Origin of the sequence: Streptomyces humicola, from assembly GCF_024436035.1 — a bacterium.
In the GTDB taxonomy this organism is placed as follows: Bacteria; Actinomycetota; Actinomycetes; order Streptomycetales; family Streptomycetaceae; genus Streptantibioticus_B; species Streptantibioticus_B humicola.
The window spans coordinates 336,984-565,614 of the sequence record NZ_JANFNG010000002.1 but is presented as its reverse complement, the minus strand read 5'-3'; the positions used below and the strand labels follow the sequence as shown (position 1 = coordinate 565,614).

At 70.8% G+C, this 228,631-nt stretch carries 202 protein-coding genes, 7 pseudogenes and 1 riboswitch (1 of these 210 running past the window's edge); of the genes and pseudogenes, 120 read left to right on the top strand and 89 right to left on the bottom strand.

The genetic code is table 11. The features are described 5' to 3' along the window. Positions 1-54: 54 nt before the first annotated feature. Positions 55-555: a transcriptional regulator BldD gene (bldD, locus tag NGB36_RS06035; protein ID WP_255919003.1), complete on the bottom strand. Its 501-nt coding sequence runs from the start codon at positions 553-555 to the stop codon at positions 55-57. Positions 556-741: 186 nt separating this feature from the next. On the opposite strand from bldD, the gene pyrR reads away from it, so the two are divergent. From pyrR to NGB36_RS05965, 14 genes and pseudogenes are all read left to right on the top strand, one after another. Then, entirely contained in the window at positions 742-1,314 is a 573-nt protein-coding gene (gene pyrR / locus NGB36_RS06030) for a bifunctional pyr operon transcriptional regulator/uracil phosphoribosyltransferase PyrR (protein ID WP_255919002.1), read from the top strand. Positions 1,315-1,504: 190 nt separating this feature from the next. After that, positions 1,505-2,575, top strand: a complete 1,071-nt coding sequence (locus NGB36_RS06025) for an aspartate carbamoyltransferase catalytic subunit (RefSeq protein WP_255919001.1) — start codon at positions 1,505-1,507, stop codon at positions 2,573-2,575. After that, positions 2,572-3,858, top strand: a complete 1,287-nt coding sequence (locus tag NGB36_RS06020) for a dihydroorotase (RefSeq protein ID WP_255919000.1) — start codon at positions 2,572-2,574, stop codon at positions 3,856-3,858. Before NGB36_RS06025 ends, NGB36_RS06020 begins: the two co-directional genes overlap by 4 nt. Continuing rightward, entirely contained in the window at positions 3,855-4,433 is a 579-nt protein-coding gene (locus NGB36_RS06015; protein WP_255918999.1) for a PH-like domain-containing protein, read from the top strand. Before NGB36_RS06020 ends, NGB36_RS06015 begins: the two co-directional genes overlap by 4 nt. Further along, a complete protein-coding gene (gene carA, locus NGB36_RS06010) occupies positions 4,430-5,560 on the top strand; it encodes a glutamine-hydrolyzing carbamoyl-phosphate synthase small subunit (protein WP_255918998.1) in 1,131 nt (376 codons plus the stop codon). Before NGB36_RS06015 ends, carA begins: the two co-directional genes overlap by 4 nt. Beyond that, entirely contained in the window at positions 5,553-8,864 is a 3,312-nt protein-coding gene (gene carB, locus NGB36_RS06005; protein WP_255918997.1) for a carbamoyl-phosphate synthase large subunit, read from the top strand. The genes carA and carB overlap by 8 nt, the downstream gene beginning before the upstream one ends. A 78-nt stretch (positions 8,865-8,942) precedes the next feature. After that, positions 8,943-10,061 (top strand): quinone-dependent dihydroorotate dehydrogenase, encoded by a 1,119-nt coding sequence (locus tag NGB36_RS06000; RefSeq protein WP_255918996.1) that lies wholly within the window; start codon positions 8,943-8,945, stop codon positions 10,059-10,061. Then, entirely contained in the window at positions 10,058-10,915 is an 858-nt protein-coding gene (gene pyrF, locus NGB36_RS05995) for an orotidine-5'-phosphate decarboxylase (protein ID WP_255918995.1), read from the top strand. Before NGB36_RS06000 ends, pyrF begins: the two co-directional genes overlap by 4 nt. Before the next feature lie 234 nt (positions 10,916-11,149). Next, complete coding sequence (locus tag NGB36_RS05990; RefSeq protein WP_005319887.1) at positions 11,150-11,473, top strand: integration host factor; 324 nt, start codon at positions 11,150-11,152, stop codon at positions 11,471-11,473. 39 nt (positions 11,474-11,512) lie between these two features. Beyond that, complete coding sequence (gene gmk, locus NGB36_RS05985; RefSeq protein ID WP_255918994.1) at positions 11,513-12,112, top strand: guanylate kinase; 600 nt, start codon at positions 11,513-11,515, stop codon at positions 12,110-12,112. A gap of 13 nt (positions 12,113-12,125) precedes the next feature. Next, complete coding sequence (rpoZ, locus tag NGB36_RS05980) at positions 12,126-12,395, top strand: DNA-directed RNA polymerase subunit omega (protein ID WP_255918993.1); 270 nt, start codon at positions 12,126-12,128, stop codon at positions 12,393-12,395. Positions 12,396-12,427: 32 nt separating this feature from the next. Then, a pseudogene (coaBC, locus tag NGB36_RS05975) lies at positions 12,428-13,633 on the top strand (bifunctional phosphopantothenoylcysteine decarboxylase/phosphopantothenate--cysteine ligase CoaBC); the annotation flags it as partial. 185 nt (positions 13,634-13,818) lie between these two features. Next, a complete protein-coding gene (gene metK / locus NGB36_RS05970) occupies positions 13,819-15,042 on the top strand; it encodes a methionine adenosyltransferase (RefSeq protein WP_255918992.1) in 1,224 nt (407 codons plus the stop codon). A 198-nt stretch (positions 15,043-15,240) separates the two neighbouring features. Continuing rightward, positions 15,241-17,328 carry a primosomal protein N' gene (locus NGB36_RS05965; protein WP_255919032.1) on the top strand — a complete coding sequence of 696 codons (2,088 nt, stop codon included), beginning with the start codon at positions 15,241-15,243 and terminating at the stop codon, positions 17,326-17,328. Positions 17,329-17,447: 119 nt separating this feature from the next. On the opposite strand, the gene NGB36_RS05960 is transcribed toward NGB36_RS05965, so the two are convergent. Beyond that, a complete protein-coding gene (locus NGB36_RS05960; protein WP_255918991.1) occupies positions 17,448-17,945 on the bottom strand; it encodes a hypothetical protein in 498 nt (165 codons plus the stop codon). Between the two features lie 261 nt (positions 17,946-18,206). Here NGB36_RS05960 and def point away from each other — a divergent pair, with 261 nt between their 5' ends. The 7 genes from def (at position 18,207) to NGB36_RS05925 (ending at position 24,054) form a co-directional block, all read left to right on the top strand. Further along, positions 18,207-18,752, top strand: coding sequence for a peptide deformylase (gene def / locus NGB36_RS05955; protein ID WP_255918990.1), 546 nt, complete (start codon positions 18,207-18,209; stop codon positions 18,750-18,752). A gap of 76 nt (positions 18,753-18,828) precedes the next feature. Beyond that, positions 18,829-19,767, top strand: coding sequence for a methionyl-tRNA formyltransferase (fmt, locus tag NGB36_RS05950; RefSeq protein WP_255918989.1), 939 nt, complete (start codon positions 18,829-18,831; stop codon positions 19,765-19,767). A gap of 184 nt (positions 19,768-19,951) precedes the next feature. Further along, the gene (locus NGB36_RS05945) at positions 19,952-21,325 is read left to right on the top strand and encodes an RsmB/NOP family class I SAM-dependent RNA methyltransferase (RefSeq protein ID WP_255919031.1); all 1,374 of its coding nucleotides are present in this window, start codon (positions 19,952-19,954) and stop codon (positions 21,323-21,325) included. 49 nt (positions 21,326-21,374) lie between these two features. After that, positions 21,375-22,061 carry a ribulose-phosphate 3-epimerase gene (gene rpe, locus NGB36_RS05940; RefSeq protein ID WP_255918988.1) on the top strand — a complete coding sequence of 229 codons (687 nt, stop codon included), beginning with the start codon at positions 21,375-21,377 and terminating at the stop codon, positions 22,059-22,061. Positions 22,062-22,339: 278 nt separating this feature from the next. Then, positions 22,340-23,329 (top strand): sugar-binding transcriptional regulator, encoded by a 990-nt coding sequence (locus NGB36_RS05935; RefSeq protein WP_255919030.1) that lies wholly within the window; start codon positions 22,340-22,342, stop codon positions 23,327-23,329. 9 nt (positions 23,330-23,338) lie between these two features. Further along, positions 23,339-23,728, top strand: a complete 390-nt coding sequence (locus tag NGB36_RS05930) for a guanyl-specific ribonuclease (RefSeq protein ID WP_255918987.1) — start codon at positions 23,339-23,341, stop codon at positions 23,726-23,728. Then, entirely contained in the window at positions 23,725-24,054 is a 330-nt protein-coding gene (locus tag NGB36_RS05925; protein WP_255918986.1) for a barstar family protein, read from the top strand. The genes NGB36_RS05930 and NGB36_RS05925 overlap by 4 nt, the downstream gene beginning before the upstream one ends. On the opposite strand, the gene pspAB is transcribed toward NGB36_RS05925, so the two are convergent. Both pspAB and htpX read right to left on the bottom strand, forming a co-directional pair. Next, positions 24,014-24,598 carry a PspA-associated protein PspAB gene (gene pspAB / locus NGB36_RS05920; protein WP_255918985.1) on the bottom strand — a complete coding sequence of 195 codons (585 nt, stop codon included), beginning with the start codon at positions 24,596-24,598 and terminating at the stop codon, positions 24,014-24,016. The two genes, NGB36_RS05925 and pspAB, sit on opposite strands and share 41 nt — an antisense overlap. A 59-nt stretch (positions 24,599-24,657) precedes the next feature. Then, complete coding sequence (gene htpX / locus NGB36_RS05915) at positions 24,658-25,557, bottom strand: zinc metalloprotease HtpX (RefSeq protein ID WP_255918984.1); 900 nt, start codon at positions 25,555-25,557, stop codon at positions 24,658-24,660. A 141-nt stretch (positions 25,558-25,698) separates the two neighbouring features. Here htpX and NGB36_RS05910 point away from each other — a divergent pair, with 141 nt between their 5' ends. The 4 genes from NGB36_RS05910 (at position 25,699) to NGB36_RS05895 (ending at position 30,435) form a co-directional block, all read left to right on the top strand. Beyond that, complete coding sequence (locus NGB36_RS05910; RefSeq protein WP_255918983.1) at positions 25,699-27,159, top strand: GuaB1 family IMP dehydrogenase-related protein; 1,461 nt, start codon at positions 25,699-25,701, stop codon at positions 27,157-27,159. Positions 27,160-27,271: 112 nt separating this feature from the next. Continuing rightward, positions 27,272-27,727, top strand: a complete 456-nt coding sequence (locus tag NGB36_RS05905; protein WP_255918982.1) for an Lrp/AsnC family transcriptional regulator — start codon at positions 27,272-27,274, stop codon at positions 27,725-27,727. A 147-nt stretch (positions 27,728-27,874) separates the two neighbouring features. Continuing rightward, complete coding sequence (locus tag NGB36_RS05900; RefSeq protein WP_255918981.1) at positions 27,875-28,678, top strand: carbon-nitrogen hydrolase family protein; 804 nt, start codon at positions 27,875-27,877, stop codon at positions 28,676-28,678. Positions 28,679-28,722: 44 nt separating this feature from the next. Continuing rightward, positions 28,723-30,435, top strand: a complete 1,713-nt coding sequence (locus NGB36_RS05895) for a flavin monoamine oxidase family protein (RefSeq protein ID WP_255918980.1) — start codon at positions 28,723-28,725, stop codon at positions 30,433-30,435. Here NGB36_RS05895 and NGB36_RS05890 read toward each other — a convergent pair. Both NGB36_RS05890 and NGB36_RS05885 read right to left on the bottom strand, forming a co-directional pair. Beyond that, positions 30,396-31,151, bottom strand: a complete 756-nt coding sequence (locus tag NGB36_RS05890; RefSeq protein ID WP_255918979.1) for a DUF5995 family protein — start codon at positions 31,149-31,151, stop codon at positions 30,396-30,398. The genes NGB36_RS05895 and NGB36_RS05890 overlap by 40 nt on opposite strands. Before the next feature lie 113 nt (positions 31,152-31,264). Beyond that, positions 31,265-31,533: pseudogene (locus NGB36_RS05885) on the bottom strand (NAD-dependent epimerase/dehydratase family protein); the annotation flags it as partial. Between the two features lie 187 nt (positions 31,534-31,720). On the opposite strand from NGB36_RS05885, the gene NGB36_RS05880 reads away from it, so the two are divergent. The 11 genes from NGB36_RS05880 (at position 31,721) to NGB36_RS05830 (ending at position 41,864) form a co-directional block, all read left to right on the top strand. After that, the gene (locus tag NGB36_RS05880; protein WP_255918978.1) at positions 31,721-32,611 is read left to right on the top strand and encodes a helix-turn-helix transcriptional regulator; all 891 of its coding nucleotides are present in this window, start codon (positions 31,721-31,723) and stop codon (positions 32,609-32,611) included. Positions 32,612-32,715: 104 nt separating this feature from the next. After that, positions 32,716-32,846, top strand: a riboswitch (FMN riboswitch). Between the two features lie 159 nt (positions 32,847-33,005). Beyond that, a complete protein-coding gene (gene ribD / locus NGB36_RS05875; RefSeq protein ID WP_372509376.1) occupies positions 33,006-34,148 on the top strand; it encodes a bifunctional diaminohydroxyphosphoribosylaminopyrimidine deaminase/5-amino-6-(5-phosphoribosylamino)uracil reductase RibD in 1,143 nt (380 codons plus the stop codon). After that, positions 34,149-34,754: a riboflavin synthase gene (locus tag NGB36_RS05870; protein WP_255918977.1), complete on the top strand. Its 606-nt coding sequence runs from the start codon at positions 34,149-34,151 to the stop codon at positions 34,752-34,754. Next, positions 34,751-35,407 (top strand): nicotinamide mononucleotide transporter family protein, encoded by a 657-nt coding sequence (locus NGB36_RS05865; protein WP_255918976.1) that lies wholly within the window; start codon positions 34,751-34,753, stop codon positions 35,405-35,407. The genes NGB36_RS05870 and NGB36_RS05865 overlap by 4 nt, the downstream gene beginning before the upstream one ends. Positions 35,408-35,528: 121 nt before the next feature. Beyond that, positions 35,529-36,863 (top strand): bifunctional 3,4-dihydroxy-2-butanone-4-phosphate synthase/GTP cyclohydrolase II, encoded by a 1,335-nt coding sequence (locus NGB36_RS05860; protein ID WP_255918975.1) that lies wholly within the window; start codon positions 35,529-35,531, stop codon positions 36,861-36,863. Between the two features lie 53 nt (positions 36,864-36,916). Next, positions 36,917-37,402 carry a 6,7-dimethyl-8-ribityllumazine synthase gene (gene ribH / locus NGB36_RS05855; protein ID WP_255918974.1) on the top strand — a complete coding sequence of 162 codons (486 nt, stop codon included), beginning with the start codon at positions 36,917-36,919 and terminating at the stop codon, positions 37,400-37,402. A gap of 34 nt (positions 37,403-37,436) precedes the next feature. After that, positions 37,437-37,709: a phosphoribosyl-ATP diphosphatase gene (locus tag NGB36_RS05850; RefSeq protein WP_255918973.1), complete on the top strand. Its 273-nt coding sequence runs from the start codon at positions 37,437-37,439 to the stop codon at positions 37,707-37,709. A gap of 114 nt (positions 37,710-37,823) precedes the next feature. Beyond that, the gene (gene hisG, locus NGB36_RS05845) at positions 37,824-38,672 is read left to right on the top strand and encodes an ATP phosphoribosyltransferase (protein WP_255918972.1); all 849 of its coding nucleotides are present in this window, start codon (positions 37,824-37,826) and stop codon (positions 38,670-38,672) included. An 87-nt stretch (positions 38,673-38,759) separates the two neighbouring features. Further along, on the top strand, positions 38,760-39,215 hold the full coding sequence (locus NGB36_RS05840; RefSeq protein ID WP_255918971.1) for a PH domain-containing protein: 456 nt from the start codon (positions 38,760-38,762) through the stop codon (positions 39,213-39,215). A 217-nt stretch (positions 39,216-39,432) separates the two neighbouring features. Next, positions 39,433-40,770 (top strand): hemolysin family protein, encoded by a 1,338-nt coding sequence (locus NGB36_RS05835; RefSeq protein WP_255919028.1) that lies wholly within the window; start codon positions 39,433-39,435, stop codon positions 40,768-40,770. Further along, the gene (locus NGB36_RS05830; protein WP_255918970.1) at positions 40,767-41,864 is read left to right on the top strand and encodes a hemolysin family protein; all 1,098 of its coding nucleotides are present in this window, start codon (positions 40,767-40,769) and stop codon (positions 41,862-41,864) included. The genes NGB36_RS05835 and NGB36_RS05830 overlap by 4 nt, the downstream gene beginning before the upstream one ends. Before the next feature lie 3 nt (positions 41,865-41,867). Here NGB36_RS05830 and NGB36_RS05825 read toward each other — a convergent pair whose 3' ends face one another. After that, a complete protein-coding gene (locus tag NGB36_RS05825) occupies positions 41,868-43,763 on the bottom strand; it encodes an AAA family ATPase (RefSeq protein ID WP_255918969.1) in 1,896 nt (631 codons plus the stop codon). A gap of 517 nt (positions 43,764-44,280) precedes the next feature. Then, positions 44,281-44,922, bottom strand: a complete 642-nt coding sequence (locus tag NGB36_RS05820) for a uridine kinase family protein (protein ID WP_255918968.1) — start codon at positions 44,920-44,922, stop codon at positions 44,281-44,283. 71 nt (positions 44,923-44,993) lie between these two features. Between NGB36_RS05820 and NGB36_RS05815 the strand changes: the two genes are divergently transcribed. The 3 genes from NGB36_RS05815 (at position 44,994) to NGB36_RS05805 (ending at position 48,714) form a co-directional block, all read left to right on the top strand. Further along, a complete protein-coding gene (locus tag NGB36_RS05815; protein ID WP_443740937.1) occupies positions 44,994-46,157 on the top strand; it encodes a M24 family metallopeptidase in 1,164 nt (387 codons plus the stop codon). A gap of 32 nt (positions 46,158-46,189) precedes the next feature. After that, a complete protein-coding gene (locus tag NGB36_RS05810) occupies positions 46,190-47,608 on the top strand; it encodes a C39 family peptidase (RefSeq protein ID WP_255918966.1) in 1,419 nt (472 codons plus the stop codon). Positions 47,609-47,868: 260 nt separating this feature from the next. Beyond that, positions 47,869-48,714: an SCO family protein gene (locus NGB36_RS05805; protein WP_255918965.1), complete on the top strand. Its 846-nt coding sequence runs from the start codon at positions 47,869-47,871 to the stop codon at positions 48,712-48,714. 112 nt (positions 48,715-48,826) lie between these two features. On the opposite strand, the gene NGB36_RS05800 is transcribed toward NGB36_RS05805, so the two are convergent. Further along, on the bottom strand, positions 48,827-51,283 hold the full coding sequence (locus NGB36_RS05800) for an RICIN domain-containing protein (RefSeq protein WP_255918964.1): 2,457 nt from the start codon (positions 51,281-51,283) through the stop codon (positions 48,827-48,829). A gap of 236 nt (positions 51,284-51,519) precedes the next feature. Here NGB36_RS05800 and NGB36_RS05795 point away from each other — a divergent pair, with 236 nt between their 5' ends. The 3 genes from NGB36_RS05795 to NGB36_RS05785 are packed head-to-tail and all read left to right on the top strand — an operon-like array spanning position 51,520 to position 53,300. Further along, positions 51,520-52,272, top strand: coding sequence for a 3-oxoacyl-[acyl-carrier-protein] synthase III C-terminal domain-containing protein (locus tag NGB36_RS05795; RefSeq protein ID WP_255918963.1), 753 nt, complete (start codon positions 51,520-51,522; stop codon positions 52,270-52,272). Positions 52,273-52,326: 54 nt separating this feature from the next. Beyond that, positions 52,327-52,995 carry an AzlC family ABC transporter permease gene (locus tag NGB36_RS05790; protein WP_255918962.1) on the top strand — a complete coding sequence of 223 codons (669 nt, stop codon included), beginning with the start codon at positions 52,327-52,329 and terminating at the stop codon, positions 52,993-52,995. Next, positions 52,992-53,300: an AzlD domain-containing protein gene (locus tag NGB36_RS05785; RefSeq protein ID WP_255918961.1), complete on the top strand. Its 309-nt coding sequence runs from the start codon at positions 52,992-52,994 to the stop codon at positions 53,298-53,300. Before NGB36_RS05790 ends, NGB36_RS05785 begins: the two co-directional genes overlap by 4 nt. Before the next feature lie 3 nt (positions 53,301-53,303). Here NGB36_RS05785 and NGB36_RS33095 read toward each other — a convergent pair whose 3' ends face one another. Then, positions 53,304-53,708 (bottom strand): transglycosylase family protein, encoded by a 405-nt coding sequence (locus NGB36_RS33095; protein ID WP_269469800.1) that lies wholly within the window; start codon positions 53,706-53,708, stop codon positions 53,304-53,306. An 854-nt stretch (positions 53,709-54,562) separates the two neighbouring features. On the opposite strand from NGB36_RS33095, the gene NGB36_RS05775 reads away from it, so the two are divergent. Next, a complete protein-coding gene (locus NGB36_RS05775; protein ID WP_255918960.1) occupies positions 54,563-55,429 on the top strand; it encodes a glycoside hydrolase family 25 protein in 867 nt (288 codons plus the stop codon). A 43-nt stretch (positions 55,430-55,472) separates the two neighbouring features. Here the strand turns inward: NGB36_RS05775 and NGB36_RS05770 are convergent, their stop codons facing one another. Together NGB36_RS05770 and NGB36_RS05765 are read right to left on the bottom strand one after the other, a co-directional pair. Next, positions 55,473-56,078, bottom strand: a complete 606-nt coding sequence (locus NGB36_RS05770; protein WP_255918959.1) for a hypothetical protein — start codon at positions 56,076-56,078, stop codon at positions 55,473-55,475. A gap of 163 nt (positions 56,079-56,241) precedes the next feature. Beyond that, positions 56,242-56,445, bottom strand: coding sequence for a hypothetical protein (locus tag NGB36_RS05765; protein ID WP_255918958.1), 204 nt, complete (start codon positions 56,443-56,445; stop codon positions 56,242-56,244). A gap of 478 nt (positions 56,446-56,923) precedes the next feature. Between NGB36_RS05765 and NGB36_RS05760 the strand changes: the two genes are divergently transcribed. Next, the gene (locus NGB36_RS05760; RefSeq protein ID WP_255918957.1) at positions 56,924-58,108 is read left to right on the top strand and encodes an acyl-CoA dehydrogenase family protein; all 1,185 of its coding nucleotides are present in this window, start codon (positions 56,924-56,926) and stop codon (positions 58,106-58,108) included. On the opposite strand, the gene NGB36_RS05755 is transcribed toward NGB36_RS05760, so the two are convergent. Beyond that, the gene (locus NGB36_RS05755) at positions 58,068-58,583 is read right to left on the bottom strand and encodes a hypothetical protein (protein WP_372509375.1); all 516 of its coding nucleotides are present in this window, start codon (positions 58,581-58,583) and stop codon (positions 58,068-58,070) included. The genes NGB36_RS05760 and NGB36_RS05755 overlap by 41 nt on opposite strands. Positions 58,584-58,835: 252 nt before the next feature. Between NGB36_RS05755 and NGB36_RS05750 the strand changes: the two genes are divergently transcribed. From NGB36_RS05750 to fxsA, 5 genes are all read left to right on the top strand, one after another. Continuing rightward, positions 58,836-59,276 (top strand): Lrp/AsnC family transcriptional regulator, encoded by a 441-nt coding sequence (locus NGB36_RS05750; protein ID WP_255918956.1) that lies wholly within the window; start codon positions 58,836-58,838, stop codon positions 59,274-59,276. A 58-nt stretch (positions 59,277-59,334) separates the two neighbouring features. Next, positions 59,335-60,981: an amidohydrolase gene (locus NGB36_RS05745; RefSeq protein WP_255918955.1), complete on the top strand. Its 1,647-nt coding sequence runs from the start codon at positions 59,335-59,337 to the stop codon at positions 60,979-60,981. 614 nt (positions 60,982-61,595) lie between these two features. Then, complete coding sequence (gene lnt, locus NGB36_RS05740; protein WP_255918954.1) at positions 61,596-63,254, top strand: apolipoprotein N-acyltransferase; 1,659 nt, start codon at positions 61,596-61,598, stop codon at positions 63,252-63,254. Between the two features lie 2 nt (positions 63,255-63,256). After that, on the top strand, positions 63,257-64,006 hold the full coding sequence (locus NGB36_RS05735) for a polyprenol monophosphomannose synthase (RefSeq protein ID WP_255918953.1): 750 nt from the start codon (positions 63,257-63,259) through the stop codon (positions 64,004-64,006). Positions 64,007-64,009: 3 nt separating this feature from the next. Beyond that, the gene (gene fxsA / locus NGB36_RS05730; RefSeq protein ID WP_255918952.1) at positions 64,010-64,567 is read left to right on the top strand and encodes an FxsA family membrane protein; all 558 of its coding nucleotides are present in this window, start codon (positions 64,010-64,012) and stop codon (positions 64,565-64,567) included. A gap of 117 nt (positions 64,568-64,684) precedes the next feature. Here fxsA and NGB36_RS05725 read toward each other — a convergent pair whose 3' ends face one another. From NGB36_RS05725 to yczE, 4 genes are all read right to left on the bottom strand, one after another. Beyond that, complete coding sequence (locus NGB36_RS05725) at positions 64,685-65,059, bottom strand: RNA polymerase-binding protein RbpA (protein ID WP_255918951.1); 375 nt, start codon at positions 65,057-65,059, stop codon at positions 64,685-64,687. Between the two features lie 269 nt (positions 65,060-65,328). Next, positions 65,329-66,681, bottom strand: coding sequence for an MFS transporter (locus NGB36_RS05720; protein WP_255918950.1), 1,353 nt, complete (start codon positions 66,679-66,681; stop codon positions 65,329-65,331). A gap of 23 nt (positions 66,682-66,704) precedes the next feature. Beyond that, positions 66,705-67,493, bottom strand: coding sequence for a glycerophosphodiester phosphodiesterase family protein (locus NGB36_RS05715; RefSeq protein WP_255918949.1), 789 nt, complete (start codon positions 67,491-67,493; stop codon positions 66,705-66,707). Next, on the bottom strand, positions 67,490-68,185 hold the full coding sequence (gene yczE, locus NGB36_RS05710) for a membrane protein YczE (RefSeq protein WP_255918948.1): 696 nt from the start codon (positions 68,183-68,185) through the stop codon (positions 67,490-67,492). Before yczE ends, NGB36_RS05715 begins: the two co-directional genes overlap by 4 nt. 98 nt (positions 68,186-68,283) lie before the next feature. Between yczE and yczR the strand changes: the two genes are divergently transcribed. After that, positions 68,284-69,825: a MocR-like transcription factor YczR gene (gene yczR / locus NGB36_RS05705; RefSeq protein WP_255918947.1), complete on the top strand. Its 1,542-nt coding sequence runs from the start codon at positions 68,284-68,286 to the stop codon at positions 69,823-69,825. Between the two features lie 70 nt (positions 69,826-69,895). Here yczR and NGB36_RS05700 read toward each other — a convergent pair whose 3' ends face one another. Both NGB36_RS05700 and NGB36_RS05695 read right to left on the bottom strand, forming a co-directional pair. Beyond that, positions 69,896-71,428 (bottom strand): hypothetical protein, encoded by a 1,533-nt coding sequence (locus NGB36_RS05700; protein ID WP_255918946.1) that lies wholly within the window; start codon positions 71,426-71,428, stop codon positions 69,896-69,898. A 37-nt stretch (positions 71,429-71,465) separates the two neighbouring features. Beyond that, positions 71,466-71,660, bottom strand: a complete 195-nt coding sequence (locus NGB36_RS05695) for a hypothetical protein (protein ID WP_255918945.1) — start codon at positions 71,658-71,660, stop codon at positions 71,466-71,468. 278 nt (positions 71,661-71,938) lie between these two features. Here NGB36_RS05695 and NGB36_RS05690 point away from each other — a divergent pair, with 278 nt between their 5' ends. Continuing rightward, positions 71,939-72,475 (top strand): DUF3291 domain-containing protein, encoded by a 537-nt coding sequence (locus tag NGB36_RS05690; protein WP_255918944.1) that lies wholly within the window; start codon positions 71,939-71,941, stop codon positions 72,473-72,475. Positions 72,476-72,531: 56 nt separating this feature from the next. Then, positions 72,532-72,945 (top strand): ankyrin repeat domain-containing protein, encoded by a 414-nt coding sequence (locus tag NGB36_RS05685; protein WP_255918943.1) that lies wholly within the window; start codon positions 72,532-72,534, stop codon positions 72,943-72,945. A 19-nt stretch (positions 72,946-72,964) separates the two neighbouring features. On the opposite strand, the gene NGB36_RS05680 is transcribed toward NGB36_RS05685, so the two are convergent. Beyond that, on the bottom strand, positions 72,965-74,734 hold the full coding sequence (locus NGB36_RS05680) for a glycoside hydrolase family 35 protein (protein ID WP_255918942.1): 1,770 nt from the start codon (positions 74,732-74,734) through the stop codon (positions 72,965-72,967). A 140-nt stretch (positions 74,735-74,874) separates the two neighbouring features. Here NGB36_RS05680 and NGB36_RS05675 point away from each other — a divergent pair, with 140 nt between their 5' ends. From NGB36_RS05675 to qcrB, 5 genes are all read left to right on the top strand, one after another. After that, positions 74,875-75,405 (top strand): SixA phosphatase family protein, encoded by a 531-nt coding sequence (locus NGB36_RS05675; RefSeq protein ID WP_255918941.1) that lies wholly within the window; start codon positions 74,875-74,877, stop codon positions 75,403-75,405. Between the two features lie 154 nt (positions 75,406-75,559). Continuing rightward, the gene (locus tag NGB36_RS05670; protein WP_255919026.1) at positions 75,560-76,072 is read left to right on the top strand and encodes a 2Fe-2S iron-sulfur cluster-binding protein; all 513 of its coding nucleotides are present in this window, start codon (positions 75,560-75,562) and stop codon (positions 76,070-76,072) included. Further along, positions 76,069-77,055, top strand: a complete 987-nt coding sequence (locus tag NGB36_RS05665; protein ID WP_255918940.1) for an FAD binding domain-containing protein — start codon at positions 76,069-76,071, stop codon at positions 77,053-77,055. Before NGB36_RS05670 ends, NGB36_RS05665 begins: the two co-directional genes overlap by 4 nt. 10 nt (positions 77,056-77,065) lie before the next feature. Beyond that, a complete protein-coding gene (locus NGB36_RS05660) occupies positions 77,066-79,171 on the top strand; it encodes a xanthine dehydrogenase family protein molybdopterin-binding subunit (protein ID WP_255918939.1) in 2,106 nt (701 codons plus the stop codon). A gap of 22 nt (positions 79,172-79,193) precedes the next feature. Continuing rightward, positions 79,194-80,867: a cytochrome bc1 complex cytochrome b subunit gene (gene qcrB / locus NGB36_RS05655; RefSeq protein ID WP_255918938.1), complete on the top strand. Its 1,674-nt coding sequence runs from the start codon at positions 79,194-79,196 to the stop codon at positions 80,865-80,867. Positions 80,868-80,907: 40 nt separating this feature from the next. On the opposite strand, the gene NGB36_RS05650 is transcribed toward qcrB, so the two are convergent. From NGB36_RS05650 to NGB36_RS05640, 3 genes are all read right to left on the bottom strand, one after another. Next, positions 80,908-81,309, bottom strand: coding sequence for a cytochrome c oxidase subunit 4 (locus tag NGB36_RS05650; protein ID WP_255918937.1), 402 nt, complete (start codon positions 81,307-81,309; stop codon positions 80,908-80,910). Then, positions 81,306-82,970: an aa3-type cytochrome oxidase subunit I gene (gene ctaD, locus NGB36_RS05645; RefSeq protein ID WP_255918936.1), complete on the bottom strand. Its 1,665-nt coding sequence runs from the start codon at positions 82,968-82,970 to the stop codon at positions 81,306-81,308. Before ctaD ends, NGB36_RS05650 begins: the two co-directional genes overlap by 4 nt. Before the next feature lie 347 nt (positions 82,971-83,317). Then, positions 83,318-84,115 carry an exodeoxyribonuclease III gene (locus tag NGB36_RS05640; protein WP_255918935.1) on the bottom strand — a complete coding sequence of 266 codons (798 nt, stop codon included), beginning with the start codon at positions 84,113-84,115 and terminating at the stop codon, positions 83,318-83,320. A 196-nt stretch (positions 84,116-84,311) separates the two neighbouring features. Here NGB36_RS05640 and NGB36_RS05635 point away from each other — a divergent pair, with 196 nt between their 5' ends. The 4 genes from NGB36_RS05635 (at position 84,312) to NGB36_RS05620 (ending at position 86,284) form a co-directional block, all read left to right on the top strand. Continuing rightward, on the top strand, positions 84,312-84,467 hold the full coding sequence (locus NGB36_RS05635) for a hypothetical protein (RefSeq protein WP_255918934.1): 156 nt from the start codon (positions 84,312-84,314) through the stop codon (positions 84,465-84,467). Positions 84,468-84,573: 106 nt separating this feature from the next. After that, a complete protein-coding gene (locus NGB36_RS05630) occupies positions 84,574-84,726 on the top strand; it encodes a hypothetical protein (RefSeq protein WP_255918933.1) in 153 nt (50 codons plus the stop codon). Further along, a complete protein-coding gene (locus NGB36_RS05625) occupies positions 84,726-85,250 on the top strand; it encodes a GNAT family N-acetyltransferase (RefSeq protein ID WP_255918932.1) in 525 nt (174 codons plus the stop codon). The genes NGB36_RS05630 and NGB36_RS05625 overlap by 1 nt, the downstream gene beginning before the upstream one ends. Positions 85,251-85,264: 14 nt before the next feature. After that, a complete protein-coding gene (locus NGB36_RS05620) occupies positions 85,265-86,284 on the top strand; it encodes a GNAT family N-acetyltransferase (protein WP_255918931.1) in 1,020 nt (339 codons plus the stop codon). 28 nt (positions 86,285-86,312) lie between these two features. On the opposite strand, the pseudogene NGB36_RS33370 reads toward NGB36_RS05620, so the two are convergent. Both NGB36_RS33370 and NGB36_RS05615 read right to left on the bottom strand, forming a co-directional pair. Next, positions 86,313-86,570 (bottom strand): annotated as a pseudogene (locus NGB36_RS33370) (GNAT family N-acetyltransferase); the annotation flags it as partial. A gap of 12 nt (positions 86,571-86,582) precedes the next feature. After that, the gene (locus NGB36_RS05615; protein WP_308288805.1) at positions 86,583-87,167 is read right to left on the bottom strand and encodes a hypothetical protein; all 585 of its coding nucleotides are present in this window, start codon (positions 87,165-87,167) and stop codon (positions 86,583-86,585) included. 156 nt (positions 87,168-87,323) lie between these two features. Between NGB36_RS05615 and NGB36_RS05610 the strand changes: the two genes are divergently transcribed. Then, on the top strand, positions 87,324-87,569 hold the full coding sequence (locus tag NGB36_RS05610; RefSeq protein WP_255918930.1) for a DUF397 domain-containing protein: 246 nt from the start codon (positions 87,324-87,326) through the stop codon (positions 87,567-87,569). Between the two features lie 22 nt (positions 87,570-87,591). Here the strand turns inward: NGB36_RS05610 and NGB36_RS05605 are convergent, their stop codons facing one another. Further along, a complete protein-coding gene (locus tag NGB36_RS05605; RefSeq protein WP_255918929.1) occupies positions 87,592-88,044 on the bottom strand; it encodes an ATP-binding protein in 453 nt (150 codons plus the stop codon). Between the two features lie 224 nt (positions 88,045-88,268). Here NGB36_RS05605 and NGB36_RS05600 point away from each other — a divergent pair, with 224 nt between their 5' ends. Both NGB36_RS05600 and NGB36_RS05595 read left to right on the top strand, forming a co-directional pair. Continuing rightward, the gene (locus tag NGB36_RS05600; protein WP_255918928.1) at positions 88,269-89,135 is read left to right on the top strand and encodes a Sco1979 family transcriptional regulator; all 867 of its coding nucleotides are present in this window, start codon (positions 88,269-88,271) and stop codon (positions 89,133-89,135) included. A gap of 71 nt (positions 89,136-89,206) precedes the next feature. Next, positions 89,207-90,673 (top strand): aldehyde dehydrogenase family protein, encoded by a 1,467-nt coding sequence (locus tag NGB36_RS05595; protein WP_255918927.1) that lies wholly within the window; start codon positions 89,207-89,209, stop codon positions 90,671-90,673. A 42-nt stretch (positions 90,674-90,715) separates the two neighbouring features. Here NGB36_RS05595 and gad read toward each other — a convergent pair whose 3' ends face one another. Continuing rightward, positions 90,716-92,104, bottom strand: a complete 1,389-nt coding sequence (gad, locus tag NGB36_RS05590) for a glutamate decarboxylase (protein ID WP_255918926.1) — start codon at positions 92,102-92,104, stop codon at positions 90,716-90,718. A 244-nt stretch (positions 92,105-92,348) separates the two neighbouring features. On the opposite strand from gad, the pseudogene NGB36_RS05585 reads away from it, so the two are divergent. The 3 genes and pseudogenes from NGB36_RS05585 to NGB36_RS05575 form a co-directional block, all read left to right on the top strand. Beyond that, positions 92,349-93,048, top strand: a pseudogene (locus tag NGB36_RS05585) (substrate-binding domain-containing protein); the annotation flags it as partial. Between the two features lie 310 nt (positions 93,049-93,358). Continuing rightward, a complete protein-coding gene (locus NGB36_RS05580) occupies positions 93,359-93,766 on the top strand; it encodes an ABC transporter permease (RefSeq protein ID WP_372509374.1) in 408 nt (135 codons plus the stop codon). 88 nt (positions 93,767-93,854) lie between these two features. Beyond that, on the top strand, positions 93,855-94,703 hold the full coding sequence (locus tag NGB36_RS05575; RefSeq protein WP_255918925.1) for a COG4705 family protein: 849 nt from the start codon (positions 93,855-93,857) through the stop codon (positions 94,701-94,703). A gap of 24 nt (positions 94,704-94,727) precedes the next feature. On the opposite strand, the gene NGB36_RS05570 is transcribed toward NGB36_RS05575, so the two are convergent. The 3 genes from NGB36_RS05570 to NGB36_RS05560 form a co-directional block, all read right to left on the bottom strand. After that, positions 94,728-95,960 (bottom strand): FAD-dependent oxidoreductase, encoded by a 1,233-nt coding sequence (locus NGB36_RS05570; protein WP_255918924.1) that lies wholly within the window; start codon positions 95,958-95,960, stop codon positions 94,728-94,730. Positions 95,961-96,353: 393 nt separating this feature from the next. Further along, positions 96,354-97,802: a sensor histidine kinase gene (locus NGB36_RS05565; RefSeq protein ID WP_255919024.1), complete on the bottom strand. Its 1,449-nt coding sequence runs from the start codon at positions 97,800-97,802 to the stop codon at positions 96,354-96,356. A 22-nt stretch (positions 97,803-97,824) separates the two neighbouring features. Continuing rightward, positions 97,825-98,502 carry a response regulator transcription factor gene (locus NGB36_RS05560; protein ID WP_255918923.1) on the bottom strand — a complete coding sequence of 226 codons (678 nt, stop codon included), beginning with the start codon at positions 98,500-98,502 and terminating at the stop codon, positions 97,825-97,827. Positions 98,503-98,690: 188 nt separating this feature from the next. Here NGB36_RS05560 and NGB36_RS05555 point away from each other — a divergent pair, with 188 nt between their 5' ends. Further along, positions 98,691-99,665 (top strand): TauD/TfdA family dioxygenase, encoded by a 975-nt coding sequence (locus NGB36_RS05555; protein ID WP_255918922.1) that lies wholly within the window; start codon positions 98,691-98,693, stop codon positions 99,663-99,665. A gap of 96 nt (positions 99,666-99,761) precedes the next feature. Here NGB36_RS05555 and NGB36_RS05550 read toward each other — a convergent pair whose 3' ends face one another. Continuing rightward, complete coding sequence (locus tag NGB36_RS05550) at positions 99,762-100,580, bottom strand: class I SAM-dependent methyltransferase (RefSeq protein WP_255918921.1); 819 nt, start codon at positions 100,578-100,580, stop codon at positions 99,762-99,764. Between the two features lie 233 nt (positions 100,581-100,813). Between NGB36_RS05550 and lysX the strand changes: the two genes are divergently transcribed. Continuing rightward, positions 100,814-104,116 carry a bifunctional lysylphosphatidylglycerol synthetase/lysine--tRNA ligase LysX gene (lysX, locus tag NGB36_RS05545; protein WP_255918920.1) on the top strand — a complete coding sequence of 1,101 codons (3,303 nt, stop codon included), beginning with the start codon at positions 100,814-100,816 and terminating at the stop codon, positions 104,114-104,116. Here the strand turns inward: lysX and NGB36_RS05540 are convergent, their stop codons facing one another. Continuing rightward, the gene (locus NGB36_RS05540; protein ID WP_255918919.1) at positions 104,117-104,965 is read right to left on the bottom strand and encodes a trypsin-like serine peptidase; all 849 of its coding nucleotides are present in this window, start codon (positions 104,963-104,965) and stop codon (positions 104,117-104,119) included. 294 nt (positions 104,966-105,259) lie between these two features. Between NGB36_RS05540 and NGB36_RS05535 the strand changes: the two genes are divergently transcribed. Together NGB36_RS05535 and NGB36_RS05530 are read left to right on the top strand one after the other, a co-directional pair. Continuing rightward, positions 105,260-105,835: a TIGR03086 family metal-binding protein gene (locus tag NGB36_RS05535; protein WP_255918918.1), complete on the top strand. Its 576-nt coding sequence runs from the start codon at positions 105,260-105,262 to the stop codon at positions 105,833-105,835. An 84-nt stretch (positions 105,836-105,919) separates the two neighbouring features. After that, the gene (locus NGB36_RS05530) at positions 105,920-106,876 is read left to right on the top strand and encodes a trypsin-like serine peptidase (protein WP_255918917.1); all 957 of its coding nucleotides are present in this window, start codon (positions 105,920-105,922) and stop codon (positions 106,874-106,876) included. An 88-nt stretch (positions 106,877-106,964) separates the two neighbouring features. Here the strand turns inward: NGB36_RS05530 and NGB36_RS05525 are convergent, their stop codons facing one another. Beyond that, positions 106,965-107,357 carry a hypothetical protein gene (locus tag NGB36_RS05525; RefSeq protein ID WP_255918916.1) on the bottom strand — a complete coding sequence of 131 codons (393 nt, stop codon included), beginning with the start codon at positions 107,355-107,357 and terminating at the stop codon, positions 106,965-106,967. On the opposite strand from NGB36_RS05525, the gene NGB36_RS05520 reads away from it, so the two are divergent. From NGB36_RS05520 to NGB36_RS05510, 3 genes and pseudogenes are all read left to right on the top strand, one after another. Continuing rightward, positions 107,356-107,643: a hypothetical protein gene (locus tag NGB36_RS05520; RefSeq protein ID WP_255918915.1), complete on the top strand. Its 288-nt coding sequence runs from the start codon at positions 107,356-107,358 to the stop codon at positions 107,641-107,643. The genes NGB36_RS05525 and NGB36_RS05520 overlap by 2 nt on opposite strands. Before the next feature lie 304 nt (positions 107,644-107,947). Then, positions 107,948-109,009: pseudogene (locus tag NGB36_RS05515) on the top strand (chitinase); the annotation flags it as partial. Between the two features lie 193 nt (positions 109,010-109,202). After that, positions 109,203-109,949 (top strand): ubiquinone/menaquinone biosynthesis methyltransferase, encoded by a 747-nt coding sequence (locus NGB36_RS05510; RefSeq protein WP_255918914.1) that lies wholly within the window; start codon positions 109,203-109,205, stop codon positions 109,947-109,949. A gap of 29 nt (positions 109,950-109,978) precedes the next feature. Here the strand turns inward: NGB36_RS05510 and NGB36_RS05505 are convergent, their stop codons facing one another. Further along, on the bottom strand, positions 109,979-110,707 hold the full coding sequence (locus tag NGB36_RS05505) for a VOC family protein (protein ID WP_372509373.1): 729 nt from the start codon (positions 110,705-110,707) through the stop codon (positions 109,979-109,981). A gap of 215 nt (positions 110,708-110,922) precedes the next feature. After that, entirely contained in the window at positions 110,923-111,258 is a 336-nt protein-coding gene (locus tag NGB36_RS05500; RefSeq protein ID WP_255918912.1) for a GVDTG sorting domain-containing protein, read from the bottom strand. A 286-nt stretch (positions 111,259-111,544) separates the two neighbouring features. Between NGB36_RS05500 and NGB36_RS05495 the strand changes: the two genes are divergently transcribed. After that, entirely contained in the window at positions 111,545-113,197 is a 1,653-nt protein-coding gene (locus NGB36_RS05495; protein WP_255918911.1) for an APC family permease, read from the top strand. A gap of 182 nt (positions 113,198-113,379) precedes the next feature. Continuing rightward, the gene (locus NGB36_RS05490) at positions 113,380-113,787 is read left to right on the top strand and encodes a hypothetical protein (protein WP_255918910.1); all 408 of its coding nucleotides are present in this window, start codon (positions 113,380-113,382) and stop codon (positions 113,785-113,787) included. A 58-nt stretch (positions 113,788-113,845) separates the two neighbouring features. Here NGB36_RS05490 and rho read toward each other — a convergent pair. Further along, a pseudogene (gene rho / locus NGB36_RS05485) lies at positions 113,846-114,967 on the bottom strand (transcription termination factor Rho); the annotation flags it as partial. A 392-nt stretch (positions 114,968-115,359) separates the two neighbouring features. Here rho and NGB36_RS05480 point away from each other — a divergent pair. Continuing rightward, positions 115,360-115,566, top strand: a complete 207-nt coding sequence (locus NGB36_RS05480) for a hypothetical protein (RefSeq protein WP_255918909.1) — start codon at positions 115,360-115,362, stop codon at positions 115,564-115,566. Between the two features lie 217 nt (positions 115,567-115,783). Here NGB36_RS05480 and NGB36_RS05475 read toward each other — a convergent pair whose 3' ends face one another. Beyond that, the gene (locus NGB36_RS05475; protein ID WP_255918908.1) at positions 115,784-117,784 is read right to left on the bottom strand and encodes a helix-turn-helix domain-containing protein; all 2,001 of its coding nucleotides are present in this window, start codon (positions 117,782-117,784) and stop codon (positions 115,784-115,786) included. Positions 117,785-117,982: 198 nt separating this feature from the next. On the opposite strand from NGB36_RS05475, the gene NGB36_RS05470 reads away from it, so the two are divergent. After that, positions 117,983-118,246 (top strand): hypothetical protein, encoded by a 264-nt coding sequence (locus NGB36_RS05470; RefSeq protein WP_255918907.1) that lies wholly within the window; start codon positions 117,983-117,985, stop codon positions 118,244-118,246. A gap of 75 nt (positions 118,247-118,321) precedes the next feature. Here NGB36_RS05470 and NGB36_RS05465 read toward each other — a convergent pair whose 3' ends face one another. Further along, positions 118,322-119,101 (bottom strand): polysaccharide deacetylase family protein, encoded by a 780-nt coding sequence (locus tag NGB36_RS05465; protein ID WP_255918906.1) that lies wholly within the window; start codon positions 119,099-119,101, stop codon positions 118,322-118,324. A gap of 234 nt (positions 119,102-119,335) precedes the next feature. Between NGB36_RS05465 and NGB36_RS05460 the strand changes: the two genes are divergently transcribed. Continuing rightward, the gene (locus NGB36_RS05460; protein ID WP_255918905.1) at positions 119,336-120,685 is read left to right on the top strand and encodes a phosphodiester glycosidase family protein; all 1,350 of its coding nucleotides are present in this window, start codon (positions 119,336-119,338) and stop codon (positions 120,683-120,685) included. A 45-nt stretch (positions 120,686-120,730) separates the two neighbouring features. Here the strand turns inward: NGB36_RS05460 and NGB36_RS05455 are convergent, their stop codons facing one another. Further along, positions 120,731-121,777, bottom strand: coding sequence for an NAD(P)-dependent alcohol dehydrogenase (locus tag NGB36_RS05455; protein ID WP_255918904.1), 1,047 nt, complete (start codon positions 121,775-121,777; stop codon positions 120,731-120,733). 539 nt (positions 121,778-122,316) lie between these two features. On the opposite strand from NGB36_RS05455, the gene NGB36_RS05450 reads away from it, so the two are divergent. After that, positions 122,317-123,570, top strand: a complete 1,254-nt coding sequence (locus NGB36_RS05450; protein ID WP_255918903.1) for a glycosyltransferase 87 family protein — start codon at positions 122,317-122,319, stop codon at positions 123,568-123,570. 52 nt (positions 123,571-123,622) lie between these two features. Continuing rightward, positions 123,623-127,939, top strand: coding sequence for a glycoside hydrolase family 38 N-terminal domain-containing protein (locus tag NGB36_RS05445; RefSeq protein WP_255918902.1), 4,317 nt, complete (start codon positions 123,623-123,625; stop codon positions 127,937-127,939). Positions 127,940-127,960: 21 nt separating this feature from the next. Here the strand turns inward: NGB36_RS05445 and NGB36_RS05440 are convergent, their stop codons facing one another. Then, entirely contained in the window at positions 127,961-129,466 is a 1,506-nt protein-coding gene (locus NGB36_RS05440) for an APC family permease (RefSeq protein WP_255918901.1), read from the bottom strand. Between the two features lie 90 nt (positions 129,467-129,556). Further along, a complete protein-coding gene (locus NGB36_RS05435; RefSeq protein ID WP_255918900.1) occupies positions 129,557-130,558 on the bottom strand; it encodes an acyltransferase domain-containing protein in 1,002 nt (333 codons plus the stop codon). 54 nt (positions 130,559-130,612) lie between these two features. On the opposite strand from NGB36_RS05435, the gene NGB36_RS05430 reads away from it, so the two are divergent. Next, on the top strand, positions 130,613-131,389 hold the full coding sequence (locus NGB36_RS05430) for an SDR family NAD(P)-dependent oxidoreductase (RefSeq protein ID WP_255918899.1): 777 nt from the start codon (positions 130,613-130,615) through the stop codon (positions 131,387-131,389). 9 nt (positions 131,390-131,398) lie between these two features. On the opposite strand, the gene NGB36_RS05425 is transcribed toward NGB36_RS05430, so the two are convergent. The 16 genes from NGB36_RS05425 to NGB36_RS05350 form a co-directional block, all read right to left on the bottom strand. Continuing rightward, positions 131,399-132,316, bottom strand: coding sequence for an SGNH/GDSL hydrolase family protein (locus NGB36_RS05425; protein WP_255918898.1), 918 nt, complete (start codon positions 132,314-132,316; stop codon positions 131,399-131,401). 577 nt (positions 132,317-132,893) lie between these two features. After that, positions 132,894-133,307 carry a DUF779 domain-containing protein gene (locus NGB36_RS05420; protein ID WP_255918897.1) on the bottom strand — a complete coding sequence of 138 codons (414 nt, stop codon included), beginning with the start codon at positions 133,305-133,307 and terminating at the stop codon, positions 132,894-132,896. Between the two features lie 432 nt (positions 133,308-133,739). Then, positions 133,740-135,539 (bottom strand): alkaline phosphatase family protein, encoded by a 1,800-nt coding sequence (locus tag NGB36_RS05415; protein ID WP_255918896.1) that lies wholly within the window; start codon positions 135,537-135,539, stop codon positions 133,740-133,742. Between the two features lie 510 nt (positions 135,540-136,049). Beyond that, the gene (locus NGB36_RS05410) at positions 136,050-136,253 is read right to left on the bottom strand and encodes a hypothetical protein (protein WP_255918895.1); all 204 of its coding nucleotides are present in this window, start codon (positions 136,251-136,253) and stop codon (positions 136,050-136,052) included. A 521-nt stretch (positions 136,254-136,774) separates the two neighbouring features. Further along, complete coding sequence (locus tag NGB36_RS05405; protein ID WP_255918894.1) at positions 136,775-137,626, bottom strand: GNAT family N-acetyltransferase; 852 nt, start codon at positions 137,624-137,626, stop codon at positions 136,775-136,777. A 32-nt stretch (positions 137,627-137,658) separates the two neighbouring features. Continuing rightward, positions 137,659-139,110, bottom strand: a complete 1,452-nt coding sequence (locus tag NGB36_RS05400) for an amino acid permease (protein WP_255919023.1) — start codon at positions 139,108-139,110, stop codon at positions 137,659-137,661. 121 nt (positions 139,111-139,231) lie between these two features. Further along, complete coding sequence (locus NGB36_RS05395) at positions 139,232-140,188, bottom strand: hypothetical protein (RefSeq protein WP_255918893.1); 957 nt, start codon at positions 140,186-140,188, stop codon at positions 139,232-139,234. Positions 140,189-140,479: 291 nt separating this feature from the next. Further along, the gene (locus NGB36_RS05390; protein ID WP_255918892.1) at positions 140,480-141,313 is read right to left on the bottom strand and encodes a GNAT family N-acetyltransferase; all 834 of its coding nucleotides are present in this window, start codon (positions 141,311-141,313) and stop codon (positions 140,480-140,482) included. 306 nt (positions 141,314-141,619) lie between these two features. Continuing rightward, complete coding sequence (gene exaC, locus NGB36_RS05385) at positions 141,620-143,137, bottom strand: acetaldehyde dehydrogenase ExaC (protein ID WP_255918891.1); 1,518 nt, start codon at positions 143,135-143,137, stop codon at positions 141,620-141,622. Positions 143,138-143,301: 164 nt separating this feature from the next. Then, positions 143,302-144,534 (bottom strand): GAF domain-containing protein, encoded by a 1,233-nt coding sequence (locus NGB36_RS05380; RefSeq protein ID WP_255918890.1) that lies wholly within the window; start codon positions 144,532-144,534, stop codon positions 143,302-143,304. A 211-nt stretch (positions 144,535-144,745) separates the two neighbouring features. Next, positions 144,746-146,179 (bottom strand): amidase, encoded by a 1,434-nt coding sequence (locus NGB36_RS05375; RefSeq protein ID WP_255918889.1) that lies wholly within the window; start codon positions 146,177-146,179, stop codon positions 144,746-144,748. A 428-nt stretch (positions 146,180-146,607) separates the two neighbouring features. Continuing rightward, positions 146,608-147,126, bottom strand: coding sequence for a metallophosphoesterase family protein (locus NGB36_RS05370; protein WP_255919022.1), 519 nt, complete (start codon positions 147,124-147,126; stop codon positions 146,608-146,610). A gap of 17 nt (positions 147,127-147,143) precedes the next feature. Further along, complete coding sequence (locus NGB36_RS05365) at positions 147,144-148,163, bottom strand: DUF6777 domain-containing protein (protein ID WP_255918888.1); 1,020 nt, start codon at positions 148,161-148,163, stop codon at positions 147,144-147,146. A gap of 284 nt (positions 148,164-148,447) precedes the next feature. After that, the gene (locus NGB36_RS05360; protein ID WP_255919021.1) at positions 148,448-149,407 is read right to left on the bottom strand and encodes a serine/threonine-protein kinase; all 960 of its coding nucleotides are present in this window, start codon (positions 149,405-149,407) and stop codon (positions 148,448-148,450) included. Positions 149,408-149,458: 51 nt separating this feature from the next. Further along, entirely contained in the window at positions 149,459-150,031 is a 573-nt protein-coding gene (locus tag NGB36_RS05355) for an SH3 domain-containing protein (RefSeq protein ID WP_255918887.1), read from the bottom strand. Between the two features lie 48 nt (positions 150,032-150,079). After that, positions 150,080-152,419, bottom strand: a complete 2,340-nt coding sequence (locus NGB36_RS05350) for an FHA domain-containing protein (protein ID WP_255918886.1) — start codon at positions 152,417-152,419, stop codon at positions 150,080-150,082. Positions 152,420-152,726: 307 nt separating this feature from the next. Here NGB36_RS05350 and NGB36_RS05345 point away from each other — a divergent pair, with 307 nt between their 5' ends. Together NGB36_RS05345 and NGB36_RS05340 are read left to right on the top strand one after the other, a co-directional pair. After that, positions 152,727-154,064 carry an SGNH/GDSL hydrolase family protein gene (locus NGB36_RS05345; RefSeq protein WP_255918885.1) on the top strand — a complete coding sequence of 446 codons (1,338 nt, stop codon included), beginning with the start codon at positions 152,727-152,729 and terminating at the stop codon, positions 154,062-154,064. A gap of 39 nt (positions 154,065-154,103) precedes the next feature. Continuing rightward, a pseudogene (locus NGB36_RS05340) lies at positions 154,104-154,286 on the top strand (NADP oxidoreductase); the annotation flags it as partial. A gap of 215 nt (positions 154,287-154,501) precedes the next feature. Here NGB36_RS05340 and NGB36_RS05335 read toward each other — a convergent pair. From NGB36_RS05335 to NGB36_RS05320, 4 genes are all read right to left on the bottom strand, one after another. Next, positions 154,502-155,050 (bottom strand): hypothetical protein, encoded by a 549-nt coding sequence (locus tag NGB36_RS05335; protein ID WP_255918884.1) that lies wholly within the window; start codon positions 155,048-155,050, stop codon positions 154,502-154,504. 271 nt (positions 155,051-155,321) lie between these two features. Next, positions 155,322-155,867 (bottom strand): hypothetical protein, encoded by a 546-nt coding sequence (locus NGB36_RS05330; RefSeq protein WP_255918883.1) that lies wholly within the window; start codon positions 155,865-155,867, stop codon positions 155,322-155,324. Positions 155,868-156,524: 657 nt separating this feature from the next. Then, positions 156,525-156,734 (bottom strand): hypothetical protein, encoded by a 210-nt coding sequence (locus tag NGB36_RS05325; RefSeq protein ID WP_255918882.1) that lies wholly within the window; start codon positions 156,732-156,734, stop codon positions 156,525-156,527. A gap of 26 nt (positions 156,735-156,760) precedes the next feature. Then, on the bottom strand, positions 156,761-157,192 hold the full coding sequence (locus NGB36_RS05320) for a hypothetical protein (protein ID WP_255918881.1): 432 nt from the start codon (positions 157,190-157,192) through the stop codon (positions 156,761-156,763). Between the two features lie 261 nt (positions 157,193-157,453). Between NGB36_RS05320 and NGB36_RS05315 the strand changes: the two genes are divergently transcribed. Continuing rightward, positions 157,454-157,813, top strand: coding sequence for an SH3 domain-containing protein (locus tag NGB36_RS05315; protein ID WP_255918880.1), 360 nt, complete (start codon positions 157,454-157,456; stop codon positions 157,811-157,813). A 142-nt stretch (positions 157,814-157,955) separates the two neighbouring features. Here the strand turns inward: NGB36_RS05315 and NGB36_RS05310 are convergent, their stop codons facing one another. Next, positions 157,956-159,443, bottom strand: a complete 1,488-nt coding sequence (locus NGB36_RS05310; protein ID WP_255918879.1) for a sensor histidine kinase — start codon at positions 159,441-159,443, stop codon at positions 157,956-157,958. Then, entirely contained in the window at positions 159,440-160,117 is a 678-nt protein-coding gene (locus NGB36_RS05305) for a response regulator transcription factor (RefSeq protein ID WP_255918878.1), read from the bottom strand. The genes NGB36_RS05310 and NGB36_RS05305 overlap by 4 nt, the downstream gene beginning before the upstream one ends. Before the next feature lie 218 nt (positions 160,118-160,335). Here NGB36_RS05305 and NGB36_RS05300 point away from each other — a divergent pair, with 218 nt between their 5' ends. Then, complete coding sequence (locus NGB36_RS05300) at positions 160,336-161,172, top strand: trypsin-like serine peptidase (RefSeq protein ID WP_255918877.1); 837 nt, start codon at positions 160,336-160,338, stop codon at positions 161,170-161,172. Positions 161,173-161,218: 46 nt separating this feature from the next. On the opposite strand, the gene NGB36_RS05295 is transcribed toward NGB36_RS05300, so the two are convergent. Beyond that, entirely contained in the window at positions 161,219-163,882 is a 2,664-nt protein-coding gene (locus NGB36_RS05295) for a bifunctional YncE family protein/alkaline phosphatase family protein (RefSeq protein WP_255918876.1), read from the bottom strand. Between the two features lie 171 nt (positions 163,883-164,053). Between NGB36_RS05295 and NGB36_RS05290 the strand changes: the two genes are divergently transcribed. Further along, positions 164,054-164,590 carry a ribonuclease FAU-1 family protein gene (locus NGB36_RS05290; protein ID WP_255918875.1) on the top strand — a complete coding sequence of 179 codons (537 nt, stop codon included), beginning with the start codon at positions 164,054-164,056 and terminating at the stop codon, positions 164,588-164,590. Here NGB36_RS05290 and NGB36_RS05285 read toward each other — a convergent pair. The 5 genes from NGB36_RS05285 to NGB36_RS05265 all read right to left on the bottom strand — a co-directional run bounded on the left by NGB36_RS05285 (position 164,587) and on the right by NGB36_RS05265 (position 170,902). After that, positions 164,587-165,633, bottom strand: a complete 1,047-nt coding sequence (locus tag NGB36_RS05285; protein ID WP_255918874.1) for an enoyl-CoA hydratase/isomerase family protein — start codon at positions 165,631-165,633, stop codon at positions 164,587-164,589. The two genes, NGB36_RS05290 and NGB36_RS05285, sit on opposite strands and share 4 nt — an antisense overlap. A 124-nt stretch (positions 165,634-165,757) precedes the next feature. Continuing rightward, positions 165,758-166,417 carry a hypothetical protein gene (locus tag NGB36_RS05280; protein WP_255918873.1) on the bottom strand — a complete coding sequence of 220 codons (660 nt, stop codon included), beginning with the start codon at positions 166,415-166,417 and terminating at the stop codon, positions 165,758-165,760. A 327-nt stretch (positions 166,418-166,744) separates the two neighbouring features. After that, positions 166,745-166,885: a hypothetical protein gene (locus NGB36_RS05275; protein WP_255918872.1), complete on the bottom strand. Its 141-nt coding sequence runs from the start codon at positions 166,883-166,885 to the stop codon at positions 166,745-166,747. A 146-nt stretch (positions 166,886-167,031) separates the two neighbouring features. Beyond that, a complete protein-coding gene (locus tag NGB36_RS05270) occupies positions 167,032-168,330 on the bottom strand; it encodes an ABC transporter substrate-binding protein (protein WP_255918871.1) in 1,299 nt (432 codons plus the stop codon). 184 nt (positions 168,331-168,514) lie between these two features. Beyond that, positions 168,515-170,902, bottom strand: a complete 2,388-nt coding sequence (locus NGB36_RS05265) for a phosphoketolase family protein (protein ID WP_255918870.1) — start codon at positions 170,900-170,902, stop codon at positions 168,515-168,517. A 538-nt stretch (positions 170,903-171,440) separates the two neighbouring features. Here NGB36_RS05265 and NGB36_RS05260 point away from each other — a divergent pair. Further along, entirely contained in the window at positions 171,441-171,593 is a 153-nt protein-coding gene (locus NGB36_RS05260) for a hypothetical protein (protein ID WP_255918869.1), read from the top strand. Between the two features lie 32 nt (positions 171,594-171,625). On the opposite strand, the gene NGB36_RS05255 is transcribed toward NGB36_RS05260, so the two are convergent. Both NGB36_RS05255 and NGB36_RS05250 read right to left on the bottom strand, forming a co-directional pair. Then, positions 171,626-172,522 (bottom strand): ABC transporter permease, encoded by an 897-nt coding sequence (locus tag NGB36_RS05255; RefSeq protein WP_255918868.1) that lies wholly within the window; start codon positions 172,520-172,522, stop codon positions 171,626-171,628. Further along, positions 172,522-173,523 carry an ATP-binding cassette domain-containing protein gene (locus NGB36_RS05250; protein WP_255918867.1) on the bottom strand — a complete coding sequence of 334 codons (1,002 nt, stop codon included), beginning with the start codon at positions 173,521-173,523 and terminating at the stop codon, positions 172,522-172,524. The genes NGB36_RS05255 and NGB36_RS05250 overlap by 1 nt, the downstream gene beginning before the upstream one ends. Positions 173,524-173,662: 139 nt before the next feature. On the opposite strand from NGB36_RS05250, the gene NGB36_RS05245 reads away from it, so the two are divergent. The 4 genes from NGB36_RS05245 to NGB36_RS05230 all read left to right on the top strand — a co-directional run bounded on the left by NGB36_RS05245 (position 173,663) and on the right by NGB36_RS05230 (position 178,219). Further along, positions 173,663-175,645 (top strand): aconitate hydratase, encoded by a 1,983-nt coding sequence (locus NGB36_RS05245; protein WP_255918866.1) that lies wholly within the window; start codon positions 173,663-173,665, stop codon positions 175,643-175,645. A 181-nt stretch (positions 175,646-175,826) separates the two neighbouring features. Further along, positions 175,827-177,032, top strand: coding sequence for a site-2 protease family protein (locus tag NGB36_RS05240; protein ID WP_255918865.1), 1,206 nt, complete (start codon positions 175,827-175,829; stop codon positions 177,030-177,032). Positions 177,033-177,127: 95 nt separating this feature from the next. Continuing rightward, positions 177,128-177,559 carry a hypothetical protein gene (locus tag NGB36_RS05235; protein ID WP_255918864.1) on the top strand — a complete coding sequence of 144 codons (432 nt, stop codon included), beginning with the start codon at positions 177,128-177,130 and terminating at the stop codon, positions 177,557-177,559. Between the two features lie 267 nt (positions 177,560-177,826). After that, positions 177,827-178,219: a hypothetical protein gene (locus tag NGB36_RS05230; RefSeq protein WP_255918863.1), complete on the top strand. Its 393-nt coding sequence runs from the start codon at positions 177,827-177,829 to the stop codon at positions 178,217-178,219. 74 nt (positions 178,220-178,293) lie between these two features. Here the strand turns inward: NGB36_RS05230 and NGB36_RS05225 are convergent, their stop codons facing one another. Beyond that, complete coding sequence (locus NGB36_RS05225; RefSeq protein WP_255918862.1) at positions 178,294-179,073, bottom strand: polysaccharide deacetylase family protein; 780 nt, start codon at positions 179,071-179,073, stop codon at positions 178,294-178,296. A 170-nt stretch (positions 179,074-179,243) separates the two neighbouring features. On the opposite strand from NGB36_RS05225, the gene NGB36_RS05220 reads away from it, so the two are divergent. Further along, entirely contained in the window at positions 179,244-181,184 is a 1,941-nt protein-coding gene (locus NGB36_RS05220) for a Xaa-Pro dipeptidyl-peptidase (protein ID WP_372509380.1), read from the top strand. On the opposite strand, the gene NGB36_RS05215 is transcribed toward NGB36_RS05220, so the two are convergent. Further along, the gene (locus tag NGB36_RS05215) at positions 181,118-181,618 is read right to left on the bottom strand and encodes a VOC family protein (RefSeq protein WP_255918860.1); all 501 of its coding nucleotides are present in this window, start codon (positions 181,616-181,618) and stop codon (positions 181,118-181,120) included. The genes NGB36_RS05220 and NGB36_RS05215 overlap by 67 nt on opposite strands. Before the next feature lie 173 nt (positions 181,619-181,791). Between NGB36_RS05215 and NGB36_RS05210 the strand changes: the two genes are divergently transcribed. The 5 genes from NGB36_RS05210 (at position 181,792) to NGB36_RS05190 (ending at position 190,165) form a co-directional block, all read left to right on the top strand. Further along, positions 181,792-184,200: a Tex family protein gene (locus NGB36_RS05210; protein WP_255918859.1), complete on the top strand. Its 2,409-nt coding sequence runs from the start codon at positions 181,792-181,794 to the stop codon at positions 184,198-184,200. Positions 184,201-184,402: 202 nt separating this feature from the next. Further along, on the top strand, positions 184,403-185,542 hold the full coding sequence (locus NGB36_RS05205) for a CaiB/BaiF CoA transferase family protein (protein ID WP_255918858.1): 1,140 nt from the start codon (positions 184,403-184,405) through the stop codon (positions 185,540-185,542). Positions 185,543-185,553: 11 nt separating this feature from the next. Further along, positions 185,554-186,696, top strand: a complete 1,143-nt coding sequence (locus NGB36_RS05200) for an acyl-CoA dehydrogenase family protein (RefSeq protein WP_255918857.1) — start codon at positions 185,554-185,556, stop codon at positions 186,694-186,696. Between the two features lie 36 nt (positions 186,697-186,732). Further along, complete coding sequence (locus NGB36_RS05195) at positions 186,733-187,947, top strand: acetyl-CoA C-acetyltransferase (RefSeq protein ID WP_255918856.1); 1,215 nt, start codon at positions 186,733-186,735, stop codon at positions 187,945-187,947. 34 nt (positions 187,948-187,981) lie between these two features. Further along, on the top strand, positions 187,982-190,165 hold the full coding sequence (locus tag NGB36_RS05190; RefSeq protein WP_255918855.1) for a 3-hydroxyacyl-CoA dehydrogenase NAD-binding domain-containing protein: 2,184 nt from the start codon (positions 187,982-187,984) through the stop codon (positions 190,163-190,165). A 4-nt stretch (positions 190,166-190,169) separates the two neighbouring features. On the opposite strand, the gene NGB36_RS05185 is transcribed toward NGB36_RS05190, so the two are convergent. Continuing rightward, positions 190,170-190,901 carry a MerR family transcriptional regulator gene (locus tag NGB36_RS05185; RefSeq protein ID WP_255918854.1) on the bottom strand — a complete coding sequence of 244 codons (732 nt, stop codon included), beginning with the start codon at positions 190,899-190,901 and terminating at the stop codon, positions 190,170-190,172. A gap of 187 nt (positions 190,902-191,088) precedes the next feature. Between NGB36_RS05185 and NGB36_RS05180 the strand changes: the two genes are divergently transcribed. Further along, a complete protein-coding gene (locus NGB36_RS05180; protein WP_255918853.1) occupies positions 191,089-192,078 on the top strand; it encodes a pseudouridine-5'-phosphate glycosidase in 990 nt (329 codons plus the stop codon). Positions 192,079-192,140: 62 nt separating this feature from the next. Here the strand turns inward: NGB36_RS05180 and NGB36_RS05175 are convergent, their stop codons facing one another. The 6 genes from NGB36_RS05175 to NGB36_RS05155 form a co-directional block, all read right to left on the bottom strand. Then, the gene (locus tag NGB36_RS05175) at positions 192,141-193,376 is read right to left on the bottom strand and encodes a phosphodiester glycosidase family protein (RefSeq protein WP_255918852.1); all 1,236 of its coding nucleotides are present in this window, start codon (positions 193,374-193,376) and stop codon (positions 192,141-192,143) included. A gap of 157 nt (positions 193,377-193,533) precedes the next feature. Further along, positions 193,534-193,662 (bottom strand): hypothetical protein, encoded by a 129-nt coding sequence (locus tag NGB36_RS05170; RefSeq protein ID WP_255918851.1) that lies wholly within the window; start codon positions 193,660-193,662, stop codon positions 193,534-193,536. A 183-nt stretch (positions 193,663-193,845) separates the two neighbouring features. After that, positions 193,846-194,886, bottom strand: coding sequence for a family 2 encapsulin nanocompartment cargo protein polyprenyl transferase (locus NGB36_RS05165; RefSeq protein ID WP_255918850.1), 1,041 nt, complete (start codon positions 194,884-194,886; stop codon positions 193,846-193,848). Then, positions 194,871-195,350, bottom strand: coding sequence for a hypothetical protein (locus NGB36_RS05160; RefSeq protein WP_255918849.1), 480 nt, complete (start codon positions 195,348-195,350; stop codon positions 194,871-194,873). The genes NGB36_RS05165 and NGB36_RS05160 overlap by 16 nt, the downstream gene beginning before the upstream one ends. Beyond that, the gene (locus NGB36_RS33690; RefSeq protein ID WP_372509372.1) at positions 195,331-195,717 is read right to left on the bottom strand and encodes a terpene synthase family protein; all 387 of its coding nucleotides are present in this window, start codon (positions 195,715-195,717) and stop codon (positions 195,331-195,333) included. Before NGB36_RS33690 ends, NGB36_RS05160 begins: the two co-directional genes overlap by 20 nt. Positions 195,718-195,762: 45 nt before the next feature. Next, the gene (locus NGB36_RS05155) at positions 195,763-197,193 is read right to left on the bottom strand and encodes a family 2B encapsulin nanocompartment shell protein (protein ID WP_255918848.1); all 1,431 of its coding nucleotides are present in this window, start codon (positions 197,191-197,193) and stop codon (positions 195,763-195,765) included. A gap of 167 nt (positions 197,194-197,360) precedes the next feature. Between NGB36_RS05155 and NGB36_RS05150 the strand changes: the two genes are divergently transcribed. From NGB36_RS05150 to NGB36_RS05125, 6 genes are all read left to right on the top strand, one after another. Then, positions 197,361-198,575: an asparaginase gene (locus tag NGB36_RS05150; RefSeq protein WP_255918847.1), complete on the top strand. Its 1,215-nt coding sequence runs from the start codon at positions 197,361-197,363 to the stop codon at positions 198,573-198,575. A gap of 67 nt (positions 198,576-198,642) precedes the next feature. Further along, positions 198,643-200,088, top strand: coding sequence for an APC family permease (locus NGB36_RS05145; RefSeq protein WP_255918846.1), 1,446 nt, complete (start codon positions 198,643-198,645; stop codon positions 200,086-200,088). Positions 200,089-200,362: 274 nt separating this feature from the next. After that, entirely contained in the window at positions 200,363-200,620 is a 258-nt protein-coding gene (locus tag NGB36_RS05140) for a hypothetical protein (RefSeq protein ID WP_255918845.1), read from the top strand. A gap of 475 nt (positions 200,621-201,095) precedes the next feature. Then, entirely contained in the window at positions 201,096-202,661 is a 1,566-nt protein-coding gene (locus NGB36_RS05135) for an APC family permease (protein WP_372509379.1), read from the top strand. Positions 202,662-202,724: 63 nt separating this feature from the next. Beyond that, positions 202,725-203,684 (top strand): non-homologous end-joining DNA ligase, encoded by a 960-nt coding sequence (gene ligD / locus NGB36_RS05130; RefSeq protein ID WP_255918842.1) that lies wholly within the window; start codon positions 202,725-202,727, stop codon positions 203,682-203,684. After that, complete coding sequence (locus tag NGB36_RS05125; protein WP_255918841.1) at positions 203,681-204,253, top strand: type 1 glutamine amidotransferase domain-containing protein; 573 nt, start codon at positions 203,681-203,683, stop codon at positions 204,251-204,253. Before ligD ends, NGB36_RS05125 begins: the two co-directional genes overlap by 4 nt. Before the next feature lie 82 nt (positions 204,254-204,335). Here NGB36_RS05125 and NGB36_RS33090 read toward each other — a convergent pair whose 3' ends face one another. Together NGB36_RS33090 and NGB36_RS05115 are read right to left on the bottom strand one after the other, a co-directional pair. Continuing rightward, a complete protein-coding gene (locus NGB36_RS33090; protein WP_269469796.1) occupies positions 204,336-205,013 on the bottom strand; it encodes a transglycosylase family protein in 678 nt (225 codons plus the stop codon). A gap of 232 nt (positions 205,014-205,245) precedes the next feature. After that, positions 205,246-206,424 (bottom strand): MFS transporter, encoded by a 1,179-nt coding sequence (locus NGB36_RS05115; RefSeq protein WP_255918840.1) that lies wholly within the window; start codon positions 206,422-206,424, stop codon positions 205,246-205,248. Between the two features lie 96 nt (positions 206,425-206,520). Here NGB36_RS05115 and ku point away from each other — a divergent pair, with 96 nt between their 5' ends. Further along, entirely contained in the window at positions 206,521-207,576 is a 1,056-nt protein-coding gene (ku, locus tag NGB36_RS05110) for a non-homologous end joining protein Ku (protein WP_255918839.1), read from the top strand. Between the two features lie 88 nt (positions 207,577-207,664). Here ku and NGB36_RS05105 read toward each other — a convergent pair whose 3' ends face one another. Continuing rightward, entirely contained in the window at positions 207,665-207,880 is a 216-nt protein-coding gene (locus NGB36_RS05105; protein ID WP_255918838.1) for a hypothetical protein, read from the bottom strand. 894 nt (positions 207,881-208,774) lie between these two features. Between NGB36_RS05105 and NGB36_RS05100 the strand changes: the two genes are divergently transcribed. The 4 genes from NGB36_RS05100 to NGB36_RS05085 all read left to right on the top strand — a co-directional run bounded on the left by NGB36_RS05100 (position 208,775) and on the right by NGB36_RS05085 (position 213,200). Next, complete coding sequence (locus tag NGB36_RS05100; RefSeq protein WP_255918837.1) at positions 208,775-210,157, top strand: MFS transporter; 1,383 nt, start codon at positions 208,775-208,777, stop codon at positions 210,155-210,157. Positions 210,158-210,631: 474 nt separating this feature from the next. Then, positions 210,632-211,126, top strand: coding sequence for a transglycosylase SLT domain-containing protein (locus NGB36_RS05095; RefSeq protein WP_255918836.1), 495 nt, complete (start codon positions 210,632-210,634; stop codon positions 211,124-211,126). Between the two features lie 716 nt (positions 211,127-211,842). Then, complete coding sequence (locus NGB36_RS05090) at positions 211,843-212,301, top strand: transglycosylase SLT domain-containing protein (protein WP_255918835.1); 459 nt, start codon at positions 211,843-211,845, stop codon at positions 212,299-212,301. Between the two features lie 116 nt (positions 212,302-212,417). Beyond that, a complete protein-coding gene (locus NGB36_RS05085) occupies positions 212,418-213,200 on the top strand; it encodes a GNAT family N-acetyltransferase (protein WP_255918834.1) in 783 nt (260 codons plus the stop codon). A 4-nt stretch (positions 213,201-213,204) separates the two neighbouring features. Here the strand turns inward: NGB36_RS05085 and NGB36_RS05080 are convergent, their stop codons facing one another. Beyond that, the gene (locus tag NGB36_RS05080; RefSeq protein ID WP_255918833.1) at positions 213,205-214,254 is read right to left on the bottom strand and encodes an NAD-dependent epimerase/dehydratase family protein; all 1,050 of its coding nucleotides are present in this window, start codon (positions 214,252-214,254) and stop codon (positions 213,205-213,207) included. Positions 214,255-214,306: 52 nt separating this feature from the next. After that, positions 214,307-214,474 carry a hypothetical protein gene (locus NGB36_RS05075; protein ID WP_255918832.1) on the bottom strand — a complete coding sequence of 56 codons (168 nt, stop codon included), beginning with the start codon at positions 214,472-214,474 and terminating at the stop codon, positions 214,307-214,309. 234 nt (positions 214,475-214,708) lie between these two features. Here NGB36_RS05075 and NGB36_RS05070 point away from each other — a divergent pair, with 234 nt between their 5' ends. From NGB36_RS05070 to NGB36_RS05055, 4 genes are all read left to right on the top strand, one after another. Continuing rightward, positions 214,709-215,587, top strand: coding sequence for a GntR family transcriptional regulator (locus NGB36_RS05070; RefSeq protein ID WP_255918831.1), 879 nt, complete (start codon positions 214,709-214,711; stop codon positions 215,585-215,587). After that, on the top strand, positions 215,584-216,318 hold the full coding sequence (locus tag NGB36_RS05065; protein ID WP_255918830.1) for an HAD family hydrolase: 735 nt from the start codon (positions 215,584-215,586) through the stop codon (positions 216,316-216,318). The genes NGB36_RS05070 and NGB36_RS05065 overlap by 4 nt, the downstream gene beginning before the upstream one ends. Positions 216,319-216,408: 90 nt before the next feature. Next, a complete protein-coding gene (locus tag NGB36_RS05060; protein WP_255918829.1) occupies positions 216,409-217,536 on the top strand; it encodes a phosphotransferase in 1,128 nt (375 codons plus the stop codon). A gap of 21 nt (positions 217,537-217,557) precedes the next feature. Beyond that, the gene (locus NGB36_RS05055) at positions 217,558-218,430 is read left to right on the top strand and encodes an alpha/beta fold hydrolase (RefSeq protein ID WP_255918828.1); all 873 of its coding nucleotides are present in this window, start codon (positions 217,558-217,560) and stop codon (positions 218,428-218,430) included. Here NGB36_RS05055 and NGB36_RS05050 read toward each other — a convergent pair. Then, positions 218,389-220,623 carry an MMPL family transporter gene (locus NGB36_RS05050; RefSeq protein ID WP_255918827.1) on the bottom strand — a complete coding sequence of 745 codons (2,235 nt, stop codon included), beginning with the start codon at positions 220,621-220,623 and terminating at the stop codon, positions 218,389-218,391. The two genes, NGB36_RS05055 and NGB36_RS05050, sit on opposite strands and share 42 nt — an antisense overlap. A gap of 117 nt (positions 220,624-220,740) precedes the next feature. On the opposite strand from NGB36_RS05050, the gene NGB36_RS05045 reads away from it, so the two are divergent. From NGB36_RS05045 to NGB36_RS05020, 6 genes are all read left to right on the top strand, one after another. Next, positions 220,741-221,346, top strand: a complete 606-nt coding sequence (locus NGB36_RS05045) for a TetR family transcriptional regulator (RefSeq protein ID WP_255918826.1) — start codon at positions 220,741-220,743, stop codon at positions 221,344-221,346. Positions 221,347-221,419: 73 nt separating this feature from the next. Next, positions 221,420-223,441: an NADPH-dependent 2,4-dienoyl-CoA reductase gene (locus NGB36_RS05040; RefSeq protein WP_255918825.1), complete on the top strand. Its 2,022-nt coding sequence runs from the start codon at positions 221,420-221,422 to the stop codon at positions 223,439-223,441. Between the two features lie 22 nt (positions 223,442-223,463). Beyond that, complete coding sequence (locus NGB36_RS05035; protein WP_255918824.1) at positions 223,464-224,009, top strand: PadR family transcriptional regulator; 546 nt, start codon at positions 223,464-223,466, stop codon at positions 224,007-224,009. Between the two features lie 159 nt (positions 224,010-224,168). Then, entirely contained in the window at positions 224,169-225,416 is a 1,248-nt protein-coding gene (locus NGB36_RS05030; protein WP_255918823.1) for a cytochrome P450, read from the top strand. 33 nt (positions 225,417-225,449) lie between these two features. After that, entirely contained in the window at positions 225,450-225,644 is a 195-nt protein-coding gene (locus NGB36_RS05025; RefSeq protein WP_255918822.1) for a ferredoxin, read from the top strand. Then, the gene (locus NGB36_RS05020; RefSeq protein ID WP_255918821.1) at positions 225,641-226,825 is read left to right on the top strand and encodes an NAD(P)/FAD-dependent oxidoreductase; all 1,185 of its coding nucleotides are present in this window, start codon (positions 225,641-225,643) and stop codon (positions 226,823-226,825) included. Before NGB36_RS05025 ends, NGB36_RS05020 begins: the two co-directional genes overlap by 4 nt. 27 nt (positions 226,826-226,852) lie before the next feature. On the opposite strand, the gene NGB36_RS05015 is transcribed toward NGB36_RS05020, so the two are convergent. The 3 genes in view from NGB36_RS05015 to NGB36_RS05005 are tightly spaced (at most 55 nt apart) and all read right to left on the bottom strand, a layout consistent with a single transcriptional unit that may run on beyond the window. Then, positions 226,853-227,476, bottom strand: coding sequence for a TetR family transcriptional regulator (locus NGB36_RS05015; RefSeq protein WP_255918820.1), 624 nt, complete (start codon positions 227,474-227,476; stop codon positions 226,853-226,855). 55 nt (positions 227,477-227,531) lie between these two features. Beyond that, entirely contained in the window at positions 227,532-228,356 is an 825-nt protein-coding gene (locus NGB36_RS05010) for a DUF1028 domain-containing protein (protein ID WP_255918819.1), read from the bottom strand. A gap of 45 nt (positions 228,357-228,401) precedes the next feature. Beyond that, on the bottom strand, positions 228,402-228,631 hold the final stretch of the coding sequence (locus tag NGB36_RS05005; protein WP_255918818.1) for an AMP-dependent synthetase/ligase. Its footprint extends 1,603 nt past the window's final position; the window shows 230 of its 1,833 coding nt (coding positions 1,604-1,833); its start codon lies beyond the right edge, outside the window; the stop codon is at positions 228,402-228,404.

Genomic DNA, 228,631 nt, shown 5'->3' with positions numbered 1-228,631 from the left:
CCCCCCCCCCCCCCCCCCACCCCCGGCGGTTTTACGTTTCTGCGTCTGAGGGCGTCAGCTCTCCTCGTGCTGGACCGCCCTGCGGGCGTCCGCGTCCAGCACACCCCAGCCGATCAGCTGCTCGGTGAGGACCGAGGGGGACTGGTCATAGATCACGGCGAGGGTGCGCAGGTCGTCCTGGCGGATCGAGAGCACCTTGCCGTTGTAGTCGCCGCGCTGGCTCTGGATGGTCGCGGCGTAGCGCTGCAGCGGGCCGGCCTTCTCGGACGGCACCTGGGAGAGTCGCTCCAGGTCGAGCACGAGCTTCGGCGGCGGCTCGGCGGCACCGCCGGGCGCCGTGCCCGGCAGGAGCTCCTGCACCGGAACGCCGTAGAAGTCCGCCAGCTCGGCGAGGCGCTGCACGGTCACTGCTCGGTCGCCACGCTCGTACGAGCCGACGACGACGGCCTTCCAGCGGCCCTGCGACTTCTCTTCCACACCGTGGAGTGAAAGACCCTGCTGCGTGCGGATGGCGCGGAGTTTGGCTCCGAGCTGTTTGGCGTAATCGCTGGACATAAGGCTCCCCGGATGGACGCTCCGTAACTCACTGTGAGGTTACGCAGCGTAATTCTGCTTCGTCAAGCCGAACGGTTCACCCTGCCCCTCAGCTGGGGATTCGCGGGCGGCCTGATACGGTAGGTGCCGTAACCCAGACGTCCTTTAAGGCCCGTCCCGTGAGGCGGGGAAGGAGGTCCCCGACCCATGGTCGAAGACCGTAGTACGGCCCCGGCGCGCGCAGTCCTCGAGGCGCCGGACATCGCGCGGGTGCTGACCCGCATCGCCCACGAGATCGTCGAACGCGCCAAGGGCGCCGACGACGTGGTGCTCCTCGGCATCCCCACCCGCGGCGTCTTCCTCGCCCGGCGGCTCGCCGACAAGCTCGACCAGATCACCGGCCGCAAGGTGCCCGTCGGCTCGCTCGACATCACCATGTACCGCGACGACCTCCGGCTCGGCCCTGCCCGCACGCTGGCCCGCACCGAGATCCCCGGCGACGGCATCGACGGGCGCCTGGTCGTCCTCGTCGACGACGTGCTCTTCTCCGGCCGCACCATCCGCGCCGCCCTCGACGCGATGAACGACATCGGCAGGCCGCGCGCCGTGCAGCTCGCCGTCCTCGTCGACCGGGGCCACCGGGAGCTCCCGATCCGTGCCGACTACGTCGGCAAGAACCTCCCCACCTCGCTGCGCGAGACCGTCAAGGTGCAGCTGGCCGAGAACGACGGCCGCGACTGCGTCCTGCTCGGCGGCCCGCACGCGTCACGGCACGAATAGACCAAACGCGTCCGGCACGGCCCGCCGCCCGCCTGTCACCGGCCACCACCCTCGGCGGAGGCGCTGCGCGCCGCAGTGACGATCCCGACGCCGGTGAGCACCTGCCGGACCCACCCCCCCCAGCAGGCCGCCGCATGCCGTCCCACCCCCGCTCTCGCCGCCACCTCGCACCTTCCCGGAGCAGACCCCGATGAAGCGCCATCTGATCTCGGCCGCAGACCTCACGCGCGACGACGCCCTACTCGTCCTCGACACCGCCGAGGAAATGGCCCGCGTCGCCGACCGGCCGATCAAGAAGCTGCCCACGTTGCGCGGCCGCACCGTCGTGAACCTCTTCTTCGAGGACTCGACCCGCACCCGCATCTCGTTCGAGGCCGCGGCCAAGCGGCTCTCCGCCGACGTCATCAACTTCTCCGCCAAGGGCTCGTCAGTCTCCAAGGGCGAGTCCCTCAAGGACACCGCGCTGACCCTGGAGGCGATGGGTGCCGACGCCGTCGTCATCCGGCATCACGCCTCCGGCGCCCCGCACCGCCTCGCCACCTCCGGCTGGATCAACGGCTCCGTCGTCAACGCCGGCGACGGCACGCACGAGCACCCCACCCAGGCACTGCTCGACGCCTTCACCATGCGCCGCCACCTCGCCGGAGCCCCGGACGGCGGCCCCACCCACCACCGCGGCCCGGGCGACGGAACCGGTCGCGACCTCGCCGGGCGTCGCATCACGATCGTCGGCGACGTGTTGCACAGCCGTGTCGCCCGCTCCAACGTCCTTCTGCTGAACACCCTGGGCGCCGAGGTCACCCTCGTCGCACCGCCGACGCTGCTGCCCATCGGCGTCGAGACCTGGCCGTGCGAGGTCTCCTACGGCCTCGACCCGGTGCTCGCCAAGACCGACGCTGTGATGATGCTGCGCGTCCAGAGCGAGCGGATGAACGCCGCGTTCTTCCCCACCGAGCGCGAGTACGCCCGCCGCTACGGTCTCGACGGCGCCCGCATGGCGGCGCTTCCCCCGCACGCGATCGTCATGCACCCCGGCCCGATGAACCGCGGCATGGAGATCACTGCCGAGGTCGCCGACTCCGGCCGCTGCACCGTCGTCGAACAGGTCGCCAACGGCGTCAGCGTCCGCATGGCCGTCCTGTACCTGCTGCTCGGCGGCAACGAGCCGGCCGTCACCACCACCCACTCGTCGCCCACCACCGCCCTCAACCGGGACGCTGCGCGCCGCAGTGACGATTTCGAGGAGAACGACAACCGATGACCAAGATCCTTATCCGCGGCGCGAAGGTGCTCGGCGGCGAGCAACAGGACGTGCTCATCGACGGCGAGACCGTCCGTGAGGTCGGTACGGGGCTGAACGCCGAGGGCGCCACCGTCGTCGAGGCCGAGGGCCGGATCCTCCTGCCCGGCCTCGTCGACCTCCACACCCACCTGCGCGAGCCCGGACGTGAGGACTCCGAGACCGTCCTGACCGGCACCCGCGCCGCCGCGGCCGGCGGCTACACCGCCGTGCACGCCATGGCCAACACCTTCCCCGTCGCCGACACCGCCGGCGTCGTCGAACAGGTCTGGCGGCTCGGCAAGGAGTCCGGCTACTGCGACGTCCAGCCGGTCGGCGCCGTCACCGTGGGCCTGGAGGGCAAGCAGCTCGCCGAACTCGGTGCGATGGCCGAGTCCGCCGCCGCCGTACGGGTCTTCTCCGACGACGGCAAGTGTGTCGACGACGCGGTGATCATGCGTCGCGCGCTGGAGTACGTGAAGGCGTTTGACGGAGTCGTCGCCCAGCACGCCCAGGAGCCACGCCTGACCGAGGGCGCCCAGATGAACGAGGGCCTCGTCTCCGGCGAGCTGGGCCTGTGCGGCTGGCCCGCCGTCGCCGAGGAGTCGATCATCGCCCGCGACCTGCTGCTCGCCGCCCACGTCGGATCGCGCGTGCACATCTGCCACCTGTCCACGGCAGGCTCGGTCGAGCTGGTGCGCTGGGCGAAGTCCAAAGGCTGGAATGTGACCGCCGAGGTCACGCCGCACCACCTGCTCCTCACCGACGAGCTGGTCCGCTCGTACAACCCGGTCTACAAGGTCAACCCGCCGCTGCGCACCGAGGCCGACGTCACGGCGCTGCGCGAGGCCCTGGCCGACGGCACCATCGACTGCGTGGCCACCGACCACGCCCCGCACCCGCACGAGGACAAGGACTGCGAGTGGGCCGCCGCGGCCATGGGCATGATCGGCCTGGAGACCGCGCTCTCCGTCGTGCAGCACACCATGGTTGACACCGGGCTCCTCGACTGGGCCGGCGTCGCCGACCGCATGTCGTTCCGCCCGGCGGTCATCGGACGGCTGCACGGTCACGGACGGCCCATTGCCGCGGGCGAGCCTGCGAACCTCACTCTCGTCGATCCGCAATACCGTGGTGTGGTGAACCCCGCCGGCTTCGCCTCCCGCAGCCGCAACACCCCCTACGAGGGTCTTGAGCTGCCGGGCCGGGTGACCGCCACCTTCCTGCGGGGCAAGGCGACGGTCATGGACGGGAAGCTCGCGTGAACCACACCACCACCACCTACTCGCTGCAGGCGATCGCCAAGCACTCGCAGAAGGTCACCGATCTCGGCGGCCGACTGTCGTGGGTCGCCGCATTCGCAGTCCTCATCGCCCTCGTCTACTGGCTGATGTGGCGCGCCTGGAAGAAGCGCGCCGCCCGCCACGCCGGCCTCCCCGCACTTCCGGCCGTCCCCGAGGAGCCGGGTGAGCCGCTCGCTGAGCTCTCCGGCCGCTATCACGCCAGCACGACGGCGGGGGACTGGCTCGACCGCATCGCTGCCCACGGGCTCGGCACCCGCAGCCTGGCGGAACTGACCCTCACTGAGCAGGGCGTGGTGGTGCACCGTCCGGCCGCCGATGAGTTCTTCATCCCCGCGGCCGCCCTGCGTGGAGCCCGGCTCGACAAGGGCATCGCCGGCAAGGTCGTCCCCGAGGGCGGACTGCTGGTGATCACCTGGCTCCACGGCGATCAGCTCATCGACTCCGGATTCCGCTCCGAGCACCCCGCCGAGCACGCGGCCTGGGTGGCCGCCCTCGAGCGGATGACCAGCACGTACCAGCAGGAAGGCGCACGATGACCACCTCTACGCGGCAACGCGGTCCCGCGGTTCTTGTTCTGGAGGACGGGCGTATCTTCCGCGGTCGTGCTTACGGGGCGGTGGGGGAGACGTTCGGTGAGGCGGTGTTCTCCACCGGGATGACTGGTTACCAGGAGACGCTGACCGATCCGTCGTACCACCGCCAGGTGGTGGTGATGACGGCCCCGCACGTGGGCAACACCGGTGTCAACGACGAGGACCCCGAGTCGAAGCGGATCTGGGTGTCCGGCTATGTCGTCCGGGACCCGGCCCGCATCCCGTCCAGCTGGCGTGCGCGCCGCAGCCTGGACGAGGAGCTGGCGCGTCAGGGCGTGGTGGGCATCAGCGGTATCGACACCCGGGCGCTCACCCGCCATTTGCGCGAGCGCGGCGCGATGCGGGTTGGCATCTTCTCGGGCGAGGCCGTCGCCGACGAGGCGGCGCTGCTGGCGAAGGTGCAGGCCTCGCCGCAGATGAAGGGCGCGAACCTCACCGATGAGGTGGCCACCACCGAGAGCTATGTTGTCCCGGCTGTCGGGGCCAGGCGGTTCACGGTGGCCGCGCTCGACCTCGGCATCAAGGCGATGACGCCGCAGCGGATGGCGGAGCGCGGTATCGAGGTGCATGTGATGCCGGCTGCCGCGACGGTGGAGGAGATCTACGCGGTCGGGCCCGATGGGGTGTTCCTGTCCAATGGTCCCGGTGACCCGGCCACCGCCGACCTGTCGGTGATCAAGGGGGTGCTGGAGCGGAGGACGCCGCTGTTCGGCATCTGCTTCGGTAACCAGTTGCTCGGGCGCGCGCTGGGCTTTGGCACCTACAAGCTGAAGTACGGCCATCGCGGGATCAACCAGCCGGTGCAGGACCGCACCACGGGCAAGGTCGAGGTGACGGCGCACAACCACGGTTTCGCCGTCGATGCGCCGCTCGACGGGCCGGCCGACACCCCGTACGGCCGTGCCGAGGTCTCTCACGTCTGTCTCAACGACAACGTGGTGGAGGGGCTGCGCCTGCTCGACCAGCCGGCTTTCAGCGTTCAGTACCACCCCGAGGCGGCCGCGGGTCCGCACGACGCCGCGTACCTGTTTGACCGCTTCGTGAGCTTGATGGAGGGCCAGCGTGCCTAAGCGCACCGACATCCAGTCCGTTCTGGTGATCGGCTCCGGTCCGATCGTCATCGGCCAGGCGGCCGAGTTCGACTACTCCGGCACCCAGGCCTGCCGGGTGCTGAAGTCCGAGGGCCTGAGGGTGGTCCTGGTCAACTCCAACCCGGCCACGATCATGACCGATCCGGAGATCGCGGACGCGACGTATGTCGAGCCGATCACCCCGGAGTTCGTCGAGAAGATCATTGCCAGGGAGCGCCCGGACGCGCTGCTGCCCACGCTCGGCGGCCAGACCGCGCTGAACACCGCGATTTCCCTGCACGAGAAGGGGGTGCTGGACAAGTTCGGTGTCGAGCTGATCGGCGCCTGTCCGGAGGCGATCCACAAAGGCGAGGACCGCGAGCAGTTCAAGGCTGTTGTCGACGCCGTCAACGCCAAGATCGGCCACGGCGAGTCGGCTCGCTCGGTGATCTGCCACTCGTTGGACGAGGTGCTCGCAGGGGTGGAGTATCTCGGCGGCTACCCGGTCGTCGTACGCCCGTCGTTCACCATGGGCGGCGCCGGCTCGGGCTTCGCTCACGACGAGGAGGAGTTGCGCCGCATCGCCGGGCAGGGGCTCACGCTCTCCCCGACCACCGAGGTGCTCCTGGAGGAGTCGATCCTCGGGTGGAAGGAGTACGAGCTGGAGCTGATGCGCGACAAGCACGACAACGTCGTGGTCGTCTGCTCGATTGAGAACTTCGACCCGATGGGCGTGCACACCGGTGACTCCATCACCGTCGCGCCGGCGATGACGCTCACCGACCGCGAGTACCAGGTCCTGCGGGACATCGGCATCGCCGTGATCCGCGAGGTCGGCGTCGACACCGGCGGCTGCAACATCCAGTTCGCCGTCAACCCCGTCGACGGGCGGGTCATCGTCATCGAGATGAACCCGCGCGTCTCGCGCTCCTCGGCGCTGGCGTCGAAGGCCACCGGCTTCCCGATCGCGAAGATCGCGGCGCGCCTGGCCGTGGGGTACACGCTGGACGAGATCCCCAACGACATCACCGAGAAGACCCCGGCGTCCTTCGAGCCGACGCTGGACTACGTGGTCGTCAAGGTGCCGCGGTTCGCGTTCGAGAAGTTCCCGGCCGCCGACGCCCGGCTCACCACCACCATGAAGTCGGTCGGCGAGGCGATGGCGATCGGCCGCAACTTCCCCGAGGCGCTGCAGAAGGCACTGCGGTCGGTGGAGAAGAAGGGCTCCCAGTTCGCGTTCACCGGTGAGCCCGGCGAGGTGGCCGGGCTGCTGGAGGCTGCGCGCGTGCCGACCGACGGGCGGATCAACACCGTCATGCAGGCGATCCGGGCCGGCGCCACGCCCGAGCAGGTCTTCGAGGCGACCCGCATCGACCCGTGGTTCATCGACCAGCTCTTCCTGATCAAGGAGATCGCCGACGAGATCGCCGCGGCCGGCAAGCTCCACCCCGAGCTGCTCGCCGAGGCGAAGCGGTACGGCTTCTGCGACGCGCAGATCGCCGGGATCCGCGGGCTGCGCGAGGAGGTCGTGCGAGAGGTGCGGCACGCGCTGGGAATCCGCCCGGTCTACAAGACCGTTGACACCTGCGCCGCCGAATTCGCCGCCCGCACCCCGTACTTCTACTCCTCCTACGACGAGGAGAGCGAGGTGGCGCCGCGCACCAAGCCCGCCGTGATCATCCTCGGCTCCGGGCCCAACCGCATCGGCCAGGGCATCGAGTTCGACTACTCCTGCGTCCACGCCTCCTTCGCCCTGTCCGAGGCCGGCTACGAGACCGTGATGGTCAACTGCAACCCGGAGACGGTCTCCACCGACTACGACACCTCCGACCGGCTCTACTTCGAGCCGCTCACGCTGGAGGACGTGCTGGAGATCGTGCACGCCGAGGAGCAGGCCGGCCCGGTCGCCGGTGTCATCGTCCAACTCGGCGGACAGACCCCGCTGGGCCTCGCCCAGGCGCTGAAGGACAACGGTGTGCCCGTCGTCGGCACCTCACCGGAGGCGATCCACCTCGCCGAGGACCGCGGCGCCTTCGGCCGTGTGCTCGCCGAGGCCGGACTGCCCGCGCCCAAGCACGGAACCGCGACCTCCTTCCCCGGTGCCAAGGCGATCGCCGACGAGATCGGCTACCCGGTGCTGGTACGCCCCTCCTACGTGCTCGGCGGCCGCGGCATGGAGATCGTCTACGACGAGGCGCGGCTCGCCGCGTACATCGAGGAGTCCACCGAGATCAGCCCTAACCGGCCGGTGCTCGTCGACCGGTTCCTCGACGACGCCATCGAGATCGACGTCGACGCGCTCTACGACGGCACCGAGCTCTACCTCGGCGGCGTCATGGAACACATCGAGGAAGCCGGCATCCACTCCGGCGACTCCGCATGCGCCCTGCCCCCGATCACCCTCGGCGGCTTCGACATCAAGCGGCTGCGCGCATCGACCGAGGCCATCGCCAAGGGCGTCGGGGTCCGCGGACTGATCAACATCCAGTTCGCGCTGGCCGGGGACATCCTCTACGTGCTGGAGGCCAACCCACGCGCCTCCCGCACCGTCCCGTTCACCTCCAAGGCCACCGCCGTACCGCTGGCCAAGGCCGCCGCCCGCATCTCGCTCGGTGCGACCATCGCGCAGCTACGCGCCGAGGGCCTACTCCCCAAGGCCGGCGACGGCGGCACGCTCCCGCTGGACGCGCCGATCTCCGTCAAGGAGGCCGTGCTGCCCTGGAGCCGCTTCCGGGACACCTCCGGACGCGGCGTGGACACCATCCTCGGCCCGGAGATGCGCTCCACCGGCGAGGTGATGGGCATCGACTCCGTCTTCGGCACCTCCTACGCCAAGTCGCAGGCAGCCGCCTACGGCGCGCTGCCCACCAAGGGCCGCGCCTTCATCTCCGTCGCCAACCGGGACAAACGCGCGATGATCTTCCCGGCCAGGGCGCTTGCCGAGCACGGCTTCGAACTGCTCGCCACCTCCGGCACCGCCGAGGTGCTCAAGCGCAACGGCATCGAGGCCACCGTCGTGCGCAAGCAGAGCGACGGGACCGGCCCCGACGGCGAGCCCACCATCGTCCAGCTCATCCACGACGGCCGGATCGACCTGATCGTCAACACCCCGTACGGCACCGGGGGACGCCTCGACGGCTACGACATCCGTACCGCGGCCGTCGCCCGCGGCGTTCCCTGCCTGACCACCGTCCAGGCGCTCGCCGCCGCCGTCCAGGGCATCGACGCCCTCGCGCACGGCGACGTCGGGGTGCGGTCCTTGCAGGAGCACGCGGCGCATCTGACCGCAGCCCGCGCTCAGTAGCGGCCGGAGGGGGACACCGAACGGTGTCCCCCTCCTCTTGCGGCATGCGGTCCGTCCTCCTCATCAGAAAGCATCTCGATGTACCACCTCTTCTTCCGGCTGGTCTTCCAGCGGATGGACCCCGAGCAGGCGCACCACCTGGCGTTCGGCTGGATCCGCCGCGTCGCGCGCGTACCCGGCCTGCGCGCCGTCGTCCGCGCGCTGCTCGCGCCCCGCCGGCCCGAGCTGCGGGTGAACGCACTCGGCCTCGAACACGCGGGACCGTTCGGGCTCGCGGCCGGATTCGACAAGAACGCGGTCGGGATCGACGGGATGGCGATGCTCGGCTTCGACCACGTCGAGATCGGCACCGTCACCGCCCAGCCGCAGCCCGGCAACCCCAAGAAGCGCCTCTTCCGGCTGGTGGAGGACCGTGCCCTGATCAACCGGATGGGCTTCAACAACGACGGCTCGGCCGACGTCGCCGCCCGGCTCGCGGCGCGCACCCCCGTCTTCACCCCTGTCGTCGGCGTCAACATCGGCAAGACCAAGGTCGTCCCCGAGGCGGAAGCCGTCGCCGACTACGTGACCTCCACCGAGCGGCTCGCCGCACACGCCGACTACCTCGTCGTCAACGTCTCCTCGCCCAACACGCCCGGCCTGCGCAACCTCCAGGCGGTCGACCAGCTGCGCCCGCTGCTCACCGCCGTCCGCGAGGCCGCCGACCGCACCGTCGGCGCCCGCCGCGTCCCGCTGCTGGTGAAGATCGCACCCGACCTCGCCGACGAGGACGTCGACGCCGTCGCCGACCTCGCCCTCGAACTGGGCCTCGACGGCATCATCGCCACCAACACCACCGTCGCCCGCGAGGAGTTGGGGCTGCGCACCGCCCGGGCCGCCGTCGAGGCCATCGGCGCCGGCGGCCTGTCCGGCGCCCCGCTCAAAGCGCGCTCGCTCGAGGTGCTGCGCCGCCTGTACGCACGCGTCGGCGGCCGGATCACTCTCATCGGCGTCGGCGGCATCGAGTCCGCGGACGACGCCTGGGAGCGCATCCTGGCCGGCGCATCCCTCGTCCAGGGGTACAGCGCCTTCATCTACCAGGGCCCCTTCTGGTGCCGGGCCGTGCACCGCGGCCTCGCCGCCCGCCTGAAGGAAAGCCCGTACGCCACCCTCGCCGACGCCGTCGGCGCCGCCGTCAGACAGGAGAGCACCTCGTGAGCCCCGAGCACCCCGAGCCCTTCGGCGCCCGGCTGCGCCGCGCCATGGACACCCGCGGCCCGCTCTGCGTCGGCATCGACCCGCACGCCTCCCTGCTGCAGGCCTGGGGCCTGGACGACGACCCGGCGGGCCTGGAGCGCTTCGCCCGTACGGTGGTCGACGCGCTCGCCGACCGCGTGGCGGTGCTCAAGCCCCAGTCGGCCTTCTTCGAGCGCTTCGGCTCGCGCGGCATCGCCGTGCTGGAGCGGGCGGTCGCCGATGCCCGGGCCGCCGGAGCGCTGGTCCTGATGGACGCCAAACGCGGCGACATCGGCTCCACCATGGCCGCATACGCCGCCGCCTACCTCGACCCGTCGAGCCCGCTGTTCAGCGACGCGGTCACGGTCAGCCCGTACCTGGGGTACGGATCGCTGCGCCCGGCCGTCGAGGCGGCCCGCGCGAGCGGCAGCGGGATCTTCGCCCTCGCCCTGACCTCCAACCCCGAGGGGGCAGAGGTCCAGCGGGCGGTGGGCGCGGACGGCAGGACCGTGGCCGAGACCGTCCTCGCCCACCTGAAGGCCGAGAATGCCGGTGAGGAGCCGCTCGGATCGTTCGGCGCAGTGGTCGGCGCCACGCTGGGCGGGACGATCGCCGAGGCGGGCATCGATCTGGAGACCGGCGGGCCGCTGCTCGCCCCCGGCGTGGGAGCGCAGGGCGCCACTCCGGCGGACCTGCCCAAGGTGTTCGGACCCAGCGTCGCCAACGTCGTACCGAGCGTGAGCCGCGGTGTGCTGCGTCATGGCCCGAATGCGGCCGCACTGCGCGCTGCGGCGGGGCGCCTGGCGGGCGAGATCGGCGCTGTCGTCGGCTCCTGAGACCGCTCTGAAGGGCCTCGAAAGCGGCAAACTCTGGTTGTTTTGTCCAAAAAATCCCGTCGGATCGAGTCTGACCAGGACTTTTCTCCTGTTATCGCTGACGGGAGGCGGTTCGACCGCTAGTCTCCGACGAGAGAACGCAGGAAGCGCGTTGCTCGTTGCTCTGCAGGTGCAGAGCAACTAGGTTCCACACCGGTCCGTATCCGACAGTTCTACATCCGAGGTGACGTAGGCGTGGCTCTTCCGCCCCTTACCCCTGAACAGCGCGCTGCCGCGCTCGAGAAGGCCGCCGCGGCTCGCCGGGAGCGCGCCGAGGTCAAGAATCGTCTCAAGCACTCCGGGGCCTCTCTGCACGAGGTCATCAAGCAGGGCCAGGAGAACGACGTCATCGGCAAGATGAAGGTCTCCGCACTGCTCGAGTCCCTCCCGGGCGTGGGCAAGGTCCGCGCCAAGCAGATCATGGAGCGTCTCGGCATCTCCGAGAGCCGCCGGGTGCGTGGTCTCGGCTCCAACCAGATCGCGTCTCTCGAACGCGAGTTCGGTGGCGGCGCGGCCTGACGTTTTCCGAATCGGCGGGGGAACCGGGATAATCGCTCCATGGCAGCACCTTCCCGGGGCGCTATCCCCGTACCACCGCACAAACGTCCGCGGCTGACCGTGCTCTCCGGCCCCTCAGGGGTCGGCAAGAGCACGGTCGTCGCTCATATGCGCACGGTCCACCCCGAGGTCTGGGTCTCGGTGTCGGTCACCACTCGCAAGCCCAGGCCGGGCGAGCGGGCCGGGGTGCAGTACCACTTCGTCGACGACGACGAGTTCGACAAGCTCATCGCCAACGGCGAGCTGCTGGAGTGGGCCGAGTTCGCGGGGCACCGTTACGGCACCCCGCGCCGGCCCGTACTCGAGCACCTGGACGCCGGCGAGCCGGTCCTGTTGGAGATCGATCTGCAGGGCGCTCGGCAGGTCCGCCAGTCCATGCCCGATGCCCAGCTGGTCTTTCTCGCCCCGCCCAGCTGGGACGAACTGGTCCGCAGGCTCACCGGCCGTGGCACGGAATCACCCGAGGTGATCGAACGGCGGCTCGAAGCGGCCCGGGTGGAGCTCGCGGCGGAGTCCGAGTTCGACGTCACCCTGGTCAATACCTCCGTCGAGGACGTGGCCCGTGAGCTGCTAGCCTTGATGCTGCATCCATCTGCGTAACGGAAGGCAGAGCGTGTCCTCCTCCATCACCACGCCCGAGGGCATCATCAACCCGCCGATCGACGAGCTGCTCGAGGCCACTGACTCGAAGTACAGCCTCGTGATCTACGCGGCCAAGCGGGCGCGCCAGATCAACGCCTACTACTCGCAGCTCGGCGAGGGCCTGCTGGAGTACGTGGGTCCGCTCGTGGACACGCACGTCCACGAGAAGCCGCTGTCGATCGCGCTGCGCGAGATCAACGCCGGCCTGCTGACCTCCGAGGCCGTCGAGACGGCCCAGTAAGGCCGGCAGTCGGCCGACAGCCAGGCAGGGCTTCATCTTCATCACGGGTCGTCCTGGGCGTCAGCGGCGGCATCGCTGCCTACAAGGCGTGCGAGCTGCTGCGCCGGCTCACCGAGTCGGGGCACGAGGTGCGGGTGGTCCCGACCGCGTCCGCGCTGCATTTCGTCGGCGAGGCCACATGGTCGGCGCTGTCCGGGAACCCCGTGTCCACCGCCGTGTGGGACGACGTGCACGAGGTCCCGCACGTTCGCATCGGCCAGGCCGCCGATCTCGTCGTCGTCGCACCCGCCACCGCGGACGTCCTCGCCAAGGCGGCCCACGGCCTCGCCGACGACCTGCTGACCAACACCCTGCTCACCGCACGGTGCCCGGTGGTCTTCGCGCCCGCCATGCACACCGAGATGTGGGAGCACCCGGCGACCCAGGAGAACGTCGCGACCCTGCGCCGCCGCGGCGCGGTCGTCATCGAGCCCGCCGTGGGACGCCTCACCGGCGTCGACACCGGCAAGGGGCGGCTTCCGGAGCCCGCCGAGATCTACGAGACCTGCCGGCGCGTGCTGGCCCGTGGGGCGGAGCGGGTGGCGGCCGATCTCGCCGGACGCCACGTCGTGGTCAGCGCCGGAGGCACCCGGGAGCCGCTGGACCCGGTCCGCTTCCTGGGGAACCGCTCCTCCGGCAAGCAGGGCTATGCCCTCGCCCGTACCGCGGTCGCACGCGGCGCACGCGTCACTCTGGTGGCCGCGAACACCGAACTGCCCGACCCGGCCGGCGCCGACGTCGTCCGCGTCACGACCGCGCATCAGATGCGCGAGGCCGTGCTGAAGGCGGCAGCCGACGCCGACGCCGTGGTGATGGCGGCGGCGGTCGCCGACTTCAGGCCCGCCCACTACGCCGAGGGCAAGATCAAGAAGAAGGACGGCGAGGAGCCCGCACCCCTCGAACTCGTCCGCAACCCCGACATCCTCGCCGAGCTGTCCGCCGACCGCCCGCACCCTGGCCAGGTGGTGGCCGGCTTCGCCGCGGAGACCGACGACGTCCTCGCCAACGGACGCGCCAAGCTCGCCCGCAAGGAGTGCGACCTGCTGGTGGTCAACGAGGTGGGGGAGCGCAAGGCTTTCGGCTCCGAGGAGAACGAAGCCGTGATCCTCGGCGCCGACGGCGAGGAGACTCCCGTCCCGTACGGCCCCAAGGAGGCCCTCGCCGACGTGGTGTGGGATCGCGTGGCACGAAGGCTCTGACGAGTTCGCCGGCCACGGCTTTGTGTCCCTTTCGGGCGGTGTCCCAGGTCACACTGGATCCAAGGTGCGAGACAATGTGCCCTTCCGGCGGCTTCGACCGATAAACTGGTCGTGGTCCGACGGGCGCAGCCCCGCATCGGGCCGACCTGTATGAGTCAGCAGCCGCTGCAACCCCAGGGAGCGATGTGTCCCGCCGCCTGTTCACCTCGGAGTCCGTGACCGAGGGTCATCCCGACAAGATCGCTGACCAGATCAGCGACACCATTCTCGACGCCCTGCTGAAGGAGGACCCCTCCTCGCGCGTGGCGGTCGAGACGTTGATCACGACCGGTCTGGTGCACGTGGCCGGAGAGGTCACCACCAAGGGATACGCGGACGTCGCGACCCTGGTCCGCAACACCGTTCTCGGCATCGGGTACGACTCCTCGAAGAAGGGCTTCGACGGCGCTTCCTGCGGTGTGTCGGTGTCGATCGGTGCGCAGTCGCCGGACATCGCGCAGGGTGTCGACAGCGCGTACGAGACCCGCGTGGAGGGCGCCGCCCGGAGGGACGACGCCGACGAGCTGGACAAGCAGGGCGCGGGTGACCAGGGCCTGATGTTCGGCTACGCGTGCGACGAGACGCCCGAGCTGATGCCCCTGCCGATCACGCTGGCGCACCGGCTGTCCAAGCGGCTGACCGAGGTGCGCAAGAACGGGACGATCCCGTATCTGCGGCCGGACGGCAAGACGCAGGTCACGATCGAGTACGACGGTGACAAGGCGGTGCGTCTGGACACCGTGGTCGTCTCCTCGCAGCACGCCTCCGACATCGACCTGGAGTCGCTGCTGGCGCCGGACATCCGCGAGTTCGTGGTCGAGCCGGAGCTGAAGGCGCTGCTGGACTCGGGGATCAAGCTGGACACCGACGGATACCGGCTGCTGGTCAACCCGACCGGGCGGTTCGAGATCGGCGGTCCGATGGGGGATGCGGGGCTCACCGGCCGGAAGATCATCATCGACACCTACGGCGGCATGGCCCGCCACGGAGGTGGCGCCTTCTCCGGCAAGGACCCGTCCAAGGTGGACCGCTCGGCGGCGTACGCGATGCGCTGGGTGGCCAAGAACGTGGTGGCCGCGGGCCTGGCCTCGCGCTGCGAGGTGCAGGTCGCCTACGCGATCGGCAAGGCCGAGCCGGTGGGTCTGTTCGTGGAGACCTTCGGCACCGCCAAGGTGGAAACGGAGAAGATCGAGCAGGCCGTCGCCCAGGTCTTCGACCTGCGCCCGGCCGCGATCATCCGCGACCTGGACCTGCTGCGCCCGATCTACGCCCAGACCGCCGCCTACGGTCACTTCGGCCGCGAGCTGCCCGACTTCACCTGGGAGCGCACCGACCGCGTCGATGCCCTGCGCGCCGCCGCCGGGCTGTAGCCGCTCTGCAGGCCGCGCTCGTCACATCCGGCCCCGGACCGCCTGGCCGCCTGGTCCGGGGCCGTCGCGCTGTCCGTCCCGCTGTCAGTCGGCTCTGGTAGGAATGGGGCTGTGAGCAGGGGCGACGAGCAGCCGGAGGCGGAGCCGGCGCGGGAGGCCGGTCCGGCCGAGTCCGCGGCGGGGGAGCAGCTCGCGCTCATCCGGGAGACGGTACGCAAGGCCAAGGAGCCGAGAGCCAAGCCGCGCACATGGCGGGGTGCCGCACTCGCCCCGGAGCTTCCCGTCGCCCGCGTCCTCGTCGACAAGGGGCTCATCCACCTCGACCAGTTCTTCGACTACGCGGTGCCCGAGGCGATGGACGCCGACGCGCAGCCCGGGGTGCGGGTGCGGGTGCGGTTCGGCGCCCGGGTCGTCAAGGGGCGCCGTGAAGGCGGCGAGTTGCACGACGGATTCATCATCGAGCGCCTGCCGTCCAGCGATTTCCACGGGCCGCTGGCCGCGCTCGCCCAAGTGCTCTCGCCCGAGCCGGTGTTGAGTCCCGCGTTGCTGCGCCTGTGCCGTGCGGTCGCCGACCGGTACGCAGGTGCGCTCGCCGACGTCGTCCAGCTCGCCGTGCCGCCGCGCCGGGCCCGGGCCGAGGCGGAGCCGTCCCCCGCGCCCTTGCCGCCGCCCGGGCCGCCGCACCCCGGCAGCTGGGAGCGTTACGCCACGGGACCCGGCTATCTGCAGGTTCTGGCAGCCGGCGGCAGCCCGCGCGCCGTGTGGACGGCACTACCCGGACCCCAGTGGCCGGACGAACTCGCCCGGGCGCTGGCGGCCGCCCTCGCCTCCGGGCGCGGCGCGCTCGCCGTACTGCCCGACGGCCGGGCGGTGGCGCGGGTGGACGGAGCGCTCACCGCGCTGCTCGGCGAGGGGCACCACGTCGTCCTCACCGCCGACAGCGGTCCCGAGGAGCGCTACCGCAACTGGCTCGCCGTCAGCCGGGGCGCGGTACGAGGTGTCGTCGGCACCCGTGCGGCGATGTTCGCGCCCGTCCACGGTCTCGGGCTCGTCGCGTTGTGGGACGACGGCGACTCCAGCCACGCCGAACCGCACGCACCGCAGCCGCACGCACGAGAGGTGCTGCTGCTGCGCGCCGCGGAGGAGCACTGCGCCTTCCTGCTCGGCGGGCTCGCCGTCACCGTCGAAGGGGCGCAACTCGTCGACACGCGCTGGGCGTTGCCGCTCACTGCAACCCGCGACCGGATCCGCACCGAGGCTCCACTGATCCGCACCGTGAGCGACGCCGACCAGGCACGCGACGAGGCCGCCCGGGCCGCACGGCTGCCCACGCTCGCCTGGCAGGTCGCGCGTGACGCGCTCGCGCGCGGGCCGGTGCTGGTCCAGGTGCCACGGCGTGGCTATGTGCCGCGCCTCGCATGCGAGCGCTGCCGCGAGTCGGCCCGCTGCGCGCGGTGCGCCGGGCCGCTGGAGCTCGGCGAGTCCCCGGCGGCCGGGGGAGTGCTGCACTGCGGCTGGTGCGGGCGGCCCGAAGTGGAGTGGCACTGCCGGGAGTGCGGCGGATCCCGGTTGCGCGCCAACGTCGTCGGTGCCCGCCGCACCGCGGACGAGCTGGGGCGGGCCTTCCCCACGGTGCCGGTGCGCACCTCGGGCCGGGACGCGGTGCTCGCCTCCGTACCCGACCGGCCGGCCCTGGTGATCTCCACACCGGGCGCCGAGCCGGTGGCCGAGGGGCCCGGCTATGCGGCGGCTTTGCTGCTCGACGGCTGGGCACTGCTGGGCCGTCCCGACCTCCGGGCGGGAGAGGAGGCGCTGCGGCGGTGGCTTGCCGCATCGGCGCTGGTGCGTCCGGCGGCCGAGGGCGGAAGGGTGGTCGTGCTCGCCGAGCCGACGCAGCGGCCCGTGCAGGCGCTGGTGCGCTGGGATCCGGCCGGGTTCGCGGTGCGCGAGCTGGCGGAGCGGGCGGAGCTCGGCTTCCCGCCGGTGTCCCGGATGGCTGCGGTCAGCGGCCGCCCGGCGGCCGTCGCCGACCTGCTGGAGGCGGCCGAACTCCCGGACGGCACGGACGTCCTGGGGCCGGTGCCGCTTTTGGCGGTGCCTCCCGGCCGGCCGCGGCGCAGCGGTGATCCGCCACCGGGTGAGGAGTGGGAGCGGGTGCTGCTCCGGGTGCGGCCGGGCAGTGGAGGGGCACTCGCCGCAGCCTTGAAGACGGCTCAGGTGGCCCGGATCGCCCGCAGGCAGAGCGATCCGGTGCGGGTGCGCGTCGACCCGCCGGACATCGGATGACGGAACGGGGGATGACGCGGTAGTGCCTGGACGCGCCGCCGCCCCGGCGCCCGACTGTCGGCGTGTCGGTCGGCGGGGCGGAACGCGCGGAACGTGCAGCGGAACGTACGGGGGCGGGGTCAGCCGTTGCGGGGGCCGGGCAGGGCGCCGGGGAACGCCTCGTCCCGTCCGGGCGGAGCGGCAGCCGGCATGGAGCGGGCGGCGGGAACGGTCCCGGTGCGCGCCGGGGCAGGGCCGTGCGGATCCTGCCGGGCGTCGGGAGGAGCGGTCGCACGGCGCGAGCCGTACCGGCGGTGTACCGCCTGTTTGGTCACCCCCAGCGCGGAGCCCACCGCGTCCCAGGAGAATCCGAGCGACCTGTCGAACTCGACGGCGGCCGTGACCAGGGTCTCGACACTGTCCCGTAGCTCCTGGGCGAGCCTGACGGTGGGGGCGGGAGCGCGGCCGTAGACGACGAATCCGGCGGCGGGCCCGGTCCTGCGCGGGCGGTAGACGTTGCCGAGCTGGGCGGTGAGCGTGCGCAGCGCGTCCACCTGTCGGCGGACCCGCTCGATGTCCCGCACCAGGAGGTGCAGGCTGGCCCGTGCCTGGGCGTCGTGCGTTGCGTGGTCGGCCATGAACAAGCCTCTCGAACCGGCGATGCGTAGGGTCAGGGAACGGGCCGCTTGCCGGCCCGTTGTCGGTCAATCTCTGCTTGACCAACGCGTCAGCCGTCCATCCGGTCACGCACTGTGGGGCGTGACGCCCGCCCGGAGGGGCGCGCACCGCCCGTGCACGCCCCCGGCCCCACGGGCGCCGCGACGCATAGACTGGGTGGTCGCGCCACATACCGACCACCACCTCCGACCATCTCCGCCCCGCCGACGGGAGCCCGCCGCGTGTCCGTCAAGCCCATCCGACTCTTCGGTGACCCCGTGCTGCGTATGAAGGCACAACCGGTCACCGACTTCGACAAAGAACTGCGCACCCTCGTCAAGGACTTGACCGATACCATGACGGCCGCTCCCGGCGCCGGGCTCGCCGCGCCGCAACTCGGCGTGTCGCTGCGGGTGTTCACCTGGCAGGTCGACGGCGAGCTGGGACACCTGGTCAACCCCGACCTCACCCTCACCGAGGACGAGCAGGACGGCCCCGAGGGCTGCCTGTCGCTCCCCGGCCTCAGGTACGACTGCAAGCGTGCATACGGAGTCGTCGCCAAGGGGTTCACCATGTACGGCGACCCAGTCACCGTCGAGGGCACCGAGCTGCTCGCCCGCTGCATACAGCACGAGACCGATCACCTCGACGGCATCATCTTCATCGACCGGCTCGACGCCGAGCAGCGCAAGGAGGCGATGAAGGCGATCCGCGAGGCGGCCTGGGCGGGCGAGCCCGTGCCGCAGGTGAAGATCTCGCCGCACAGCACCTTCGGCCGAGCCCTGTAGCCGGGGCAACGCCCCCGCCGTTCAGCATCACTTCATCCGTTACGCCCGTTCCGCCCGGAGAGGTACCCCACCCACGATGAGGCTCGTCTTCGCCGGCACCCCCGAGGTCGCCGTCCCCTCCCTCGAAGCCCTGCTGGTCTCCGGCCGGCACGAGGTGGCCGCCGTCGTGACCCGCCCCGACGCGCCCGCCGGACGGGGCCGCAAGCTGGTGGCGAGCCCGGTCGCCGAACGCGCGCAGGAAGCCGGCATCGAGGTGCTCAAGCCGCAGCGGCCCCGCGACGAGGAGTTCCTCCTCCGGCTGCGCGAGATCGCGCCCGACTGCTGCCCCGTCGTCGCCTACGGCGCGCTCCTGCCCAAGGCGGCGCTGGAGATCCCGCCGCACGGCTGGGTCAACCTGCACTTCTCCCTCCTGCCTGCGTGGCGCGGCGCCGCCCCCGTCCAGCACGCGGTGCTCGCCGGTGACGAGGTGACCGGTGCGTCGACCTTCCTCATCGAGGAGGGCCTTGACTCCGGCCCGGTGTACGGGATGACCACGGAGACCGTCCGCCCGGACGACACCAGCGGAGCGCTGCTCAACCGGCTCGCCCACTCGGGGGCCGAGCTGCTCGTCGCCACCATGGACGGCATCGAGGACCACACGCTGGTGGCACAGCCGCAGCCCGCGGACGGCGTTTCGCTCGCACCGAAGATCACCGTGGAGGACGCGCAGGTCGACTGGAGCACCCCCGCGCTCCGCGTCGACCGCGTCATCCGCGGCTGCACACCGGCCCCCGGCGCGTGGACGATCTTCCACGGCGAGCGACTGAAGATCGCAGCCCCGGTCCGGCTCCTCGCCGACCGGCGCGACCTGCACCTCGCCCCCGGAGAGATGGCCGTGACCAAACACTCGGTCTTCGTCGGCACCGGATCACACCCCGTCGAGCTGACCGACGTCCAGCCCCAGGGCAAGAAGCGCATGGCGGCCGCCGACTGGGCCCGCGGTGTGCGCGTCGCCTCCGGCGAACACCTGGGGTGATACGCGGCAGGTGCGCGGCCGTACGCTGGAGACCGCGCGACCGTTCGCGCGCCCCTGGCGCCACCCACTGATGTCCGGAGCACCTTTTCTCGTGAACGACCATCCCCGTCACGGCCGCACCGCCCGCCGCCCGCAGGGCAGGACACAGGGCAAGGCCCCCTATCGGCGGCCCAAGCTCGACCCCGTGCGAAAAATTGCCTTCGACGCGCTGAGGGCGGTAGACGAGCGCGACGCCTACGCCAACCTCGTGCTGCCCGCACTGCTGCGCGACGCGGAGGCAGGCGGCGGCTTCGACCGGCGCGACGCCGCCCTCGCCACCGAACTCGTCTACGGAACGCTGCGCCACCAGGGCACCTACGACGCCGTCATCGCGGCATGCGTGGACCGTCCGCTGCGCGAGGTCGACCCGCCGGTCCTCGACGTGCTCAGCCTCGGCGCCCATCAGCTGCTCTCCACCCGCATCCCCACACACGCCGCCGTCTCCGCCACCGTCGAGCTGGCGCGCTGCGTCCTCGGCGACGGACGCTCCCGCTTCGTCAACGCCGTGCTGCGCAAGGTCGCCGCCGACGACCTCGACGGCTGGCTGCGGCGCGTCGCGCCGCCCTACGACGAGGAGCCCGAGGACCACCTCGCCGTCGTCCACTCCCACCCGCGCTGGGTGGTCTCGGCCCTGTGGGACGCGCTCGGCGGCGGCCGCGACGGGATCGAGGCGCTGCTCGAGGCCGACAACGAACGCCCGGAGGTAACCCTGGCCGCCCGCCCGGGCCGTGTCACCCCGCAGGAACTCGCGGAAGCGCTGGGCGACGACGCCGCACCGGGCCGCTGGTCCCCGTACGCCGTACGGCTCGCCGACGGCGGGGACCCGGCGGCGATCGACGCGGTGCGCGAGGGTGGTGCCGGCGTCCAGGACGAGGGCAGTCAGCTCGTCGCCCTCGCGCTCGCCGGAGCGCCGCTCGCCGGCCCGGACGAGCGCTGGCTCGACGGCTGCGCGGGCCCCGGCGGCAAGGCCGCCCTGCTCGGCGCGCTCGCCGCGCAGCGCGGAGCCGTCCTGCTCGCCTCGGAGAAGCAGCCGCACCGGGCCCGCCTCGTCGCCCGCGCCCTGTCCGGAAACCCAAGCCCGTACCAGGTCATCGCCGCCGACGGGACGCGCCCGGCGTGGCGGGACGGAGTCTTCGACCGGGTACTGGTCGACGTGCCGTGCACCGGCCTCGGCGCACTGCGCCGCCGCCCGGAGGCCCGATGGCGACGGCGCCCGGAGGACGTCGCAGGGTTCGGCCCGCTCCAGCGCGAACTCCTGCGCTCCGCCCTGCGCTCCGCCCGCGTCGGCGGCGTCGTCGGCTATGCGACATGCTCCCCTCACCTCGCCGAGACCCGGGCCGTCGTGGACGACGTCCTGCAGGGGCACGTCGCCGGGACGCCGTTCGCCGCCGAATGGATCGATGCGCGGCCGCTGATGCCGGGCGTGCCCGACCTCGGTGACGGCCCCGACGTGCAGCTCTGGCCGCACCTGCACGGCACCGACGCGATGTACGTGGCGCTGCTGCGCCGCACCGCGTGACCGATGCCCCGGGTACGTTCCGGCCCACGCATCGCGCCATACTGGGCGCATGCGTCCGCAGATCAACCCCAGCATCCTCTCCGCCGATTTCGCCAGGCTCGCCGACGAGGCCGAGGCCGTGGCCGGCGCCGACTGGCTCCACGTCGACGTGATGGACAACCACTTCGTCCCCAACCTCACGCTCGGCCTGCCGGTCGTGGAGGCGCTGGGCAAGGCGACCGGTACCCCGCTCGACTGTCACCTGATGATCGAGGACCCGGACCGCTGGGCTCCGCAGTACGTGGACGCGGGCGCCGGGTCGGTCACCTTCCACGTGGAGGCGGCGGCCGCACCCGTACGGCTGGCCCGCGAGATCCGCGCGAAGGGGGCGCGCGCCTCGATGGCGCTCAAGCCGGCGACGCCCGTCGAGCCCTACGAGGACCTGCTCCCCGAGCTCGACATGCTGCTGGTCATGACCGTCGAGCCGGGCTTCGGAGGGCAGGCGTTCCTGGACATCATGCTGCCGAAGATCCGCCGCACGCGGGAGCTGATAGCCAAGCACGGCCTGGAGATGTGGCTGCAGGTGGACGGTGGTGTGTCGGCGTCGACGATCGAGCGGTGCGCCGAGGCCGGCGCGGACGTCTTCGTCGCGGGCTCGGCCGTGTACGGCGCGCAGGACCCGGCCGAGGCGGTGCGGCGGCTGCGCGAGCAGGCCGAGACGGCTGCCGCGGCCGCTGCCTGGGCATGCGGTCACTGACGGCATCGCGGGCATCTGCGGACTTCACATGGCGGCGGCCTTGCGGCCGCCCCGCGGAAACCCCGCCGATGCCCGTCATCCCATAGATTGGCCGTCCTACAGGGCGGCTGTCTCATCGGTTGGCCGTCCCATAGGTTGAGAACGGGTCGGCCGGAACACGCGATGGGCTGCGGCATCTGCAAAGATGAGCATGTCGTCCATCAGATGAGCTCCTCCTGTGTCGCGCGGGGGGACCCCCAGGGGAGGGTGACGTGACCACTGGGCGCTCAACAGTCCGCATGGGTCCCGCCGAGATGGTGCAGGCGGCGGCGATGGCCCGCCGCTTCTACCTCGAAGGCAAATCCAAGATCCAGATCGCCGAGGAGTTCGGCGTCAGCCGCTTCAAAGTGGCCCGGGTTCTCGAGTCCGCGCTCGAGCGCGACCTGGTACGCATCGAGATCAGGGTCCCCGCCGAGCTGGACGCGGAACGCTCTGACGCGCTGCGTGCCCGCTACGGGCTGCGCCACGCCGTTGTCGTGGAGTCACCGGCGGACCAGGAGAGCGACGCGCCCGACCCGGAGAACCTCGGGGCGGTAGCGGCGGGACTGCTCGGCGAGCTCGTCACCGAGGGCGATGTGCTCGGGCTCGCCTGGGGCCGCTCCATCATCACCATGGCCAACGCCCTCGACCATCTGCCGCCGTGCACCGTCGTCCAGCTCACCGGCGTCTATGACGCGGGCACCGCCGACGGCGGCTCGGTCGAGGCGGTGCGGCGCACGGCCGCGGTCTGCGGGGGAGAGGCCCACCCGCTGTACGCACCCATGGTGCTGCCCGACCCCGCCACTGCCGCGGCGCTCCGCGCCCAGAGCGGCATCGCGGCGGCGATGGGCTATTTCGACAAGGTCACCGTCGCCGTGGTCGGCATCGGCTCCTGGGCACCCGGTGTCTCCACCGTCTACGACGCGCTGAGCGAGGCCGAGCGCAAGCACTACGCCGAGCTGGGCGTCGCCGCCGAGATGTCCTCGCACCTGTTCGACGCGGAAGGGCGCAGCGTGGGACGCGATCTGCGCGACCGCTGCATCACCGTCGACGCCGACCGGCTGCGGCGCGTCCCGGAGGTCGTCGCGATCGCCGGCGGCATCCGCAAGGCCGAGGCGGTCGGCGCGGTGCTCCGCTCGGGCCTGGTCACCAGCCTCGTCACCGACACCGCAGCCGCCGACCACCTGCTGGGGCACCAGCAGCCCGGTATCCGCCCCGCGCTCGACCGCGCCGACCCCGGAACGGCGTAGGCGCGCTCCATGCGCCGTACGCTGTGCGTCCTGCTCGCCTGCCTCGCCAGCGCCTCCGCCGGGTGCTCCGCCCCCGCCCGGGTCGGCACAGTGACCGGCTCGCCGTCATGGGCCCACGGGCTGCCGGTGATCGCGGCCGACCGGCTGCCGCCCCAGGCGCGGCGGACGCTGCACCTCATCGACGCCGGCGGCCCCTACCCCTACCCCCAGGACGGCGCCGTCTTCGCCGACTACGAAGGGGCGCTGCCGCGTGAACCCCGCGGCTACTACCACGAGTACACCGTCCCCACACCGGGCTCACGGGACCGCGGCGCCCGAAGAATCGTCACCGGCGAGCACCACGAGACGTATTACACCGACGACCACTACCGGAGCTTCAAGGCGGTGACGGGAGGATGACGGTCGTCGTACTCGATCTCGACGGTGTCACGGACAAGGCCGCCTTCATGGACCGCTGCGCCCGGTCGCTGCGCTTCCCCGAGTGGTTCGGCCGCAACTGGGACGCGCTGCTCGACTGCCTCACCGACCCCGACTGGATGCAGGGCCGTGGCGGCCGGATTCTGCGCATCTCCGGCTGGCAGGACTACGCGGCCGCCGCACCGGAGCAGTGGCGGACCGCGCTCGCCGTCTTCCGCGACGCGGCCGGGCGATGGAGCCAGACCCCCACGCCGCTGCGGGTCGAGCTCACAGGCCCGGCGCACCCCACACCGGGAACCAGCGGCTGAGGTCCTTCTCCACCCGCAGGTCGTCCTCGACCATCGCCTTCACCTGGAGTTCGAGCGCATTGTCGCGCTTCTCCCCGGTCAGCGGGGCGAACGGGTAGAACGTGCCGCGCTTGTAGAGATACACCAGCGCCAGCGAACGGCCGCGCGCGTCACGGAAGCTCACCAGCGAGCAGAGCAACTGCGGCCCGAACCCCCCGTCCTGCAGCACTGTGTTGACGGCGTGCAGGTCGTTGACCAGGCCGGCCACGTCGTCGGAGGTGTGCCGCGAGAGCAGCCAGGTGTAGCCGTAGGAGTCCTGGCTGAACTCCACCGGCACCCCCTCGCCGGAGCCGGTCACATCGGCGTCGAGCAGCCCCTGGACCTCCTCCTGCAACTGGGCGAAGGCGCCGCCCTCCACGGCGGCGAAGCAGACCGAACCCTCCCCGGTGGGCTTGAACCCGGCGGCCGCCGTCAGTGTGACAGCCGCCGCCGGAAGGCCGAACAGCTGGTCGAGGTCGGGCTTGACCGGCTTGGTGCGGCCGAGAAGGGTGTCGAGGAATCCCACGGCGGTCAGCTCCTGAGGAGGGCGGGAAGCGGGAGGGGAGAGCAGGGGACGGGGGCGGCTCAGCGGTTGAGCTCGGCGGAGATCCGCCCGAGCTGTTCGAGCCGCTGCTCCAGCGTCGGGTGGGTGGAGAACAGGTTGGACACCGTCTCCCGGTTGACGATCGCGGGGGCGAAGAAGAACGCGTTGAACGGCTGCGCCTTGCGCAGGTCCTCGGTGGGGATCCGCGCCATCGCGCCGCTCACCTTCGTCAGCGCAGAGGCGAGCGCGGACGGCCGCCCGGTCAGCTGCGCGCCGGTACGGTCCGCCGACAGCTCGCGGTAGCGCGACAGCATCCGGGTGAGCAGGAAGCTGATCGCGTACACCACGGCGCTCACCAGCGGGATCAGCAGTGCGACGATCGCCGCGTTCTGGTTGTTGCCGCGCTGGCGGAAGCCGCCCCACAACCCGATCCGGGTGATCACACCGGCCAGGACACCGAGGAACGACGCGATCGTCATCACCGCGACGTCCTTGTGGGCGACGTGCGAGAGCTCGTGCGCGAGCACGCCCTCCAGCTCCTCCGGCTCCAGCCTGCGCAGCAGGCCCGTCGTCGCACACACCACGGCGTTGTCGGCGTTCCGCCCCGTCGCGAAGGCGTTGGGGACGTCGGACTGGGCGACCGCGACCCTCGGCTTGGGCATGTCTGCCAGCGCGCACAGCCGGTCGATCGTGCCGTGCAGCTGCGGATATTGCTCGGGTGTGACCTCGACGGCCCCCATGCTGAACGCAGCGATCTTGTCACTGAACCAGAACTGGGCGACGAACAGCCCGCCCGCGAGGATCAGGACCATCGGCCAGGCCCCGCGCAGCAGCACCAGCAGCGCGCCGACGAACACCACGTACAGCAAGCCGATGAGAAACATGGTGATCACCATGCGGCTCGACAATCCCCGGTCCGGGGCGAAGCGCGTTCGGTTCATGTCCCCTCCCGGGGTGCGAGGTCCCGGCCGGGATGGCCGGGGACGCCTCCGATGTGATTGTCCCTCCCCGGCTTCGGACCATGCCCCAAGGGGCGGGCCCGGAGTCGGGACGTTCGTCCATGGCGGGTTCACCGCCGAGGCATGCAACAATTAGTAAACGTGCGTTTCCTCAACGATTCTCAGCCGCCGTACGACCTAACGTATGACGACGTGTTCATGGTTCCCAGCCGTTCCGCTGTGGGCTCACGGCAGGGCGTGGACCTGTCGTCCCAGGACGGTACCGGAACCACCATCCCCATTGTGGTCGCCAACATGACCGCGATCGCCGGACGCCGTATGGCCGAAACCGTGGCACGCCGCGGTGGCCTGGTCGTCATCCCCCAGGACATCCCGATCCCGATCGTCACCGACGTGATCTCGTGGGTGAAGCAGCGCCACCTGGTGCTCGACACCCCGATCGTCCTGTCGCCCATCAGCACCGTCGCCGACGCCATGGCGCTGCTGCCCAAGCGGGCGCACGGCGCGGGCGTGGTCGTCCAGGACGGCCGCCCGGTCGGAGTCGTCACCGAATCCGATCTCAGCGGTGTCGACCGGTTCACCCAGCTGTCCGAGGTCATGTCCAAGGACCTGCTGCTGCTCGACGCCGACATCGACCCGCGCGACGCCTTCAACCGGCTGGAGGACGCGCACCGCAAGCTCGCCCCGGCAGTCGACAAGGACGGCAAGCTGGCCGGCATCCTCACCCGCAAGGGCGCCCTGCGGGCGACCCTCTACACCCCGGCGACCGACGCCGAGGGCAGGCTGCGGGTCGCCGCCGCCGTCGGCATCAACGGCGACGTGGCGGGCAAGGCGAAGGCCCTGCTCGAAGCCGGAGCGGACACCCTCGTGGTGGACACCGCACACGGCCACCAGGAATCGATGATCAGCGCACTGCAGGCCGTACGCGGCCTGGACCCGCAGGTCCCGGTCGTGGCCGGCAACGTCGTCGCCGCCGAGGGCGTGCGCGACCTGATCGCCGCCGGCGCGGACATCGTCAAGGTGGGCGTCGGCCCCGGCGCGATGTGCACCACCCGCATGATGACCGGTGTCGGCCGTCCGCAGTTCTCCGCCGTCATGGAATGCGCCGCCGAGGCGCGCAAGTACGGCAAGCACGTGTGGGCCGACGGTGGCGTTCGCCACCCGCGGGACGTCGCCATGGCGCTCGCCGCCGGAGCCTCGAACGTGATGATCGGCTCGTGGTTCTCCGGTACGTACGAGTCCCCGGGCGATCTGCAGCACACCGCCGACGGCCGCCCGTACAAGGAGAGCTTCGGCATGGCCTCCGCCCGCGCGGTGCGCAACCGCACCAGCGAGGAGTCCGCCTACGACCGCGCCCGCAAGGCGCTGTTCGAGGAGGGCATCTCGACCTCGCGGATGTTCCTGGACCCGAGGCGGCCCGGCGTCGAGGACCTGATCGACTCGATCATCGCGGGCGTGCGCAGCTCCTGCACCTACGCGGGCGCGGCCTCGCTGGAGGAGTTCACCGAGAAGGCCGTCGTCGGCGTGCAGAGCGCTTCCGGCTACGCGGAGGGCAAGCCTCTGCACAGCAGCTGGACCGACTGACGCCGGACCGGCCGAAGCCTCCGAAACGGCCGAAGCGGCTGTGGCGCTCGCGGGGTCCAGGGGATCACCCTTCGGACCCCGCGCGCTGCCGCTTCGTGCGACGATCGGCTCCATGCGCCTCAATGACCTCGACGAACGCATCGTGCACGCCCTCGCCGAGGACGCCCGCCGCTCCTACGCCGATATCGGAGCCGAGGTCGGCCTGTCCGCCCCTGCCGTCAAACGCCGCGTCGACCGGCTGCTGGCGGTCGGTGCGATCACCGGGTTCACCGTCCGGGTCGATCCCGCGGCGCTCGGCTGGTCCACCGAGGCCTATATCGAGCTGTACTGCCACGGCAGCACCTCCGCCGACGCGATCCGCCGCGGCCTGGAGCGCTACCCGGAGGTGGTCTCGGCCTCCACGGTGACGGGGGAAGCCGACGCCATCGTCCACGTCTTCGCCTCCGACGTGCGCCACTTCGAAGCGGTGCTGGAGCGGATCGTGGGGGAGCCGTTCGTCGACCGCACCAAGTCCGTGCTGGTGCTCTCACCACTGCTGCGCCGCTACACCTCCGGCTCGCCCAACTGACTGCACGCAACGAATCGGCGTCCTGCGAGCAAAAGACGCAACGAATCGGCTGTCATCCCGCAATATCCGCGTCTTGTCGCAGCTTTGACGCGGCCCGTACCGTCAAGAGGTCCTCCCGCCCCCGACGAGAAACGGTCACGAGCAACCATGACGCCGCTTCGTATCGCGCTCTACCAAGGCCTCTGCGGCGTCCCGGGCTCGCCCGCCGAGAGCCTGGACGCGCTCGATGCGGCGGCCCGCCGCGCCGCGGCCGCGGGAGCCGGGCTGCTCGCCGTCTCCGAGATGTACCTGACCGGCTATGCGATCGGCGACGCCGTCGCCGCGCTCGCCGAGCCCGCCGACGGGCCCGCCGCCCACCGGGTCGCGGAGATCGCCGCCGAGCACGGTCTCGCCGTCGTCTACGGATATCCGGAGCGCGACGGATGCGGGGTCTTCAACTCGGCCCAGCTGATCGGCCCCGACGGCCACCGGCTCGCCAACTACCGCAAGACGCACCTGTTCGGCGACTTCGAGACCGGCCACTTCACCCCAGGTGAGACCACCGTCGTCCAGGCAGAACTCGGTGGCCTCACCGTCGGCCTGCTGATCTGCTACGACGTCGAGTTCCCCGAGAACGTGCGGGCGCATGCGCTCGCCGGCACCGATCTGCTCGTCGTCCCCACCGCTTTGATGAGCCCGTACGAGTTCGTCGCCCAGACCCTCGTCCCGGCCCGCGCGTACGAGAGCCAGCTCTACGTGGCCTACTCCAACCGCACCGGCGCCGAGGGCGAGTTCCACTTCACCGGACTGAGCTGCCTGGCCGGGCCCGACGGCCTGGTCCGCGCCCGCGCGGGATCCGGCGCGGACGAGTTCGTCCTCGCCGACGTCGACCCCGCGCTGCTCGCCGCCTCCCGCGAACAGCTCCCGTACCTGCGCGACCGGCGCCCCGAGCTGTACACCCCCCTCACCTGACCTCCGTTACGGAACCACCCCTTCGCCCGAGGAGCAGTACGCCGATGACGTCCACGGTGCCCACCGCCGTCCACGACGCCGTCCAGGACGAGCAGCACGGCGCAACCGACGCGCCGATCACCATGTTCGGCCCCGACTTCCCCTTCCCCTACGACGACTACCTCGCACACCCCGCCGGCCTCGGGTCGATACCCGCGACCGAGCACGGCACCGAGGTCGCCGTCGTCGGCGGCGGGCTCTCCGGCATCGTCGCCGCGTACGAACTGATGAAGCTCGGCCTCAAGCCGGTCGTCTACGAGGCCGACCGGATCGGCGGGCGGCTGCGCACGGTCGGATTCGACGGCTGCGACGAGGAGTTGACGGCGGAGATGGGCGCCATGCGCTTCCCGCCGAGCTCGACCGCCTTCCAGCACTATGTCGACCGGATGGGCCTGGACACCAAGCCGTTCCCCAATCCGCTCGCGCCGGTGACCCCGTCGACCGTCGTCGACCTCAAGGGTGAGTCGCACTACGCCCGCACCCTCGACGAGCTGCCCGAGGTCTACCACCAGGTGATGGACGCCTGGAACGCCTGCCTCGAGGACGGCGCGCGCTTCAGCGACATGCAGCGCGCCATCCGCGACCGGGACGTGGAAACGATCCGCCGCATCTGGGCGGAGCTCGTCGAGAAGCTCGACAACCAGACTTTCTACGGGTTCCTGTGCGACTCCCCGGCGTTCTCCGGCTTCCGGCACCGTGAGATCTTCGGCCAGGTCGGCTTCGGAACCGGCGGCTGGGACACCGACTTCCCCAACTCGATCCTGGAGATCCTGCGCGTCGTCTACACCGGTGCCGACGACGACCACCGCGGCATCGTCGGCGGCAGCCAGCAGCTCCCGCTGCGGCTGTGGGCCGACGGGCCCGCCAAGCTGGTGCACTGGGCGCCGGGCACCTCGCTGAAGTCCCTGCACGGCGGCGAACCGCGCCCGGCCGTCACCCGGCTGCACCGCACCGCGGGCAACCGGATCACCGTCACCGACGCCACCGGCGACATCCGCTCTTACAAGGCAGTAGTCTTCACGGCCCAGAGCTGGATGCTGCTGTCGAAGATCTCCTGTGACGACGCGCTCTTCCCGATCGACCACTGGACGGCGATCGAGCGCACCCACTACATGGAGTCCTCCAAGCTCTTCGTCCCCGTCGACCGGCCGTTCTGGCTGGACAAGGACCCCGCGACCGGGCGCGACGTGATGAGCATGACGCTCACCGACCGGATGACGCGCGGCACCTACCTGCTCGACGACGGGCCGGACAAGCCCGCGGTGATGTGCCTGTCGTACACGTGGTGCGACGACAGCCTCAAATGGCTGCCGCTCTCCGCCAACGAGCGGATGGAGGTCATGCTCAAGTCGCTCGGCGAGATCTACCCGGGCGTCGACATCCGCGGACACATCATCGGCAACCCGGTGACCGTCTCCTGGGAGAACGAGCCGTACTTCATGGGCGCGTTCAAGGCCAACCTGCCCGGCCACTACCGCTACCAGCGGCGCCTGTTCACCCACTTCATGCAGGACCGGCTGCCGCAGGACAAGCGCGGCCTCTTCCTGGCGGGCGACGACATCTCGTGGACGGCGGGGTGGGCCGAGGGCGCGGTGCAGACCGCGCTGAACGCGGTGTGGGGCGTGGTGCACCACCTCGGCGGAGCAACCGACCCGTCCAACCCCGGCCCCGGCGACCGCTACGAGGAGATCGCCCCCGTCGAGCTGCCCGAGGACTGAGGCGGCAGCGCCGCTCGGTGACGGCGGCCAAGGGGAGTCAGCAGACAGCGGCTGACGAGCCCGGCGCCCGTGTCGAGGCTGTGCGCGAACTCCTCGTAGAGCATGGGGAGTTCGCGCACGTCCCACAGGACGCGAGCGGCGGACCAGGCCCCCTGCCTCGCCTGCTCCAGCTCCCACGAGGCGATCAGGTGGGTGAGCGGGTCGGCCACGTCCAGCAGATCGGGGCCGGGCATCAGCTCCTCGCGGACCCGCTCCTCGATCGCCTCCAGCATGCGGCCCACCCGTTCGAAGTCCCGCTCGATGCGGTGCGGGCCGCAGCCGAGGGAGCGGCAGGTGTCCACCACGGCGAGCGGCAGGTCGTGGCCGACGTGGGCGTTGATCCCGGCGAGCGCGAACTGGACCGGATGAATCCCACCGTGATGGCGCAGCTGCAGCAACGGCCGCCAGCACGCGGGTGGCCGGCGGCCCGGAGCATCCGGCTCGACGGCGGCGAGGTAACGCTGGGCGAAGACCACCGCCAACCGGGCCGTGGCGCCGGGGTCCCGGAAGAACCCGTCGCCAAGTCTGCGCTCCAGCTCCTCGGTGACCGACAGATAGACCCCGTTGAAGACCGCGACCCCGTCGCCCGCGGGCAGCGATTCCCCGATCGCCTGCATCCGCGCCACCACGGCGCCGAGGCACAGCGGTGCGCGGGGGGCCGGGGCATCGGTGGTCACCCGCCCAGCGTCCCAGCCGGGGGCGCCCCCGCCCGTCCGCCACGGCGCCGGATCCCCCGGGCGGCCGATCCGGACGTCAACGTCACGTCGTCGCCAACGTCACGTCGTCGACGTCAGATCACGCCCGCGTCCCGCGCCGTCCACACCGACGGGTACAGCGGCCTGAGGCCCAGTTCACGCCGGATCCGCGCGGTGGAGACGATGCCGGACCACGGGTCCGTGTCGTGCCGCTCGCCCATGCCCTGTGGCACGGGGACACCGTTGACCTGGTGCAGCTCCACCGCGGTGACCGGTGCGTCTCGGCGATGTTGTACTTGCGCCCGGCGACGCCCGGTGCGAGCAGCAGCCGCAGCAGACCCTGCGCCACATCGGCCTGGTGCACAGTCGCACGAACCGGCGCCCACCTGTCCCGTCACACCCGTCACCAACGTCAGCACGGTCTGCTCCTTCCGTTCCGTCCGCCGATCTGCGAGAACACTGCGGCAGCGCGGACGGGAGCGGGACAGACCTGCTGATCCGGGGACCGGCAGACCCTGGATACGCCCGCGGCCGCCCCGCATGCTGACCGTGTGGACCGCACGCAACTCGCCGATTTCCTGCGCCGCAGCCGCGAGCGCCTCGCGCCGGCCGACGTGGGGCTGCCGCTCGGCGCACGCCGCCGCACCCCGGGACTGCGCCGGGAGGAGGTGGCGCACCTCGCCGGGATGTCGACGGACTACTACACGCGGCTGGAGCAGGCGCGGGGGCCGCGGCCCTCTCGGCAGATCCTCGCCGCCGTCGCACGTGCCCTGCGGCTGAGCGACGACGAGCGCGATCACCTCTTCCTCCTCGCGGGCGAGGAACCGCCCCGGGACCGCAGGGCGAGCGGGCACGTACGGCCGGGGCTGCTGCTGATCCTGGACCGGCTCGACGACACGCCCGCGCAGGTGGTCAGCGACGTCGGGGACGTGCTGGCGCAGAATCCCATGGCGGCGGCCCTGGTCGGGGACGCCTCCGCACGTCATGCGGACCAACGCAACGTCGTTCTCAGGTACTTCACCGACCCTCGGGCGCGGGAGATCGTCCCTCCCGAGGACCGGGCCGAGCTGGCACGGGCGCACGTCGCCAATCTGCGGGCGGTGCTCGCCGCCCGGCCGGATGACGCGCACGCGGCCCGGCTCGTGTCCGGGCTCAGGGCGGAGAGCCCGGAGTTCGCCCAGCTGTGGGAGGCACATGAGGCGGCCGTGCGACGGCGCGATACCAAGCGCTTCGTCCACCCCGTCGTCGGGCTGCTCGAACTCGACTGCGAAGTGCTGCTCAGCGGCGAGCACGACCAGCGCCTGATCGTCTACACCGCACGGCCCCGCAGCGAGTCGCAGACCAGGCTCCAACTGCTGCGCGTGATCGGGCTGCAGGACTTCTCGTCCGCCTCGCCCGGCGACCGTCCGCCCGCGCCGGAGACCGCGCAGCCGCCCCATTGATCCTTATATGGCGAAGTTGTCGAGAACAGTTGTGAGTCACACCACAGGATCCGGCCCGCAAGGCTCCTACCGGGCGTGGCAGACTGGGTCTGTACCAGTGACGTAAGCGCACTCCGGGGTCGGTGAAACTCCGAACCGGCGGTTAAAGTCCGCGACCCGTCCGCAGCCAGCGGCCGGTTGATCAGGTGAAATTCCTGGACCGACGGTTAAAGTCCGGATGGGAGGCAGTGCGCGGCGGTTCGTCATCGGTACGCCGCCGTCGGCGGCTGGCGTGCGCGGAGAAGATCAACCGCGTGCGGAGGCCATTTCGCCGGCCCCCGGCGTCACCCGATGCGATCATCCGCTAGGTCCCACATCGCCCCGGAGTCCGTGCCCGAAGAGGCAGGAGGACCCGGTGGCCACCCCAGCCGCAGCCGCAGCTCCCGAGCGGGAGCGCCACGCGATGCGACGCGCGATCCGCCTCGCCGCCCGCGGCCTCGGCTTCACCAGCCCGAACCCGGTCGTCGGGTGCGTCGTGCTCGACGCCGACGGCCGCGTGGCGGGGGAGGGGTGGCACCAGCGTGCGGGCGGCCCGCACGCCGAGGTCCACGCGCTGCGCGCCGCCGGGGAACGCGCCCGGGGCGGCACCGCCGTCGTCACCCTCGAGCCCTGCAACCACACCGGCCGCACCGGCCCCTGCGCACGTGCGCTCGTCGATGCCGGGATCGCCCGCGTCGTCTATGCCGTCGGCGACCCGAACCCCACCGCAACCGGCGGGGCGCAGACGCTGCGCGCCGCCGGGATCGACGTCCAGGCCGGGCTGCTGGAGGACGAGGCCGCGCGCGGCAACGAGGCATGGCTCACCTCGATGCGGCTCGGCCGTCCCTTCGTGCTGTGGAAGTACGCAGCCACGCTCGACGGGCGCACCGCCGCCGCCGACGGCACCAGCCGCTGGATCACCTCGGCCGAAGCCCGCGCAGACGTGCATCGGCTGCGGGCCCAGGCCGATGCGATCGTCGTCGGCTCCGGCACCCTGCACGCCGACGACCCGCACCTCGCCGTGCGCGGTGCGCACAGCGACGTCAGCCAGCCGCTGCGCGTCGTCGTCGACACCGAGGCCACGGTGAAGCCCGGCGCGCGCGTCCTCGACTCCGCCGCCCCCACCCTGGTGGCCGTCGCCGAGGACGCCGGGACCGGCCACCTCGAGGGCCACGCGCAGGTGGCGCGCCTGCCGCGCGCCGCGGGCGGACGGGGCCTGGACATTGCCGCACTGCTCGCCGCGCTGGACGAGCGCGGTGTGCGCTCGGTCCTGCTCGAAGGCGGCCCCACCCTCGCCGGAGCGTTCGCCGCCGCGGGCGCCATCGACAAGGCCGTCGGCTACATCGCCCCCGTCCTGCTCGGCGCCGGCCCCGCCGTTCTCGGCGACTGCGGCGTCACCACCATCGGCCAGGCGCTGCGGCTCACCATCGCCGAGACATCGCGCCTCGGCCCCGACCTGCGCGTCACCGCCTACCCGCCGCACCACGTCCCGTCCGTCCCCGCCACCGAGGAGAGCTGAGTGTTCACCGGAATCGTCGAAGAGCTCGGTGAGGTCGTCGCCGTCGAGGAACTCGGTGACTCCTGCCGCTTCACCCTGCGCGGCCCGTTCGTCACCGAGGACGCCAAGCACGGCGACTCGATCGCCGTCAACGGTGTGTGCCTCACCGTCGTCGACACCGCGGACGGCACCTTCACCGCCGACGTGATGGCCGAGACGCTGAACCGCAGCAGCCTCGGCGTGCTCCGCCCCGGCTCCCGGGTCAACCTGGAGCGCCCCATGGCGCTCGGCGCACGCCTCGGCGGCCACCTGGTCCAGGGCCACGTCGACGGCACAGGCACGATTGTCGAGCGCACCCCCGGTGAACACTGGGAGGTCGTCAAGATCTCGCTCCCCGCGGCGCTGGCCCGCTACGTCGTCGAGAAGGGATCCATCACCGTCGACGGCATCAGCCTCACCGTCGTCGACGCGGCCCACGACTTCTTCACCGTCAGCCTGATCCCGACCACCCTCGCCCTGACCACGCTGGGCATCAAGCAGCCCGGCGACCCGGTCAACCTCGAAGTCGACGTCCTCGCCAAGTACGTCGAGCGGCTCCTCGGCGACCGGGCGGAGACGGCCTCATGAACGCGTTCGGCTGGCTGTCCGGCCAGGCCTTCACCGTCCTCGGCCAGCACGTCATCCGGTCCGACGTGATCGGCAACGTGCTCGGTCTCGCCGCGCTCGCCCTCGGCTGGCGCCGCTCGATGCTGACCTGGCCCGCCCAGCTGCTCTCCGGCCTGGTGCTGGTCGTCGCCTACGCCACGGCCCACCTCGGCGGCGGGGTCGGCAAGCAGCTCGTCGTCATCGCCGTCGCCGTCTGGGGCTGGGACCGCTGGCGGCGCGGCCGCCACGACACGGGCGAGGTCGCCGTCCGGTTCGCGAGCCGGCGCGAGCGCTGCTGGCTGGCGGCCGCCACGGCAGCGGGAACGCTCGCCGTCGGCGGCCTGTTCACGGCGTTCCCGGTGCTGTCGTGGAACCCCTGGCCGGACGCCTACATCTTCGTCGGCACACTCGCCGCGATGGTCGCCCAGGCGCGCGGCTGGGTGGAGTTCTGGTTCGCATGGCTCGCGGTGGACCTGGTGGGCGTCCCGCTCGCCTTCACCAGCGGGCTGGCCTTCTCCGCCCTGGTCTACGTCATCTATTTCGTCCTGGTGATCGCCGGCTTGCGTGCCTGGTGGCTCCGGACGCGTATCGCGCGCGACGGCGAACCTGGCGCACTGGAAGGAGCGCTCCTTTGAGCGACGCTTGCGCGGCCACCTGGCCGCAGACGACCACGATGCCCGCACCGCTGCGCCGCGCGAGCGGAGGAGGGGGTCCCGCCCAGGCGAGAGCTCTGGGGGAGAACGAAGGAGACACGGCATGACCGCATCGCTGACACCTCTCACATCGCGGAGCCGGTACGGGTACGGCACCGGCGGCGAGTCGCTCGCGCTCGACCCCGTCGAGCGGGCGATCGCGGACATAGCGGTTGGACGGCCCGTCGTGGTCGTCGACGACGAGAACCGCGAGAACGAAGGCGACGTGGTCTTCGCCGCCGAGCTCGCCACGCCGGAGCTCGTCGCGTTCATGATGACCGAGTGCCGCGGCCTGATCTGCGCGCCGATGGAGGCTCCCGACCTCGAACGCCTCGAACTGCCGCAGATGGTCGAGCAGAACACCGAGTCGATGAGCACCGCGTTCACCGTCTCCGTCGACGCCTCGCGCGACCACGGCACCACCACCGGCATCTCGGCGGCCGACCGCGCCGCCACGCTGCGCCTGCTCGCGGAGCCGGAAAGCCGACCCGGCGACTTCGTCCGGCCCGGCCACATCTTCCCGCTGCGCGCCCGCCCGGGCGGCGTGCTCACCCGCAACGGACACACCGAGGCGGGGGTGGACCTCGCGCGCCTGGCGGGGCTGCGGCCGGCCGCCGTGATCTGCGAGGTCGCCAACGAGGACGGGTCGATGGCCCGGCTGCCCGACCTGGTGCCGTTCGCCCGTAAGCACGGTCTTTCGATCATTTCCATCGAAGATCTGATCGCCTACCGCCGCGGCAGCGAGCCGACCGTGCGGCGTGAGGCCACCACCCGGCTGCCCACCGCCTACGGCGACTTCCAGGCCTTCGGATACCGCAGCACCGTCGACGGCGTCGAGCACATCGCCCTCGTCGCAGGCGACCTCGATGACGAGGGACGGCTCACCGACGGCGAGGACGTCCTGGTGCGGCTGCACTCCGAGTGCCTGACCGGTGACGTCTTCCACTCGCTGCGGTGCGACTGCGGACCCCAGCTGCGAGCCTCGCTCGAACGCGTGGCCGAGCAGGGTCGCGGTGTGGTGGTCTACCTGCGCGGGCACGAGGGCCGCGGCATCGGCCTGCTGCACAAGCTGCGCGCGTACGAACTCCAGGAGCGCGGCCGCGACACGCTCGACGCCAACCTGGAGCTCGGCCTGCCCGCCGACTCCCGCGACTACGGTGCAGGCGCCCAGATCCTCGCCGACCTGGGCGTGCGCTCGGTCCGGCTGATGACCAACAACCCCGACAAGAGCGCCGCCCTGATCCGGCACGGGCTCAAGGTGACCGCACGGGAAGCGGTGCCCGTCCAGGCGGGCGAGCACAATCTGCGGTACCTGCGCACCAAGCGGGACCGGATGGGTCACGACCTGCCGTGGCTGGACCAGGAGCCGGCCCCGGCGACGGCCTGCGGCAGCCGCTGACCCCGTACGACACACCAAGCACGACGAGAACCAGCACAGGACCAAGGAGAGACGTGAGCGGTAAGGGCGCCCCCGAGCTGACCGTGAAGAGCTGCAGCGACCTGCGTGTGGCGGTGATCGCCGCCCAGTGGCACCAGCAGGTGATGGACGGCCTGGTCGAGGGCGCGCTGCGCGCCCTGCACGAGCTCGGGATCGACGAACCCACCCTGCTGCGGGTGCCCGGCAGCTTCGAACTCCCCGTCGTCGCCAAGGTCCTGGCCGGCCGCGGCTACGACGCGATCGTCGCTCTCGGCGTCGTCATCCGTGGTGGCACCCCGCACTTCGACTACGTCTGCCAGGGGGTGACCGCAGGGCTCACCCAGGTCTCCGTGGAGACCGGCGTGCCCGTCGGCTTCGGCGTGCTCACCTGCGACACGGAGGCGCAGGCGCTGGACCGGGCGGGCCTGCCCGGATCGAGCGAGAACAAGGGCCACGAGGCGGTCACCGCCGCGGTCGCCACCGCCGCCACGCTGCGCTCGGTCTCCGAGCCCTGGCGCTGACGCAGCGGGGGAACCACGTAGGGTAGGGAGCACCATGGCCAACAAGACATTCGAGGAGCTCTTCGCCGAGCTCCAGCACAAGGCCGCCGTCGGCGACCCCAGCACCTCCCGTACCGCCGAACTGGTCGGCAAGGGCGTGCACACGATCGGCAAGAAGGTCGTCGAGGAAGCCGCCGAGGTGTGGATGGCCGCCGAGTACGAGGGCGCCGACCGCACCGCCGAGGAGATCTCGCAGCTGCTCTACCACCTTCAGGTGATGATGGTTGCGCGGGGAATCTCCCTCGACGACGTATACGCTCACCTCTGACGCCCCTGGCATCCCCGGCATTCTGCTGGTCCGCTGGCCCCCTGGTCCGCTTAGTCCGCTTAGTCCGCTGTTCCGCGTACGACACCACCTCGAGCCGTGAAGGAATCCGTTCCCATGCTGCGCATCGCCGTCCCCAACAAGGGTTCACTCTCCGAGCCTGCGGCGGAGATGCTCCATGAGGCGGGTTACCGGCAGCGCAAGGACCGCCGCGAACTCGTGCTCGTCGACTCCGACAACCAGGTCGAGTTCTTCTTCCTCCGCCCCCGCGACATCGCCGTCTACGTCGGCTCCGGCCGTCTCGACATCGGCATCACCGGCCGCGATCTGCTCCTCGACTCGGGGGCTGACGCCGAGGAGATCCTGCAGCTCGGCTTCGCGGCCTCGACGTTCCGGTACGCGACCCGGCCCGGAACCGCGACCGGGGTCAAGGAGTTCGGCGGCATGACGATCGCCACCTCCTTCGCGGGCCTGGTCAGCCAGCACCTCGCCGACAACGGCGTGGAGGCCTCCGTGGTGCACCTCGACGGCGCGGTCGAGACCGCGATCCAGCTGGGCGTCGCCGAGGTCATCGCCGATGTCGTGGAGACCGGCACCACCTTGCGCAACGCCGGTCTCGAGATCATCGGCGAGCCGATCCTGGAGTCCGAGGCAGTGGTGATCCGGCGGACCGGCGCCCCGGAGGACGACCCGAAGGTCCAGCAGTTCCTCCGCCGGATGCAGGGCGTCCTGGTCGCCCGCCGCTACGTGATGATGGACTACGACATCCGGGCGGAATTCCTGGAAGAGGCCGTCGCCCTCACCCCGGGCCTGGAGTCGCCCACCATCTCCCCGCTGCACCACGAGGGGTGGGTCGCGGTCCGGTCGATGGTCCCGGCCAAGGAGGCCCAGCGGATCATGGACGACCTCTACGATCTGGGCGCCCGGGCGATTCTCACCACCGGCATCCACGCCTGCCGTTTGTGACCCGCCCGCCCGTCGCCCACCACCACCCTCAACCGAGGCGCTGCGCGCCGCTGTGATACCTGCCGGTCCTGTCCGGGGAAGGCCGCCATGTCCGCCGCCGAAGAGCCACTCGCATTGCCGGTGACCTTCCGGCCGGTGCGCACCCGCACCGTGCTGATGACCGTTGGCACGATCCTGCTCGTGACCTTCGTCACCGTCGCCTTCGCCATGCCCGGCTGGTCGGCGCCGGACCGCGGAGTCTTCATCGCCACCGGTGCGGTGATCTTCGGGCTGCTCTCGCTGCTGAGCCGCCCGAAGATCGTCGCCGCGCCCGGCGGCCTCACCGTGGTCAACCTGACCACCAAGCGCCGGCTGGAGTGGGCCGAGGTGCTCCGCGTCAACCTGCGGCCCGGTGACCCGTGGGTGTATCTCGACCTCGCCGACGGCACGTCGCTCGCCGCGATGGGCATCCAGCCCGGCAACGGCAAGCAGCGCGCGGTGCAGGAAGCGCGTCGGCTGAGGGCGCTCGCGGAGGCGTACGGCACCAGCTCCTCGGCGGCCTGAACGCTCCCTCCGGTGCCCCTCTTGGGCCAGGCCCTTGACTACCCTGGGTGTAGGCGGCTTACGATGCCGCCGCCCCGCGTCCGCGCGACCGTCTTCCGGCACCGGCTCCGCGGGGACCAAAGCAACCCGAGGAGTGACACTTCCCGGCGATGGACGAATCGTCCTGCAGTACCAGCGCCGCCCCTGCCCGGAACGCCTTGAGCGCGGCGGTGGCGGCATGATCTCCCTCCTGCTGCTCGGTGCGGCGTTCCTTCTCATCCTGGCGAACGGCTTCTTCGTCGCCGCAGAATTCGGCCTGGTCACCGTGGAGCGGGCGGAGGCCGAACGCGCCGCCGCACGGGGTGACCGCAGATCACGCAGGGTGGTTACCGCCCTGCAGAAGCTCTCCTTCCAGCTCTCCGGCACTCAATTGGGCATCACGATCACCTCGCTGGTCGTCGGTATGCTCGCCGAACCCGCACTCGCCTCCCTGCTGACGGGCCCGCTCACCGAGGTGGGGCTCCCGGGGGGCATCGCACCCGGCACCGCGGTCGTGACCGGCATGATCGTGGCTTCGGCGGTGCAGATGGTCATCGGCGAGCTGGTGCCCAAGAACTGGGCGGTCTCCCGGCCGCTGCAGGTCGCCCGGCTGGTGGCCGGTCCGCAGCAACTCTTCTCCCGGCTCCTGCGGCCCGTGATCGCGGTGCTCAACGGGGCTGCCAACCGGCTGGTGCGGTCGCTCGGCGTGGAGCCCGCCGACGAGCTGGCCTCCGCCCGTACCCCCACCGAACTCGTCTCGCTCGCCCGGCACTCGGCCCGCGCCGGGGCCATCGAGGAGGACACCGCCGACCTGTTCGTGCGCTCCCTCAACCTCGGCGAGCTCACCGCACAGTCCGTGATGACCGCACGCGTGAAGGTCAGCGCCCTCGACGACACCGCCACAGCGGCCGACGTCCTCAACCTCAGCCGTGCCACCGGCCTGTCGCGCTTCCCTGTCTACCGGGAGCGCCTCGACGAGGTGGTCGGCATGGTGCATCTGAAGGACGCGCTCGCCGTGCCCGCTCAGGTGCGCGACCGGACCCCCGCCGGGCAGATCGCCGTGCCGCCGCTCCTCGTCCCCGGAACCCTGCCCGTCCAGCCGCTGCTGGAGCGGCTGCGCAGCGAGCAGCCGATCGCCGTCGTCGTCGACGAGTACGGCGGCACCGCGGGCGTGGTGACGCTGGAGGACATCGTCGAGGAGCTGGTCGGCGAGGTCCGCGACGAGCACGACGACGCAACGGCCGACCTGCCCGAGCTCACCCAGGTCCCGCCCCAGGACGGGATGGCGGCGTGGGACGCGGACGGCAGCTGCCGTGACGACGTGCTCGCGCGCATCGGGCTGCGCGTGCCGCCGGGACCGTACGAGACGGTGGCCGGTCTCGTCGCCGATCTGCTCGGCCGGATCCCGGCGGAAGGGGACGTCGCCGTGCTGCCCGGCTGGCAGCTGAGGGTCCTCGAGGTCGGGCATCACCGGGCCGAACGCGTGCGTCTGGTGCGCGTGACCACCGGCACGGGCGAGGAGGGCGGCGCGCGATGACCTTCCTGCAGTTGCTCTTCGCCGTCGTGCTCGTGCTCGCCAACGGGTTCTTCGTCGGCGCCGAGTTCGCCCTGGTCTCGGTGCGGCGCAGCCAGATCGAGCCGCTTGCGGCCACCCAGCGGCGCGCCCGTACCGTCCTGCACGGCCTGGAGAACCTGCCGCAGATGATGGCCGCCGCGCAGTTCGGCATCACCGTGTGCTCGCTGACCCTCGGTGCGGTCGCCGAGCCGACGGTCACCCGGTTGCTCGAACCGCTCTTCGCGGCGGTGCGCGTCCCCGGTCAGCTCGTCCACCCGATCGGCTATGTCATCGCGCTGGTGCTCGTGGTCTTCCTGCATCTCGTCGTCGGCGAACTGGTGCCGAAGAACCTGGCCATGGCCTCCCCGGAGCGCACGGTGCTGTGGCTCAGCCCCGGACTCGTCGCCTTTGCCCGGATATTCCGTCCGGTCATCGCGGTGCTCGGCGCCTGCGCCCGCCTGGTGCTGCGGCTGTTCCGGGTCGAGCCCAAGGACGAGGTCGAGGCGGTTTTCACCAGCGAGCAGCTCACCCACCTCGTCGAGGACTCGCGGCAGGCCGGGTTGCTCGACCCCGGTGAGCAGGAGCGGCTCGCGGACGCTCTGGAGCTCGGTACCCGGCCGGTCACCGAGGTGCTGCTCGAACCGTCCGGCCTGGTGACCGTGGACCCGTCGGTGACCCCAGCACAGGTCGAGGAGCTGACCGTGCGCACCGGCTACTCGCGCTTCCCGGTCGTCGGCCCTGACGGCGCCTTCCCCGGCTACGTCCACGTCAAGGACATGCTGGGCCTGCAGGAGCAGGGCCAGGGCGATCTTCCCGTGCCGTCGCGGATGTGGCGTCCGATGACCACGCTCCGCGCCGACCTCCCGCTGGACGACGCGCTCACCGCGATGCGCCGGGCCGCCGCCCATCTCGCGGCCGTCATCGATCAGGGCGGGCGGGTGCTGGGCCTGGTGGCGCTCGAAGACGTGCTGGAGCTGCTCGTCGGCGAGGTACGGGACCCCGCACACCGGGACGCCGGCAGGCACCGTGTCCACCCGCCGCGCTCCGGGGCGCACCCCCCGGCCCTGGCGGGCTGAGCGTCAGTCGGGAGTGCGATCCGGGCCGGGGCCGTCCGCGCCCCGCCCGGAGAGCACCTCCCCGTAGGCCTGCATCAGATCCGGCAGGCGCAGCGTCGACAGGTCGTCGCGGGTCGGGGTGCCGGGGAAGCCGGAGAGCCGCAGGTCCCGGTAGGCGCAGCTCTTCTCGTACAGGGTGCGAAGGAAGCGGCCGTTGCCCAGCTCGTCGATCCAGTTCTGCGCGACGACATGGCCGCTGATGCTGCGCAGCTCGTCGAGAGCCTCCTCGTCCCAGTGGTCGCCGCCCTCGGCGGCCAACACCTCACCGATACGGGTGAGTTCGAGCGGCCGGTAGCTGGGGAAGTCGACCCGCGTGGTGAAACGGGAGCTGAGACCGGGGTTGGCGGCGAGCAGCCGGTCCATGCCCTCGGGATAGCCCGCGAGAATGACCACGAGGCGGTCGCGGTTGTCCTCGGCGCGCTTGAGCAGCACCTGCAGAGCCTCGTCCCCGTACGCGTCGCCCTTGCTGTAGCCGGAGTTGGACAGGCTGTACGCCTCGTCGACGAAGAGTACCCCGCCGAGCGCCGAGTCGATCAGCTCGTTGGCCTTCACTGCGGTCTGGCCGAGGAACTCGCCCACCAGATCGGCGCGTCCCGCCTCGATCAGGTGGTCGCCGCCGAGCAGCCCGAGCGCGTAGAAGACCCGGCCCAGTATCCGTGCCACCGTCGTCTTGCCGGTGCCGGACGGCCCCGAGAAGACGAAGTGCCGTTTCGGCGGCTGGACGGGCAACCCCTGGCCGGCCCGCAGCCTGGCCATCCTCAGCTGCGCGGACAGCGCCTTGACCTGCCGCTTCACCGGCTCCAGGCCGACCATGCGCTCCAGCTCGGCGAGCGCCTTGGTGAGCAGTACGGGGTCGGGGGTGCCCAGCGGCAGCTGCGGCGGGGCGGACGTCACGGGCAGCCGTACTCGTTCGCGCACCGCGTCCTCGTCGACCGGCGCGGCCTCGGGCGCCGGCGCCGGCTGGGCCTCGCCTGCTATGCGCCCTCCGGCCTGGTCCCCCGGGGGTGCGGGCTCACCCTCCGGCAGTCCGTCGGGTGCCGACTGGCCGAGGCCCGCGAGCGACACCGAGGCGAGGTCGGGTGTCTCGTCGAGCCCGTCCTCGGCCTCGGTGATCGCGGCAAGACGGGCCGAGGTGTCCATGAACGCCGGGTCGACCCTGTGCACGGCCCGGTACAGGGGGAGCGCGGCTGCCGAGCGTCCCGTGCCCTCGTAGGAGCGGGCGAGCCAGTACCGCAGCTCCTTGCGCTGCGGCTGCTCGCTGCGGCAGCGCATCAGGGCGGCGGCGAGCAGCGGCTCGGCCTGTCCGCACATCTCCAGACGCACGCGTGCCATGCCGCCGAAGAGGCCGGCCTCTATGCCGAGAACGGGGTCGTCGAGCAGGGGCTCGGTGTGCCGCACCAACTGCTCCCAGTCCTTGACCAGATACGCCCGGCAGGCGTGGAGAAAACGGACCTGCGGATCGGTGTCGATGGGCGAGCACTCCGCGAGCGCCCGGTCCAGGTCGGCGACGTGCCGTCCGTCGAGCCAGTGCGAGGCGTGCGCGAGTAGCAGGTCGCGGCCGGTCTCCAGTACGGGCTGCACCCACCAGCCCAGCCAGTACCAGGAGTTGAGCGACCGGTGGAAGGCGCGGCGCTGCTCACCGAAGCGGTCGCGGTTGCGGTACATCTGCAGCAGCGCGGTCGAGGTCTCGGCGCGCAGGGCGTGCAGCCCGAGCCAGGCGTCGGCCATCCCGGGATCGAGGCGCACGGCCGCGCGGAACTCCTCCTCGGCCTGCGCATAGGCGCCGACCGTGTAGGCGTCGACTGCGCGCAGCCACGCCAGATCGGCCGGGGCGCCCGAGCGCTCAGTCCCGAAGTCCATCAGTCCCCCACAACCGTGCCCCTGGCCCGCCGCCGTCTTCCGATCCGGAGTACCTCGAATGCTCACGGAAGTACCGTGCACCGGAGGGAAGTTGACCCGTCGCGCACCGCGCCCGTCCCCGGGCCGGTACCCTTCATCGCATCGTACCTGCGGTGTTGCGAGGGGGAGAGGGTGACGCACCGGGCGATGGTTGAACCGGGGCCGAATCGGCCGCAGTCGACAGGCCAAGGGGCGATGGTGACGGAGGGTGAGGGTGATTGCCGCGAAACAGGCATTACGCTCACCATGGAGAGGACGAAGCCCCCGGTCACGGGGGAACAACCGGGGGCTTCGTGTCTTCGGGCGGTCCGTTCCGACCGCGTATTGAGAACGTAAGTCCTGCACGGCCGCCAGGTCAAGCCGGGTTCGCGCACTGAATTGCAGTTGTGGAAAGTCACAACGGGAGAACGGCGAGAGGCCGGAGCGATTGTCACAGCGCCGGCGGCGGATCCTCACGCTCGGTGAAGCCGCGGCCGGTTCAGGTCCGGACCGCAGGCCCCGGAAGCACCTCGTATCCGACGCGCCCCTGCCGCACCAGCAGGTCGGCGTACGGCCGCGAAGGATCCGCCGCGAAGTGCTCCTCCTCCGCGCGCATCCACCCCTGCCAGAAACCTTGCTGCTGCGGACCGTCCCGTCGCAGCCCTCGCGCCCAGGCAGCCCCGCGCCCCAACTCCATCCACAGCAGCCCCGCCAGGCGAGGACGGACGGCGCGGCGGCCGGCGCCCACCCCCTCCACGACGACGACCGGCGCGCACGGCACCTCGCGCGGCTCGGCCCCGAACCGACGCGCCGTCCAGTCGTAGACCGCGTACCGGCCCGCCTCGCCGTGCTCCAGAGGTTCGAGCACCTGTTCGTGCAGGGCCGCGGTCCAGGCGAACAGGCCGTCGTGCGTGGCGAGATCGTCCAGGTGCACCACGGGCGCGCCACCGAGAGCCCGGGCCAGCAGCCGGGCGAAGGTGGTCTTGCCCGATCCCGCGTGCCCGTCCACGGCCACCAGGCGCACCTGCCCGCACGACGGAGGCAGCGCCCGCAGCCGCTCGGCGAGCGGCAGCAGCGCAGACGGATCCGGCAGGTCCGGCAGATCCGGCAGATCCGATGCGGGGGAGGTGTGCACGTCCATCGTGATCAGAGTACGGCGCGTCCTGCGTCGCGACGGGTCCGCCCCGGCCCCGCGGCGTCTACCGTATGGCTGTGACCGCTGTCTCTCCCCAGGACTCCCAGGGGTCGGCCGCTCCCGGCCCCGCCGACCCGCTCTACCCCGCCGACCGCATCGAAGCGGCCCGCCGTGCCGCTGCCGCCGCAGGGCTCGACGCCCTCCTCATCTCGCCCGGCGCGGATCTGCGCTACCTCGCCGGCTACCAGGCACTGCCCCTCGAGCGGCTCACCTGCCTGGTGGTCCCGGCCGCGGCCGATCCGCTGCTCGTCGTGCCCGTCCTGGAGAAGCCCGCCGCCGAGGCCTCCCCGGCAGGCGCGCTCGGTCTGGAGATCGTCGGCTGGGAGGAGACCGACGACCCGTACGCGCTCGTCGCCGGGCGGCTGCCGCCGGCCGCGCGGCGGGTCGCCGTGGACAACCACATGTGGGCGGAGAAGCTCCTCGCCTTCAAGGCCGCGCTCCCGCACGCCGAGCAGTCCCTCGCAGGTGACGTCCTCAGGGAGTTGAGGGTGCGCAAGAGTGCTGCCGAGATCGAGGCGCTGCGCCGCGCCGCCTCGGCGATCGACCGCGTCCACCGCAGGATCGGGGAGTGGCTGCGCCCCGGGCGCACCGAACGGGAGGTCGCCCGCGACGTGGCCGACGCGATCGTCCAAGCCGGCCACGTCACATGCGACTTCGTCATCATCGCCTCGGGACCGAACGGCGCCAGCCCCCACCACGAGGTCTGCGACCGGGTGATCCGCAGCGGTGACCCGGTTGTCGTGGACATCGGCGGCACCACGGAGGACGGGTACTGCTCGGACTCCACACGCACCTACGCCGTCGGCGAACCCGGCCCCGACTTCCGCGAGCTCTACGAGGTGCTGCAGCGGGCGCAGCAGGCCCAGACCGAGGCGGTGCGGCCTGGCCTGGCCTCGCAGGAGCTCGACGCGGTCGGCCGCCGCATCATCGAGGAGGCGGGCTACGGTGAGCACTTCATCCACCGCACCGGGCACGGCATCGGCCTGGAGACGCATGAGGAGCCGTACATCGTGGCCGGCAGCGACCGTCGCCTCGAACCCGGCATGGCCTTCTCCATCGAGCCGGGCATCTACCTCCCGGGGCGCTTCGGCGCGCGGATCGAGGACATTGCCGTGTGCACCGAGGACGGCGGCGAACGCCTCAACCTCACCGCACGAGAGCTCGTCGTCCTGCCCGGCTGACCGTCACGTCCACCACAGCAAGGGGGAACGCCATGACACCACCCGCCGCGCGCCGCACCGTTCTGGCCGCCGCGCTCGCCACCGCGACCACCGCCGTCGGCGTGAATGCCGCGCAGGCATCGGCAGACCCCCGCGCGGGCACCGCGGCCGACGCAGGCACCAACGCAGGTACCGGCACCGACACCGACACCGACACCGACCGTGACTCCGCTCCCGTGGACTACCACTCCTGGACCTCGCACTCCGACTGGCGCCTGGGCATCCACGACGGCACCGGCCCGGTGCGCGGCGACCGCCCCGGCATCGTTCTCGACCGGCCCGCCGGCACCACCGAGTACACCGATCCGCACACCGGCAGGACGGAGACCTGGGAGTACGCCACCTGGACCTCCCCGGTCCGCTCCGTGAGCTTCGGTGCCACCGAACTGGTCGCCTCCTGGAACGTTTGCACCCCCGAATCCACCTGGATCCAGGCGGAGTTGTGCGGTGAGTACAACGACGGTTCACCGACCCCCTGGTATGTCATGGGCCGTTGGACCTCGGGAGACGGCGACCGCGACATCAGGCGCACGTCGGTCGACGGCCAGGGCGACGGGCGAAGCGCCATCTCCACCGACACCTTCGCCATCGACGACGCCGCGAGCGGACTGCGCCTTAGGTCCTACCGGCTTCGGCTGACCCTGTTCCGCAGGCCCGGCACGCGCCTGACGCCGGTCGTCTGGCGGATCGGCGCGATGGCCTCGGCGATCCCCGACCGCTTCACCGTCCCCGCGTCCCGGCCGGGTGAGGCATCGGGCGTCGAACTCGGCGTCCCGCGTTACTCGCAGGAGCTCCACAAGGGCCAGTACCCGGAGTACGACAACGGCGGCGAGGCCTGGTGCAGCCCCACCTCGTCCGAGATGGTCATCGAGTACTGGGGGCGCAAGCCAACGCCCGCCCAGCTCGCCTGGGTCGATCCGTCCTATGCCGACCCGCAGGTCGACCAGGCGGCCCGCCTCACCTACGACTACCAGTACCAGGGGTGCGGCAACTGGCCGTTCAACGCCGCATACGCCGCGACCTACCACGGCATGGAGTCGGTGATCACCCGCCTGCACTCGCTCCACGACGTCGAACATCTGATCAAGCACGGCGTCCCGGTGATAACGTCCCAGTCCTTCCTCGCCTCGGAGCTCGACGGCGCAGGCTACGGCACGGCGGGGCACCTGATGTGCGTCATCGGATTCACCCGGGACGGCGATGTGATCGCCAACGACCCCGCGAGCCGGGACGATGCGGCGGTCCGACGTGTTTACAAGCGACACGAGTTCGAAACGATCTGGCTGAGGACGAAGCGGTACGACGCCAAGGGCAAGGTCGCGAGCGGCTCGGGGGGCGTGGTGTACGTCTACTGGCCCACCGACGCCACCCCGGAGCAGCGGCGCGCCCTGCGCGAGGTGGGCATCCGCTGACCGGGCCGCCTGCTGCACCGGCACCACCCCGCCAGACGCCAGCCGCCCGACGCCCGCCACCGAGGAACCCCGTGGACACCGGCATATGGACAGACGACGCCGAGGGCGGCGCGATACCCGCGCAGCGCCGAACCCGCCGACCGGCCCGCCGGCTGGGCGGCGCCCTGCACCCCCGTGGTGATCCGGTCTCACGCCGCGGCTACCGTGGCCTGGTACCGAAAGCGCCTGAAGGCCGCATTCCCGTGCAGCGGAGATGAATCGTGTTGAGCCGTCGAGCCCGCATCCCCGGGGAACCAGCAACGAAGGCCGCCCGGTGGACGTCCCGCCTCGGCGTAGCCACGGTCGCCGTGGCCCTGGCGGCCCTGACCGCCGGATGCGGATCCGGTGGCGGTGCCGGCAGCAGCGGCGTGCCGGCGCCGTCGTCCAGCGTCGGAACACAGATCGACGGAGCGATTCCCGCGGACATCTCGCACCTGCCGGTGACCGACCAGGACGGCAGGCAGACCGACCTGGCGGCCTTCCGCGGCAAGGTGCTGATGATCTCCGATTCGATGACCCTGTGCCAGGAGACCTGTCCGCTCGACACGGCGAATCTGGTGCAGACCGCGCACGCCGTGGACCAGGCCCATGAGGGAGCCGATGTCGAGTTCCTGACGATCACCGTCGACCCGGAACGTGACACCCCCGCGCAGCTCGCGGCCTACCGGCGGCAGTACGCACCGACCCCGGCCAACTGGGAGGCGCTGACCGGCACTTCGGCCGACGTCGCCAAGCTCTGGAAGTACTTCGGTGTCTGGTACCAGAAGGTGCCGGAAGGCTCGCCGCCGGCGAAGAACTGGCGCACCGGCCAGCCCCTGACGTACGACATCGACCACGCGGACGAGATCTTCTTCCTCGACAGCCGCGACAACGAGCGGTTCGTCATCAACGGCGCTGCTCATGTGGCCGCGGGGACCCGACTGCCCGCGACCATGCAGGGATTCCTGGACTCCGACGGTCTGCGGAACCTGCAGCAACCCCAGGACGGCTCCTGGACCGTGTCGGACGCGCTGCAGACGCTCGGCTGGCTGCTGCAGCGCACGATCGGACCGCCGTCCGGCTCATGATCCGCTCCCGCTCTGTGCGGATCGCCGGGTGCGAGGCTGCGCAGTCGCGGGCGGGACGGTGATCGGCGTTCTGGGCCGCCCACGACTGCGCGATGCAGGAACCCGCTGACGGTCAGCCCACGGGCACCAGCTCCCACTGCTGGTTGGCCCCACCGTTCGCGGGCCATTCGATCACCTTGGCGCCGTCGGCGGTGGACTGGCCGTTGACGTCGGCGAGCATGCCCGTGGCGCGGTTTTCGACGGTGGCGTAGCCGCCCCCGGACGGCACGACCCGCCACTCCTGCGCGACGTCACCGGCGGAGGCGGCGCGGATGTCCAGCTGGGTGCCCTCGTTCGGATCGGCCTGCGGGACCTCCAGCGCCTTGCCGCTCTGCACGCCGACGAGGCGGTAGTAGCCGTCGCCGGTGGGCTGCACCGTCCACTGCTGGTTGGCGCCGCCGTTGTCGCTCCACTGGTCGACGGCCGAGCCGTCGGCGGCCAGCTGGTTCGCCACGTCGAGCACCTTGCCGCTGTTGCGGTTGACCAGCCTGTACGTGCCCGCGTAGCTCTGCTCGGGGCCCGGAGTGATGCTCAGGTTGTCGAACTGCGCCTGCACATACCCCGAGGTGCCGATGCCGACCTGTCCGGAGGCGTACGAACCGTCAGTGACGCTGCCCACCTGCGTGCCGTCGACGGACGCGGTGATCGCGGTGGAGTCGAAGGTGAGTGACAGCCGGTGCCAGCCGTCTCCCGCCGCCGCGGGGAGCGTCCCGGAGGCCAGCGTGGTGACGGTGTGCGAGGTGGTGTTGCGCTGGATCGCCCACGACCCGTCGTGCGAGAGCGTCAGGTAGTAGGCGTCGATGCCGGCGGGAGAGAAGCCCTGCTGGGTGCCGACCCTGCCGAGCAGCTGCACCGCGCCGTCCTGGGTGAGCCGGGTGTCGACGGAAACCGTGTAGTTGGCCCACCCCAGATCGCCCAGGGTCGCGTACGGATCGGAGGTGTTGTCCCAGGTGACGGGTGAGGACGGTGCCATCTGCTGGATGCAGGTGCCGGGCCGGCCGCCGCCGCAGCGCACTGCCTCGAACGAGCCCTGCTGGTCGGCGAGGAGAGGCGCCTCGCCGCCGATCGGCACACTGTCGAAGCTGTCGGCGTAGGGAAGTTTCAGCACACCGCGCGCCGGTGGCTTCGCGGTTCCCGCGCCGCCGCCGCGCACGGTGGTCACGGTGTAGACGCGGCCGGGCTGCACCGTCAGGGAGTACGTGCCTCCGCTTGCCGTCAGATCGGGCTGCCGCACCATGTAGTCGCTCTGGTCGTTGGATGCGAAATCGCTGGACCAGACGTGCAGAGCGCCGCCCGGCAGCCCGCCGGTGACCTTGAAGGTGACGGTCTGCGGTGCGGTGGCGTCCAGCGTCTCCAGCACGGTGCTCCAGGCCGTCGAATGCGGCGCCTGATAGCTGACGTAGCTGCCGTTGGTGCGATCCCCGCCGAGATAACCGCTCGCCGTGTCGATGTAGCTCCACCCGGGGTCGGTGAACTGGGTCGTCTGCGCTGCCGCCCACAGGCTCTTGCCCACGCTGTAGGTGCCGGACCAGGGCTGGGTGGCGGTCATCAGGCCCATGGTGTTGTACGGAAGGTTGGGGTAGATCGCGGCGATCAGGGGCCAGTTGATGTAGGCGGACATCTTCGCGTCGAGGTAGCCGCGGTTGATCGCCCGGGCCATGGGCGCGCCGCCGGTGTCGTAGTCCTCCGAGCCGTTCTCGCTCGCCCACAGTTGCTTGCCGGTGGCGAGTGCGTCGGAGGTGGTGGAGCAACTCGTCATCGCCGACATGTAGCTGCACGGGTAGTGCGTGCCGATGATGTCGACGGAGTTGTCGAACGCGGGGTCGCTGCGCATGGCGGTGGCCACGTCCCAGCCGGAGTCGGCGCCGACCACCTGGGTGTGGTGGTACCCGTCGGCGGCGAGGGTGGCGTGCAGGTTCTCGTACCAGGATTTGTTGTAGCCGCGTTCGTTCCAGCCGCCGAGGTAGTCGATGGTCAGGCCGTGGCTGCGGGCGCAACCGAGCCAGCCCATCAGGTAGTTGACGGCGTCACTGGTGAAGAAGTTGTCCCCGGTGCCGTCGGAGACCCAGCCGGGTGCGCCCCAGGCGAGCCCGTACAGCTTGATGTGCGGGTTGCGGGCCTTGGCCTGCCCCATCAGCCACCACTCGTAGCCGGTGTTGCAGTCGACCGTCCCCTTGGCGTGCTGGTAGCTGGACTCGGCGCCGTCCGTGGAGTTGGTGTCGCCGCCGATCTCCACCTTGAGGATCTGCAGCGACGCCCCGTACCCGGGCTTGAAGAGATAGTCCAGGATCTGGCTGCGTTCCGGCTCGGGGTAGTCGATCAGCAGCCGGGAGTTGCCCCCGCCGCCGCTGATGGCACCGATCCCGTCGAAGGTGCGGCCGGTGCCCTTGCCGTCCACGGTGATCGCGGTGGTGGCGGGGGCCGCGTGGGCGGGGGCGGCCTGCTGGGTCCAAAACAGGCCCAGGAGGAGCGCGAGTACGGCCGCGAGCGCGGCCGGGGGTCTGCTACTGCGAAGCGTGGTGTCCCGCATCGGGAGCCAACCTTCCCTGAGCGTAAGCGTTTTGGACTGTTTGCACGTGCGCGCTTACCAAACTCAAACAACCAGAAAATGACAGTATGCAGGCGGTGACGGGGCGTCAATAGCGGGGGACGAGGTCGCCCGGACCGACGAGATTCTTGAAGCCGTCCTTCAGGTCGCTTCAGCGTGGCTTCAGCTTCCCGGCGGCACGATGATCCCGATGAGCTGGTGAGGAGGGATCGAGGATCATGAACGGACTCCAGTGCGTTGGGATCATCGGTACCGGTTCCTGCCTGCCCGGCGTCGTGCCCGCCGCCATCCCGCGGCAGCGCGGCGGCGTGGACCGCAGCTCCGCACAGGGGCTCGCAGCGGCCGCGGCGAGGCGGGCTCTCGACTCCGCCGGAGTGGCCCCGGAGCAACTGAGCCATGTGGTGGTCGCGGGCTGCGCCCACGGGCGTCCGCAACACGGTGTCGCGGCACTCGTACGGCGTCTGACCGGCGCCGACCGTGCCGCCGCCTTCGATGCCGACGCGGAGTACGGCGGCTTCGTCCGCGCCCTCACCATGGCCGAGGGCCTGCTGCGAGGAGAGGCTGCGGGAGCATGCGCGCTGGTCGTCGGCGTGGGTGCGGGTGCGGGAGCGGTGGTGCTCGGCCCTGTCCCGCGGGGCCGGGGGACGATCTCGACCAGCCTGCTGACCGGCGGCGGCATCGGCGCCGCGGTGAACGACGTGCTGAGCCGCGCGGGGGTGACGGCGGGGGCGGTGCGGCATCTGCTTGCCGAGGCGGGAGCGGGCCAGGAGGGAGCGGACGCAGGCGGCGAGGGCGCGGCGTACGTGCCGGTGGCCTTGGACCGTGTCAGCCGCCGCGGACTGCTCGGCGAGGGTGACGTCGTGCTGCTCTGCGGCACGGGCAGTGGCGGAACGGTGGGATGCAGCCTCCTCAGGTGGGCCGGGACGGGCACGGATCAGCCCTGGGCATCCACCCATGCCTGTTCGTTCTGAGAGGCCGACTGTTCGCCTTGACGAACACGCGGGCCGCCGTCCAATGTAGAAAACATGCGTTCGCTCTTCCGAACAGCCGGCCACCGTCTGCTGCGCGATGTTGCCCTGGTCTGTCTCGCCGACGGGGTGGTCGGGGTCTCCTTCGGCGCCCTCGCGGTCGCCGGCGGGCTGCCGGTGTGGCTGCCCGTGGTGATGTCCCTCGTCGTCTTCGCCGGCGCCTCCCAGTTCAGTGCGGTCGGCGTCGCGCTCGCGGGTGGCGGTCCCATCGCCGCCGTCGCGACCCCGCTGCTGCTCAACACGCGGACCGTGCCGTTCAGCCTCGCCGTCGCCGACGTACTGGGCAAGCGCCCGCTGACCCGGCTGTGCGGCGCCCACCTGGTCACCGACGAGACCGCTGCCTTCGCGCTCGCCCAGCCGGACCCGGCCCGCCGCAGGGCGGCCTTCTGGACCTGCGGGCTGAGCCTGTACGCCACGTGGAACGTCTGTGTCGCGGCCGGGGCCCTCGCCGGGAAGGCGCTGGGGGACACCGGCGCGTTCGGCCTCGACGCGGCCTACCCGGCAGTGCTCCTCGCCCTGGTCGTGCCGACGTTGCGGGATGCCGGGACCCGGCGCGCCGCATTGGCCGGCGCCGCCGTCGCCCTCGCCGCCACACCGGTCCTGCCTCCCGGGCTGCCCGTCCTGCTCGCCCTCACCGGACTTCTCGCCACAGGGAGGCGGTCATGACCGTCGCAGCGCTGCTGGCCCTCGCGCTCGGCACCTATGCGTTCCGCCTCACCGGACCGCTCCTCCACGGCCGCGTCGAGCTGTCCGCACGTATCCAGCAGTTGCTCTCCACGGGTGCCGCCGTGCTGCTCGTCGCCCTCGCCGCCACCTCGGCGCTCACCGGGGCCCATGGTTTTGCGGGCTGGGCGAGGCCGCTGGGTGTGCTGGCCGGTGGGGTGCTCGCCTGGCGCCGGGCGCCGTTCGTGATCGTGGTGCTCGTGGCCGCCGGTGTCACGGCGCTGCTCCGAGCCGCGAGTCTGCGATGAACGCTAGTCGTCGGCGTGGTGTGCGATGTCGGCGGCGTCCGCCAAGTGGTCGGCATCGTCGGCATCGTCGGGGAGACCGTCGCTGAAGCAGTGGGGCCATGCCGACGGCCCCTGGTGGGCGAGTACGCGCTTGGCGATGCGGATCTGCTCGCGGCGGGTGGCGAGATCCGCGCGCGGGGCATAGTCCTTACCGCCGTATTCCTTCCAGGTGGACCGCTTGAACTGCAGTCCGCCCTGGTAACCGTTGCCGGTGTGGGCGTGCCAGTGCCCGGAGGACTCGCAGTCCGCCACGGCGTCCCAGTCGACGACGTCCACTGTGTCCGCATGGGCGACGGCAGGCGACGCCAGGGAAAGGAGCCAGAGCCCTGCGGTGGCTCCGGCTCTCGCGCAGAGCGCTATCCGGAACATGTCGGTCTCCTGGTGGCCGGGCACGGACCGGATCCGGCGCCGTGTCCGGCCGGGTGCGTCGGCGAACAGTCGCGTCGTCGAGCACACCGCGGGCCCGTACCTGCCGCACCTCGGCCCTCGGCCGTCTCCCGTAATCGCACTCCCCCGCGCCGGCCCCGCCTTCCGGCACATCCGCGCAGCTCAGTTCGGCTGCCGCCGCCCCGCCGCGGGTGCACACCCGATGCGCCCGAACCGGTGACGTCGGCGCGCCGGCGATCACGGTTGCCTGGGGAAGGCCGACGAGTTCACCGGCCACAGCGGCGGGTGGCCGGCAGTCGACAGCCGGCGCGCGACGACGGTGCCGATCTACCTTGCCGCCCGCGTCCGGTGGTACCTGCGCAGTACGCGACCGGACGCGGTCGGCGCCATGCCGCCGAAGTCCGCGCAGCCGCTGCACGAACTCCAGTCGCCGACGGGAACATCGCCATGACGGTGCCGGACGCGATCGCGCCGCGCGATCGCGCTGAGGATGTGCCCGCGCGCCGCTGACGGGCGTGCCATGACAGGCAACGGCGCGCGGGCACGCTTCTTTATGCAGGATTCAACGACTGTGCGCCCCGGCGGACACCCGGCGCAGAAACGGTCACCCGAAGAGGCGATGCGGGGGAACGGCGGTCCGAAACCGGTCGTCAGGGCGGCATACCGGTTTCGACGGAGCCTCAGCCGGGCAATTGGGGGGAGTCTGCGAAGAATCTTGTCCGGTGCGGCGCTCGGCCCCACAACGGAACGGACGGCGTGCATACTGCTTCGACGAGTCGTTCGAGGCCGGGCATGCCGGGCACGACGGGCACTACGTCAGGGGGGTTGATCGCCTGATGGGCATCTGGGGCCAGGACTGGTCGAGCTATCAGAGCTCGGCGCCTGACACTGCGGGGCTGTCCTTTGCCTTTGTGAAGATCACCGAAGGCGAGTCGTACGTCAACCCCGAGTGGGTGGCGCAGCGCAACCATGCGAAGGCCAACGGCCTGGTCTGGGGCGGCTATCACTATCCGCACATGGCCAACGGCGTGGAGACCGAGGCCAATTACTTCCTCGACCAGGTCGCCTGGAAGCCGGGTGACATCGTTGTACTCGACTGGGAGGGCTACGACTCGGCCAACCAGAACGTGCCGAAGTCGAAGCAGCGCGCCTACAAGGACAGCTGGCTGCGCTATGTGAAGTCCAAGCTCCCGCACAACCCGGTCGGCCTGTACTGCAACACCGACTACTGGCTCAACGTCGACACCTCCTCGTACTACCAGGACTTCCTCTGGATCGCGACCGCGGGTCGTGCCGCTGGCGATCCCGGCATCAAGGCGCCGTGGCTGTTCCACCAGTATTCGAGCAGCCCGGTCGACAAGGACTACTGCCACCTGTCCAGTACGGCGGCGCTACGCTCGTGGACGCTGTCGTTCCAACCCACCCCACCGGAGGACGACTTGCCTACCCCCCTTGACGTCTGGGCCTACAAGCACGACGGCGTCGGCGAGGACGCGTGGGCCCAGCTCAACGACATCCACAAGGCCGTCGTATCCGCGAGCATCCCGAGCCTCGTCGACGGCGCCGAGCGCACCTTGGGTCAGCACACCAGCGCCACCAACAAGGCTGCGTTCGACGCCCGTTCGGAGATCGCCGCACTCAAGGCTGAGCTGGACGAGATCAAGTCGACGCTTGCGGCCATCGCACAGAAGGTCGGCGCCTGACGCCGGAGCGCTCCCGGGCGGAGCCAGGGACCGGAGCCAGGGCCTAATGGGGCAGCAGCTGCCCCATGGCGCCGGTCGCTGTGCTCAGCACATCGACGCGCCCCGCCGAGGAGTACAGATTCTGGCCCGAGTTCACCGGGCTCTGCCCGAACGCCTCCGTGAAGGCGTGCTCCCCGGACGGCGTGAGCCTCATCAGGCCGCTGCCGTAGTCGACCGACGGGGCGTCCGCGACGTCCCGCGGCTCCGTCTGGTAGCTGAGGAAGGGGATGGTCGTCGTGGGACCGCCGTTGACCGAGGCGTCGGCGGTCACATAGCGGCCGGCGAAGTGGTTGTAGAGGTGGCTGAACTCCACTCGGCGGGGGCCTCGTTGGAAGACGACTCCGCCGCCGAGCTCTGCGCCGTTGAACGACAGCGAGCTCACGGTGACCGGGAACTTCACGCAGTTCGGCTTCGCACGTTCGAGTGTCGCCTCTCCCGTCGCATGCATGGTGATCCCGGAGTCGCTCATGTGCTCGACCGCATCGGGGGTGAGGCAGAAGTCGGTCGAGCCGTTGACCGGGACGACGGGCGGACCCGCGGCCTCGGCCTGGGTCGTGGTGGACAGGGACGCCGCGAGGGCGGTGATCGTTACGGCAGCCAAGCGTCGCACGGAGTCGTCCTTCCCAGGTCAGCGGGTCCTTCCCGCTGTCGCTGACGCAAACGACGGGCGGCCGCGGCGGTCGCGGGCGACGCACGGAGATCACACAGACGGGTCGGCGGTCACGCAGATGATCAGATGGACGGCGCGACCCGCGCCCCCGGCTTGCGACGGGTCACCAGCCTCCAGGCCAGGGGCACCGGTGCAACAACTCGGCCCACTCCCGGTCGTCCTCGCCCGGAACGCTGCGTCCGGACCGCTCCCAGCGCTCTGCAAGGGCTTCGAAGATCGGCGCGTCGTGCGGCGTCCGCCACTGCGGGGTGTAGGGCTGTTGAAGTGATTCGGCACGTTCGGTGAACGGCCCCGATTGCGTCGTCATCGTCGTCACAGCCCTCCCAACGGAGCGATGGTCCACCGGTCACTCTCCTGCGCCGCGATCACCCGCAGGGGACGGCCTGTTCGACGCATGGCACCCCGCGCCGGGCCTCGCTGTGAGGTCTGTGTCATCCCTGCATCGTAGTCATACATTCGTACATGACGCGTCGTCAGTGCCCCGGCGCACCCCCGCACCGGAGATCATCTCCGGCGGCCGCGGGCACCCGCACGGATGCCCCACAGGTCCTACGCGCACCCTGCGCGCACCTGCGCGCCTCCCGCACGGGGAGCCTCTCCGGCCAGGGCCCCGATCATCCCCGTGACGTGGCGCCTCCGATCGGGCATACTCCAACCGCCACAGGCGCTGATCAGCCCGTACCGCGATCCGGCGGGAGATCATCGACCGTGGGGAGACCATGCGGTGAAGGCGCGACCACCCCTCGCGACCGCCGCCGAACCGCCCGACAGGGAGGAGCGCCGCCATGCTGCACGACGGCCCGCAGGACCGTACGTCCGTCGAACGAGAGCTGCCCACCGAGGAGGCCCGCGAGCTGCTCGGCCTCACCCGCGACATCGCCGCGCGGGAAATCCGGCCCAGGGCCGCCGAGGAGGAGGACGCGGGACGCTTCCCGCGCGACGTCTTCGCCGTTCTCGGTGCGGCGGGGCTGCTCAGCCTCCCCTACCCGCAGGAGTACGGGGGCGGGGAGCAGCCGTACGAGGTGTACCTGCAGGTCCTGGAGGAGCTCGCGGCGGCCCGGCTCACCGTCGGCCTCGGCGTGAGCGTCCACACCCTCGCCTGCCACGCGCTCGCCGAGTTCGGCACCAAGCAGCAGCGCGCCGAACACCTCCCGGCGATGCTCGGCGGCACTCTGCTCGGCGCGTACTGCCTGTCGGAGCCCGGATCCGGCTCCGACGCCGCGTCCCTGCGCACCAAGGCGATACGGGACGGCGACGGCTGGCGCCTCGACGGCACCAAGGCGTGGATCACCCACGCGGGCGTCGCCGACTTCTACACCGTGCTCGCCCGCACCGGCGCCGAGGGCCCGCGCGGCATCACCGCGTTCCTCGTACCCGGCGACGCGCCGGGACTGAGCGCCGCCGCACCCGAGCGGAAGATGGGGCTGAAGGGCTCGCCGACCGCCCAGGTGCACCTCGACGGCGTGCACGTCCCCGACTCCCGCCGGATCGGCGAGGAGGGGCAGGGCTTCACCGTGGCGCTCTCCGCCCTCGACTCCGGGCGCCTGGGCATAGCGGCATGCGCGGTCGGTGTCGCTCAGGCCGCCTTGGACGAGGCGATCGCCTTCACCACCTCACGGCAGCAGTTCGGCCGCCCGCTCGCGGACTTCCAGGGGCTGCGCTTCGTCCTCGCCGACATGGCCACTGCGATCGAGGCCGGGCGGGCGCTGTACCTCGCCGCGGCACGGCAGCGCGACGCCGGCCGTCCCTTCGGCAAGCAGGCCGCGATGGCGAAGCTGTACTGCACGGACGCCGCGATGAAGGTGACCACCGACGCGGTCCAGCTCCTCGGCGGCTACGGGTACACAGCGGACTTCCCCGTCGAGCGCTACATGCGCGAGGCGAAGGTGCTGCAGATCGTCGAAGGCACCAACCAGATCCAGCGCATGGTCATCGCCCGCCACCTCGCGGGGCCGGAGAGCCGGGGCTAGAGCCTCCGGCGCTCCGGCGCTCGGGACGCGGCACCCGGGCCCGCAACGGGCGCGAGCCCGGTCCGCCCGCGTGCGAGAACGGCTGAGTACGCCAGTCAAGGCCCTCCGGGAGGGTCAACAGCACGCCCATGTCCCACTCGTCGGCGAGTTCCGTGCCGCCGACCGGTGCCGCCTCGGCGGCCGGGCGGCCGGAGCCGGCGCACACCGTGAGCCCGAACGGGTTCCACGGCGTCGGGCAGAGCGCGTGCTCGGGGATGACGTCCTCGTCGGCGAAGAGCGCTATCGGCCGGGCGCAGTCCGGGCAATGGACGCGGAAGATCTCGTAGACCTCGTCGTCGGACGCCTCCCCGGCGTCCCGCATGTCGTCCGATGCGCCCTCGTCTGCGCCCTCGTCGAACGAGTCGCCGGAAGCGAGGTCCTGGTCGAACGCCGTCTGCGTGCGGTCATTGCGGCCCTGCCGCTTGCATGCGCGCATGCTGGTTCTCTCCCTTGACGGGCACCCTGTGTCGGGACGGCCAGGATCGAGGTTCTGGCCATAGCGAGCATTTCCCGTCACGCCGCACAGGTAATCGCGGGGCCTTCTGCGAGCGGGTGCACAGGGTGTGGCATTCATCACACGAGGGGGCGCACGGGGGCGGGTGCCACCTCGGCGGCCCGAGCGCACGTTGTGGCCCGTGCGCCGTGCCCGCTGTGCCTCAGCCGTCCGCTGGCAGTAGGTTGACCGGTCGTGGAGGAGTTGGACCGGAAGATCGTGGAGCTGCTCGTCGCCGACGGGCGGATGAGCTACACCGACCTGGGCAAGGCCACCGGCCTGTCGACATCGGCGGTGCACCAGCGCGTACGGCGCCTCGAACAGCGCGGCGTGATCCGCGGGTACGCGGCGATCGTCGACCCGGAGGCCGTGGGCCTGTCACTCACCGCGTTCATCTCGGTCAAGCCGTTCGACCCCAGCGCACCCGACGACATCGCCGAGCGACTCGCCGACGTCCCCGAGATCGAGGCGTGCCACAGCGTCGCGGGGGACGAGAACTACATCCTCAAGGTGCGCGTCACGGCCCCGGGCGCCCTGGAGAACCTGCTCGCCCGCATCCGCTCCCTCGCCGGCGTCTCCACGCGCACCACGGTTGTCCTCTCCACGCCGTACGAATCCAGGCCGCCCCACCTGTAACACCTCCTCCCGCGGCCCCGGCGCCACGAACGGCGCCCGCGCAGGCCAGACTGGTGCAATGCCCAACGACGAGCGTGCCCCCGGCAGCGTCCTGCTGCGCGGCGGCACCGTGTACAGCCCCGCCGACCCCTTCGCCACCGCCATGGTCGTCGACGGCTCCACCATCGCCTGGATCGGCTCGGAAGGCGCCGCCGACGGCTTCGCCGACGGGGTGGACGAGGTCGTCGACCTGCACGGCGCGCTGGTGACCCCCGCGTTCACCGACGCCCACGTGCACGCCACCGCCACCGGGCTCGCGCTCACCGGCCTCGACCTCGCCGGCGCCCTCGACCTCGCCGACGCACTCGCCCGCATCACCGCCTACGCCGACGCCCACCCCGGTCACCGGGTGCTGCTCGGCCACGGCTGGGACTCGGCCCGCTGGCCCGGCGGCCGTGCGCCCTCCCGCGCCGAGCTCGACACGGCGTCCGGCGGGCGCCCGCTCTACCTCACGCGCGCGGACATGCACTCCGCAGTCGTCACCACCGCCCTGCTCCGCCTGGTACCCGGCGCGACCCGCATCGAGGAGCTGCCCGGCTACCACCCGGACGCCCCGCTCACCCGCGACGCCCATCACGCCGCCCGCCGCGCCGCCCACGCGGCCCTCACCCCGGAGCAGCGGCGCGAGGCCCAGCGCGCGACGCTGCGCCACGCCGCATCGCTCGGCATCGCATCGCTCCACGAGTGCGCCGGCCCCGACATCAGCGGCGAGGAGGACCTCACCGGGCTGCTGCGCCTCGCCGGGGAGGAGCCCGGCCCGCGGGTCGTCGGCTACTGGGCCGAGGCCGCAACCTCCGCCGCGGACAAGGTGATCGAGCGAGTCCGCGACCTGGGTGCCGTCGGCGCGGCCGGTGACCTGTTCGCCGACGGCTCGCTGGGCTCCCACACCGCCTGCCTCCACCAGCCGTACGCCGACGCCCCGCACACTGGCACCTCCTACCTCACCGAAGCGCAGATCGCCGAGCATGTCGCCGCGTGCACCGAGGCCGGGCTCCAGGCCGGTTTCCACGCCATCGGCGATGCGGCCATCACCGCCGTGATCAACGGCGTCCGCGCCGCCGCCGAGCGGCTCGGCATCGACCGGGTCCGCGCCGCACGTCACCGCGCCGAGCACGCCGAGATGCTCACCCCCGCGACCATCGCGGCCCTCGCCGACCTGGGGATCATCGCCTCGGTCCAGCCCGCCTTCGACGTGGCGTGGGGCGGTGACGACGGGATGTACGCCCAGCGCCTCGGCGTGGAACGCGCCCGCACCCTCAACCCGTACGCGGCCCTGCTGAAGGCGGGGGTACCGCTAGCCCTCGGCTCCGACAGCCCGGTCACCGCGCTCGACCCGTGGGGCACGGTGCGCGCCGCCGCCTTCCACCGCACGCCCGAGCATCGCATCTCCGTGCGCGCCGCGTTCACCGCCCACACCCGCGGCGGCCGGCGCGCCGAGCGCCGTGACGAGGCGGGCGTCCTGGTGCCCGGCGCGCCCGCCGACTATGCCCTGTTCAGCTGCGGCGACCTCGTCGTCCAGATCCCCGACGAGCGCGTCGCCAACTGGTCGACGGACCCGCGCTCCGGCACGCCCGGCCTGCCCGACCTGACGCCCGGCACCGAACTGCCGCGCTGTCTGCGCACGGTGGTCGGCGGGCGCACCGTCTACGAGCGGCCGAACGAGTGACGTAACGAGTCGCCGTACCGCCGAACGATGTGCCCTCGGCCTGTCGAAGCCAGGGCCAAGGGGCCTTACTGACCTGCTGATTTATGCAATCCCCGCAGGTCAGACGGCTGTTGACAGGCTGCGGTCGCAGGCGAGTAGGTTCGGCCGGGTCCACCACCAGATACGTCCGACCCGGGATCCTCCGCGCATTCCGTCGACCGCCGCTGGGCCATGGGGTGACGCGCCGAACGGGGGCGCCACCACTGGGAGCCAGGTCCAGCGCCAGCGGCTCGGAAGCGCGGCCCGCCACGGGCCCCGCCCCGCACGAGGGCAGTGCCAGAGGGGGGAAGGGTGCCGCCCGGGCGGCAGGTGCGACCCGGGTGGGGCCCCGGACGTCCAGTAGACAACGGCTCTCGGTCGACTCGCAGCCAGCGGGTTCCAGGTCGGCCCGAAGGGCGTTCCGGGTCCCCATCCGCAGACGGCCGGTGGGCTGCCACGCAGGCGATCATGGGAAAACCTGGGTAAAGCCTGCCCGTCCCGGCCCCTCCCTCGCTCCCCGTGGTCGGACGCGCCTCGAAATCGTTGTACGGTCACTCCACGACGCCGCAACCGATGCGAGAAGGCAAGCAAGGGGAATGGCCGCGACCGTGCCACCGCGACCCGATACTGCCACCGAGGCAACGCCCGGCGGCGGCTCCGGCGCGCTCGCTCCTTGCCTCGAGCCCGAGCCCAGGCCCGGCCGGCTGCGCCGGCTCGCGCAGGCCGCCCGCAGTGACTGGCGCCGCAGCATGCTCGCCGCTGCCGGCGGCCTGGCGCTGGCCGCCTCCTTCCCGCCGTACGGCCTGTGGCCGCTGTCCGTCGTCGCCGTGGCAGCGCTCGCCCTGCTCACCCGGCACCGCACCGCCCGCCAGGCGGCGTGGACGGGCTTCGCCTTCGCGCTCCCCTTCTTCATCTGGCTGCTGCAGTGGCTGCACGTCGTCGGCTGGGACGCCGTCATCGGCCTCTCCGTGATCGAAGCGGCGTTCTTCGTGCCGCTCGGCGCGGGGCTCGCCGTCACCTCCCGGCTGCCCGGATGGCCGCTGTGGGGGGCGTGCCTGTGGGTGGCCGAGGAGCTGGCCCGGGACCGTGTGCCGTTCGGCGGATTCCCGTGGGGGCGGCTGGCGTTCGCCAACACCGGCTCGCCGTTCACGCCGCTCGCCGCGCTCGGCGGGGCCCCGCTCGTCACGTTCGCCGTCGCCCTCACCGCAGGCCTGCTCGCGGCGGCCATGGTCGGCGCCGTCCGGTTGCGCGGTGCAGCGAGCCCCCGGGGGACGGCAGCCGCCGCCGGATCACTCGTGCTCGCCGCCGCGGCCGTCGCCGCAGGTTCTGCCGTGCCGGTGGCCACCAACGCCGACGGCAGCGTCCAAGTCGCCATCGTGCAGGGCAATGTGGCCAGGCCCGGCATGCACTTCCTCGGCCGCCCGATGGAGATCCTGAACAACCACGTCCAGGCCACTGTCCAGCTCGCCCGGGACGTGAAGGCCGGCCGCGTGCCGAAGCCGGACGTCGTCATATGGCCGGAGAACTCCTCCGACCTCGACCCGTTCAGCTACCCGCAGGCCTATGAGGCGATCTCCCAGGCGGCGCAGGCAATGGGCGTGCCCGTCCTCGTCGGCGCGCTCGTCGACGGGCCGGACGCCGACCATGTGCAGAACGAGGGCATCGTCTGGTCGCCGACGACCGGCCCCGGCGCCGAGTACACCAAGCAGCATCCTGTGCCGTTCGGCGAGTACGTGCCGTTCCGCAAGGAGCTGACCAAGGTCATCAGCCGTCTCAATGAGATCCCGCGCGACTTCTATCCGGGCAAGCACAACGGCCTGCTGCAACTCGGCCCGGCGCGTATCGGCGATGTGATCTGCTTCGAGGTCGCCTACGACGGGATCGTGCGCGACACGGTCAACGCGGGGGCGCGGATGATCGTCGTGCAGACCAACAACGCCACGTACGGGCGAACCGGTCAACCCGAGCAGCAGCTCGCGATGTACCGGCTGCGTGCCGTGGAGCACGGCAGGGCCGTCGTCTCGGCGGCGACCAGCGGGATCAGCGCGGTCGTGGCGCCGGACGGCACGGTCAAGCAGCAGAGCAAGGAGTTCACCCGGGAGGTGCTCAGCGCACGCATTCCGCTGCGTGACGGCACCACCGTCGCCGACCGGCTCGGCGCGGTCCCGGAATGGGCGCTCGCTATGGTGGGCGTCCTGTCCTGGGCCGCGGCGATCGCGCTCGGCCGACGGGGACGTACGGAGGATAAGGGGTAGTAGTGAACGAGCGTCCGCTCGGCTCGGTTCTGGTCATCATCCCGACCTACAACGAAGCCGAGAACATCGAGCCGATCGTCGCCAGGGTGCGGTCCTCCGTGCCCGAGGCACACCTGCTGATCGCTGATGACAACAGCCCGGACGGCACCGGCAAGCTCGCCGACGAGCTCGCGGCCGAGGACGACCACGTCCATGTGCTGCACCGCAAGGGCAAGGAGGGGCTCGGCGCCGCCTATCTTGCGGGCTTCCGCTGGGGCATCGACAACGGCTACGGCGTCCTGGTGGAGATGGACGCCGACGGCTCCCACCAGCCGGAGGAGCTGCCGCGGCTGCTCACCGCGCTGAAGGGTGCCGACCTGGTGCTCGGCTCGCGCTGGGTGCCCGGCGGCCGGGTCGTCAACTGGCCGAAGTCCCGTGAGTTCCTCTCGCGCGGCGGCAGCACCTACTCGCGGCTCATGCTCGGCGTGGGCATCCGCGACGTCACCGGCGGCTACCGTGCCTTCCGCAAGGAGACCCTCGAAGGCCTCGGCATGGACGAGGTCGCCTCGGCCGGCTACTGCTTCCAGGTCGACCTGGCCTGGCGGGCCGCCCAGAAGGGCTTCCACATCGTCGAGGTGCCGATCACCTTCGTCGAGCGCGAGCGCGGCGACTCCAAGATGAGCCGCAACATCGTCGTCGAGGCGCTGTGGCGGGTCACCACCTGGGGCGTGGGCGCTCGCGTCAACCGACTTCGCGGGCGCAGGCACAATTGATGCATGACCTTCGGTTCCCCCTCTCCTGACCCGGGCCGCTCTCGCGCCCGCATCCTCGTGCCGCTCGTGGTGGCCGCGTGGGCGGTGCTGGAGATCTGGCTGCTCACCGTCGTCGCCGGAGCGCTCGGCGGCGGGATGGTGCTGCTGCTCCTGCTCGCCGGCGCGGTGTGCGGCGCCGCCGCGGTGAAGCGGGCCGGGCTGCGCGCTTGGCAGAGCCTGACCGCCTCGGTGCAGGCCGGCGGCGAAGGCGGCCGGGGGAGCGGGGCCACCGGCGCCGGGCTCGGGATGCTCGGCGGGCTGCTGCTCATCGTGCCCGGGTTCGTCTCGGACGCGGCCGGCCTGTTGTGTCTCTTCCCGCCCACCCGCAGACTGCTCACCGGGGTGGCGGGGAAGGTGCTGGCGCGGCGCCGTCCCCGGCCGGGGTCGCTCGGTGACGCGTTCCAGCAGGTGCGGATCCACCGTCCCGACGGCAAGGTCGTGCAGGGCGAGGTGATCCGGGACGACGAACCCGCGGGGCGGGGCGAGGACGACGCCCGCCAACGGAGTCGGCTGATGCCATGATCGTCCGCCGCTGAACCCGTAGCGCACAGAACCGTAGCGCGCAAGGGAACGCAAAAACCGGGCCGCGGCACACTGCATGTGCCGCGGCCCGGGACTTCTTCCGGGCGCTGCTCCGCCTCAGGCGCTCTTGCGGTTGTCGCGCGGGTGCACCGCGATGTTCATGCCGCCGGAACGCAGCACCGCCAGCCGCTCGGCCAGCACCTCCTCGAGCTCCTCACGGGTGCGGCGCTCCATGAGCATGTCCCAGTGCGTGCGCGCGGGCTTGGTCTTCTTCTCCTCGGGGCCCTCTCCGTCCACCAGGAGCGCCTGGGCACCGCAGGCGCGGCACTCCCACTCCGGAGGGATCTCGGCCTCCATAGAGAACGGCATCTCGAATTGATGTCCGTTCTGACATGCGTACTCCACCGTCTGGCGCGGTGCCAGATCGATGCCGCGGTCGGTCTCGTAGCTGGTGGCCCCGAGTCGCGTGCCGCGGAGAGCTCGCTCACTCATGAATCGTGCCTCCCGGGCTTGTCGCCCACAGGACAGGTGTCGCTGTCGTCGTCATCCGGTCAACGTCCGGTGGGCGGTGAAGATTCCCGTTTCGGGAGATGCGCCCGCAGCCCTGTCTCTCCGTCGTCGCCGCCCCTTGTTGTACCCAACGGCGCCCTTTTTGTCACATCTGACAGGAGATATCACCCGTCGTTTTCGTATCGTTGGCGCGCAGTAACGGTCCATCCGCGGGGACAAACGCGTACACTACCCGCCCACGGCCTTCAGGCCTAAATCAGCTCCGCATCGCGGACAGCTGCCTCGGCCACCGCCCGGCCGACCGGCACCCTGGCCAGCAGTACGAAACCGGCCACGAAGAAGACCACGAGCGAGACGATCGCGGCCCTGTAGCTCCCGGTCAGCTGGAATGCCAGCCCGAACAACAAGGGGCCTACCCAGCTCGTGCCCCGGTCGCTCACCTGGTACACCGAGAAGTACTCCGCCTCCTTCCCCCGCGGGACCAGCTGCGAGAACAGCGACCGCGACAGCGCCTGGCTGCCTCCCAGCACCATCCCGATCGCCGCCGCCAGCACGAAGAACCACGCCGGTCGGTGCGCCGGCAGGAAGTAGCCGGCGCCGACCGTGAGCGTCCAGGCCACCAGCGAGCCGAGCACGGTGCGCTTGGCCCCGTAGCGCCGCGCAAGCCGCCCCAGGAGCAGCGCCCCCGCGATCGCGAGCACCTGGACCAGCAGCACCGCGCAGATCAGCGTCGTCTGGCCCAGGCCGAGCTGTTGCGAGCCGTACAGCGACGCCTGGGAGATCACGGTCTGCACCCCGTCGTTGTAGATCAGATACGCCAGCAGGAACGAGAGCGTCAGCGGGTGGCTGCGCAAATCCCGCAAGGTCGCCGCCAGTTGCCGCAGTCCCTGGCCGACCGCGGCCGGCCCGTCCGCCGCGGGTGCGCCGCGCTCCCGCAGCCCGCGCAGCGGGACGAGGGTGAACAGCGCCCACCACACCCCGGCCGACGCCAGACAGAGGCGCACGGCTGCGCCCTCCGAGACGCCGAGCGCCGCGTGGTTCAAGAACAGCACGAGATTCAGCACCAGCACGGAGGATCCGGCGACATACCCGCAGGCCCACCCGTGCGAGGACACGGTGTCCCGCTCCTGCGGCTCGGCGATCTGCGGCAGGAACGCGTTGTAGACGGCGAAGGACGCTCCGTAGCTGACATTGGCGATGATCAGCAGTGCGCCGCCGAGCAGATAACGGTCGCCGCTGAGGAAGAACAGTCCCGCCGTCGCGGCGGCGCCCACATAGGCGAACAGCCCCATCACGGGCTTCTTGCGTCCGGTACGGTCGGCGACCGCGCCGGCCAGCGGCATCACCAGCACCGACAGCAGCACCGAGGCGGAGATCGCGTAGGCGAAGTAGGACCCGGCGCGCACCGGGATGCCCAGCGGGTGCACATAGCCGTGCGCGTCGGCGGCGGCCTTGGCGATGCCGGTCAGGTACGGGCCGAGGAAGACCGTGATCACGCTGACGTTGAAGACGGCGGTCGCGAAGTCGTAGACATACCAGGAGCGTTGCTCGCGCCGCCGCGCGTTCGTCCCGCCCGCTGTGCCGTTTCCCTCGCGCGCGCTCACCGCTGTCCCCTCGTCGATCCCCGTCAACGGCTCGCGCCGCCGGCCCACTCTCCCCGTTCGGCCAGCACGGCACGCAGTGTCTCGATGCGATCGGTCATGATGCCATCCACACCGAGATCGAGCAGCGCGGACATCCGGTCGCGGTCGTTGACCGTCCACACGTGCACCTGCAGGCCCCTGCTGTGCGCCGCCCGCAGAAAGGTGCGGTCGACCACCCGTACACCGCGGAATCGTTCCGGAACCTGAACGCAGACGGCCTCACCACCGCCGAGGCGGCCGAGGGCACGGCCACCGTAGCCGAGGAGACGCAGCGTTGCGACGCCCCGCATGCCGAGCGACGTGGCCAGCCGCGGCCCGGCCAGCGCGCGGGTGCGCGCCACGCGCCGCTGCGAGAACGAACCGACGCACACCCGCTCCCATGCGCCGGCCTTGCGCACGGCGTCCACCAGCGGTTCGATTGCGGCCTCCGCCTTGACGTCCACGTTGATCCGGGCGCCGGGGAAGGCGTCGAGCAGCTCCTCGAAGAGCGGCACCGGCTCCCGCCCGCCCACGCGCGCCCTGCGCACGGTGCTCCACGGCAGCGCGGCGATGGCGCCCCGGGTGTCGGTCACGCGGTCGAGCGTGGCGTCGTGAAAGGCGACCAGCACCCCGTCCGATGTGGCGTGCACATCGGTCTCCAGATAGCGGTAGCCGCACTCGACGGCCCGCCGGAAGGCGACGAGGGTGTTCTCCAGGCCGTCCGCGTCCCCGCCGCGATGGGCGAAGGCGAGCGGGCCGGGGTGGTCGAGGAAGGGGTGGCGAGGCGAGATCACTCGACGAGTATCGCGGGCTGTGCCGCCGAGCCGGCGGGCGCACCCCCACTACAGGCGGCGACCACCGCAGGCCGCCGCTCTGCGAGCGCGAACAGCCGCAGGAAGAGCTGGGCCAGAGGGCCGATGGCCAGGGCGTATGCCACGGTACCGATGCCCACCGGGCCGCCGAGCAGGAAGCCGGTGGCGAGCACGGTCAGCTCGATACCGGTACGTACCAGCCGCGCCGAGCGGCCGGTCCTGCGGTGCAGGCCGGTCATCAGGCCGTCGCGCGGGCCGGGGCCGAAGCGGGCGGAGATGTACAGGCCGGTCGCCACGCCGTTCAGCACGATCGCGGTGGCGAGCAGGGGAATCCGCACGGCGAGCGGGTGCACCTCGGGCAACAGCCCCAGCGTGGCGTCCATGGACAGACCCACCACGAAGACGTTGGAGGTCGTGCCGAGTCCGGGGCGCTGCCGCAGCGGCCACCACAGCAGCAGCACCAGAGCGCCAACCATGATCGACACGACCCCGATGCTGATCCCCGTGTGCTGTGCCACGCCCTGGTGGAAGACGTCCCATGGATCGAGCCCGAGCCCGGCGCGGAGTTGGAGCGCCGGGCTCGACCCGTAGAGCACGAGCCCGCAGTAGAGGTGGACGAGACGACGGCTGACGCGAGCCGACGGGAGTGCTGCGGACGAACCGGCGGCAGGCACGAGGGGACCCCCTGGCGGAAGTGGCTGGTTGCGTGACAGTCTGGGCGCGGGGGTAGGGCCAATTACATGGCCAATCCAGGGAAGGTGGACTTGTTCTGATGGCGCAGTGGACTGCAGCGGTGGGCGCGGGGCATCTGGCCCGGCTGCTCGCACCGCACTCGGCCCGGCCGGACGGCAGGCGCGTCCCCGCGTACCGGGGGCTGGCCGAAGGCGTACGCCTGCTGGTGCTGGAGGGGCGGGTGCCCGTCGCGGCCCGGCTTCCCGCGGAGCGGGAGCTCGCGGTGGCGCTCGGCGTCAGCCGTACCACCGTGGCCGCCGCGTACGAGGCCCTGCGCTCCGAGGGTTTCGTCAAGTCCCGCCGCGGCGCCGGAAGTTGGACGTCCATGCCGGACGGGCACCCGGTACCCGGCGGTGGACTGGAGCCGCTGCCACCGACAGTGACGTCAGCCGCCGGCGCGGCGGGGACGTCGGCCGCCGACGCGGCGAGTGCCACCTCCGTCATCGATCTCGGCATCGCCGCGCTGCCCGCCCCCGAACCGTGGCTGACCCGCGGCATCGAGGGGGCGCTCGCAGAACTCCCCGCCTATGCCGCAACCCACGGCGACTTCCCGGCGGGGCTGCCTCCGCTGCGCGAGGCCATCGCCCGCCGCTACACCGAACGCGGCGTGCCGACGATGCCCGAACAGATCATGGTGACCACCGGGGCGCTGGGCGCGGTGGCAGCGGTCTCCCGGCTGGTGGCCGGGCGCGGCGAGCGCATCGCCGTGGAGGCGCCGAGCTACGCCAACGTCCTGCAGCTCCTACGCGAAAGCGGCGCCCGGCTCGTCCCGGTGCCCATGGAAGAAGGCCTTGCGGGCTGGGACCTCGCCGCCTGGCGGCGCGTGCTCCGCGACGCCGCCCCGCGCATGGCCTACGTGATCCCGGATTTCCACAATCCCACGGGCGCGCTAGCCGGCGACGAACTGCGGCGCGGACTCGTCGAAGCCGCGCGCTCCGCGGGCGTCGTGCTCGTCGCCGACGAGACGATGGCCGAGCTCGCCGTCGATCCCGAGGGCGGGATGCCGCGCCCGCTCGCGTCCTTCGACCGCGGCGGCGGCACCGTGGTCACCGTGGGCTCGGCGAGCAAGGCGTTCTGGGCCGGCATGCGGATCGGCTGGGTACGGGCCACACCCGAGGTGGTGCGCAATCTCGTCGCCGCACGCGCCTACCTCGACCTCGGCTCCCCAGTCGTCGAACAGCTCGCCATCGTGTCGCTGATGCGCGGTGAGGGCTGGGGCGAGGCCGTCGCGCTTCGCCAAGATCTCGCGGGCGCCAACAGGGACGCGCTGGTGGCGGCGCTTCGCCGGCGGGTGCCGGACTGGGAGTTCGAGGTTCCCAGGGGCGGGCTGACGATGTGGGTGCGCACCGGGGACGTCTCCGGCTCGCGGCTCGCGGTCGCGGGGGAGCGGTTCGGCGTACGGGTCCCGTCCGGGCCGCGGTTCGGGATTGACGGCGCCTTCGAGGGGTACATCCGGCTGCCGTTCTCGGTGTCGGGCGCCGTCGCGGACGAGGCGGTCTCCCGGCTGGCGTCGGCGGCCGACGCGGTCCGCTCGGGCGGGCCGGTCGCGGATCTGCAGGGCCCGGGCTCGCTCGTCGCGTAGTCCGAGCGTAGTCCGTGTGTAGTCCGTGTGTAGTCCGGGTGTAGTCCGGCCGGTTCCGCCGGGCCTGCGGTCACGGACCGGCGGTGCTCGTTCCGGGCTCGGGCGTGGGGTGCGCCGGCAGCAGCGACAGCACCGCCTGCGCATGCGCCTGGCCGGTCTCCTCGTCGTGCGGGTCCGGCGTATGAGGCACCTGCAGCCGGTGCACCGGGCCGTCGCCGAGGCGTGCGTAACCGCGGCCCGCAGGGATGTGCGCGGCGGGAGTGGTGTGCGGAGGCAGCCCGAGCACGGCGTGCACCTGCGCCGGGGAGACCTGGCCCAGCACCACGCGTGCCCGGGTGTGGGCGCGCACCACCAGGGCGAGCGATTCCAACGCCTCGATCTGATCGCCGACCGCGACCGTGACGTTCGCCGCCCGGCCGTGCCGCAGCGGGACTTCGAGCAGCTCCTGCGGGTCCGGACGGCCCTCGGCCGCCGCCAGGTGCGCCAGCGCGGTCGGGCGGTCGACCACGATCCACATCGGCGTCCGGGCGTCCTGCGGCGTCTGCCGGCCGGTCTGCCGCGCACGGTTGACCGCGATCAGCCGGCGCTCGGTCTCGCGCGCCGCCCACTCCAGGGCCGCGAGCGTCCCGGCGAGACCGCTCTCCACCGCGAGCACGCCGGGCCGCCCGGTGAGGAAGGCGTACTCGCCGGTGCCGGCCCCGTCGAGGACGAGCACATCTCCCTGGTGGAGGGCCTGCAGGGCGATCGAGCGGAGGAGGGTGGTGATACCGGTGCCCGGCCGCCCCACGGCGAGCAGATGGGGCTCGGTCGAGCGAGGGCCGGTCCGCCACACCACGGGCGGCGCGTCCCACGTCTCCTCGCCCTCGGCGACCGGGATGGTGAGCCTGACCGCGTCGTCGTCGGTGAACCCCAGGATCGTCTCGCCGGGCGCGGTCACGAAGCGCTGGGCGGTGATGCCGGTGGTCAGCGCCGGCAGAGCGGTCAGGGTGACGAGGTTCTCCTCCTCGTTCCAGTCGAAACGGTACTCCCTGCCCCGTCCCGCCTTCGCGTGCAGCAGCCGCTCGACCCGCGCCCGCGCTTCTACGTCGCCGTCCATGAAGTACGCGGGATACCGCACCTGGAGCAGGACCAGCCGGCCGTCGTCGAACTCGTAGTGGGTGACGGCGTCTTCCCACGAGCCGTCGTGTGCGTAGAGCGGCTTCGGATCGGCCGGGTCCGACAGATACGGCACCAACGCCTGGTAGACGGCCTGCAGCTTTGCGGTCTCCGTGTCGTCGGGGCCGGTCTCCACAGGGTTCCGGTCGCGTCCCGCCCATGCGGCGGAGCCCATCACCGCGAGGACGACGAGCGCCGGCCCGTAGGGGAGGAGCGTGACGACGAGCATGGCAGAGGCGGCGAGGAACAGGACGGGACCGCGCCGGTCGCTCGGGGTGCGCGCCCACCACGCGCGCAGCCAGGCGGCCTGGCACCGCAGACCGCGGGTGAGGGTGATCACCGGGTGGAAGACGTCGCCGGCGCCCTCCGCCGCGGCCTGGGCGAGGTCGCGTCCGCGGGCCATGGACAGGCGGCCGCTCAGGATGCCGGTGAGAGAGCGCCGGGCCACGTGATCTCCGTCGAGTGTGCGCGGTGGGGAAGCGGGACTACAGCTTGAGGCCGCCGAGGAGGCTCGCCAGACTCTGTCCGCCTGCCTTGATGCTCGGTGCGATGGCAGTGCCCGCGAGGTAGAAGCCGAAGAGGGAGCACACGAGGGCGTGGGAGACCTTCAACCCGTCCTTGCGGAAGAACAGGAACGCGATGACGCCGAGCAGAACCACGGCCGATAGGGACAGGATCATGGGGTTTCTCCTGTGGGATGAGGACGGTCACCATGAGTTCTTCCAGCGTCGCAAAGAGTAATAATCGATTAAAGGCGCCGAACAGGTGATTCTTCACCTTTTTCACTGATATGGGCGGAGTACGGGCATCTGGAGGCCCTCGCCGCGATCATTACCCCCGGTCGCCGCGGCATGCGGAGGGCACCGCTTCCGGAGCAGTGAAGTCCCACGTCCGAGTGAGGGTCTCGAGGCGCCGAAATCCCCTGCCTTCGGCGGGAGGTACCCCCTAAGGTTCGGCCATGGCTTCTCGATCCGTGTCTCGATCCGTGCACGAACACGCGCGTGGACCGGCGTACGAACTGGCTCAGGTCAACATCGCCCGCCTGAAGTCCCCGCTCGACTCCCCGCAGCTCGCCGACTTCGTCGCGGCTCTCGACCCGGTCAACGCCGTCGCCGACGCGGCCGACGGTTTCGTCTGGCGGCTCCAGGGCGACGACGGCAATGCGACATCGATCCCTGTGCTCGGCGACCGCTGGCTGATCGTGAACATGTCCGTCTGGCGTGACGTGGACGCCCTCAGCGCCTTCATGTACGACACTCCCCACCGCGAGGTACTGCGCCGCCGCCGCGAGTGGTTCGAACGCATCGAGGAGGCGGTCACCGCCCTGTGGTGGGTGGCCGCCGGACACCGGCCCGCCGTCTCCGAGGCCGAGCAGCGCTTGCTGCACCTGCGCGCACACGGACCGACGCCGGAGGCGTTCTCGCTGCGCGAGCCCTTCCCCGCCCCCGACGGCACACCCGCCGGTGCGCCCGCCGCGGGGTGTGCGGCAGGCTGACCGTACATAGGGTGAACTCATAGGACCGAGGACGGACAACCCAGGAGCGACGACAGATGACCGAGCCCAACCCCGAGGCCGAGCCGGCGCACGACCCCGAGGTGCTCCAGCTCGCGGCGAAGGTCTTCGACCTTGCTCGGCAGGGCGCCACGGACACCCTCGACGCCTATGTCGACGCCGGGGTCCCGGTGAATCTCTCCAACGACAAGGGCGACACCCTCGTGATGCTCGCCGCATACCACGGCCACGCCAGGACCGCCGCCGCGCTGCTCGCCCGTGGTGCCGACCCCAACCGCGCCAACGACCGCGGGCAGACGCCGCTCGCGGGCGCCGTCTTCAAGGGCGAGGACGAGGTGATCCGGGTGCTGCTCGACGGCGGCGCCGACCCCACCGCGGGCACCCCGTCCGCCATCGACACCGCCCGCATGTTCGGCAAGGAGGACCTGGTCGCGCTCTTCGAGAAGCGGTGACGGTCGTCCTCGCCGGTACTCAGCCCAGGTCCGGGACGGCACGGACCTCCACGAACGGCTCGCGCAGTCCGTCGAGTTCGAGCACCACGATCTCGTTGCGGCCCGGGATAAGCAGCGGCCACGGCAGGTAGAGGGCGCGCTGCGGGCCGCGTTCCCAGTAACGGCCCAGGCAGAACCCGTTGACCCACACATAACCCTTGGTGGCGCCGGGCAGCGCGAGATAGCCGTCGCCGGGAACGCTCACGTCGAGGAATCCCCGGTGGAGGACCGGGCCGGCAGCGGCGGCCGGCGGCCCGGCGCGCCACGGCAGCGCGGGCAGCGGCACGTCGAGCGGCAGGGCCTGTGCGGTCCAGCCGTGCACGTACTGCCAGCCGTGCAGCACGCCGGTGATGCCCTTGCGGTCGCCAAGCCGCGGACCGTAGTTGACCCGCCCCATCGACTCCACCAGCAGGTCGATGCGCGTTCCGGTGGCATCCGGTGACGCGATCTTCGGCGGGTCGATGTCCGCGTCGCGCTCCAGGACGGTGACGGGATCTCCGTCGACGAACAGGTGCGCGCGGTCGGCGAGACCCTCGACGGTGAGCGGCCACGGCTGCCGCGGCCCGGGCAGGGTGGCCGTGTAGCGGACGAGGCCGTGCGCCACCCCCAGCTCCTCGAACGACAGGGGTGCGGGGGAGTGGCTCACCGGAGTGCCCACGTCATCCAGGATGTCGAAGAGCCGTACGGATTCGGTGAGTTCGAACCGCGCGGGTGCCAGCAGCGGCGGCAGCGCGGGCGGTTCAGGGAGCGGCTCGTTCCCCGTGTAGTCCTGCAGTACCTCACGGAAGGCGAAGAACTTCGGCGCGGGCGCGCCGCGTTCGTCGACCGGCGCGTCGTAGTCGTACGAGGTCACCGTCGGCTCATAGACCCCGCCCTGCAGCGGCTTGCCGTGATTGGCGCCCGCCCAGGTGCCGAAGTTGGTGCCGCCGTGCGCCATGTAGATGTTGACCGAGGCCCCTGCGGCGAGGATCCGGCGCAACGAGTCGGCGGCGTCGGCCGGGTCGCGCACGGTGTGCTGCTCAGCCCAGTGGTCGAACCAGCCGCACCAGAACTCCATGCACATCGGCGGGTCGTCGGGACGGAAGCGGGCGAGCGAGGCGAAGGCCTCCTCCGGGCGGCTGCCGAAGTTGACGGTGGCGGTGGCGCCGGGCACCGTGCCGCCGGTGAGCATGAAGTCCTCCGGCCCGTCGGAGGTGAACAGGGGTACCTCGATGCCGCGTTCGCGCATCATCGAGGCGAGCCGTTCGAGGTAGGCCGTGTCGCTTCCGTAGGATCCGTACTCGTTCTCGATCTGCAGCATCAGCACGTTGCCGCCGCGCGTGACCTGGTGCGCCGCGATGCGCGGGATCAGCTCGTCGTACCACCGCGCGACGTGTGCGAGGTACTGCGGCTGGGAGGTGCGCAGCCGCAGGTCGCGCTCGGCCAGCAGCCACCAGGGCAGGCCGCCGTTCTCCCACTCGGCGCAGATGTACGGGCTCGGCCGCACGATCGCCTGCAGCCCGGCCTCCGCCGCGGCGGTGAGGAACCCCTCTATGTCCGCCATGCCGTCGAAGTCGTAGACACCCGGGCGCGGTTCGTGGAAGTTCCACGGGACGTAGGTCTCCACCGTGTTCAGGCCCATCGCCCGCAGCATCCGCAGCCGGTGCGGCCACTGCTGCGGCAGGACGCGGAAGTAGTGCATCCCGCCGGAGAGCAGGCGCAGCGGTTGTCCGTCCAGGAGGAAGCCGGACGGAACGATTCGGAAGGGCACGGCAGGCTCCGGTGGCGGTCGTAGAAAGCGCTTGCTGGCGCACGTTACAAGGTCGCACGGGAAGGAGGCAACGCAGATCCCCAGGCAGATTCCCAGGCGTAATCTTGCGAGCGATCGGCACCCATGGCGGGAGCAGGGCGATGAACGCGCGCGAGGACCGGCATCTGATCGTAGTGCGGCACGCGAAGTCCGCGTGGCCGCCGGACGTGGCGGACCGCGAGCGTCCGCTCGGCCCCCGCGGACTGCGCGACGCGCCCGCTGTGGGCCGGTGGCTGCGCGACAACGGGTTCAAGCCCGACCGCGTCGTCTGCTCGCCTGCCCACCGCACCCGCGCGACCTGGGAGCTGGTCGCGCACGAGCTGGACACCGCGGACCCGCCGGTGGCATACGACGGGCGGATCTACGGCGCGGACACCGATGGTCTTCTGGACGTGGTGCACGACGTGCCCACGCCAACCCGCACGCTGCTGCTCCTCGGACACGCTCCGGGCGTCCAGGAGCTGACGCTGGAGCTCGCAGCCGAGGGGGAGCGCGACGCGCTGGAGCGCGTTCAGGAGAAGTTCCCGACCTCGGCGGTCGCCGTGCTCACCACGCCCGCCGCGTGGCCGGATCTCGCCCCCGGATCCGCCCGTCTTGCGGCCTTCGTCGTGCCGCGCGGCCGCAAACACTGAACCGGCGGCAGCGGCCGTACGTCCTTCGTACCGGCGGCCAACCGGCTGAGCTTTGCGCCCCTCGAGTTTGGCGGCGGTGCGTTCCGGTTAGCCAACGGTGCTGTGCCGATCCGTGGAAGGAGGGCGCGGCGTGGGGACGACGACGGCGGTCACCATGGAGATCAACGCGGAGAGCTGCGCGCTGGATCTCGACAACCGGACGACGCTGCTGGATGCGTTGCGCGAACACCTGGGGCTCACGGGCACGAAGAAGGGCTGCGACCACGGCCAGTGCGGCGCGTGCACCGTCCTTGTGGACGGCCTGCGCATGAACAGCTGCCTCCTGCTCGCGGTCGCCCTGGACGGAGCCCAGGTCACCACCGTCGAGGGGCTGTCCTCCGATGCCGTGCTCCACCCGGTGCAGCAGGCCTTCATCGACCATGACGCCTTCCAGTGCGGCTACTGCACGCCGGGTCAGATCTGCTCCGCCGTCGGCGCGATCACCGAGGCGGCGTCGGGCTGGCCGAGCGCCGCCACTGCGCAGGAACGTCCCGTCGGGTCCGTGGCGCTCACCGAGGCGGAGATCCGTGAGCGGATGAGCGGGAACCTGTGCCGCTGCGGCGCCTACGTCAACATCGTCAGCGCCGTGGCCGAAGCGGCGGAGGCGGCCAGGGAGGCGGGCCGGTGAAGACGTTCCGGTACGAGCGGCCCACCGACCCGGCCGCGGCGATCGCCCTGGTGGCCGGCGACTCCGGCGCCCGGTACCTCGGCGGGGGCACCAACCTCGTCGACCTGATGAAGCTCGGCGTGGAGACCCCCGAACTGCTCGTCGACGTGAGCCGGCTGCCGTTCGGGGAGGTGGAGGAGACCGGCGGCGGCGGCCTGCGCATCGGCGCCGCCGTGCGCAACAGCCGCCTCGCCACCCACATGCTGGTGCGCGAACGCTACCCAGCCCTCTCCCAGGCCCTGCTCTCCGGCGCCTCCGCCCAGTTGCGCAATGCGGCGACCATCGGCGGCAACCTCCTGCAGCGCACCCGCTGCCTGTACTTCCAGGACGTCTCCAAACCCTGCAACAAACGCCGCCCAGGCTCCGGCTGCCCCGCCCGCGAGGGCGTGCACCGCGATCTCGCCGTCCTCGGTGCCTCGGAGCACTGCATCGCGACCAGCACCTCCGACCTGGCCGTGGCCCTGGCGGCGCTCGACGCGACCGTCCATCTCGCCGGTCCGGCCGGGACCCGCTCCCTCCCGCTCACCGATCTGCACCGGCTGCCGGGCGACGCACCGGAGCGCGACACCGTCCTGCGGCACGGGGAACTGATCACCGCCGTCGAGCTGCCGCCCCCGCCGCGCTCGGCCCGCTCGGCCTACCGCAAGGTCCGGGACAGGGCCTCCTACGCCTTCGCGCTCGCCTCCGTCGCGGCCGTGCTCAATGTGCGGGACGGCGCCGTCCACGAGGTGCGCCTTGCCTTCGGCGGTCTCGCCGCGAAGCCGTGGCGGGCGAACGGGGCCGAGGAGGCGCTGCAGGGCCGCCCGGCGACCGAGGATTCCTTCGCCGCCGCCGTCCGCACCGAGCTGACGGCCTGCCGGCCGCTGCGGGACAACGGCTACAAGGTGGCGCTGGCGGAGCGGCTCGCGGTGGCCGTCCTGGCGCAGCTCGCCGAGCTCGACTGAGGAGACCACGATGACGACGCTGGAGTCCGCGCTCGGGGCGTCCACGGCCCGCCTGGAAGGCCGCGCCAAGGTCAGCGGCACCGCGCGGTATGCGGCCGAGTACGCCTCCGAAGGCGCGCTGTACGCCTGGCCCGTGCCCGCGGGCATCGCGCGCGGCGAGGTCACGGCGGTGCACACCGATGCGGCGATGGCGGATCCCGCGGTCCTCGTCGTGCTCACCCACGACAACGCGCCGCGGCTGCGACCCGTGGAGGACCGCACGCTGGCGCTGCTGCAGTCCCCGCACGTCGCCCACCGCGGCCAGTACGTCGCGCTCGCCGTCGCCACCTCGTTGGAGGCGGCGCGCGCCGCCGCTGCCGCCGTGCTCGTCCAGTACAAGGCCGACCACCACGACGTGGTGCTCACCGAGGACCATCCCGGGCTCTATGCGCCGGAGGAGATCGACGGACTGTGGCCGGGGACCCGCGAGCACGGCGACTTCGGCGGGGCGTACGCGGCGGCGGAGATCCGCACCGACGCCGTCTATACCATCCCGCCGCTCCACAACCACCCGATGGAACCGCACGCCGCCACCGCCGTGTGGGACGGCGACGCACTGACGGTGTACGACTCCAACCAGGGCTCGACGGCCGTCCAGCACACGCTCGCCCAGCTGTTCGGCATCGACGCGGGCCAGGTGCGGGTGGTCAGCGAACACGTCGGCGGCGGATTCGGTTCCAAGGGCACACCCCGTCCCAACGTCGTTCTCGCGGCGATGGCGGCGCGCGCCGTCGACCGCCCGGTCAAACTCGCCGTGCCGCGCAACCACATGCCCGCCGTCGTGGGCCACCGGGCCCCGACGATCCAGCGCATCAGGATCGGCGCCGGCAGCGACGGCCGCATCCGCGCGCTCGCGCACGAGGTGGTCACCTGCACCTCGACGGTGGGGCACTTCGTCGAGCCCGCCGCCCTGCCCAGCCGCATGATGTACACCGCGCCGAACAGCCGCACCTCCCACCGGGTGACCAGGCTCGACATCCCCGCGCCTTCGTGGATGCGCGCACCAGGGGAGTGCCCGGGCATGTTCGCCCTGGAATCGGCGATCGACGAACTCGCGGACATCTGCGGCCTCGACCCGGTCGAGCTGCGCATCCGCAACGACACGGAGGTGGAACCCGACTCCGGCCTGCCGTTCAGCAGCCGCCATCTCGTCGAGTGCCTGCAGGAGGGAGCACGCCGCTTCGGCTGGCACGAGCGCGACCGGCGCCCCGGGATCCGTCGCGAGGGGCGGCTGCTGATCGGCAGCGGAGTCGCCTCCTCGATGTACCCGGTCATCATCTTTCCGTCGTGCGCCGCGGCCCACGCCGACCCCGACGGCCAGTACCGGGTGCGGGTGAACGCCACCGACATCGGAACCGGGGCGCGTACGGTCCTCGCCCAGATCGCCGCCGACGCGCTCGCCGCACCACTCGGACGCGTGCACATCAGCATCGGCAGCAGCGATCTGCCCGAGGCGCCGCTCGCCGGAGGGTCGTCCGGCACCGCGTCCTGGGGGTGGGCGGTGCACAACGCCTGCGCGCAGGTGCGCGAGCTGGTCGAGCGCAGCGGCGGGAGCGTGCCCGCCGGCGGCCTGTCGGCGTCCGCCGACACCACCGAGGACATCAAGTCCGGGCAGGAGTACGCACGGTGTGCCTTCGGCGCGCAGTTCGCCGAGGTGCAGGTGGACACCGACACCGGCGAGGTCCGGGTGCGCCGGCTCACCGGCGTTTTCGCCGCAGGACGGATCCTCAATCCCCGTACAGCACGCTCGCAGTTCATCGGCGCAATGACGATGGGCCTGTCGATGGCGCTGATGGAGGCCAGCACCATGGACCCGGAATTCGGCGACCACGCCGAGCGTGATTTCGCCTCCTACCACGTCGCGGCGTGTGCGGACCTACCCGCGATCGAAGCGCACTGGATCGGCGAGGAGGACCCCCACCTCAATCCCATGGGGTCCAAGGGAATCGGTGAGATCGGCATCGTCGGCACCGCCGCGGCCATTGCCAATGCCGTGCATCACGCCACCGGAGTCCGTGTACGGACGCTTCCGATTCGCCCGGACGCGCTGCTGCCGCATTTCGCGCATTTCGCATGAAACGTCCAGCATGCTGGTGGGCATGAGCGAGGAACGAAAGGCGCCGGCGGTACGAAGCGGACGACTGGAAGGCAGGGCCGGCAAGGCGGCTGAGCGTGCCTTCACCGCGCTGGACCAGCGGCTGCCCGCGGCGGAGGGCGGGACCCTGCTGCGCAAGGTCTTCCCCGACCACTGGTCGTTCCTGCTCGGCGAGATCGCCCTCTACAGCTTTGTGGTGCTGTTGCTCACCGGCGTCTATCTCACGTTCTTCTTCGACCCCAGTATGAACGAAAGCGTCTACCGCGGCGCGTACGCCCCTTTGCACGGGGTACTGGCCACGCAGGCGTACTCCTCGACTCTGCGCATCAGTTTCGAGGTCCGCGGCGGGCTGCTGATCCGGCAGATGCACCACTGGGCCGCCCTGGTGTTCGTCGCCGCCGTCGGGGCGCACATGCTGCGGATCTTCTTCACCGGAGCCTTCCGCAGGCCGCGCGAGGGCAACTGGCTCATCGGGGTGACGCTCTTCCAACTCGCCATGCTCGAAGGGTTCTGCGGCTATTCCCTCCCCGACGACCTGCTTTCCGGAACGGGGCTGCGCACCGCAGCGACCATCATCGGGTCCATCCCCGTCGTGGGCACGTATCTGAACTTCTTCGCCTTCGGTGGAGCCTATCCCGGTCACGATTTCATTCCCCGGCTGTACGTGGTGCACATCCTGCTCGTTCCGGGGGCGCTGGTCGGACTGATCACCGCCCATCTCATCCTCGTCGTGTATCTGAAGCACACCCACTGGGGCGGGCCGGGCCGGACGAACAGCAATGTCGTCGGAGCGCCGATGGTCCCGCAGTTCACCGCGAAGACCACCGGCTTCTTCTTCATGATCTTCGGCCTTCTCGCCGCTCTCGGAGCCCTCGCACAGGTCAACCCGATCTGGCGGTACGGTCCCTACCGGGCCGATCAGGTGTCGACCGACGCCCAGCCCGACTGGTACGTGGGATTCCTCGAAGGTGCGCTGCGGCTGATGGGCCCTTGGGAGACCAACGTGTGGGGCCACACGTTCATGTGGAACGTGCTGGTGCCGGCGGTGCTGCTGCCCGCGGTGCTCTTCGTCGTCCTCTACCTGTACCCCTTCTTCGAACGGTGGGTGACGGGCGATCAGGCCGAACACCACCTGTGCGACCGGCCGCGCAACCGCCCGACGCGCACCGCGTTCGGCGTCGCCGCGATCACCTTCTACGCCGTACTGCTGCTCGCCGGCGGCAACGACGTGATCGCCTACTCGCTGCGCGTCTCCGTCAACAGCCTCACCTGGCTCTTCCGCGGAGCGGTCTTCATCGCGCCACCACTCGCCTTCGCCGTCACCAAGCGGATCTGCCTGGGGTTGCAGGCACACGACCGCGACCTGCTGAGCGAGGGCGAGGAGACCGGGCGGGTGAGCCAGGAGGTGTACGGGAGGATCGACGAAGGCCGGCGCCCGCTGCCAGAGCGCCGCCGTTACACGCTACTGCTCAGGGACGTCCCGCTGCCGCTGCAGCCCGCCGAGGACGAGCCCCGCCCGGTGCCGCGTCGCCGGCGCCTGCGCTTGGTCCTGAGCTCCTGGTACTACCGGGACCGGGTGGAGCTGCCCGTCGGGGCCGCGCCCCCGCGCCCCGAGGTCACCGCCCCACCGCGCGAACCGCTGACGGAGCGTGAGGAGGGCGGATCGGCGGGACAGTAGAGGGGCGCGCTCGGCCTTGCGCCCGGCGGCCGTGCACCGGTCATGGCCCCGGGCCCTCGTCACGATGTACGTACTCGAAGACGAAGCCGAAGACGCCGGCGGCCAGGACCCCGAGGCCGATGATGAACAGCCACAGGCCGTATACGATGCCGAGCGCAAGAACGGCGCCGCCGAACGCCGTCAGCGGCGGATGGATGCTGTGCGGCGGGAAGAAGTCCAACGGCCCGGCACGGTCCTGTACTTCGCCGTCCTTGCGGTCCTCGGGGCGCATTCCCCTCCGGCGGTACTGCGTCACGAAGAAGAACGCCACCAGGGACGACATCAGGAACGAGACCATCAACGCCGCGGTGCCGGCGGGGTCATGGGAGAGCCAGGCATACGGCAGACCGGTGGCGGCGAAGAAGAGCGCCAATCCGCCGAAGAGAAGGGCCTCTGTCCTCATCGTTCCTGCACCTCCACTTCAGCGGCGGCCGGATGCCGCATGTCGAACGCGGGGGAATCGGAACGGATCCGCGGCAGCGCATAGAAGTTGTGACGCGGAGGCGGGCACGAGGTCGCCCATTCCAGCGACCGCCCGAAGCCCCATGGATCGTCGACCGCGACCATCGGCGCATAGCGCGAGGTGCGCCATACGTTGTAAAGGAAGGGCAGGGTCGACAGGCCGAGCAGGAAGGCTCCGATCGACGAGATGGTGTTGAGCGTCGTGAAGCCGTCCGCCGCCAGGTAGTCGGCGTAACGGCGCGGCATTCCCATCTCGCCCAGCCAGTGCTGGACGAGGAACGTGGTGTGGAATCCCACGAACAGTGTCCAGAAGTGGATCTTGCCGAGCCTTTCGTCGAGCATGCGCCCGGTCCACTTCGGCCACCAGAAGTAGAAGCCGCCGAACATCGCGAACACGATGGTCCCGAAGAGCACGTAGTGCAGGTGGGCGACGATGAAGAACGTGTCCGTGAGGTGGAAGTCGAGCGGCGGCGAAGCGATCAGCACCCCGCTGAGCCCGCCCAGCAGGAACGAGACGAGAAAGCCGAACGCGAACAGCATGGGTGTCTCGAACGACAGGCTGCCCTTGACCATGGTGCCGATCCAGTTGAAGTACTTCACGCCGGTCGGGACGGCGATCAGGAACGACGTCGCCGAGAAGAACGGCAGGAGCACGGCGCCGGTGGCGAACATGTGATGGGCCCACACCGCGGCCGACAACATGGTGATCAGGATCGTCGCCCCCACCATCCCCACATAGCCGAAGACCGGTTTGCGGCTGAAGACCGGAATGATCTCGGAGATGACCCCGAAGAACGGGACGGCCACGATGTAGACCTCGGGGTGGCCGAAGAACCAGAACAGGTGCTGCCAGAGAATGGCGCCCCCGTTGGCCGCGTCGAAGATGTGGGTGCCGAATTTGCGGTCCGCTTCGAGACAGAGCAGCGCGGCCGCCAGCACCGGGAACGCCAGCAGCGCCAGCACCGACGTCAGCAGCACGTTCCAGGTGAAGATGGGCATCCGGAACATCGTCATGCCTGGGGCGCGCAGACAGGCAATGGTGGCGATGAAGTTGACAGAGGTGAGGATCGTGCCGGCCCCCGAGACCACCAGACCCATCGCCCATAGATCCGAGCCGGAGCCGGGGGAGTCGACAGCACTGTTCAACGGCGCGTAGGCAAACCAGCCGAATGCGGCGGCCCCGCCAGGGGTGAGGTAACCGCCCAGGACGATCAGCCCGCCGAAGAGGAACAGCCAGTACGACAACGCGTTGAGCCGCGGGAACGCCACATCGGGGGCGCCGATCTGCAGGGGCATCACCGCGTTGGCGAACCCGGCGAACATGGGCGTCGCGAAGAGCAGCATCATGATCGTGCCGTGGATGGTGAACAGCTCGTTGTACTGCTGCTCGCCCATGATCTGCAGACCGGGACGGGCCAGCTCCGCCCGCATCAGCATCGCCAGCACCCCGGCGACCATGAAGTAGCCGAACGCGGTGACCATGTAGAGATTGCCGATCACCTTGTGGTCGGTGGTGGTCAGCCAACGGGTCAGGGTGCGCCCGGTGCGGACCCGGCCGGAGTCGGCCTGCGCCGCCTGCGTCGTCTGCTCAAGGCGCGTCATCGACCCCTCCGTACGGCGTGATGGCCGGGCGGGCACGTCGACCGTCTCCGGCCCGCCGGGAACTCACCATTTCCTCCCGTTTGAGCCGTTTGTCAAACCGCGGCTACTCCATTCGGCGGCGAGCGGCGTCCCCGGGCAAGCCACGGCCGCGAGCGTGGAGCGGTCCCGGCACAGCCCGAACCCGGCTCGCCAGACCGCGATCAGTACGCCGGCCCAATGGCCGGATTCAGCCGCGAGGTGAGCGGGGCTCCGCTCTGCAGTCCAACGATCCCGCCAACGACGAACGCTGGGGCGGGCACGGCCCCCGGGCCGCGTCCGGCCTCACTCGCCCCGCGGCCCGGCGGCGCTCACAGCTCGAAGGTGACGGTGACCGGCGCGTGGTCGGACCAGCGCCGGTCGTAGCTGGCGGCGCGTTCGACCGACGCCCGGTTCGCCCGCTTCGCCAGCTCCGGCGTCGCCACGTGGTAGTCGATCCGCCAGCCCGCGTCGTTGTCGAAGGCCCGGCCCCGGTACGACCACCACGAGTACGGACCGTCGACTCCCGGATGCAGCGACCGCACCACGTCGACGTACCCGACCTCGTTGAAGACGCGCGTCAGCCAGGCGCGCTCCTCGGGCAGGAAACCCGAGTTGCTCCCGTTGGCCTTCCAGTTCTTCAGGTCGGCTTCCTGGTGCGCGATGTTCCAGTCGCCGCACACCAGCACCTCGCGCCCGTCCGCCGCGGCCCGTTCGCGCAGCGCGCCCAGGTGGAGGAGGAACTCGCTCATGAAGCGTTCCTTCTCCGACTGCCGTTCGGTGCCCACCTCGCCGGAGGGCAGGTAGAGGCTGGCGACGGTCACGCCTGGCAGATCGACCTCGACGTAACGGCCGGAGGTGTCGAACTCGGCGGAGCCGAACCCCACCTGGACCCGCTCCGGCGTGCGCCGGGTGTAGACCGAGACCCCCGCACGCCCCTTCGCCTCCGACGGCGCGTGCACCGTATGCCAGCCGTCGGGCTCACGCACCTCGGCAGGCAGCTGGGCCGGCTCGGCACGCACCTCCTGCAGGCACACCACATCGGCGCCGGTGGCCTCGAGCCACGGCAGAAAGCCCTTCTTCGCGGCGGCGCGCAGGCCGTTGACATTCACGGTCGACACGGTGAACAAGTGATGCTCCTGACGTACGAATGGCCCTGCGCAGCGTACTCGACGACATTTGAGGTGATATTGAGGTGAGATACGGACCGAATGGCCGCGAGGAGGCTGTCATGACCGCGGACATGCCCGATCTCGGTCCTGCGGCCCGCCGGACGGCGAACCCGCTGGACGGGGTCACCGAGGATCAGCTCACGGCGCCGACCCCGTGCTCGCGTGGCCGGAGCGGCGGTTCTGCCTCGGTGACCTGATCGACCACGTCCAGGGCCTGTGCGGGGCCTTCACCGCAGCTGCCGCGAAGGAGCTGGGGGCCGAGACGTCACGGGCTCCGTCCGGCGACGCGACCTGGTTGCGGCAGGACTGACGCGCCCGGCACGATCGCCCTGGACGAGCTCGTCATCCACGGCTGGGACGTCGCCCGCGCCAGCGGGCAGCCGTACGACTGCGAGCCGGAGGCGGTCGAGGCGTGCATGGAGTTCGTCCCCCGGCAGGCCGCGTCCGCCGAGCGACCCGAGGGTCTGTTCGGTGAGCCGGTGGAGGTGGCCGCCGATGCCCTGCCCCTCGAACGGCTGATTGCGCTCAGCGGACGCAGCCCATCGTGGACGCCCCGTACCATGCCCTGATGAACATCCGACGCGTGCGCTACGACCACCCCGATGCGGTACGCCTGACCGAGCAGGTCCAGCAGGAGTACGTCGAACGGTACGGCGGCCCCGACGAGACGCCGATGGATGCGGCCCACTTCGACCCGCCGCGGGGCCTGTTCATCCTCGCCTACTCCGATGACGGCGAGCCGGTCGCGACCGGCGGCTGGCGGGCGCGGGAAGGCTCGGCGGAGGGTTTCCGCGACGGCGACGCGGAGATCAAGCGCATGTACGTGGTGCCTCGGGCGCGCGGCCGCGGCATAGCGCGGCGGATCCTCGCCGCCCTCGAGGAGAGCGCGGCCGCTGCGGGGCGGCTGCGCATGGTGCTGGAGACCGGTCAGCGGCAGCCGGAGGCGCTCGCCCTCTACACCTCGTGCGGCTACGGGCCGGTGACGAAGTTCGGTGTGTACCGGTGCGAACCGCTCAGCGTGTGCCTCGGCCGTCCGCTGCCGGCGGCCAGGGGCGCAGGCGAGCCCTTGCAGGCGCGGTCGCGGGCCCATTAGCGTCGCGTCACACCATGACCTTCGCCATCGCGCCGATGACGGCCGAGCACCTCCCGCAGGCTGCCGAACTTCTTGACCGCTGGTACGCCCGGATCCGCAGACCCCGGTCGTACGGCTACCCGTACCCGGTCGGCGGGCGCGGCTGCACGGCCCTGCCCGCCGAGGAGCGCATCGCCGAGCTGCTCAAGGGCCCCAGCACGGAGGCCGTGGCGGCACGCGGGGGCAGGGGACGGCTGGCGGGTTACCTCATCACGGCGCCCTGCGACCCGTACGAGAACGGCCGCACCGACCTGCACGGTCATCCCGGCCTGGCGCTGGTCGCCCATGGCGGGCACGCCGTGCACGGCGGCGAGGTGGCCGACGTCCTCCGCGAGATGTACGCGGCCGTCGCGGAGCGGCTCGTCGCACGCGACCGCCTCGTGCACCACGTGCAACTGCCCGCCGACGACACCGTCGCCATGGCCTGGTTCCGGCTCGGCTTCGGTCTCGAAAGGATCCGCGGTGCGATGCCCGTACGGGCGAGCGGCCGTCAGCCGCGCGGCGTCGAAGGGCTCTCGATCCGCCGGGCGGGCCCAGCCGACCTCGCCGCCGTCGGACGGATGGCGGTGGACGCGGCGTTGTACCGGAGGCAGGCGGCCGTGTTCGAGCCCCAGACCGAAGAGATCCTCGCCGTGCTGCGCACCCGCTACGCCGACGCCCTGGCCGATCCGCAGTGCGCCGCGTTCGTCGCGATGCGCCGAGGGGAAGAGGCGGGTCTGGTGGTGCTCACGCCGGCGCGCCCCGGCCCGTTCACCCCGGAGCAGAGCGCCGAGCTCGCCGAGGCCTACGTCGAGCCCTCCGCGCGCGGCGAGGGCGTCAGCCGGGTGTTGCTGGCCACTGCCCTGGCATGGGCATACGACCGCGGATACCGCCAGGTGACGGCGGCCTGGCCGACGGCCTCGCCGCTGGCGGCGGGCCACTGGCCGAAGCTCGGTTTCACTCCCGTGGGATACCGCCTGTGCCGGATCCTCGACCCACGCATCGGCACGGCCTGACGGCCTGACGGCCTGAGGGCGCCCGCGGTCACGTGGTGAAGTCGAGGACGGCGTGGTCGGCGACGGTCCGGAAACCGAGGCGCTGGTAGAGCGCGTTGCTCGTCGGGTTGCCGAGGTCGGCGAAGAGCACGACCTCGCGGGCGCCCACGTCCAGCGCCCGGCGGCAGACCTGTGCGGTGACGGCCGCGGCGTAACCGCGGCCGCGCAGCGACTGCGGCGTGTAGACCGGGCCGACGCGCACCATTCCGGCGAGCTGGCGCGTCGTGCCCGCGAACGCCACCGGCTCACCGCCGTCCTCTCACAGCGCCAGGCCGCCATAGGCGAGCCTGCCGTCCACCCAGCGGCCGGGGTCCGGTGGGTCCGGTTCGCCGATCGCCCGCGCGAACTGCGTGTACCAGCCGGTCAGCAGCTCGCGGTCATGGGCGCCGGCGACCCGGCCACGTTCGCCGTGAACCGTTCGTGGCGGCTCCAATTGACCGAGCCGGTAGAGACGTTCGGCGCGGCGGTGCGGTGTGAAGGCGGCCCCGGTCGCCGAGGACCAGGCGCGGGCGAACGCGTGCGCCGTCGGCACGGCCGAAACGACGCCGGGAAGCTGCGGGTCGTGCTCGGCGTAGTGCGCGGCGAGCAGTGCCGTCGCCGCGTCCGGCAGCGGCGTGAGCAGCAGGCGGTGCGGTGGGGTGCGGACGAAGGCCGCCGTCACCGCGGATCCGTTGGGTGACCACCATCCGAACTCGGGGGCGCGGTCGCCGAAGGCGTCGTTTCCCTGCTGCCGCAGCCGGTCGGCGATGCTGAGCACCGTGGTGTGTTCGACAGGCAGCGACCGCGCGAACGCTCCCGCCGCCCTCTCGTACTCCGCCAGATCTGTCGTCGTCGTCCAGGCCATACGGCATGTTGCCGCGCCCGCGGCCGGTCGCGCATCCGGATTAACGCTGTGTGCGGAGATGGTGGCGATCTGTATGCACGTGAATCTGCACGCGCATATGCATGTGCGTCGCGCTATCATGCGCGCTGGTGAGAAGTGCAGGCCCTGGAGGTACATGTGCACCACACGTACAACGGCATGGCGGCTGCGGAACTCCACGGAGTTGTCTGGCAGAAGAGCCGGAGGAGCAACTCCCAGGGGACGTGCGTGGAGTTGGCGAAGCTGCCGGACGGGGGCGTGGCGGTGCGCAACTCCCGTTTTCCTGAAGGTCCGGCTCTGATATACACCCGGGCCGAGATCGAGGCGCTCTTGCTGGGTGTGAAGGAGGGCGAGTTCGACCATCTCGTGCAGGGCGCGCCGTAGCCCGCGGACGTCCCGCAGGACGTCATTCGGTCGGAAACAGAGCCCAGACCACCTTGCCCGCACCCGACAGCGGGTGCCATCCCCACGTCTCGCTGCAGGACGCCACCAGGTGCAGCCCCCTGCCGGACTCGGCCACGAAATCAGGGGTCCTGGTCACCGGGGCGGCGCTGCTCGGGTCCCGGACGGCACATACGACGCGCGACGTCAGCCGCGCCAGGCTGAGGCGGACCACCGGCGCGGCGAGTGGAGTCATGCCGTGGCGCAGCGCATTGGTCACCAGTTCGGATGCCACGAGCGCCACCGTATCCAACAGCTCGGGCAACTCCCACCGTTGCAGCGTCAGCCGGGTGAACTGCCGTGCCTCCCACACCGCCTCAAAGCGCGCGGGCAGCTCGCACGTCGACGATGCCAGCTGATCGGACGCGGGCAGCACATCCCATAAAGGGGAGAGCGCAGTGGAGGTCTCACTCCTCATGTGCCGCACCTCGGCCTGTCGTTGACGGTCATCGACATGTGCACGCCCCACATGCTCTCCAACGCCTGGTCCGTATGCAAGGGCGAATGCACGTGCAGATGCAAAATTGGCATATGCAGGGGAAGATTCACGTGCATCCGTCACTCGTTCGTGACCGGATCCGGAGTCGAACGGTCACGTGAAGTGGCAGACTGCGCCTGTTCCGTGGAGGAGGACCCAGACATATGACGACAGATCAGCCGGGAAGCGGATCGATGGTGCGCCGTATCCTTCTCGGCTCCCAGCTGCGGCGGCTGCGCGAGTCGAGAGGCGTCACGCGGGAGGACGCCGGGTACTCGATCCGGGCGTCGGAGTCGAAGATCAGCCGCATGGAGCTCGGCCGGGTGAGCTTCAAAGAGCGCGATGTCGCGGATCTGCTCACTCTTTACGGTGTCACCGAGCCCACGGAGCGGGACGCGCTGCTCGGGCTGGCCCGGGAGGCGAGCGTGGCGGGCTGGTGGCACTCCTACAGCGACGTGCTGCCCGGCTGGTTCCAGACATATGTGGGTCTGGAGGAGTCGGCTTCGTGCATCGAGATCTTCGAGCTCCAGTTCGTCCACGGCCTGCTGCAGACCGACGCCTACGCCCGTGCCGTCGTGCTGCTCGGCCAGCCCTCCGCCTCGGACGACGAGGTCGAGCGCCGCGTCGACCTGCGGCTTCGCCGGCAGAAGATGCTCATGGGTGAGAAGTCACCCGAATTTCACGCGGTGCTGGACGAAGCGGCGCTGCGCCGCCCCTACGGCGGGCCGGAGGTGATGCGTGGTCAGATCGAAAGGCTGCTCGAGGTCTCCGAACTGCCGCATGTCACCCTCCATGTCATGCCGTTCTCGTTCGGTGGCCACGCCGCGGAGACGGGCGCCTTCACCCTGCTGCGCTTCCCGGACGCCGAACTGCCCGATGTCGTCTACCTCGAACAGCTCACAGGTGCGCTCTATCTCGATAAGCGCGACGAAGTGGCGCAGTACGTACGGGTGATGGACCGGCTGCGGGCGGACAGCCTCTCTGTGAAGGGGACCCGGGACCTCCTCCGGTCGATTCTCCAAGGGGCCTGAGATCTCAGTAGTATGAATGGGCATCAGGTGCCCCGGACGGGTCCACCGGCGCGCGTGAAAGGGATGGCGCAATGTCGTATTCATCCGGTTCTCCCGAATTGGCGCTGCAGTACATCGACGGCCAGTGGAAGCCTGGTAGCGGCTCCTGGGAAATCATCGATTTCAATCCGTACAACGGAGACAAAATCGCCTCGATAACCGTGGCCACCGTCGACGAGATCGACCAGGCCTACCGCGCCGCCGAGCGGGCCCAGAAGGAGTGGGCCGCGGTCAACCCGTACACCCGCAGACTCGTCTTCGAACGCGCCCTGCGCGTCGTGGAGAAGCACGAGCAGGAGATCACCGAGACCATCGTCGAGGAGCTCGGAGGCACCCGGCTCAAGGCGGCCTTCGAACTGTCGCTGACCAAGGACATGCTGCGCGAGGCCATGCAGCTCGCGCTGCGCGCCGAGGGGCGCATCCTCCCCTCGCCCATCGACGGCAAGGAGAACCGGCTCTACCGCCTGCCCGTCGGCGTGGTCGGGGTCATCAGCCCCTTCAACTTCCCGCTCTTCCTGTCGATCAAATCCGTCGCCCCCGCGCTCGCCCTCGGCAACGGCGTCGTCCTCAAGCCCCACCAGAACACCCCGGTCGTCGGCGGCACTCTGATCGCCAAGATCTTCGAGGAGGCAGGCCTGCCCGCCGGCCTGCTCAACGTCGTCGTCACGGACATAGCCGAGATAGGCGACGCCCTCATCGAGCACCCGGTGCCCAAGGTCATCTCCTTCACCGGTTCGGACAAGGTCGGCCGCCATGTCGCCCAGGTCGCGGCAGGCCACTTCAAGCGCGCCGTTCTCGAGCTCGGCGGCAACAGCGCCCTGATCGTGCTCGACGACGCCGACCTCGACTACGCCGTCGACGCCGCCGTCTTCAGCCGCTTCGTCCACCAGGGCCAGGTGTGCATGGCCGCCAATCGCGTCCTGGTCGACCGCACGGTGGAAAAGGAGTTCACCGAGCGGTTCCTCGCCAAGATCAAGACGCTGAAGGTCGGCGATCCCCAGGACCCGGGCACCCACATCGGCCCGCTCATCAACGCCGCCCAGGCCGATGCCATCGACGCCCAGGTCTCCCAGGCGATCCACGGCGGCGCCACCGCCCTGCTGCGTGGCGGCGCCGAGGGCACGCTGATGAGCCCGTCCGTGCTGACCTCGGTGCCCTCGGGCGCGCCGATCCTCAGCACCGAGCTCTTCGGCCCGGTCGTCATCGTCATCCCCTTCGACGGCGAGGACGAGGCAGTCGCGATCGCCAACGACACGCCCTTCGGCCTCAGCGGCGCCGTCCACACCGCTGACATCGAGCGCGGTGTCCGCGTCGCCCAGCGAATCGAGACCGGGATGATCCACGTCAACGACGGAACGATCGCGGACGAGCCGATCGTGGCGTTCGGCGGCGAGAAGCACTCAGGCCTGGGACGCCTCAACGGCGAGTCGACCGTCGAGGCGTTCACCACCCTGAAGTGGATCTCCATCCAGCACGGCCGGAGCGCCTTCCCGTTCTGAGCCACTCCAGCCCGTTCCCATCCCGCTCCGGCGTGCCAGGTCTCAGTGGTGGAAGCCGGGCTGCTCCTCGGCGCCCGACAGGTTACGGCGCTCCAGCTCGGCGAGGGCCCACTTCATGTCGCCGAGGAGGAGGTCGGCCAGGTCGCGGCTGACGCCGTGGCGGACGACCACGCGCTGAACGGCGACATCCTGCTGATCGGCGGGCAGCGGGTAGGTCGGCACCTGCCAGCCGCGGATCCGCAACCGCTCGGAGAGGTCGTACAAAGTCCACTGGCCGCTGCCCGGATCGGGGGGCCGGGTGAGAGTCCAGCACACCACCGGCAGCCCGGACCGGCCGTCGTGCAGGATCCGCATCGGTCCGAGTGCGGCGACCGCGTCGGCCAGTTCGGCCGCCGTCTTCGCGCAGGCGCCCTGCACCGTGCGGTAGCCCTCACGGCCGAACCGCAGCAGATTGTAGTACTGCGCGATGACCTCGCCGCCGGGGCGGCTGAAATTCAGCGCGAAGGTCGGCATGTCACCGCCGAGGTAGTCGACATGGAAGACCAGCTCCGCGGGCAGCTCGGCGGCGTCCCGCCACACCACCCAGCCCACGCCCAGGGGGGCCAGGCCGAACTTGTGCCCCGAGGAGTTGATGGACTTGACCCGTTCCAGACGGAAGTCCCACACCAGGTCGGGTTCGAGGAACGGGGCGACGAAGCCGCCACTCGCCGCGTCCACGTGGAGCGGGATGTCGAGTCCGGTGGTCCGCTGCAACTCGTCCAGGACGGCGGAGAGTTCAGCCACCGGCTCGTAGACGCCCGTGAAGGTGACGCCGAGGGTCGCCACCACCCCGATCGTGTTCTCGTCGATGTACGACGCGAGCTGCTCCGGACGCATGGTGGTGCTGCCCGACAGCAGCGGCACCTGCCGCAGCTCCACGTCGAAGTACCGGCCGAACTTCTCCCAGCACACCTGGACCGGGCCGCACACCAGATTCGGACTGTCCGCGGGCTTGCCCTCGCCCCGGCGGCGGGCGCGCCAGCGCCGCTGCAGGGCGAGGCCGGCGAGCATCGCCGCCTCGCTCGAACCGGTAGTGGAGCAGCCGACGGTGGTCGCGCCGTCGGGGGAGTTCCACAGGTCGGCGAGAATGTGCACGCAGCGCGATTCCAGCTCGGCGGTCTGCGGGTACTCGTCCTTGTCGACCAGGTTCTTGTCGAGGGTCTCGGCCATGACGGCCTGTACCTCGGGCTCCGACCATGTCGTGCAGAACGTGGCGAGATTCTGCCGGGAGTTGCCGTCGAGGGCGAGCTCGTCCATGACCAGCCGGAACGCCTGACGGGCAGGCATCGGCCCGTCGGGAATGCGGTAGCGGGGCAGCGGTTCCCCGGCAGCGGGCATCGCATACAGGTCGTCGGGTGCTTGCAGATCACGTTCGACACGATGGAGCGGCATGGGACCTCCTGACGGGGTTTCCATCGTGCCCGCAGACTCCGGCCCCTTCCATCCGCAATGCCGTAATAATCCCCACGGCGACCCAGACGACCGGAATGCGTCGGCGCTCCGACGCCGTCATCGCGCATACGGAGTACGCGTGGTGGCCCACCGCGTCGCACAGCTCACGCGGCGTCAGCGTCACAACAGGTCGCCGACGTCCGAGGGCTTGACGCCGTTGTGATGTGAGCGTTGACACAGCGCGGCCGTCGCCGCGGTCGCGGAACTTCCGAACCCCTTCCCGGTGGTGACCGTCTAGGGCGGGCACGACCTGGAGATCCCTGGGGTCAGCGTGGACCAGGCGCTGGGCGCGCGGCTCGCCACCGAGCACCTGCTCGCTGCCGGGCACGAGACGGTCTGGCACGTGTCGGGCCCCCGGGACTGGCTGGAGGCCGAGGCGCGGCGGGCCGGCTGGCGCGCGGCTCTCGACGCCGGGCGCACCCGTGCCCGAACCGCTCACCGGGGACTGGAGCCCGCTCTCCGGCTACCGCGCGGGCCAGGAGCTCGCCGGGCGGGCCGGCAGCGGCGGACTGACCGCGGTGTTCGTGGCCAACGACCAGATGGCACTGGGGATTCTGCGCGCCTTCCGGGAGGCGGGCGTCCGGGTGCCGGAAGACGTGGCCATGGTCGGCTTCGACGACATCCCGGAGGCGGAGTTCTTCGCGCCGCCGCTGACCACCGTCCGCCAGGACTTCGGTGCGGTGGGCAAGCGCAGCATCCAGCTGCTGCTGGAGCGGATCGAGGAGACCATCACGGGCCGGATCGGCGCAGACGGGGCAGGTCCTGACGGGGCAGGTCCCGACAGGAGCGTCGCCTCCCGGCCCCCCGGCGGCTTCGACGGCCTGCACGTCGTCATCGAGCCGCAATTGATCGTGCGCAGCAGTAGCAGTACCGCCACCTCCTGAGTCCGCCCCCCGGCGCCCCGGCGGACAGCGCCCGGTTCGCAACAGCAGCGCGCCGCACCACTCCCGAGTAGCACACCGCACCACTCCCCTCCGCCTTCGTTCCCTCGGAGTGCAAGTCATTGTGAGCGCTAACAATCTTGACGGGCAGCCCCCGGACCGCGCCCCGCAGCAGGCCGGTTCGCCGTCCGGCCGGGGCAGCCGCCGCTCGACGGAGCCGTAGCGGTACTCGTGGACGGCGCTGCCGAGTTCGGCGCCGTCGGCGACGCAGACCACCACGGCGCGGCCGGAGAGCTTCCTGGAACGCACGTACGTGGGACGGCAGGTGTACGCGGTCGGCGGCAACGCGGAGGCGGCACGGCTCGCCGGCATCCGCGGCAACCGGCGGGTGGTGTGGATGTACGTGACCAGCTCGCTGCTCTCCGGCTTCGCCGGGATGCTGGTGCTGGGCCGTATGGGCGTCGGCTCGGCGAGCGGGGTGGGCGTCGGCTGGGAGCTGTCCGCGATCGCCGCCGCGGTGATCGGCGGGGTGAGTCTCGTCGGCGGCCAGGGCCGGATCGTGGGCATCGTCGCGGGCACGGTGCTGCTCGAACTGATCAACGACGATCTGACGATCCTTCAGATCAACTCCGACTACACCGATATCGTGCTGGGCTGCTTTCTCGGCCTGGCGATCACCGCCGACCGCGTCCGTGCCCGGCGGGTGGCCGCACGACGGTGACGGCGCCCCGGCGAAGCCTCCCGGCGGCGGGCGGCAGGCAGCGACCCGCCACCGGGAGCCAAGGATTCGTATGCCATCCTTGGCGGCCATGACGACAGCTCCACTCCGGCAGAACGCGCCCTTGGCCCCCGCCCGGCACGCACTGAGCAAGGTCCCGGAGGTGACCGCATACTTCTGGATCACCAAGGTGCTCACCACCGGCATGGGCGAGGCGGCATCGGACTTCCTGGCCCGTGTGCTCGGCAACTTCGTCGCCGTCGGCGTGGGCGGCCTGGCGTTCGTTGCGGCGCTGGTTCTGCAGTTCTCCGTACGCCGGTACGTCGCCTGGGTCTACTGGACGGCCATCGTCATGGTCAGCGTCTTCGGCACGATGGCCGCCGACGCGCTGCACGTCGGGCTCGGGGTGCCCTACCTGATCTCCACCCCGTTCTTCATGGTCGCGCTGGCGGTGATCTTCGCCGTCTGGTACGCGACCGAGAAGACCCTGTCGATCCACAGCATCCACACCCGGCGGCGCGAGGCGTTCTACTGGGCGACGGTGCTGGCCACCTTCGCGCTCGGCACCGCGGCGGGCGACCTGACGGCCAGCACCTTCGGCCTGGGCTACCTCGCGTCGGGCATCCTGTTCGCCGTGGTGATCGCGGTCCCCGCCGTCGCGCACGGCCGGTTCGGGCTCGGCGCCATCCTCGCCTTCTGGTTCGCCTACATCATCACCCGGCCGCTCGGCGCGTCGTTCGCCGACTGGATGGCGGTGGACCGCAGCCGCGGCGGGCTGAATCTGGGCCTCGGTCCCGTCACCCTCGTCTGGACGCTCGCGATCCTCGGCTTCGTCGGTTACCTGGCCGTCAGCCGCAAGGACGTGCAGACCGACGGTGACGCCGGCACCGCGCCCGTCCCGCCCAAGGACTCGGTCCAGCACCGCAGGCCTCGCCGCTGACCGGACCGGTCGCGGCCGGTCCGGTCACCGCAACGACTCCGCCGGGGGACGCTCCCGCACGGCGCCGTAGGCGAAGAAGTAGCCGGGAAGCCGCTTCAGCCACGGCGCCGCCGCGAGCACCTCGGTCACCCGCAGCGGGTTCGCCCTGCCTCCCAGCGGAGGGCGCCCCGCGAGCACCGGCTCGATGACGTGGGCGTGCGCGGCGCGCTGCAGGGCCTGAGTCGCAGCTGCGGTCGGCCAGCGGCGCAGCTGAACGCGTTGCACGTCGCGCAGCCCCACCGTGCCGGCGCGCAGCGGTCCTGCGAGATACCGGGCCGTGGCGACGGCGTCCTCGACGGCCAGGTTGATGCCGATCCCGAAGACCGGCGACATCGCGTGGGCCGCATCCCCGATGCACAGCAGCCCCGGGCGGTGCCACCGCCGCAGCCGGTCGAGCCGCACGTCGAGCAGCTTCACCTCGTCCCACGACCGCAGCGCCCCCGCGCGCTCGCCGAGCCACGGGGCGACGGCGGCGATCTGCGAGGCGAACCGCTGAAGGCCGGCCGCGCGGCGCACGGTGTCGCTGCCCTTCGGGATCAGGGCCGCGCACTGCCAGTACCCGCCACGGTCGATCATGACCGAGATGAACCCCTCGCCGACATTCCCCACCAGCCCGACCGGGTCGCCGTCGTGCCTCGGCAGCCGGAACCACCAGGCGTCCATCGGGCACGGGAACCGGCGCAGCCCCAGCTCGGGCAGCCCCCGGGCGAGCGACCCCCGGCCATCGCACGCCACCGTGACCGAGGCCCGCAGCTCCCCGGTGCGGCCGCCCGCCGTTCGGTAGCTCACCCCCGCCACCCGGTCCCGCTCCCGGACGAAGGAGGTCGCCTCCGTGTCCATCCGCAGCCGGAAGGAGGGCTCACCCCGGGCCTCGTCCGCCAGCAGGTTGAGCAGATCCCACTGCGGCACCATGGCGATGTAGTTGTGCTTCACCGGCAGCGTGCTGATGTCGCCCACGGTGAGCAGCTCACGGCCGGGGCCGACCGGCAGCTGGACGGTGGTGACGTGCCGCTGTGGCAGGGCGGCGAACCGTTCCCCGAGACCCAGGTCGTCCAGGAGCGACAGCGTCGACGGGTGCACGGTGTCGCCGCGGAAATCACGCAGGAAATCCCCGTGCTTCTCCACCACGGTCACCTCGACGCCGGCCCGGGCCAGCAGCAGGGCGAGAACCATCCCGGCCGGGCCGCCTCCCACCACGCAGCACGTGGTCCGTTCCATCGGCTCCGCTCCTCCCGTCCCTCCCATCCGCTCGGCACCACCACCCCACAGCCTGCGGGCCGTTCCGCGCCACCGCACCCCGGCACTGCCGCACGGACGATCCCGGACGGGGCCGAGCGGCCTTATCGCGCGGGCACCGGGGCGGTGCGACGCTGAGACCGGGCGCCACCCAGGCACACCCTCCGGAGGTGGCCATGCTGAACGAGACCCCGGCCGACGTGCGGGACTTCGAGAGTTCTACCCGCTGACCGAACGGCTGCGCGGCCGGTTCGCCGCGGCGTGCACCACCCGGCGCCCTCGCAGGTCGTCGGATTCATCGACACCGATCTGTCCTGCTCCCCCCGGCTCCTCGACGAATCGCGATCGTCGCCATCGCCCCCGGTGTGACGGGCACTACTGCGCTGTGAGCGCCGCGAGCGTCACGGTGAAGCGTGCGCCGCCACCGTCCGCGTCACCGACCTCGATCCGCCCGCCGTGCCGCTGGACCAGGTCGCGCGCGATGGCCAGGCCGAGCCCCGCGCCCCCGGCGTCCCGGCTGCGGGCGTCGTCCAGCCGCACGAACCGTTCGAAGATCCGCTCACGATCCGACGCGGGGACGCCGGGACCGTCGTCGGTGACGTCGAGCACCACCTGGCGGCCGTGCCGGTGGTGGACGGCGACGTGCATCGCGGAGGCCGCGTGGCGCTGCGCGTTGTCCACCAGGTTGCGCAGGATACGGGCCAGTTGGGTGCGGCTGCCCGCCACCATCACCGGGCCGTCCGGGATCGCCGATCGGACCGGCACCCGGTCGGCGGCCCGGTGCGCGAGTTCCAGCCGGACGAGCTCGGCTAGATCCAGCGGCTCGGTGCGATGTTCCTCGCCTGCGTCGAGACGGGCGAGGAGCAGCAGGTCGGCTCCGAGCCGTTCGAGCCGCAGCGTGTCGTCGATCAGCCCGTCGATCTCCAGCAGGTGCGGATGCGCACGTGCCACCTCCAGCTGGGTGCGCAGACTCGCGATGGGGCTGCGCAGCTCGTGCGAGGCGTCCGCGACCAAGCGCCGTTGCCGCACCACCGCTTCCTCCAGCGCCGCGAGCGTGGCGTTGGTGGTGGCCGCGAGCGCCGCCACCTCGTCGCGCGAGACCGGCTCAGGTACCCGGCGGGACAGGTCCCCCTTCATGATCTCGGCGAGCTCGGCCCGGATCCCCTCCACCGGGCGCAGCGCCCGGCCCGTCACCAGCCAGGTCATCGCCCCCACGACGGCGAGCAGCAGGGGCAGCCCGATCAGCATCACGCGCCGCACCTCCGCGACGGCCTGCCGGTCGGTGTTGAGGGAGGCGCCGGCGTAGACGGTTACGGTGTGGCCGCGCCGGGTGGTGGCGAAGACGGCGGCCACCCGGAAGTCATGGCCCGAGCCGCCGCTGCCCGGCACCCGTACGTCCTCGAAGCGCGCCGTGGTGGTGGCGAATCCGCGCGCCGGAATGACCCTGTCGTCGTCATGGCGATAGCGGTTGCCATCGGTGCGGGCGAGGAACGTCCGCCGGGGCGCGCGGGCGAAGTCCGCGAACGGCGGCGCGCCCCGCAGCGTCCGTCCGGCGGCCAGCACCCGGCCCTCGGGTGAGACCACCTGGACCGGCTGGTTCTGGGCGTCGGGCAGATCGAGCGAGTTCAAGGTGGTGCCCGCCGCCACCTGGGCGGCGATCTCACGGGCGGTCACCTCCGCCTGGAGGCTCGCGCCGTCGACGAGGTGCCGGTGGAGCGCGGTGAGCACGGCGATCCCGGCCGCCACCAGCGCCGCCGCGACGACCGCGGTCGACGCCAAAGTGGTGCGCGCCCGCACCGACCCCCACCAGCAGGGCCGCCGCATACGGCCCCGGCGGACGCGTCCGTCAGCCACCGTCGGCCGCCAGCCGGTACCCGGCGCCGCGCACCGTCGAGATCGAGCGGCGCCCGAACGGCGCGTCGATCTTCCGGCGCAGCGTGCTGATGTACACCTCGACGATGTTCGGGTCGCCGTCGAACGCGAAGTCCCAGACGTGTTCGATGATCTCCGACTTCGACACCACCTGCCCGGCGTGCGCCGCGAGGTGTTCGAGCACGGCGAACTCCTTGGCGGTCAGGGCGACCTCGTCCTCGCCGCGGAAGCAGCGCCGCGTGTGCGGATCCACCGTCAGGTCGCCGAGCTTGACCACCGGGCAGCCGTCGCGGTTCCTGCGGCGCAGCACCGCGCGGACCCGGGCGAGCAGCACCACGTACGAGAACGGCTTGGTCAGGTAGTCGTCGGCGCCGGTGTCCAGCCCCTCCGCCTCATCGAGCTCCCCGTCCTTGGCGGTGAGCATCAGGATCGGCGTGGTGTTGCCGGCGGCGCGCAGCCGGGAGCAGACACGGTAGCCGCTCACGCCCGGGAGCATGAGATCGAGGATGATCAGGTCGTAGTCCTGGGTGGTGGCCAGGTGCAGCCCTTCGAGGCCGTCGTGGGTCATGTCGACGGCGAATCCCTCGGCCGCGAGGCCCTTGGCCAGGGCGGCGGCCAGCCGCTTCTCGTCCTCGACGATCAGGAGCCGCATGGGCACAGCGTCGCAGAGGTTGCGCGCGGGCGCTCTTTGTGGCGCGCCTCACAGGGGAACCTCAGATCCAGCTCAAAAAATCTTGAACGTGGGAGTGCGGTACGCGCCTTCGAGGTACGGTCATTTTCGTCCATGAATTCGATACGCTGGCGGGTCCAATTGTGCCTCGATAGGAGACATCGAAAGGAATGCTCGACGTTCTTGGGGGAAGTGTCTGCGTCGCCGACGATGCAAGGGAGGCCATTTCCGAGGAATTCTGCGCACAGACGGCGACGGCGCATTCCGTATCCGATTCCCATGCCCGCACCTTCGCCGAGACCGGGGCGAAGCATCTGCGCAACCACCTTCCCGCCGCCGTGCTGGAACGTTTCTTCGAATGGCGTGGCGACCCGTCGCCCTGGCTGACGGTCTCCAACCTCCCGCAGCCGCGCCACTGGATACCGACCCCGGTGGACGGGTTCTGCGACGAAAGGGACCTGACCGTTCCCAACCTCGTCCAGTTCGGCATGCTGCACCTGCTCGGTCTCCTGCCGGTCGCCTACCGCTGGGAGAACGACGGGCGGCTGATGCGCAACGTCGCCCCCCGCCCCGGGTCCGGAGGGACGCTCACCTCATGGGGCTACTCCGCCCCGCTCGACTGGCACACGGACGATTCCGTGCTCGACCACGAGGAGAAGGCAGAGTCGTCCATTGCCATCCCGCACTACCTGTCCTTCTACGGCATGCGCAACGACGAGGGCGTGCCCACCGAGCTGCTCACCGTCGACACGGTGACCACCGCGCTACCGCAGTGGGTGCTGGACGACCTGCGTCTGCCGGAGTTCCTCATCACCGCCCCCGAGTCGTACGCCGCCGGGTCCGGCGCCGGCCCGCTCACGCGCGAGGGCGTCCCGGTGATGTGGACGCTGCCCTCGGGTCGTGACGCCGTGCGCTACGGGCCCGGCCGCATCTCCGGCCTCACCCTGCGCGCCAACCGCGCGCTCAATCGGTTCGAGCGGCGGCTGGGGGAGCTGGACGGCACGTCGGTGCTCATCGGGGCCGGCGACTTCCACGTCTTCGACAACCGCCGGGTGCTCCACCGCCGCGTACCGTTCGAGCCCGCGGCTCCCGGCCGGGCCCGCTGGCTGCGCCGTTGCTACGCGCAGACGCGGCGCGACCAGTGAGCCACCGGCGCTGCTGAGCCGAACGGCAGCAGCCGGTGAACGCGCCCCGGACGGCGGCGGACGGGTACGGGGGTCCCGCCTGCCGCCGACGGGGCGTCACCGCGCCAGGGTCACCCGGAGCTTGGACTGGCCGTGCGGCAGCGCCTCCCAGTCGTCCATGAACCGCGCCCGAAGACCGTGCGCCTGCGCCAGCGCGACCAGCGTCTGCGTGCGGTAGTAGAAGTCCTCCCGCAGGACATGGTGTTCGGTCCCCTCCGTCCGGTCGAAGGTGAAGTCGAACCACCCGTCCGGGGTGAGCACGCGCCCGACGTGCGCCAGGCACTCGTCGATCACGTGCAGCGGCGAGTGCGAGAAGACGCTGTGCGCATGCACCACCCGGAAGTGCGCCTCCGGAAGGAAGGCGAACCGAAGATCGCGCACCGGCGTGAGCCGCGGCAGCTTGTGTTGCAGCCGCTGCCGCGCCAGCGTGTCCTGGGCCGCGATGAGGATGTCGGGGGAGATGTCGATACCGTAGTAGTTCCCCGTCTCCAGGTAGTCGATGAAGCGCCAGCCGGCCCGCAGATTGCCGCACCCGATCTCCAGCATCCGGTCGCCGGGGCGCAGGCCGTGCGAGACCAGGTAGTCGAACTGCATCGCCCCGAGCCGCAGCCAGCCCTCACGCGTCCCACTGCCGACCGCCGCGTCCGCGCCGCGCGATGTGTCGTGCCGCATCACCGCCCGGTAGTACGCGACGTGGTCCGGGTGCCGCATCCGCAGCCAGGCGTCCCGCCCGGCGCGCACCAGATGGCGCGGCACCCGTTCGGGATGGCGCACGGCGTAGCCGACCCGGTGACCGACGGCGGCGCGGTTGGTGGTGAGCCTCCTGCCGCCGCTCTCGTGCGCCCCATGCGCTCCGGCAGGTCCTGGGTCGGGCATGAGAATGCAGCTCCTCGCCGGTCCTCGCCGGTCCTTTCCGGTCCTTTCCGGGCACGAGACGTGTTCGTGGCGCGTCCACGGGCGGACTATATGGTCACCACAGCTGCAGATCCCGGCGCCACGCCGGAGGCTCCCGGCCCACCACGGCGCCAACAGCAGCGCACCTGCCATACCGTGACCTTGGGAACGACCGCACATCCTCCGGCACCCGGCCGGCCGACACAGGGAGGGTCATGAGCGCCGCGGACGACACCACCCGGACCAGCCGGTGGCAGCGGGCCCTCGACCGCGTTCCCACCTGGTTCGGCACCTTCTTCGGGCTGCTCGGCGCCGCGTGCGCGCTGAGCGCGCTGATCAGTCCGCTGCGCTTCCTGCTCGACCCCGTACTGCGGCTGATCAACGAATGGCTCGTACCCGCCTCGCCCAACCTCGCCTACGCCGTCTTCCTGCTGCTGCTCGCGGGCGCCCTCGGCGCGAGGAAACGCGTCGCCTGGTGGGTCGTCACGTTCTACATCGCGCTCGTCCTGCTCGCCGAGGCACTGACCTTCACCATGGTCAGCTTCGCCGAGGCCGTGGTCAGCCTGGCCATCACCGGGATCGTGGCGCTGCTGCTTCTCGTGTCGTACCGGCAGTTCTCGGCCCGGGTGCGGCGCGGGGCGTTCTGGCGGGCGCTCGGCGTGCTCGTGCTCGGGCTCGCTGTCGCCGTCCTCGCCGGCTGGGGACTCGTCTACGCCTTCCCGGGCGGCCTGCCGGAGGGACAGCGCCTGGGGTGGGCCGCCAACCGCGTCCTCGGCGGCTTCTACCTCGGCGCCCACACCTTCAACGGCCACCCGCCCGCGGCGCTCAGCTTTTTCCTCGGCCTCTTCGGCGCCCTCGCCCTGCTCAACGCCGCCGCCGTGCTGTTCCGCTCGCAGCGGGCCCAGGCGGGACTGCACGAGGACCAGGAGGCCCGCATCCGCGCCCTGCTGGCCCGCTACGGCGGCCAGGACTCCCTCGGCTACTTCGCCACCCGCCGGGACAAGGCCGTGGTGTTTGCACCGGGCGGGGGAGCGGCCGTCACCTACCGCGTCGAGGCCGGCGTGTGCCTGGCCAGCTCCGATCCGCTCGGCGAGGTCGGCTCATGGGGCCCCGCGATCGACGCGTGGCTCGACCTCGCCCGCCGCTACGCATGGGTGCCCGCGGTCATGGGCGCCAGCGAGGAAGGCGCCAGGGCATACGCCAGGGCCGGGCTCAACGCTCTGCAACTGGGCGACGAAGCCGTCCTGTATCCGGCGAAGTTCGACCTCAACGGGCGCGACATGCGCGTCACCCGGCAGGCCGTCAACCGCGTCCAGCGCGCCGGCATGACCACCCGCATCCGCCGCCACTCGGCCCTGACCCCCGAGGAGATGGCCGACGTCATCCGGTTGGCCGACGCCTGGCGGGACACCGAGACCGAGCGCGGCTTCTCCATGGCCCTCGGCCGCCTCGGCGACCCGGCCGACGGCGACTGCCTGCTCGTCGAGGCGGTCGACGCCGAGGGCCGCACCGCAGCACTGCTCTCCTTCGTCCCCTGGGGCACCGACGGCATCTCGCTCGACGTGATGCGACGCGACCGCGCCGCGCCCAACGGGATCATGGAATTCATGGTCTCCGAGGTCGCCGCCCAGGCGCCGCGGCTCGGCATCAAGCGGATCTCGCTGAACTTCGCCGTCTTCCGTGCGGTCTTCGAGGAGGGCGCGCGCATCGGCGCCGGGCCGGTGCTGCGGATGTGGCGCAGGCTGCTGCTGTTCTTCTCCAAGTTCTGGCAGCTGGAGGCGCTGTACCGGTCGAATGTGAAGTACCGGCCCGACTGGTATCCGCGGTTTCTGTGCTTCCCCGAGGCCAGGCTGCTGGCCCGGATCGGCCTCGCCTCCGGTATCGCCGAGGGCTTCGTCGCCCTGCCGACGCTCAGCAGGCGGCCCAGGGGGGTGCGCCCGCCCGCGAGCGCCACGCCGCTCCCGCCGCTCACCGAGGTGGACCTGGCCGGCACCGGCGGGCCCGAGGCGGCGCTCGCCGCCGTGGACGACCTGTCCGCGCTCCCCGAACAGGTCCGGGTGCGGCGCCAGAAGCTCGACCGGCTCCACGACGACGGCCAGGACCCCTACCCCGTCACCGCCACCCGCACCCACACCCTCGGCGAGATCCGCGCCGCGCACCCGGACCCGAAACCGGGACGGCGTACCGGACAGACGGTGATCGTCGCAGGGCGCGTGCTGCGCGTCCGCGACTTCGGCGGCGTGGTCTTCGCCGTACTGCGCGACTGGTCGGCCGACCTGCAGATCGTGCTGACCCGCTCCGATCTCGGGGCGGACGGGCTCGCCCGCTTCACCTCCGACGTCGACCTCGGCGACCACATCCAGGTCGACGGCGAGATCGGCGCGAGCGACCTCGGGGAGCTGTCGGTCTTCGCCCGCTCCTGGCGGATGACGGCCAAGTGCCTGCGCCCCCTGCCGGACAAGCGCCGCGGCCTGACCGACCCCGAGGTCCGGGTGCGCCAGCGCTATGTCGACCTCGTCATCCGCCCGGAGGCCCGTGACATCCTCACCGCACGCAGCAACGCGGTGCAGGCGCTGCGCCAGGGGCTGCTGGACCGGGGCTTCCTCGAGGTCGAGACGCCGATGCTGCAGCAGGTGCACGGCGGTGCCAACGCCCGCCCGTTCATCACCCACATCAACGCCTACGGCCTCGACCTGTATCTGCGCATCGCACCCGAGCTCTACCTCAAGCGACTGTGCGTCGGGGGGATGGAGAAGGTCTTCGAGCTCGGCCGAACCTTCCGCAACGAAGGCACCTCGTACAAGCACAACCCCGAATTCACCATGCTGGAGGCCTACCAGGCGTTCGCCGACTACACCGTGATGCTCGGCCTCACCCGCGAACTGGTGCAGGCCGCCGCCATCGCCGCCAACGGCTCGCCCGTGATCTACCGCACCGGCCCGGACGGCGAACGCACCGAGCACGACATCTCCGGCGAGTGGCCCGTCAAGACGGTGTACGGGGCACTGTCGGAGGCGCTCGGCGAGGAGGTCGGCCCCGGGACCGAGCTGCGCACCCTCACCGCGCTGTGCGACCGGGCGGCCGTGCCGTACGGGCCCGGCATGAGCCGCGGTGATGTGGTACTGGAGATGTACGAGCGCCTGGTCGAGGAGCGCACCACCCTGCCCACCTTCTACAAGGACTTCCCCACCGAGGTCTCACCGCTGACCCGGCAGCACCGCACCGACCCGCGGCTCGCCGAACGATGGGACCTGGTCGCCTTCGGTACCGAACTGGGAACCGCCTACTCGGAGTTGATCAATCCGGTCGAGCAGCGCCGCAGGCTCACCCAGCAGTCGCTGCTTGCGGCGGGCGGCGACCCCGAGGCGATGGAGATCGACGAGGACTTCCTCACCGCGCTTGAATACGCCATGCCGCCCACCGGCGGGCTCGGCATCGGCGTGGACCGGCTCGTCATGTTCATCACCGGCCTGACCATCCGCGAGACGCTGCCGTTCCCCCTCGTCCGCAAGCAGTGATCACTCGGTGGCGGCCTGCTCGTACAGCGCCTCGACCTGGTCGTCGAAGTAGCTGCTGTACGAGATGTCGGGGCTGTTGCCGCCGTACTGATAGCCGCCGATCACCCCGGTCACGTCTCCGCCGCCCCACGGGTCGGGGTCGGCGAGCCACGGGCCGCCGCTGGTGCCGGCGGTGAAGCCCGGGCAGTAGATGCGCAGTTGGGTGTCGGAGTAGCGGGTGGCGGTGCCGGTGCACGAGACGGGCGCGTCGGTGGTGTCGGGGTAGCCGATCATCCGCGTCCTGCCGGGTTGGCCGCCGGTCTCCAGGGGGTTGCCGCCCACCACGTCCTCGATGTTGCGCCCGTCCCGAGGCTCCATCACCAGGAAGGCCACATCGACGTCGGGGTCGGTGCTCTCCCGCCAGCCCGGTGCCACCAGTTCGGAGTGCACCCGCCACATCCCCGCCGGGTAGGTGCTGTCCCGGTACCCGGGGGCGAATCCGAGGCCGGAGCGGTAGCCGCCGCCCGCCCCCGAGTGGACGCAGTGGGCGGCGGTGATCACCAGGTTGCGGTGCGGGCTGTCGACGACGCTTGCAGTGCAGTAGTGGTGCACCTGGCCGGTGAGGGCGAACAGGGCGCCCACCCGGTAGGAGTCGGGGAAGTTCGGCAGCTCGTGGACGAGGGAGCTGACGGCGGCCGCCGCCCGCGCCGCGGCCGGGCCGGGCGAGAGCGCGGCGGCCTGGGGGAGCGCCGCTGTGTGCGCCGCCGAAGAGCGGTTCGTCGTGGTGGCGGAGCTGAGGAGCGCGGCCGTCAGGAGCGCGGCGACGACGGCGCCGGCACGGGTCGCCCTCGCCCTGGTATGCAGTTCCACCGGCATCCTTCCGTCGGCTTCGGACAGTCAGATGATCCGATGGCCTTCGGCGGGTGCCCCGATGGACACTCCAGCAGTCCCCCGAACGGTGTATGTACCCGGCCGCCGGGGCGTGCTGCGGGTGGAGCGGACTGGACAGTAACAGGACGGCCGGGCCGTGGGGCGGGTCCGGAGCCGACATGCGTGAGCGACGTGGGAAAATCCATCGGGCGGGCGGATCACGTGCGCCCGGACGCCGTACGGCGACCTGCCTCGCACTGCGCCCCGGCCCGGTTCCGGGGAAGAATCGACGGCATGGCTGACAACGAGATCCTGCTCAGGCACCGCCAGGCGCTGGAGATGTTCACGGCGCGCGTGCGAGCCGTGGAGGAAGGGCAGTGGGACGCGCCGACTCCGTGCACCGATTGGTCGGTGCGCGACCTGGTCAACCATCTGACCGCCGAGCAACTCTGGGTTCCCCGCCTGGTGCGCGACGGCGCGACGATCGCGGAGGTCGGCGACGTCTACGACGGCGACCAGCTGGGCGACGATCCCGTGGCCACCTGGGAGCGCGCCTCCGCCGCCGCGATCGAGGCGTTCAACGAGAAGGACGCGCTCCGCCGCACTGTGCACCTGTCCTACGGCGACAGCGCGGCCGCCGCGTACTGCGCTCAGATGACGACTGACGCGGCGGTGCACGCCTGGGACCTCGCCAGGGCCGTCGGCGCCGACGAGCGGATGCCGGACGGCCTGGCGGACGCCGCCCTGCGCGAGGTGCAGCCGTACGCCCACGCGCTCGCCAAGAGCGGCCTGTTCGCCGCCTCGATCGATCCGCCGCCCGGCGCCGACCAGCAGACGAAGCTGCTCTGCCTGCTCGGCCGCCGCCCCTGACCATCTGTCATCCGCCTTCCGTTCATAGGACGATGGCACGATTGCTTGCCCGCGTCGTCGTCCTACCGGGAGGATCCCTCGTTGATGAGCCGATCGAGCCGATCCATAGCCTTGCGCGGTCTGTGCGCCGTGCTCCTGGGGCTGCTGACCACCGTCGTGCCCGGCCCGTCCGCCTCGGCGGCGGACCGTCCGCCGCCCGCTCCGTCCGCCGCTGCCGCGGACTCCTACTGGACGGCGCAGCGCATGGAGGCGGCGCAGCCCGCCCCCGGCGGCGCCGTCCCCGTCCCCTTCTCGCCTTCGTCGGCCGCCGGGATCCCCGGTGACGTCGTACCGCCCAGCCACCCCTTCGACGGCCTGCCCCAGGTCGGCACCTTCTTCTGGACCGATGGCAACAACGTCGGGCGCTTCTGCGGCGCGACGGTCGTCCGCAGCCCGGGGCGCGACCTGGTCGTCAGCGCCGGGCACTGCCTCAGCCGCACCGACCCCAAGCGCTACCTGTCCTTCGTGCCGCAGTACCACGACGGGCTGAAGCCGCATGGGATCTTCCCGGTGCAGCGCATCTACATCGATCCGCGCTACTACGCTCTCGGTTCGGGGCTCGGCGCACGCTGGGACTACTCCGTCGTCCAACTCGGCCCGCGCGCGGACGGCACGCAGGCCGAGGACGTCGTCGGTGGCTTCGACCTCGCGGTGTACCCGGGCTTCGACCACCCCGACGTACGGCTGATCGGTTATCCGGGATTCAGTGACACGCTGTACCCCAAGCCGCTCGACTGCCACTCGTCGACGCAGGAGTTCGTGAGCAACGACCCGGGCGCGCCCGGCGACTTCCTGCAGATCGCCTGTGCCGGGTACATCGACGGCACCTCGGGCGGACCGTTCCTCGTCCACGACCCGCTCGGCTACGCGCTGATCGGCGTCATCGGCGGCTACCACACCGGCGGGGACACCCCCGACATCTCCTACAGCTCCTACTTCACCGCCGACACGCTCGCCCTCTACGTCCACGCGGTGCGCGGGGATCCGCCCGCCACCCCGTGAGCCCTTCGGAACCCGACTGCCGGCCCGTTGCCGCACTGCTGCGGTGACGGGCCGGCAGTGATGTGAGTGATGCGCGCCGGGGAGGGTGTCAGGACTGCTTGAACAGGCCCGGAAGGTCCGCCGCGGGCAGACCGCCACTGGACAGCAGCGAGGTGACGAGGTTCACAAGCCCCTGGACCACGTCTTGAAGACCCTTCAGGAGATCCGCCGGGTTCTTCGACTGATCCGCCGCCACGATCCTGTTGAGAGCCGACTTGACCTGTGCATTGGACCGCGCGATCAACTGGGCGGACTGCGGCGCCGCGCCGGGCCGTTCCTGCTGGGCATTGGCCTGGCGCAGCAGGCCGTCGAGGTCCAGCTTCGCCTGGTTGGCGGCCGCCCGGACCTGCTCGGCACTGGCATGGGGCTTGGCGGCCTGCTGGAGGGCGTCGACGACCTGGCCGACCGTGGCGAAGCCCTTCAGCGGTGCCAGAACGGCCATGGGGTTCGCAGCAGGAGCCGATTTCGAGGGGGCGGCCGACGACGGCATCGCTGACGGTGAGCTCGGCACAGTGCTGGGAACAGCGCCCGAGGGTGCGCTCGACGGCACGGCGTGCGAGGGAGATCCCGAAGGGAGGGCCGATGGCGCGCCGGAGGGCCTGGCCATCGGGTCGCCGGCCATGGACATGGCGGCGGCCGCACTGCCGACGGCACCGAGGGCCGCCGCCGCGACCACGACAGAGGAGACAAGGACGCCGGATTTCCGGGATATACGCATGAGCCAGTGATCCTTCCGATGTAGCTGGCTGATTCCCGTCCACCGTGCCGGGGTCTCACTACGCTGTGCAACCGAGGGTGAGCTGTTAGTGATGGAAGGTCACCCGCCCGGCCGCAGCGCGGCCGTGAAGCGCCATCGGCGAGGCCGGCGGGGCGTATGAGGGCGCCGGATGGTGTACGCGCGATGCGAACCAACCGGTGACCATGATTCAACTGCCGTGACTGCCATGGCTCTTGACACGGTGTTGGTCTAGTCCAATCATGGCGCGCCAGAGCACGCTCCTTCCCCGCCACCTCCTCCCCGCAGGAGCACATATGCGACGCTCCCAAGCGCTCCGGGCCGCACTCATCGCGCTGGCCACCGCCACCGCCTCGGCCGGCCTCGCCCTCAGCGGCGCCGGCACCGCCCATGCGGCCCACGCGGCGCCGGCCGCGACACCACTGCCCGCGCACGTCTTCGCCCCCTACTTCGAGGCGTACAGCAGCGACAGTCCCGCGGCACTGTCCTCGCAGTCGGGTGCCAAGTACCTGTCGATGGCGTTCATCCAGACCGACTCTCCCGGCTCGTGCACCCCGTACTGGAACGGCGACACGAGCAAGCCGATCTCCTCGTCCAGCTTCGGCGGCGACATCTCCTCGATCCAGGCCCACGGTGGTGACGTCATACCGTCGTTCGGCGGCTATGCGGCCGACCACGGCGGAACCGAGATCGCCGACAGCTGCACCGACGTGGACTCCATCGCCGCCGCCTACGAGAGCGTCATCACCACCTACGGCGTGACCCGGATCGACCTCGACACCGAGGACAACTCGCTGACCGACTCCGCCGGAATCGACCGGAGGAACAAGGCGATCGCCAAGGTCGAGGCGTGGGCCAAGAGCACCGGCCGCACCGTCCAGTTCTCCTACACCCTGCCGGCCACCACCGGCGGACTCGCCCCCAGCGGGCTCGCCGTGCTGCAGAACGCGGTGTCGAACGGCGCACGCGTCGACGTCGTCAACATCATGACGTTCGACTACTACGACGGCGCCACCCACGAGATGGCGACCGACACCGAGAACGCCGCCCAGGGGCTGTACAACCAGCTCGCGTCGCTCTATCCGTCGAAGACGCCCGCACAGCTGTGGGGCATGATCGGCGTCACCGAGATGCCCGGCATCGACGACTACGGGCCGGCCGAGACCTTCACCACCGCGGACGCCGCCACCGTGGAGAACTGGGCGGTCTCCAAGGGCATCAACACCCTGTCCTTCTGGGCGCTCCAACGCGACAACGGCGGATGCCCAGGCACCGGCGGCTCCGACACCTGCTCGGGTCTCCAGCAGAGCACGTGGTACTTCAGCCACACCTTCGAGCCGTTCACCAGTGCTTCGTCAGGGTGCCGTGTGACACTGCAGGCCGCCCACAGGCACTGCCGGCCGCCCCGCTCCGGCCACGCATAGGAGTGCTCGCGCCATGGGTCCGGCGGGCCGGTCCGGTCACGGGCCGGCCCCAGACCCTCGCGCGTGGGCCGATCGGATGTAATGATCACGCCATCCCGGAGCATCCGCGCGCGCAGGCAGGAACACCATGGTCAGAGCAGGTCTGGAGAAGAAGGCCGACGATGTCGCCGCCATGTTCGACGAGGTCGCCGAAGGGTACGACCGCACCCGGGCGCGCCTGTGGCTCGGACGGATGCCCCGGTGGGGAGCGCACACGGCGGCCGCCGCCGAAGCGGGCCCGGGACGCCGGGTCCTCGACGTCGCGGCCGGAACCGGCGCATCGAGCAGCGCCCTGCTACGTACCGGGGCCACGGTCGTCGCTTGCGACTTCTCGCAGGGGATGCTCGCCGTCGGGCGCCGCAGGCGGCCGGGAATCGACTTCGTCGCGGGCGACGGCAGGCAACTGCCCTTCGCCGACGGTGCCTTCGACTCCGCAACCATCTCCTTCGGCCTGCGCAACGTCCATGACATCCATGGCGTGCTGGGGGAGATGCTCCGGGTCACCCGCCCCGGAGGAGCCCTCGCCGTGTGCGAGTTCAGCCTGCCGAACACGCCCGTACGACGTGCGCTGTTCCGCTCCTATCTGCGCCGCGCCGTGCCGGTGATCGCCCGCCGCGTCAGCACCAACCCCGAGGCCTACGTCTACCTCGGAGAGTCGATTCAGGCGTGGCCCAGCCCGGCCGATCTCGCCGAACGCATCGCAGACGCCGGCTGGAGCCGGGTACGGTGGCGCCCGCTGGACGGGGGCGTGGTGCACCTCCACACCGCTGTCGCGCCGTCCCTCCCCGCGCGACCGGCGTCCCTGGCCGACAGCGAGCCGCACGTCAACCTCTAGGTGTACGCAGCTCCAGGCACACGGGACCGTCAGATGGTGCCCGAGGTCACCGTGAACAGCCCGCCGTCCGGGTCACGCAGCATCGCCACCGGCCCGAAGGGGGAGTCCTCGGGCGGCGCGGTGACCGTGCCACCGGCGGCCTGAGCACGTTGTACGGCCTCCTCGACGTCGGACACGCAGAAGTAGACATGCCATCGCGGCCTGATCTGCGGCTCGGGCGCGCCCTCGACCGCGCCGCCCGTCAGGCCCGCGACGCTGTGACCGGCGATCCGCAGGATCACCCGGTCGTGCTCGTATCGCACGTCGTACCGTTCCGGGTCGTCGGTCTCCCACTGGAACACCTCGCCGTAGAAGATCGCCGAGGCGAAGGCGTCCCGGGTGCGCAGCTCGAGCCAGGCCGGAGCGCCCTTCTTGCGGCCGACGCGCCACTGGGGGTCGACCTCGCCCTCCCAGATGCCGAAGACCGCCCCCGCAGGGTCCGCCGCCCAGGCGACCCGGCCCTTGCCGAACTTCAGCGGTCCGACCGCGACCGTCGCACCCCGCTCCCGGATGCGGTCGGCGACCAGGTCGGCGCTGTCGACGGCGAAGTACGAGGTCCACGAGACGGGGAACTCCATCGTGGGGGCCAGCGCGCCGAGCCCGGCCACCGGTGCACCGTTGACCAGGGCGAGCGAGTAGTCCGGCTGGAAGCCGGGCCGGTACTCCCAGCCGAGCACCGCCCGGTAGAACTCCTCCGCGGTGGGCAGGTCGCGCGTCATCAGGCTCACCCAGCACGGTGCGCCGCGGACTGCATGCCCTGAGGGCGACATCGTTGGCTCACCTCGCTCGTCCGCGTCCGCCTGCCCGCATTCCCGCTGGCCACTGTGCCACCGCCGGACCGCGCACGCACGCCGGGGTCGTCCTCGATCTCAGACCTGCCCAGGACACAGGCCCGCCCGGCTCCGAAGGGACCAAGGCGCCCGGCCGGGCGGGATCACGCAGCCCTGCGGGCGCGGCGGCGGTACACGACGATGCCGGCGCCCGAGACCGCCCCCACGAGCAGAGCAGCACCGGCGGCGACCTCGGCAGGGTCCGAGGTCCGTACGCTGCCGCCGAGCCCCGTCCTGACCCCTCCGCGCGGCTGGCGGATCACCCGGACATCGTCGTGCTCGGGCTCGTCGTACACGGTCACGATGGAGCCCGGTCCGGCGGCGGGGGGCGCCGCCCGGCCCGGCACGCCGGCGACAGGAGCGGCCGACGTGACCGGCGCGGCAGCGAGTACGGCCACACCGGCCGCGATTGCCGCACACACGAAACGCCTGGCTTGCATCTCTCCCGACCTCCTGGCGATCCCGGCCATGCGTAAATTCCTTATCAGCACTGATATGTGACCCGTCGGGACTCGGCAACCCGTCAGCCTGTCCGTGCCGCCATCGGAGGTCTCCACTGGGCCGGACGTGCGGCGCGGAAAGGCCGCTTTCCCGATGCTTCCGCTTTCCTAACAGGATTCATACGATGGGATCAAAACGCGAAGGCGATGCGTCCAGCGGGATATCCGTACCCCTGGATATCGCCCCCGCCGCCTCATCCGAACCGGAACGAGGGGTGCATACATCATGGAGACGCCGACGCCGCCCGCAGGCGCGCCCGTGTCGCCGAAGAATCCCGGCCTCAAACGGGACATCGGCCTGATCGGTCTCATCTGGACATCCGAAGGGTCCATCATCGGGTCGGGATGGCTGTTCGGCGCGCTCTTCGCCGCCCAGGCCGCCGGAACGGCAGCGCTCATCTCCTGGGGCATCGGCGCCGTCGCCATCATTATCCTCGCCTTCGTCCACGCCGAACTGGGGGCGATGTACCCGGTGGCGGGCGGCACCGCCCGCTTCCCGCACTACGCCTTCGGCAGCGCCGCGGGCGCCTCGTTCGGCTGGTTCTCCTGGCTGCAGGCGGTCACCGTCGCCCCGATCGAGGTCATGGCGTCGCTCAATTACCTCAGCGTCCACGCACCCTGGGTGCAGACGGGGAAAAACCATCTGACGCCCGCCGGGTACGGGATCGCCGTCGCCTTCATGGCCTTCTTCGTCGTGGTGAATTACTTCGGCATCCGCATTCTCGCCCACACCAACAGCGCGGCGACGTGGTGGAAGGTGGGCGTCCCCGTCTTCACGCTCCTCGTGCTCGCCTTCACCCACTTCCACGCCAGCAACTTCGGGGTCGGCGGATTCTCTCCGTTCGGCACCAGGGGTGTTCTGTCGGCGGTGAGCACCAGCGGCATCATCTTCGCGTTGCTCGGCTTCGAACAGGCCGACCAGCTGGCCGGTGAAAGCCGCAATCCGGCGAAGGACATTCCCCGTTCGGTGATCGGATCCATTCTCATCGGGGCCCTGGCCTACGTCGCGCTGCAGGTGGTGTTCATTGCGGCGCTGCCGCACAGTGCCTTCGCGCACGGCTGGGCCAACCTCGCCTTCACCGCCAAGGCAGGGCCGTTCGCCGGGCTCGCCACCACCGTCGGCCTCGGCTGGCTGGCCACACTCCTCTACATCGACGCGGTCATCTCCCCCAGCGGAACCGGCCTGATCTACACGACCGCCACCTCCCGCGTCTCCTACGGCCTGTCCCGCAACGGCTACGTCCCGGCGGTCTTCGAACGCACCACGAAACGCGGCGTGCCCTGGTTCGGGCTGCTCTTCGCCTTCATCATCGGCCTCATCGTCTTCCTGCCGTTCCCGACCTGGCAGAAACTGGTCGGCTTCGTCACCTCCGCGAGCGTGCTGATGTACGCGGGTGCTCCGCTCGCCTTCGGCTGCCTGCGCAAGCAGGACCGTGACCGCCCGCGCCCGTACCGGCTGCCCGGCGGCTGGTTCTGGTCCCCGGTCGCCTTCGTCGTCGCCAACCTGATCATCTACTGGTCCGGCTGGGACACGCTGTGGCGGCTCGGCCTCGCCATCGTGCTCGGCTATCTGCTGCTCGGAGCCTCGGCGCTGTTCAAGCTCAACCCGAAGGTGCCGCACATGGACTGGAAGAACGCCCAGTGGCTGCCGGTCTACCTCATCGGCATGGGCGTCATCTCCTGGCAGGGCGGCTTCTGCAGCACGGGACCCGCCTCCACGCAGACCTGCGGTGCGACCGCCAACATCCCCCTGTGGTGGGACATCGCGGTCGTCGCGGCGTTCAGCCTGGTCATCTACTTCTGGGCCCATCTCGTCCGGCTGCCGGACGAGGAGACCCAGGAGTACATCGGCTCGGTCGAGGTCGTCCCCACCGAGTGAGCCACTGCCTGCTCAGGCGCCGGAGCCTGTTACCAACCGGTGACGAACCAAGGGCAACGATGTCAGCCCCTGCGGAGTCTCACTGGCTGGACGAACCACCACAGCTCATGCACAAGGACGGAGCCGGACCAGCTCCGTCCGGTGGTCCGGACACCGCCAGTAACAGCAGAGGGGAAAACTCCATGAACCGTACCCGCAGGCTCGTCGTCGCCGGAGCCGCACTGCTCGCTGCCGCCGCCCTCTCCCAGGGCGCCGGCAGCGCGTTCGCCGCCACCCCCGCCGCCGCGGCGACCTCCGTCACCGCCACCCCGGCCGCCAAGGTGAGCATCACCGCGAAGGCGAGCACGGCGTCCGTCAAGGCCTGGCAGCAGTTCACCGTCACCGGCCGCACCACCGGGCTGGCAGCGGGCACCGGCCTGACGCTCCAGCAGAAGCAGCACGGCACGTGGGTCTCGCTGCCCGCGCGGACCGTCGTCAACCGCGACCACAGCTACTACCTGCGGGTCGAGCTCGGTTTGCACGGCCTCAACCAGCTGCGGATCGTGAGCGGCTCCGCGTCCTCCGCGGTCTTCGAGGTCACCATCCACTGAACCGCTGCCGCAACGCCGCCGCCCGGGCCACCCCATGGGCCCGGGCGGCACCGGCGGATCAGGCCGCCGGAGTCGTACGGTCGATCCGCAGCAGGAACTCCGCATTGCTCGCCGTGTTCTGGATCTGGCCGATGAGCAACTCCGCCGCGCCCTTAGGATCCCGCGAGAGCAGCACGCGGCGCAGCCTGCGCACCACGGCCAACTCCTCGGCCGTGAGCAGCAGTTCCTCGCGGCGCGTACCGGACGGCGTCACGTCCACCGCGGGGAAGATGCGCTTGTCGGCGAGGGAGCGGTCCAGCCGCAGCTCCATGTTGCCGGTGCTCTTCAGCTCCTCGAAGTAGTAGTCGTCGGCCCGCGATCCGGTGTCGACCAGCGCGGTGGCGAGCATCGTCAGCGAGCCGCCCTCCTCGATGTTCCGGGCCGCGCCGAACAGCCGCTTGGGGCCGGTCAACGCCGTCGCGTCGACGCCGCCGGTGAGGATGCGTCCGCCGCTGTGCGCGCTGGTGTTGTGGGCGCGGCACAGACGGGTGAGCGAGTCGAGCAGCACGACGACGTCCCGGCCCGCTTCGACCAGCCGTTTCGCGCGCTCGACCGCGAGATCGGCAACCGCGGTGTGGTCCTTGGCGGGACGGTCGAAGGTGGAGGCGATGACCTCGCCGGGCACCGACCGGCGCATTTCGGTGACCTCCTCCGGCCGTTCGTCGATCATCACCACCATCAGGTGGCATTCCGGGTGGTTGCGGACGACCGCATTGGCCAACGCCTGCAGCACCATGGTCTTGCCCGACTTCGGCGGTGCGACCACCAGACCTCGCGTCCCCTTGCCGATCGGTGCCACGAGATCGACCACACGAGTGGCGAGGACGCCGGGGGCGGTCTCCAGGCGCAACCGTTCGGTCGGGAAGAGCGGGGTGAGGCCGGCGAAGTGCGGGCGGCCGGCGAGCTCTTCGGGCCGGCAGCCGTTGACGAGGTCGACGCGGACGAGCGGCAGCGGCTTGGTGCGTCGCTCGCCCTCGCGCGGGTGTGCCACGGCACCCTCCACGAGGTCTCCCTTGCGCAGCCCGAGCCGGCGGATCTGCGACTGCGGAACGTGCGGGTCGCCGGGCGCGGGCAGGTAGCCACCGGTGCGCAGGAAGCCGTGGTTGCCGACCGGGTCGAAGATCCCGGCGACGGCGGAGAGGGTTTCGGCGGGCCCTTGGGCGGGCCGCCTTTCTTCGGTGATGGTCATGAGGGTCCCTTCGGGCGCGCGACGAGGCGCGCCGTGGTCCTGAAGTCGCAGATGAAGCGGGGGAGTCGGGAAGACGGCGTCATGCCGTGGGGAAGCGGCCCGGCGCATCGGGAAGGCGCCGTGGACTCGCGATGACACGTGACGAGCAGGTGACGACACCCGTGGCCACGTGAGAGAGATGACGGTATGCAGACCGTCGGCGAATTGAACGGATCGGCACCGGCGCCGAAGAGCGGCGTACACGCGTGCCACCGTCAGGTTAGCATCACTGCCGCGGGCCTCGCTCCTCGTCGCGCCCGGCCCGCCGGGGTGCGTCCTACCCGCGGGCGGTCCACGCTGTACTCATGAGCGGCGAGCGTCCACCTGTCGTGGTCCATCCTCTGGAGCACGGTGCGCGCCGGGTGACGATCGAAGGACGTGACGTGGGGCGTGCGCACCGGCTGGCGGATCTGATCGAGTTCATGCGCAGCGCCGGTCTGGGGAACCTGGACCTCGAGGATCCGGCGTCGGTCGAGTGGTGGGGCGGCGGTCCCGAACTCTGGCCTGCTTAGAGCCTGCCTGGCGCGGGCGATGTTCGTGGGTCCGCGACGCCCGCAGCGACGTCAGCCGCTGCCGCGGCGGGTGTACCTCGCTGCGTTGCCGGGCCCGTCCACCACGCCGCGCCGGCGGCATGTCGACTGCAGTGGCCCGGTGCCTGGGCGACCCTCCGCCTTGCGGCGGGAGGTACCCCCTGCGCCAGACGCCGCGGGAAGATCGCCCGGACAGGGCCTAGGGCGGCCGGGCGCCGCCGGCGGGTGCCTCACCGGCCAGCGTGCGCAGGCGGAGCGCGAGTTGAAGCTCCAGCGCCCGGTCGGGCGTGTTCCAGTCGTGCCCGAGCATCGCCTGGATGCGGTCCAGGCGTTGCACGACCGTGTTGACGTGGATGTGCAGCCGTTCCTTGGCGCGGGTGAGGCTGCCGCCGCAGGCGAAGTAGGCCTCCAGGGTGCGGACCAGCTCCGTCCCGCGCCGGGCGTCGTACTCCAGCAGCGGACCGAGAGTGGCCGCGATGAAGCCGCCGACGTCGTGCCCGCCGCCCAGCAGCACACCGAGGAAGCCCAGGTCGCAGGCGGCCGCGCCGTCACCGGTGCGGCCGAGGATGCGCAGCGCGGCCAGGCAGCGCACGGCCTCGGTGTACGCCTCGGCCAGCGCCGAAGGACCGGTACCCGGACCCGCGCCCGCGACGGTGACGGGCGCGCCGGCCAGGTGGGAGAGCTGGGCGGCGGCGCCGCGGGCCGTCTCGCCGGCCGGCGCGGAGTCGTCGGGGAGCAGCATGACGACATGCTCCCCGTGCTCGGCGCTTATGCCGCCGGTCCCGAACAGGTGCTGCGCGGCGGCCGCGGCGAGCTTGCCGCGCGATTCGGGCTCGCTTTCCGCCGCGAGCAGCAGGTGGGGCCGGTCGAGGTCGACGCCGACCCGGCGGCCGCGCTCGGTGAGTCCGGCGGGGTCCCGGTGCGGGGCGGAGAGCAGGTCGGTGAGGAGCTCGCCGCGTACCCGGTTCTCCGTTTCGGCGACCGAGCGTCGCAGCATCAGCAGCAGGGCGGTGACGACCGCGGCGCGTTCGAAGAGCCGCCGGTCGGGGTCGTCGAGGTGGGCGCGCCCGTGGAGCACCAGGCTGCCGAGCAGCTCCTGCCCGGCGAGCACCGCGCAGACCCACCGTCCGTCGCGGAAGATCGCGCGGGCGGTGGTGCGGGAATCCGCGGTGGCCCCGGCAAGCACCGTCCTGCCCGTGGTGTCCGGGCGGGTATCCGCAACCGCACAGGCGGTGTCCTCGGCGAGGGTGCGGCCCGCGTGGTCGACGGCGGTCAGCCGTCTGCCGAGCGGATCGTGGACGCAGATGGCACCGCCGAGCAGCCCGGCGAGCGCCGCGGCGACCTCCCGTACGTCGCCGCCGCGCAGGACGAGATCGGTGAGCCGGTCATGTGCCTGCTCGGCGCGCTGCATCGCGGCGGAGTGCTCGCGGATGAGGGAGTTGGCCTCGGCGAGGTCCGCGAGCGCGGCCCGGTTGGCGGCGAGGGCCCTCGCGGTGTCGATGGCGATCGCGGCGTGGTCTGCGAGCGAGCACAACAGGGTGACCTCGTCGGGGGAGAAGGTACGCGGCCGCCGGTCCGCCGCGAACAGCACACCGATGACCTTGCCGCCGTCGCCGGAGCTCGACCCGAGCAGCAGCGGGACGCCGAGGATGGCGACCAGCCCCTCCTCGCGGACGCCGGAGTCGATGGTCGGCGTGTGGTGGAACCGCTCGTCGCTCAGGTAGTCAGGGGTTGCATAGGGCCTGGTGGTCTGCGCGACGAGACCGCCGAGACCTTCTCCGAGGCCCAGCCGCAGGCTCTGGAAGAGAGCGGAGGCGGACCCGTCGGTGACGCGCATGTAGGTGTCCCCGGCGTCCTCGTCGGGCAGCGTGAGGTAGGCGGTGTCGGTGCCGAGCAGCATCCTGGCGCGGCGGACGATCGAGGGCAGCACTGCGCCGAGGTCGCGCAGCGAGGCGAGATCGCCCGCGGTGTCGAAGAGCGCCGTGAGCTCGTTCTCGCGGCGGCGGTGCTGACGCAGCGTACGCCGGACCCGCAGCGCGGTCGCCGCGGCCACCTCCAGCTCGCGGAGATCGTCCTTGCCGGTCCCGCAACTGCGCGCACCCGCGACGACCTCGTCGAACGCCTCGGGTGGGGCACCTTCTGCGAGGAGTTCGACGAGACGGCGCATGGACGGCGCGACGGGACGATGCGGCTCGGGCATGGCGGAGGTGATCGTGACGGGGGCGGGTGGGTGCGGGGATCGGAGCGGCTTGGCTCCACGGTACGGAGATCCGGGCCGCCGCACATGTGGCAGGAGGCCACATTCTCACCTTTCGGGGTGGGGATCGTCACCATGGCAGGCCGCCTCCCGGAGAGGTGGATCACAGCCCATGAACAGGGCGTGACGTATGGTGCGCGGATGACTGATGCGAAGAAGAAAGCACAAAGTGACATGCCGGACGTGGTCCATCTCGCCGAGAAGGCCAGCGAGGAGGCAACGGCCGAGGCCGCGACGACCAAGGATTCGTCTCCTCGGGCCGGCGCACCGGCGGTCGAGCGCAGCGTGAAGAGCTCGCTGACGCCGGTGTTCGACGCCGTCGTCCGGGAGTGGCGCGCCAAGGGCCGGGACATACCGCTGCGACATAAGCCGGCGGTTCCGGCGCAGACCCGTCACGCCGCCTAGGAACCGCCGCCCGAGCCCTCGCCCCGCTCCCGGGGACGAGGGCTCCGCCATGCCCGGGTCACCACCCGCGCACGGTCACGGCGTGACGAAGTGATAGCCCGCGTCCAGCAGGCGCGGCAGGACGATCCGCAGAGCCGACAGCGTCTGGGAGCGGTCCCCGCCCCCGTCGTGCTCGAGGATGATGGAGCCGGGCCTGGTGGTCCGCAGGATCGTCTGCGCGATGCGAGAGACCCCCGGCCGCGCCCAGTCGCGCGGGTCGACGGACCAGTCCAGGGGGCGCATGCCGAGTGCCCTGCAGGCGGCGAAGGTGGACTGCGTCCACGCGCCGTAGGGGGCGCGGAAGAGCCTCGGCCGCTGGCCCGAGATGCTCTCGATCATGTCGCTCGTGCGTTCGAGCTGCTCGCGGACGCCCGCCGGGGTCGCCGCGGCCAGGTCGGCGTGGGTCCAGGTGTGGTTGGCGACGAGGTGGCCGTGGTCGGCAACGGCGTGCACCAGGGCGGGGTCTGCGGCGGCGCGGATGCCGACCTGGCAGAACGTCGCGGTTATCCCGTATCTGCCGAGCAGGTCGAGCACTTGCGGCGTCCATTGCGGGTCCGGACCGTCGTCTATGGTCAGCGCGATCGCGCGCGATCCGTCCTCCACGTAGAACTCGGGCGCCTGCGTCGTCGGCCGCTTGCCCGCGGCGCCCGGCTGCGGCGTGCCTCCTCGGTGGGAGTCGCCCGGCATCATCGTCGGTTCGGTGGTGGGCCGGGCCGGCGCTGAAGCGTGCGTGGCACCGCTGTCGGAGCATCCGCTGAGCAGCAGCAGACCACCGGCGGACAGCAGGGTCCGGCGGGATATCGGCGTTCTTGTCATAACAGTGCAGGACTGTAGTGGCGGGCCGGGGGGCGGCTTCAAGTCCCGGACGGACCGTCACCTCATCCCCCTCCCGCCGGGCCGGCGGACGACAACGACCGTGGCCAGATTCCCCCATTCAGTGGGTGTGATTTTCTGCGCATTTGTCGATGAATATGTTGATATTCAACTCTGACCGTTGGTCATCGTGAAGCGCCTGGGGTGATCGTGTCACGTCGTGTGTACCACCTTCGTGTGGCGGGAGCGGCATTGATCGCGTCGAGCGCACTGGTCGCATGCACGGGGGTCGCGGGGGCCTTCGTCCCCGACGGCGTGCGGTTCACGGAGCAGCTCCAGGTGGCACCGGGCGTCGAGTACCGCGAGTTCTCCGTCCCCTTGGCGCACGGCGTTGCCTACGGACACCTGCTGGTGGCGGATCTGAGTGACCGTCGCGTGTCGGTCGATCTGCTCCACCCCGCCGCCGTCGCCGGCCGCGAGACGGTGTCACGGATGGCGGACGACCAGGGCGCGGTGGGGGGTGTCAACGGGGACTTCTTCGACGTCAGCGAGGCACAGCACCCGGGCGTGGATGCGACGGGGGCCGCGGTCGGCCCCGCGATCGCCGCCGGCGAGGTCTTGAAGGCCGCGGTGCCGCGCGGCCAGCGGTTCGGCCCCGCCCTGCCGACCGGCGCCTCCGACCAGGACGTCATCGGAGTGGGAATCGACCGCGTGGCGCGCATCGACCGGCTCTCCATGACCGGTTCCATCACCACCCCGCACGGCACGCTCGAACTGCGCGGCCTGAACCAGTACGCCCTGCCCGTGGGCGGGATCGGCGCCTACACCTCGCGGTGGGGCCGCACCTCCCGCTACCGGGCCGTCTGCGGCACGGACCACCGGCGCGCCGACTCCTGCAGCACGGACACCCACGAGGTGACGGTGGCCCACGGACGGGTCAGCGCCGTCTCGCAGACGCCCGGCTCCGGCGCCATCCCCCGTGACACCGTCGTCCTGGTGGGCCGTGAGGCCGGCGCGGAGCAGCTGCGGCGGCTGCGGGTGGGCGACGCGGTGCACGTCACGCACCGGCTCGCCGGCGGCGCGGACCGCGCCCCGGGGCCGCTGGTGATGGCGGGGTTCTCCGTGTCGGGCGACGGCACGAAGACCGGACCGCTCGCGCTCGCACTGCAGAACCTCATGCTGCGCGAGGAGGCAAACGTGGAGCGCCAGGTGTCCGCGGCGCAGCACCCGCCACTGCGGTTCGCGATCGGTGGCTTCCCCATCCTGCGCGGTGGCAAACCGGTACGCGGACTCGACGACGCGGCGCGCGCCGTGCGCACCAGCGCGGGATACGGCCCCGGCGGCCACCTGTTCTATCTGATGGCACTGGACGGCGACTCGCGTGCCCGCTCCGGGATGACCCTGCGCGAACTGGCCGGTCTGATGCGGAGCATCGGATCCGAGGACGCGGTGGACCTGGACGGCGGCGGTTCGAGCACGCTGGTGGTGCGTACCCCGGGCGGCGACCATGTCTCGGTGCGCAACCACCCGTCGGGCGGCTCCGAACGGCCGGTGGCCGACGGCGTCGGCATCTTCGTCCACAAGTGACCGGGCGCCCGGCGGCACGGGCCGCCGGGCGCCGGAAACTCGGCCCTACCGGGCGAAGGTCGAGGTGTCGATGACGAAGCGGTAGCGGACGTCGCTGTCGACGACCCGCTTGTACGCCTCGTTGATCCGGTCCACCGGGATGGTCTCGATCTCGGCGCCGATGCCGTGAGCGGCGCAGAAGTCGAGCATCTCCTGGGTCTCGGCGATGCCGCCGATCATCGACCCGGCCAGGCTCTTGCCGCCCTGGATGAGCGAGAACATGGCGACCGGCACCGGGTTCTCGGGCGCGCCCACGTTGACGAGTGTGCCCTCCGCCGTCAACAGGCCCAGATACGCATTGAGTTCCAGGTTGGCCGAGACGGTGTTGACGATCAGGTCGAAGGAGCCGGCGAGCTCGGTGAAGGTGGCGGGGTCACCGGTGGCGCGGAAGTGGTCGGCGCCGAACCGCAGGCCGTCGTCCCTCTTGCGCAGGGAGTGGCTGAGGACGGTGACCTCGGCACCCATGGCGTGGGCGATCTTGACACCCATGTGCCCGAGCCCGCCCATGCCGACGATCGCTACCTGAGTGCCGGGTCCTGCATTCCAACGGCGCAGTGGCGAGTACAGGGTGATGCCGGCGCACAGCAGCGGCGCCGCGACGTCGAGCGGCAGCGCGTCCGGGATGCGTAGCACGTAGTTCTCGTCGACGACGACGTGTGTGCTGTAGCCGCCGTAGGTCGGCTCTCCGTCGCGGCCCACGGCGTTGTACGTGCCGACTCCCTGGGTGCAGTACTGCTCGCGCCCCCCCTTGCAATGGGCACAGGAGCGGCAGGAATCGACGAAACAGCCGACGCCCACCCGGTCGCCGACCGCATGACGGGTGACGCCGGGACCGGTCTCGGTGACCACACCGGCGATCTCGTGCCCGGGGACCATGGGGAAGATTCCGTCACCCCATTCCTCGCGGGCCTGGTGGATGTCGGAGTGGCAGATACCGGCGTACTTGATCTCGATCAGGACGTCGTGCTCGCCGACCGTGCGACGAGTGATCGTCGTGGGTTCCAGAGGGGCTTTGGGAGTAGGTGCCGCATAGGCGGAAACGGTGGTGCTCATGCCGCGACCGTACGACTTGGAGCGCACTCGAACACAAGTCGGGTGATCCGGGACCACCGAGGACAGGCGCATCCGCGCGCGCGGGAATTCATTCCCCTTTTTCTTACGAAAAGCCCGCTATCGCGGAATGCTCGCATAGTCCATCTACCTATGTCATCGCGAATTCGGGTAAAGCGCCTGATATTTGGGCGGCTTGACACGGTCACCACCTGAACCTGTCGTCGCCGGCCGTCTGCGACGGCGAAACGGCGTAGGCGGCGGGCATCCCGAACACCATCGATGCAGCCGCCATAGAGAAGGCGGCAAGAGCAACGCGTTTACGGTGCATGTCTGTTCCTCCTGGCATCTGTGGCGGTGCGACGGACCGGCTCCACGCTTACGAGTCGCCATAAATCATCACAAAAAGGAACGTAAGATGAACATAAGAGTGGGATATTCTTAACGCGGTCCAAAAGTTCCTGACGGCGTGTTGCCATCCCGTCGGCCCACCCTGGCCCACCGTCGGTCCCCATTCAGGTGGACCGCATAGCATTCCGCCCATGTCCAAGCCCGGCCGACATTGGCTGATCCGGAACGCGCCGTGGCTGCTGGCCGCGTCCCTCGTGCCCCACGTGGCTCTCCTGGTGTTCGGTCTGCGCACCGATGGGCTGATCGATCTGCGGGTCTTCCGCTCACTGCCGCCCGCCCTGCTGACCGGGCAGCTGTACGACGTGCGACTCGTCCTGCACGGCACGAGCATCTTCCCGCTGCCGTTCAGCTATCCGCCGTTCGCCGCCCTGCTGTTCCTGCCCATGTCCGCCCTGCCGTGGACGGTCGTCGGCGTCCTGTGGGACGCGGCCTCGTTGCTGTGCCTGGCGTGGTTCGTCCACCGCTGCCTGTCGCTGACCGGGGTGCGCGACGCCCGCGTCACCATGGTGTGGACCGCGGGTCTGCTGTGGATCGAACCGGTGCAGACCACGCTCGACTTCGGTCAGGTCAACCTCTTCCTCGCCGCGCTCACCCTGTGGGCCCTGACCCAGCGCAACGCGTGGGCGACGGGGCTGGGGACCGGGATCGCCACCGCGGTCAAACTCGTCCCCGGTATCTCGGTGCTCTACCTGCTGGCCACCCGGCGCCGTTCGGCGGCCGCCTGCTGGGCCGCGGTCTGCGCGGCGACGGCAGGCGTCGCCTGGCTGATCTCCCCGGCAGCGTCGGAACGTTTCTGGTTCCATCTGCTGGGCGACGCCGGACGTGACGGGCCGATAGGCTCGGTGATCAACCAGTCGTTGCGCGGCGCTCTTTCACGCACGGCCGGTCACGACGTGGGCACTACCGCACCCTGGCTGATCGCGGCAGCGCTCGCCGTCGTCCTCGCGGTGCGCGCCCTGCGGACCGCGATCAGGCACGATGACGCGTTCGCCGCGATCGTCACCGTCGAACTCCTCGGCCTGCTGCTCTCCCCGATCTCATGGGACCACCACTGGGTGTGGGCCGCCGCCGTGATCATCTGGTCGGCTCCGCGGCGATCCGCCGTCGGACGGCTGCCGTGCTGGGCGTGGACGGCGGCCACCGCCACCTGGCCCGTCACCCTGCTGCTGCGGCTCCAGCCGACCATCTGGGCGTTCAGCCGCCCCTGGTACCTGTCGGCCCTCGGCTGGGTCTATCCGGCCTGCGCCGTTGTCACGTTCCTGTGCATCGCCGCGGCACCCGGGGAGCAGGCGGCGGACGCGCCACGCGAGGCCGTCATGCGCAACCCGCCGACGCTCGTAGGGGATCCACCGGACAGCCGTGCGCTTCCCCCTCCCGCTGGGTAGGAGCGCTGATGCACACGGCAGCGCCGTGCCATCAGACAGGGGAGAGCGTTCCATGCAGATCCGCGCCATTTACGCCACCGACCTGTTTACCGGTACCGCGGCCGCACCGCGGCAAGTCGTCCGGATACGGGTGGCGGGCCCGGCCGGCGGCCCCGTCTCGGTGCGGCTCGAAGGCCCCGCCGTCAGCACGCCGGAACCGGCGGTACTGCCCGGGCTCGGCGACGGGGAGGAGCGCGAGGCCGAGGTGGGCGTCGTGCTCGCCGCCCCGGTCCAGGAGGGCTCCTTCCGTCGCGTCACCGCCCTCGCCGACAGCACCGGCGCCACCGCCGCGCTCGACGGCCGCATCGAGGCCGCCGTCCCGGGCTGGACGATGTGGATGGTCTCGCACTTCCACTACGACCCGGTGTGGTGGAACACGCAGGCCGCCTTCACCCAGTCGTGGTACGACGTCCCCGTCGCCGAGGAGCGACGCCACAAGACCGCCGTCCTCACCGCCTTCGACCTGGTGCGGGCTCACCTGGATGCCGCGCGCAAGGACCCGGACTACAAGTTCGTCCTCGCCGAGCTCGACTACCTCAAACCGCACTGGGACGCCTGCCCGGAGGACCGGGAGGACCTGCGCCGCTTCCTGCACGAAGGGCGCGTCGAACTCGTCGGCGGAAACTACAACGAGCCCAGCACCAACCTCACTCACCCCGAGTCCACGGTCCGCAACGCCGTTCACGGCATCGGCTACCAGCGCGACGTCGTCGGCGGCGACCCGCGCACCGCCTGGATGCTCGACGTCTTCGGCCACGACCCCTCCTACCCCGGGCTGATGGCCGACGCCGGTCTCACCGCCAGCTCCTGGGCGCGCGGCCCCTTCCACATGTGGGGCCCCCGCGGACACGTCCGCGACAACACCCGCATGCAGTTCCCCTCCGAGTTCGAGTGGATCTCGCCGAGCGGACGCGGGCTGCTCACCAGCTACATGGCCAACCACTACAGCGCCGGCTGGGCGCTGGACAACCACGCCAAGACCCTGGAGCAGGCGATGGAGCAGGCGTACGAGCAGTACGCACAGCTCAAACCGGTCGCCGCCACCCGCAATGTGATGCTGCCGGTCGGCGGTGACCACGTCATCCCCTCCCGGTGGAGCACCCACGTCCACCGCGCCTGGGCTGACAGGTACCTCTGGCCCCGCTTCATCGTCGGCCTGCCCCGCGAATACCTCGACGCCGTCCGCACCGAGCAGGGCGGACGGCCGTTCAGCCCGCAGACCCGTGACATGAACCCGGTCTACACCGGCAAGGACGTCTCATACATCGACACCAAACAGGCCCAGCGCGCCGCCGAGGTGGCGGTGCTCGACGCCGAACGGCTGGCCGCGCTCGCCACCCTCACCGGCGGGCGCTACCCGGACGAGGCCCTCGACAAGGCCTGGCGTCAACTCGCCTTCGGCGCCCACCACGACGCCGTCACCGGCAGCGAATCCGACCAGGTCTATCTTGATCTGCTCGGCGGCTGGCGCGAGGCCTACGAACTGGGGGACGCGGTGCGCACCGCGGCCGCCGACCGTCTCGCCGCCCTGATCGACACCGGTGACACACCCGGCCGGCCCGTACTCGCCGTCAACACCCTGTCCTGGCCGCGCGATGGCCTCGCCACCGTCACCGTCCGCTACCCGCAGCCGGGCCCGCGCGGCGCCGCCGTGCACGACCACACGGGCACGCCCCTGCCCGCCGTCACTGAGGCCGTCCGCCGCCACCCCGACGGCACCGTCGCCGAGCTGACGCTCGGCTTCCTCGCCCGCGGCGTGCCCGCACTCGGACACCGCCTCTACCGGATCGTGGACGCCCCCGGACTCCCGGACGCCTGGTGCGAGAGGGAAGGCTGCCGCGCCCAGAACGCCGCCTTCCGTATCGAAGCGGACCCGGGCCGCGGCGGCGCCCTGACCAGCATCCGCGACCTACGAGCCGGGCGCGAGCTGCTGCGCAACGGCGCGCTCGGCGCGGAGTTCACCCTTCAGGGGGAGTACGCCACCCACCCGCGATGGGGCGAAGGCCCGTGGCACCTGCTGCCCAAGGGCCCGGGCATCGGGTCGGGCTCGTCGAGGGGCCGGGTACGCGCCGAGGCCTCACCGATCGGCTCCCGCCTCGTCACCGCCGCGCGCATCGGCGACCTGACGATCACCCAGGTGGCGAGCTGCCTCGACGGCCTGGAACGGATCGAGTTCAGCGCCCACGTCGACGGCTCCATCGGCCAGGACCACCTGCTCAGAGTGCGCTTCGGCCTCGATCTGCCGGGCGCCAAGCCCGTCCACGAGGTCGGCTTTGCGGCCATCGGCCGCTCCTTCGGCTTCCCCGGCTCCGACGCGGGCGAGGAGCTGTGGACGCTCGACAACCCCGCCCACACCTGGGCCGGGCTCTCGGCCACCGTCCGCATCGCACTGCGCCGCCCAGACGGTGACACGCAAGAGCATGCCGTGGGCGTCGCCGAGGTCGTCGAGCCCGACGACGAGACGCGGCGCGACGACGTCCGTGCGCTGCTCGCCGCCCTCGCCGGCCAGGGCGTCACCGCCACCTGCACCCGCCCGGGCGGACCCCGCTACGGTGCGCTCGACCTCGACTCCAACCTGCCCGACCTGCGCGTCGTGCTGGGCAGCCCGGACACCAACGGCTACGCGGCCGAGCTCCTCGACGCCGCGGGGCCGGCCTACGCCAAGGTCCTCGCCGACACCGGGCGGGTCTTCGTGCCCGCCGCGCGCCCGCAGCGCGAGACATGGGTGCCGGGCGCCGACGTCACCGGCACCCGCGATCTGCCGGCGCTGGTCGTCGCCGGCATCGCCGCCCTCGCCGCCGACCTCGACGACTCCGTCATCGACGTCGGCCAGGCCGAGCTGCCCGGGACCACCGAACCCTACGGCGGTCACGGTGTCGCCCTGCTGAACCGGGGCACCCCGAGCCATGTCGCCGAGACCGACGGCACCTTCCACCTGAGCCTGATGCGCTCGTGCACCGCCTGGCCGAGCGGCGTCTGGCTCGACGGCGAACGCCGCACCGCCCCCGACGGCTCCGGGTTCCAGCTCCAGCACTGGTCCCACACCTTCGAGTACGCGCTCGTCGCGGGCGAGGGCGACTGGCGCGAGGGCCGGTTCGTCCGCGCGGGACAGGAGTACAACCACGCCCTCCTCGTCCGTCCCGTGCCCGAGCGGGACGGTGCGGCGAGCCCGGCTCAGGCATCGTTGCCCCCGGTGGCGGGCCTCGCCTCCGTCGAGCCCGACACTGTCCTGCTGACCGCGCTCAAGGCGCGCGGCAACCCGCTCGCCTCGGCGCACACCCGCGAACCGGCGGACGGCGCCGGACTCACCGCGCGTCTGTACGAGTCGGCAGGACGGGCCACCACCGCCCGCATCCGCCTTTTCACCGGCGTGCAGGCCGCACACCGCACCGATCTCCTCGAACAGGACGACCGGGACGCGCTCGTCGTGCGCGACGCGACCGCCGAACTCCCGCTGCATGCTGCAGAGGTCGCCACCCTCGCACTGCACCCGTCCGCCACCGGCACGGCCACGGACGCCGCCGGATCCACCGTCCCGCTCGGCCCGTGCACGGAGCCCGCGCAACCGGTCTTCACCCGGTACTGGCTGCACAACAAGGGCCCGGCGCCCCTGGGGTACCTGCCCGTCAGCGTGCACCTGACGCCGGTGGCCTCGGCGCATGCCGTGCTCCCTGAGCCCGGGTCGGCGACCCGGCTCCGCCTCACCGTGGCCACCTCGACGCGCCCCGCCGCAGGCCGCATCGAGCTGGACGTCCCCGAAGGGCTCACCGTCCAGGCGCCCACGCTCGACTACGACCTGGCGCCCGGCGAGCACGCGGCCTTCACCCTCACGGTCCGCGTCTCCGGCACCTTCGGAACCCCCGCACCGGGCGTGCCGCTGTTCGTCGCGGCCCGTATCCGCGACGAGTACGGCCAGACCCTGGAGGACGCACTCCCCGTCCTCGCCGGGCCGATTCCGGGCGAGACGCAGATCCAGCCGCTCTCGGTCGGCCTCGACACCGGCCCTCTACGGCTCGAACCGGGTCGCAGCGCCCCCGTCGAGGTGCGGTTGCGTGGCCTCGCGGGCAGCGAAGTCCGCGGCGAGGCCCAGCTGTTGAGCCCTTACGGGACCTGGGGCGGACGGGCCGACCTCACCGTCGAACCGTGGACGCAGGGCTTCGCCGTCGGTCCCGGCGAGGCGTACGTGCTGCGCTGGACGGCGACGGCCGCCCCCACCGCGCGCCCCGGCAGCCGGCTGTGGGCGCTGGTCCGGGTGGCCGCATTCGGCAGCCTGCACTACACCCGTCCTGTCCCGATGGAGATCGTCCCGCAGGACGACGCCGACGGCTGACACCGGGAGACCCCGAGGCCCTCACGAGCTGCGGGCGCGCTCCTGGCGGACCAGATACCGCTCCTCGATCGACTTCGTGCCGAACGGCCAGACCCGCTCCCTGCGGGACCAGGCCAGGAAGGCGGCGCAGCCGGCGAGGAGCCAGGCGACGGACCATTCGACCGGGTGCGCGCCGGGCGCGTCGTGATCGGCCGCGGCGAACATGAACAGCCAGGTGACGAGTGCGACCAGGGCAGGCAGCGGATACAGCCACATCCGGTACGGCCGCTCCAGCGCCGGCTGGCGCCTGCGCAGCACGAACAGCGCGAGCGTCTGCGAGACGGACCCCGACGAGCCCACCAACAGCCCAGCGGTGACGAGCAGTTGGATCAGCACATTGAGATCGGCATACCGGCCGACGAGGAATCCGGCCGCCATGATCAGGCCCATCGCGAGCTGGCCGACGAGCGGGAAGCGGTGCCGGGGGTGCAGCCGGGCGAAGCTCCGCAGGAACAGGCCGTCGAGGGCCGCCTGGTACGGCGTGCGAGAGGCGGTGAGCGTCCCGACGAAGACCGAGGCGAACGCGGTGACCAGGATGAGCACGGTCACCGCGTTCGCCGTCGCCGGGCCCCAGGCGTTCGCCACCACCGCGGAGGCGACGGACTTCGAGGCGGTCGAGTCCGGGTCGAGCATCCGGTGCCAGTCGAGCGCGCCCAGTGCACCGATCTGCAGCAGCAGATAGATGCCCATCACCCCGATGATCGACGCGACCGTGGCCTTGGGCAGGCTCCGTCCCGGCCGGGCGACCTCGGCGCCCATCACGGCCGCGTTGTTGTATCCCATGTAGTCGTAGACGGCGATGCCGAGACCGCCTGCCACACCGCTCCAGAAGTGGCCCGAGCCGACGTCGAACGCGCCGGGCGGATAGGTGAAGGCGCGTGACGGATCGAACCGCACGAAGGCGGCGACGAGCACAGCCGCCACGGCCACCACCATGACCGCCCACATGACGACCGTGAGCCGCGCCACCGAACCGACCCTGCGCCACAGCAGCAGCATGGTGAAGGCGATCACCGCGAGTCCGACGAGCGTCCCCTCCGTTGTGGTCATCGACGGCCACAGGAAGCCCAGGTACTGCACGATGCCGATGACTCCGGTGGAGACGACGAGGGGGAGTCCCAGGACGGTGGTCCAGATGATCATGAAGGGCATCAGTTTGCCGGTGCGGTACTGGAACGCCTCGCGATGGTAGATGTACGCGCCGCCCGCACCGGGCATCGCCGCGCTGAGCTCCGCCCAGCCCAGCCCGTCGCACAGCGCGAGCAGAGCGCCCGCCGCGAAGCCCACGATCGCCTGCGGCCCGCCGAACGTCGACACCATCAGCGGAATGGTGATGAACGGTCCGATGCCGACCATGCCGGCCATGTTGAGGGCCGTCGCCTGGAACGCGGTGATGCGACGTTCGAGCCCGCCGCTGCCCGGCGGCGCGTCGGCGGACGGGTTGGTCCGGGCGGACTCGACGGCGGCCGGGGGCTCAGGCTCGGTCACGGATCACCCTCCCGCCTCGCGGCGCACCGACGGTGCGCACCCACCTACTGTGAAGAACCGATTCCGCCGCGACAAGACGGCGGCGGCAGGTCAGTTCAGCGGAAACCAGCCCGGGTGCATCCGCCAGTGCCCTCCCGCCCGCAGGTGGTCGGCCACCGCACGTTGCAGCGTGGTGCGCCGCGGCAGCTGGTCCACGGCCACCGGGGAAGCGGCGCGGAAGACGAACTCCACGATGGGCCCGTCACCCGGGTAACCGCCTTCGCCGGGCGCGGCGAGCCGGAAACGGCGCTGGAACCGCATGATGTTGGTCTCCGGACCCAGATACCGGGCGAGCTGGGGATCCAGCAGCCAGGAGACACACACCACCCGCTGGGCCGGCCAGTGCGGAAAGCACGCCGGGAAGAACGCGCGAGCCCGGCGAAGCGACTCCTCGCAGGCGTCCGGCGTCAGCGGACCCTCCGCCGGGATGTGCAGGCTCAGCGCGGCGCCCTCCACCCCGGGGACCGTCCCGCGGGCCAGCACCACCCGCTCGTACTGCAGCGCGCCCAGCCGGTGGACGGCGCCCCGGAAATGCAGCGTGAACCAGTCCTGCTTGTCCAGCCCCCCGACTCCGTGCATCACGCGGTGCAGGCCCACCTTCTCCCCGAGGTCGGCGAGCGTCGCGTCGACGACATCACCCGGGATCCCGCGGGCGGCGCTCCAGCTGCGGACGTCGGGCGCCGCGGCGAGGAAGACGTGGACGAAGAACCAGCGGCCGTGCCCGCCGAGAGCCGCGGGCAACGACGGCCACTGCCACGCGGGCCCCGGCTCGCCCAGGGAGCGGGCCAGCAGATGGCGGCACCGCTCCAGCAGCCACCACAGCTCCGGCTCCTTATCGGGGCAGGGCGCGAACCCGGCCGCCTCCGCCGCATCCTGCCCGGAAAGACCAAGACGGCGCAGCACAGCGGCAGTCTCGCGGGGACCGTCACGTGGCGTCGGGTCCGGCGGCTGGCCGACGGCGGCCAACGTGGTGAGCCACCGGCGGTGTCCCGGCCCGAGCCCGAGGCGCGCCGCGACCTCGTCCGGCCCGGCAGGAGCAGGAGATGGACGCATGACCCCCACGCAGATGGATTGACGGTCCGTCAGGAAGCATTCTACCGTCGCCGCATGGCGACCCTCGCGGCCTTCGACCTCACCGGGCGCACCGCCCTCGTCACCGGCGCCGCCGGCGGAATCGGCCGGGCCACGGCGGAGCTCCTCGCCGAGGCGGGCGCAACCGTCCACTGCGCCGACCTCGACGGCCCGGGGGCACACGAGACCGCGGAACGGATCACCGGCAGCGGCGGAACCGCGGCCGCGCACGCCGTCGACGTCACCGACCGCCGGCAGGTCGCTGAGGCCGTCGGCGCCGTGGTGGGCACGCACGGCTGCCTCGACGTCCTGGCGAACATTGCCGGGATCATGCACCTCAGTACCGTGGTGGAGACCACCGACGCCGATCTGGACCGCGTCTTCGCCGTCAACTTCAAGGGCGTTCTGCACGGCTGCCAGGAGGCCGCCCGAGTGATGACGCAGCGCGGCAGCGGCTCCATCATCACGATGGCCTCCGGCGCCGTCGACACCGGCCGGGCCGGCCTGCTGTGCTACAGCGCCGCAAAGGCCGCCGTCGTCCAGCTCACCAGGACGCTCGCCACCGAGGCGGGGCCCCACGGCGTGCGGGTCAACGCCGTCGCCCCCGGTTATGTGCGCACCCCCATGACCGCCCGCCCCACCGCCGAGGAACAGCGCGCGGTGGAGGCACCGATGGTGCGGGCGACACCGCTGGGGCGTCTCGGCAGCCCGCTGGACATCGCCCGCACCGTGCTCTTCCTCGCCTGTGACGCCTCGGCGTTCGTCACCGGCCAGATCCTGCGTCCCAACGGCGGGATCGCCATGCCGTGGTGAGGCACCGGGTCACGGGCGGCGGTAGCCCGCCAGGGTGTCGTCGAACACGCCCGCGATGACGGCATGCCCGGCCCGGTTGGCGTGGATGTCCTCGTACGGGGTGCACATCCAGGTGAGCAGGCAGATCTCCGCCACGTTCTTCGGCAGCGGGCCGAAGCCGGGCACCGCGACCGTGGGCGTGAACTCATTGGTGGAGAACGCCCCGGACACATCGGCGACGCGGAAGCCGTGCAGCCGCATCGCGGCCGCGATGACCCCGTTGAACGTGTCGGCGAGCGGCACCGACAACGCCGCGTCCCGCTGCCCGGCGGAGCCCTCCAACCACGCGGCGAGGAACGGGTCGTAGTACGTCATGCCCACGTACCGCGGGAACGCGGCGCCGGCGGCACGCAGCTCACGGGTGATCCGCGGCAGATCGGTGGCCACCTCGCCCAGCCCCTTCGCCACGCAGCCCGCGTCGATCGAGCCGGAGGCGAAACAGCCGTCGACGTCGTTGGCGCCGATGTCCAAGGTGACCGTGGTGACCTGGCCCCGGTGGTGGCGCAGGAACGACGTGGCGGCCGCAAGCTGCGACGCCGCCCCCGGATAGCTGCAGATCCCGCCGTCGATCATCGTCGTCGTGGTCTCACCGCTGCAGCCCAACTGCACGTGGACCAGGCTCGGATCCCGCTGCTTCAGCCGGGCGTAGAGCTGGTCGGTGTAGGAGACGCCGGGGACGTTCCCGCGGGCGTCCGGCTGGTAACCGGCGGCCAGGGAGTCGCCCAGCGACAGGTAGTAGTGCGGCCGCGCGGGGTGCGGCGCCGCGGCGACGGGTGAGGCGGCGGCCGTGCCCGTGGTGAGGGAGGCGGCCAGCAGCGTCGCGCTCGCCACCGCGCCCATGGCGAGCCGTGCGCGACGCCGGAACGAGCCGGGGGACGGTGCATGCATGGGGTGCTCCTCTCCGGCCCGGGCCGACAACGGCCCATGGCGAGGGAATTATGCGCCCCGGTGAATGCCCGTTGACAAGGCGTCGTCAGCCACGAGTTGAACGGGTATCTGCCCCCCGTCCGGGCGGGCCGCAAACGGTCTCTCCCGAACATCCCCAGCGCTTCAACAGCGGTGCGACGATCCGCTACTACGCCACCCCCGACGCCCTCGCCGCCGGGCTGAAGGACCGGCAGGTCCAACTTCGTCCCCGGCAGCCTGCCGCCCGCGGTCGAGAACGCCAGCCGGGGCGGCACAGCACGTTCCAGACCAGCGAGGAGAGCAACTCCGAGACCGCTTCCCGGCCTTCGACACCACGCACAGGCCGTTCTCGAACCCCGTGCTCCACCGCGCCGCCGCGCTGCTGGCCGACCGGGAGGCCCTGGTGAGGGACGTCCACGGGCACACGGTGCAACCGCTGTACTCACTCATCCCGGAAGGGATCCTCGGCCACACCAACCCCTTCTTCGACCAGTACGGGGCGTGGCCCGGACGCCGCCAGAGCGAAGGAACTGCTGCGCTCGGCCGGAACCCGCACGCTTCACCCGCCGTCGTCCGCGCCCGTCGGCAGTGCCGGTTCACCGGCGATGCGCTTCCACTCGTCGTCCGTCAGCAGCCGGGACCGCAACAGGAACCGGACGCCTTCGGGCGCTTCGAGCGAGAAGCCGCTGCCCCGCCCCCGGACCACGTCCACGGTGAGATGGGTGTGCCGCCAGTACTCGTACTGATCGGCGCTCATCCAGAACGGCGTGTCCTCGGCCACCGTTCCGAGCAGCACGTCCGAGGCGCCGACCCGGAACTCGCCGCGCGGGTAGCACATCGGCGCGCTGCCGTCGCAGCACCCGCCGGACTGGTGGAACATCAACGGCCCGTGCCGCGCAGCCAGACGCCCCACCAGCTCCTCGGCGGCCGCCGACAGCTCCACCCGCCGGGTGCGCGGGCCACCCGCGCCCATCAGAAGAACCCGGGCTTCTGGGACGAGTTGCCGGCCGAAAGGTTCGTGGTCTCATGGTCGTGCATGCCGGGCTCCTTCCTTGACCAGCCAAGACGGATGAGGTCGCCCGCACGTCGCCACCCGGTCCGGAACTGGCCCACATCCTGCTCACGTTGTCACTGAGTCAGGTTAATTCCTCCCAGCGGCGGTCCGCCCCGCTGGGACCGGCCCATTGTCGGCGCGATCGCCGGGCCGAACGCGGACCTGGTGGTGCGCAGCAGCACCGCGCCCCACGCGCCTAGAAGGTGTGCGGGCGCCCGCCATCCCGGGCGGGCAGCGCGACCCCGGAGCCTGATGAGCTGAGACGGCCGAGGCGGCGCCGCCCGGCCACCGGACACGCCGGGGCCGGGCGGGGTGAGCGAAACCGCTCCGATGACGTTCGCGTCAGTCGGCTCAGTCGACCGTCAGTGTGAACGGGCCGGCCAGCACGCTGTAGCCGTTGTCGGCCAGGTAGTAGACCGAGTAGGTGCCCGGGCCCGACAGCTTGCTCGTGCTGAAGGTCAGGGCACCGCTGGCGTTGGGGGCGTACTGCCAGGTAAGCGAAGATTTCTGACCAGGTGTCACCCCAGCCGGATAGATCCCGATCCAGTTGGTCGAGCTGACCTGGCTCGCTGTCGGTACGGAGTAGCGGAAGGTGACGTTGCCGCCATTGGCGATGGCGGGCGTGTTGCTGGTCAGCGTGGGCGTGCCGGCGCCGGATGGTGCGAAGGCGTCGTTCATGGGCGTCGCGTAGGTGTCGTTCGCGGTCAGACCGGGCAGGCCGAGTGCCTCCTCGATGGTGCGGGCGGTGCTGTAGTGGTCATAGCGGGTCACGCTGCTCGTCCCGGCAGGGACGCTGCCCTGCGAGCCGAGGATGACCGTCGCGATGTGGTTGTCCGCCTCGGTCTCGGACTCGTCCCAGGTCAGGATGAGCAAGGACCTCTGCTGGGTCCATGCCGGGGAGGACAGCACGGGCGCGAGGGTCTGCTGCAGCCAGCCGTCCTGTGTCTTCAGGCTGGTGGAGTTGCCGTTGCCGGACTGCTCGCCGTCGTAGTAGTCGTCGGCCGCGATCCAGGAGAAGTTCGGTGTCGTCGCGGCGCTCCGCAGATCGGTGGTCAGCTGCGTGGTGTCGAACAGGTGGGCGGCGCAGCGGGCGGCGTTGCCGCTGATGTCCGTGTAGTTGATGAACGGCGCGTCGTCGGGCTCGTAGTACTTGTCATAGTTCGTGTTGGTGTTGCAGGGGGTGCCCATGCCCTGCTCGTAGGCCTTCCAGGTCTTGCCTGCCGTCTCGATGGTGTCGCCGAGGTTCTTCTCAGGGGAGTTGATGTTCGGCCAGTAGGTGGCGCCCGTGGTGTACGTGTCGCCGCCGGCGACGGCCAGGTAGTTCTCGTCGCTCGGGTGGTAGACGGCGTGGTAGTCGGTCATGGTGGCGCCTTGTGCCATCAGGCTGTGCATGTACGGCGTGTCCGTCGGGTCGTTCATGATCTCGGAGTAGTCGGTGTTCTCCATCATGACCATGAAGACGTGGTCGTAGCCGGGCACGCGGGAGGTCGGCGGCGTCAGGGGGGCCGGGGAGGTGACCGGCGTGCTGAGCGTCAGGGACAGGTTGTCCAGGTAGCCGGTTTCGTGGGACGAGTCGAGGAACTGCACCTGCACCTGGATGCTGCGCGTCCCGGCCGGAACCGACCCGGTGGCGCTGCGGGCGAGGAACTCCGTGGTGTCCGAGCGGTCGGCGGCCGACACCGTCGGCAGTTTGGCCACGCCGAGCTGCTGCCCGTTCGTGCCCTGGAACTGCAGCGAGACCGCGGCGTACCCGCTGTAGACGGTCCAGCCGCCGAGCCAGCCGGACAGGTTGTACGTCACGCCGCCGCCGTCGATCGCGGTGGCGCCGGACGAGACGTCGACGGTCTGCGTCATGGTGCCGTCTCCCTGGTTCCCGGGCGCGAAGAACGCCTTCCCGGGCGCTGGGCTCGACGGGTGCGCGAGGCTCCCGGCCGTGTAGCACATCACGTTCGGGCTGCCGGATTCCACGGTCCAGCCGGGAATCGTGGTGGCAGCGGTCCAGTCGTTGGTGCAGAAGCCGGCCTCGGCGTCACCGTTGACGATCAGGTTTCCGCTGGTGGTCGCCGCGTCTGCGCGAGGTGTGGGGACGGTGATCAAGAGCGCCCCGAGGAGGGCGAGAACGCTGCCGAGGGTTTTCCACAGCAGTCGCATGGGCTACCTCATCACGTGAGTGCCGAAGGGTGGTCATGGACGGAACATGTATATACAGGTTGGCGCTGTCGGCTGGAAGAACGGTGCGCCAACGCTCGGCGACAACGGCGATTCACTAGGTACGCCCCGGGAATTGGGCGATCGCCGTGGCGGAGCCCGATTCGATCGCCTCGAGGCGCTACGGTCATGCTCGCTGCGGCCGGCGTCGTCGTGGTGCTGTGGCTGCTGGCGGGAATTTGCTATGCCCCCTCGTCGGGGATTCACCGCATGACTCTCTACCGCCGCGCCGTGCACGAGAGTCCCCCGCCAGGCGGCGTGCTGGCGGGGGACTCGGCAGCGGAGGGCAGGATCAGGCAGCCCCCATGTTCATACGCGCGGCTTTCGCGCCGGTTCTCTTTCGACGCCGCGTTCGAGTGAATACCGCCTGGCGCGGTGCATGCGCCAGGCGGTGTCCCAGTGCGTCTTCTTCCATCTGGAGGTGATGTTCCTGCGTCGGCGCCTGATGGCGCTTCAGCGCCTCCAGTACCGGTGGAAGCTCCAGGGGTCCACGCGGTAGGCGTCGCGGTAGGACCGGTGCCAGCCGTGGTGGCCGTAGCGCCCGTGGCCGTCGTGGGTAGGGGCGGCAGCGCTCGCGATCGAAGCCGAGCTGCCGAGGGCCGCGAGCGCGACGAGAGTTGTGACTGTTGCCCGCTTCAAAGTGAGGTTCGACATCATCAGTTACCTTTCCTTTTCCCGGTATTTCCGGGTACGTCAATAATGTCCGTCGCGATCTCCCGGGACGCAACTACTGGGAATGGTGATGCACTGTCGTGCCGGGCTGATGAAATAAGGAGTGCGTGAGGGGATTAAAGGAAATCTCATGTGCGGGTGTACCGCGGGCCGCACACGGCCGGCGCTGACGGAGTAATCGTTAAGCTCCCTCTCACCTTCTGGCGATCGCGAGGTAAGAGACGGACTTCACTCAGATGGCTGCCTCGTCCGCCCACCGTCACCCACTGTCACCGCTCCCGCGCGGGCGATGGCCCCCGCAGCGGCAGCGAGTTCTGCGACGGCCGCATGCGTCCCGTGGCTGGCCGACGACGGCTTCCGGCAACAGCTCCGGTACCCATCGGGCGCCGCGCTCTCATGCAGGGCATTCTTCCCGGTGCAGCGCCACTCCCACCGGGGAGTTATGGCGAGTCCCCGGGAATGCTGGAACCCAGGCCGCGGCGCCCTCCGAACCACCTTCCGGTCGGTCAGCCGAGTTCGAGGCTGGTGACGCCGTAGGTGCGTTCCATCCGGCTTGGAGGTACGGGTCCCGCGTACATGCGCACGGTGTGGGAGCGTGGCATCAGCCCCCGGGACGTGGCGAGGGAGCACGCGGCATGGTGGGGTTCGGGGATGTCGATGCAGACCTCTTCGTCCGAACCGAGTGTCGCGGTAAGGGAGTCGAAGAGTGCTTCGGCGTCATCGGGTGTGTCGGCGAACAACGGGCCGATGCGCCAGCTGTGGAGGGCCGGCCGGATTACTCCGTAGCCGACCACATCCGCGTCACGCAGTCGTACATACGCGACGCGGTCGGCGGCGGTCGTCCAGCGGGCGAGGAAGCCACTCCTGTCGGCGGGGAAGCACTTCCTGTCGTAGTCCGCCACGGCATTCAGCACATCCGCTGTGACGGGCACGATTCCCGATGCCATGGATGTGGACCATCTGGGGCGTCCGCAGTGGCGGAGGGCGTGGTGGGCGGCGGTGAACCCTGCTCGCTGGTAGGTGCCTTGTTGGGCGGGGACGGCGTCCAGCCCGATGGTCCTCCCCCCGGCATGGGGCATTGCAGCCTGCCAGGTCGCCGGCCCCAGTCCACGCCGACGGTGGTCAGGGTGGACCAGGTAGTAACCGAGGAACGCGTAGTGCTCGGAGTACGTGACGATCGAGACGGCGGAGACCGGCCGGGTATCCAACCGTCCGAGGAAGAATCCTGCCGGGTCGGTGGGGTGGAAGCAGGCCACATCGCCGTGGCCGGGGTTCCACCCCTCTTCCGCGGCCCATTGCTCCACCTGTCGCCACTCCTCCAGCGAGGCGTTGCCGACGGTGAGTTGCGTGGTGTCCATTACCTGCTGTGTGCCCCTTCTCGGATGCGATCTCAGATCAGGTCCATGGCGGCCACTTCATCGGGACTGCCGTAACTGACGGGTCCCTGGAAGCGGCGGCGGGCGTTGGCGAACCACCACGCGGTGGCGATGAGCAGCACCACCGCCACGGCGATCGGCGCGTAGTTGAAGGAGGTGGCGGTGATCGGGGATGCCTGGGGCAGCATGAAGAGGATGTTGCTGATCACGATCCAGACGACGGCGATCGCGGCCACGGGCTTGCCGTACCGTCCCAGGTGCCACGGGCCGGGCTGGAAGGTGTCCAGGCGCAGGCGCAGGAAGATGGGGATGCCGTAGGCAAGGAAGAGGCCGACGACGTTGACGCTGACGACGGCCGTGAAGGCGGTGTTGGACCACCAGCCGGGTACGACGAGCAGCAGGGAGCAGACGGCGGCGAGCCACACCGCTTTGACGGGGGTACGGGTCCGGGTGGAGACCGAGTGCCACCAGTGGGACCCTGGCATCGCCCCGTCGCGGGAGAAGGCGAAGATCTGCCGGGTGTTGCTGGTCATGTTGGCCAGGCCGCAGAAGAGCATGGCGCCGATCACGATGAGCAGCAGCAGTTTCGCGGTGCCCAGGCCCAGTGCGTCGATGAGAATCTGTACCGGCGGGGCCGCGGCACTCGCTTCGTGTGCGTAGTCGCGGATCGCGTACACCAGGGCGAGCATGAGGATGAGCCCGGTGAACGCGGAGCAGCCGATCGCCCGTATGATGCCCTTCGGCGTGTTGATGGTGGCCCGCACGGTTTCTTCGGACATATGGAAACTTCCGTCGAATCCGGTGAACGTCCAGCTGGTGACCAGCAGGCCGAGCATTCCGCCGTACAGACCGTTGGTGAAACCGGTGTTGTTGGCGAAGTGGGCCACGTACGAAGTCGGCTGATGATGTATGGGCACCACGGTCAGCGCGGTGACGATGATCACCATGCCGATCAACAGCCACCACACCGATATCCGGTTGAGTATGGCGACCAGGTGGACCGTGTAGGTGTTGGCGAGTGCCTGCACGAGCAGGATCGCCGCCGTGATGGCGACCGTGCGCTGCGGCGTCACCTGGTACGAGGGCCACTGCATGGCGATGAACGCCTGGATGAAGGTGGCTGCGGCGTAGTCCGTGGCGGCCGTGCCACCCACCTGGCCGACGAAGTTGAGCCAACCTGTGTACCACGACCAGGCCCCGTGATGCCGCTTGGCGAGCTTGCCGGCGGAGAAGTACAGGGCACCGCTGGTCGGGTAGGCGGAGGCGATCTCCCCCATCGAGGCACCGACGAACAACACCATCACCGATACGCCGATCCAGCCGAAGACGAGGATCCGCGGGCCGCCGGCGTTCATCCCGAACCCGAAGGAGGAGAAGATCCCTGCGATGATGTTGATGATTGTGAAGGATATGGCGAAGTTGTCGAACGCCTGGAACCGCCGCGTGAGTTTGCGCGGATAGCCCATGGCGTGCAGCGTCGCGTCATCGTCGAGGACAGGGGAAGCTTCGGAGTGACGTGCTCTTGTCCGGGCAGGGAACAAGATGTCGAACACAACCGCATACCTTTCTGGCGGGACGGACAGGTGATCACGCTGCGCCGGGCACCGGCAGACCGCAAAGGCGTCTGGCCCGGGTCAACTGCTCTTCGGGTTCGCCGAACAGACTCCAGGGCATCCGGGACGCATACGGGCCCATTGCCATGAAGACCGCCCGCGCCTCCAGTTCGCGTCGGGCCATCAACAACGCGTGTGCCAGATACGACAAGTCCACCACCGGGGTGAACCGGTGATCGGTTCCATCAGCGAACCAGCGCTTGTAGACACCTAGTGCCGTCGCCTTCCATTGAGGTCGCTCCCACACGCGGTCCGCCAACGGTACCGAGGGGTCATGGCTGTCGACCAGTGCGACCAACGGCAACAAGCGCAGTGCCGAGGACGTGGGGGCCCGCTGGCCGAGGAAAGCCGCGACGTCCCATGCCGCGTTCCGCGTTCCGCCATGACGGGTGAAGAAGAACGTCAGCAGCCGGTGGTGCGCCTCGCGGTGCCAAGGATCAAGTCGTATCACATGGGAGAACAGTGTCCACGGGCCCGGCGGTGAGGTGAGCAGCCCGGGCGGGGCGGGATCGTAAAGCTCCAGAAGACGAGCCAGGGCCAGCTTGGCCACCCAGGGTGTCGGGTCCTCCGGCGACATCTGGGATGCTCGCTCACAAGCGGACAACGCCATACGCATCATGGGGACGCTCCGGCCGTCGAGCGCATCGGCAATGCGTAAGGCCCGGATCACCGCCACACGTGCCCACAGCAGCGCCGCCTCAGCGCTCGGATCCTCAGCCAGCCAGCGTTCCACCAGGTCCGAATCCGCTGCCTCTGACGCGAGCACCAGTGACCGGTGCGCACGAACAGCCCAGTCGCCTCGAGTCTCCTCGAGCACCTCGTACGCACTGAAGTACCGGCCCGCCCGCACGTCGACACAGGCCCGAGCCAGCCTGTGATCATCGGCGGCGGGGTGCCACACGTACTGCCCCTCAAACGAGCCGGCGGCCATGCACTCCTCCAGATCCCCCGATGACTCACCCACGAGTACGCGCACCGTCCACCGTTCCCCAAACGGCAGGCCACACCTTAGCCTCGATCCACCGATGCAACTCGTTGAGGCCATGGCGCGCGTCGCCGAAGCCGGCGAGGTCTCCTAGGCACAGGTAGCCCTCGTCCGGGTCGCCGGGCGCCCCGGTAGAACGGCGCCGATCGCCGGTCGACCCAACAGCACCACTTCGACGACACCATCGCCTCGCCTGACCGCCGAGGAGGTGCACGATGGGCGCCCGGCCGTATGCGGCTATTCGGCGGGCACAGCGATCAGCGCGGTGGCCACGCGGCGGAAGCCGAGGCGGGAGTAGATCCGAGCGACGTCGGCGTCGCTCGCGGACAAGAACACGGTCTCGGCTCCGCGAGCCCGCGCATCGGACACCAAAGACGCGGTCACCGCGAGCGCAAGGCCGCGTCGGCGTGCGGCCGGCAGGGTACCCATTCCGACGATCTCACTGACCGTTCCGACGGGCTGGTGCCGGCCGGCGCACAGGGCTCTTCCGTCCGCAACCGCTGCGGCAACGCACGTCAGGCCGGCCCGGATGCGGGCCGCCATGCGTTCCACTGACCCGTCCGCGGCGTGTCTGTTCACGGCCTCGTCCAGGTCCGTCGCGTCAGCCGCGCCAACTCGTGTGCCAGGTTCGCCAAACGCGAGGTGGAGGAGGGCCAGCGCGCTCGGCAGCACGGGATCGTCCGGCCCGAGGGAGCGCGCGACGACGCCGTCGGAACGGTGCGGCACGGCCGGGACGGGTGTGTGCGGACCGAGCACCATCAAGGGGTGCTCGTGCACCACGAGCCCCGTCTGCTCGACAGTCGTCCGCAGCGCAGGCGTGGTCTCGGCGACCCATTCGAAAATTTCCGGGATGCCCAACTCCCGCTGCCGGGCCCGCAGATCCGCAACATCCGTGTCGCCTACCGGGCCGGACCATCCCAGGGACGGCCGCGCATAGAAGGGCAGACCGTCTCCGTCCCGGACGAACAGCGTCAGTGGTCCGAAGTCTTCGACTCGGGCCGCGGAGCGAGGTACCGCGTCGTAGTAGCGCTCAAGCCTGTCCAGTAGCTCACGGCGATCTTCAAGATCCACGGAAGTCACGGCGGACATCCAAGCAGCAGCCCGCGATCCGCCGCCACCGGATTGCGGCACCGTGATCAACTCCTGGGAGCCATCCCGCTCCACTGCGCGCTGAGCTGTCGCGGGCCAGGTCGTCGGCAGGCGACTGGCCCGGGAATGTACCGGAAATGCCCCGGGAATGCACCGGAACAGCTGGTCAGACGTGGGATATCAGTGGGGGTATCGGCAGAATGGCCGCATTTCCCCTCAGGGTGTAGGTGAGCGCCGCGATGGGCGCCTGACGGGCATCTGCCCTGGTCAGGCGCCCGTCTCCGGTGCCTAGAAGAAGCCGAGCTTCCGTGGCGAGTACGACACCAGGAGGTTCTTGGTCTGCTGGTAGTGATCCAGCATCATTTTGTGGTTCTCCCGTCCGATCCCGGACTTCTTGTAGCCGCCGAACGCGGCGTGCGCCGGGTAGGCGTGATAGCAGTTGGTCCACACCCGCCCCGCCTTGATCGCGCGGCCGAGGCGGTAGGCGGTGGTGGCGTCCCGCGTCCACACGCCCGCCCCCAGCCCGTAGAGCGTCTCGTTGGCGATTTTCAACGCCTCGTCCACCGAGTCGTACGTCGTCACCGCCACCACGGGACCGAAGATCTCCTCCTGGAAGATCCGCATGTCGTTGGTGCCGCGGAAGACGGTCGGCTCGATGTAGTAGCCGCCTTCGAGCCCTTCGACGGTCCGTGGGGCGCCGCCGGTGAGCACCTCGGCGCCCTCCTTCCGGCCGATGTCGATGTAGGAGAGGATCTTCTCGTACTGGTCGTTGCTCGCCTGCGCGCCGATCATGGTCGCCGGGTCCAGCGGACTGCCGCCGGTGATCGCCTCGGTCCGTGCGATGCAACGGCTGATGAACTCGTCATAGACCGAGGAGTGGATGAGTGCCCGGGACGGGCAGGTGCACACCTCGCCCTGGTTGAGGGCGAACATCACGAACCCCTCGACCGCCTTGTCCAGGAACTCGTCGTCGGCGGCGGTGACGTCGGGCAGGAAGATGTTGGGACTCTTGCCGCCGAGCTCCAGCGTCACCGGGATGATGTTCTCGCTCGCGTACTGCATGATCAGCCGGCCCGTGGTGGTCTCGCCGGTGAAGGCCACTTTGGCGATACGGGGGTTGGACGCGAGCGGCTTGCCCGCCTCGACGCCGAAGCCGTTGACCACATTCACCACGCCGGGCGGCAGCAGGTCGGCGATGAGTTCGACCACGAGCAGCAGGCTGACCGGGGTCTGCTCGGCGGGCTTGATCACCACGCAGTTGCCGGCGGCGAGCGCGGGTGCCAGCTTCCAGGCCGCCATCAGGATGGGGAAGTTCCACGGGATGATCTGGCCGACCACGCCCAGCGGTTCGTGGAAGTGGTAGGCAACGGTGTCGGCGTCGACCTCGGCGATGCTGCCCTCCTGGGCGCGGATCGCCCCCGCGAAGTAGCGGAAGTGGTCGACGGCCAGCGGGAGATCGGCGGCGAGCGATTCGCGCACCGGCTTGCCGTTCTCCCAGGTCTCCGCGACGGCGAGCTTCTCGATGTTCTCCTCGATCCGGTCGGCGATCTTGTTGAGGATGATGGACCGCTCCGTCGCCGAGGTGTGGTTCCACGTCTCGGCGGCGGCATGGGCGGCGTTCACGGCCAGTTCCACATCGGCCGCGGACGACCGGGCGACCTGGCAGATGGTCCGGCCGTCGACCGGTGACGGGTCGTCGAAATACTCCCCGCCGGCCGGCGGGACCCAGTCGCCGCCGATGAAGTTGTCGTACACCGGCGCGAAGCTGACGATGCTGCCCTCGGTGCCGGGCTGTGCGTACACCATTGCGGCTCACCTCGATGGACCTCGACGGGAACGAGTCGGGGCCACTGTCGCGCGCCCGGGTTGGCGAAAGGTTGGCGCTCCCGGCGCGGCCGGCGCGGCCGGCGCGGTGGGAGCGGTGGGAGCGGTGGGAGCGGTGGGAGCGGTGGGCGCTCCCTGCCCCGGCTTCAGTCGTCGCGCTGCGCCGCCGCCAGGCGTCCGGCCGCGATCGCCCTGCGTACGTCGGAAGGGCCGAGCATGCGTAGCGCGTGCTCGTGGACCGATGCGTCGTACGGAGCACGTTCGCCGTACAGGAGCGCGTGATCCGGGCGGCTGCTGGCCAGCACCGCCTCGCGCACGGCGACTTCGAGGCAGGAACGCCACTGGGCGATCCCCGGCGCCTGCGAACGCGGCAGCAGCGGACCTGCGTAGCGGCGCAGCGCCCCGGTGACGTCGCCGCGCTCGAGCGCCCGCAGCACCTCGACGGCGTCACAGGCGACCGGAGCGGTCAGCGCATAGGTGCGGGTGGCCACCAGCCCACCGAGCGCGCGCCGCAGACGGGAGACCTCGGCCTTGAAGGTGGACGCGGTAACCGGCCGGTCACCGTAGAGCGCGGTACGCAACCGCTCCGGCGAGAAACCCTCCGGCTCCAGGGCGAGCAGCGTGAGGATCTCCATCTGACGTGGCGGCAGAGGCAACGGCACGCCGTCGCGCAGTGCCCGCTGCGCGCCGAGACAGCGCAGCAGGAGCCGTGCGGCGCCCGTGCCGTGCTCGTCGGACCGCAGCCCGGCCTCAACGGTGGCGACCAGCGTGCGCACGGTGGACATCGCCAGCGGATGCGAGCGGTCCCACGTGGTGGACAGATCCAGCACACCCAGCACTTTGCCGTCCGGGCCGTGCACCGGAGCGCAGTAGCACACCCAGCCGTGCAGCGCCGCCACCAGATGCTCGGCCGAGAAGACGGTGCTGGGACGGCCGGTACGCAGCGCGAGGGAGAGCGCATTGGTGCCCATCGCCTGCTCGTCCCATCGCCCGCCGGGAGCGAAGTTGACCCGTTCGGCGCGGCGCTGCATCACCCGTCCGCCGCACGTCCACAAGATGGTTCCCGATGCGTCGGTGACCGCCGCGATGAATCCCGCGTCGTCGGCGATGGAGCGCAGCTCGTCGGCGAGGCCGTCGACCGGTCCCCGCAGCGGCGAGCCCGACCAACGCGGGTGTACCCGGCCGCCGTCGGTGACCGGAGCGCTGTCGCGGCCGGGGTCGACCGTGCTCAGGGAGCGCACCCAGGAGTCGGCCACCTCTCTGCGCAGGGCGCCGCCGGCCGCTGCGCCCCGTCCGTACGCCATCAGCCCGGGTACGCGGCGTGACCACTCGCCCTCCAGCGCGGCCTTCCGCTGCCGGAGATCAGCGCGAACCGACATACTGACGACTCTCTTACCGCTCCACGCGACGCGCAAGAGGCAGCTTCGAGACCGTCAGCGCGGCCGAGAGCGCCGCCCGGCAGCGCTCCAGGTAGTCCTCCAGTCGGCCTCGACGAGCTGAAGAAGCTGGGGCAGTTGAAGAAGCAGGAGCGCATCGACACCTTCGCCGGCGCCACCGGCGACCACCGGTGGATCCACACCGGGCACCCGCTCACCACACGGCAGGCCGCCTTCCCGCCCACGGGCGGGCGGCCTCCAGTTGCGCCGACAGGGAGACGAGCGTCGCCTCGTCTCCGTACCGGCCGCCGAACATCACACCGATCGGCAGCCCGGCCGCGTTCCAGTACAGCGGGACGCTGACCGAGGGCTGCCCGGTGGCGTTGTACAGCGGCGTGAACGGAGTGAAGGCCGCGAGCCCGGCGAACTCCGCGCCCGGGTCCGCGTCGTCGCGCAGACCCCCGACGCGGGCCGGAGGCTGGGCCAGGGTCGGCGTGAGGATCACGTCGTACGTGGACAGCAGCGCATCCGCGACCAGCTGCCCCAACGCCCGGAACGCGTACAGCGCTTCGGCGAACCCGGATCCCGCTACAGCGTCGGCCTCGCTGCGCAGATGCCGGGTGAGCGGCATCAGCGACTCCTCGTGCTCGGGTGCCACCGGATGGATGCGCGCCATCACCCGCCACACCGTGACGAACGCATCCCGGATGGAGTTGTCGACGGGCAGATCGATCTCGTCGACCTCGTGCCCGAGCTCCCGCAGCAGTTCCGCCGCGTCCTCGTACGCAGCGCGGCAGTCGGCGTGCAACTCCACGCCGGGCACGGGCGGCTGGGGCAGTGCCACCACCCGCAGCCTGCCCGGCTCGCGCTGCGCGTGCGAGGCGAAGGACTCGCCGGGCGGCAGCGCGGGAGCGGCGTAGGGCACGCCGGGCATCACCCCCGCCATCGCGTCGAGGAGCGCTGCCGCGTCCGCGACGCTGCGGGCGAGCGGGCCGCTGCTGCTCAGCCCGCTCACGTCGTAGAGCACCGGTCCGCTGCTGACTCGTCCGCGGCTCGGCTTGATTCCGTACAGTCCGCAGACGGACGCAGGTATCCGGATCGAGCCGCCGCCGTCGCTGCCGTGGGCGAGCGGCGCGAGCCCGGAGGCGACGGCGGCCGCCGCCCCGCCGCTCGATCCGCCGGCCGAGTACTCCAGGTCCCACGGGGTGCGGGCGGGTGGAGCCAGCCGGTTCTCGGTGTAGCAGGGCAGGCCGAACTCCGGCGTGTTGGTCTTGCCCAGCAGAATCGTCCCTGCCGTCCGCAGCCTGGTCACCACGTGGTCGTCGACATCCGGCACATGGTCGGCGTACGCGGACGAGCCCAGTGTGCACCGCACCCCGGCGACGAAGTTGAGGTCCTTGACCGGGACGGGCACACCGTGCAGCGGCGGCAGCCGGCGCTCCTCGCGCCGCGCGGCGAGCGCCTCGCTCTCCGCCTGCGCGGCCTGCTTGCGGGCGATCTCGGGCGTCACGGTGATGTAGGCGCCGACCGTCTCATTGAGCCGGTCGATCCGGTCGAGATAGTGCTCGGTCAGCTCGACGGGCGACACCGTGCCCTCGCGGATCGCCTCTGCTTGCTCCAGGCCCGTCAGATCGTGCAGCTCAGCCATGGCCGTCCTCGTCGTCCGTGGTCCGCAATCACCGGCGCCGGAATCCTCGCACTACTCGGCGGTAACCACCAGACCGCGTGCAGAGCCCCCCGTCAGCCACCGGACGGGGGGCCTGCCGGGCGCTGTCGCCGGCGGATCTCGGTCGAAACCGGTCACCGCCTGCGGCAGCCCGGGACGGAGGAGTCCGGCTGTGCAGACCGACGGCACCGCATCCGCCCGTCCGCACGGCGGCAGCTCGGTGCCGGCGGCGAAGGAGCGGCGCCCGCGGTGCGGAACGGGCCGTTCGTCCCGCGCCGGGCCCCTCCGCCTATGCCAACGGCGCATGTCCCCAGCAGGTGGCGGTCAAGCACCCGCAGTGGCGAACCACTGGACGGGCATACGTCAACCTTGGGCCCAAGCGTGACCGCGCCGGCGGCCGGGCCCGTCGCTCACACCGGGTCCGTCCCGCCCCGCCGCGGCAGTCTGTGCAGCCGCACGTCGCACAACTCCTGGCCCGCGATCCGCGCCGTCATGTACGTGCAGAACGGCTGACGACGGCGATCGGTCGGCGAGCCCGGATTGAGCAGCCGCAGACCGCCGGGCGCCACCTCGTCCCAGGGAATGTGGCTGTGGCCGAACACCAGCACATCGGCGTCCGGGTACTCTCGCGCGCACCGCGCCGCCCGCCCCTTCGCGGGCCCCGTCTCGTGCACCACGGCCAGCCGCAGCCCGCCCAGTTCGACGCGGGCCACCTCCGGCAGGCGGCTGCGCAGCTCGGGCCCGTCGTTGTTCCCGAAGACCCCGACCAGCCGACGGCTGCGTCGCTCCAGCCCGGTGAGGAATCCGGCATCCACCCAGTCTCCGGCATGGATCACCACGTCGGCCGCCTCCACCTCCCGCCACAGCTGCTCCGGAAGCCCTCGGGCGCGCTTCGGTACATGGGTGTCCGAGATCAGCAGCAGGCGCACGCCCGCATCCTGCCCGCTCACGGCGACGGAGAAGTGGCCGGGTGAGAGGTTGTCGCGGGGGAGGGCGCCCCGGGCGACGCCTTCGAGGCCGACGGCGGAGTCTTCCCGGCGGAGGAGCGAGCGGGCGCCGACGACGGGGGCGGGGGGGCGGGTGACGGCGGTCGCGACGAAGGCGGCGAGGAGGACGACGGGCTGGCGGAGGCGGACGCAGAGGCGGACGCAGAGCCGGGCCGCGACGCAGAGGCGGACGCCGATGCGGAAGCGGAGCCCGATGTCGATGCCGACCCGGACGGAGAGACGCTCGGCGGCGGCACCGGCTTGTCGTTGTGACCGCCGCCCCCCACTGGACGCTCGAACCAGCCCCCACCGTGGACGTCGACGATGAGGATCGCCTTCATCGGCTGTGGAGCCGGCGCGATCGCGATCACGCCCGTCGGCTGGAACCCCGGCCAAGGCCGGCCGATACGCCGGGCGTCACCCGCCAGCGCCACCGGCGGCGTCAGCGGATTGCCGCAAGCGCACCGCACCCTCGGCACGCCATGGGAGTCGACGAGCACCGCCGTCCCGGCCTGCATGATCGACTGGTAGGCGGTCGGGGAGCCGTTCCGGTACCCGTGGTTGGTGACCCTGGTGTCGGCGCGCAGCAGCGCGGGGGTGAGCGACCGGATGTACGCCGGAACACGGCCCGGATCGATGCCCTCGACCTGGGCCCAGGCGCGCTCTTTGGCCGGGTCCGCTGAAAGGTAGCCGATCAGCTGTCCGACGTCGCAGCTGGAAACCTTCTCGGTGCCGCCGTAAAGACCGGGCGCCGAGCCATTGACCGTACGGGTGGCGTATCCGCCTGCCGGGGAGGACGCCGTGGGCGCGGCGCTCGCCGGCGGCGAGGGTGCGCTGCCGTTCCCCGTCGAAGGCGTGAAGGGATCCGGCCCTGTCGAACTGGCGGTCTGCATGAAGACCTCTTTGGCGGTCGACGCCCCGCTCTCCAGCAGTACGGCGAGCGCGACGGCGAGACCGAGCACCGCGGCAGTCGCGGCCACCACCGCGTAGCGGGACCGCCACCACGGGGACGGCCCTCCACGGCCTCCGCCGCCACCGGGGCGCGGTGGCGCCGGGGGTGGCGGGCCGGCCGGGGGAGGGGCCGACGGACCGGAGAGCGGGCCGGTCGGTGGCCCCGAGGGGCCCGGGTGCGGTGGTCGGGAATCCACGGATGCTCTCCCCACGCGAGGCATCGTCGGGACGTACCATGCCTGACGGAACTCATCCCTCCTTCATCGCATTGTGTGCACCACCACGTCGCCGTCCGCAACTCGGCGGCGCTGCGTCACAGTCCGGGGCCCGGGGTGTAGACCGGCATCGCCCACGGCGGCGGGGGCGGCGGTTCCTGCGTCGGAAGGCCGGCGCGCCGGTCCACTTGCGTAGGGGTGTGGCGAGTACGAGCGCCTCGTCGCTCGGCGGCGGCCGCACGCAGGGCGGTCACAAACGCCACGCAGGAGCCGTAGCGGTCCTCCGGCGACTTGGCGAGTGCCGTGGCCATCACCTCGTCCAGTGCCGCGGGCAGACCGGGGCAGAGCGAACTCGGCGACGGCGGCGGCGCGTTGAGGTGGGCCCACAACAGCGCCACGTCGTCGTCACGCCGGAACGGCGGAGCACCCGTCAGCGCCTCGAACACCACGCAGGCGAGGCTGTAGACGTCGCACCGTCCGTCAACGGGCTTCCCCTCTATCTGTTCCGGCGCCACGTAGTCCAGCGTTCCGACGAACTGACCCACCGTCGTCAGCCCGCTCAGCGAGAGGGACTTCTTGGTCAGCCCGAAGTCCGTCAGATAGACGTGCTCGGGGTGCTCGGCGTCGACCCCTTCCGCGAGCAGGATGTTCCCGGGCTTGACGTCCCGGTGGACCAGGGCGTGGGCGTGTGCCGCGTCCAGGGCGGAGGCCACCTGGAGGGCGATCCGGGTCGTCGCCTGCACCGGCAGCCGTCCTTCGCGGTCCAGCAGCGCCCGCAGATCCTGCCCCTGCACATACCGCATGGCGATGAACAGGACGCCCTCGGCCTCGCCCGCCTCGAAGACGGGGATGATGTGCGGATGCTCGATGGCCGCGGCGGTCTGCGACTCGTGCACGAAGCGCTTCCTGAAAACGTCGTTGCCCGCGAGTTCGGGGGAGAGCAGCTTGAGCGCCACCGTCCGCCCGAGACGCAGATCCCTGGCGCGGTAGACCACGGCCATGCCGCCGCGCCCGATCTCCTGCTCGATCCGGTACGAGGCGATCCGCCGGCCGGTCATACCGTTTTCATGCGGCACGGCGCGCTCCTTCCACCACCTCGGCCGTCGCCGTCACCGACCGTCCAGCCGGGTGGGCTGCTGCGAGGCGGTCTCGCCGGGCGCCGCGGACTGCGCTGCTGCGCGGGAGGCCGCGGAAGGCTCCTCGGTGGCGGCCAGCGTCGTCAGATGCGTGCCGTCGCTGTAGCACCAGCGGTCGTGGTCCGCGTCGAACAGCCAGACCGCGTCCGCGTCGATGACGATGCCGACCCTCAAGTCCCGCATGCTGCGGCGGAACGTCTCCGCGTCGACTCGCCCTGCGGCAAGCTCGCCGACGGCCCAGCGATACCGCCCCACCGCCCGCTCCACCCGTTCGAGCAAAGGGCACGGGTCCTCGCTCCACGCCGCAGGGCGGCCGGCCACCGGAGCCGGCTGCGGGAGAGCGACCAGCAGACGGCCGTCGACCCACGCCTCCCAGCCGTTGGAGCACACGATCCGGCTCCAGTCGCCCGCGCGTTCCGTCTCCTGCACCGGCAGCAGCGGGTCGAGCCAGGCCGAGGGGCGCTCCCGTCCCCGGCCGGGATCAGGCCAGGCGGGAAGCCCGTCGCCAGGAGCGACATGCGTCGGCCGGAACCCGGGCTCGTGCATGCGCCCTCCTTCCGCGGGCGGCCTCCGCCATCTGCCGGCTGTCACCCGCTAGCGGCGCATGACGGCTGGCTCATGGCGGCGCAACAGCATCAACACCACAACGCCCATAACCATCGATAGCACTACCAGCATGCCCATATCGAGAATCCAGCTGCCCGCCGAGTGCCGGAACAGCGGATCCGCGGTGATGGCGCTCGGCACGATCCGGGGCAGGTCGACCGTCCCCGCCATGGCGCCGAGAGCCCAGCGCGACGGCACCAGCCACGAGAACTGCTGCAGCCCCGGCACACCGTTCAGCTTGAGCAGGGCGCCGCAGAAGACCACCTGCACGATTGCGAGGAGCACCAGTAGCGGCATGGTGACCTCCTCCTTGCGCACCAGCGCCGAGACGAGCAGGCCCAGCATCATGGCCGAGAACGACAGCAGGGCCACGGCCAGCACGATCTCCGCGAGCGGCGGCAGCCCCACCGCGCCGGGACCGCGCACCGCAAGACGGACCCCGAACAGCCCGACCATGGTGAGGACGACGGCCTGTACCACCGTCACGCACCCCAGCACGATGATCTTGGAGGCGAGATAGGCGGAGCGCGAGAGGCCGACCGACCGTTCCCTGCGGTAGATCACCCGTTCCTTGACCAGCTCCCGCACTGCATTGGCCGCCCCTGTGAGCACCCCTCCGACGCACAGGATGAGCAGCGCGTTGAGCGCCGTGCTCGCGTCGAGCCTGCTGCCCGCCAGGGCGCGTGCCATCGCCCCCATGACGAAGGGAAGGGCGACCATGATCGTCAGGAAGGTGCGGTCGGAGGCGAGCGCGGTCGTGTAGCGGCGCACCAGAGTGCCCAGCTGGGCCGCCCAGCCCTGCGGCTTGGGCGGCTCAGCGACGCTGCGCGGTGACGGTGATACAGGGCGGGGCTGCTGCATGACGTCGGTGATGTACTCACGGTGCAGCGGCGAGGCCCGGAACCCTCCGGCCCAGTCCCGCTGCAGGTCGTTCTCGAACGCCTCGAACGCCTCGGGCCATCCGGCGAAGCCGAAGAACGGCAGGGTCCGGCCGGGAGGTCCGTAGTAGGCGATTCTCCCGCCCGGGGCGAGGACGAGCAGCCGGTCGCAGACGTCGAGATTGAGGACACTGTGGGTGACGACGATGACCGTGCGGCCGTCGTCCGCCAGCGAGCGGAGCATGGTCATCACCGAGCGGTCCATGCCCGGGTCCAGGCCGGAGGTGGGCTCGTCGAGGAAGAGCAGCGACGGTTTGGTAAGCAGCTCCAGGGCGACGCTGACCCTCTTGCGCTGGCCTCCCGACAGGCTGTGAATCGCCTGATCGGCCCGGGCTTCGAGGCCGAGGTCGCCGATCACCTCGTCCACGCGCGCACGCCGCTCGCCCTTGGTGGTGTCGGCGGGGAAGCGCAGTTCGGAGGCGTATCCCAGGGCGCGGCGCACTGTCAGCTGGGTGTGGAGGATGTCCTCCTGCGGGACCAGACCGATGCGCTGGCGCAGTTCCGCGTAATCCCGGTAGAGGTCGCGGCCGTCGTACAGGACCGTGCCGTGGTCGGCGGGGCGCAGCCCGGTCAGTGCGCCCAGCAGCGTCGACTTGCCCGCGCCACTCGGCCCGACCACCGCCAGCAGGCACTTCTCCGCGACGGGGAAGGAGACGTGGTCCAGAAGCGTGATGCGGCCCTTGTCCACCCGCACCGACAGCTCCTGCACGCTGAGTGAGACCTCACCGGTGTCGACGTACTCCTGCAGCTCGCCGTCGACCAGGCGGAACGCGGCGTGGCCGATGCCGACGATGTCCCCCGGCCGCACCCGTGCCCGGAAAACCGGCTGGCCGTTGAGGTACGTGCCGTTGTGGCTACCCAGATCGACGACCTCGTAGCCGCCGTCCGGCCGCGCCCTCAGCTCCGCGTGGTTTCGGGAGACCAGCAGGTCGTCGACGGCGAGGTCGTTGTCGTGGGAGCGGCCGATCCTGATCGTCCGGGACGGCAGCGAGCGCACCGCGGTCGGGCTGCGGAACGCCCCGGTAGCCGAGGGTACCTCGGGCGGAGCCGGCTCCTGCTCGGACGGCTGCGGGACGCTGCTGAGGGCCGCCCACGGGCCGTTGACAGGATTGCCGAACCGCATGACGGTACCGGGGCCGACCTCCAGCCGGCGTATGCGCCGCCCGTCGGCGTAGGTCCCGTTGGTGCTGTCGGCGTCCTCGATTGTCCAGCCGCCCCTGCCCGGGCGCAGCACGGCATGGTGCCAGGACACTCTGGGATCGGCGAACACGACGTCGCTCTGCGGGTCGCGCCCGACCTGGTAGGAGCGGCTCGGGGTGATGATCTGGGAATCGCTTTCACTGCCGAGGAGCAATTCCGGCGCGGAGGCGTGGAGGATCCGCCGTCCCATGCCCGCATTTTACGCCGCGGGCAGCGGCACCGCCGTGGGCCGGGATCCAGGTGCGGGCAGGCCGGCCGTCCCGCGGCCCTGGCGGCCGGGCGGCGAATTGACTGACTGACGCCATTTCAGGTAATGGCATGGTGATTGATGGTTTGCGGTTGTTCTCGTGTGATGTGTTGACAGGCCGGTGGACGCAGAGCACCGTCACTGGGAGGCATTGTCAGGTAACGGGTGGTCAGGGGTGAGCCCGGCGGCGTGTTGTACCCGCGTGCCGCGCGGCGCTCGCTGCGTCAGGCAAAGCGGGAGGAGCCGACCGGTGTCACGTCGTCAGCTGCATGACCGTCGTACCGTCCACGACCGTCGTACCGTCCGTCCCGGGCGTCTCGTCGCCGCGGGGCTCGCATGCGTCGCGCTCACGGCGGCCCCCGCATGGAGCACGGCCGGGGCTTCGGCCGAAGCCGCACCCGCGCAGGCGCGTCCTTGCAGCCCGGGCACGGGCGGCTGGGTGGGCTCCTGGGAGACCGCTCCGGCGTCCGGAGTGCCCGGCCCGCGGGGCGTGGCGTCCGGCTACACCCTGCGGCAGGTGGCGCATCTGAGCGTCGGGGGGACCGCCGTGCGCGTACGGCTCTCGGACAGATTCGGAACCAGCCCGATGCTGCTCGGGCATGTCACCGTCGCCGTGCAGGCGCCCGGCTCGCCCACCGCGGCCGCCGAGCCCGGAACGGTCCGCAACGTGACCTTCGGCGGAAAGCCGTCGGCTGCCGTCCCGGCGGGACATGACCTCGTCAGCGACGCGGTGCGGCTGCCGGTGAGTTCCGGCGCGAACCTGATGGTCAGCACCTATCTGCCGAACGTGTCGGGCCCGGTGACGACCCATCCGGAAGCGTTGCAGACGTCCTACTTCGCTACCGACGGCGACCACGCGGGTGACAGGTCGGGGTCGGCGTTCACCGGGACCACGGTGCAGTGGCACGACCTGACCGGCATCGACGTCCTCGACCGGCCGGCCCGCGGCAGCGTGGTGACGCTGGGCGATTCGATCACCGACGGCAACCAGTCGACGGTGGACGCCGATCGGCGGTGGCCCGATGTGCTGGCTCGCCGGCTGCTGTCGCTGCCGCCGTCCGGACAGGCCGGCGTGCTGAACGCCGGCATCTCCGGCAACCGGTTGCTGCTCGACGGCGGAACGATGGGCGTCAAGGCTCTGGACCGCCTCGGCGAGGATGTCTTCTCGCGAACCGCGGTGTGCACGCTGGTGGTGCTGGAGAGCATCAACGACATCCAGCAGTCACCGCACCAGCTCGACCCGGCGAAGATCGAGGCCGCCTACCGGCAGATCGTCGGCGAGGCGCACGCGCGGGGGATCCGGGTGGTGGGGGCCACTCTGCTGCCGTTCAAGGGGTTCGCCGTCTGGAGCCCTACGCTGGAGCAGACCCGTGAGGCGGTCAACGCATACATCCGCACCAGCGGGACCTTCGACGCCGTCGTCGACTTCGACAAGGTCATGCGCGACCCGTCGGACCCGCTGCGGATGCGGCCCGCCTACGACTCCGGCGACCACATCCACCCCGACGACGCCGGGTACCAGGCGATGGGCGACGCGGTAGGCCTGCGGCTGCTCTTCCCCGGGCAGTACGGGAGCGGTGCGGGCTGAGCCCGCCCGTCCGGCCGGCGAGGCGCTGCCGGTCGCCGGCGACGGATTGTCCGTGACCTGGTCGGCGAACTCGGCTTCGACACCGTGGACGCCGGCGGCATCGACGATTCCTGGCGCCAGCAGCCCGGTGCCCCCGTCTACGGCCTGCGCGCCGGCGTCGAGGAGGTCACCAAGGCCCTGGCGGAGGCAGCCCAAGACCGCCCCGAGGAGTTCCGGGCATAGGTGACCAGTGCTGAAGGCCATGGATGACCGCGCGTCGCTGACGCGCGCCGTCGGTTGGCTGAGGTGTTCAGGCCGAGCGATGGCCCGGTGGTGCTGCTCAGTCATCTGGCCAGCCCCGGCGGTTCCGCCGGCCCCGCGCGGCTGTGCCCCGGCGTACCGCGTCCGCGGGGGCACAGCCGTGACGCGGGATGCCGTCCGGCGATGTGCCGGACCGGTCAGTGCTTCCCGCCGGCGCGGCGGCGCTTGATCGTCACTGCTGCGGTACCTGCAACGACCAGCAGCGCGGCGCCGCCGACGACCTCGATGGTGTTCATCACGCCAATGCTGCCGCCGAGGCCGGTCTTGGCACCCTTGGTGGGCGCGGTGGGCTTGCCGGACTGACCGGGCAGGCCGGGCGCGGCGGACGCATTCGGAGCCGAGGTGTTCGTGCCGACCGACACACCCATGACGTGCACGGTGACGTTGTACGTCTTGCCGCCGACGCCGCACTCGATGGTGACGTTGTAGTCGCCCGACCTGGTACCCGACGGCACCTTCACGGTGACGAACATGTGGTTGGCGCCTGCGGACATGATGGCGTCGCCGAACAGCGTCGACGAGGCCTTCGCTCCGTTCGCCATGTCACAGTGCTTGTCATCGCTGATGGTCAGGGCTTGTCCGGGCATGGCGGGGTTCGGATCGACGCTCGCCATCGCTGCGGGCGCACCGAGAGCGAGTGCCGAGGCAGCGGCAAGGGTGAGGACGGCTATGCGACCAGACTGCATGGTTTCTCCTGATTCCGGATGCGGCCGGGTGACCGCTGTGGGCAATTCCGGCCTATCCGGATAAAAGCACCGACAGGATTCGGGCTGCGACACGAGCGGACGCACCACATCACCCTGACGCCGCATCACCGGACTCCCGGAAGGATGCATTCCTGCACGTCTTCCGGCGCGTAGTCGCCATTCGGAGCAAATGCGGCGGTACGCCCGTACGGGGGATGACAAGAGCGGACCTCGTCATCCGCCGCGACCGTTCAGGGCCGTTCAGGGCCGGTCACGACCCGTCGTCCGGCCGGCGGCGCGCTGTCGCGGCGCCACCACCGATCGCGGCCAGCAGCAGAGCCGCGCCGAGCCCGATCTGTGTGGCGTTCATACCGCCGAAGGTGCCGCCGGCACCCGTCCTTGCGCCCTTCCTGAGTGCAGCAGAGGGCGACGACGTCGGCGACGAGGACGACGAGGTGCCGGCGATGGTGATCGTGCCGTGGGCGGTCATCCCGTCACAGGTGAACGTCACCGGATACTCCGCGCCGGGCTTGGCGTCGGGGTACACCTGCGTGATGCCGGACATCTCGCCACCGCTCAGCGGCTGGAGCTGGACCGCCCCGAAGGCACCGCCCCCGTCCGCACTCGCCGAGGTGGCGCTTTCGCAGCCCGCCATCGTCACATGGACGGCCTGCCCGGGCCGGACCGTCGATGGCGAGACGCCACCCGAGACCCCGGATGCGGAGGATACGGCGGTCGCGGCCGTTGCGGACAGTCCGACGGTCGTGGCGGCGAGCAGAACCGCCGTGGCGGTGGCGGTGGTGGACCTGGATCGCATGTGAGCCTCCCGCAACGACGCTATGAACGCACCGTGCCGGTCGCGATCCAGGAAGGTCCATCAGGAGCTGTCGGGGAGGTGCCGATGCTCTCGATCCTCCGGGTGCTGCCTTGCGCACCTGTCGACGGCGTCGTGGTCGGCACCAGCCGCGGCCCGGGACCTGCTGACGCACGCTCGCGAACAGTGTGTCGTACTGCGGAACGGCCTGGCCCCGGACAAGAGGTGCGGCGGCCCGCCGGACCTGGACGCCCGCTGCGTCACCTGGCCGAGGAAGACCGGCACCTGCGCGGTGTCGCCCCGCAGTGGGGTGACACCGGCGACGGGTAGATTGCCGCCTGGTCCGATTACGCCTGTCCGATCGCGGCAAGCAGTTGCCAAGGCAGCCGCCACCCCGGCTGGTTGCGGCCAAGGGCCGCCTCACCCCTCCTGTACGCGGCGAACACGGTCGCGGGGATGCCGGGCGCGTAGGCCGCGGGAGCGGGACGGCCGCCATACGAGGATCCCTCCCGTAGGACGAGAACGACCGTAGGACAGCCCCCGAGGACCGCCTGCCCCGCGGGCAGGTATCCGATGTCAATTCATATGCGTGAACTCACGTTTGACGGAGTGTGGGAGGCCGGGGCGCTCTGGAGCCCCGGCCTCCCACACTCCGAAGGGTCAGTTGCCGGCGGAGTCGCTTGCCGCGTCGCGGTCCGCGGCGTCCGCCGCGCTCTGTGCGGCGTCGACCTTCTGTTGCATCTGCTGGAGTTGGTCACCCGACGGCGCGGCCGGCGTCGACGACGCAGCGGGCGCAGCCGAGCCCGTGCTGCTGCCGGAGTGCGCACACCCTGACGTGGCCAGGACCGGGACGGCGATGAGTGCCGCCACCACTACGGACATTCGACGGCTGCGCATTACGACGACGCGTCCGCGGTCTTGCCGTCGTTGTTGGCGGCGCACCAGGACGCGACGGTCTTGATATCGCTCTGCCGCTGTTCCAGGGTGGGCAGGAGCGCCTCGCGTGCGGTGAGGCGGTCACCGAGGAATTTCGCGATCGCCGTGTGGCCCTCGTTCTTGGCGTTCTGGATCCGCTGCTCCAGGTACTTGATCGAGCCAGGCGTACCGACGCCGGCATCGATGCGCGTGACGGCGCGTGCGAGCCGCCGTTCGATCCTGGGCACCCTGCGGCACAGCGCCCGCGCGCCGTCCGTCTTCGGGCCTGCGGCCTGGACCGTAGTGGACGCGCTCGTGCTGCCCGCCGCGAAGGACGGCTCCGAAGCCACCAGGGATCCGGTCAGGGCAAGTCCCGCGACGGTCGCGGCGGCCATCGCCTTGCGACGCTTCATCTTGGCTGTCTCCACTTCGTGAGAACTGCTCTTACGTGGAGCGGCCCGCCGTCTCCTCTCGCCTTCGGCATGGGAGACCCCTGGGAGACCGCAACGGGCCGTCTGGCGGAGACAGTAGGGAGCCTTCTTGTGGTTTCCTTGTGGGCTCGCAATTCCCCCTCCGGATCGGCAAACCACTCGTTACGGGAGTTTTCTCCTCGGCGTGTCCCGGCAGAAACGATGCAGTGCCGGACAATCCGGCACAGAAGGAGGGAACTCGTGATGCATCCGGCTCTGATGAAGTCCGCCGTCGCGGCGATAGCCGGCGCCAGCCTGATGTGCGGTCCAGCGACCGCCGCGACCGCGGCGACCGATGTGGCTCGCAATGTGGCGCCGGCCGCCGCGCCGTGGGTCACTGACGGGGGCGTCGTCTCGCACCTCCCGCTCCGCATCCGCTACGGACCGACCACCGCCGACTGGATCGAGGGCAGTTTCCGCCCGGGGACCCATCTCCGGGTCAGCTGCAAGGTTCGCGGCGAGTACGTCTGGGGGAACCGCCTCTGGTATCTGCTCGGAGACGGTCAGGGCTATGTCTCCGCCCGCTACGTGCGCAACTACCACTACGTCCCCTGGTGCCGTTGAGGGCCGTCGGCACCAGGTTCGAAACTCTGGCAGAGGAGGGGAGTAGAAGGGTAGAAAAGGGGTAAGACAGAAGAAGAGGGGAAATAGGGGAAGATAGTGTGTTCCGCCCGGAGTTCGGGGCTCCGGGCGGAACACACCGTCGTCATCGGGCCGTTGGCTGTCCCGAAACGCTCAGCCAGTTGCGATTGCGCGGCAGTTCGAGGGTCCGGGTGTCACCGGCCGTGCCCTCCGCGAGCGGCAGCCGTACCTCGAAGCGCGTACCGGGACGGCCGTCCGGCCGGTCCAGCACCCGGACCGTCCCGCGGTGCAGATCCACCTGCTGGGCGACGAGGGTGAGGCCGAGACCCGTGCCAGGGCTGTCGGGACCGCGTTCGAAGCGCTGGAACACCCGCTCCCGTGCCTCCGGCGGAATGCCGGGTCCCGCATCGTTCACCGTCAGTACGGCGGCGGGCCGCGCCCGGTCGCCGGACGGCCGCAGGACGACCTCGATATCGGCCGGCGCTCCCGGCCGCCGTCCGTGGACCAGCGCATTGCCCAGCAGATTGTCGACGACCATGCGCAGCCCCGGCTCCCAGCCGGGTATCCGCAGCCCCGCTCCTGCCCGCACAACGAGCCGCGCCTCCGGCGCGCGGCGCGCGATGTCGGCGGCTGACGCCTCCACCAGCTCGCCCAGATCGACCGCCGTGAACGCATCGGCCTCCACCAGATCGCCCTGGGCGAGCGCCCGCAGCGCCGCGAGCAGCCCCAGCAGCCGCGCCTGTTCACCCCGCAGGTCCGCCAGCACCTCGGCCCGTTCCGCCGGGTCGAGATCCGGATGGGCGGAGAGGATCTCGAGATTGGTCTGCATGCTCATCAGCGGCGTGCGCAGCTCGTGCGAGGCCGCCGCCGAGAACGACCGGGCGGTCGCCAGCGCTTCTCCCGTCCTCGCCGCCTGCTCGTCGTAGCGGGCGAGGAGTGTCTGGAGGGCGCGCGCCAGGTCATCGACCTCCGTGACATGGGACGGCGTGTGCTCCAGACGGGCCGTGCTGGTGCGGGGGTCGAGGCCGCCCGCGCGCCGCTGCAACCGCCGCAGCGGCAGCGTGGCCCGCTCGGCGATCGCCCAGGCGAGCAACGCGCCGACCGGCGCGGCAATCAGCGCAGTGAGCAGGACACGGCCCCGCACCGCGCGGACCTGCCTCTTCACCAGCGACTCGGGTGAGAACACCCAGAGCGTCGCCCCCGACGCCTGCGCCGCGCCGACCGGCCGGGAGAGCGCCTCCCAGCTGAGGATCCCGTCGGTGACCGTGACCGGGTTCTGCCCGCTGGCGGGCAGTTGCACCGAGTCCGCCGGTTGCGGCCCGCCCTCGGACAGCACCGTCCCGTCCGGCCTCACCAGCCGCACGCCCACGTCGAGAGCGTCGGCGAAGAGCCGGTGCTGCCGGGTCTGCTCCTGGGCCACGCGTCCGTTCTGCTCGCTCGCGATCACGTTCCGGGCCACCGGCAGCAGCAGCGCCACCCGGTCCCGCAGGTGTGCGGTCTGCTCGGCGCGCGCGTCCCGGTTCACGAATTGCACCAGCAGCGCGCCCGAGGCGAGCACGAGCAGCGGCACCATCACCCCGACCGCAAGGGCGATCCTCGTCGACAGCCTCATCGCGCACCCTCACGCAGGACGAATCCCACGCCGCGCACGGTGTGCACGATGCGCGGCCGCCCGCCGCCCTCCAGCTTCCGCCGCAGATAGCTGACGAACGTGTCGACGGCGTCGGTGCGGACCTCGAAGTCGTATCCCCACACCCGGTCCAGCAGCTGGTCCCGTGTGAGCACCACCCCGGCGTTACGGGCCAGCACTTCGAGCAGCTCGAACTCCCGCCGGGTCAGCCGCACCGCCGCCCCGCAGTACGTCACCTCATGCGAGGACGGGTCGAGGAGGAGATCACCCGCCCGCACCACGTCGGTGGGGGCAGGCGGGCGGCGGCGCAGCAGCGCCTCCAGGCGCAGCTGCAGCTCCTGCAACGCGAACGGCTTGACGAGGTAGTCGTCGGCGCCGGCCTGCAGCCCGGCGACCCGGTCCTTGACCTCGTCGAGCGCGGAGAGCATCAGGACGGGTATGTCATCACCGGCGGCGCGCAGCCTCCGGCACACCTCCGTCCCCGAGATGCCGGGCATGGACACGTCCAGCACCAGCACGTCGGCGGCGTGCGCCTCCAGCTGAGCGAGCGCCGCCTCACCGCTGTCGGCGAGTGCCACGTCGTAACCGTTCAGGCGCAGCCCTCGCCCGAGCGAGCGCAGGATCGCCGCATCGTCGTCCACTACCAGTACGCGCATGCGGTAGAGCATCGCATGTCCGGAAACGGCCGCGGAACGGCCCGCAAGCAGCACCCAAGCAGCTCCCCGCGGGGGCGGGAACTACACCGTCCGGACGGCAGCGGTCGCGGATCGTGCCTGGTCACCGCAGTATCGGTCGAGGTGCGGTGATCGAAAGGCGGACGGCGATGGGGCCCCTGCGTGCCGGGACGAAGCGAGTCGGCCCGTGGTCCAGGCGCGTGGCCGCGTTCCTCCTGGTCGGCGGCTGCGCCGGCCTGGTGTCGTGCGGGACCGGCGGCGGCGCCGGCGCCCGGTCGTCCGCATTCGCCGCCGATGGCGGCTGGTCGGCCCAGCGGTTGCGCCATGCGGGAGGCGTGGGCCACCACCGCCGCATGGGCACCGGATACACATCCCCGCCCACGATCCGCAACGCCCGCATCGGTGCCCTGTTCGACCACGACTCCGGCGGCGACCACTTCTGCACCGCCAGCGTCGTCCAGAGCCCCGGCAAGGACCTGATCGTCACCGCTGCCCACTGCATCCACGGCGGCAGGGGCCGCACATACAAGTCGGACATCGTCTTCGTCCCCAGCTACCGCGACGGCGTCGCTCCCAAGGGCGAATGGCACGTCAGACGGCTCGTCGTCGACCGGCGCTGGATCGACTCCTCCGACCCCGACCTCGACGTCGGATTCGTCGTCCTGCAACCTCTCGGCGGCCGCCACATCGAGGACGTGCTCGGCGGCAACCGGCTCGGCGACGACATGGGGTCCGGCCGGAAGGTGAAGCTCACCGGCTACCCGTCCAACGGCAGCGAGCCGATCTCCTGCCACAACGTCATCACCCGGTTCGGCGCACACCAACTGCGCATCGCCTGCACCGGATTCCCGGGCGGCACCAGCGGCAGCCCCTGGCTGACCGGGTTCGACCCCGTCACCCGCACCGGCACCGTCATCGGCGTGATCGGCGGCTACCAGGCGGGCGGCAACACCCCCGACGTCTCCTACAGCGCGGTCTTCGGCCAGGACGTGCACGAGCTCTACCTGGCAGCGACGGCGCAGGAGGGACGACGGTGAGCCCTGTCCCTCCCACGCGGCCGCGTGATCCGCACAATCCTGGTGATCAGCCGTCGTCGCCGTCACCGGTGGGAGCCGTGTCGGCGCCCGGCACCTGGTTGGGCAGCAGGACCTTGCTGTCTCCGGGGAAGGGCGTGGTGAAGCCGTTGCTGGAGTACCAGATGTCCCGGTTCTCCTGCTGCATGTTCACCATGTCCTCGGATTTGTAGTTCTGCTGCGCCGACCACTGCGCCCATACCTTGGCCGCCCCGCCGAGCCCGTTCGGCTGCGGGTTGGTCGTGGTCAGCGGGATCTGGTTGGGCAGGTAGGTGTACGGCGTGAAGTCGGGCTTGTTGCTGAACACGTCGTACATGGGGTTGGCCGTCATGTCCTCCTGATTCATAGGAGGAAGACCGAGGATCTGCTCGATGGTCCGCACGACGTTGAGCTGGGTGTAGTACGTGTCGACCACCGCGCCGCGCTTCGCGTACGGGCTGATGACCAGCGTCGGGTTGCGGTGCCCGTCGACGTGGTCGATGCCGTTCTGCGAGTCGTCCTCCATGACGAAGATCGCGCTGTTCTTCCAGTACGGGCTGTGCGAGATGGTGTCCACGATCCGGCCGAGCGCGAGGTCGTTGTCGGCGACGTGTGCCGACGGCGTGATCGCGCCCGGGCTGGTGCCCTCGGTGTGGTCGTTCATCAGCCACATCATGTTGAGCGACGGCAGGTTGCCCTTCTCCACGTACGTGGCGAAGTCGCTCTGGAAGAGGTCGGCCCGGTACTGGTCGGGGATGTTGAGCTGGAAGTCGGGGAAGTTGGGCTGCAACACCTTCTTCAGCGACGGGATGTCGGTGGTCGGCTGGTAGGTGCCGATCGGCACGTGCAGCTGTCCGGTGGCCTTGCCCTCCAGGATCTGCGAGTCCTGGTACCACTGCTGCCATGTGCCGCCGACCGGCTGGCCGCTCGCGGTCTTGTAGCCGTCGGCGTACTCGCCCCAGTCCGTGACGCTCTTGCCGTGGGCGAGCGCGTCGTCCCAGATGAAGCCGGACTTGACGTTGAGCAGGGCGTCGTCACCGCCGTAGGAACGGGTGTAGTTCCCGTACATCTGCTGCAGGTAGCTGTTGGTGAACGCCTGGTCGATCCAGTTGTGGCCCTCGGCGGAGTTGGTGCCGTCCGAGTACAGGTTGTCGATGAGCGGGAACCGGGTGGCCAATGCGTGGATGTTGGGCGTGACCTGCTTGCCGAACTGGGCGTAGGCGGGGTCGCCGTTGCCGCGCAGGTCGTCGCCGAGCACCTGGTCGTAGGTCCGGTTCTCCTTGACGATCAGGAAGACGTGCTGGATCTTCGACGGATCGCCGACGTGCAGCGGCACCGCGACCGGGGCGGTCCTGCCGTTGCCCGCCTGGTTGCGCCCGAGCAGACCGTTCCACTGATTGTTCTTGAACACCTGCTGGGTGTCGGCCTCGATCTGGCGCGACGAGGGCGTCGGCACGAGCTGCAGCGTGCCCTCGTAGTTGTAGACCTGGTGGCCGGTGACCGGGCCGCCTCCCTCGTCGACCGAACCGTTCGGTCCGACTGAGCCGAGGCCCTGCTCGCTCGCCACCAGCAGCCGGTGCAGCTGCGTGTCCTCGTACAGCGAGCCCGGCACCCAGCCGGTGGGTATCAGGCCTTCGAAGCTCGGCTGGCCGTACGCACCGCTGAAGTCGTAGACGGCGACAGCGTTGTCGCGGGCCAGGCTGACGGCCAGGTGGGTCGGGTCGAGCATCGTCAGCGCGTTGGGCTGGGCCCCGAACTTCGAACCGGGCGCGGGGTTGACGCTGAAGGTCTGGCCGACCTGCTGCTTGGCGGTGTCGATCACCGAGACGGTGTCGTCGTTGCTGTTGGCCACGATGAGATTGCTGCCGCTGGCGAGCAGTGCGCTCGGTTCGAGGCCCACGGTGAATGTCCTCATCTGCCGGCCGGCGGAGAGGTCCACCTCGGAGACGGTGCCGGTCGACGCCATCGAGTCCTGGTTGCCGTTGGTGACGATCGGCGTGCCGTAGGAGTCGTCGGTCTGGTCGCCCGGCTGCGCGGTGCGGCCGCCCTGGTTGCTGACGTAGACCTTGCCGCCGACGACGGCGATCTTGTCGGGCACATTGCCGACCGGGATCTGCCGGGTGACGGTGTTGGTCGTGGTGTCGACGACGCCGAGCGTGTTGTTGCCGCTCAGCGTCACCAGCAGATCGGTGCCGTTCGGTGCCCAGGCGAGGTCGGTGGGCACGGCCTGGCGCCCGCTGACGCCGGGCAGCGGGACCACCACCGGAGCGGAGACCGTGCCGTGGGCCGAGACGTCGAAGCGCAGCAGGTCGGAGGTCTGCGCCAGCCACAGGTGCTTGCCGTCGGGAGAGTACAGGATGCCGCCGTTGGAGATCTTCCCGTTGCCGGTGCCGGAGGGCGGCTGATATTGCTGGAGCACCTTGCGGCCGACGAGGTCGAAGATGGTGACGATGCCGGGGCTTGCGGTGTTGGGGGCGGCGGCGGTCTTCCCGTCCGGGCTGACGGCCAGGTCCATCGGGCGGCCGAACTCGGAGATGGTGTCGCCCGCGGGGGTGACGAACTGGTTGTTGGAGGTGAGGTAGGAGCCGTCGGCCTGCTTGCCGACCAGCTTGGAGCCGAGCGTGGTGTTGCCGAAGCCACCTGCGGCGTAGGTGACGCCGATGCCGGTCCCGGCGAGGGCCAGTATCGTCGTCATGACGACGGCCGGTCTTCTGAAGCGTTGGTAACCCATCCTCAACTGCCTCCGCAGACTGAGGGACCGTCCTGGACGGACGCTCCTGATATCGACGGAGACCGAAAGTACGGTCCAACGTTGAACGGCAGCCACCAACACGGGTGGCAGGAAAGTGAAGTGTAATGTCGGAAGATGACTGATTCCGGCGGCGAAAGGCTGGCACCGGGCAGCCCGGTCACGGTCGAGCTCGTCAAACATCCGCGCCCGGACGTGAGCTACCCGGCCGTCGTGGTCCTTGACGACGCCGACCATATCGTCGTACGCGCGCCCTGGGCCGGCCCGCCCAGCCGGGACTTCGGCTTCACCCGCTTCGAGCAGGGCGATGTCTTCACCGAGCACTACTGGCGCCACCGGTGGTACTCGATCAAGGAAGTGCGGGACGTGGCGGGCGAGTTGAAGGGGTGGTACTGCGACGTGTGCCGGCCGGCCACGGTCCGCAGCAGCGCGCTCGTCGTCCCGGACCTCGACCTGGACCTGTGGCTCTCGGCCGACCGGGCCACCGTCCTGCGCCTCGACGAGGACGAGTTCGCGGCGAGCGGCCTGCAGGAGCGCGACCCGGACGCCGCCGAGCACGCGCGCCGCGCCCTCGACGAACTGGAGCGGCTGGCGCGCGGCGCAGACGGCTTCGCGGGGGTGCTGGGGCCTGTCGGCCGGCTTGGCCCGTCCTAGTCGAGCCAGGTGTGCAGCTCGGCCCGGTCGGGCTCGGCGAGTTCGGCGAGCGCCGCGGGGCGCCAGGACGGGTTGCGGTCCTTGTCCACCAGCGCGGCGCGCACCCCCTCCTGGAAGTCGTGGCTCCTCGCCACGCGGCAGGCCAGCCGCAGATCACGGTCGAGGCACTCGGCGAGCGTGGTCGACGCACCGCGCCGCAGCAGTTCGAAGGTGAGGACGAGGCCGGCGGGGGAGACCCGCCGCAGGCCGTCGAGGGTCTCCGCAGCCCAGTCGCTGCGCTCAGCGGCGAGCCGCTCGAAGACCTCGTCCAGGGTCGGGGCCGAGAAGCAGCGCTCTATGGCGGCGTAGTGGCCGCAGAGCTCGGACGGGGGAGGGGGCGAGGCGAACCGGTCGAGCACGCCCGTGACGTCCTCGCCGCCCGAGGCGTCCAGCGCACGTTCGAGCGCGGGAAGGCGGTCGGCGGTGACGTAGTGCGTGGCCAGCGAGGTCTCGACCGCCGCGGCGGCCGAGATTCGCGTGCCGGCGAGAGCCAGGTACCAGCCGACCGCACCGGGCAGGCGGGGCAGGAAGTACGCGGCGCCGATGTCGGGGAAGAAGCCGATCCCGGTCTCCGGCATGGCGAGTGTCGCGCGCTCGGTCACCACTCGCGCGGTGCCGTGCACGGAGATCCCGAGACCCCCGCCGAGGGCAAACCCGTCGATCAGGGCGACGTACGGCTTGGGGTAGGCGGCGATGGCCGCGTCCATCGCGTACTCGGCGGCGAACAGCGCTCGTACCGCCTCGTGGTCCCCGCGCACCGCCGCAGCGCGCACGGCCCGTATGTCGCCGCCCGAGCAGAACGCCTTCGGCGAGCTGCTGCGGATGACCACTGCCCGTACCGCGTCATCGGTGCGCCACTGCTCCAGTGCCGAAGCCATCGACCCGATCATCCCCAGGTCGAGTGCGTTGAGCGCGGCGGGCCGGTTCAGCACGATTGATCCGATGCCGCCACGGGCGATCGCCTTGACCGTCTCCGTCGCCGTCCCGTGCGCGGGGTGGTGCATGCTGCTCCTGTTCGCCGGTGCTGTGCTGTGCTGTCGCGCCGACGTCACTCTAAACGGGCGGGCGGAACGGAGGAGCCCCCGCCCGGGAGAACTCGGACGGGGGCTGAACTCCGGTCGGTCCGCGTCAGGCGGCGGTCCGGCGGCGGTGGTCATGGCAGTACCGCGGGAAGCCGAAGTGACGCAGCTGGTAGTGGGAGAAGCGGCCGTCACGGCCACCACGCCCGCCGAGGCGGCCCACGCCCTCCCGCCGCTCCTCCAGGCGCACGGCGAGCACCGGCGGACGTCCGTAGAAGCGATGGATCCACGCGCGCAGTCCGTCGATACGGCCCCGAGGGTGACGGGCGTCGAGCACCAGACGGTCACGGTGGTGACGGAAGCGGTCGTCACGTCCGACGCCGCGACCATTACGGCCGTCGAACCGGCCGTCACGCCTCACCTCGATCACCGCGCGCGGGCCCCACGAGCCGAAGGTCAGCCTCGCCGAGATGTCGCGCGCGATACGGACGCGGCGGACGCAGCGGTCGAGACGGCGATGGTTACGGCGCTCCTGGTGACGACGGTGCCGGAAGTGACGACGGTGGTGGCGGCGGTGGTGGTGGCGGCGGGGCTGGTGGCCCCGGCCGCCGGGGACGGGGAAGTCACCCGGCGTGTCCTGCAGGGTGACGACGTGTCCCGGCAGGGAAGCCGGGGCAGGGGCGTCGACGGCGTGGACAGCCGCCGGTGACCCCAGCGCGAGGGCGGCCGCCGTCAGCGACGTGACAGCCCAGAGACGCGAGGCGTGCATCGAAATGACCTCCTGCGGCCGCGGACGTAGGCGGGTACCCACGAAACGGTTCATCCGGGCCTAAAGAGGAGTTAAGGAGCAATCAGGGCATCCCGCATAGCGGGGCCGGACGGCCCCGCACCGCCTCCTGTCGCTCGACCGCAGCAATGAGCGCCACGTCTGCGCAGGTCACGAGGTGACGTCACGTCGCAATGCATTCCATCGCACAGGTGCGATCCGAATGAGTGTCAGAAGAATCAAAAAGACGGTGATCCACGCGAGGCCCGCCGGCCGTGGGTTGCCCCTGCATGGCTCACCGTCAGCTGCTGATCACACGTCAGCCCGAACTCACCGGGTCGACCGCCACGTCCGGCACTTCGACCCGGCCCGCAGCGCCTTGCTCGGGTCGTTCGGCGCGTTCGGGCCGACCTCGGATACGGAGATGTCGGTCGCCAACTTGACCGGCGTGCTCCAGGTGTACTCGGACATGACAAGTGCGAATATGAAATTCCAATCACATCACGATCCGTGATCGCGGGCCGGTCCCAGGCGAGGGTGAGCTCACGCTCATCAAGCACTCCTTGGGAGCGAGGGGCAGGGGGAGTGGGGCGTGCGCTGCCCGCAGGCGACGCCCGTCAGCCCTGCTTGAGCAGCTGGTTGCTCTCGTTGACAGCGTTGTTGAGCGCCTGCTGCGGGGACTCCTTGCCCTGCAGTGCCTTGGCGACCTCCTGCTGCAGGACGGTCTTCATCTGGTCGCTCATCACCGGCGGGGTGTAGTTGACGGCGCCCTTGAGCATCTCGGCGGAGGCGACCCGGACCCGACCCTCGTCCGTGCCGTCATCCTTCGTCCAGTACGGCTCCTGCAGCGAGCCGGCCGTGGAGGGGAAGATCGCGACCTGGTGGGCGAAGGCCTCCTGGTTCTGCTTGTCGGTGATGAAGTGGGCGAAGGCGATGGCCGCCGCCTTGTGCTTGCTCTGGTTGTTGACGCCGAGCCCCATCACGTACATGTTCGGGTGCCCGGTGTTGTTGGGCGCGTCCGTGATCCCGATGTTCTTGTACAGGGAGGGCGCGTTGGTCTTGAAGTTGTCCAGGTCCAGCGCGCTGCCCGGGTTCATCGCGACCTTCTGCTCCAGGAACGCCTGGCCGGCGGCGTCCGGCGTCGTCGACAGCGCCTGCGAGCCGAGCCCGCCCTCGTCGTAGAGCCGCTTGTACTTGGTGAGCAGCTCAACGCCCTTGGCGTCGTTGTAGGTGAAGGCGGTCCCGCTGGAGTTCATCAGCGGCACGCCATAGCGGCCGAAGTCCTCGATGGTCGGCTCCTGGGCGAGCGCAGCGATCTTGCCGCCCGAGTGCTGCGCCATCCGCTCGGCATCGGCGAACAGCTGGTCGTAGGTCTGCGGCGGCGTGTTGGGGTCGAGCCCCGCCTGCTGGAAGAGCGCCTTGTTGTAGAAGAGCGGGCCGGTGTTGAGGTACCACGGGAAGGAGAACGAGCCGCCCAGGCCCGGCAGTTCATTGCCCTGCCATGCCTCGGGCGTGTACTCGCTCTTGTACGTGGACGTGGCCTGCGAGGTGTCGAGGTTCATCAGCAGGCCGGCCTTGGCGAGCGGGTAGGCCAGGTCGGGGGAGACGTTGACGACGTCGGGCAGGGTGCCGCCGGCGGCGTCGGCGCTGAGCTTCTCGGCGTAATTGTCCGCCGGCTGGTCGATCCACTTGACGGTGACGGAGGGGTACTCCTTCTCGAACTGCGTGATCAGTCCGTTGAAGAAGCTCTGGTACTTGGCGCGCAGGTTCCAGGTCTGGAAGGTGATGGCGCCCTCGGCCTTGCCCCCGGCGCTCGACCCGCTGCCGCCTGCGGCTCCCGCCCCGCAGCCGGCCAGCATCGCTGCGGACAGCGCCAGGGGGACGGTGAGGGCGACAGCTGAGCGGGTGATGCGCATGGCCGGCGAACTCCTTTGAACGAGCTGGAGGATTGAACGACGCAAAGCTGCCTTGCGGCCCGGTGAGAAGTCAATGGCCCGCCGACTACTAATGCGCATTAGTTGATATGGCTCAAGCGCATTAGTATCCGCACCGGGACAAGACGAGCGCCCACGGATGAACGGGAGCCCCGCTGGGCCGCGTTCAGTCCTGCCAGCTCCACTCCGCGACCTCCGGCAGGTCCGAGCCGTGCTCCCGGATCCATGCGTGGTGCCGGGAGCGGACGTCGGCCATCGACTGGCGCAGCGACGCGGCCCGTACCGCGAGCCCGGGTACGCGGTCGATGACGTCCATCACCAGCCGGTAGCGGTCGAGGTCGTTGCGCACCACCATGTCGAACGGGGTCGTGGTAGTGCCTTCCTCCATGTAGCCGCGGACGTGCAGATGGGGGTGGACGGCCCGGCGGTAGGTCAGGCGGTGGATGAGCCACGGGTAGCCGTGGTAGGCGAAGATGACCGGCCGGTCTCGGGTGAACAGGGCGTCGAACTCGAAGTCGGGCATACCATGCGGATGTTCTCGCTCGGGGAGCAGCCGGGCCATGTCGACGACGTTGACGACCCGCACCGCGAGCTCGGGCAGGTGGCTGCGGAGCAGCGACGCCGCCGCGATCACCTCCTGCGTGGGCACGTCGCCCGCGCAGGCCAGCACGACGTCCGGCTCGCGCCCGCCGCTGTCCGTCCCGGCCCAGTCCCAGGTGCCGGCGCCACGTGCACAGTGGTCGCGCGCCTCCTGCAGGCCCAGCCAGTCGAAGCAGGGCTGCTTGCCCGCGACTACCACATTGACGTGGTCGCGGCTGCGCAGCACATGATCGGCGACCGACAGCAGGGTGTTGGCGTCCGGCGGCAGGTAAACCCGCACCACCTCGGGCGACTTGTTGAGGACGTGGTCGACGAAGCCCGGGTCCTGGTGGGAGAAGCCGTTGTGGTCCTGGCGCCAGACGTGCGAGGTGAGCAGGTAGTTGAGCGAGGCGACCGGGCGCCGCCAGGGCAGCCTGCGGGAGCTCTTGAGCCACTTGATGTGCTGGTTGACCATCGAGTCGACGATGTGGACGAACGCCTCGTAGCAGGAGAACAGACCGTGCCGGCCGGTGAGCAGATAGCCTTCGAGCCACCCCTGGCAGAGGTGTTCGGAGAGCACCTCCATCACCCGGCCGTCGCGCGCCAGATGCTCGTCGGTGGGCAGCGTCTCGGCCTCCCACACCTTCGCCGTCGCGCCGTAGACCGCGTCCAGACGGTTCGACGCGGTCTCGTCGGGCCCGACGATGCGGAAGTCGCGCCGCCCGGCGGTGGCGGCCATGACCTGCTCCAGCAGGCCGCCGAGCACCCGGGTCGGTTCGTGCAGCGTGGCGCCGGGCTTGTCCACGTCGACGGCGAACGGTTCGAGCGGTGGTACGGGAAGCTCGCGCAGCAGCAGCCCGCCATTGGCCCGCGGGGTTGCGCCGAGCCGCCTGCGGCCTTGCGGCACGTGGCGCAGCACGATCTCGCGCGGACGGCCCTGCTCGTCGAAGAGCTCCTCTGGCCGGTACGAGCGCAGCCATGCCTCCAACTGCCGCAGATGGCCAGGATTTTCCCGGACGTTCGGGAGCGGCACTTGGTGAGCGCGCCAGGTTCCCTCCACGGGTACGCCGTCCACCTCGTGAGGGCCTGTCCATCCCTTGGGGGTGCGCAGCACAATCATCGGCCAGTGCGGACGGTCCTCGACGCCCTCCTCGCGGGCGAGCCGGTGGATGAGGTCGATCCGGTCCAGGGCGAGGTCGAAGGCGCGGGCGAGAGCACGGTGGACCTCGGCGGGATCGTCTCCGCACACGTGCAGCGGCTCATGGCCGAATCCGCGCAGCAGCTTGTCGAGTTCGTGCTCCGGCAGCCGGGCGAGCACCGTCGGGTTGGCGATCTTGTAGCCGTTGAGGTGGAGGATCGGCAGCACGGCGCCGTCGTGCACAGGGTCGAGGAACTTGTTGGCGTGCCACGACGTGGCCAGCGGCCCGGTCTCGGCCTCGCCGTCGCCGATCACGCAGGCCACCACCAGACCCGGGTTGTCGAGCGCGGCGCCGTAGGCGTGGGCGAGGGAGTACCCGAGCTCGCCGCCCTCGTGGATCGAGCCCGGCACCTCGGGCGCCACATGGCTGGGCACGCCACCGGGGAACGAGAACTGCCGGAAGAGCCGCTCCATCCCGGCCGCGTCCCGGGTGACGTCCGGATACGTCTCGGAGTAACTGCCGTCCAGCCACGACCCTGCGAGTACCGCCGGGCCGCCGTGCCCGGGGCCCCAGATGCACAGCGCGTCCAGGTCGCGCCGGCTGATGACGCGGCCGAGGTGGGTGTAGATCAGGTTGAGCCCGGGCGAGGTGCCCCAGTGGCCGAGCAGCCGCGGCTTGATGTCGTCGCGGGTGAGCGGCTCGGTGAGCAGCGGATTGCGCAGCAGGTAGATCTGGCCCGCGGCGAGGTAGTTGGCGGCCCGCCAGTGGGCGTCGAGGGCCGCGAGGTCGTCGTCGGTGAGGTCCGCCGGCGCTGTCGTTGTGGTGGCCTCGGGCATGGTGTCCTGCCTTCCGCGGTCGCGGGTGCTGCACACATGCCTCAGTCTTGTGAAGGCTCAAGGCACCGGCAACCGGATACCGGGCCGCACGGCCAGTCAGCAGAGGCCAGTCAGTGTCGACCAGTCGGCAGCGGCCAGTCCGCAGCGGTCAGCAGCAGGGGACGTCGCAGGGACCGTGGTGGCGTCCGTGCTGTGCCGGGTGACGTTGGCCAGTGCCTCGCGCACGATGCGGGTACACGGTAGCGGCGAGATCCGGTGCCAGCCCTGCCGAGAACTGCGGGTCGGCACGGAGCGTCACAGGCGTCTTCGGTGCGCCGGGGATCGTGTACGCGCCGACCAACTTCCTCGGTCTCGCCGAGCCCGGTGAGCGGCTGCCGTTCCGCGGGCCCCTCCTGGCCCAGCACCCGTACCATCCGCCGGGCCGAGGCCATCGCCTCGCCACGGGCCGCCTCCATGGGCTGCAGCGATGCGGAGACGTGCGGGTTGTCCAGGGCGAGAACGCCGCTGGCCCGCGCCAGCACGGTGATCGCGAGACGTTGTGGGCGAGGAAGTCGTGCAGCTCACCGGCGAGGAAGAGCCGCTCGGCCTCCAGTGCCACCGTGACCGAGCGCTCCCGCTCGATGTCTCAGGCGTGCAGGTAGAGGCCGAGCGGGGCGACGACGGCGACGATCAGGGTCCCGACCACCGATGACCTGTGTCCTGGCGTCGCCGTTGCCGTCGCCGTCAGGAGAGGACGCGGCGCCGGAAGTTGCGCAGACCCAGGCCGAGGAAGAGCACCGTGAACCCGATAAGGACCGGATAGACGATGTAGAGCGGCATGTGCGAGGCCTGCGTGAACCCGGCGCGCATCCCCTCCGTGATGTAGATCAGCGGATTGAGCAGCACCAGAATCTGCAGCCAGTGGAAACCGCCGAGATGCACGGCTCCCAGCTTCGTCCACTGGTAGTACGTGCCGCCGAGGAACACCAGCGGCAGCACGACGAAGCCGAACATCAGCCCGATGTTGCGCGGCTCGAACGTGGTGCCGAGCAGCAGACCCAGCGAGGTCATGCCGATGCACGCCAGCGGGATGAGCGTGACCACGATCCACCAGTGCACGGTCAGATGCGCGTGCACACCCGGTGCGTGCACCACCGCCGCGATCGGGAAGACGATGACTGCCGAGATCAGCCCCTGGGTGGCGCCGGAGAGCACGCGTGCCACAGCCACCAGCCAGATCGGGCACGGCGCCTGCACCCTGTCCTCGATCTCGCGCGTGTAACCGAACTCCTGGGCCATCTGGATCGCCACCGACTGAATTCCCTGGAACATGATGGCGATCGAGACCACGCCGGGCACGAGCACTGTGGCGAAGGCGGATTCTCCGGCCTTCCCGCCGCCCGATCCGATGCCCTGACCGATCGTCGGAAAGACGTAGAGGAAGACGAAGACCAGCAGGAAAGGCTGCATGAGCGTGCGGCCGACGAACTCCCAGAAGTTCTTCCGCAGCACCGTCAGGTCCCGGCGGATCAGCGCCGACAGCGCGGACCGGCTCGACGCCGCCGCGGACCTGCTGGGACGGATGCCGATGGCAGGCGCGACGGGAGCGGCTGCCACCGTGGGATCCATGGATGCCGCCATCAGTCCCTCAGCTCCTTCCCGGTGAGGCCGATGAAGACCGTCTCCAGCGTGGACTCCGAGATCGACAGGTCGACGAGGTTGAATCCGCCGGTCTCGGCCGCGTTCACCACCCGCGGCACCAGCCGTTCGTTCCCCTTCACCTGCAGCTCGACGCCGCCGTCGACCAGCCGGGTGCGGACCACGCCGTCGACATGGTCGGCGAGCTGTGCGGCGAGCGCCGAGGGATCGCCGCTCGCGGTGACGGTGACGACGGTGTCCGCGCCGACGCTCTGCTTGAGCGCGGCCGGTGTGTCCAGGGCGAGGATCCGGCCGTGGTCGATGATCGCCACCCGGTCGCACAGCTGGTCGGCCTCTTCCATGTAGTGCGTGGTCAGCACGATGGTCTGGCCGTCCGCGATGAGCTGTTCCAGGATCTCCCACAAGGCGAGGCGGCTCTGCGGGTCCAGGCCGGTGGTCGGCTCGTCGAGGAAGAGCACGGCCGGGCGGTGGAAGATCGCACGCGCGACGAGCAAGCGCTGCGCCATCCCGCCGGAGAGGGCGAAGACGGAGGCGTTCGCCCACTTCGACAGGCGGAATTGCTCCAGCAGTTCGTCGGCGTGACGCCGGGACTGGCGGGCCGGCATGCCGAAGAGCAGACCGTGGAAGTAAAGGTTCTCCCGGACCGTCAACGCCCGGTCCAGCGTGTTCTGCTGGCTGACCACCGCGATCACCTGTTTGGCGAGCGTCGGCCGTGCGATCACGTCGATCTCGCCGACGTACGCGGAGCCCGACGTCGGCACGACACGCGTGGTGAGCATCCCGACCGTCGTGGTCTTGCCCGCGCCGTTCGGGCCCAGCAGCCCGAAGATCTCGCCGTGGTACACGGTCAGATCGAGCCCGTCGACGGCCTTGAAATCCGTCTTCGGATAGATCTTCGTCAGCCCCTCGGTACGGATGACGACCTCGCGATCGTCGCTCTCCGACGCCGTCCGGGCGGAGACCGGCACTGCTTCAGTCACCATGGCTCACCCCTCGCAGGAACCCCCTGCCCCTGTCTGACAACCATCCGCTACCGGGGCGAACGGGGCAACTCCTTCCTGCATGCGGTCACCCGTACCGGGTACGCAGACCGTTGTGAGCGGAGAAGCGAACAGAGGACCCGTGAGCGGCGCACGCAATTCCGCAGACACGGTGGCGCACCGGCTCATCGCAGATCACCTGGTCGAAGGCCGGATGGAACCCGGCACCGAGATCGGGCTGCGCATCGACCAGACCCTCACCCAGGACGCCACCGGCACGCTGGTGATGCAGGAACTGGAGGCCCTGGGCCTGGACCGGGTGCGCACCGAGACCAGCGTCCAGTACGTCGACCACAACCTGCTGCAGGCGGACGAGCGGAACGCCGAGGACCACGCGTTCCTCCGCTCCGCGGCACGGCGTTTCGGCATCTGGTACTCCAAACCGGGGAACGGGGTCTCCCACCCCACCCACATGCAGCGCTTCGGCATCCCGGGCAGGACCCTGGCCGGCTCCGACTCCCACACCTGTGCCGCCGGGTCGCTGGGCATGCTGGCGCTCGGCACCGGCGGGCTGGAAGTCGCCCTCGTCATGGCGGGACGGCCGCTGCACGTGACGATGCCGGAGATCTGGGGCGTCCGGCTCACCGGCCGGCTTCCGCAGTGGGTCAGCGCCAAGGACGTCGTCCTGGAGATGCTGCGCCGTCACGGCGTCAAGGGCGCGGTGGGCCGCATCCTCGAATACCACGGTCCCGGCCTCGGCTCGCTCACCGCGATGGACCGGCACGTCATCGCCAACATGGGCGCCGAACTCGGCGCGACCACCACGGTCTTCCCCGCCGACGACGCGGCGCGGGAGTTCCTGCGCGCGGAGGGCCGCGAGGACGACTTCACCCGGATCACCGCCGAGCCCGGGGCCGTCTACGACCTCGAAGAGGAGATCGACCTCTCCGCGCTCGAACCGCTCATCGCCCGCCCCACCTCGCCCGGCAACGTCGTGCCGGTACGCGAGGTCGCGGGCGAGCCGATCGGACAGGCGGTGATCGGTTCCTCCGCCAACCCCGGCCTGCGGGACTTCGCCATCGCCGCCGCCATGGTCAAGGGGCGTCAGACCGACGGCTCCGTCAGCTTCGACGTCAACCCCACCTCCCGGGAGATCCTGCAGGACCTCACCCGGTGCGGCGCCACCTTCGACCTGATCGCCGCGGGCGCCCGCATCCACCAGGCAGGCTGCCTCGGCTGCATCGGCATGGGGCAGGCGCCCGCCGTCGGCCGCAACTCCCTGCGCACCTTCCCGCGAAACTTTCCCGGCCGCTCCGGCACGGAGGACGACGCGGTGTGGCTGTGCTCGCCCGAGACGGCCACCGCCTCCGCGCTGACCGGCGTCATCACCGACCCGCGCGACTGGGCGGACAAGGAGAACGTCCGCTACCCACGGCTCGATCTGCCGCAGCGCGCCAGCGTCAACACCGCGATGCTCGAAGCGCCCCTCCCGCCGGAGCAGGCAGCGCGGACGGAACTGGAACGCGGCCCCAACATCTCCGGGCTTCCCGACTTCGACCCGATGCCCGACGTCGTCGAAGGCCCCGTGCTGCTCAAGACCGGGGACGACGTCTCCACGGACGAGATCTCACCGGCCGGCGCCAAGGCGCTCCCGTACCGCTCCAACATCCCCAGACTCGCCGAATTCACCTTCACCCGCATCGACCCCGCCTACCCGCGCCACGCCGCCGAGCCGGGCACCCGCGACGGCGGCGGGCACTTCGTCGTCGGCGGCGAGAACTACGGCCAGGGCTCCTCCCGCGAACACGCCGCGATCACCCCGCGCTACCTCGGGCTGCGCGCCGTCGTCGCGAAGTCCTACGCACGCATCCACTGGCAGAACCTCGCCAACTTCGGTGTCCTCGCCCTGGAGTTCGCCCACCCGGGTGACTACGACCGCATCGACACCGGTGACCGGCTGCGCCTCGACGGCCTGCACGCGGCGCTCGCTCCCGGTGCCGCCCCCACGCTTCAGTTGCGCAATGTCACCAAGGGCGAGGAGTACGAGGTACGGCACCGGCTCTCCGACGGCCGCCGCCGCACCGTCCTGGCAGGCGGCATCATCCCGGCGCTTACCTCACGCTGACGGTCGCCGGGCACCTACCGGGGTATAAGGCCAGTACGGCCGACCGGCAATTCCGGGTGGGCCGGACGGGCCATCCCGGGCGGCGCCGGCACGGCGCGATGCTGGAAGCGAGAGGGCCCGCCCCCGAAGCCGTCGCGGTCGCGCGGCGGCGCGGGCGCAGACCGGAGGACGAGGGATCGCAATGAACGGTTCCCTGCCGATCGGGCGGCTTTTCGGAGTGCCGCTCAAGGTTCACTGGAGCGCGCCGCTGCTGGTGGCGCTGCTCGGGTTCGGCCTGGGCAGCCAGACCCTGCCCGCGCTCGCCCCCGGCCACTCCAGGGCTGCCTACACCGCGGCCGCGCTGCTCGGGGCGATCGCACTGATGCTCAGCCTGCTGCTGCACGAGGCCGCGCACGCCGTCATCGCCCGCAGAAAGGGCGTGGACGTCGAGGACATGACGCTGTGGGCGCTCGGTGGCGTCACCCGGATGGGTCAGCCGACGACTCCCGGAGCGGTGCTGCTGATATCGGCGAGCGGCCCGTTGACCAGCCTGCTGCTCGGCGGCCTCGGCATCGGCGCCGCGTTCGCCGTCGCCACCGGCCTCCACTGGACCGTCGTCGCCGCCGTCCTGCTGTGGGCGGGCTCGGCCAATGTGCTGCTCGGCGTTTTCAACCTGCTGCCCGCCGCGCCGCTCGACGGCGGCCGCGTGCTGCAGGCAGCGCTGTGGCGGCACAGCGGCGACCGTGAACGGGCGGCGCGCGCTGCGGGACGAAGCGGCCAGGCGGTCGGCGTTCTGCTGCTCTTCGTCGGCGGCATCGCCTTCCTGCGGGGCTCGGCCAACGGGCTGTGGCTGATGCTCATCGGCTTCTTCATCACCGGCTCGGCGGGCGAGGAGGTGCGCCGCGCCGTGCTGAGCTCCGCGCTGCGCGGGGTTCCGGTCTCGCAGGCCATGTCGTCCCCCGTCGACACCCTGCCCGAGTGGCTGACCGTGGCCCGTTTCTTCGATGACGCCCGCTCCTACCGTCACTCGGTGCTCCCGCTGGTCGACCTCGACGGTCGTCCCACCGGGATCGTCACGGTGCGGCGGCTCGCCATGGTGCCCGCGGGCCAGCGCGAGGACGTGCGGGTGCGCGAGCTGGCGATACCGCTGTCGCGGTGTGCCGTCGCCGCCCCGGGCGACGATCTGTACGAGGTCCTCAGCCGCCTGAGCGCGCCGTATGCGCAGCGCATCCTGGTGCTCGACGGCAGCCGCCTGGTGGGGATTGTCACCGCCCGTGACATCTCGCGGATCACCGCCCGGCGCATGCTCGAGGAGCGGGACGGCCGCCGGGACGGCGCGGACCCCGGTGGCCCCTGGGACCAGCGGGACCACCGCAATCCGGAGGCCGGTCCGCACACCGCGCGCTGACCGGCAACGGGAGCCGCGACGAGCTGTGCCGCGTTATGTCCGCCCACGTCGGGTAGTCGTACTTTGAGACAAGAGCTCTCTTCGAGGTGATCGCAATGCTGCTGTTGGGACTCATCCTCCTCGCCGGGACCGCCGCGTTCACCGGCCTGCTGATCGCCGACAACATCGGCGGGGGCCCGCACTACACCGCGTCGATGCTCGGCAACCACATCGCCACGCTCAACATGCTCGGTGCCTTCCTCGTCGGGATCGTGCTGACGCTGGTGTTCTGCCTCGGTCTTGCGATGCTGACCGGCGGTGCGGCACACCACCGCCGTCGCGGCGCCGACCTGAAGGCGGCGCGGCGCTCCGCGGCGCAGGCAGCGGCAGAGCGCGACGAACTCGCCGCTCGCATCCAGGCCGGCCAGGCGAGCCAGACGCAGACCGCGCCGATGCCCGCCGCAGCACGGCCGGAGCAGGAGCCCGTCCGGGCGACCGCCGGCAACGGGCACGGACACCGGCACCGCATTCACCTGTTCGGACACTGACCAGGCCGCGCGGATTCAGCGCGTAAGGGACGCCCAGCGCTGCTCGGCCCTGTCCACCTTCCAGTACGCCAGGGCGCACGCCGGTCTTCCCGAACACCACGGCCCGGCCACTCCAGCGCGTGCGGCAGGTGCGCCGCCACTCCGGTCAATGGTGACGCGGCCGTCACGTCCGATTGGGTACATTCCCCGCCGAACCGATGACCAAGTGCTGCCTCGGGCGTTGATCAGTCCCCGAGTAGGACCGACATGCTCTTGGAGGCATCACTCATGAAGTCCCTCACGACGTCGCAGGCCGCGCGCGGCGCCTGGGTACTGGCGGGCAGCGCTGCCGTCATCGTGCTGGCGGCGGGCACCGCCTCCGCGACGACCACCGACCACGCTCCGGACCACCACGGCAGGTACCTGCACCTGCTGCGACCGGTCCACCTGCGGCACGAGGCCGGTTACCGTCTTGAGCACCGCCGCCTCGCGGAGCGCCGCCTCGAGCTCCGCCGCCTCGAGCTCCGCCGCCTCGAAGAGCGCCGGCTGGAGCGCCTGCGGCTCGAACACCGCCGCATGGAGGAGCGCCGCCTGGCGGAGCACCGGCTGACGCACCACTTCGGCTACCTGCACCACCTGCACTACCACCACTCGGCTCCCATGCAGCACGGGATGCGCTGAGCCGACGGCCCGTCAGGGCCGAGCATTTACCACGGCAGCCGTGCAGCGCCCACGGGGCGCTGTCCGGCTGCCGCTTACGCAACCTGTGTGAGCAGCTCCGATGTGGTCACGGCGCGCAGCCCGCGCTGCCGCAACCCGTCGAGCACGGCGGGCAGTGCCTCGACCGTGCCGGCGTGCCCGAGGTGCAGGCTGACCACCGAGCCGCGCTCGACCTTGCGCAGCACTGTGCGCTGCACGGCGTCGGCGCCGGGATCGGTGTAGTCGAGCGAGTCGACGTCGTACGACAGCACGTGCGGGTAGCCTGCCGCGCGCGCCAGCCGCTCCACCAACGGGGTGGCGTACTGGGCCTGCGACGGCCGGAACCAGCGGCCGATCGATCCCGTGAGCCTGCGCAGCCGTTGCGCGCACCCGTTGATCTCGGCCGACGCCTCGGTAGCGGGCATGTCGCAGATGGCGAGGTGGTTCTGCGTGTGATTCCCCAGCTCATGGCCGCCGTCGAGCACGCGGTGCGCCATCTGCGGATAGGCGTCGAGCCAGCTGCCCACGGCCAGCACGGTGAGCCGGGCCCCGGCCCGCTCGGCCTCTCCGAGCAGCGCCGTGCAGAGCTTGGGTTCGCCCTGCCCGTGGAAGGTGAGCGCGACGAGCGGGCGGTCGCGCGGCGCGTTGGTGATCTGCTCCGGAAGCGATGCGGGCAGCGGCCGTTGCGACGACGGCGTGCGAGCGGCGGGCGCGGGGGAGTGCGGTGGGATCCCGGCGACGGGCGTCCGGTGGTCGTCCACGCACCCGCAGGCCACGGCCCCGAGGGCCGCGCTCTGCATGGCGGCCCGCAACACACTGCGGCGATCGATGGGCATCGCGCCTGACTTTAGCCTCTTTTGGGACAAACTTCGCGTATCGGTCGGCGACAGGCTGGCTCATTGTGATCTCCTGTCATGGATGTGACAGGAGATAACGTCCGTGCGTGCTGTCCTTCACGCGCGGATCCCGCTCACCGGCCGCCGTCACTGGCGTTGTTGCCGCCCTCGTGGCCGTCATCACGTTGCTGACGGCCGCGTTCACCCTTCCGGCCGACGCACGCGGCAACGACCCCGCGCCCGGCCCCACCCAGCCGGTCTACTCGTACGCCCGCGCCATCCGCCAATCGGTGTGGGTGGACACCGGACTGAGCGCCGACAGGAAGGACGGCAAGCCCGTGCGCGTCGCTGCCGACATCATCCGGCCGCGCGAGCCCGCCGCGGCCGGTCGTCGCGTCCCCGTCATCATGGACGCCAGCCCCTACTACTCCTGCTGCGGGCGCGGCAACGAGAACCAGGTCAAGACCTACGACGGACACGGGAATCCGGTCCGGTTCCCGCTCTTCTACGACAACTACTTCGTACCGCGCGGCTACGCCGTCGTCCTCGTCGACCTGGCCGGCACCAACCGCTCCGACGGCTGTACGGACGTCGGCGGACCGTCCGACGTGCAGTCGGCCAAGGCCGTCATCGACTGGCTGAACGGCCGCGCCCGCGGCTACAGCGCGCGCAGCGGCGGACATCCCGTCTCGGCCACGGACTGGGCCGACGGTTCGGTCGGCATGATCGGCAAGAGCTGGGACGGCACCATCGCCAACGGCGTTGCCGCCACCGGGGTCGAGGGGCTGAAGACGATCGTGCCGATCAGCGCCATCAGCTCCTGGTACGACTACTACTTCGCGCAGGGAGCCGCCCTCTACGACGGCGGACCCGACCAACTCGCCGGCTCCGTGGAGTCGACGTCCGCGCATGCGCACTGTGCGGCCGAACAACAGCGGCTGCGCGACGGCGCGCCGCGCAATGGCGACTGGACGCAGGCCTGGCAGCAACGCGACTATGTCGCCGCGGCGTCGAAGGTGCGCGCGAGCGTCTTCGTCGTCCATGGACTGGAAGACCTCAACGTGCGGACCCAGAACGTCGGGCCGTGGTGGGACGCGCTCGCCGCGCACCATGTCGAGCGGAAGATCTGGCTGTCGCAGACCGGTCACGTCGATCCGTTCGACTACCGGCGGGCCGTCTGGGTGAACACCCTTCACCAGTGGTTCGACCACTACCTCATGGGCGTCGACAACGGCATCGAGCGCGCTTCGATGGCCGATGTCGAGCGCAGCCCCGACCACTGGACCACGGACCCGGTCTGGCCCGCCCCGGGCACGGCGTCCACCCGCATCTCTCCGGTCGCTTCCGGAACGCCCGGGATCGGCACGCTCGCACTCCCTCCCGCGCTCTCCGGGGCAGCCGGAACCGAGTCTTACACCGACGACCCCAGCCGGAGCGAGACCGACTGGGCCGCTGCGGCCGGGCAGCCGACGCCCGACAAGGTCTCGTTCCTGACGGGAACGCTGACGCGGCCGCTACGGTTCTCCGGCAGCGGTACCGTCACCCTCACCGCGACCGCGTCGACCACCAGCGCGCACCTGTCGGCGGTGCTCGTCGACCTCGGCCCCGCCACCATCCGTGACTACGAGGGCAGCGGCGAAGGCATCAAGACGCTGACCACCAGGTCGTGTTGGGGTGAGAGCGGCCCGGGCGACAGTGCCTGCTTCCTCGACACCGCGGCCGACACCGAGTCCGTCGGGTTCACCGTCTTCAGCCGCGGCTGGGCCGATCTCGGGCACGGAGGCGCGGGGTTGCACGGCGGCCCGCTCACCCCGGGCAAGCCGTACACGATCACTCTTCGGCTCGCGGCGAGCGATCACATCGTCCCGGCCGGCCACCGTCTCGCGCTCATCGTGGCCGGCACCGACAAGGGTCTGATCGTCCCGCCCGACACCAGGCCCGCACTCCGCCTCGATCTCGCGGGGTGCTTCGCGCAGCTGCCGTTGGTCGGCGGGCCGGCAGCCTGGACCGCGGCCACCGGACAGGGCGCGGGTCAGGGCGCCGGTCAGGTCGCCGAGCCTGCGGCCGCTCCGGTCCTCAGGTCCGCGCCCCAGCGGTCGAGTGCGGCCTGAAGGTCGAGCGGGCGGATCCCGGCGGACTCCTCGGCGCCCGGCCAGTCCTCGCGCGGCACCCGCCACATCACCTCGAACTCGTTGCCGTCGGGGTCCTTGGCGTACAGGGACTTGGAGACGAGGTGGTCGCTGGCGCCGACGAGTGCGCCGCGCTCGGTGAGCTTGCGCGCCATCTCGGCGAGCTCGCCGAGCGTGCCGACCTCCCAGGCGAGGTGGTAGAGCCCGACGCGCCCCTGCTCGGGGCCGAGGGCGTCGCCGCCGAGGGCGAAGAGGCCGAGGTCGTGGTCGTTGAGCGTCTCCTGCGCCCGCAGGAAGGCGGCCCTGCCCGGGATCTCGGTGTCCACGGTGAACCCGAGGACGTCGGTGTAGAAGGCGACGGAGCGTGCCACGTCGCGGATGTAGAGAACGGCGTGATTGAGGCGGCGTACAGGCATGTCGGCTCCTTCTCGTATCTGAATGTCATCGTACGCCGAGGATGCTTGAAATTTCAAGAAAGCCCGCATCGCCCGTGGGCCGCGCGACAAGCGCACCCGCGCCCCGGCACAATGCACACCACAGCTCAGCGAGACAGACCAGCTGGAAACAGCGAGACAAGTGGATCGGGATTGTGACGACGACGGCTATCGGTTCTATCGGGCAGCGCATCGCCGAAGAGCTCGGCGTACGCGAAGGGCAGGTCAAGGCGGCGGTCGACCTGCTCGACGGCGGGGCGACCGTGCCGTTCATCGCCCGTTATCGCAAGGAGGCGACCGGCGCCCTCGACGACGCCCAGCTGCGCACCCTCGAGGAGCGGCTGCGCTATCTGCGGGAGTTGGAAGAGCGGCGGGCGGCCATCATCGAGTCGATCGAGGCGCAGGGCAAGCTCGACGACGCGCTCAAGGCGCAGATCCTGGCCGCCGACTCCAAGGCGCGCCTGGAGGACATCTACCTCCCCTACAAGCCCAAGCGCCGCACCAAGGCACAGATCGCGCGCGAAGCCGGCCTCGAACCGCTCGCGGACCGGCTGCTCGGCGATCCGGGGCTCGAACCGCAGGCCGCTGCGGGCGAGTTCGTGGACGCGGACAAGGGGGTCGCCGACGCCGCGGCTGCCCTGGAGGGTGCACGGGCGATCCTCGTAGAGCGGTTCGGCGAGGACGCGGACCTGATCGGCACCCTGCGTGAACGCATGTGGTCGCAGGGGCGGCTCGTCTCCCGGGTCCGGGAGGGCAAGCAGGAGGCCGGCGCCAAGTTCGCCGACTACTTCGACTTCGCCGAACCCTTCGGCAAGCTTCCGTCCCACCGCATCCTGGCGCTCTTCCGCGGCGAGAAGGAGGAGGTGCTCGACCTCACCCTGGAACCGGAGGAGACGGACGAGGCGCGCGCCGCCGACGGCCCGTCCGGCTACGAACGGCATATCGCCCAGCGGTACGGGATCGCCGACCGCGGCCGCCCCGCCGACCGCTGGCTGACCGAGACCGTTCGCTGGGCCTGGCGCACCCGCATCCTCGTCCACCTCGGGCTCGACCTGCGTGCCCGGCTGCGCACGGAGGCCGAGGACGAGGCCGTCCGCGTCTTCGCCGCCAACCTGCGCGACCTGCTGCTCGCCGCGCCGGCCGGCGCCCGCGCCACGATGGGCCTCGACCCCGGCCTCCGTACCGGTGTGAAGGTCGCCGTCATCGACCCCACCGGCAAGGTTGTGGCCACCGACACCATCTACCCGCACGTGCCGCACCGACGCTGGGACGACTCGCTCGCGACCCTCGCCGCGCTCGCCCGTACCCACGGGGTCGACCTGATCGCGATCGGCAACGGGACCGCTTCGCGCGAGACCGACAAGCTCGCCGCCGACCTCATCAAGGCCCACCCTGAGCTGAAGCTGACGAAGGTCGTGGTCTCCGAGGCCGGCGCCTCCGTCTACTCGGCCTCCGCCTACGCCTCCCAGGAGCTGCCGGAGCTCGACGTGTCGCTGCGCGGCGCCGTCTCCATCGCCCGCCGCCTGCAGGACCCGCTCGCCGAGCTGGTCAAGATCGACCCCAAGTCGATCGGCGTCGGGCAGTATCAGCACGACCTGTCCGAACTCAAGCTCTCCCGCTCGCTCGACGCCGTCGTCGAGGACTGCGTCAACGGTGTCGGGGTGGACCTCAACACCGCGAGCGCACCGCTGCTGCGCCGGGTGTCGGGCATCACCGCGGGCCTCGCCGACAACATCGTCCAGCACCGCGACGCCAACGGCCCCTTCCGTTCCCGCAAGTCGCTCAAGGACGTTGCCAGGCTCGGTCCGAAGGCGTTCGAGCAGTGTGCCGGATTCCTGAGGATCACCAACGGCGACGACCCGCTCGACGCCTCCAGCGTCCACCCGGAGGCCTATCCGGTGGTGCGCCGCATCACCGCCGCCGCGGGCGCCGACATCAAGGCGCTGATCGGCAACACCGCGGTGCTGCGCTCGCTGAAGCCGCAGGACTTCGCGGACGACACCTTCGGTGTGCCGACCGTCAGCGATATCCTCGGCGAGCTGGAGAAGCCGGGCCGCGACCCGCGCCCGGCCTTCAAGACGGCCGCCTACAAGGACGGGGTCGAGGAGATCAAGGACCTCACCGCCGGCATGCTGCTTGAAGGGGTGGTCACCAATGTCGCCGCCTTCGGCGCATTCGTCGACATCGGTGTCCACCAGGATGGGCTCGTGCACGTCTCGGCGATGTCCAAGTCCTTCGTCAAGGACCCGCGTGACGTGGTCAAGCCGGGCGACGTGGTGACGGTCAAGGTGCTCGACGTGGACATCCCCCGCAAGCGGATCGGCCTGACGCTGCGGCTCGACGACGAGGTACCGGCCGGCGGGGGAGAGCGCGAGCGCCGTGAGCCGCGCGCCAAGGGCTCCACCGGCGGCGGTGCGCGACGTGGTGCGCCGCCGCGCCAGAGCCGTGGCGGGGCGCCACGCCGCGACCAGGGCTCCCCGGGCGGAGGCGGCGCGCTCGCCGACGCCCTGCGCCGAGCGGGTCTGGTGGGCGGCGACGGAGGCCCGGGGCCCGGCCGCCGCTGAGGCCCGCTGAGCCGCATGGCTGAGGCCGGGACGCATGCGCGTCCCGGCCTCAGCCATGCGCAGGATGAATGTGCGGCTCCGGTTTACTCGCCGGTACGGGCTCTTGCGCCCGCCGCGAGACGTTCCTAACATCACTGATGTTACATCGATACTGTCAAAGAGGCGCCGCTCGCAACGCCTCGGAACCACGGGGAGTCGGCCCATGGACGAGCCTCCGGACGAGCCGCCGCCGCTGCCCGGCCCCCTCACGGGCGTTTCCGTGGTCGAACTGGCGGGGATCGGCCCCGGGCCGTTCGCCGCGATGCTCCTGGCGGACCTCGGCGCCGACGTGGTCCGCGTCGACCGCCCCGGCGGCGCGGGCATCGGGATCGACCCCGCACACGACATCACCAACCGCAACAAGCGCTCCGTCCTCGTCGACCTGAAGTCCGCTGCCGGGCCGGGAATCGTCCTCGACCTCGCCGAGCGTGCCGACATCCTCATCGAGGGGTACCGGCCCGGCGTCGCCGAGCGCCTCGGCGTCGGCCCCGACGCCTGTCTGGCCCGCAACCCCCGGCTCGTCTACGGCCGGATGACCGGCTGGGGCCAGCACGGACCGCTCGCCGACAGCGCCGGCCACGACATCGGCTACATCGCCACCACAGGCGCCCTGTCCATGATCGGTCCCGCGGACGGGCCGCCCGCCATCCCGGCCAATCTGCTCGGCGACTACGCGGGCGGCTCCCTCTACCTCGTCGTCGGCGTTCTCGCCGCCCTCCACCACGCGCGAACCACCGGAGCCGGCCAGGTCGTCGACGCCGCCATCGTCGACGGAACGGCCCACCTGACCGCCATGATCTGGGGCATGCTCGGCGCGGGCAGCTGGCAGGACCGGCGCGGCGCCAACCTCCTCGACGGCGGCAGCCCGTTCTACGGCGTCTACGAGACCGCGGACGGCGGATACATGGCCGTCGGCGCCCTCGAAGCCCGTTTCTACGACGAGTTCGTGACCCTCCTCGGGCTCGGCGACGACGCCCCCGACCGCGCGGACCCCGCCCGCTGGGGCGAGCTGCGCGACCGTATCGCCGCCCGCTTCGCCACCCGGACCCGCGACGAGTGGGCCGCCGTCTTCGAGGGCACCGACGCATGCGTCGCCCCCGTCCTGTCGCTGCGCGAGGCCGCCAGCCACCCGCATCTGCGCGCACGCGGCACCTTCACCAACGCGGACGGACGCACCCAGCCGGCGCCCGCACCCCGCTTCTCCGCGACCCCCGGGTCGCTGCGCCGCCCGCCCGCACTGCCCGGCGCGCACACCGCCGAGGTCGCCCGGGACTGGGACCTGCCCTCGCTCGACACCCCGTAGGAGCCAGCAGCATGCAGCGCGAGATCTTCACCGCAGAGCACGAGGCGTTCCGCGAGACCGTACGCACCTTCCTCGCCAAGGAGGTGACCCCGCACCACGAACGCTGGGAGAACGACGGTGTCGTCGACCGCGCCGCCTGGCTCGCCGCCGGACGCCAGGGGCTCCTCGGCCCGGCGGTGCCGGAGGAGTACGGAGGCGGCGGGACCGCCGACTTCCGCTACAGCGCCGTCCTCGCCGAGGAGTTCGCGCGCGCGGGCGCCTCGGGCCTGGCGATCGGGCTGCACAACGACATCGTCGGCCCCTATCTGACCTCACTCGCCACCGACGAGCAGAAGCGCCGCTGGCTGCCCGGTTTCTGCACCGGCGAGACGATCACGGCCATCGCCATGACCGAACCGGACGCCGGCTCCGACCTGCAGGGCATACGCACCACCGCGACCGACCACGGCGACCACTGGATCCTGGGCGGCACCAAGACCTTCATCTCCAACGGGATCCTTGCCGACCTGGTGGTGGTCGTCGCCAGGACGACCCCCGAGGGCGGTGCGAAGGGGCTCAGCCTGCTGGTGGTCGAACGCGGCATGGACGGCTTCGAACGCGGCCGCAACCTCGACAAGATCGGCCAGAAGGCCCAGGACACCGCCGAGTTGTTCTTCCACGACGTACGGGTGCCGAAGACCAACCTGCTCGGCACCGAGAACGGCGCCTTCGTCCATCTGATGACCAACCTCGCCCAGGAACGGCTCGCCATCGCGGTCGCGGCGATCGCCGCTGCCGAACACGTGCTGGAGCTCACCACCGCGTACGTCAAGCAGCGCTCGGCCTTCGGCCGGCCGCTCTCCCGGCTGCAGCACATCCGCTTCGAGATCGCCGAGATGGCCACCGAATGCGCCGTCACCCGCACCTTCGTCGATCGCTGCATCACCGAGCACAACCGCGCAGGGCTCGACCCGGTGCACGCCTCAATGGCCAAGTGGTACTCCACCGAACTGCAAAAACGCGTCGCCGACCGCTGCCTGCAACTGCACGGCGGCTACGGCTACATGGCCGAGTACCCGGTCGCCAGGGCCTTCACCGACGGCCGGATCCAGACCATCTACGGCGGCACCACCGAGATCATGAAGGAGATCATCGGCCGCTCGCTGCTGAGCTGACGCCCACCCCCCCCATCCCCTCGAAAGGCCTGATCGATGACCACCGAAGCGTACGTGTACGACGCGATCCGCACCCCGCGCGGTCGCGGGAAGGCGAGCGGCGCGCTGCACGGCACCAAGCCCGTCGACCTCGTCACCGGTCTCATCCACGAACTGCGCCGCCGGTCCCCCGGACTCGACCCCGCCGCCGTCGACGACATCGTGCTCGGCGTGGTGACCCCGATCGGCGACCAGGGTTCCGACATCGCCAAGACCGCAGCGATAGCAGCGGGGTTGCCCGACACTGTGGCAGGCGTCCAGGAGAACCGCTTCTGCGCCTCGGGGCTCGAAGCGGTCAATCTCGCTGCCGCAAAGGTCCGTTCCGGCTGGGAGGACCTGGTGCTCGCCGGGGGAGTGGAGTCGATGTCCCGGGTCCCGATGGGCTCCGACGGCGGGCCCTGGGCGATGGACCCGATGACCAGCATGGAGACCGGCTTCGTCCCGCAGGGCATCGGCGCCGACCTGATCGCCACCATCGAGGGCTTCAGCCGTACCGACGTCGACGCCTATGCCGCCGAGTCGCAGGCCAGGGCCGCCGAGGCATGGAAGTCGGGCCGCTTCGAACGCTCCGTGGTCCCCGTCCGCGACCGCAGCGGGCTCGTCGTCCTCGACCACGACGAGCACATCAGGCCCGGCACCACCGTGGAATCGCTAGCCGGGCTCAAGCCCTCCTTCGCCGCCATCGGCGAGGCGGGCGGCTTCGACGCCGTCGCCCTGCAGAAGTACCACTGGATCGAGGAGATCGACCACGTCCACCACGCCGGGAACTCCTCCGGCATCGTGGACGGCGCAGCGCTGGTCGCCATCGGTTCCCGCGAGGCCGGTCAGCGCGCCGGGATCACCCCCCGCGCCCGCATCGTCTCCGCCGCCGTCTCCGGCGCCGACCCGACCATCATGCTCACCGGGCCCGCTCCCGCCTCCCGCAAGGCCCTCGCCAAGGCCGGCCTGAGCATCGAGGACATTGACCTCGTCGAGATCAACGAGGCCTTCGCCGCCGTCGTCCTGCGCTTCGTCAGGGAGATGGGGCTGAGTCTGGACAAGGTCAACGTCAACGGCGGCGCCATCGCCATGGGGCACCCGCTCGGCGCCACCGGCGCGATGATCCTCGGCACCCTCGTCGACGAACTGGAACGCCGCGACCTGCGCCACGGCCTGGCCACCTTGTGCGTGGGCGGCGGCATGGGCATCGCCACCGTCGTCGAGCGCCTCTGACACCCGCCACCCGCCACCGCGCATCGGAGACCTCATGCCTGAGAGCACCACCATCCGCTGGGAACAGAACGGCGACGGCGTCGTCACCCTCGTCCTCGACGACCCCTCCCAGTCCGCCAACACCATGAACGCCGCCTTCAGCGCATCGCTCGAAGCCGTCGTCGACCGCCTCGACGCCGAACGCGACACGATCCGCGGCATCGTCATCACCTCCGCCAAGAAGACCTTCTTCGCCGGTGGCGACCTGCGCGACCTCATCCGTGCCACCCCGGAACACGCCGAGCAGGCCTTCGAGGCCGGGATGCGCGTCAAGCGGCAGCTGCGCCGCCTGGAGACACTGGGCAAGCCCGTCGTCGCCGCCATCAACGGTGCAGCGCTCGGCGGCGGTTACGAGATCGCCCTTGCGTGCCACCACCGCATCGCCCTAGACGCGCCCGGCTCGAAGATAGGCCTGCCCGAGGTGACGCTGGGCCTGCTGCCCGGCGGCGGAGGCGTCGTCCGCACCGTCCGCCTCCTCGGCATCGCCGACGCGCTGCTGAAGGTGCTGCTGCAGGGCACCCAGTACTCGCCGAAGCGGGCCCTGGACGCCGGACTGATCCACGAGGTCGCGGCCACGCCCGAGGAGATGCTCGCCGCCGCTCGCGCCTTCATCGACTCCCACCCCGAATCCGTACAGCCCTGGGACGCCAAGGGCTACCGGATCCCCGGAGGCACCCCCAGCGACCGGAAGTTCGCCGCCAACCTCCCCGCCTTCCCGGCCAACTTGACCAAGCAGCTGAACGGCGCCCCTTACCCCGCTCCGCGCAACATCCTCGCCGCGGCCGTCGAGGGCGCCCAGGTCGACTTCGACACCGCTCAGGTCATCGAGGCCCGCTACTTCACCGAACTGGTCATCGGCCGGACGTCGAAGAACATGATCCAGGCCTTCTTCTTCGACATGCAGGCCGTCAACGCGGGCCGCAGCCGCCCCGAGTCCGTCGAGGCCAGGACCGTACGCAAGGTCGCGGTCCTCGGCGCAGGCATGATGGGCGCAGGCATCGCCTACTCCTGCGCCAGGGCCGGTATCGATGTGGTGCTCAAGGACGTCTCCCTGGAGGCGGCGGCACGCGGCAAGGCGCACTCGGCGCGACTGCTGGACAAGGCAGTGGCCAAGGGGCGCACCACGCCGGAGGAACGGGCGGCGCTCCTGGGCCGGATCACTCCGGCCGCCGACCCCGCCGCACTCGCCGGATCCGACGCGGTGATCGAGGCGGTTTTCGAGGACCCGCAGCTCAAGCACACCGTCTTCCAGGAGATCCAGGACATCGTCGCGCCCGACGCCCTGCTCTGCTCCAACACCTCCACCCTGCCCATCACCCTGCTCGCCGAGGGCGTCAAGCGCGCCGAGGACTTCGTCGGCCTGCACTTCTTCTCACCCGTCGACAAGATGCCGCTGGTGGAGATCATCAAGGGTGAGCGGACCGGTGACGAAGCCCTGGCCCGCGCCTTCGACCTGGTGCGGCAGATCCGCAAGACCCCGATCGTCGTCAATGACTCCCGGGGCTTCTTCACCTCGCGCGTCATCGGGCAGTTCATCAACGAGGGCGTGGCCATGGTCGGCGAGGGCGCCGACCCGGCCTCGGTCGAACAGGCGGCGGCACAGGCGGGCTACCCGGCCAAGGTGCTCTCCCTCATGGACGAGCTGACACTCACGCTGCCCCGGAAGATCCGCAACGAGTCCAGGCGCGCCGTGGAGGAGGCCGGCGGTGTCTGGCCCGAGCACCCGGCTGAGGCGGTCATCGACCGGGTGATCGACGAGTTCGGCCGCACCGGCCGCAGCGGCGGCGCCGGTTTCTACGACTACGCCGACGACGGCAGGCGCATCCGGCTGTGGCCCGGCCTGCGCGAGCACTTCGCGAAGGAGGGCGCCGGCGTCCCGTTCGAGGACATGAAGGAGCGGATGCTTTTCGCTGAGGCGCTGGACGCGGTGCGCTGCCTGGAGGAGAACGTCATCACCTCCGTGGCGGACGCCAACATCGGTTCGATCCTCGGCATCGGCTTCCCGGCCTGGACCGGCGGTGTGCTGCAGTACATCAACGGGTACGAGGGAGGGCTGCCCGGCTTCGTCAGTCGCGCGCGCGAGCTGCAGGCCGCGTACGGGGACCGGTTCGCCCCGCCGAAGCTGTTGATCGACAAGGCGGCGCGCGGCGAGACCTTCTTGGACGTCACCGGCGCGTGATCCGCTAGGCGCTGTGCTCACCGTGCTGCGGGCCGGGCTCCTTGGCGTGCCAGGCCCGCAGCTCCTCCTTCAGTGAGCGCTGGAACGCGGTCACCAGTGCCTGCACCACCAGCGGCTGCATGTGCTGGGAGAGCGAGCGCATCGCCTGCGCGCTGCCCGGGTCCGGGTCCCACACCTCGTCGTGGAACAGCCGGCTCAACTCGCGGGCCGCCGCCCTCGCATGCTCCAGCACCACTTCCCGCGACGCCAGGATAGTCTCCAGCGCCACGGGGACGTCCAGCAGCCTGACGCCGAGATGGAGGATGCCGGGGTCGACGCGGAAGAGATCGGGGTCGTCGGTGCGCTCCAGGACGTTCATCGCGGCGAGGCGGTCCAGGTCCTCCTCGGTCAGAAGGTGACCGGCCCGCCGCTCCAGCTGTTCGCGGGTGGCTTCCTGGTCGGTGTCGGGCAGCCATGCGGCGACCAGGGCGCGGTGGAGCGCGAGGTCATGCGCGGTGATGTCGTCGGGGAGCTGTTCCAGGTAGCGCTCGATCGCGGCGAGCGTGAGGCCCTGGTGCTGCAGTTCCTCGATGAGCGCCAGCCTGGCGAGATGTTCGGGTCCGTAGCGCCCGACGCGGCGCGGTCCCAGTACGGGCGGCGGCAGCAGGCCCTTGGTGCTGTAGAAGCGGACGGTCCGCACGGTCACTCCGGCCCGTGCGGCCAGCTCGTCCACGGTGAGGCCCGGCGGAGGAGTCATCGGCGCGCCCTCGCTCTCTTGCTGTCCGCGCCTTGTCGGTCGGGTGGCCATCCGATGAAACAGTATTGCTGTCTCAGCAGCCATGTGAAAGCGAGAACCCTCACGGCCCGGGTTGCCTGATGCCCGGGGACGCAGACGGCTGGAATCGATGGCCTGCGGAGCGGGTATAGCGACCGTGGAGGATGTAATGGCTGTAATACCGGCGAATCCCGCAATCCGCCGCCCTGCTGTCCCCTGGCCGATGTGCGTCGCCGAGGAGGTCCGCGAGGCCCTGGAGCACGGCGCACCGGTCGTCGCCCTCGAATCCACGATCATCGCCCACGGCCTTCCCCGCCCCCGCAATCTCCGGATCGCCACCGAACTGGAGGAGACCGTACGCTCCCGGGGAGCCGTCCCCGCCACCGTCGCCGTCCTTGACGGCACTGCCCATATCGGCCTGGACAAGGCACAGTTGGAGCGCGTCGCCAACGACGACTCCCTGCGCAAGCTGGGCCACCGGGATCTGGCGATCGCCCTCGGCTCGGGCGGCAGCGGCGCGACGACGGTCTCCGCCACGGCCTTCCTCGCCGCACGTGCCGGGCTGCGCGTCTTCGGCACCGGCGGCCTCGGCGGCGTGCACCGCGGCTGGACCGCGACCCAGGACGAATCAGCTGATCTCGGTCTGCTCGCCCGCACCCGGATCACCGTGGTGTGCGCCGGCGTGAAGTCCATCCTCGACGTGCCCGCCACGCTGCAACGGCTGGAGACCCTCGGCGTCGGCGTGCTCGGCTTCCGCACGCCTACCTTCCCCGGCTTCTATCTGCACAGCTCGGGGCTGCCCGTCGACTGGACAGTTCAGGAGGCGGCCGAGGTCGCCGCGGTCATGCGCGCCCAGGACGCGCTTGACGGCCCCGACTGCGCACTGATCGTCGCCAATCCCGTGCCCATGGAGGCGCAGCTCGACCCGGAGCTGCACGACCGCGTACTCGCCGAGGCGCTGGAGACCGCGACCAAGGAGGGGATCAGCGGGCAGGCCGTCACCCCGTATCTGCTGGATCTGCTGGTGCGGCAGACCGGCGGCGCCTCGCTCGAAGCCAATCTTGCGGCGGTACGCGGCAACGTGCGGATCGCCGCCGAAATCGCTGTGGAGTGGTCACGTCAGGTGGCGCAGGCCGGCGGCCGGGCAGGACACGCCTGAGGATCCCGCCGGGCGGGGCGGAGACCTGCCCGATGAGACCCTCGTGGCCGTTGCCGTGGAGCTCACTCCCCGGCGAAGACCCCGATCCCCTCGGGGACCATGCGTTCTGCACCGCCGGAGGGGTGGTTGCGCACCGTCACCCCGTCGCTGTCCGGTCCGCGAGTGACGAGTGTCGACGAGCCGCCGCCGTCGAGATCGATCGCACCGTCGGCGCCGAGATTGGTCATGACGTCGGCCAGTTCGCTGATGGTCAGCCCGGGGCGGTCCGCCCGGCTGCCGTCCAGGGCCAGCATGTAGAAGGTGTGTCCGTCGTCCCCGTACCCGGCGCTCGTCCTGATCGCGGGCACCCGGTCGTCGAGGCCGGGCAGCGGCTGCCCGTTGCGGACGATGGGGAACCCGCCGGCGGCGAAGCGCAGTGGCACATGGTCCGAGGAGACGAGCCCGCTCGTCACGTTCACCCGGTCGCCCGGCTGCAGCCGCCGCAACTGCTGCGCGCCCTGCTCCCGCCCGATGAGCACGACTGTGCCGGGCGAGATGGGGCCGTACCCCGGTTCGTCGTCGGTGCCGGTGACCTTGCCGTCTCGCACCGTCACCTCGAAGGTGTCGTCGGTGCAGCCGTCGCGCCAGCGGTAGTCCGTGCCGCAGACCGCGCGGGCGCGCGAGGCCGAGCCCCAGCGCGATGTGAACGCACCGATGCCGTTCACGGGCAGCGCGTACTGGTTGAGACCGCGCAGCGGGTACCTCCCGTACGGGGTCGAGACGGAACCGGAGACCGTCAGGCGCTCCAGACGCGCCACGTTGTCGGTGCCCACCGCGATCACGTCCTGGGTGGACGTGCCCGGCGGCAGCGAGGGGCCGAACCGCTGGCCTCGGGGCACGGCGCCCTTGATCGCCTCGCTGTCGGCGATCGCCGGTCCCACGGTTGCGCCGGTCGCCTCGACGGGGTGCCGGCCGACCTCGGAGATGTCGAAGAAGTCCGCGTTGATCCCCCCGACGGCGCCCTCGTCGTCGGCCATCCGTGAGACGGTGGCGCGCTCGGTGACCGCTCCCGCGTGGAGCAGATCGACCGTCACATGAGGGTTGCTCAGGTCGGCGACGAGCAGGTGGCCGTACGCCCGTCCGTGCGAGGAGTGCAGCACGAACTCGCGGTAGTACACCCCCGGGGCCACCTGGACGTCGTCGACGAAATGGATCGAAGGCGCGGCGATTGCGCTTCCGGCTCCGGCGCCGGAGATCAATGCACTCCACGCCACGAGGAGCGTTCCGGCCGCGCGGGCGCGGCTCCTACGACTCAACATATTTCCGCCTGGTGATGTCGGGACAGCTGACGGCCTGCTGGCATGGCATCAGATATTCCGGCAAGATCAGTCATATAAACATCTTGTCACCCGGATTCAGGGCGAGGCGGCGGAAGGCGGTCGAGAAAGATCCCGAATGCCGTCGGTTTCACCCGCGTCACACCGCCGAACGGGTAATCCATCTCCTGATGACGATCAGTGACACCGCCACCAGAGCGGCGAGGGAGAGAACCATCAGCGCATGCGCGATGGTATTGGGCAGCCCGAACAGGAACGTGAATCCCACCGTCAGTACCCCGCCCTGCGGCGAAGATGAATCCGGCGACGTCGTTGTGCTCCTGGCGCACTCGACGGGGAACCAGGTGCTGCAGCAGGAACAGGCCTGCGGCACAGCATACGAGAACGGCGATCAATATGCCGACATCGGAAAGGCTGACAAGCGGCCCTCGTTTTCCCTTTGTTGGTGTGATCAGTGGGCCCGGCGGGTCACCAACTCGGCGAGCGCGAGCAGATCACCCGCGGCGCGCCCGTCCGGCACGGCCCTCGACAAGTGGCCGATGGCGTCGGCCATCCGGTCGCACGCCTGGATCTGCGCCCAGTCGCTGGCGCCCGCACGCTCGACGGCGTCGGCCGCACGGTGCACCTCGCCCGACCCCAGAGGCCGTTCGCTCCTGTAGATGCCGGCGAGCTCCTGTGCGGCGGGCGTCGCCGAGCGCAGCGCCGCCACGACGGGCAGGGACTTCTTGCGCGCCACGAGATCGGCACCGACCGGCTTCCCCGTGACGGATGCGTCACCCCAGATCCCGATCAGGTCGTCGATCAGCTGGAACGCGAGGCCGACCTGACGGCCGAAGGCGTCCATGGCGTCGACCGCCTCGTCGTCCGCCCCCGCGTACATCGCGCCCAGCGCGCACGCACAGCCGAGCAGCGCACCCGTCTTCGCTTCGGCCATCGCAAGGCATTCGTCGAGCGAGACATCGGGGCTGTGCTCGAAGGCACAGTCCGAGTGCTGTCCTTCGCACAGCTGAAGGACGCACTCCGACAGTCGGGCCGCCGCGCCCGCCGCCCGCGGGTGCACGTCCTCCGAGAGGATGCGAACCGCCAGCGCGTGCATGGCATCGCCGGCGAGTATGGCGTCCGGAATGCCGAACACCGACCAGGCGGTGGATCGGTGACGGCGTGTCGGGTCGTGGTCGAAGACGTCGTCGTGCAGCAGCGTGAAATTGTGCACCAGTTCCACCGCGGCAGCCGCGGGCACGGCCTGCTCGGCCGAACCGCCCAGCGCCCTGACCGTGGCCAGGACGAGCGCCGGGCGTATCGCCTTGCCCGCGTCGCCGGCGGCCGGGCTGCCGTCGGCGTTCTGCCAGCCGAAGTGATAGGCGGCGATGCGCCGCATCGCGGGGGGAAGGGTCTGGACGGCGCCGCGGAGCGCCGGGTCGACGGCGAGCCGGGTGCGGGCGAGGATTCCGGCGGCCTCGTGGCCCTCACGGTCGATCACGAAGGATCCCATGGTGCGTACGCCTCAACTTCCTTGGCACCGGTGATTCCTGGACATAGGGGTGGTACGCGAGGAGGGCCGACGGTCGGGGCGACCGGCGTTATGGGACGCGCGCCGCGGGCGCGGCCGTCCGCGCGGCCGAGGTGCCGAGCCCGGACGGCCGGCCTCCACTCCGGGAACTGTGCGCCGGCTGCGCTGCGCTCCCGCGCGGGCATAGCGGACGGTCTACTGTGCCCAGGCGAGGTCTCCGCCAACGAGTCCTGAAGCTCTTCGACGTAGGCGAGCAGCCGCTCCCGGGCCGTGCCCGTGAGATCGAACTCCTCGAAGAGGGGGAGCGCGGCGGCCGCTTTCTCGAACTGCCACGTGCGCATGGCGATCACCTCCCGCACCACGTCCACCGCCAGGAGCAGATCGCAGCCCAGCAGCCGCTGGGCGACGAGAGCCGCGTTGTTGATCTCATCTTCGTCGTCGGTCATCGTGCCGGCGGCACATCACCTCGGGCGGGATCTCCGCGTTGCCGAGCGGCCGGCCGGCGAAGGTGGGCCGAGAAGTGCGTTCCCGCGGTCCTGCGGTCCATCTCGATGTAGTCGACCGGATCGGGGATCCGCGCTGTGCGAGGTTGGCCGGCTCCCACAGCCGGCTTTCGACGAAGGCCATCACGTCAGCGGCGAGCCGGCGACGGCCGGCGGCCGTCAACCCGGGCGCCGTGCGCGTCCACAGCTCCACGAGCCCCCACTCCACGGGATTGACGGGCACAGGTAGCGTCATGGCCGGGCGCGAGGGTGGATGGAGATAACGAGCAGTTCGAATGGCTGCATGAGCTGCGCCCCGCCTTCCGGTCACCGTCCTCAAGGCACCGTCCTCGAGACAGGTCTTTGAGAAGGGCGGTCAATCACGGGCGCGGGCGATCTCGACATTCTCCAGAATGCCGAGTGCGTCCGGGACGAGGACCGCGGCGGAATAGTAGGCGCTGACGAGATAGGAGATGATCGCCTTTTCGTCGATGCCAGTGAAGCGCACCGAGAGGCTCGGTTCGAATTCGTCAGGGATCCCGGTCTGATGGAGGCCGACCACGCCCTGATTGTCCTCTCCCACACGCAGTACGAGAATGGAGCTGGTGTGGCCACCGTTGATGGGGATTTTGTTGCACGGCAGGAACGGGACGCCGCGCCATGACGGCACCGCATGACCGTGGAAGTCGATGGAGTCGGAGTAGAGGCCACGCCGGTTGCATTCACGCCCGAACGCGGCGATGGTCCGGGGATGGGCGAGCAGAAATTGCGAGTTGCGCCGCCGGCTCAGCAGCTCGTCGAGGTCGTCCGGTGTGGGCGGCCCGGAATGGGTGTGAATGCGCTGGCTGTAATCTGCGTTGTGCAGCAGGCCGAATTCGCGATTGTTGACGAGTTCGTGCTCCTGGCGCTCCCGCAAGGCCTCGACGGTGAGTCGCAGCTGATGCTCGATCTGGTTCATGGGCTGGTTGTACAGATCGGCGACCCGGCTGTGCACACGCAGCACGGTCTGGGCGACGCTCAGCTCGTACTCCCGTGGCGCGAGCTCGTAATCGACGAACGTGCCGGGCAGCGTGTGCTCGCCCTCGTGGCCGGAGGCGAGGTGAATCGCCGCCTCACCATGCCCGTTCTGCGCCTGCCGTGTCCCGCCCAGGAACCGTTGGATCTGCTCCCGCAGCGCACCCGACTGCTCGGCCAGGTTCCGGAATGCCTGGCGCGGGAGAGCGAGCAGGGTGCATGCGGTGGCCGCGGTCGCGGTGAACTCCCAGGTGCTGTCGGACTCGGTGAGCGCCTCGTCGCCGAAGTGGTCGCCGTCCGCCAGGACGCCGAGCACCGCGCGCTCCCCGTATTTCCCGGTGCCCACCTTGTTCACCTTGCCGTGGGCGACGAGGAATACCCGGTCCACCGGCCGGCCGGATTCGGTGATGGTCTGGCCCGCCTCGAATTCTTGCTGAACAAATCCGTCGGCCAGTGCGCCCAGCACCGGCGCATCCTCGAAGCCCCGTAGCACCGGGAGTTCGGCGAGCTCTTCCGGAACGACCCGTACGTCGGATCCGGTCTGCACGAAAGTGAGCCGTCCGTCGCCCGCGGTGTACGTCAGACGCCGGTTCACCCGATAGGTGCCGCCGGATACCTGAACCCACGGAAGAACTCGCAGGAGCCAGCGCGAAGTGATGCCCTGCATTTGCGGGGCGGACTTGGTGGTCGTCGCCAGATTTCGTGCCGCTGCGGTACCGAGACTGGTCGGCACCTGCCCGTTCCGAGGAGCCGCCCCGTTTGATTCCACACCGAATTCCGCATCGACCGACATAAAACGGTCCCTCCCCTGGATCGTGTGGTCTGCGAAATCCATCGTGACGGGCTGCGGAACGGCCTGTCATCACACGATCAGGTGATTCGGCCTGTACGGTTGTGCGATCTGATAAGTGTGCGACGCCGACCGGCCACGGGGCGCCGGCCGCGGGAAAGAGGTGCTTGATGACGACGGGACCCACGGTGGCGGTCTTCTCGCTCGGAGGCACGATCGCCATGACCACTGTGAGCGACGCACGCGAGCAGGTGGAGTGGCCGGCCGAGGGACGAGGCCGTCCGCGGAGCGTGGGGGCGGGCGGAGAAGCGAACGGAGGGGGAGCTGTGAGCGACGCACGCGAGCAGGTGGAGTGGCCGGCCGAGGGACGAGGCCGTCCGCGGAGCGTGGGGGCGGGCGGAGAAGCGAACGGAGGGGGAGCCCCCGGGGCGACGGGTGCCGTCGCGCCCGCGCTGTCGGCCCGTGAACTGCTGGACTCCGTACCGGGGTTGGATGCCCTCGGTATTCGACTGCGCGTCCATGATGTGCGCAGGCTGCCGGGCGCCTCGCTCTCACTCGCCGATCTCGACGCGCTGTACACCACGGTTGCCGCCGAGCTCGACGGTGAGGCCGGGGCGGTGGACGGCGTGGTGGTCGTTCAGGGCACGGATACCATCGAGGAGACGGCCTTCTACCTCGACGTGATCCACAGCGCGGACGCGCCCGTCGTCGTCACCGGTGCGATGCGCAACCCGACCCAGCCCGGACCCGACGGGCCGGCGAACCTGTACGCCGCCGTCGTCTGCGCGGCCTCATCACGCCTGCGCGGCGCCGGCTGCGTCGTCGTCCTCGGCGACGAGATCCACGCCGCCCGTACGGTGGCCAAGAGCCACTCGGTCAGCCCGGCGGCGTTCGTCTCCCCGGGGGCGGGGCCGCTCGGCCTGGTCGCGGAGGGCAGGGTGTGGCTGCACCACTCGCTGCCACCGCGGATGGTCTCGCCCGCCACCGCGGCGGCCCCGGCAATCGCCTCCGATGTCCGCGTCGGCCTGCACACGGTGACGCTCGGCGACGACGGCGAGGCGCTGTCGCTGCTCGGCGCCGGCTGCGACGGCCTGGTTGTCGCCGGGTTCGGCGCGGGACATGTGGCCGCCGCCATGGTGCCGAAACTGGAGGAGCTCGCGGCGCGCATCCCCGTCGTCCTCACGTCGCGCACCGGCAGCGGCCCGGTGCTCGCCCGCACCTACGGCTTCCCCGGCTCCGAGCGCGACCTGCTGGAGCGCGGGCTGATCAGCGGCGGTGACCTGAGCCCGTACAAGGCGCGGCTGCTGCTGCACCGACTGCTCGCCGCAGGTTGCAAACCCCATGGGATCGCAGGGGAGTTCGCCGCGCGCACGGTGTCGAGGTAACGACGGCCGGTGTCACGGCCGCCCTTCCTGGGCACCGTAGGGGAGACAGCCGGGGAACGGGATGAGCATGAGAACAGCATCGGACGCAGGGCTCGCACCGGGGGCGCTGCGCCCCGTCAATGTGCTCGCCATCGCCGTCTCTGCGATCTCGCCCACGACGTCGGTCTTCCTCATCTACGGTTCGGGGCTCGGCTCGGCCGGCACCGGCGTGGTCTGGGCGTTCGTGATCGGCGCGGTCATCGCGATGGCCATGGCCCTGTGCTACGCCGAGTCAGGGTCCCTCTTCCCTTCGGCGGGCGGCGCCTACACCATCGTGCGGCGGGCGCTCGGGCCGGTCCTCGGGGGCGTTGCGGCCGTTCTGTTCCTGCTGCTCGGTGTCGTCTCGACCGCCTCCATCCTCACCGCCTCCGCGACCTATCTCACGGGGCCATCCGGCCTGCTCCACGGCAGGCTTCCGGTCGGCTGGACGGCGCTGGCGATGATGGTGCTGGTCACCCTCCTCTCGGTAGGCAGGATTTCGCCGGCGAGTTGGGTGGCCGGCGCCATGCTGCTGCTCGAACTCGCCGTGATCGGTGTCTTCACGGCGTTTGCCTTCGCCCATCCGACGCCCGGCAGCCATCCGTTCACCCATCCCGTGATCCCCGTGCACGGTGGCAGTGAGGCCGTCACGGCCGGCCCGGCGGCGTTGCTCGCCGCAGTCGTCCCCGCGCTGTTCGCCTTCAACGGATACGACTGGCCGCTGTACTTCGCCGAGGAGTCCCGCGGACCGCGACGCACGCTGCCGCGGGCAGTGGTGTGGGCCGCGGGGATCTCCGTCGTGGTGGAGCTGCTCGCCGTTGTCGCGGCCACCTATGCCGTGGGCGACCTGGCCACGACGTCGGCGAGCGATGCGCCGCTGTCCCTGATCGCCCGTACCGCGATGGGGCCGACCGGGGCGACGGTGCTGCTGGCCGGGGTCGTGGTGGCGATGTTCGACACCGGACTCGCCGGAAACCTCGGCTACGCGCGGATCTACTACGCCGCCGCGCGCGACGGGATGCTGCCGGGACCGCTGGGCCGGTTCTTCGCTTACACCTCCGCCGGCTCGCGGGTCCCGGTCGGAGGCTTCGCCTTCCTCTTCGTCGGCAACGGCGTCCTGTGCGTGTTCACTTCGCTCGACGGCCTGATCACCTTCACCGGAGTGGTGATCGTCACCATCTATCTGCTGGTGGCCGTCTCGGCTCTGGTGTGCCGCATCCGCGGGCGCCGCGGCGGGACCGACCCGGCGGACCCGGCGGACCCCACGGACCCGAGGGCCCCGTTCCGGATGCCGTTGTGGCCGCTGCCCCCGCTGATCGCCGTCGCCGGAGTGATCCTGGCCCTCTCCCAGCAGGACGCCCGCGACCTGATCATCGCCTTCGGTCTCGCTGCGGCTGCCTGCGCCGGTTACGTCGCTGTGCGTCGCAGGCTCACGGGGGCGGCAACCTGCAGACAGGATATGGGGATCAATCGAGAGGTCCCCAATTCCCACTAACGCTGGCGACTGTCACCCTCAGCCGGGTGAATTCATCGCCGCACCCCTCACCACCGCGCCCCCTACCGAGGTGCTCCGGCTCGACGTCCCGCCGCTGCTCGAAGGGCTCGACCCTGGCGACCACCCGACTCCGAGGGACGAGGCGCTGGAGCCCGCGTCGGACGCATGGGGGCGCGGCGCACCTGGTTCCTGGCCAACGGAGCCTCGCAGGGCAACCGGATCGCAGGACCGGTCGCCAGGTCCCTCGGCCGGACCCCCGGTGGTGCAGCGGAGCGTGCACTCCAACGTGATCGGCAGCCTGGTGCTCTCCGGGATGCATGCCGCGTTCGTCCACAGCATTGCGCATGGCGTCACCCCCGCCGCGCTGGCCGCCGCGCCGGCCGCCGCGATCGCCGACGCGCCGGACGCCGCGGCCGCCTACAACGTCACGCCGGACGCCGCGGCCGCCTACGTCGTCAGGCCGAGCGACTTCGCGCCGTCGCTGACGTGCGCGGGCTCGCCGAGGTCGCACACGCCGCCGGCATCCCGCTGATCGTGGACGAGGCCTGGGGCCCCACCTCGGCGTGGAACCGGAGCTGCCCGTGGGCGCTCTGGCGCACGGCGCGGACCTGGCGATCTCCAGCACCCACAAGCTCGCGGGCAACCTCACCCCGTCCGCGATGCCGCATCTGGGCGACACCGCCTTCGCCGACCGGCTCGAACCCTGGGTGCACCGGGTGGCTGGTGCTCGTCGACTGCGTGAGGTGGAACCAAGCGCCCACCGGATACATGCGCGGCGCAGTGGACGCGGCGGTCACGCGGCTGCGCGTCGTCGACGAAGCGGCCGAGGCGACGGACGGGGCAGAGGCTTCCGCCCCGTAGGATCTCTGCGCGCCTGGCGTTGCGAATCCCTGCCCACTGGGCCCTGTCATCGGCGAAATCGAAGGCCATGTGACCCCTGCCACCGACAAGCGCAGGGCATACCCCTACAATTCTCCGCAACCCCCACGAAGGGCAGCAAGTTGACTGTGCCAAGCGTCGCGTCCGAAAGCGGACGCCTGCTGCGGAAGAAGCCCGTGGCCACCCTAATTGCAGAGAGCGCCGCCAACACGCCGCCGCCGGGCGCTCCGGCGAGCGACGGGCGGTCCGGCATACGGCTTCGCCGGTCGATCGGGCTGTGGCAGCTCGCCGCGATCGGCATCAGCTCCACCATCGGCACAGGCATCTTCTTCGTGCTGAGCTCCGCAGTGCCGCAGGCTGGTCCCGCGGTCGTGATCTCCTTCGTGATCGTGGCGATCGCCGCCGGCCTGACCGCGCTGTGCTACGCGGAGCTCGCCTCGGCGATCCCGGTCGCCGGATCCTCGTACTCGTACGCGTACGCGACCCTCGGCGAGATCGTCGCCTTCGGCGTCGGCGCCTGCCTGCTTCTGGAGTACGGCGTGTCGGCCTCCGCCACCGCGGTGAGCTGGGGCCAGTACCTCAACGAGTTCTTCGGCACGGCCTTCGGCTTCACCATCCCCGAAGCGCTGGCGGCCCCGCCCGGCGACGGCGGCTACTTCAACCTGCCCTCGGTGATCCTGGTCGCGATGTGCTGCCTGTTGCTGGTGCGCGGCTCAGGTGAGTCCGCCCGGGTGAACGCCATCATGGTGGCCGTCAAGATCACCGTACTGGTGCTCTTCGTCGCGATCGGCCTGACCGGCTTCCACTCCGGCAACCTCCATCCCTTCATGCCGCTCGGCATGACCGGCGTCGGCGTCGCGGCTTCCAGCATCTTCTTCTCCTTCATCGGTATGGACGCCATCTCCACCGCCGGTGAGGAGGTCAGGAACCCGCGCCGCACCATGCCGGTGGCGATCATCCTCACCCTGGTCGTCGTCACCGTGCTCTACCTGGGCGTCGCCGTCACGGCCGTCGCAGCCCAGCCGTGGCAGAAGTTCAACGGCCAGGAGGCCGGTCTCGCGCAGATCCTGCAGGACGTCACCGGGAGCAGCTGGCCTGCCACGATGTTCGCGCTCGGCGCCGTGATCTCGATCTTCAGCGTGACGCTGGTGACCATCTACGGCCAGACCCGGATCCTGTTCTCCATGGGCCGCGACGGCATGCTGCCGCCACGCTTCGCCAAGGTCTCGCCGCGCACCGGCACCCCCGTCTGGAACACCCTCGTGGTCGGCTCAGGCGTCGCGCTGCTCGCCGCGTTCGTACCGCTCGACGAGCTCACCGATCTCACCAGCATGGGCACCCTCGTCGCCTTCACCGTAGTGTCCGCCGGCGTGATCATCCTGCGGCGCAAGCAGCCGGAGCTGGAGCGCGGCTTCAAGGTGCCGGGCTACCCGGTGACCCCGGTCCTCAGTATCGCCTTCTGCCTGTACCTGATCTACGGGCTGCACGTGTCGACGTTCGTCATGTTCGGTGCATGGCTCGCGGGTGCCGCGGCGATCTACTTCGGCTACGGCATCCGTCACTCGCGGCTGGCGCAGCAGCCCGCCGCCTCCGCCACCGCCGCCTCCGCCACCGCCGCCTCCGCCACCGCCGACGCCGGCAGCGCCGCCGGGGGCGAGGGCGAGAAGGCGGTGCGGCCCGTCGAGCGCTCCTGACGCATTACGGCGCCTTCCGGGCATATCGCATGATTGCCGTCCTGCGCGGGCAATGATCAGACCATGCGCACCGCGCAAGGCGAGCAGCAGGACCGGCAGCCGCAGCGCCAGGCGGTGGAGATCGACGGCCACCGCCTGGTCCTGACCCACCTCGACCGGCTGCTCTTCCCGGCGACCGGCCACACCAAGGCCCATCTGCTCCACTACTACGCACAGATCGCGGCCGTCATGGTGGTGCACACCGCCGGCCGGCCCGCGTCCTTCGTCCGTGCCCCGGAGGGGCCCGAAGGGCAGAGCTGGGTCGCCAAGAACCCGCCGCCGGGCACCCCCGAGTGGATCACCGTCGCGGAGGTTCCGGGCCGGGAGGGTCCCGCGCGTCACGTCGTCGTCGACTCACCGGCGGCCGTGGTGGCCATGGCCAATCTCGGCGCCTTCGAAATGCACGTCCCGCAGTGGACGACGGAGGGCGGACCGGAGCTCCACGACCGGCTCGTCCTGGACCTCGACCCAGGCGACGGGGTGGACATCGTCGCGTGCTGCCGCGTGGCGCATCGGCTCAGGCAGCTGCTCGCGGACGACGGTCTGGTGGCGTACCCCGTGGTCTCCGGCGGCAAGGGCCTGCACCTCTATGTCCCCCTCTGCCCCGCCCCCTCAGCCGACGTCACCGGCTATGCCAAAGCCCTCGCCACCCGGCTGCGCGCCGAGCGGCCGGACCAGGTCGTCGTCACCATGGTCCGCGCCGCCCGCACCGGCAGGGTGCTGATCGACTGGTCCCAGAACTCCTCGGCCAAGACCACCGCCGCGCCCTACACGCTGCGCATCCGCGAACGACGTCCATCGGTGGCCGCCCCGCTCACCTGGGACGAGGTCGACAGCTGCACCGATCCCAGGGAGCCGCAGTTCTCCCCCGAGCAGGTCGTCGAGCGGGTGTCGGACCACGGCGATCTGCTGGCCGGGCTCGCCGACCCCGCTCGCGCCTGCCGGCTCCGATTCACCTCGCAAGGAGGGAGAGATGAACGATGAAGGTCGCCTTCCTCGTGGCCCATGAGGGCGTCGAGCAGGTGGAGCTCACCGACCCATGGGAAGCCGTGTACGAGGCAGGCGGCACGCCTGCCCTCGTCTCCACCCGGCCAGGACGCATCCAGGCCTATCACCATCTCGACAAGGACCAGACGTTCAAGGTGGACCGGACCGTCGCCGACGCCTCCGTCGAGGAGTACGACGCGCTTGTGCTGCCGGGCGGCGTCGCCAACCCGGATTTCCTGCGGCTGGAGCCGAAGGCCGTCGCATTCGTCAAGGGCTTCTTCGACGCGGGCAAACCCGTCGCGGCCATCTGCCACGCCCCGTGGACCCTCGTCGAAGCCGATGTCGTGCGCGGCCGCACCCTCACCTCCTGGCCCAGCATCAGGACCGATATCCGCAACGCGGGCGGGAGCTGGGTCGACGAGCCGGTGCACGTATGCACTCGCGGCCCCAACGCACTGATCACCAGCCGCAGAGCGGGCGACCTGGAGGCCTTCGACGACGCCTTCGTCACCGAGTTCACCAAGGCGGCGAAGGGCGCCCAGTGGCGCATGGGCGCGCCGCACTGAACGGCTCACACTGAACGGCCGGCGCAGCGCACTGCGCCGGGCCCGCGAGCGGTACGCACCGCCCGCCGGCCCGGCGGCGGTCTCAGTGACCGTGGTGCCCGTGCGGTGCATGCTCGTTGTGATGCTGCTTGTCATGCGCCTTGTGGTGCGCCCTGGGGTGCGTCTTGTGGTGCGTCTTGAGATGGATCTTGTGGTGCGCCCCGTGGTGCTTCTTGTGGTGCGCTCCGTGGTGCTTCTTGTGGTGCGGTCCGCCGTGCGCCAAGCGCCGGCAGTGGTGCCTGGTGCGATGTCCGTGGATCACCGTGGTCCACCGCATGGCCGAGTGCCGGATGGCGTGCACCTCCCCCAAGACGCCGTCGATCGCGGCCGCGGCCGCGGCTTCGGCGCCGAGCCCGATCCGGCGTGAGCAGACCGGCCACGCGGCCGGACCCTGGTCGGAAAGGACGCGCTCCGCGATGTCGATCTGTTCTCGGCGGCTGGCCTCGTCGGCGCGCGGCGCGTACGCCGTGCCGCCGTGCTCGGCCCAGGTGGAAGGACTGAACTGCAGGCCTCCCTGCAAGCCGTTCCCGGTGTGTGCGTGCCAGTTCCCGCCAGACTCGCAGGCCGCCAGGGCGTCCCAGACGGGACGTGCGTCCGCGTGGGCTTCGGCGGCGGGGAGAAGCGGGAAGAAGAGGGCACCGGCGGCCGTTGCCGCAGCGGTGCGCAGCCTGTGCCGGTGGTGACAGACCTGGACCATCCGGCTCTCATGCCAAGGACGCATCTCAGCCTCCAGGGCGCGGTCACGGATCCGGCTCCGTGTCGTGGAGGAGTCGCCGCGCCCGCCCAGAGCAGAACGCGGACCGCAACCGCTCGCACGTCGAACTCGGCCTGCCGTCGGGCGTTTCTGAGTGCCCGTCAAATCCCAATGGGGCACGTCTCTGCAGGTCAGCGACTATTTCACTGTTAGCGGCAGAATCAACAACAGTGATTGGGTCCAAAGAGGTGACGTATCGTCATACATGCTGTGCGCGGCCCGCGATGGCCAGGCCCGCCGCGGCGGCGATCACCAGGACGGGCAGGAGCAGCAGCCCGACGCGCAGGCTGCCGGCCTGCGCCAGCGCCCCGGCCAGCAGCGGGCACAGCAGCTGTCCTGCCGCTGCCGCCCCGAAGACCTCACCCATCGCGGCGTCGGCGGTGCGCCTGCAGACCCCCACGTGCAGCGAGGAGGCGAGCGGGAAGGTGGCGCCGATCCCGGCGCCCGTGACGGTCAGCCCCGCCACCGCCGCCGCGGCACCGGTTGCGCCGAGCAGCAGAGGAAGGCCGACGAGGCACACCGTCAATGCGAGGGCGAGCAGACGGCGCGCGCTCCACCTGCGGGCGAGCCGTCCGGCTGCGAACCGCCCGGCCAGGTTCGCGGCGTACAGCCCGGCAGCCATCGCAACCGCAGTCCCCCGGCCGATGCGCACATCGTCGGCGAGATAGCTCGGCAGCCAGAAGCTCAAGGAGAACTCCAGGCCGACCACGGCGACGACGATCACCAGCGTCGGCGCCCACTGCACACCCCACCTGGCCGCGCCACCCCGCCCCGCGGACGGCACGGGATCCGGCACGGCACGCCGGCCCGCCGGCGGCACCGACACCCCCGCCGAGCAGAGCAGCGCACCGCCGACCAGCACCGCTCCGGCCACGAATGCGAACCGCCAGCTCAGCTCCGTCGCCGCCAGCGCGGAGACGGCCACCGGCACCGCGATCCCGCCGAGACTCACCGCAAACTCGCCCTCCGCCAGAGCGAGCGTCCGCCGTTCGCCGTGCAGCTCCGCGAGCATCGCCCACAGCCGCACCAGCGCCGATGTCCCCAACAGGCTCACCAGGAATGCGGCGCCCACCGTCACCGGAAGCGCGCTGCCGTAGCCGATCGCGATCCCCGCCAGCGCGGCGAGGCCGAGCCCCGCACGGATCACCGTGCCACGAGGCAGGCCTTCGCCCGTCCGGGTGGCGAGAACTCCCGCCAGTCCGCCGCCCACCGCGAACGCGGCCTGATGGAGCACCGCGAGAACGTAGGAGATGTGCTCGCAGGCCCGAAGATACGGAAGCACCGGCCCGAGCACCGCGTTGAGAAACCCGAACGACAGCAGCGCTGCGAACGCCACCCAGGTCAGGCGGCCACGGTGGTATGCATCGGCCCCGTTCATCGACCCCAGCAGCTTAGAGGCAGGGCCGTTCCGGCGTCACCGGGATGCGATCAGCGCGCGGCGGGGGTGCGATGGAGGCGGAGGAGGTGAGGACCCATGGCGCGCGCGATCTGGAGTGGGGTGTTGTCCTTCGGGCTCGTCTCGATGCCCGTCCAGCTGTACACCGCGACGCAGAGTCACGCGTTCCGCTTCCATCAGATCCAGCGCGGGACGTCCGACCGGATCCGGAACAAGCGGGTGAACGAACGCACGGGCAAAGAGGTCCCGCTGGACGAGATCGTCAAGGGCTATGAGGTCGAGGAGGACGAATACCTGGTCCTCGAGCCCAGGGAGCTCGACGAGATCGCCCCGGGCAGGTCGAAGTCGCTCGAGATCACCGGATTCGTCGATCTCGACCAGATCGACCCGATCTTCTTCGACACCACCTACTACATTGCGCCGCGCAGCGAGGAGTACGGAAAGGTCTACTCCCTGCTGTACGAGGCGATGCGGGAGTCGAACAAGGCCGGGATCGCCACCATCGTCATGCGCAACCGCGAATACCTGGTCGCGGTGAAGCCCGAGGGGGAGGTGCTGGCGCTGCACACGCTGCACTGGGCCGACGAGGTGCGCGACCCCCGCCGCGAACTGCCGAACCTCCCGGAGAACGTGCAGCCCGCGGAGCGGGAGCTGAAGACCGCGCAGCAGCTCATCGACGCGCTCAGCATCGACTGGGACCCGCAGGAGTACCGCGACACCTACCAGGAGAAGGTGGCGGAGCTGCTGCAGGCGAAACGCACCGGCGGCGAGGTGGAGAAGGGCGCGCCGCCTCCGAAGTCCACCAACGTCATCGACCTCATGGATGCGCTGCAGGCCTCCATCGAACGGAGCAAGAAGAAGGGCGAGCAGAAGCGGGAGGAGAAAGGCGGCACCGGCGCCAGGGCGGGTGCCAAGGCGGGCGTCAAGAAGACCGCGCGGCAGCCGAAGAAGCCGCAGGGCAAGGCCGCTGCGGGCAAGGCGGCCGAAGCGCAGCTGCGCGACCTGAGCAAGACCGAGCTCTACCAGCGCGCCTCCGACGCCGGCATCCCGGGCAGGTCCCATATGAGCCGCGACGAGCTGATCAAGGCGCTCTCGGGGAAAACGGGCCGTCGGGGCACTGCCAAGGCCTCCTGACGGCTGATGCCTGGCACCCGGCACCTGGCGCCTGACGGCGTCCGGCCCGCTTCGGCCGGTGAGCCCGGAGCGGGCCGGACGGCGACGGTCAGCGGGTCGCGGTCTCCATCGTCTCCCGGAAGGCGGTCATGCACGACGAGCAGTAGCGTTCCGTCGTCGCCTCCTCCCGGGCCGGACCGGGAGGCTGCGCCTGCGGACTGAGCTGGCGCCCGCACAACGTGGTGCGAGCGTCGTCCTTGGCAAGTACGTGCCAAACGAGTCCAGAACTGCCGGTCGTCGCAGGGCCGGCGCGCATCTCATACATCGGCCACTCTCCTGGCTCGCGCCCCGATGGGGGGTGGTGGGTCGCCCGGTCCGAACGAAGCCGCCTGTCACCGCGGGCCGGTGGCCCTGCTTCGTCCGCTCGTCCATGCAAACCTGTTCCACCCGGTCGGACCATCGGGGATAGCCCAGGAGGGTGAATCTGGTGCGGCAAGGTCCGGCGAGGTACGCCGAGGTACGGCGAGGTACGGCCGGGTGCCGTCGAGGGAGCGAGGGCCGTCCACGGTGGGTGGCGGCATCAGCCACCGACGTGGATGCGCTGGGCCCAGAGGCTGGGGAGTCTGTCTCGGCGGCCGTGGCGTACGGGGTGACCGGCAGCCCCCTGGCGCCGGGGTGGACCGCCGTGCTGAGCGTTGCGTCGGGGCTGGCGACGTGGATCGCCGGACTCCTCGTGCTCCGCAGACGTCGGAGGTCGCTGTGAGGCGCAAGCCTCGCAGGACACGGGTCCATGGCGGTTTGGTGAACCTTCTGTAACGACCCCCGAACCGGCCATATTATGACATTTCGAAAATATCCGGCAGGATCCGCGCGTGGGCCGTGCAGGGAATTCGAAGTGGTGACGCGGGTTCGGCGGACATGATTTCGGCTGTGTGAAGTCTGAAACATGGCCGAGCGCACATGTTATAGAATCGTAATGCACGCTCTGCCGGGGTGTGAGGAATGCGGATGCGGCATGCAACTTCTGCTGTATGTTCGATCAATGCGCAGGTCCCGGCCTTGCGGCCGGCGGTCGTGCAACGATGAATAACCAGTCCCCAACCCCCACGGTGACGTTCCCGAGGCGCAGATCCCTGCTTTACGCGCAGGCTTCCCAGGGTTCCCCCGCCGACGCCAGGTGGTCGAACGCAGAAACTGGCACCGTGAGAAAGGCAGATCCATGACGGTGGCATCGAATGCGTTGCCTCAATCGTTCGGGGACATCCCCAAAGCCCGGCGATTCCTGCGCAGACTGACCGCCGCCACCGGTGGTGGCATGTTCATCGACGGGTTCGTCTTCGCGGCGGTCGCCTCCGCGCTCGCGGGCAAGGCGATGACGTCCGACCTCCACATGAGCTCGTTCTGGCAGGAGATGATCTCCTCTTCGACGCTCATCGGCACGTTCTTCGGTGGCCTGCTGCTGGGCTATGTGACCGACAAGATCGGGCGCCGCCCGATGTTCACCATCGACCTGAGCGTCTTCCTCGGCTGCTCGGTCCTCATGTTCTTCGTGACCGCGAGCTGGCAGGTCTTCGTCCTCGGCCTCGTCATGGGCCTTGCCGTCGGCGCCGACTACTCCATCGGCTCCCCGTTGCTCGCCGAGTTCGCACCCAGCTCCAAGCGCGGCAACTACCTCGGCATCCTGGAAATCCTCTGGAACGTCGGATATGTCGTCTCGTTCCTCATCGGCTATGTGATCAACAGCCACTGGCCGTCCGCCTGGCACATCACGCTCGCCTGCAGCCTGGTGCCCGCGCTGATCTGCCTCCTGCTCAGGCACGGCCTGCCCGAGTCCCCGCGCTGGCTGATCTCCAAGGGACGCAGGGACGAGGCCTGCGACGTGATGCGCGAGGCGATGAGCACCGACCTCGCCTCCGAGGACTTCGGCCTGGAGCAGCCGGAGGAGACTCGCTACCGGGTGCTCTTCTCCCAGCAGTACATCCGCCGCACGATCTTCGCCGGCGTCTCCTGGCTGTGCATCGTGCTGCCGTACTTCGCGCTCACCATGTTCCAGGCACGCGTCCTGACCGCCATCGGCCTTGACAACGCACTCGCGGGCGCCCTGCTCGGTACGTGCGTCGCGCTCGCCGGCGCCGCGACCGGCTGGTACCTGGTGGACCGGGTCGGACGGCGCAACCTGATGATCGGCCCGATGTTCGGCTGCTCCGTCGCGCTGTTCCTGGTCAGCCTCGGCCATGCACTCCCCGTGTGGGCGGCGGCCGTCTGCTTCTTCGGCTACCTCTTCTCCTACGGCCTGATGTCGATCCTCACCGGCATCTACCCCGAAGAGGTCTTCCCGACCAGCGTGCGGACATCAGGGGTGGGACTTTCGTCCTCCATCAGCCGGATCGGCGCCGCGGCCGGCACCTTCCTGCTGCCGATCAGCCTGCAGCACCTGGGGCTCGGGTGGTCGATGGCCGCGATGGGCCTCGTCTCCCTCCTCGGCGGTGTCATCTCGATCATGTGGGCGCCTGAGACGAACGGACGGACCCTCTCCGAAACGGGTGGCGCGACCTCGGCGGCGCTGCGCGCAGCGCCGGCGCTGCGCCCCAGCCCGTCCTGACCGCAGCCTTACCCGCCACCCCCTGCGCGGGCACGGGCCGACGCACCTCTCCGAGCGGCGGCCCGTGCCCGTTTTCCATGCCCTGGGCCATTCGACTATGAATCTATATGTCCGATTTGCTCACTTTTATCACTTAATTCAGGGGCCAAGGGGTGCTGTTGTGAAAGGCCGGCGGAACGGGCCTTCAGGGGGGTGTTCCATGTGACCTCAGGCATATGGCCGACGTCACATACGAAGCACCCTAGTGGGGATGAATGGGGCGTTCTGCCTGGCCAAAGGTACCATAAGGGACAGATGAGGACTATTGTGGTCGACCAGCACTAGACCAGGTAGTAAATGGGGTGATTGCGGATCTAATTCCCGGTCCGTTAGACATTTCTCCGTTGCCCGGCGCCGCTGATCGGAAATGCAGCGCCTCGTGCCGTAGGGACCGGCCAGCAACGCCACGAGCTATCCGGGAGAGGTCTGCACCCCATGCCCATTTCTGCCACCAAGCGTCTGTCTGCCTCCGTCCGCAACCGCCTGTTCGCCGCCGGTGGCGTCGCCACCGCCGCCCTCGCGCTGAGCTGCGCGGTCGTGCCGAGCGCACAGGCGGCCACGGCCCCCGCCGCGGTCCACACCAAGGTGGCGTCCAGCACCGCGGGCGCCCCAGGGAACCTGAACAGCTGGATCAGCCAGGCGCTGTCGGTCATGAAGCAGCACGGCATACCCGGCAGCTACAACGGCATCTACCGCAACGTCATGCGTGAGTCGTCCGGCAACCCGGCCGCCGAGAACAACTGGGACTCCAACGCCGCCGCGGGCATTCCCTCCAAGGGCCTGCTGCAGGTGATCCAGCCCACGTTCACCGCCTACCACGTGCCCGGCACCTCGTCGAACATCGAGGACCCGGTCGCGAACATCGCCGCCGCATGCAACTACGCGGCCCATAAGTACGGCTCCATCGACAACGTCGACTCCGCGTACTGATCGCCCCTGGGCAACCGACGCCGGGACCGGCCACGCATAGTGCGGTGGCCGGTCCCGGCGTCTTCTGCTGTCCCGGGACAATCCTCCGCAGGTCCGAGACCATCCCCCCGGGGGCGATGTGGAGCGTGGAGCAGGCCGCCATCGGCTCCGCCGAAGCGGTTGCGCTGCTCCGCGACTACCGCCCGGACGTCAGCGACCGCTACTACCGGCTCCACTACTATCGGCTCCACTTCGGCCGCCCGACCTCGCCCGCCGAGCTCGAACAGGGGCTGGCCGGCTCCCCGAGCGACGACCTCATGCCGCCCACCGGCGTCTTCGCGGATACGACGAGATCCCGGCCTGCAACCACAACCGGTACGCGGAGGTCTGGCACGGAAAGGGCCTCGGGCCCGCGTGATGCTTCAGGCGCCGGACTTTCCTTTTCTCCGTGTCAATGGCTATTTCCCGCTGAATTCGACGTTCGGCGTCCAGGGCGTGTGATCCAGGCAATATGGCGTGGGTCACTTTCTCGGTCCGCGGTGTGACCTCGCCTATATGGCACACGTCACATACGAAGCCGCCTAGGAGGGATCCTCCCCGTGCAGGCAAGGCCAGCGCCTGATCGTCCTGGCCGCACACGAAAGCACCTCGTAGCCCCGTCACGAAATTGCGCCTTGTTTTGCCCTATTTATCCCGATAACACTTATGGGGTCCCCGACGAAAGAGGTAACTCTCGTATGCAGCGCCCCACCACGCCCACGACCCGCCGTATGGCCAAGGCCCGCAAGTTCGCCCTGAGCGGTATCGCCGCCGCCGGCCTGACCGTTCTGGCCGCCACCGTTGCCGCGCCGAGCGCATCCGCCGCTCCCCGCGCCCACGGGAATGTGGACGCCTGGATCAAGCAGTCGCTCGCAATCATGCATAAGAAGGGCATCCCGGGCAGCTACGACGGCATCAAGCGCAACCTGATGCGTGAGTCGAATGGCAACCCGCAGGCGATCAACAACTGGGACTCCAACGCGAAGAAGGGCATCCCCTCCAAGGGGCTGCTGCAGGTGATCGACCCGACGTTCAAGAGCTTCCACGTCGCCGGCACCTCCAACAACATCTACGACCCGGTCGCCAACATCACGGCTGCTGCCAACTACGCGGCCCACAAGTACGGCTCGATCGACAAGGTGAACTCCGCCTACTGACGCATCCGCCATGCGCCGGCAAGGGCGGCGGCACCCCGCACCGGGGCGCCGCCGCCCTTTGGCGTGCCCGGGAAAACCGGTTGCCGTGCGCATCCGCGCACAGCTTGAGTGAGCGGATGGATCGCGATGCTGTGCTGGCGGCCTACGACCAGCAGATGCGGCACAACGCACGGCCGGACGGGCCCGGAGCCAGGATCGAGCGGTCTGCTGGCGTCGTACGGCAGGTCGGCGCGGCCGGCGGCTGGAACGGCGTCGTCTGGTCGGACCTCGACCGGGACGGCGTGGACGCGGCCATCGCCGCACAGGTGAGCTACTTCACCTCGCTCGGCCGTGACTTCGAGTGGAAGCTCTACGCGCACGACCGCCCCCGTGACCTCGCCGCACGGCTGCGGGCGGCCGGTTTCACCCCCGAGCCCGAGGAGACGCTGATGGCCGCCCGGATCGAGGACGTGCCCACCGCCGTCGTCCTGCCCGAAGGCGTCCGCCTGCGACCGGTGACCGATGCGGTCGGCGCCGAGCTCGTGGCCGAGGTCCACGAGCAGGCGTTCGGCGCGGGGCGCTCACGCATCGGGCACCGGCTGCGCGCCCAGCTGGCCGAGCGGCCTGATGCGGTCGTCGCCGTCGTGGCCATGGCCGGGGAGGTACCGGTGAGCGCGGCACGCATGGAGCTGTACCAGGGCACCGGCTTCGCCGGCCTGTGGGGCGGGGGCACAGTCACCGGCTGGCGCGGACGCGGCATCTACCGCGCTCTCGTGGCCCACCGCGCCCGTATCGCGGCCGACTGCGGATACCGCTACCTGCAGGTCGACGCGTCCGACCAGAGCCGCCCGATCCTCCAGCGGCTCGGCTTCAGGCCGCTGACCACCACCACTGCGTACATCCACCGGGCCGGGCGGTGACCGGTCACGAACGCTTCTCCTCCTCCGCGAGGTAGCGGTCCTCGGCCTCGTAGTCGAAAAGCGGGGCGAAGTATGCGTCGCGGACAAGACCGTCGACGAACTCGGCGCCTTCACTGCCGCGGGCCCCGGAGACGAGCCATTCCACCTCGTCCGCGACGGTGGCCGCGTAATCGCCTGCCGGGGTGTATCCGAGTGCTTCGGCCGCGCAGGTGTCGAGGACGAACGGGTGCGGCGCGTCCCAGGGGTGGTGGCCCACCGTCTCCTCGGGATCGCGGTCGAGCAGCACCTCGTCCCAGACATGGCCGAGCCGCCCGGCGATCGTGCGCGAGATCTGCAGAGCGCTCGGCGCGTCGGGATCGGCGCTGTTCAGGATCCGCCGGCCGGGGCGTGCCGCGGCGAGTTCGATGAGTGCCGCGATGTTGGCGGCCGCTGTCGTGTGGACCACACCGGCGCCCCGGTGCGCCAGCAGGACGGCCGGACGCCGGTCGAGCACCCGCTTGACGAAGAACCACTCGCGCGGCCGCGCGGCACCCGCCCCGTGAATGCGCGAGGGCCGCAGCACCGTCACCGGGCTGCCGCTGTCGAGCAGCACATGCTCGGCGGCGACCTTGTTGGCGCCGTACCCCTCGCGCGTGCGGTAATCCCCGTCACCGGGGGCCACCGTCGGCTGGTCCTCGCGGACCGGGCCGTCGAAGACCGGAGCGACCGGGGAGTTGGAGTGGTTGCCGGCCGCGTCGGCATAGACCGCCTTGCTCGAAATCATCACCGTCGACGCCGCGGCGCGCGTCAGGGGCAGCAGCAGCCGTGCGTCGGCGGCCGTGTAGCAGATGCAGTCGACGAGCAGGTCGGTACCCTCGCCGAGGGCGGCGAGCAGCTGAGCGGGGTCATGGCGGTCCGCGGCGATGAACGTTCCTCCGGCGGCCGCGATGTCGTGCGGGAGACGGTCCGGGTTGCGCCCGGTGAGATCGACGTGCCAGCCGGCGGCGAGGAGGCGACGGGCAGTGGCGCGGCCGATCAGCCCGGTGCCACCGATGATGAGAGCGCGAGGAGGCATCGTTCGAGGCTACCTGTCTGCCTCCCTGCTTGTTCGCCCGAGCGGGCGGCGGCTACTGGGCCAGCAGCAGCGCGATCGCCACGAGGCCGACGCAGGTGAACGTCGTGTTGCCGGCCTTGCGGCCCACGGTGAACAGCCCGAAGGCGACCGCGCCCGCGGCGCCGTACCTCCACTCGACAAGCTGCTCGACGACGAAGGCCCACAAGCTGAGAACCGTCATGGTGGATCCCTCCTTCGGTGCACGATTCCTGGCTGAAGGCGGGTGGCGGCGATTCGTCCGTACGTCATTGGGCGGGCGTGACGCGGAACCCCCGTTGAGTCAAATCCGTCAACTCTCAGTTGTATTAGGTGAGTTGATTGACTAGTCTCATTCATGTGGTTCCCTGGCGCTGCAGATCCGCAAACAGGTGTCGGTCAACTTCCCTAGTTGAGCGGGCAGTTGTACTGTTTGCTTGTGAGCCCGCATGACTCGGCCGTCCACGATGCGCCGGTGCCGCCCTACCGCCGCATCGCCGAGGAGCTGCGTGCCGCGATCGACACCGGGCAGTACGCCGTCGGAGACCAGCTCCCGACGCAGTCGTCACTGAGCAGGCATTTCGACGTGGCCAGGACGACCGTTCAGCGGGCGCTGAAAGAGCTGTGGGAGGGCGGTTACATCGACTCCCAGCGGGGTCGCGGCGCGTATGTGCTCGACCGGTCCGGCCGGTCGGGTCGGTCTCGCCCCAAGGTGGCGCGCTCGGAGCTCGCCGACCGCCTCGACGCGGCGTTCGAAGCGGAGCACGTGGCCCTGGACGCCTTCTGCATCACCAGTGAGACGCTCAACACGGCGGTGCAGAAGCCGCTCTCGCGCATCTGGAGCCGTGAGATCGGGCCGGCGTCGATCGCTGTACGGCTGTTGCTGCCCAGTCCCACGGCCCGCATCGCACTACCGCAGCTGGTCGGCGACCCGGCGGACGCAAGGCCGCTGCAGCGGTTGCGGCAGCTGGTGCACAGCCACGCGCTCACCTTTCAGAACAAGCTCGCCGAGCTCGCGGACCTCGACCTCGTCCCCGACGTGTCGGTGGAGATCAGATCGGTCCCGATCACCCCCGTGCAGAAGCTCTATGTGCTCAACGGCAAGGAAGCGCTCTCCGGTTACTACAACGTCATCAAGCGTGCGGTGACCTACGGGGACGAGACGATGGAGATCTTCGACGTCCTCGGGCTGCAGGCCACGCTCTTCCACTACTCCGACACCGACGGCCAGTACGGTGCGGACTATGTGAAGCAGTCCTTGGAGTGGTTCGACTCCTACTGGTCAACCCTTGCCCAACCACTGACACTCTTCGAGTGACCTTGCCGCCGCCCGTTCCCAGCGACATACGCGTTCTCCGCGATCTGATCCGCTCCGCCAAGTGCATCCTGTTCGACTTCGACGGTCCGCTGGCCAGGCTCTTCGCCGGTCTGCCGGCGCCCAGAGCCGCACAAATGCTCAAGGAGCGACTCGACCGGTGGCGGCTCCTTCCTGTTCTCCCCGACGCGGTGACGGAGTGTGACGATCCGATTCAGGTGCTCCGTGACACCGCGGCGGCGTTACGGGGGTCCGTCAACCACGACCGCATCGCCGCGCTGGAGGAGCTGCTCACCGGACAGGAGCTGCTCGCCGTCCGCTCCGCCGTCCCGACACCGTACGCCGACCCCCTCGTCGGCCTGCTTGCTGCACGCAGCCGCGTAGTCGCCGTCACCACCAACAACTCCCCGCTCGCCGCGTCCAGTTATCTGCGGGCCCGGGGCCTCGACGGGTACTTCGGCCGGCACATCCACGGCCGCACCTCCGATCCGGCGCAGATGAAGCCCGATCCCTTCTGTCTGGAACAGGCGCTGGAGACGACGGGGGCCGGGGCAGCCGACTGCCTGATGATCGGCGACTCACCTGACGACTACACGGCTGCACTCCGCGCCGGCGTCACCTTCCTGGGGTATGCGCGCAACGACACGGACCGGGCCGCGCAGCTGCATGCCGCGGGTGCCCGCCATGTCGTCCTCGACCTGGAGACGCTCCACCAAGCGGCCCTGACTGCATAACTATTCGGTGTTGCACACCCCTGTACCGCGTGTCGGAGGGGGGCCAGGGCACTACGCTCGTCGCAACACGAACCACGGTCGAGGAATCCGGTGACCACGACGACTGCGGCAGTCGCCTGCCGACTGGGAGCGGACCGAGTGGAGGGCCCCTTGAAGGGCCACCACCACGAGGCCTACGCAGTGCGGCTCGACCCCGGCTCCGAGCTCGGGCGGCGCTTCTCCTGGCTGAAGCTGCGCGAGCCGAGGCCCGGGATCTTCTGGTATGACCTGCGGTGCTTCTCCTCCGACGAAGAACTCCTCGCCGACCTGCAGGGCAAAGTGCCGCGCATCCCCGAAGTGGTGCCGGTGGACGGACGGATGTCCGTGCACAGCTTCATCGAGGGAGAAACTCTCGGCACGCTCACCGGACCGGACCGGCCGATCGCGGAGCACCACCTCAGCCAGTTGGCGGAGCTGTTCGGGAGCCTCGCCCGCATCGATGTCAGCGGACTGCGGCAGGAGCGGGCTCCGGGCCACGAAGAACACATGAGCCTGGTGCACAGTGACGACTCCAGCGGGTTCCTCGCCCGTCTCGTCGACCACACGGCGGGAGAGGTCTACGAACCGCATCGCACCGAGTTCGAGGCGTTGTTCAAAGCCGTCGGAGTACCCGACGAGGCGCTGCGCGTCGTCGCCAAGGAGCTGCCGGAACTGACGCCGCGTCCCTACCGTCTCCTCCACGGCGATCTGCACCGCGAGAACCTCATCGTCGATCGCGCGGGCGACCTGTGGACCATCGACTGGGAGCTGGCCCGGATCGGTGACCCGGTCTACGACCTGGCGACCCATCTGCATCTGATGCGGTATCCGCCCGATCAGGAGGAGCGGATGACCGAGCTGTGGCGCGAGGCGGTCGCGGCGGCGCTGCCGCCCGCCGTCGCCGGGGCGGCGGAGGACCTCCCGTACTACCTGGCCTACAAGCGCGTCCAGTCCGTTTACACCGACATCATGCGGGGTGCCGTCGGCCTCGCCGAAACGGGCGGCCCGGACGGTTCGGGCGGCTCGGACCGTACGGACGATGCGCGCACGTGGCGTGTGGCGAACGGCATCCACGACGCGCTGATCCGGGCCCGGGAGCCGCTGCGTCTCCCTGGCGTGGCGCCCGCCGACCAGATCGCGCAGGCTCTGACCAGCTGGCTGCACGACCGCAAGGGGCCCTCGCGGGCGCGGGTCAGCTGACGCCGGGGGAGTGGAGGGAACATGCCGGGGATCGAGCTGACCGCAGGGCCCGTCGACTACGAGGACACGGGAGGGGACGGGCCGGTCGTGGTGTTCCTGCACGGACTCACCATCGACAGCACGGTGTGGCGCAAGGTCGTGCCTGGTCTGCGCGCGGACTACCGCTGTGTGCTCCCCACGCTTCCGCTCGGCGCCCACCGCCGGCCCATGCGCCCCGACGCCGATCTGAGCCTGCGCGGACTCGCCCTGCTGGTCGCCGAGTTCCTCGACCGGCTCGACCTGCGCGAGGTGACCTTGGTGCTCAACGACTGGGGCGGAGCGCAACTGCTGATCCCGGAGGGCAGGGCGGACCGGATCGCCCGGCTCGTGCTCACCTCATGCGAAGCCTTCGACAACTACCCGCCCGGGCTGCCGGGCCGCATGGTGGCGCTTGCCGCCCGGACGCCCGGCGGGCTGAGCGCCACCATGAAGCTGCTGCGGTTCAAGGCCTTCCGCCGGGCACCGGGCGGCTGGGGGTGGATGAGCAAGCGCCCGGTGCCCAAGGAGGTGATGGACGGGTGGTTCCGTCCGGCGACAACCTCGCCCCTGGTGCGCCGCGACCTGGCCAGGTACGTACGGTCCGTGCCGCCCCGGCAGACGCTGCTGGACTGGTCCGACCGGCTGTGCACGTTCGAACGGCCGGTCCTGGTCGTCTGGGCGAAGCAGGACAAGCTGATGCCACGTCACCACGGCCGCCGACTGGCGCAGTTGTTCGACGACGTCCGTCTGGTCGAGGTCGACGACAGCTACACCCTGATCCCGGAGGACCGGCCGGAGCTGCTGACGCGGCTGCTGCGGGAGTTCGTCCCCACCTCAGCGCGTGGCGGTGACAGGGGAAGCGCTGGAGGCCCGTGACTCCTCGGGGGCGGGACCTGCAGGGTGGAGGCGCTCGCCTTCGATGTCGAGCTGCGGCAGCAGGCGGGCCAGCCACCGCGGCAGCCACCAGGCCCCGCGCCCGGCCAGGGCGAGGACGGCGGGGACGAAGGTCATGCGGATCACGAAGGCGTCGATGAGGATGCCGAGGGCGAGCGAGAACGCGATCTGCTTGAGGATCATGCTGTCGCTGCTGACGAAGGCGGCGAAGACGGAGAACATGATCACTGCGGCGGCGGTGACCACGCGGGCGGCGTGGCGCGCCCCCGTGCGCACGGCGTCGAGCGGGCGGCCGGTGCGGACGTAGGACTCGCGCATACGGGAGACGAGGAAGACCTCGTAGTCCATGGCGAGACCGAACAGTACGGCCATCACGATGATCGGCAGGAAGCTGGCGGCCGGGCCGGTGCGGTCCACGCCGATGAGCCCGCCGAGGTGGCCCCATTGGAAGACCCCGACGACGGCGCCGAACGTCGCGGCGACCGAGAGCAGAAAACCGGCCGCGGCCTTGAACGGCACCACCAGTGAGCGGAAGACCAGGAGCAGCAGCACGAGGGAGAGGCCGACCACGACGGCGGCGAACGGGAGCATCGCCGCGCTGAGCTTGGCGGAGACGTCGATGCCCACTGCGGTGTTGCCGGTGACGGCGATGGTGGCGCCAGTGCCCTGCTGGAGGGGAGCCGCCTGGTCGCGGATGTGGGTGACGAGGTCCTTGGTCGCCTGGTCGCTCGGGGCGCTGGCCGGGATCACCTGGATCAGTGCGGTGTGCGTCGCCGGGTTGGCCGCGGCCGGGGCCACGGCGGCCACACCGGGCATGGTGCGGATGGCGGAGGCGATCTTCGCCGTGGCGGCGGCCGGGTCGGGGCTGTGGCCGGTGTCGGCGAGGACGAGCAGCGGTCCGTTGAAGCCCGGGCCGAACGCCTTGGTGATCTCGTCGTAGGCAACGCGCTGCGAACTGCCCGCGGGCGCCGTGGAGTTGTCGGGCAGGGCGAGCTGGAGGCTGCGGGCGGGCCAGGCGAGCGCGCCGAGCGCGGCGACGACCACGAGGAGGGTCAGCAGCGGGCGCCGGGTGGCGGTGCGTATCCACCGTTCGCCCATGTTCGCCGGCCGGTCGTCGCCGGCCTCGGCGATGGCGCGCTCGCGGCGCGCGGTACGGGACCCGGTCCTGGGCGTCAGCCGGTGGCCGGCGAAGCCCAGGACCGCGGGCAGCAGCGTGACGGCGACCGCGACGGCGGCGAGCACCGCTGCTGCGGCGCACAGCCCCATGACGGTCAGGAACGGAATGCCGACCACTGAGAGCCCGGCCATGGCGATCACCACGGTGAGGCCGGCGAAGGCCACCGCGCTGCCCGCGGTGCCGACCGCGCGGGCGGCCGACTCCAACGGGTCCATGCCCTGGGCGAGTTGGGAGCGGTGCCGGGTGACGATGAACAGCGCGTAGTCGATGCCGACAGCGAGCGCGATCATCAGCGCCAGTGTGAGCGCCGTGGAGGAGATGGTCGCCGCCCCCGTCAGGGCGAGGATGCCGCCGAGCCCGACGGCGACCCCGAAGGCGGCGCTGAGCAGGGGCATGCCGGCGGTCAGCAGCGAGCCGAAGGTGAGGGCGAGGACCACCACGGCCACGGCGACGCCGATCGCGTCCTCGCCGCCCGGCTTGGCACCGGTGGTGCCGTATGCGGCGCCGCCGACCTTGACGTCGAGGCCGGCCCGCTCGGCGCCGTCGGCGGCCGAGGTGAGCTTGTCGAGGGCGTCGGAGGCCAGTTGGTTGTTCTTGACCTGGTACTGGACCTGGGCGACGGCGGTGGTGCGGTCGGGGGAGACGGTGCCGGCGGTGAAGGGGTCGATGACCTTGGCAACCTGCGGGGCGTGTGCGGCCTCGGCGAGCGCGGAGCGGATGGCTGCCTGCCCCACCGGGTCGGTCACCTTGTGCCCGGCCGGAGCGGTGAAGACGATCTGCGCGCTGGTGCCGGCGGCGGCCGGGAAGTCGTGCTGCATCCGGTCCAGCGCCTGCTGCGACTGGGAGCCGGGGATGGTGAAGGCGTCGTCGAGCTTGTCGGCGCCTCCGAAGGCGAACACGCAGCTGACAACGGCGGCAATGGCCGCCAGCCAGGCTGCGAGGACGAGTCGCCGGCGCCGGAAGGCGAGGCGTCCGAGGCGGTACAAGGCGGTGGCCATGGCTGTTCCCGTGGTCGATGACGGCTTCAAAATGGCAGTACTGTCACAATAGCAGGAAGTGGCATTACTGCCATGTTTTGCCGTAGTCGAAGCTGCGATGATCCAAGTGTGGAGACCATGGGGCGACGCGAACAGAACAAACAGCGGACCCGCCGTGCACTGGAGCAGGCCGCCGCATGCCTGTTCGAGGAGCGTGGCTTCGAGGCCACCACCGTGCGGGACATCGCCGCGGAGGCGGGCGTGGGAGAGCGGACCTTCTTCCGCTACTTCCCGTCCAAGGAGAGCCTGATCCTGCAGCAGATCCGCGACGTCATCCCGGTGCTGCAGCAGGCGGTGCGCGAACGGCCGGCGGAGGAACCGCCCGTCACCGCCCTGTGCAACGCCGTCATCGAGCTGCTCGACGAGTACGGCTCCACCCCGGCCATGCTCGTCACCGGAGTGCCCGTGCGGCTCGGGCCGACCGTCCGCGGTGACCGGTTCATCCTGTTCGATCTCGAAGAGGCCGTCACGGAGGCGGTCCTCGACCGGCTCGCCGCCGCGGGCGCCGACCCTGCGGCGCGCGCCACCCGGCTGCGTGCAGCCGTTCAGGCCCGCGCCGGGGTCTCGGCGCTGCGCGCCCTGCGGGTGGTTCAGGCCCGTGACGCCGCGAGCGCCGCCGCAGACGCCGCCTCGGCCGATGTGGTGGCACTGGTCCGTGAGGCCTTCGCGGCGCTCGACGAGTGAGCCAAGCCCCCTGGGCGCGATTGTGCAACTTGTTGCATAATCGCTGCGACGACCCCTCGGGAGGAGAGCCGCGATGAGCGCGTACCCGCACCTGCTGAGCCCGCTGGACCTGGGCTTCACGACGTTGCCCAACCGGGTGCTGATGGGATCCATGCATGTCGGGCTCGAAGAGGCCGAGCGCGGATTCGAACGCATGGCAGCGTTCTACGCGGCCCGTGCCAGGGGAGGCGTCGGCCTCATCGTCACCGGCGGCATCGCCCCCAACGACCGCGGGCGCCCCTACCCCGGCGGTGCCAAGCTCACCACCGAGGCCGAAGCCGAGCAGCACGCCCAGGTCACCACCGCCGTCCACCGCGAAGGCGGCCGCATCGCGCTGCAGATCCTGCACTTCGGGCGGTACGCCTACCACGAGGACCTGGTCGCCCCAAGCGCCCTGCAGGCACCGATCAGCCCGTACGTCCCCCACGCCCTCACCGACGACGAAGTCGAGCAGACCATCGAGGACTTCGTCCGCACCGCGTGCCTCGCCCGGCAGGCCGGATACGACGGTGTCGAGATCATGGGCTCCGAGGGCTACCTCATCAACGAGTTCATCGCCTCGGCCACCAACCACCGTACCGACCGCTGGGGCGGCTCCTACGAGAACCGCACCCGCTTCCCCCGCGAGGTCGTCCGCCGCGTCCGCGAACGCGTCGGCCCCGACTTCATCCTCATATACCGCCTGTCCATGCTCGACCTGGTGCCCGGCGGCTCCAGCCTCGACGAGGTCGTCACCCTGGCCAAGGAGATCGAGACGGCCGGCGCGACCCTCATCAACACCGGCATCGGCTGGCACGAGGCACGTATCCCCACCATCGCCACCTCGGTGCCACGCGGTGCGTACGCCTGGGTCACCAGGAAGCTGATGGGAGCCGTCTCCGTCCCCCTGGTCACCACCAACCGGATCAACACCCCGGAGAAGGCGGAGCAGTTGCTCGCCGAGGGCTACGCCGACATGGTGTCGATGGCCCGCCCCATGCTCGCCGACCCCGAGTTCGTCGCCAAGGCCCGTGACGGCCGGCCGGAGGCCATCAACACCTGCATCGGCTGCAACCAGGCATGCCTGGACCACACCTTCAGCGGCCGGATCACCTCGTGCCTGGTCAATCCGCGGGCCTGCCACGAGACCGAACTCGTCCTCGCCCCCACCCGGCGCGCCAAGCGCATCGCCGTCGTCGGCGCCGGTCCCGCCGGGCTGGCCTTCGCCGTCTCCGCGGCCGAGCGCGGACACCGCGTCACCCTCTTCGAGGCCGCCCCCGAGACCGGCGGCCAGCTGAACATCGCGGCACGCATCCCCGGCAAGGAGGAGTTCGGCGAGACGCTGCGCTACTTCCGCCACCAGCTGGAGCTGCGCGGAGTCGACGTCCGCCTGGGCACCCCCGTGACGGCCGGTACCTTCGCCGCCGGTGACCACGACGAGATCGTCGTCGCCACCGGCGTCACCCCGCGCATCCCGCAGATCCCCGGCGTCGATCACCCCAGCGTCGTCAGCTATCTCGACCTGCTCACCGGCCGTGCGCAAGCCGGTGAACGCGTCGCCGTCATCGGTGCCGGAGGCATCGGCTTCGACGTGGCCGAATACCTCACCGACGCAGGCGACTCGGCGAGCCTCGACCCCGAGACGTACTTCCGTCACTGGGGTGTGGACACCGAGTACCGGGCACCGGGCGGCCTGCGCAGTCCCGAGCGGCCCGGCGCGCCGCGCACCGTCCACCTCCTGCAGCGCAAGTCCGGCAAGGTCGGCGCGGGCCTCGGCAGGACCACCGGCTGGATCCACCGCACCGAACTCAGGCACCGCGGCGTCACCATGGTCGCGGGCGTCGCCTACGACCGCATCGACGACGAGGGCCTGCACATCACCGTCGACGACGAGGCGCGCACCCTCGCAGTGGACACCGTCGTGCTGTGCGCCGGCCAGGAGCCGCGCCGCGATCTGTACGACGAGCTGCGCGCCGCCGGACACACCGTGCACCTGATCGGCGGCGCCGACGTCGCCGCCGAACTCGACGCCAAGCGCGCCATCGACCAGGGCACCCGGCTCGCCGCGGCGGTGTGAGCGGGCCGCCTAGCATGCGGTCATGTCACTCCCGCACGCGATCCTCACCGCCCTGCTGGAACAGCCGTCATCGGGGCTGGAACTGACCCGTCGCTTCGACCGGTCGATCGGCTACTTCTGGTCGGCCACGCACCAGCAGATCTATCGCGAGCTGGGAAAACTGGAGGAGGCAGGGCTCATTCGCGCCCTGCCCGCCGCGCAGCGGGTCCGCGGGCAGAAGAAGGAGTACGAGGTCCTGCCCGCGGGCCGCGAGGCGCTGGCGGCCTGGGCCGCCGCCGGGCAGGACCCCCGTCCGATCCGGGACGCCCTGCTGCTGCGCCTGCGTGCGGCGGCCGTCATCGGCACCGAGGGGCTCGGCGCCGAACTGCGGCGCCATCTCGGCCTGCACCGCCGCCAGCTCGCCGAGTACCGGGCGATCGAGGAGCGCGACTTCCTCCCGGAGCGCGATGCCACCGAGGACCGGCTGCGCCACCTGGTGCTGCGCGGCGGCATCGAACTGGAGACGTTCTGGATCACCTGGCTCGAAGAGGCGCTCACCGCCCTCGGCGAGCCGCTCGATGAAGCCTGAGCCCGATACCCGCCCGATTGTCGGCGCAGACCTTTTGACACTCGTGCCACTTTCGCTATTCTGGCACTAGTGTCACTTTCTAGTGCTGCGGGCACAGGCACAGACGCCGACACGGGCGCGGACCGCGTGGCGTCGCCCCGGGTGTTCGAGGAGGAACCCATGGCCGATACGTCCGTCCACCCCACAGACCAGCCCGGCGCGCAACAGCCGCTCCCCGGCCTGCCCCGGCACCGCACGTGCCCGTTCGACCCGGCACCCGAGTACGCCCGCCTGCGCGAGGACGCTCCCGTGAGCCGGATCGCGTTCCCCGGGGGCGGATCGGGATGGCTGGTCACCCGGTACGAGGACGTCCGGGCGATGCTCGCCGACCCCCGGTTCAGCTCGCGCGTGGGCCTCACCGCGCCGCATGTGCGCCCCAACCCGGCGACCCTGCCGGAGGTGCCGCTCCCCGGCGCGCTGCTGCGCCTGGACGAGCCGGAGCACGCGCGCTACCGGCGGCCGGTGATGCGTGCGTTCACCGTCAAGCGCGTGCAGCAGCTGCGGCCGCGGATCCAGCAGATCGTCGAGGAGCGGCTGGACGCGATGGAGCGGGCCGGTGGGCCGGTCGACCTCGTCGCCGAACTGGCCCTGCCCGTCACCTCGTTGGTCATCTGCGAGCTGCTCGGGGTCTCCTACGACGACCGCGGCACGTTCCAGGGCCTGGCCGGGCGGATCCTCGCCGTCGACGCCTCGCCCGAACAGTCCCAGCAGGCCAGGCAGGCGCTCGGATCGTTCATGGCGGAACTGGTCGCGGCCAAGCGCCGCACTCCCGGCGATGACCTGATCAGCACGCTCGTCGCGCAGGCCGACGCCGATCCGGACGGCCCCCTCGACGACGTGGCACTCACGGTGCTCGGCTCGCTGCTGCTGATCGCGGGCCACGAGACGACCGCAAACATGATCGCCCTCGGCACGCTGACGCTTCTTCACCACCCGGACCAGCTCGCCGCACTGCGCGGCGACCCGGCGCTCGCCGACCGCGCGGTGGAGGAGCTGCTCCGCTACCTGACGATCATTCAGTTCGGCCTGACCCGGGTGGCGACCGAGGACCTCACCCTCGGCGGGCAGGGGATCCGCGCCGGGGAGATCGTGGTGGCCTCGCTGCCCTCGGCCAACCGTGATCCGGGCTTGGGCATCGACGACCCCGACCGACTGGACGTCACCCGCGGCCCGTCCGCCCACGTCGCCTTCGGCTACGGCCCGCACCAGTGCCTCGGCCAGCAACTTGCCCGCGCCGAGCTCCAGACCACGCTGACCTCGCTGTTCGCACGCTTCCCCGGGCTGCGCCCGGCCGTGTCGCTCGACGAGGCCGCATTCCGCGACGACATGCTCATCTACGGACTGCACCGGCTGCCCGTCACCTGGTGAAGCCGCACCGACTCCAAAGGAAGGAACACTGTCATGCGCATCACCCTTGACCAGGACCGCTGTTGCGGCGCCGGAACGTGCGTCCTGACCGCCCCCGACGTCTTCGACCAGGACGACGACGGCATAGCCGTCCTGCTCGACGCCCAACCGCCCGCGCACCTGGCCGCCGCCGTCCGCGACGCCGCCGCCCGCTGCCCGGCCGCCGCCATCCGCATGGAGGCCGAGTGAGCACGGCCCCGCGCCACGTGCTCGTCGTCGGCGCCTCGATCGCGGGCCTCACCGCGGCCGAGACCCTGCGCCGGGAGGGCTACGACGGCCTCCTCACCCTGATCGGCGACGAACCACACCTCCCGTACGACCGTCCGCCGCTGTCCAAGCAGATCCTCACCGGCGCCTGGGAACCCTCCCGGGCCGCCCTGCGCAGCTCCGACGAGTACGACCGCCTCGGCATCGATGTACTGACGGCCCGCAGGGCCACCGCCCTCGACCCCGGCCGGCGCACGGTCGAACTCGACGACGGCGAACGCATCGCGTACGACGGTCTCGTCATCGCCACCGGCGTCCGCCCCCGCCGCCTGCCCACCGGCCACGGCCTGGACGGCGTGCACGTCCTGCGCACCCTGGACGACACCCTGCGGCTGCGGGACCACTTGCTGCGCCGGCCCAGGATCACTGTCGTCGGCGCGGGATTCACCGGCACGGAAGTCGCCGCCGGCGTCCGCACCCTCGGCCTCGACACGACGCTCATCTGCCCGGGCCCGGCCCCGCTCGCCGGCAGACTCGGCCCCGTCATCGGCCATCTGGTCGGCCGGCTCCACGCCGACCACGGGGTCCGGTTGCGCACCGGTGTCGGCGTCACCTCCCTCACCGGCTCCGACGGACACGTGACCGGTCTGGAGCTGACCGACGGCTCCCACGTGGACGCCGACGCCGTCGTCGTCGCCATCGGCTCGACACCGGCCACCGACTGGCTGCGCGGCAGCGGCCTGGACGTCACCGACGGGGTGGTGTGCGACGCCTACTGCCGCGCCGCGCCCGGGATCTACGCCGCAGGTGACGTCGCCCGATGGCACGACCCGCGGCTGGGCACGCCGATGCGTCGTGAACACCGCACCAACGCTGCGGAGCAGGCCATCGCCGCCGCGCGCAACCTCCTCGGCGCCCGCGAACCGTACGCGCCACTGCCCTACTTCTGGACCGACCAGTACGGCGACAGGATCCAGGCCTACGGAATCTGCAGCCCCGGCACCGAACCGCGCATCGTGCACGGCAGCCCCGCGGAGGGCTCCTTCGTCGCCCTCTACGGCGAGGACGGGCACGTCACCGGCGCCCTCGGCTGGAACAGTGCCCGTCAACTACGCACGTATGCACGGCAGTTGATACAGGAGCCGGTCGCCGCCGCGCGGTGACACCGGCCGGATCTGCTTCAGACCTGCTCAGACCTTCGAGCTCTCCTCGGCGAGAACGGTGAACGCCGAACGCAGCAGCCTGGCGAAGGTGCCCACCGGCACCTCCTCCGTCTCACGCCGCTGCCGGATCGTGCGCAGCACCGACCGCACCGCCGACAGCGCCGTCATCGCGAGCACCGAGGCCCGCAGATCCACGTCAGGACCCGGAGGCAGCCGCTGCGCGAGCAGTTGGGCGAAGCGGTCCTCGGACTTCATGAACGTGTAGACCAGCCGGTCCGTCACCACATCGGCGGCGCCCTCCAACGGGTGGAGGAGGGCGACCAGCGTCGTCCTCGGACCGCTGGTGACGGTCAGCAGCGCCTCGCGCAGCGCCACCAAGGCGGGCTCGTCGGCCGGCCGGCGCTCCAGCTCCCGCGCCAACCGGTCGAACAACTCCGCCAAGTCGGGCAGGAGGAGCTCCTCCTTGCTGTCGAAGTAGCGGAAGAACGTCCGCAGCGACACCCCGGCTGCCTCGGCGATCTCCGCCACGGTCGTGTCGGCGAACCCCCGCTCCGCGAAAAGACGCGCCGCCTGGGTCCGCAACGCCTGCCGGGTCTCGGCCTTCTTGCGCTCCCGCAGTCCAGAAGAGGACGCACCACCGGATCCAGCCATACGCACAGGGTATCCGCAACCGTAGGCCCACCACCTGCACCGTCACGCCTTGCGGTCAGGCCTTGCGGAGCAGATCCAGGACGACGGGGTCGATGCGGCCGGGGGCGAGGCGCTCTTCGAGATTCTCCATGCCCGCCCAGGCCGCGAGCGCCGCGTCGGGCTCGCCGGGGTGGCCGAGCCGGCTCAGCCGTTCGGTCACCTCGGCGGCGAGGTCGCCGGTGAGATCGAGCAGCGTTGCGGGGTCCGGGCGGGTGAAGTACAGCTCATGCAGCCTGAGCAGGCGTTCCAGACCCTCCACAGGTGCCGGATCGTCGTCGACACGCAGGTCCACTTCCACATCGCTGGTTCCCCCGTAGCCGCCGCCCGGCCGTACCACCAGCACGGCGGCGCTCTGCCGTCCGCGCCGGTCGCCGCCGGCGCGGTCGCCCGCGGCGAGAACGGCCAGCAGCCGACGGGCCAGCGACGTGGCCGGGTCACCGGCCAGCCACGCCACCTGCATAGCCTCCACCACCTCCGGGCCGGTGAGGATGTTGCCCTGGATCGCATAGCCGTCGTCTGCGACCCCTCCGCACCACGGCAGGCACTCCTCGCCGGTGAACGTCGCGCCCGGGCCGCTCGCCGTCACCACACCGAGCTGTCGCGTCTGCGCCTCGGCGTCCGCCGTGACCAGACGATTGACGGTCGCCGCCGCCTCGATGCCCGATCGCATCAGCGACAGGCCTTCGGGCCGGTAGGCGAGGTTGGCGAAGGCCTGTGTGGCCAGCGCACCCACCCCCGCCTCCGCCGCCGGTACGGCGGCACCCACCGCCAGGAACTTGCTGGCCACGGCAACCCCGAAGGAATCGCCGTCCGCCGACCGGGCCACTGCGGAGAAGGTCACTGCACCTCCACGAGACGATGGTTGCCAACCGTTCGCCAACCGGCTCTAACCGGCATAGAGCTGTTCGATCTCCGCGGCATAGGCCTTGGTGATGGCATCGCGGCGAAGTTTGAGCGAAGGAGTCAGCAGGCCGTCCTGGACGCTGAATTCGGCCGGCAGGATCCTGAAGGCCCTGATCGACTCCGCCCGGGACACCGCGGTGTTCGCCACCGACACCGCCTTCTGGATCTCCGCATGCAGCGCCTGGTTCGCCGACACGACCGCCCGCCCGGCCG

Coding starts and splice junctions, on each gene's coding strand:
- bldD (WP_255919003.1), bottom strand. CDS start 555: ATGTCCAGCGATTACGCCAAACAGCTCGGAGCCAAACTCCGCGCCATC.
- pyrR (WP_255919002.1), top strand. CDS start 742: ATGGTCGAAGACCGTAGTACGGCCCCGGCGCGCGCAGTCCTCGAGGCG.
- NGB36_RS06025 (WP_255919001.1), top strand. CDS start 1,505: ATGAAGCGCCATCTGATCTCGGCCGCAGACCTCACGCGCGACGACGCC.
- NGB36_RS06020 (WP_255919000.1), top strand. CDS start 2,572: ATGACCAAGATCCTTATCCGCGGCGCGAAGGTGCTCGGCGGCGAGCAA.
- carA (WP_255918998.1), top strand. CDS start 4,430: ATGACCACCTCTACGCGGCAACGCGGTCCCGCGGTTCTTGTTCTGGAG.
- NGB36_RS06000 (WP_255918996.1), top strand. CDS start 8,943: ATGTACCACCTCTTCTTCCGGCTGGTCTTCCAGCGGATGGACCCCGAG.
- gmk (WP_255918994.1), top strand. CDS start 11,513: ATGGCAGCACCTTCCCGGGGCGCTATCCCCGTACCACCGCACAAACGT.
- NGB36_RS05960 (WP_255918991.1), bottom strand. CDS start 17,945: ATGGCCGACCACGCAACGCACGACGCCCAGGCACGGGCCAGCCTGCAC.
- fmt (WP_255918989.1), top strand. CDS start 18,829: ATGAGGCTCGTCTTCGCCGGCACCCCCGAGGTCGCCGTCCCCTCCCTC.
- rpe (WP_255918988.1), top strand. CDS start 21,375: ATGCGTCCGCAGATCAACCCCAGCATCCTCTCCGCCGATTTCGCCAGG.
- NGB36_RS05935 (WP_255919030.1), top strand. CDS start 22,340: ATGGGTCCCGCCGAGATGGTGCAGGCGGCGGCGATGGCCCGCCGCTTC.
- NGB36_RS05930 (WP_255918987.1), top strand. CDS start 23,339: ATGCGCCGTACGCTGTGCGTCCTGCTCGCCTGCCTCGCCAGCGCCTCC.
- NGB36_RS05925 (WP_255918986.1), top strand. CDS start 23,725: ATGACGGTCGTCGTACTCGATCTCGACGGTGTCACGGACAAGGCCGCC.
- htpX (WP_255918984.1), bottom strand. CDS start 25,557: ATGAACCGAACGCGCTTCGCCCCGGACCGGGGATTGTCGAGCCGCATG.
- NGB36_RS05910 (WP_255918983.1), top strand. CDS start 25,699: ATGCAACAATTAGTAAACGTGCGTTTCCTCAACGATTCTCAGCCGCCG.
- NGB36_RS05905 (WP_255918982.1), top strand. CDS start 27,272: ATGCGCCTCAATGACCTCGACGAACGCATCGTGCACGCCCTCGCCGAG.
- NGB36_RS05900 (WP_255918981.1), top strand. CDS start 27,875: ATGACGCCGCTTCGTATCGCGCTCTACCAAGGCCTCTGCGGCGTCCCG.
- NGB36_RS05895 (WP_255918980.1), top strand. CDS start 28,723: ATGACGTCCACGGTGCCCACCGCCGTCCACGACGCCGTCCAGGACGAG.
- NGB36_RS05865 (WP_255918976.1), top strand. CDS start 34,751: ATGAACGCGTTCGGCTGGCTGTCCGGCCAGGCCTTCACCGTCCTCGGC.
- NGB36_RS05860 (WP_255918975.1), top strand. CDS start 35,529: ATGACCGCATCGCTGACACCTCTCACATCGCGGAGCCGGTACGGGTAC.
- NGB36_RS05850 (WP_255918973.1), top strand. CDS start 37,437: ATGGCCAACAAGACATTCGAGGAGCTCTTCGCCGAGCTCCAGCACAAG.
- hisG (WP_255918972.1), top strand. CDS start 37,824: ATGCTGCGCATCGCCGTCCCCAACAAGGGTTCACTCTCCGAGCCTGCG.
- NGB36_RS05840 (WP_255918971.1), top strand. CDS start 38,760: ATGTCCGCCGCCGAAGAGCCACTCGCATTGCCGGTGACCTTCCGGCCG.
- NGB36_RS05835 (WP_255919028.1), top strand. CDS start 39,433: ATGATCTCCCTCCTGCTGCTCGGTGCGGCGTTCCTTCTCATCCTGGCG.
- NGB36_RS05830 (WP_255918970.1), top strand. CDS start 40,767: ATGACCTTCCTGCAGTTGCTCTTCGCCGTCGTGCTCGTGCTCGCCAAC.
- NGB36_RS05825 (WP_255918969.1), bottom strand. CDS start 43,763: ATGGACTTCGGGACTGAGCGCTCGGGCGCCCCGGCCGATCTGGCGTGG.
- NGB36_RS05820 (WP_255918968.1), bottom strand. CDS start 44,922: ATGGACGTGCACACCTCCCCCGCATCGGATCTGCCGGATCTGCCGGAC.
- NGB36_RS05810 (WP_255918966.1), top strand. CDS start 46,190: ATGACACCACCCGCCGCGCGCCGCACCGTTCTGGCCGCCGCGCTCGCC.
- NGB36_RS05800 (WP_255918964.1), bottom strand. CDS start 51,283: ATGCGGGACACCACGCTTCGCAGTAGCAGACCCCCGGCCGCGCTCGCG.
- NGB36_RS05795 (WP_255918963.1), top strand. CDS start 51,520: ATGAACGGACTCCAGTGCGTTGGGATCATCGGTACCGGTTCCTGCCTG.
- NGB36_RS05790 (WP_255918962.1), top strand. CDS start 52,327: ATGCGTTCGCTCTTCCGAACAGCCGGCCACCGTCTGCTGCGCGATGTT.
- NGB36_RS05785 (WP_255918961.1), top strand. CDS start 52,992: ATGACCGTCGCAGCGCTGCTGGCCCTCGCGCTCGGCACCTATGCGTTC.
- NGB36_RS33095 (WP_269469800.1), bottom strand. CDS start 53,708: ATGTTCCGGATAGCGCTCTGCGCGAGAGCCGGAGCCACCGCAGGGCTC.
- NGB36_RS05775 (WP_255918960.1), top strand. CDS start 54,563: ATGGGCATCTGGGGCCAGGACTGGTCGAGCTATCAGAGCTCGGCGCCT.
- NGB36_RS05765 (WP_255918958.1), bottom strand. CDS start 56,445: ATGACGACGCAATCGGGGCCGTTCACCGAACGTGCCGAATCACTTCAA.
- NGB36_RS05760 (WP_255918957.1), top strand. CDS start 56,924: ATGCTGCACGACGGCCCGCAGGACCGTACGTCCGTCGAACGAGAGCTG.
- NGB36_RS05755 (WP_372509375.1), bottom strand. CDS start 58,583: ATGCGCGCATGCAAGCGGCAGGGCCGCAATGACCGCACGCAGACGGCG.
- NGB36_RS05745 (WP_255918955.1), top strand. CDS start 59,335: ATGCCCAACGACGAGCGTGCCCCCGGCAGCGTCCTGCTGCGCGGCGGC.
- lnt (WP_255918954.1), top strand. CDS start 61,596: ATGGCCGCGACCGTGCCACCGCGACCCGATACTGCCACCGAGGCAACG.
- fxsA (WP_255918952.1), top strand. CDS start 64,010: ATGACCTTCGGTTCCCCCTCTCCTGACCCGGGCCGCTCTCGCGCCCGC.
- NGB36_RS05725 (WP_255918951.1), bottom strand. CDS start 65,059: ATGAGTGAGCGAGCTCTCCGCGGCACGCGACTCGGGGCCACCAGCTAC.
- yczR (WP_255918947.1), top strand. CDS start 68,284: ATGGCGCAGTGGACTGCAGCGGTGGGCGCGGGGCATCTGGCCCGGCTG.
- NGB36_RS05695 (WP_255918945.1), bottom strand. CDS start 71,660: ATGATCCTGTCCCTATCGGCCGTGGTTCTGCTCGGCGTCATCGCGTTC.
- NGB36_RS05690 (WP_255918944.1), top strand. CDS start 71,939: ATGGCTTCTCGATCCGTGTCTCGATCCGTGCACGAACACGCGCGTGGA.
- NGB36_RS05685 (WP_255918943.1), top strand. CDS start 72,532: ATGACCGAGCCCAACCCCGAGGCCGAGCCGGCGCACGACCCCGAGGTG.
- NGB36_RS05675 (WP_255918941.1), top strand. CDS start 74,875: ATGAACGCGCGCGAGGACCGGCATCTGATCGTAGTGCGGCACGCGAAG.
- NGB36_RS05670 (WP_255919026.1), top strand. CDS start 75,560: ATGGAGATCAACGCGGAGAGCTGCGCGCTGGATCTCGACAACCGGACG.
- NGB36_RS05660 (WP_255918939.1), top strand. CDS start 77,066: ATGACGACGCTGGAGTCCGCGCTCGGGGCGTCCACGGCCCGCCTGGAA.
- qcrB (WP_255918938.1), top strand. CDS start 79,194: ATGAGCGAGGAACGAAAGGCGCCGGCGGTACGAAGCGGACGACTGGAA.
- NGB36_RS05650 (WP_255918937.1), bottom strand. CDS start 81,309: ATGAGGACAGAGGCCCTTCTCTTCGGCGGATTGGCGCTCTTCTTCGCC.
- ctaD (WP_255918936.1), bottom strand. CDS start 82,970: ATGACGCGCCTTGAGCAGACGACGCAGGCGGCGCAGGCCGACTCCGGC.
- NGB36_RS05630 (WP_255918933.1), top strand. CDS start 84,574: ATGGAGTTCGTCCCCCGGCAGGCCGCGTCCGCCGAGCGACCCGAGGGT.
- NGB36_RS05625 (WP_255918932.1), top strand. CDS start 84,726: ATGAACATCCGACGCGTGCGCTACGACCACCCCGATGCGGTACGCCTG.
- NGB36_RS05620 (WP_255918931.1), top strand. CDS start 85,265: ATGACCTTCGCCATCGCGCCGATGACGGCCGAGCACCTCCCGCAGGCT.
- NGB36_RS05615 (WP_308288805.1), bottom strand. CDS start 87,167: ATGGCCTGGACGACGACGACAGATCTGGCGGAGTACGAGAGGGCGGCG.
- NGB36_RS05605 (WP_255918929.1), bottom strand. CDS start 88,044: ATGAGGAGTGAGACCTCCACTGCGCTCTCCCCTTTATGGGATGTGCTG.
- NGB36_RS05600 (WP_255918928.1), top strand. CDS start 88,269: ATGACGACAGATCAGCCGGGAAGCGGATCGATGGTGCGCCGTATCCTT.
- NGB36_RS05595 (WP_255918927.1), top strand. CDS start 89,207: ATGTCGTATTCATCCGGTTCTCCCGAATTGGCGCTGCAGTACATCGAC.
- gad (WP_255918926.1), bottom strand. CDS start 92,104: ATGCCGCTCCATCGTGTCGAACGTGATCTGCAAGCACCCGACGACCTG.
- NGB36_RS05575 (WP_255918925.1), top strand. CDS start 93,855: ATGACGACAGCTCCACTCCGGCAGAACGCGCCCTTGGCCCCCGCCCGG.
- NGB36_RS05570 (WP_255918924.1), bottom strand. CDS start 95,960: ATGGAACGGACCACGTGCTGCGTGGTGGGAGGCGGCCCGGCCGGGATG.
- NGB36_RS05565 (WP_255919024.1), bottom strand. CDS start 97,802: ATGCGGCGGCCCTGCTGGTGGGGGTCGGTGCGGGCGCGCACCACTTTG.
- NGB36_RS05560 (WP_255918923.1), bottom strand. CDS start 98,502: ATGCGGCTCCTGATCGTCGAGGACGAGAAGCGGCTGGCCGCCGCCCTG.
- NGB36_RS05555 (WP_255918922.1), top strand. CDS start 98,691: ATGCTCGACGTTCTTGGGGGAAGTGTCTGCGTCGCCGACGATGCAAGG.
- NGB36_RS05550 (WP_255918921.1), bottom strand. CDS start 100,580: ATGCCCGACCCAGGACCTGCCGGAGCGCATGGGGCGCACGAGAGCGGC.
- lysX (WP_255918920.1), top strand. CDS start 100,814: ATGAGCGCCGCGGACGACACCACCCGGACCAGCCGGTGGCAGCGGGCC.
- NGB36_RS05535 (WP_255918918.1), top strand. CDS start 105,260: ATGGCTGACAACGAGATCCTGCTCAGGCACCGCCAGGCGCTGGAGATG.
- NGB36_RS05530 (WP_255918917.1), top strand. CDS start 105,920: ATGAGCCGATCGAGCCGATCCATAGCCTTGCGCGGTCTGTGCGCCGTG.
- NGB36_RS05520 (WP_255918915.1), top strand. CDS start 107,356: ATGGGGTTCGCAGCAGGAGCCGATTTCGAGGGGGCGGCCGACGACGGC.
- NGB36_RS05525 (WP_255918916.1), bottom strand. CDS start 107,357: ATGGCCGTTCTGGCACCGCTGAAGGGCTTCGCCACGGTCGGCCAGGTC.
- NGB36_RS05510 (WP_255918914.1), top strand. CDS start 109,203: ATGGTCAGAGCAGGTCTGGAGAAGAAGGCCGACGATGTCGCCGCCATG.
- NGB36_RS05505 (WP_372509373.1), bottom strand. CDS start 110,707: ATGACGCGCGACCTGCCCACCGCGGAGGAGTTCTACCGGGCGGTGCTC.
- NGB36_RS05500 (WP_255918912.1), bottom strand. CDS start 111,258: ATGCAAGCCAGGCGTTTCGTGTGTGCGGCAATCGCGGCCGGTGTGGCC.
- NGB36_RS05495 (WP_255918911.1), top strand. CDS start 111,545: ATGGAGACGCCGACGCCGCCCGCAGGCGCGCCCGTGTCGCCGAAGAAT.
- NGB36_RS05490 (WP_255918910.1), top strand. CDS start 113,380: ATGAACCGTACCCGCAGGCTCGTCGTCGCCGGAGCCGCACTGCTCGCT.
- NGB36_RS05480 (WP_255918909.1), top strand. CDS start 115,360: ATGAGCGGCGAGCGTCCACCTGTCGTGGTCCATCCTCTGGAGCACGGT.
- NGB36_RS05475 (WP_255918908.1), bottom strand. CDS start 117,784: ATGCCCGAGCCGCATCGTCCCGTCGCGCCGTCCATGCGCCGTCTCGTC.
- NGB36_RS05470 (WP_255918907.1), top strand. CDS start 117,983: ATGACTGATGCGAAGAAGAAAGCACAAAGTGACATGCCGGACGTGGTC.
- NGB36_RS05465 (WP_255918906.1), bottom strand. CDS start 119,101: ATGACAAGAACGCCGATATCCCGCCGGACCCTGCTGTCCGCCGGTGGT.
- NGB36_RS05455 (WP_255918904.1), bottom strand. CDS start 121,777: ATGAGCACCACCGTTTCCGCCTATGCGGCACCTACTCCCAAAGCCCCT.
- NGB36_RS05450 (WP_255918903.1), top strand. CDS start 122,317: ATGTCCAAGCCCGGCCGACATTGGCTGATCCGGAACGCGCCGTGGCTG.
- NGB36_RS05445 (WP_255918902.1), top strand. CDS start 123,623: ATGCAGATCCGCGCCATTTACGCCACCGACCTGTTTACCGGTACCGCG.
- NGB36_RS05435 (WP_255918900.1), bottom strand. CDS start 130,558: ATGCGTCCATCTCCTGCTCCTGCCGGGCCGGACGAGGTCGCGGCGCGC.
- NGB36_RS05430 (WP_255918899.1), top strand. CDS start 130,613: ATGGCGACCCTCGCGGCCTTCGACCTCACCGGGCGCACCGCCCTCGTC.
- NGB36_RS05425 (WP_255918898.1), bottom strand. CDS start 132,316: ATGCATGCACCGTCCCCCGGCTCGTTCCGGCGTCGCGCACGGCTCGCC.
- NGB36_RS05420 (WP_255918897.1), bottom strand. CDS start 133,307: ATGGGCGCGGGTGGCCCGCGCACCCGGCGGGTGGAGCTGTCGGCGGCC.
- NGB36_RS05415 (WP_255918896.1), bottom strand. CDS start 135,539: ATGCGACTGCTGTGGAAAACCCTCGGCAGCGTTCTCGCCCTCCTCGGG.
- NGB36_RS05410 (WP_255918895.1), bottom strand. CDS start 136,253: ATGATGTCGAACCTCACTTTGAAGCGGGCAACAGTCACAACTCTCGTC.
- NGB36_RS05405 (WP_255918894.1), bottom strand. CDS start 137,626: ATGGACACCACGCAACTCACCGTCGGCAACGCCTCGCTGGAGGAGTGG.
- NGB36_RS05400 (WP_255919023.1), bottom strand. CDS start 139,110: ATGGGCTATCCGCGCAAACTCACGCGGCGGTTCCAGGCGTTCGACAAC.
- NGB36_RS05395 (WP_255918893.1), bottom strand. CDS start 140,188: ATGGCCGCCGGCTCGTTTGAGGGGCAGTACGTGTGGCACCCCGCCGCC.
- exaC (WP_255918891.1), bottom strand. CDS start 143,137: ATGGTGTACGCACAGCCCGGCACCGAGGGCAGCATCGTCAGCTTCGCG.
- NGB36_RS05380 (WP_255918890.1), bottom strand. CDS start 144,534: ATGTCGGTTCGCGCTGATCTCCGGCAGCGGAAGGCCGCGCTGGAGGGC.
- NGB36_RS05375 (WP_255918889.1), bottom strand. CDS start 146,179: ATGGCTGAGCTGCACGATCTGACGGGCCTGGAGCAAGCAGAGGCGATC.
- NGB36_RS05360 (WP_255919021.1), bottom strand. CDS start 149,407: ATGACCGGCCGGCGGATCGCCTCGTACCGGATCGAGCAGGAGATCGGG.
- NGB36_RS05355 (WP_255918887.1), bottom strand. CDS start 150,031: ATGCACGAGCCCGGGTTCCGGCCGACGCATGTCGCTCCTGGCGACGGG.
- NGB36_RS05350 (WP_255918886.1), bottom strand. CDS start 152,419: ATGGGACGGCGGATCCTCCACGCCTCCGCGCCGGAATTGCTCCTCGGC.
- NGB36_RS05335 (WP_255918884.1), bottom strand. CDS start 155,050: ATGCAGTCTGGTCGCATAGCCGTCCTCACCCTTGCCGCTGCCTCGGCA.
- NGB36_RS05330 (WP_255918883.1), bottom strand. CDS start 155,867: ATGCGATCCAGGTCCACCACCGCCACCGCCACGGCGGTTCTGCTCGCC.
- NGB36_RS05320 (WP_255918881.1), bottom strand. CDS start 157,192: ATGAAGCGTCGCAAGGCGATGGCCGCCGCGACCGTCGCGGGACTTGCC.
- NGB36_RS05315 (WP_255918880.1), top strand. CDS start 157,454: ATGCATCCGGCTCTGATGAAGTCCGCCGTCGCGGCGATAGCCGGCGCC.
- NGB36_RS05310 (WP_255918879.1), bottom strand. CDS start 159,443: ATGAGGCTGTCGACGAGGATCGCCCTTGCGGTCGGGGTGATGGTGCCG.
- NGB36_RS05305 (WP_255918878.1), bottom strand. CDS start 160,117: ATGCGCGTACTGGTAGTGGACGACGATGCGGCGATCCTGCGCTCGCTC.
- NGB36_RS05295 (WP_255918876.1), bottom strand. CDS start 163,882: ATGACGACGATACTGGCCCTCGCCGGGACCGGCATCGGCGTCACCTAC.
- NGB36_RS05290 (WP_255918875.1), top strand. CDS start 164,054: ATGACTGATTCCGGCGGCGAAAGGCTGGCACCGGGCAGCCCGGTCACG.
- NGB36_RS05285 (WP_255918874.1), bottom strand. CDS start 165,633: ATGCACCACCCCGCGCACGGGACGGCGACGGAGACGGTCAAGGCGATC.
- NGB36_RS05280 (WP_255918873.1), bottom strand. CDS start 166,417: ATGCACGCCTCGCGTCTCTGGGCTGTCACGTCGCTGACGGCGGCCGCC.
- NGB36_RS05275 (WP_255918872.1), bottom strand. CDS start 166,885: ATGTCCGAGTACACCTGGAGCACGCCGGTCAAGTTGGCGACCGACATC.
- NGB36_RS05270 (WP_255918871.1), bottom strand. CDS start 168,330: ATGCGCATCACCCGCTCAGCTGTCGCCCTCACCGTCCCCCTGGCGCTG.
- NGB36_RS05265 (WP_255918870.1), bottom strand. CDS start 170,902: ATGCCCGAGGCCACCACAACGACAGCGCCGGCGGACCTCACCGACGAC.
- NGB36_RS05255 (WP_255918868.1), bottom strand. CDS start 172,522: ATGGCGGCATCCATGGATCCCACGGTGGCAGCCGCTCCCGTCGCGCCT.
- NGB36_RS05250 (WP_255918867.1), bottom strand. CDS start 173,523: ATGGTGACTGAAGCAGTGCCGGTCTCCGCCCGGACGGCGTCGGAGAGC.
- NGB36_RS05240 (WP_255918865.1), top strand. CDS start 175,827: ATGAACGGTTCCCTGCCGATCGGGCGGCTTTTCGGAGTGCCGCTCAAG.
- NGB36_RS05235 (WP_255918864.1), top strand. CDS start 177,128: ATGCTGCTGTTGGGACTCATCCTCCTCGCCGGGACCGCCGCGTTCACC.
- NGB36_RS05230 (WP_255918863.1), top strand. CDS start 177,827: ATGAAGTCCCTCACGACGTCGCAGGCCGCGCGCGGCGCCTGGGTACTG.
- NGB36_RS05225 (WP_255918862.1), bottom strand. CDS start 179,073: ATGCCCATCGATCGCCGCAGTGTGTTGCGGGCCGCCATGCAGAGCGCG.
- NGB36_RS05215 (WP_255918860.1), bottom strand. CDS start 181,618: ATGCCTGTACGCCGCCTCAATCACGCCGTTCTCTACATCCGCGACGTG.
- NGB36_RS05205 (WP_255918858.1), top strand. CDS start 184,403: ATGGACGAGCCTCCGGACGAGCCGCCGCCGCTGCCCGGCCCCCTCACG.
- NGB36_RS05200 (WP_255918857.1), top strand. CDS start 185,554: ATGCAGCGCGAGATCTTCACCGCAGAGCACGAGGCGTTCCGCGAGACC.
- NGB36_RS05195 (WP_255918856.1), top strand. CDS start 186,733: ATGACCACCGAAGCGTACGTGTACGACGCGATCCGCACCCCGCGCGGT.
- NGB36_RS05190 (WP_255918855.1), top strand. CDS start 187,982: ATGCCTGAGAGCACCACCATCCGCTGGGAACAGAACGGCGACGGCGTC.
- NGB36_RS05185 (WP_255918854.1), bottom strand. CDS start 190,901: ATGACTCCTCCGCCGGGCCTCACCGTGGACGAGCTGGCCGCACGGGCC.
- NGB36_RS05180 (WP_255918853.1), top strand. CDS start 191,089: ATGGCTGTAATACCGGCGAATCCCGCAATCCGCCGCCCTGCTGTCCCC.
- NGB36_RS05175 (WP_255918852.1), bottom strand. CDS start 193,376: ATGTTGAGTCGTAGGAGCCGCGCCCGCGCGGCCGGAACGCTCCTCGTG.
- NGB36_RS05165 (WP_255918850.1), bottom strand. CDS start 194,886: ATGGGATCCTTCGTGATCGACCGTGAGGGCCACGAGGCCGCCGGAATC.
- NGB36_RS05160 (WP_255918849.1), bottom strand. CDS start 195,350: ATGACCGACGACGAAGATGAGATCAACAACGCGGCTCTCGTCGCCCAG.
- NGB36_RS05155 (WP_255918848.1), bottom strand. CDS start 197,193: ATGTCGGTCGATGCGGAATTCGGTGTGGAATCAAACGGGGCGGCTCCT.
- NGB36_RS05150 (WP_255918847.1), top strand. CDS start 197,361: ATGACGACGGGACCCACGGTGGCGGTCTTCTCGCTCGGAGGCACGATC.
- NGB36_RS05145 (WP_255918846.1), top strand. CDS start 198,643: ATGAGAACAGCATCGGACGCAGGGCTCGCACCGGGGGCGCTGCGCCCC.
- ligD (WP_255918842.1), top strand. CDS start 202,725: ATGCGCACCGCGCAAGGCGAGCAGCAGGACCGGCAGCCGCAGCGCCAG.
- NGB36_RS05125 (WP_255918841.1), top strand. CDS start 203,681: ATGAAGGTCGCCTTCCTCGTGGCCCATGAGGGCGTCGAGCAGGTGGAG.
- NGB36_RS33090 (WP_269469796.1), bottom strand. CDS start 205,013: ATGCGTCCTTGGCATGAGAGCCGGATGGTCCAGGTCTGTCACCACCGG.
- NGB36_RS05115 (WP_255918840.1), bottom strand. CDS start 206,424: ATGAACGGGGCCGATGCATACCACCGTGGCCGCCTGACCTGGGTGGCG.
- ku (WP_255918839.1), top strand. CDS start 206,521: ATGGCGCGCGCGATCTGGAGTGGGGTGTTGTCCTTCGGGCTCGTCTCG.
- NGB36_RS05105 (WP_255918838.1), bottom strand. CDS start 207,880: ATGTATGAGATGCGCGCCGGCCCTGCGACGACCGGCAGTTCTGGACTC.
- NGB36_RS05100 (WP_255918837.1), top strand. CDS start 208,775: ATGACGGTGGCATCGAATGCGTTGCCTCAATCGTTCGGGGACATCCCC.
- NGB36_RS05095 (WP_255918836.1), top strand. CDS start 210,632: ATGCCCATTTCTGCCACCAAGCGTCTGTCTGCCTCCGTCCGCAACCGC.
- NGB36_RS05090 (WP_255918835.1), top strand. CDS start 211,843: ATGCAGCGCCCCACCACGCCCACGACCCGCCGTATGGCCAAGGCCCGC.
- NGB36_RS05085 (WP_255918834.1), top strand. CDS start 212,418: ATGGATCGCGATGCTGTGCTGGCGGCCTACGACCAGCAGATGCGGCAC.
- NGB36_RS05080 (WP_255918833.1), bottom strand. CDS start 214,254: ATGCCTCCTCGCGCTCTCATCATCGGTGGCACCGGGCTGATCGGCCGC.
- NGB36_RS05075 (WP_255918832.1), bottom strand. CDS start 214,474: ATGACGGTTCTCAGCTTGTGGGCCTTCGTCGTCGAGCAGCTTGTCGAG.
- NGB36_RS05055 (WP_255918828.1), top strand. CDS start 217,558: ATGCCGGGGATCGAGCTGACCGCAGGGCCCGTCGACTACGAGGACACG.
- NGB36_RS05050 (WP_255918827.1), bottom strand. CDS start 220,623: ATGGCCACCGCCTTGTACCGCCTCGGACGCCTCGCCTTCCGGCGCCGG.
- NGB36_RS05045 (WP_255918826.1), top strand. CDS start 220,741: ATGGGGCGACGCGAACAGAACAAACAGCGGACCCGCCGTGCACTGGAG.
- NGB36_RS05040 (WP_255918825.1), top strand. CDS start 221,420: ATGAGCGCGTACCCGCACCTGCTGAGCCCGCTGGACCTGGGCTTCACG.
- NGB36_RS05035 (WP_255918824.1), top strand. CDS start 223,464: ATGTCACTCCCGCACGCGATCCTCACCGCCCTGCTGGAACAGCCGTCA.
- NGB36_RS05030 (WP_255918823.1), top strand. CDS start 224,169: ATGGCCGATACGTCCGTCCACCCCACAGACCAGCCCGGCGCGCAACAG.
- NGB36_RS05025 (WP_255918822.1), top strand. CDS start 225,450: ATGCGCATCACCCTTGACCAGGACCGCTGTTGCGGCGCCGGAACGTGC.
- NGB36_RS05015 (WP_255918820.1), bottom strand. CDS start 227,476: ATGGCTGGATCCGGTGGTGCGTCCTCTTCTGGACTGCGGGAGCGCAAG.